Source organism: Sulfitobacter profundi, from assembly GCF_042661425.1.
Taxonomy (GTDB): Bacteria; Pseudomonadota; Alphaproteobacteria; order Rhodobacterales; family Rhodobacteraceae; genus Sulfitobacter; species Sulfitobacter profundi.
Map to the genome: position 1 here is coordinate 2744349 of NZ_JBHSWA010000001.1, position 230686 is coordinate 2975034.

The window sequence follows — 230686 nt, forward strand, 5'->3', positions numbered from 1 at the left end:
GACAGACCCATCGCTTGCCGCCCGGATCACCCGCTCTCCCCGCATCTATCACCGCGAACGCGCGCAGGATGCGGCGGCGCTCTTGCCCGATCTTGCGCCGGACCTGCGCGAGATGATCTCGGCTGCCGCCTCTACCGCGCCCTATCTAATGGCACTGTTGGAAAAGGAAGCGGCTTGGCTTGGCGAGGCCGTGGAAAACCCCGAGGCCGCTCTGGCCGCCAATTGCGCCGCGGCGGCAGAATTTGCGCCCGACCGGCTGGCCGATGGGCTACGGCAGGGCAAACGGCGCATGGCGCTTCTGACCGCGCTGGCCGATCTGGGCGGGGCATGGTCGCTGGAAGAGGTGACCGGCGCGCTGACCGATTACGCCGATGCCGCTTGCGGGGCGGCCCTGCGGGCGGGGCTGGCGGCACAGATCAAACGCGGCAAACTGCCGGGGATGACGATGGACGATCTGGCCGACTGCGCGGGCATGGTTGTCTTTGCCATGGGTAAAATGGGCGCGCGGGAACTGAATTATTCCTCAGACATCGACCTCATTTGCGTCTTTGACGAAAGCCGCTTCGCGCCTGATGATTTCCACGCCGCCCGCAGCGCCTTCGTCAAGGCGACGCGGGCGATGTCGGGCACGTTGAACGACATTACCGCGCAGGGCTACGTCTTTCGCACCGATCTGCGCCTGCGTCCTGACCCGGCGGTCACCCCCGTTTGCATCGCGATGGAGGCAGCCGAGCGCTACTACGAAAGCCTAGGCCGCACATGGGAGCGCGCGGCCTATATCAAGGCCCGTCCGGCGGTCGGTGATATCGCCGCAGGGGAAGCGTTCTTGCAATCATTGCGCCCCTTCGTCTGGCGCCGCCATCTGGATTTCGCCGCCATCCAAGATGCGCACGACATGCGGCTTGCCATTCGCGAGCACAAGGGCTTGGGCGGGCCGATCACTCTGCCGGGGCATGATATGAAATTGGGCCGGGGCGGCATCCGTGAGATCGAGTTTTTCACCCAGACCCGACAGCTCATCGCCGGGGGCGCGATGCGGAGTTGCGGCCCCGTGGGACGCTGGCAGGGTTGCAGGTGCTGGCCGAGAAGAACTGGGTGCCCAAAGAGGTCGCCGAAACGCTCGGCGATCACTACCGCGCACACCGCACGGTAGAGCACCGCTTGCAAATGGTGCAGGACGCGCAGACCCACACGCTGCCCCGCAATGATGCCGATTTTGAACGTCTGGCCGCCATGATGGATATGGATGTCAATGACTTGCAGGCCGATCTTCACAACCGACTTCAAGCCGTGCACGACCTGATCGAAAGCTTTTTCGCCGCCACGCGGGAGGAGCCAGAAGCCGCCCGCCCGGCGCATCAATTCGACACCTCGGTGCTTGACCGTTGGCCCAGCTATCCCGCGCTGCGCTCGGAACGGGGGCGGATATTTTCGGGCGGCTACAGCCGCTGCTGCTGGACCGTTTGGCGCAATCTGCCAAACCGGACGAAGGGCTTTTGGCCTTTGACGGTTTCCTCGCTGGCCTGCCCGCCGGGGTGCAGCTTTTCTCGCTCCTGCGGGCCAATCCGCAACTGGGCGATCTTTTGGTGGATATCGTCGCCACATCGCCTGCGCTGGCCGCGCATCTGTCGCGCAACTCTGGCGTCTTCGATGCGGTGATCGGGGGGATTTCTTTTCGGACTGGCCGGGGCAGACCAAGCTGACCGAGATGTTGCAACAGCATCTCGCGGCAGAGGCCGATTACGAGTTGCGCCTTGATGGCACCCGCCGTTGGGCGCGCGAATGGCATTTTCGGATCGGCGTGCATCTGCTGCGCGGGCTGATCGACGCGGCCACCGCCGGGCGCCAATATGCCGAGTTGGCCCAAGCGGTCTTGCAGGCGCTCTGGCCCGTGGTCGTCGATCAATTCGCCACCCGGCATGGCCCGCCGCCGGGGCGCGGGGCGGTGATCCTTGGCATGGGCTCGCTTGGGGCTGGGCGGCTAACGCCGACCTCCGACCTCGATATGCTGGTGATTTATGATGCCGATGGGGTGGACAGTTCCGACGGCCCCAAACCCCTCGCCACGCGCAGTTATTATGCCCGGCTGACCCAAGCGATGATCACCGCGATGACCGCGCCGATGGCCCAAGGCAAGCTTTACGACATCGACATGCGCCTGCGGCCCTCGGGCAATCAGGGGCCGGTGGCCACCAGCCTCGCCAGCTTTGAGAGCTACCAGAAAGAGCAGGCTTGGGTCTGGGAGCATCTGGCCCTTACCCGCGCACGGGTGATCGCGGGGGCAGAGGATCTGGGCCGCGATGTCGAAGCGCTTCGGGCTGAAATCCTCAGCCGCGCCGCCCCGCGCGACAAGGTTCTGGGCGAGGTCGCGAAGATGCGCCAGCGCATCGCCGCCGCCCGCAGCCCTGCAGGGCTGCTCGACGCCAAGACGGGCGCGGGCCGCTTGCAGGATATCGAACTGTTCGCGCAGGCAGGCGCGCTTATCGGCGGCACCGGGGCGCGTGAGATCGACGCGGGCCTTGCCGCCGCGCGCGGCGAAAACGTGATTGATGGGCAGGCGGAAGCCGCGCTTTCCTCGGCCTATACCAACGCATGGACCCTGAATTGCGCCGCGCGTCTGCTGTCGGCCAATCCTATTGATGCGCGGACAATGGGGCAGGCGGGAGCGAGCTTTCTCTGTCGTGTGTTAGCTTGTGGCGATCTTGCGGCATTGGAGGCCAAGATGCAGGGCGATTACGGCACCGCGGCTCAGATCATCGACGCGGCGCTGCCCGAGCCGGGACAGGAGGGGGCATGAGCGATCCAGATGACCCAAAGGGTTTGATCCGCGAATCCTACCGGATGGAGGGGATCGGCCCCGCCGAATGCCGCAGCATCTTTCTCGACTGGGCTTTGAGCTTGCCCGAGGGGCAGGACAACGCCGCCGCCATCACCCGTTTGCTGGAACGCTACGGTGCGGCCGCCGCGGGTCACCCGATGACCCAAGTGCTGCGCGAGGGGCAGACGACGCTCACCACCCCGCGCCGCAGGGGCGGTTGGCGGGGAGGGCGCGCAACTGACCGCCGATCTGGGCCTGCGAAACCTCTTTCCCCAGCCGCGCGAACGCAGTACGAGGGGCGCTATGACAACGCCCCAAACCCCTCCGCCCCGCAGCCTGCCACGCTTCCCGTGGTGCGCCTTTTGCCCAAGGCCAATGCCCGCGCCATCCGCCACGGCTTTCCTTGGGTCTATGCCAATGAACTGGTCACCGACCGCCGTACGCGGGGGCTTGCCCCGGCACGCTGGCGCTGCTGGAAGATGCTGACCGCAAGCCCATGGGGCTGGTCGCGGTCAATCCGACCTCCAAAATCATCGCCCGGATGATCGACCAAGACGCAGAGGCGCAGGTGGATCAGGCGTGGTTCGAGGCGCGCGTTAGTCGCGCCCTTGCCCTGCGCAGCCAGCTTTACGATCAACCCTATTACCGCCTGATCCACGCCGAGGCCGATGGCCTGCCGGGCGTCATCATCGACCGTTTTGGCGATACCTGCGTGATCCAGCCCAACGCCGCTTGGGCCGATGCGCTGCTGACACCGCTGGTGGCCGCTTTGCAATCGGTGACCGGCGTGACCAACGTGTTGAAAAACGCCTCTGGCCGGACGCGCAAGCTTGAAGGGCTCGACGATGCTTCGTCCACGTTGGTGGGGAGACCCCCGAAGGCCCGCTGCCCGTGCCGATGAATGGCGCGACCTATATGGCCGACCTTACCGGCGGGCAGAAAACCGGTCTGTTCTACGACCAACGCCCCAACCATGCCTTTGCCGCCAATCTCGCGCGCAATGGGGCACGGGTGCTCGATGTCTTTGCCCATGTCGGCGGCTTCTCCCTCGCCGCTCTGGCGAATGGCGCGTCATCAGCACTGGCCGTCGACGGCTCCGCCCCCGCCCTGGAACTGGCCGAGGCCGGAGCCGCCGCGATGAACATGCAAGACCGTTTCGCCACCCGCCAAGGCGATGCCTTCGACGTGCTCACCGCCCTGCGCGATGAGGGCGAGACCTTTGACGTGGTGATCTGCGACCCGCCTGCCTTTGCTCCCTCGCGCCAAGCGGTTGAGGCGGGGCTGCGCGCCTATGAGCGTGTTGCGCGTCTTTCGGCGCAATTGGTGGCAGAGAATGGTATTCTGGGTCTTTGTTCCTGTTCCCACGCCGCTGATCTGAACCAATTCCGCACTGCTTCCGTGCGCGGCATCGGTCGGGCCGGACGCCGTGCCATGCTGCTGCACACCGGCTTTGCCGGGGCGGACCACCCGCAACTGCCGCAGCTTGCGGAAAGCGGCTACCTCAAGTCGCTGTTCTTCCGCCTGTGATGGAAACGCGCCCCCGCGTGCTGATCGACACCTGCGTGCTCTACCCCACGGTGATGCGCGAAATGGTGTTGGGTGTGGCAGCAAGGGGCGCGTTCGAGCCGGTCTGGTCGGCGCGTATCTTAGAAGAATGGGCCCGCGCGGCGATCAAGCTTGGGCCCACGGGCGAAGCACAAGCGCGGGCCGAGATCGCACTGCTGCGCGGCAACTGGCCGGGGGCCGAACGCGCGGCCTCCCCCAGCCTACAGGCGCGGCTTTGGTTGCCGGATGCGAATGACATTCACGTTCTGGCCGTCGCCGTGGCCAGCAGCGCCGACATGATTCTGACGCTGAACGCCAAGGATTTCCCGCGCCAAATCCTTGCCGAAGAGGGGTTGAGCCGGGCCGATCCTGACAGCTACCTGCATGGGATTTGGCAAGCGACACCGGAATTGGTCGCCCCCGTGGCCGACGCCGTCTTGCAAGAGGCGCGGCGGCTGTCGGGCGAGCAATGGGAGATGCGCGCTCTGCTGAAAAAGGCACGGCTGCCGCGGCTGGCAAAGGCTCTGGCCTAGCCCTCCCACCGCAGTTGCAGCTTGCGCAGCTTGGCGACACGTTCCTCGGTCTTGGGGTGGCTCAGCAGCCACGCGGGCGGGCGTCCAGCGCCGTTTTGGCTCAGCGCGTCCAACTTCTCGAACAGGGAAATCTGTGGGCCGATGCCGATGCCCGCTTTGGTCAGCAGGGCGGCTGCATAGGCGTCTGCCTCATACTCATCCCCGCGTGAGAGGCGGGCAGCCAGCAGGCTGGTCAGCCCGTTTGCGATCAGCACACCGATCCCGGGAATGATCCGCCCAAGCACCATCGCCAGCGCCGTGCGCAGGGCGTTTTGGCCCGAGAAATCAATCATCCGCCGCCGCGAATGGCCAAGCGCCACATGGCCCAACTCATGCGCGATGACGCTCGCCAATTCCTCAGCCGTTACAGCACCTTGGCGAAACTTGTTGTAAAACCCGCGGGTGATGAAAATGCGCCCATCGGGTGCTGCCAGCCCGTTGACCGGTTCGATCTCATAAAGATGCACCTTGATGCGCGGCAGGTCCAACGCCTTGGCCATCTTTGCGCTCATGTCGTTGAGTTTGGGGTCCACCAAGGGGGTCGATTTCGCGTCCAACTCGCGCGCCGTGCGCCAAGCGGAAAAACGATACATGGCCAGCGCGTAAAGGATGGCCAGCAGGATGGGGAGAAAGCGGATCATGCCCGCAATATGGGCGCGCCGAGGGCCGGGGGCAAGCGGCACAAGGCCGCGCCCCCGGTTCCATGTCATGCGATCAGACGAGTTTTGCGTCCATCGTGATCTCGGCGGTCAGCAGCTTGGAGATCGGGCAGTTCTCTTTGGCGGTCATCGCGGCTTTGTCGAAGTCCTCTTGGCTCGCGCCGGGGATGCTGGCCTCGACCGTCAGATGCACTTTGGGCACGTGGAAGCCGCCGTCTTTCTCTTCCAGATGCACTTCTGCCTTGGTCTCGATGCTGTCGGGCGTCAGGTCGCTTTGCCCAAGGATCATCGACAGCGCCATGGAGAAACAAGACGCGTGGGCAGCACCGATCAGCTCTTCTGGGTTGGTGCCTTCCTTGCCTTCGAAACGGGTGTTGAAGCCATAAGGCTGGTCAGACAGCACACCGCTTTGGGTTGAGACATGGCCCTTGCCCTCTTTGAGCGAGCCTTCCCATTTTGCGCTGCCGGTTTTCACGATCGAAGCCATTGGAATATCCTTTCACTGAGCTTGCGTTCGTCCCCTCAACTGGCGCAGGGCGGAAAGGTTTCAAGGCCGAGCGTTCAAGATCGCGTCATGGTCTTGATGCCCCGGCTCAGCCCTTCGAGGGTCATCGGCACCATGGCCTCGGGGCCGAAAATCTCTTGGATCATCGCGATCGACTGGGTGTAGCCCCACTGACGTTCCGGCACCGGGTTGATCCACAGATGGTTGGGCCATTGATCCCGCGCACGGGCGAGCCATGTGGCGCCGGCCTCCGCGTTCCAATGTTCATTCGCGCCACCCGGATAGGCGATTTCATAGGGCGACATGGAGGCGTCGCCCACGAAGATGCACTTGTAGTCAGACCCATAGCTGCGCAGCACCTCATGGGTGGGGATTTGCGCGTCCCAACGGCGGCGGTTGTCGCGCCAGACGCCTTCGTAAAGGCAGTTGTGGAAGTAGAAATGCTCAAGATGTTTGAACTCGCCCCGCGCGGCGCTGAACAACTCTTCGACGACCTTCACATGCGGATCCATGGAGCCGCCGATGTCGAGAAACAGAAGCACTTTCACGGCATTGCGCCGCTCTGGCCGGGTTTTCACATCCAGATAGCCATGCTCTGCCGTGGCGCGGATGGTGCCGTTCAGGTCGAACTCTTCCGCCGCCCCGTCGCGTGCCCAGCGACGCAGACGCTTTAGCGCCAGTTTGATGTTGCGGGTGCCGATCTCGACGTTGTCATCGAGGTTGCGGAACTCGCGCTTGTCCCAAACCTTGACCGCGCGTTGGTGGCGGCTTTCCTTTTGGCCGATCCGCACACCTTCGGGGTTGTAGCCGTATGCGCCAAAAGGCGAGGTGCCCGCCGTGCCGACCCATTTCGATCCGCCCTGATGCCGGCCTTTCTGCTCTTCTAGCCGCTTTTTCAGCGTCTCCATCAGCTTGTCGAAACCGCCCGCGGCTTCGATCTCGGCCTTTTCTTCTTCGCTCAGATGCTTTTCGGCCATCTTGCGCAGCCAGTCTTCGGGCAGGTCCACGGCCTCGAGCACGTCATCAAGGCTGATATTCTCGAGCCCCTTAAAGGCCGCTGCAAAGGCGCGGTCGAACTTGTCGATGTTGCGCTCGTCCTTCACCATCGACACGCGGGCGAGGTAGTAAAACGCCTCAACGTCATAGGTGGCCAGCCCCGCCTTCATGCCCTCCAGAAAAGCCAGAAACTCGCGCAGCGAGACCGGAACACCGTGGCGGCGGAGCTGATCGAAGAACGGCAGAAACATCAGAGGCTCAGCGCGCGGTCCAAAAGAACCGTGGCGATCATGCCGACGATCAGGAAGGCAAAGCCGTAGCCCGTTGCATATTGCGCGATGTCTTTGCGGTTGCCGCCACGTTTGCGGGCCGTCAGCCCGCCGATTACCGCGCCGATCAATGCCAATCCGAGTGCTATCATAACCTATTGCCCGTCTATTTTGCGGACCTATCCATTGCGCGGGTTCAGGGACGCGATCTCGCGCAGCTTGGCCCGCACGGCCCAGTCAGGGCCAAAGCCGTATCGCGCCCAGCCGATGCTGTCCAGCCTGACGCGGCGCGCCTCAATGCCGCGGCCTTCGATCTCTAGCGCTTCGGCCTTGAGCAGCATGAGCGTGGCCAGAAGGGCGGCGTTTTCGCTGGCTTCGGCAATGGGCAGATGCGGCTCAATCAGGGCGAGCGCGCCTGCGCCATCGCCAATGGTCACCGCATAGCCCGCCCGCTGCGTGGCGACATAGGCGCGGTGCAGCGTGGTGCCGGGGGTGCGGGCATAGAGGGTGTCTGCCATCTGGTAATGCGTCTGCGCGGCGGCAGGATCGGTCATCTGCGTGACGCGGCCCATGGCGTAGTGCGAAAATGCATGGCGGTTGTCCTGCCAACCCTGCGCTTGGGCGACGCGCAGCGCGTCTTGGGCCGCAGACATCCGGGCGTTGCGGCCCACGTCGCGGCCAAGGGCCGTCTGGATGGCCCGGCTCCAGACCTGCGGCGTGGCGCGCGCGGGGCGGGGGCAACAGTGCCGCCGCCGGGGTTTAGCCGCGCCAAAATGCCCGGCAGGCGCGCGGCGACCTCGTCGCGGGTCATGCCAGAGCGCAGCGCCGGGTCATTGTAGATGCGCAGCACCAGCATGTCGAAACCGGTCAGCACCGTATGCACATTGTCGTCGTTAAAAACCGAGTCCGGCAGGCGGTAGAGATCGTTCAGCGGCCCAAGCGCTTGGGCCAGTTCCTCATGCAGGCAGTCGCGGCTTTCTTGCGGGCTTACGTCGTTGGGTAGAAAAATTGCCAGCTTGCGCCGCTCGGTCAGGCGGGTCCAATCGGTCGCGGCGGAACGCCTCGTGCGGCGGTATTCCTCAAGTGTGCTGACATTTGGCACCACGAAACAGGCCGCTTGCGGCAAGAGCCGCCGGATCTGGCTGCGGTTCACCGCTTGAATGGTGATGCTTGCCTCTCCGCCCGTGACCTCGCGCAGTTCAATCCCGGCTTCGCTGCGCAAACGGGCGAGCAGCCGTGCAAGGTCCGGCCCCAAGGTCGCGGGCGGCTGACCCAGAACGCGCAGGGTGATCGGCCCCTCAAAACGGGTCAATACGGGCAGGGCACGGCCACTTTCCATGCGGAAGGACAGATCCAGGAAATCCTCGGCCAAGGCAGCATTTGACACATGCGGCGCCGTGGGGCGGGCTTGGGCGAACTGCTTCATCGGGGGCAGAGTGCTGTCGGCGATCACCGCGCGGGTTGCCACCTCGGAATGGGAGGCCGGCACGCAGGCGTTCAGCAACATCATCAGCGGCAGGATCAGCCGCGCCTTCACCCCGCGCCTCATGCGCTTGGGCCTTTGCGCGGCCTATTCCGCTGTGATCTATCGCAAACTGCGCATGGCGCTGCCGCTGTCTGTCCTTGCATTTGCCTGCCCCATCGGTCGTTTAAACCCGGGTCTTGGTGCCCGTGATTGACCTCAGCCTAGGCAGGCGAAAATTCAAAAGCGAGGAAAATACCCGCTTTTGACGTAAAGTCGCATGGGTGTTGCCGCTCTACCGCTGGCGGCGCGCCATAAAGGCCAGCCGCTCAAACAGATGCACATCCTGCTCGTTTTTCAGCAGCGCGCCATGCAGTTTGGGCAGGGCGTTGGGGCCATCCTTGGCCAGATCCTCGGCGTCCATATCCTCGGCCAGCAGCAGTTTCAGCCAGTCCAGCACCTCGGAGGTCGAGGGTTTTTCTTTAGCCCCTGCTGTTCGCGGATCTCGTAGAACTGCGTCAGCGCGGTGGTCAGCAACTGCTGTTTGATGCCCGGATGGTGCACTTCGACGATTTGCTTGAGCGTCTCCATTTCAGGGAAACGGATGTAGTGAAAGAAACAGCGGCGCAGGAAAGCGTCGGGCAGTTCTTTTTCATTGTTGGAGGTGATGATGACGATGGGGCGTTGGCGCGCCCGGATCGTCTCGCCCGTCTCATAGACAAAGAACTCCATCTTATCGAGTTCCTGCAACAGGTCGTTGGGGAATTCGATATCGGCTTTGTCGATCTCGTCGATCAGCAGCACGACTTTTTCATCGGCATCAAACGCCTGCCAAAGCTTGCCCTTGCGGATGTAGTTCTTGACGTCATGCACGCGCTCATCGCCCAATTGGCTGTCGCGCAGGCGGTTCACGGCGTCGTATTCGTAAAGCCCCTGTTGCGCGCGTGTGGTCGATTTGATGTTCCATTCGATCATGCGCAAACCCAAGGCATCGCTGACCTGCCGCGCCAATTCGGTTTTGCCGGTGCCCGGTTCGCCTTTTACAAGAAGCGGCCGCTCCAAGGTAACCGCTGCATTGACGGCAATTTTCAGGTCATCGGTGGCGACGTAGTCTTTGGTGCCTTGAAATTTCATCTTGTTTTCAACCTCGTGTGACGGGCGCTTGATCCTTGGCCTTTAACCAAAAATCAAAGGGATTGTGTAGTGACAATTGTAACCCGCTCAGATAGACGCTGCGGCAGGGAAGATGTCGGGAGACAGGCCTTTTTAATGTCTGAGTTGAAAACCGCCGGGGAAAAACAAATGAAGCAGGAAGTTTTCCTGCCGGACGATTATCGTCCGGCCGAGGACGAACCATTCATGAATGACCGTCAGCTTGAGTACTTTCGTCGCAAGCTGATCCACTGGAAATCGGAACTGTTGGCAGGCAGCCGTGACACCATCGAAGCACTGCAAGACGGCACCCGGAACATTCCGGATGTGACCGACCGCGCCTCGGAAGAGACCGACCGCGCGCTGGAACTGCGGACCCGTGACCGGGCCCGCAAATTGGTCGGCAAGATCGACGCGGCGCTGCGGCGGATCGACGAGGGAGAGTTCGGTTACTGCATGGTCACCGGCGATCCGATCTCGCTCAAGCGGCTGGACGCACGGCCCATCGCCACGATGACGCTGGAGGCGCAAGAGCGTCACGAGCGGCGCGAGAAAGTCCACCGCGACGACTGACATCACCTGAAACATCACACGCCGAGGCTCATGCTTCGGCGTTTGTGATTTGGGCGCGGGGCCAGCACGATCCGGAGCTTGTGAGCTGGGGTCTACCAGCTTGCCTACGATCTGGGGCCTGCGATCTGGGGCGTGAATGAAACCTTCTAATGCAATTGTCGTGGGCGGCGGGATCGGCGGGCTGGCCTTGGCCACGGCACTGGCCCGCAAGGGCGTGGCCGTGACCCTGCTTGAACAGGCCGCGCGGTTTTCCGAGATCGGCGCGGGGCTACAGATCAGCCCCAACGGCCTTGCCGTGCTGCGCGCGTTTGGGTTGGAACATGGGCTGAAGGCCCGCGGTGCCGTGCGGGGGCAGGCGGTGCGCCTTTGCGACTACGCGAAAGGCGCGCAGGTGGCCCGGCTTGATCTGACCCGCTTGGCCAATGATCAGCGTTACTATTTCCTCCACCGTGCCGACCTGATTGATCTGCTGCGGGAGGCCGCGCAGCGCGCCAACGTGAGTTTCGAGACCGACGCGCAGGTCGCCTCGATCCATCCCGGTGCCTTGCCGCAGGTGCAGATGGCCCGTGGCGGACGGCGGCGGGCGGAGTTGGTCGTGGCCGCCGATGGCATCCACTCGGTCGGGCGGGTGCAGTTAAACGGGGCGGATAAGGCGCGGTTCTCGGGGCAGGTGGCATGGCGTGGGCTGATCCCCAACGACATAGGCCACGGCCCAGAGGCGCGGGTTACCATGGGGCCGGGGCGGCATCTGGTCAGCTATCCGCTGCGCGAGGGGCGATTGGTCAACCTCGTCGCCGTGGAAGAGCGCGCCGATTGGGCCGCCGAAGGCTGGCATCACCATGACGATCCCGCCAATCTACGCCAAGCCTTCGCAGGTTTCGGCGGAGAGGCGGCGCAGATGCTGGGCGCGGTGCAGGAGGTGACCCTCTGGGGGCTGCACTACCATCCCGTCGCCGCCAATTGGCAGGCAGAAGGCGTGGCGCTGTTGGGCGATGCGGCCCATCCAACGCTGCCCTTTCTGGCGCAGGGCGCAAATATGGCGCTAGAGGATGCTTGGGTCTTGGCCGACTGCCTGACCCGCCAGCCCCGCGCCGCCGCGCTTGGCGCTTATCAAGCCGCCCGCATCGACCGCGCGCGGCGCATTGTCAAAACCTCGGAAGGCAACGCGGCACGCTATCACCTGCGGCCTGGCCCGATCCGGTTTGCGGCCCATACCGGGCTGCGCGTCGCCTCCAAAATCGCGCCCGGCGCGATGCTGGGCGCGTTTGATTGGCTCTACGCCCATGACGTTACCAAAGCGTAAAGGCCACCGAGCTTAGCCGGTGGCCCAATTGGTCAGCCTGCCCGTTGCAGCATCCCGAAAAGGTCTCGCGGGTCGTCCGGGTCGGCCAGCAGATCAAGCGGTTGGAACAGCCCCGTCTCGGCGATTTGATCACTGACATAGCGCAGGGCCGAGAAATCCTCGATCGCGAAGCCCACGGAGTCGAACAGCGTGATCTGCTGCGCATCGCGACGGCCCTCGGCCTGACCGGTCAGCACCTGCCAGATCTCGGTCACCGGGTGGTCGGCCTCAAGCTGCTGGATCTCACCCTCGATGCGGGTCTGCTCGGGGAATTCCACGAAGATGCCCGAACGGTGCAGGATCGCGGGCGCGAGTTCCGTCTTACCCGGACAGTCGCCGCCGATCGCGTTGATGTGCACGCCAGAGCCGACCATATTGTCGGTCAGGATCGTGGCATATTGCTTGTCCGCGGTGCAGGTGGTGATGATCTGCGCGCCCATAATCGCCTCTTCGGCGGTGTCGCATTCCACTACCTTGATGCCATGGCCCGCCAGATTGCGTGCGCATTTGGCGGTCGCCGCGCGGTCGATATCGTAGAGCCGCACCTCATCCACGCCGCAGATCGCCTTCATCGCAAGGCTCTGAAACTCGGACTGCGCGCCATTGCCGATCATCGCCATGACATGGCTCCCCTTGGGCGCCAGCAACCGGGCCACCACGGCAGAAGTCGCCGCCGTGCGTAGGGCCGTCAGGATCGTCATCTCGGTCAGCAACACCGGGTAGCCGTTGGCCACATTGGCCAGCAGGCCAAAGGCGGTCACGGTCTGAAAGCCGTCCTTGGTGTTGTCGGGGTGACCGTTGACGTATTTGAAGCCGTAAACATCGCCGTCCGAGGTGGGCATCAGTTCGATCACGCCCTTCTCAGAATGGCTCGCCACGCGGGGGTCTTGTCGAAAAGCTCCCAGCGTTTGAAGTCGGCTTCGATATAGTCGGCCAGCCCGCGCAGCATGTCCTCGACGCCGATATGGTGGATCAGTTTCATCATCTGATCGACAGAAACGAAGGGCACCAGTGCCTTGTCGGAGGGGTTCAGATTGGTCATATTCAGGTCTTTCTATCAATAGGCACGGGTGGGGCGGTCGAACACGCGGCGGCCAAAGGCCGAGGCGGTGAGGTCCACCATCAGTTGCGCGGTGCGGCCCCGCTCATCGAGGAAGGGGTTCAGCTCAACCAGATCGAGCGAGGTCATCAAGCCGCTGTCGGAAAGCATCTCCATCACCAGATGGCCTTCGCGCACCGTGGCGCCGCCCGGCACGGTGGTGCCCACGGCAGGGGCAACGGAGGGGTCGAGGAAATCCACATCCAGCGAAACATGGAGCATGCCGCCCGCCGCTTCGACCTTATCAAGGAAGCGCTGTAAGGGTTTGGCGATACCGCTCTCGTCGATCTCGCGCATGTCGACGTAAGTCACGGTCGTCTCCTGCAAAGCCGCGCGTTCGAGGGCGTCGACAGAGCGCAGCCCGATCATGGCGATATTGTCATGGGGCAGGGGCGTGTCGATCTTTGGAAAGCCGTCGAACCCCTCGCGCCCGGTGACATAGCCCAAGGGCGTGCCGTGCAGGTTGCCGCTGTCGCTGGTCTGCGGCGTGTGGAAATCCGTATGCGCGTCAAGCCAGAGCACGAAAAGCGGGCGGCCTGCCTTTTCGGCATGGCGCATTGCGCCCAAGACGGTGCCAAGCGCCAGCGCGTGGTCGCCGCCCATGAAGATCGGCAAGCCGTCGTCCATCGCCGCATCGGCGGCAGCGGCGAGGCTCTCTGTCCATGCGATGGTCTCTTCCAGCGCGTGCAGTTTCTCGTGCTCTTTCGCTTGGAAGGGCGCGGGGGCGACATTGCCGCGATCGGTGACGCTGTGGCCAAGATCGCGCAGGGCACGTTCGAGCCCCGCAGTGCGATAGGCATCCGGCCCCATCAGGCAGCCGCGACGGCGCTTGCCGCTATCCAGCGGGACGCCCAGCAAGATACAGTTTTGTGGGTTCGACATGGGGGACTCCTGAGCTGTTTGAACTCAGATAATCCGCGCATCTGTCTAACGACAAGCCGTCAAACTGACCGTTTCGGGGCGTTTTTAACAAACTGAAAGAAAGAGCTTCCAGTTTGTCAGTTTTTTGCTGGCTAGGCCGCTTTGCGCGCCGCCGCGACCCAAAGACCGACCAAGACGAAGGAGAAAATCGCGTTCCATCCCGCCATCGACAGGCCCAGAAATTGCCAGACGATCTCATCGCACATGACTAGACCGCTCGGGCCTTCGGTGGAGAGAAGCGACCCGCCGTCAAGGCTGCCCAAGTCCATGCCACCGCCGGTGCAGGAGCTCGGCCCCGGCCACCAGCCCCATTCGACGCCTGCGTGATAAACGCCGATCAGCGCCGTCACCGCCGCCGCCAAGGCCCCTAGCCACGCCAGCACGCGCGGACCGCCAAAGAGCACGATCGCCCCAATCAGCACTGCCGCCGCATGGGGCCACCGCTGCCAAAGGCACATCTGGCAAGGCGCGTAGCCGCCCAGATGCTGGAAACCAAAAGCACCCAGCAACAGCGCGGCTGAGCCGAGTGTTGCCAGCGAAGTCAAAGTCTTACCTGTCATAGAACCTTTACCACCATGAAGCCGCCAATCAGCAGGGCGACGGCCAATGTGAACATCAAACCCAAGCGCCGTTCAATGAAATCTCGGATCGGTGCGCCAAAGCGCCACAGCAGCCCCGCCACCACGAAGAACCGCAGCCCACGGGCAAGGATCGAGGTCATGATAAAAGTGCCCAGCGGCATCCCGGTCCAGCCCGACATGATCGTGATGACTTTGTACGGGAAGGGGTGACCCCGGCGACCAGCACCGCCCAAAAGCCCATGTCGTTGAAACGGGTGGAAAATTCTGCCATCGCGTCGGACTTGCCCAGACTCGCAAGGATCGGCTGTCCAAGGCTCTCAAAGGCCAGCCCGCCAATGGCATAGCCCAACAGCCCGCCCAGGACCGACGCCAGCAGCGCCACGCCTGCGATCAACCACGCGCGATTGGGCCGCGCAATGATCATCGGAATCATCAAGATATCAGGGGGATGGGAAAGAAGGAACTCTCGACAAAAGCCACTACGGCTAGCGCCCAGAGGGCATGGCGATGTTGGGCCAAGCCCAGGGTCCAGTCATAAAGGCGGCGGATCATTCGGGGGCTCCGGCTGTTTTATATGCCTCACCATGTCGCGCGACCAAGGTCAAGCGCAACGCTGTGCAGAAACAGGGTGAAAATCCACTTGCCCCACGCGCTTTTGCAGGCTACATCGCCCCACGTGCCCAAGTGGCGGAATGGTAGACGCAGGGGATTCAAAATCCCCCGCCGCGAGGCGTGCCGGTTCGAGTCCGGCCTTGGGTACCAATCGCAAGTCTTTGTATTTGCTGACAGAAGCCGCCGGTCGTGAGATTGGCGGCTTTTCATTTGTCGTGTGACTCCCACGGTTGACTCCCACATCACGCGTAAGTGCTGTTCGGGCACCTGTTGATTGTCACCGAGAACTGACCCGGCAACTGCAGAAATTGTCATTGAGAATTGACCCATGTGTAACCTTGCCCCTGCTTGAATCAGCTGGGAGCTATTGGAGTGTTAGACATGGGATTTCTGAGGATTATTCGGAAATGGGCTCTGCGAGACAAGATGCCCATCCGCGAGATTGCGCGCCGGACAGGGGTGTCTCGCAACACGATCAAGAAGTATCTGCGGACAGGGATAGTTGAGCCCGAGTTCCAAATTTTGGACCGACCGAGCAAGTTAGACCCTTATGCTGAGAAGCTGACAGGCTGGTTGCTGTCTGAGCAGCGTAAATCACGCAAGGAACGGCGAACGGCCAAACAGATGCATGCAGATCTGGTTCAGCTCGGCTTTGATGGTTCATATGAGCGTGTCGCGGCCTTCGTGCGGAACTGGAAGGGCGAACGCCAGCGTGCTCAACATACGACTGACCGGGGTGTTTTCGTGCCCTTGGTCTTTCAGCCGGGCGAGGCGTTCCAATTCGATTGGAGCGAGGACTGGGCCTATGTCGGCGGCGAGCGCCTCAAGCTTCAGGTCGCTCATATCAAGCTGTCGCACAGCCGCGCATTTCTGGTGCGGGCCTATCTACTGCAAACGCATGAGATGCTGTTTGATGCCCACTGGCATGGCTTTCGGGTGTTTGAGGGTGTTCCGGGGCGTGGCGTCTATGACAACATGAAGACAGCCGTTGACCGGATTGGTGTCGGCAAGAAGCGCGATGTAAACGCACGGTTCCTTGCGATGACCAGCCATTATGTCTTTGACCCTGAGTTCTGCAATCCTGCGGCAGGGTGGGAGAAAGGTCAGGTTGAGAAGAATGTGCGCGACGCCCGCCATCGGCTTTGGCAACTCATGCCCGCCTTTCCGGACCTCAATGCGCTGAATGAATGGCTGGAGGAGCGCTGCAAGCTTCTCTGGGCCGAGACACCGCATGGCAGATTGCCTGGCAATATTGCGGATATCTGGGACGCCGAGAAGGCCGCGCTGATGCCACTGCCCACAATGTTTGACGGCTTTGTCGAGCAGAGCAAGCGGGTATCCCCCACTTGTCTGATAGCATTCGACCGTAATCGCTACTCAGTGCCTGCCAGCTTTGCGAACCGCCCTGTCAGTCTCCGCATCTATCCTGAACGGCTGGTCATCGTCGCCGAAGGCCATGTGGTCTGCACGCATGAGCGCATTATTGAACGCTCACACCGTCAGCCAGGGCGCGTTATTTATGACTGGCACCATTATCTGGCGGTGGTTCAACGCAAACCCGGCGCGCTGCGCAACGGGGCGCCCTTCGTTGAGATGCCAGAAGGGTTCCGGAAGCTGCAGGATCATATGTTGCGTAGGCCAGGTGGTGACCGCGAGATGATCGACGTCCTATCCTTGGTCCTCCACCATGACGAACAGGCCGTGCTTTGCGCAGTAGAAATGGCGCTGGAGGCGGGCGTACCAACAAAAACCCATGTCTTGAACCTACTTCACAGGCTGGTGGATGGCGCACCGATAGACCAGCCCGATGTGACCCCGCCTGCGGCCCTTTCTTTGAATAAGGAGCCCGAGGCCAATGTCGCACGATATGACGGGCTACGCACCACGGGAGGAACACGTCATGCGTCATGATCCCGCCGGTGCTGCCATCGTCATCATGATGCGTAGCCTGAAGATGCCAGGCATGGCTCAGGCCGTGCAGGACCTGCATGAGCAGGGATCGCCTGCTTTCGATGCAGCGATCCCCATGTTGTCGCAGCTGCTTAAAGCCGAGATTGCTGAACGTGAGGTGCGTTCCATTGCCTACCACATGAAGGCAGCACGCTTTCCGGCATACAAAGACATCTCTGGCTTCGACTTTGGCGCCAGCGAAGTCCGTGAAGCTTTGGTCCGCCAACTTCACCGATGCGAGTTCATGGACGCGGCTGAGAATGTAGTGCTGATCGGAGGCCCTGGAACGGGAAAATCGCATGTCGCTACCGCCCTCGGCATTCAAGCAATCGAGCATCATCGCAAGCGTGTGCGCTTCTTCTCCACGGTCGAGTTGGTCAATGCGTTGGAGCAAGAAAAGGCCCAAGGCAAGGCAGGAAAGATCGCTGAGGTGCTGGTGAAAGCTGATTTGGTGATCCTGGATGAGCTGGGATATCTGCCGTTCAGCGCTTCGGGTGGCGCGTTGCTGTTCCACCTTCTAAGCAAACTCTACGAGCGCACCAGCGTCGTCATCACAACCAACCTGAGCTTTAGCGAATGGGCCAGCGTGTTCGGTGATGCAAAGATGACCACCGCGCTCCTCGACCGCCTCACACATCGTTGCCACATTCTCGAGACCGGCAATGACAGCTACCGGTTCAAGGCCAGCTCCGCGACAGCCAAACAGAAACGAAAGGAAAAAGCGGCATTGACGCCATCATAACGCAAAGAACATAACAACTGGGTGGGTCAAGTCTCGGTGAAAATGCCGGGTCAGTTCTCGGTGACAATCAACAGAATGGGCATTCGCTGCTTGGCGCGGTCGCGGCAGCGGGCGGACCGCGCGCCCATCGAAATTGCCTTCAGTTGTTTTGTGATGTTGCGCAGGCGCAAAGGCTGACGCGCCCTATGCGGTCTGAGTTCAAGCGCTTCCAGGAGCTGCTGACCTTGGCGAAGGCAGACGAGCGTCGGCCTGAGTGCCTGAACGATCATGATCTGGAGGCCATCAACCAGATGGCCGTCCAGCTCGAAATTCTACTGCAGAGAATTGGCCCCGATCGGGGACCAAGCGATATCGGCAATATGCTGACAAGGCGCGCATGACCTAATCCCCGGCGATCCGTGCCGGGGAGCTTGAAGCGTAGCATGGTGCTGCGCGAAGACTGGAGAAAATGGTCATGCATAAACACTTTCTGGAAATGCCCCTCGAGAGGCTTTGCGCGAAAGCTCTCTTCGAGCTCAAAACAGCTGGGGAACGGATAACCTCTGCGGACCTTGCGGCAAGCGCCCACGATCGGCTCAGATTGGCAGGCTGGGCAGCAAGTGTGGGCGGGGATATTGATCTCCGCCAAGCCGGCTCGGCATTGACCCCTATCATTTCGCTGCTGGAGCGTGAAACCGATTGCGAGACAGTGGGTCATCGGAACATCTTTTGCGGGTCGATTGACCCGGAGGAGGGCGATGTAGGAGAAGTCGTCGCCATACGCATCCTTACGGAGAGGGGTGAACGCATTCAGCGATGTTGCGACCGCCTTCGTCGGGTGCAACATATGTTGCAGGTGATCGAGGCTCGTCTGGCAGCTGAGACGGCGGTCATGTCTCAGTTATGAGAGCTGGACTGGTCAGGAAGGCAGCGGCATCATGCACGTCCAGCGCAGTTCGGGACGTGTTAGACCGTTCGTAACTTTAGTCCAGAATCGCAGTTCTTGGAACGCCGCGGTCTGAAACTGTAGATCACCCTCTAAAAAGGAAATCGGACAGCGCGTGCGATGGGCAATTTCGACTCCCACACCACCCTATTTCTCATACGGTTTCTGTGGGAGTCATCGCCGCCAATGCGTTGAGAAATAGTAGTTTCGTGAGAATTCAAAATCCCCCGCCGCGAGGCGTGCCGGTTCGAGTCCGGCCTTGGGTACCAATATACAAACACCTGATTTTCTTATGGAAAATGAGGTGTTTTGTTTTTTTATGGTGTGTGTTTTTAGGTTCCGATGGCGTGACTCACACTCGGCTGTTCCGGAGTTGGTCATCCACGTCACTCTTGGGCCGCGCGACTTAGCTATTTCCTGCTGGCGCCCTTCCGATAGTATGCGACCATCTCAGCGCTTTGACTTGTGACCGCCTGAATCTCAGCATCGCACGCTCCGGCTTCGGCAAGCTCGACAATAGCGAGTTTGCGTAGACCATGGAGCACGTAAGGTGAGGCCCTCTCGCGATCTCCACGCTGGTCCGATTGCTGCGCGTCTAAGTTATGGCGGTGAAACATCACCTGCTTCAGTGTGACTAGCTAGCGCGATGCGGACGGGAGCAGCCTTTCACTGCAACTGTTCTACTGCCGCGATGGTGCCATACCCAAAGCCGACCCAAGAATATCGTACCCTTGGCTTTTCCAGAAATGCGGCAGATCTATGAAGACCCAATTCTCGGCGAGTTTGTCGTGGTCGCGACGATAGATGTCTATCACGCGAAACTCGCCTGCTTCACTGCCGCCGGGATACCCCATGAACCCGCCCGTGGGGCGGGCGGTAAAGTTGGGCCACCCAAAGAAACCGCCAAAGTGGCCTTCGGCAAGTCGGCAGACGTGTTGCGTTTTGGACCGTTCCGCAAAGCCTGCCCGGAACGGCGCAGAGTGCTGCTCCATATAACGGTCTATCGTGTACGTCGCGCCGATCCCCGCTGGGCCCCACCAAAGCATATCTTCTGCCCAAGTTTGCGCCAGTTCATCCCGCAATGAGAGGCCTGAGTTCCACTGACCCAGATCGCTGATCATTCTGTTAATAAGGTCCAATGTTCGCCGGCCTTCATTCGGGTTCTGTGGGTCGAGCAACAAGCCGTTATGTGGCTGTGGCCCTGGTTGGACAAGATGCGCACCGGTTTGACCGGGGAAGGGCGCAAGCCCCGCTTGAATCATCAAATGGGGAATGTCGAAATACATAGCACTTTCGATAATTTGGCCCTGATCTACGCGCGAAAATTCGCAGTATCTTAGGCTGGTAATCTTCCGAGTTGGCACGATTTCAAGCCAGGGCTCATCGAAGAGCCCCATCAGATGCCCCATTGAGACCACCCAAACAGAGCTGTCCTCGGCAAGGCTATTCACCCCCGCAAAAAAGATGTCTTCGCGCCTTTGCATATGCGTAAGTGACCGCCGCAAGGGGCGCCAAAAAGTGTCAGCGACCTGTGCTGGGCCGGTGAGTTCGTTGAACGGGTGATAACCGCGCCAGCGATAGTTGCTGCTGCAGTGGTCGCTCAGGGCTTGGGTGATTCCATCGAGCGGCGCGCTGTCTAATGCGGTGTGGAAGGCGCGGACAATGCCCTTTGCCCCTGTAATATATGACATTTCTTCTACTCACTCACAGAGGCGCGAAACTGCGCACTGAAATTCTTGCATACGTTTGCAAAAATATGTTGCCAAACGAAATGCGGCAAGTCTACCCTACTGCATACCAATGCAAGATTTGTCGCACAGCGGCATCCGAGGAGGGACCGTGGCAGAGATCCAACTGAAGAATATCTCAAAGCGATGGGGCAGTTTTGTCGGGGTCGACAACTTTGACCTGACCATCGCGGATCGCGAGTTTCTCGTGCTTCTCGGGCCATCCGGCTGCGGCAAGACCACCACCATGCGCATGATCGCAGGGCTCGAAGAGGCGACGGAAGGAGAGATCCATATCGGAGACCGCATGGTCAACGATCTGGACCCGAAAGACCGCGATGTGGCGATGGTGTTCCAGTCCTACGGGCTTTACCCGCACCTCAACGTCTATGAGAACATCCGCTTTCCGCTCAAGGTGCGCAAAGCGGATCCGGCAACACATGACGAGCGGGTGCGCAAAGCGGCGGAGATGGTCGAGCTGACTGACTTCCTTCACCGCAAACCCGCCGAATTGTCAGGCGGTCAGCGTCAGCGGGTTGCTCTGGCACGGGCAATCGTGCGCAAGCCCTCGGTGTTTTTGATGGATGAGCCCCTGTCGAACCTCGACGCCAAACTTCGCGTGTCGACGCGTGCTCAGATCAAAAATCTTAGCCACGAGCTGCAAGTCACGACGGTCTATGTGACCCACGACCAGATCGAAGCCATGACTTTGGCCGACCGTGTGGTGGTGATGAAGGCTGGGGTGGTGCAGCAGGTCGGCACGCCGACCGAGATATACGACAACCCGGCCAATACCTTTGTCGCGAGCTTTATCGGCTCGCCAGCAATGAACCTACTCGATGGGGAAATCCTGAACGGCACCTTTACCGGCAAGAACGTTACCGTTTCAGGGCTGAACGCGCCGAACGGGCCGGTGATACTAGGTTTTCGGGCCGAGGATGCGACCGTGTCCGAGACGCCTGCTGGGGAAATCGCGGCACCGCTCTACACGATAGAATTGCTTGGGGACGCCACAATGCTGACGGTGCGGGCCGGAGGTCAATTGGTTTCGATCAAGGCACACAAGGAATTGCGGGCCCAGATCGGCGACCCGGTGGCCTTTAACGTCCCTGCCGCGATTTGCCATTTGTTTGACCATGAAACTGGCGGGCGCCTGAACCGGCCATAGCCCAAGAACAAGACAAGCGCCGCAAAGGTGCATTTCATCAACGGGAGAAAACCAATGTATCTGAAATCAATAGTCACCGCCGGCGCGCTGACCATCGCCGCCACGGCTGCCACAGCCGAATGTAGTTTTGAAAACGACACCAAAATCAGCATGTTGTCTGCTGGTTTTGAGGCTTGGAAGGCCGTAACGGACCAGATGTCTGAATGCGGCAATTTCGAAGCCGAGCTTGATCAAGAGTTCCGCACCAAACAGCCCGCAGCCTTCGCGGCCTCTCCGTCGCTTTACCACATTGGTGGGGTGTCGAATGGCACAGTCACGCCCTTGCTCAACGAAGGTACGATCCGCCCGCTCGATGATCTGGTCGAGAAATACGGGCAAGACCTGACCCCCAACCAGTTGATCCGCGTTGACGGCAAGATCATGGCGATTGCCATGATGGTCAACACACAGCACCTTGTGTACCGCCGCGACGTGCTCGAAGACCTCGGCATCGAAGTGCCAACGACTTATGACGAAGTGTTGGCTGCTGCTGAGAAAATCGAAGAAGCCGGCGTGGTGGACTATCCGCTAGGCGCGACGATGATGTCCGGCTGGAACCTCGCGCAGGATTTCAACAACATGTTCTACGGCTACGGCGGCGAGTTTGTTGATGCCGAGAACCTGCCGACCATCAACAACGAAGCGGGTGTAAAAACGCTGGAAACACTCAAAGCGATCACCGCTTACCTTGATCCCGAATATCTTGTTTCTGACTCGACTTATGTTCAGCAGCAGTTCCAGCAGGGCAAAATCGCTATGGCGAATCTTTGGGCCAGCCGGGCAGGGGCCGCTGAAGACGAGGGGAGAGCCAAGTCGTTGGTCTGGTAGATACCGCCGCAGCCCCCACGGCGATGGAGGGCGGCGCGCCTGCGACAACAATCTGGTGGGACGGTATGGTCATCGCCAAGAATATCTCCGACGAAGAAGCCGAAGCAGCCTTCAAGTTGATTGTCGCGGGTCTGTCGCCAGAGATGGTCAAAGCAAACAATGGTGCGGCCATCTGGTTGGTGCCGGGATATGAGCCTGACCGCCTTGCCAAAGGTGCAATCGACACGCTGAACACCTCGCCCGCGCCGAAATCCTACCCATCGACCTCTGCCATGGGGCTGATGCACACGGCCGTCGGCAACAACGTGTCGGATTACCTAACCGGCGCGACCGACGCCGAGACCACATTGGCCGAGATTGAGAAAGACTATCTCGTATCCGCCCGTGAAGCTGGATTGATCACAAACTAACCCAGCCCGATGCCCGGGCGGTGCAGTTCTGCGCCGTCCGACGCTTCCATCTCTTCCGCGTCGCGTTTTGCCGGACATCGCCCCTACGATGTCCCGCCAAGCCCGATCCGATCTTCTTGCCACCCTCTGACTGAAAGCCGGACAAATGAAATTCAGAACCTTTGCAGCGTTTGTCGGACCGTCTTTGTTCATGATGTTTTTGTTCATTGCCCTGCCGCTGGTCAGCGTCTTTGCGCAGAGCTTTTACGTCACCCAGCCGGTGTTTGAGCGCGCCGAGGTGGAGACCTGCACGCCGGGTTTTCCGAACCCGGTCTGCGTCAAAGAGGTTAAGACCACCCCGGTGATCGGCGAGGACGGCAAGGTCGCGACAGAAAGTCATTTTACCGGGCTCGAAAGCTACCGCAATGTGCTGGAACTGGGCCGGGTCAAGGACGCGCTTTCCCGGGGCAGCTGGTCTGAATTGATGACCATCGACTTCTGGAAAGCGCTGCGCTTCACGCTGACCTTCACCTTAATCACCCTGCCGCTGGTGCTCGGTGTCGGTCTGGTGATTGCTTTGGCGGTCAACAATGCTGTGCGCAAAATCCGCGGGCCCGTGATCTTCATCTCATTGCTGCCGTTTATCATCACGCCGGTGATCGGCGGGCTGTCGATCCGCTGGCTTTTTATCGGAGATGGTATCCTGACAGCCGCGCTGGAATGGTGGACTGGCACCAATATCTCGATGTTTGCCCAAGCCTGGACCATTGAGCTGATGATGATGTTCTACAGGGTCTGGCACGTAGCGCCATTTGCCTTTGTGATCTTCTATGCCGGGCTGCAGACCGTCAATCAGGACACGCTGGAAAGCGCCATTATCGACGGTGCCAACCGCTGGGAACGTCTGCGCTATGTTATCGTGCCGCATCTGATGCCGCTTATCGTCTTTGTCGCGCTGATCCACCTGATGGACTGCTACCGTGTCTTTGAAGAGATCATCGCTTTCTCCAGCCAGAGCCACGTCATTTCACTGCAATGGCTGACCTACGATTTCCTGACCCCTGACGACTCGGGCAACCGCTCGATCTCGCGGGCCTCGGCCTCGGCGATGCTGACCATGGTGGGGATCATTGCCCTGCTGATCCTGCCGCTCAAGCGCACTTGGCGCGACCACAAAGGGAGCCACTGAGATGTCCACCCCCAAGGCAATGCAACAATCCCTCGCGCTGCGTGTCAGCTCTGCAAGCTTTCTGATCTTCTGGTGCCTCATCGCAGCCTTTCCGATCTTTTGGATCTTGGTGATGAGTTTCAAAAGCCCGGTCGATGCCTTCTCCGCGCAGCCGCTAGACGTGATCTTTGGCCCCGCTACCCGCGCCGCCGGGGAGGGATTGAGCCTGATCGATCTCAGTCTAGGTGCTGTGGTACTCTGGTTCGCTTACCGTTTCGCCTTCCGGGAGTTGCCGCAGATGGTAACCCGGTTCACCCGTCCGGGGACCGTGGTGATGGGCTGGGTGATCGCCGTGCTCGGCTTTGCAGTCGCCTTTATCGTGCTGTTCTTCGGGCTGCTGCCTTGGCTCCTTAGCGGGTTGAATGCCATTTCGGGACCTTTGGGTGAGCCTGTGCTCGGCCTTACGACACAGCATTACAAATCGGTCTGGGTCGAGAACCAGTTCTACCGCAATTTCATCAACTCAATCATCGTCACCGCCGGTGTCGTGACCATCTCTCTGACCGTCGGCACATTGGCGGGCTATGGATTGGCGCGCTCTGGTTCCAACCTTGCCTTCTGGCTTCTGATCGTGGCGTTGATCTTTCGGGCCCTGCCGCATTCGGTGCTGGTCGCGGGCTACTTGCCGGTGTTTATCAACTCATCGGAAATCCTGCGCCCGATCTTTGGCGATGCGGCACCCACCCTTTACGGGCAGCCCTATGCCGTGATCGCTGTGCTGGTGGCAATCAACCAACCCTTCACCATCTGGATGCTGCGCAGTTTTTTCCAGAACATTCCGTCCGAGTTGGATGAAGCCGCCCGCGTCGATGGATGCTCGCATTTCCAAGCGTTTCGCCGGGTGATTATGCCGGTCATGTGGCCGGGCGTTATTACCACGGGGCTGTTCAGTTTTTTGCTGGGATACAACGACTTCCTCGTGACCTCGCTGCTGCTCGATGCTCAGAACCAAACGATGGTCCCGGCCATTGCGGGCTACTTCAACCGCGAGACCACGACGACCGATCAGGTAGAAGCTGTCGCAGCAGCCGTGTCGATCACCGCGCCTCTATTTTTGCTGGTGATGGTGTTCCAACGCCAGATCGTCAGCGGTCTGACAGCAGGCGCGGTGAAAGGCTGATGTCCTGCAATTCTCGCACCCACGGAATGATGCGCCACCCGGCGCTCAACCGACTGCCCCGCGATTTCATCACGATATGCGTTTGCCCCCGCTAACTGCATGTTAAGACAAGATGAAAGGATGACCCGATGAAGGGTTCGAGACCAGAACAAGCCGTGCTGACGCGCGACACCGACCTGAGTAAGACAGGCGAAACCCGTGCCGTGATCGAAGGCATGGTGGACGGATTAAATGACCACCGCATTGACGACATCGGCCAGTTCTTTGCCGAGAGTTTTCGCTGGATGGGCAATCGCGGATGCGGCACCAAAGTGGGGCTGCAAGCCTTTCAGGAAAACTGGCAGCGGCCCTTTCAGGCGGCCTTTTCCGACAAGACCTGCGTGGATGAAGCGCGGCTTTTCATGGGCGAATGGGCGGCGGCCTTTGGCCGCCAGGAGGCGACCCATTCGGGCAAATTTATGGGGATCGAACCGACGGGCAAGCGCGTGACGATCCGCTACATGGATTTCTGGAAGGTGGAAGAGGGGCGCATCACTGACAATTGGGTGATGGTGGATTTCCCGGATGTTCTAGCGCAGCTCGGACATGATGTTTTTGACGGGGAAGGCTGGGAGGCCTTTGACAACGGCACCCGCGTCGCGCCGCGCCCGGAGACAGCTCGTGGATAGGCACGCTGCCAACAAACGCGCGCTCGCCCCAATGCGGGCGGCGCTGCATCAGGGCGATGTCGCAGCAGCCAAGCAGGCGCTGACAGATATCGTTGCGCCCGATGCGGTGTTTCACCACTGTCATCCCTTCGGCGATCTGACGGGGGCTGATGGATATTGCGATGCGGCCCTTGCCCCGTTGCAGGCTGCATGGCCGGATCTGGAGCGGCGCGATTGGATCGTTATGGCTGGTCAAACCCCTGAGGGGGCCGAATGGGTTGGATGCGGGGGCACTACTTCGGTACCTTCCTCTCGCCTTGGCTCGACATTCCGCCAACTGGCCATCTCACTCATATGCGCTTTCACGAGTTCTACCGATTTGAGAGAGGCAAGGTCGTCGAATCTCAGGCAATTTGGGATATTCCAGAGGTAATGATGCAGGCGGGAGCTTGGCCCATGGCGCCCTCCTTGGGCCGCGAGTTCTGCGTGCCCGGCCCTGCAACGCAAAATGGGCTGATCGAAGCCCCCGTGATGCGCAACAGGCTGCGGCCAGCACTCAGCACATTGCCGACATGCTCGATCACCTCACAAGGCATCCCGCAAAAGGCGGACCTGAGGTTATGCAGATGGAGAGATTCTGGCATCCGAAAATGAACTGGTACGGCCCTGCGGGGATCGGCACCGGGCGCGGCGTGGATGGCTTTCGCAACTGGCATCAGATTCCGTTCTTGCGGGCGATGCCGGACCGCGGTCAGCATGTGGACGGGACCGACTACCACCTCTTCGGCGAAGCCAACTATGCAGCCGTGACGGGCTGGCCGAACATGATCCAATCCGTGTCAGACGACGGGTGGATGGGTATCGCCCCTTCGGGGAAAAAATCTCCATGCGGTCGCTGGACTTTTGGCGGATCGAGGCGGGAAAGATCCGTGAAAACTGGGTGCTGGTCGATCTGCTCGACGCCTATCGACAACTGGGCGTGGATGTTTTTGCGCGGCTGCATGAGTTCAATAAGGCGCGCAACCTAGGGCCAATTCGCCTTCCGGAAAACTGATTTGAGAACGGCCGCCTCTAGCACCGGGGGCGGAAAATAAGGCAAGAAGGACAGGACCACATATGGCTGACAGGATAACATCTTTGCAGGTGGCAGAACGGGCAGGCGTTAGCCAATCCGCCGTCAGCCGTGTGTTCACGCCTGGCGCGTCGGTCTCAGAAAAAACCGCCAAAAAGGTGCGCGCAGCGGCGCAAGAGCTTGGCTATCGCCCAAACGTGCTGGCGCGGTCCCTCATCACGGGCAAGAGCCGGATCATCGGGTTGGTCGTGGCTTATCTGGAAAACCAGTTCTATCCCGAAGCTATCGAAAAACTGTCCCATGCGCTTCAGGCCCAAGGCTATCATGTGCTGGTCTTCATGGCGTCAAACGACACTGAAACCACTGACAAGGTGATCGACGAATTGCTGGATTATCAGGTCGACGGGATCATCACCGCGTCGGTGTCGATGTCCTCCAACCTCACCGCGCGCTGCGACGCCGCGGGCATCCCGATCGTCATGTTTAACCGCCAGCAAGACGATGATCGCTTGTCTTGTGTGCGCTCTGACAACGTGGCGGGGGGACTGAAGGTTGCGGAGCATCTTTTGCAAACCGGGCACAAGCGGATTGCCCATATCGCGGGATGGGACGGCGCTTCGACCACGCGGGACCGGGAAACCGGGCTGCTCATGGGGCTTGCAAAGGGTGCGCAGACGCTGTTTGCGCGGGGCGAGGGCATGTTTAAGTACGAGACCGCCTGCGAGGCCGCGCGCCAGATGTTTACAGCCACAGAAATCCCTGATGCGGTCTTTGTAACCAACGATCATATGGCCTTTGCGGTCATGGATGTGTTGCGTTTTGAGCTGGGGCTGCGCGTGCCTGAAGACGTCTCTGTCGTGGGGTACGATGACGTTCAACTCGCCGCTTGGCCTGCTTACAACCTCACGACTGTGCGCCAACCCGTAAATCGAATGGTGGATGAAACGGTCAATATTTTGATGACCTGCATTCGGGAACCGAACACCGCGCCGCGCCGGGTGGCCATTGACGGCCCTCTCATCCTGCGCGGTTCGACACGTAATCAGAAAGGAAAAAGCTAATGAAAGGCTTCGATAAGAAGTGGAAGGACTTCCCCGATTATATCATTGGGATCACCAAAGAGATTTGGGAAGACCGCGGCATCGCCACGCTTGATCACTACTATGGCAAGGAAATGCCCGTGCGTTCTCCTGGGTCCATCGTCGTGGGCAATGACAATGTGGTCGCCGCGACCATGGCGACCTTGGCAGAATTTCCTGATCGCACGCTTTATGGCGAGGATGTAATCTGGTGCGAAGGCAACGACGATGGCTTCCTCAGCTCACACCGGCTGTTGTCGACAGCGACCCACGCTAACGCCGGGGTCTATGGCGCGCCCACTGGCAAGAAGTTGAAATACCGCATTATCGCTGACTGCTATGCCCGCGAAAATGCGATCACCGATGAATGGCTGGTACGCGACCAAGGTGCCATCGTGCGGCAGTTGGGCTGGGAGCCTGCGGATTTTGCGCGTGACCTGATCGCCCGCGAAGGGGGTGCCGAAGCCTGCGTAAAACCTTACTTGCCGGAAAATGACATTGCAGGCCCCTATACGGGGCGCGGCAATGACAACGAGTGGGGCGCAAAGCTGGCGGATATTCTGACGCGCATGATGGCGGCCGACTTCGGTGTTATTCCCAAGGAGTATGACCGGGCGGTAACGGGCGAATATCCTGGTGGCGTCACGGCGCTGTCGCATGGCGGGGTCGATCAACATTGGCTGGGGCTGCGCGCGTCCTTTCCGAATGCTGAGTTTAAGGTAAACCACGTCATCGGGCGCGACGATCCGATGATGCCGCCCCGTGCGGCCGTGCGCTGGTCTCTGGACGGGGCACATGATGGCTGGGGCAGCTTTGGGCAACCCACTGGCAAGCGCGTGCATATCATGGGGATGACCCACGCTGAGTTCGGCCCTTGGGGCTTGCGCCGCGAATACACGCTCTACGACGAAGTCGCCTTGTGGAAGCAGATTATCCTGCAAACCGGCTGACAATTCACCGTTTTTGGGAAGCCGCAATATTCATGCCCGCGCGCCAAACGGCAGTCGAGGCAATACATCGGAGAAGAGAATGACACCCGCAGACATGGAAGCCCGCATTGTCCGTTACGGCGATCTGCAACCCTGCAAGACCGCTTTCATTGACGCCCACACGCCGGGCAGCAACCAAAAGGAAAACTTCACCATCATCGGCGGTGGAGTCTCGGAAAGCCCGGACCAGCATGTTCACATCACGACACCGCATGGGTTCAATATCGGCGCGGCAGGGCAACCGCCGAAGTGTCGCAACTCGCTGCACAACCACCGCACAGCAGAGGTGTTCTTTATTCTCTCAGGCCGCTGGCGGTTCTTTTGGGGCGAGAAGGGAGACGCGGGCGAGGTCATTCTTGAAAAGGGCGATATCTTCAACATCCCCACCAATATCTTTCGGGGTTTCGAAAATATTGGCACCGACTACGGGATGATCATGGCCATCCTCGGCGGCGACGATGCTGGGGGCGGTGTGATCTGGGCGCCGCATGTTATTGAGGATGCTAAGGACCACGGGCTGATCCTTGGCGCAAACGGCAAGCTTTATGACAGCAAGAAAGGCGAGACGCTTCCTGACGGCGTTGACCCCATGCCGCTGCTGACGCAGGACGAACTTGCAAAGATCGATTGCCCCACAGCCGCCCAAGTGCTGGGCGGCTACGTGCGACGTTACCTCGATATGGTGGCGCTGTCTGGTGAAGGGCCGGTTAAGGTGATCGGGGAGAACGGTATCATCCGCGACAAACCCGGTTTTGAGATCGATTTCCTGACCCGCGCGAATGCCAGCACCGAAATGCATAGCCATGACAAACCGTCGGTTTTGATGCCGGTAGCAGGGCACTGGCGCGTCGAATGGGAAGGCGGCAGCGCCACCCTTGCCCCCGGTGACACGATGAGCGTGCCGGAAAATCTCAGGCACAGCGCGGTGCCCTCGATGTCCGGCGAAGCGGCGCTTTATCACGTGATCGCAACTGATGATCCTGCTGGACAGACATGGCGCAATGGCTGAGACACTGCCGCTCGTACTGATCCCCGGCATGATGTGCGACGCGCGGCTTTTCGGGCCGCAGATTGCCGCGCTGTCGGGGACTGTGCCGATATTGCTGGCTTCAATTCTCGCCCATGACACGGTGGAAGCACTGGCTGCGGATATCCTCGCATGGGCACCGGCGCGCTTTGCGCTCGCCGGTCTCAGCATGGGGGAATTGTTGCAATGGAAGTGGTGCGGCAGGCACCAGAGCGGGTTGCCGCGCTTGCCCTGCTGGACACCAATCCGCTGGCCGAAGTGGAAGCGGTCAAAGCCGGACGAGAGCCTCAGATAGAGCGTGTTATGTCGGGCGGGCTTGGCGCGGTTATGATCGAGCAAATGATCCCAAGGTACCTTGCACCCAGAGCGCATCGGCCAGACATCGAAGGGCTCTGCCGCGACATGGCGCACAGTCTCGGCGCAGAGGTTTTCGTGCGGCAGTCGCGCGCATTGCAACAGCGACCTGACCAGCAGGAGACCCTGCGCGCATACGCCGGCCCTTCATTGGTGCTCTGCGGCCGTGACGACGCTTTGTGTCCCGTTGCGCGACATGAGTTGATGGCAGAGTTGCTCCCCCGTGCGACGCTTTGGATCGTCGAAGGTGCTGGGCATCTGCCGACCTTGGAATGCCCAGGCGAGACGACCGGTGCTCTGAAGCAATGGTACAAAGCCGTCTAGCGATGATCTCTTCGACAAATGGCGTGAAATAATTTCAACCGCTGATGAAAGTCGGTTAAGACCGAGTCATGAAAAAGGTCACTGCCAAGGATGTCGCTGCCCGTGCGGGCGTTTCGGTCTCTGCCGTGTCGCGGGCCTACCGTGGCAGCGCGCCGATTGCTGAGGAAAAACGCAAGGCGATTTTCGCCGCTGCAACCGCACTTGGTTATGTCAGTAAAGTGGATCAGGTGCTGGCCAAACATTCCAGCAACACGATCTCCATGGTCGTCAGCGAAATGCGCAACCCGTTTTACCCGATTGCGATCGACGAATTGACCCGCATGTTGCCTGACCGTGGATTGAAGGCGATCATGCATGTCGTGCCTGCGGCTGAGGATGTGGATTCTATGATCCGGCAGGTTATCGATTTCCGGACCAGGGGTGTGATCCTCGCCAGTTCTACAATTACATCTAAGCTCGCGCGGGCCTGTCGAGAAAACGGGATCCCGGCTGTTTTGTTGAATCGGGTTCAGACAGATAGCACTATGATGGCGGTCTGTTGTGACAACTACGGCGGTGCGCGCACCATTGCGCGACGGTTCCTCGACGGGGGCGGCAACGCATCGCCTTTATTGGCGGCCGGCGCGATACCTCGACACATCTTGAACGCATGCGCGGATTTCGCGACCAGTTAGAGGACGCAGGCCGGGAAATTGCTGTGCAATTCGACGGAGGGTTCAGTTACCGGCAGGCCTATGCCGCTGCGCAGGAATTGCTGGCTCTGCGCCCCATGCCTGACGCGGTGTTCTGCGCCAATGACATTATGGCAATCGCCACGCTTGACGCCGCACGGATGAATGGAGTTTCCGTTCCTGCCGATATCGCGGTGATCGGGTTTGATGACATTCCGATGGCGGCGTGGGAGTCCTACCGCCTGACGACGATGCGCCAACCGCTGCGCCGTATGCTGGATCAGGCAGTCGATATCATTATGGACGCGAGTAGTTATCTGGAGACAGGTGACATCCGCGTGCTGCCCGCTGAACTGCAAGAACGGCAAAGTGGGTAGTGAAAATATTTCATTAACACAGACTGCAATTGCATAGCCGCAATGCACTGTGGCTAACCTCCACCTCGAACGTCCCTTTCGGGATCGTTTCATGATATTTGGAGGATACCCATGAAACTACGCACTTTCGCTGCCGCCGCTGCACTGTCCGTCACCGGACTGGCACTGCCCGCCCAAGCCGAAACTCGGCTCGCTTTTGGTGCCACCAACTCGCAGAGCGCGCATTACGCCTATTTCGCCTCGCTCGCAAAGATTGTGAACGGCGCATACCCAGATGCCTATCAGGCTTCGGTTGTGGAAACCGGTGCGACGGTCGACAACCTCAAGCGCATGGCGCGCGACCAGCTTGATATCGGGCTGATCACCACCTCGACGCTTTATCACGCCTACAATGGCATCAAGAGCTTCGATGGCAATCCGATCGAGTCCAAACTGCTCTGGGCCTATTCGCTTGCACCGCAAAACGCAGTCGTTCGCCGCGATTCCGGCATCGAAAAGCTTTCAGACATCGACGGTAAGAAGTTCGGGCCAGGCATGCGGGGGTCTTCGACCGAAGCCACGGCGCTGGCTGTGTTTGACCTGCTGGAAATATCTCCCGATTGGGTGCGGGGCACCAACAGCGAGCAGGCCAACGCAATCAAGGACGACCGTTCCGAAGGCTTCGTGAAAAGCGCCGTCGGCACCTCCTTTGACGCACTTACAACCGACATCGCGGCCTTTACGCCCCTGACGGCGCTTGGCATCGACGGCGAGCAGGAAGCCAAGATCCGCGAAGCGCTGCCGGAGCTCTCCATCGTGGATATGCCGGGCGGCGATATGGAGAACTCTGGCCCTTACAAGGTCTGGGGCTTCATGATCGGTGTCTCTGCACGACCCAATATGGACGACCAAACGGCCTATGACCTTACTAAGGCTGTGATGGAGAATATGGAAGAGCAATCCGCGGCCTTCCCGACGGTAAAGGGGCTCAATTTGCCGGAGCTGACACTGCAATACGCGACCAGCCCGCTGCACCCGGGGGCAATCCGCTACTATGAGGAAATCGGCCTGACCGTGCCGGACCGCCTCAAGTAACAGTCCATCTTTCAGCAGGGGCGGCGCGTGTCGCCCCTCATTTTCCGTTTGTGCCAAGGTGCCGTGATGCCCATTCCCCCGATGTTCGCCAATTTCCGACAGACAGCCATTGCCGCACTTGCCATGCTTCTGGGGGTGTTCGTGTTCTACACCTCTTTCAATGGGCCGTTTGAATCGCTCCTGCAGCGCGCGATCTTTGTGATGACGATCACGGCTTTGGCCGTGCTGATGCATCCGCTTTTCGAGGGCAGCCGCCTGCGCCCACTTGGTATCGTAATCGATGCGGCAATTGTAGGCATGGTAACGGTTTCAGGCGTTTATATCATCGCCAACTACGAAACTATTATGAACGATCTGCCTTGGGCCAATGGTTGGGACATGGTCATGGGGTTCGGCACACTGGCCTGCGTGCTAGAGTTGGCACGCCGCAGTTCCAATTGGGTCTTTCCCCTAATTGTCATCTCCGCCGTTACCTATGCGTTCTTCGGCTATCTGATCCCCGGCCAGTTTGGGCACCGTGGCTTTGACGCAGGCTATCTCACAGAAATCATCTTCCTGTCTGACCGTGGCCTTTGGGGGATGCTGGTCAATGTGGCATCAACTACGCTCGCGGCGTTTGTGCTGTTCGGTGCGATCCTGTTGCACACCGGGGCGGGCGAGACTTTCTTTGACCTTTCGGCCCGTTTGGGCGGCTCCCGTCCCGGAGGTGCCGCCAAAATCGCAACATTCGCGTCAGGGTTCTTTGGCGCGATCAACGGGTCTACGGTGGCCAATGTCGCAACGACGGGCAACTTCACGATCCCGCTGATGAAACGTTTGAAATATCCGCCTGCTTATGCTGGCGCGGTAGAGGCTATCGCTTCAACCGGTGGACAGTTGGCGCCCCCGATCATGGGTACTGCCGCATTCGTCATGGCAGAGCTTGTGGGCGTGAATTACTGGTCCATCGCGCTGGCTGGCGTCGTTCCTGCGCTGCTGTTCTACCTTGGCATCTATTCGACTGTTCACGTCATCGCCCGCCGTCAGGGCTTTCGCCCGGTGACTGCCGAAGACCTGCCAGACTGGCGCGGAGCCATGACCTTTGCGCGACTCGCTCCAATCGCCGCAGCGCTGTTGGGGTTGGGGTTTGGCGTCTTCAATGGCAATTCGGTCGAATTGACGGCCTGCTACGGGATGATCGCCATGTTGGTGGCTGTCCTTGTCGCACGAATTTCCAGCGGTGAAGACCCACGTGCAGTGTTTGGCATCATCCTTCGCGCACTGGAAGCGGGTGGCAAAGGCGTGGTCATCGTCGGTATTCTTCTGGTCGGGGCGCAGGTGTTCGTGGCCATGATCAACCTCACCGGTTTCGGCGTGGCAGTTACGTCAGCCGTGCTGGCAATCGGGCAGGGGGAGATCTGGCTCATCGCGGGGCTTATGGCGATTGTCTGTTTGATTGCGGGCATGGGCCTGCCAACCTCAGCCGCCTATGTCATGGTCGCTGCGGTTTTCGCCCCGGCGCTGATCCAGCAAGGGATCGATCCGCTCGTTGTGCATATGTTCGTGCTCTACTACGCCGCGCTGTCGGTCATTACGCCGCCGGTCTGCCTCGGTGTCTTTGTCGCAGCGACAATTGCGCAAGCACCTTGGATGAAGGTGGCAGGCGAGACGCTGCGCCTTGGAGCCACGGCCTATGCCCTGCCCATGCTCTTCATCGCCTATCCCGGCATGTTAGGCGGCGGCGAGTCGGGCGACATTCTGCGCGCCGTGCTGTCAGGGGAATCTTTGCTCTCGGCGTGGCGCATCTGTTGGGTGGCGCACGGCTGCCATGGGGCGGCATTTCGCGCCTGCTTTGGGCCGTGCCGATAGGGCTTGCGCTGATGCCGCCTTGGCCCGCCACCTTGGCCGCAGTTGTGGTGTTCGGCGTGTTAGTTGTCTTCTCCCGCAGGGTGACAGACGCACATGACGCAGTTGAGTTGCAAACGGCCTGAGTGCTGAAAGGGAATGATAAAATGATGACGAATGCTGAATTCAAAGCGCGACTCGAAGCGCGCGAGCCTATGTTGGGCGCCTTTATCAAAACGCCCCATCCGATCGTCATAGAGATTATGGCCCGTGCGGGTTTCGATTTTCTGGTGGTAGATGCCGAACACGCCCCGTTTGATCGGGGCAGTGTCGATGTCATGACAATGGCGGGCCGGGCCGAGGGTTGTCCGATTGTGGTTCGGGTGCCCGTCGCCACGCCGGATTGGGTGCTCAACGTATTGGACGGCGGCGCGGCCGGTGTGATGGTACCCCATGTCGAGACGGCTGCGCAGGCAAGAGACCTCGTGCGTGCCGTAAGCTACGGCCCCGGCGGGCGCGGTTTTGCGGGCACTTCGCGGGCGGCGGATTACGCGGGGCGCAGCCTTAAGGAGCACCTTACCAAGGCGCGCGATGAAGTTGCCTTGATCTGTCAGATCGAAGACCCCGACGGCGTAATTAATCACGCAGAAATTGCGGATGTTGATGGGGTCGACGCGCTCTTCATCGGGCGGGCGGATTTGGCGGTGTCTCACGGGTTGTCAGATTTCTTTGCGCCCGAAGTGGCCGGGATGACGCGCGATATTCTTTCGGCAAAGGGCGCGGCGACTGGCCTTTACTGTGCGCCGACGGAACCTTTGGAGGGACATCGCGCCGCTGGAGGGTCATTCTTTGTAGTCGGCTCGGAACACACGCTGATGCAACTCGGCGGAGCCTCACTTGTGCAGAAGTTTCGGCAAAGGCCCTCTGACTAAAAGAGCGTGTGAAATAATTTCAATGTTTGCAGAAAATATTGCAACGGGTGGTGTGCGGCTTAGACATGAGCCAACCTCGCTAGAGCCTGATCAAAGGACCCTCTCATGACCATTACCTTCCTAAAAAAGGGCAAGTCCGATGCTGCCCGCGCTGACGATGACGCCAAAACTCGCGCAGTCGTCGAAACAACACTCCAATCTATTGAGGCCCGCGGCGATGCTGCTGTGCGCGAGCTAAGCGAGAAGTTCGACAATTACAGCCCCGCGTCGTTCCGGCTGAGCCAGCAGGAAATCGACGACCTGATCGCACAGTTGAGCGACCGCGAGTTGGAAGACATTAAATTCGCGCAAGAGCAGGTGGTAAACTTCGCCCGCGCCCAACGCGCCTCCATGACTGATATCGAGGTCGAAACGCTGCCGGGGGTCATTCTGGGGCACAAGAATATCCCCGTTCAATCTGTCGGCTGCTATGTACCCGGGGGCAAGTTCCCGATGGTGGCCAGCGCGCATATGTCCGTTGCGACAGCTAAGGTGGCAGAGGTGCCGCGCATTGTGGCTTGCACACCTCCCTTTAATGGCAAGCCGAACCCCGCCGTTATTGCAGCTATGCACTTGGGTGGTGCTGACGAGATCTATGTGATGGGCGGCATTCAGGCCGTTGGTGCCATGGCGCTTGGGACCGAAACAATCGAGCCGGTTCATATGTTGGTTGGTCCCGGAAATGCCTTTGTCGCTGAGGCCAAGCGCCAGCTTTACGGGCGTGTGGGGATCGATCTCTTTGCTGGGCCGACCGAAACAATGGTCATCGCGGATGAGACGGCGGCCGACGCCGAGCTTTGCGCGACCGATCTGCTGGGCCAAGCCGAGCACGGCTATAATTCTCCGGCCGTGTTGCTGACCAATTCACGTAAATTGGCTGAGGACACGCTGGCCGAGATTGATCGCTTGCTAAAGATCCTGCCGACTGCGGGCACGGCAAAAATCAGTTGGGATGAATACGGCGAAGTGATCGTCTGCGATACCTATGAGGAAATGCTAAAGGTCGCCGATGATATCGCCTCGGAGCATGTGCAGGTGATGACCGACCGCGATGATTGGTTCCTTGAAAACATGACCTGCTATGGGGCGCTGTTCCTCGGGCCGCGGACGAATGTAGCCAATGGCGATAAGGTGATCGGTACAAACCACACGCTGCCAACACATAAGGCGGGGCGCTATACGGGCGGGCTCTGGGTTGGCAAGTTCCTCAAGACCCACTCCTATCAGAAGGTCACCACAGACGAGGCCGCCGCACTTGTAGGTGCCTATGGTTCGCGCCTGTGCATGTTGGAGGGCTTTGTCGGACACGCGGAGCAATGCAATGTACGCGTGCGCCGCTACGGCGGTGAAAACGTTCCATACGGTGAAGCCGCGGCCCACCACGAAGCGGCGGAATAGCCTGCAACTGTCTGAGGAGACCACAATGCAACTTCCGTCCTTCGCCGGTTTTGACCTTTCAGGCAAACGCGCAATCGTAACTGGTGCAACGTCAGGTATCGGATTGGGGGCTGCAACCGCTCTGGCAAGGGCAGGGGCACATGTGGTCTGCGCGGCGCGCAGCGCTGCACCTCTGAAGGACTTGCAGGCGGCGATGGAGGCAGAGGGTTTGAGCTGTGAAACTCAGAGGCTCGATATCGCGGACGTGGAGGCGACCCGCACGGCGCTCTCCTCGCTCGGAGCCTTTGACATTGTGGTGAACTCCGCTGGGATGGCACGCCACGGTCCTGCCTTGGAAACCACGCCCGAGGATTTTGATGCTGTAATGAACGTCAATCTCCGGGCCGCCTACTTCCTATCATCGGCAGCCGCTGAGCAGATGATCGCGGCAGGCCGTCCCGGCTCGATCATCCATGTAGGCAGCCAGATGGGACATGTCGGAGGCATCGACCGAGGCGTCTACTGCGCGTCGAAACACGCTCTGGAAGGAATGGTGAAGGCAATGGCAATCGAATGGGGCCCGAAATCTGTGCGCATCAACACGCTTTGCCCCACCTTCATCCGCACACCGCTAGGTGAGCAAACCCTGTCAGACCCGGCGCGCCGGGCGTGGATAGTAGATAAAATCAAACTTGGCCGGGTCGGCGAGATTGAAGATATCATGGGGGCGGTGGTTTATCTGGCCAGCGATGCATCGGCGATGGTGACAGGCACGGCATTGTTAGTCGACGGCGGTTGGACCGCTGAATAGGGATTAGGTCGACCTAATGGAAGCGCCAGATTGCACGTGTTCTCTTTGGTTTGTCATCGCTGAAAGTATTTGATCAATTGACGTAGTTGGCGTTAGCCGTGATCAAGGCGCAAGTGTAATCTCCGCCCACTTTTACTCACACAACGCGCTAAGATTAGTGCATTGAGCTGTGAGCCGTCTGGTCTCAAGTTGTTGATTTAGCGATAATTCGTGAGAATTCAAAATCCCCCGCCGCGAGGCGTTCTGGTTCGAGTCCGGCCTTGGGTACCACCTTGTTTCAGCAAGGTTTCCGTGAAAATCGTAGCTCTATCAAATCGCCGTTTTCCGCGTTGGTCATGCTATCTGCTTCCACGTTCTTGTTCTAGACGTCGGTCATTTCTGGGCCGCGTTGGTTCGTAGTTTTCCGAGAGCCTGAGACTTCTACAGCTTGGGCAACTTCAGAATACCATCTGCCTGCTGTGAAGTTTTGATATTTATCATCTCAAACAATGCTACACCTTAGCGCAGGGTCAGCAGGAATAGGACGCCGCCATGGCTCGGACCAAAGCCGCCAGAGATATCAGCCTGAAGTCGCTCGAACTGTTTCAAGTCTGTGCCAAGGAAGGGTCGCTGCAAGCCGCCGCGCGGGATGCGGGATTGACGGTGAGCACCGTGTCGCATCATCTGCGCAGCTTGGAAGACCACTTGGGTGTTGAGCTCTTCAACCATGCCCGGCGTCCGATGGTCTTGACGCCCAAAGGGCAGGTCTTTTCGCGCAAAATCGACGAGGCGCTGCGCACGATCCGCAAGGCCAAGGCCGAGGTCTCCGCCGGCAACGTCGCCGACGCGAGCTTCCTTAGAATCGGTGCGATCGAAGATTTGGAGAGCGATATCGTGCCGTATTTGGCAGTCTCCCTGACCAAGACGATGCCCAGCTGCGATTTCAGCTATCATACCGGGGTCAGCCACGACCTGATCGGCATGCTGCGCAACCGTCAGCTCGATCTCGGTATATGCACCGCGCCCGGGGAAACGATCAGCGACCTGCAAGAGCGCCCGCTTCTGCGTGACCCTTTTATCATCGTTCTGCCCCGTCTCGCGTCGGAAACCCTCTCACAGATCATGGAGGGCAGGGCAAAGCTGCCCTTTTTGCGGTTTTCCGGCAACCTGATGATCGCCCGGCAGATTGACACTCACTTGCGGCGCTTGGGGGTCACGTCGCCGCATCGGTTCGAATGCAGCAACAACCAGACCCTGATGGCGATGGTGGCGGCGAATGCGGGCTGGACGATCACAACCCCGCTGTTGTTTTCCCGCGCCGCGCGGTTTCATGGCGATCTGCGCATGCACCGCTTTCCGGGCAAGGCTTTTGCGCGGACATTGGCCTTGATGAGCACGCCGGATTGTTCGCGCTCTGTCGTCGAACTGGTTGATGCCGAGATGCGCGACCTCATTCATCAGCATGTGATCGAGCCCCTGCACGCCAGCACCCCTTGGTTGGCAGAGAGTTTCCAGCTGATAGAGTAGGGGGCAGGGCTATTGCCGCTTCGGGGTCTAATCAAGCTATCGAAACTATCTTGCGATTTTTTCCAACACCCGCATTAGCGTTTGTTGTTTAACCCTCTTTCTGGCCCTCTGATCTCAGTATCTATCGGAGGCGCACGCCATGAAATCTCGGACCAAGGTGGTTGTCATTGGCGGCGGTATCGCTGGCTGCTCGACGCTTTATCATCTCACACAAGAAGGCTGGACAGATGTCGTCTTGGTCGAGCGTGATGAGCTTACGTCAGGCACAACTTGGCATTCGGCGGCGCAGGTCACGAATTTTGGGGCCAATCAAACGATGGTCGGGCTGAAAACCCATTCCATCAACCTTTACAAACGCTTATCCGAAGACCCGGAGTATCCGATCAACTACCACCACGCCGACGGCGGCATCCGATTGGCCAATACCGAAGCGCAGATGCAGGGCTATCGCCATTTTGCCTCAATGGCACGCGGCATGGATGTGGATCTGGAAGTCATCGACGCCGAAGAATGCGCCCGACGCCACCCGCTGATCTCGACAGAGAACCTGCTGGGCGGGCTTTGGGATCCGCTCGACGGCGACATTGATCCCGCGCAGCTTTGTCAGGCTTTGGCTTTTCACGCGCGCAAGGCCGGGGCCGAGGTCTACCGCAACACGCCGGTCACCGCCCTGACGCAGCACAAAGACGACACTTGGACGGTCCACACCAAACATGGCGACATCGACTGCGATATCGTGGTCAACGCCTGCGGTTACCGTGTGAACGAGGTCGGCAGCATGATGGGGGTGCATCATCCCGTCGCCTCGATGGAGCACCAGTATTTTCTGACCGAAGACATCCCAGCCATCGCCGAGGCCGGTCACCGGATGCCGCTGCTGCGCTGTCCGATCTCGGACTATTACAGCCGCCAAGAAAAGAACGGCTTGCTGGTCGGCTTTTATGAGCAGGACTGCAAGACGTGGGGAATGGACGGGATCGACCCCAATTTCGTCAACGCCCTGTGCCCGGATGATCTTGAGCGGGTCATGGACGTGCTCGAAGGCGCCTTTGAGCGCATGCCCGCACTGGCCGAAACCGGCATCCGGTCCATCGTCAATGGCCCGATCACCTATACCATCGACGGCGCGCCGCTGGTTGGCCCGATCCCCGGCAAGCGCAACGCCTTTTGCATCATCGGCCTGCGTGCAGGTCTGGGCGAGGGCGGGGGCATGGCTGGCTGCTGGCCCAGCAGATCGTCCATGGCGAGGCGCAGTATGACACTTGGGTCATCGACCCGCGCCGTTTTACCGGGCACGCCAATGTGGAACTGACGGCGCTTAAGGCCATCGAAGATTACCAGAACGAATTCCGCTTCCACTTCCCGCATGAGCACCGGCCCGCCGCGCGCCCTGCCAAAACCACACCGTTGACCCCGGTGATGGCCGCCGAAGGGGCCGAGTTCACCGTGGTCAACGGTTGGGAGCGGGTCGATTACATCAAACCGTCGCCCGATTTTCACCCGACCCTCAGCTTTGACTTCGACGAGGCATTCGACGTGGTCGCGGCTGAAGTGAAGAACGTGGCCGAGAATGTCGGCCTTTGCGAGGTCAACGGCTTCAACCGGTTCGAGATCACCGGCAGCGACCGCCACAGTTTCCTTGACCGGATGTTCTGCGGCGCGGTCACAAAACGCGACGGACGGGTGGGCTTGGGCTATCTGCTGAACCACCACGGGATGGTCAAAGGCGAAGCCACAGTGGCCAACTTGCCCGCCTCGGACCGCGGCCCGCAGCGGGTCTGGTACGGGTCGGCAGCCGCCAGCGAATATCACGACATGGACTGGCTCAAACTGCATCTGCGCGACGACGAAGATGTGCAAATCCGCAGCCTCACCAATGACCAAACGATCCTCGTGCTCGCCGGGCCCAAGGCACGCGATGTGCTCAGCGCCTGTGCGCGCGGCGACTGGTCGAAAGAGGCGTTCCCATGGCTCAGCCTGCGCGAATGTTTCATCGGATTTGCACCTGCCACGGTGCTAGGCGTCAGTTTCTCGGGCGAGTTGGCCTATGAAATCCACGTACCCAACAACGCGCTTTATGCCGCCTATCTGGCCCTGCGCGACGCTGGCAAGACGCATGGTCTGAAGCTCTTCGGCGCCCGTGCGGTGGAATCGATGCGGATGGAGAAAGGCTTTATGCACTGGAAAGCTGACCTGCTGACCGAGTTCGACCCATTTGAGACCGCGCTGGACCGTTTCGTAAAACCCGAAAAGCCCGCCGATTTCATTGGCAAGGTCGCCCTGCACAAGCGCATGGAAGAAGGGCCGCGCAAAAAACTGGTGACGCTCAAGGTCGACGCGACCCATGCCCCGGCCCATGGCGGTGCCTCACTCATGCAAGACGGCAAGGTTGTCGGCACCGTAACCTCAGGCGATTGGGGGCACCGGGTGGGCATGAACCTCGCCTATGCCTTCGTCGATCCGGCGCTGGCCACGCCCGGCACGCAAATCCCGCTTGATCTCTATGGGGAAATCGTTGGCACCGAAGTGATCGATCCCTCGCCATATGATCCTTCCTATGCGCTAATGCGCGGATAACATGATGGGCAGGGGCCGGTGCAACGCTGGCCCCCGTCTCGCACCAAGGTCAACCAGCGGCAACGCGCCCCGCTGCACACCCATAGCTACGACAAGGATTATCCATGCACCTCTCTCGTTTTCCCCGCGTCCACCTTGCCCATCTGCCAACCCCGCTTGAGCATATGAAACGCCTGTCAAAAGAGCTCGGCACCGAAATCTGGATCAAACGTGACGATTGCACCGGGCTTTCCACGGGCGGCAACAAGACCCGCAAGCTGGAATTCCTGATGGCCGAGGCCATCGAACAGGGCGCGGACATGGTGATGACCCAAGGTGCGACCCAGACCAACCATGGCCGCCAGACCGCCGCGGCTGCCGCCAAGCTGGGCCTTGCCTGCCACATCCTGCTGGAAGACCGGACCGGCTATGACGATGCCAACTACAACACCAATGGCAATGTGCTGTTAGATCACCTGCACGGCGCCACGACCGAAAAATTCCCCGGCGGCCATGACATGCCCGGCGAGATGGAAAAGGCGGCTGAAAAGAAGCGCGCCGAGGGCCATAAAGTCTATATCATCCCCGGCGGCGGCTCGAACCCCACGGGCGCTTTGGGCTATGTGAACTGTGCGTTTGAGCTGCTGAACCAAGTGAACACCTCCGGCATGAAGATTGACCGACTGGTCCACGGCACCGGCTCATCGGGCACGCAGGCGGGGCTGATCACCGGGATGTGCGCGATGAATGCCCAGATCCCTGTGCTTGGCATCGGCACCCGCGCGCCGCAGCCCAAGCAAGAGCAGATGGTCTATGACCTCGCCTGCAAAACCGCCGAGAAGCTGGGCTGCGCGGGCGTGGTCAAGCGCGAGGATGTGATGGCCAACACCGATTACGTCGGCGAAGGCTATGGCATCCCGACCGACAGCGGCATCGAGGCAATCCAGATGTTTGCTGAGCTCGAAGGCATCCTGCTTGATCCTTGCTATTCCGCAAAGGGGGCCGCTGGTCTCATTGATCTCTCCCGCAAAGGCACGTTTAAGGACGAGCGTGTGGTCTTCCTCCACACCGGCGGCGCGGCGGCTCTGGGCGGCTATGACTTCGCCTTTGACACCGCCAACCGCTGGGTCAACCTGTAAGAAAGGCAGCTTAAGTGGTGCGCAAGTTTACCGGCAGTTTCACCCAGCAAGAGGGGCTTTCCCAAGACGCCATCGCGGCGGCGGTCGCGGTGCTAGAGTCAGGCCGCTTGCACCGGTATAACCTCGCGCCGGGGGAGGCTGGGGAAGTGGCCCAGCTTGAGGCCGAATACCGTGATTGGCAGGGCAGCAGCTGCTGCCTTGCCGTCACCTCGGGCGGGCAGGCGTTGCAAATCGCCCTGCGCGCCTGCGACGTGGCATCGGGCGACAAGGTGCTGACCAACGCCTATACGCTGGCCCCGGTGCCCGGCGCGATCCGGGCGGTGGGCGCTGAGACCGTGCTGGTCGAGATCGACGAGGATCTGCGGCTCGACCTTGATGACCTCGACGCCAAAATTGCCAGTTCCGGCGCGCGGGTGCTGTTGCTGTCGCATATGCGCGGGCATCTGTGTGACATGGACCGGCTGATGGCGATCTGTGACGCGGCAGAGGTGACGGTGATCGAGGATTGCGCCCACACGATGGGCGCGCGGTGGAACGGCATTCGGTCGGGCAATTTCGGCAAAGTGGCCTGTTTCTCGACCCAGACTTACAAACACATGAACTCCGGCGAAGGCGGGTTTCTGACCACCGACGACGCCGCAATCGCCGCCCGCGCGACGATCTTGTCGGGCAGCTACATGCTTTATGAACGCCACGGGGCCGGGCCGCAGCCTGAGGCCTATACCGATGCGCGCTATGACATGCCCAATTGCTCGGCGCGGATGGATGCGCTGCGCGCCGCGATCCTGCGTCCGCAGCTTGCCGACCTCGACAGCAACATCGCCCGCTGGAACGCCCGCTACACGCAGGTTGAGGAGAGGCTGAAAGCACAGGACGGCGTTACAACCATCAAGCTACCCTCCGCCGAAACGCATGTGGGTTCCTCCATCCAGTTCCGCCTGCCAGACTTCACCGCCGCGCAGTGCCGCGCCTTGCTCGATGCCGCAGCCGCGCGGGGCGTGGAACTCAAATGGTTCGGCGCGAAAGAGCCTGCAGGCTTCACCTCGGCGCATCCATCTTGGCGCTATGTTCCAGCGCAGGACATGCCCGCGACAGACCGCATTATGGCGACGCTTTTCGACATGCGTCTGCCGCTGAGTTTTTCTCAAGACGACTGCGCGCTGATCGCCGAGTTGATCTGCGACGCGGTGAACGAGGTGGCATCATGAGCCGCCCCGTCGTCGGCGTATTGGGCGGCATGGGGCCGGAAGCGACGATCCTGCTGCAGCAGCGTGTGCTTGGCACAGTCGATGCCCAAGACGACGCCGATCACCTGCCGCTGCTGATCGACATGAACCCGCAAGTGCCCTCCCGCATCGCCCATCTGATCGAGGGCACAGGGGAGGACCCCGCCCCGGTGCTGGCCGCGATGGCACAGCGGCTGGAACGGGCAGGGGCCACGGCCCTCGCCATGCCTTGCAACACGGCACATCACTACGCGCCGGCGATTGAGGCGGCGGTTTCGATCCCCTTCCTGAATATGGTGACCCTGTCGGTCGACCGCGCGGCGGGGCAACTTCCTCGGGCGCCTCCGTTGGGATTCTTGCCTCTCCTGCCGTGCGCATGGCCGGGGTGTTTGACGCCGCCCTTGATCGCGCCGGGCTGACGGCGCTCTGGCCCGCCGATGCCGAGCGCATGCTGGCCGCGATCCGGCGGATCAAGGCGCAGGGGATCACCCCACCGGCGCAGCAGACGCTTGCGGAAGCGGCGGCTGAATTGACCGCGCAGGGGGCCGAGCTTCTGCTCATTGCCTGCTCTGAGTATTCGCTGCTCGCCCCCGCTTTGACCGCTCCCGTGCCGATCCTCGACACGATCGACGTGCTGGCCGAGGCGATCCATCACCATTCCCAAATCCAACTGAGGTAAGACCATGGCGATCACGTATCTGAAGCAAGTCGAGACCCGCCCGGCGGTTGAGGGCAAAGACATCCGCGGTGTGGTTGCTCAGATGCTCGCCAAGATCGAACAGGGCGGTGAGGCTGCCGTGCGAGACTATGCGCGCGACCTTGACGGCTGGGCCGAGGATATCGTGGTCACTGCCGCGGAACGGGCCGCTGCCTCTGCGCGGGTGCCGCAAGAGCTTAAGGACGATATCCGCTTTGCCCATGCCAATATCCGCCGCTTTGCCGAAGCGCAAAAGGCGACGATGGGTGATTGCGAAATCGAGATCATGCCGGGGCTAATTGCGGGCCAAAAGCAAATCCCCGTCTCAAGCGCGGGCTGCTATGTGCCCGGCGGACGCTACAGCCATATCGCCAGCGCTCTGATGACGATCACCACCGCCAAGGTTGCGGGCGTGCCGCATATCACCGCTTGCTCGCCGACGCGCCCCGGCATCGGCATTCCCGATCCGATCATCTTTGCGATGGACCTTTGCGGCGCGGACCTGATCCTGAACCTCGGGGGTGCAGGGGGTCGCTGCCATGTCGATGGGGCTGTTTGGCGGTGTGCCTGCCGATATCCTCGTCGGTCCCGGCAACAGCTATGTGGCAGAGGCTAAGCGCATGTTGTTCGGCGCTGTGGGGATCGACATGTTCGCCGGGCCAACCGATTCACTGGTGGTCGCCGATCACAGCGCGGACCCTGAAACGGTGGCATGGGATCTGGTCAGTCAGGCGGAGCACGGGGCCGACAGCCCGGTATGGCTGGTCGCGACCGACCGCAGGCTGGCGGAAACCGTGTTGCAGCGCGCGCCCGAAATGATCGACAGCCTACCGGAGCCGAACGCCAGTGCCGCGCGGGTGGCTTGGGCAGAGCGCGCCGAGGTGGTCTTGTGCGAGACCCGCGAGGAGGCCGCCCAAGTGGCCGACCGCTACGCGCCGGAGCATCTTCAGGTGCAGGCCGAAGACCTCGACTGGTGGCTCAACCGCCTCTCGGCCTATGGCTCGTTGTTTCTGGGGGAAGAGACGACGGTTGCCTTTGGTGATAAGACCTCTGGCCCGAACCATGTGCTGCCGACCAGTGGGGCCGCGCGCTATACCGGGGGCTGTCCGTTCATAAGTTTACCAAGACCGTGACATGGCAACGCTGCGATGCCGAAGCCTCGCATGAGCTGGCCCTGCGCACCGCGCGGATCAGCCGGATGGAGGGGATGGAAGGCCATGCCCGTTCTGCCGAGCTTCGGCTGAAACAGCAGACAGCCTGACGCCGCGCCGAGGAAAATCTATGCTACTGACCGTCAAATCCCGCGTCTCCCCCTATGCTGGGGGCTGCTGCTCGCGACTGTCATCGCGGTGGCCGCCACGTTCTTGTCGGATCACTACGGCGCGCCGGTGATGCTCTTTGCGCTGCTGCTTGGGATGGCGTTTCACTTCCTGTCGGAAGACAGCGCTTGCGCCATTGGGGTCGATTTCGCCGCGAAGGCGCTGCTGCGCTTTGGGGTCGGGCTGCTGGGCCTGCGGTTGGGGCTGGCCGAGGTTATGAGCCTTGGCTTTACCCCTGTCATTGCCATCGTCGGTTTGGTTTTGGCGACCTTTGCATGCGGCGTGGTGATGGCCCGTATCTTTGGCCGCCGCACCGCTTTTGGTATGCTGGCGGGCGGGGCCGTCGCCATCTGCGGGGCATCAGCGGCTTTGGCGATCACCTCCGTCCTGCCGCCGCATAAAGACCGCGAGCAGGACACGCTGTTCGTTGTTATCGGTGTCACGGCGCTGTCGACCATCGCGATGATCGCCTATCCCATTCTTTTCCAATCGCTGGGTCTGAGCGATATTGAAAGTGGTTTTTTGGTTGGCGCCACGATCCACGATGTCGCGCAGGTGGTGGGGGCAGGATACTCCATCAGCGACGAGGCCGGGGTCTTTGCCACCTATGTCAAGATACTGCGCGTCGCACTTTTGCCCGTCGTGATGCTGTTCGTGATGTTCAGCTTCAGAGGCGCGCAGCAGCAATCTGTCGGCGTGCCTTGGTTTCTGATGATGTTTGCAGGCTGCGCGGTTTTGGCAAATCTGGAAGTGCTGCCGAGCGCAGTGCTCGCGTTCCTCAACGAGCTATCCCGGTGGTGTCTGGTCATCGCCATCGCGGCCTTGGGGGTGAAAACCAGTCTGGCGAAGGTCGTAAAGGTCAAACCCAGCTACAGCATCATTCTGGTGGTTGAAACGGTATTCCTGCTCGGCGCAGCCCTCGCCTTTGTGCTTTTGTTCGGCATTTAGGTGGGCCGAGGCTGCTCGGTGAAGCCTGAGAACATCGCCGGGATTTTTGGCTCACCCCTTGCCCCAAAAATCTGCGATAACCTCCTCCGCCAGCTTGTTTTGCACGGTGAAATCAGTGTCTTCCGCGCCGCCGCTCTCAGGGTCGGTGAACCAGCGCCAGACCCATAGGTCCGGGATGTCCCGTGCCTCAAGGGCGCGAAGCCAGCGGCGCAAGACGTCGGCCTGAAGTGCCATATCGGCGGGGGCTGCGCGTTCTTCGGCGCTTTCCCACGGGCGCTCGGTCGCCCCTTCGGCAGAGCGGATGCCGATTTCGGCGATCCAAATGGGTTTTGCATGTTTCCGCGCGACGGCCTCGACCCGGTCCAATTCTTTGGCGATGGCGCGATCCCAGTCGGCGGTCGCCCCGGCTGCGCCCAAGACGGGGTAGAGCGACACCGCCACGGCATCCAATAGCGGCCAGAACGCAACCTTCTCGGCCTCGTCAGCGCCATGGGCGACATAGGTGATTTTACCGCTGAACGCTTCGCGCAGCCCGGCGATGGTGCCCTCCCATGCCTCCGCCCCCGATACGCCGCGCAATTCGGTGCCGAGGACCAGCACCTCGGCGCGGCTTTGCTCTGCGGTGACCGCGATGGCGCGCAGGGAATTTTCATAGGCCGCGTGCCAATCGCCTTCGGTGCCCGCCGCGGGGACGATGGCGCCCGCCCAGCTTTCGGGCACCCAGACATGCGGTTTGACGATGGCGGCCAGCCCGGCTGCGTGCAACTGCGCGATCCCGGCGGCGATCCTGTCATGGGGCAGCGCGTCCCCCATGACGATGCCGCTGGAGGTGGGCGCGGGTTGCCATAGGAACGGGATCACCGTTGCCGCCGTCGCGCCCGTCTTTCGCAATTGAGCGATGCTTAGCGCAGCGGCTTGGCTTCCGAAGGGCGCACTCGTTGTCTCGATAAGGTTGAACCCGCGCAGAACCTCGCCACTGCTGCTTTGGGGAAACGCTCCCGTCGCGGTGAGCGCGGTAGAGCCGAGGGCCCAAAGAAACGTGCGACGTTTAATCATAGGGGCAAGGTAGGATGACTTCCCCCGCTGCACAACGGCATCGTAGGTGACAGGCGGGGCCTTTCGGGGGCTGCATTTCGGGGGCTGTATTCGGGGACCTGCAATTCGGGCCTGTATTTCGGATGTTGGCAGGTGCCGACCAAAAGCAATCTCGCGAAACCGCTGAACGATCGCAGTCGCGCATACCAACGCGCGCAACGCCCAAGGACTATTCCCTTTCCCCGGTCGGCCCAACCGCGTAGGCAGCCCCTACCTTGGAAAACGAGACATATCATGGCGCAGAATGCCACCATCTACAAAGTCGAGCTTTCGGTCTCCGACATGGACCGCCACTATTATGAGACCCACAAGCTGACCATCGCCAAACACCCTTCGGAAACCGATGAGCGGTTGATGGTGCGGCTCGTCGCCTTTGCCCTCAACGCGCATGAGCATCTGGAAATGACCAAGGGTCTATCGACGGATGATGAGCCGGACATCTGGCAAAAAAGCCTGAGCGGAGAGTTGGACGTTTGGATCACGTTGGGTCTGCCCAGTGAGAAAGTCCTGCGCCAGTCCTGCAACAAGGCCGCCAAGGTCGTGGTCTATCCCTATGGCGGCAAATCGGCTGAGATCTGGTGGGACAAGGTCAAGAACGGCACCACCCGCTTTGACACCCTCGAGGTGGTGAACTTGGCCGAGAGTGACACCAAGGCGCTGGCGGAGATGGCCAGCCGCGCGATGAAGCTTCAGGTGATGATCCAAGACGGTGAGGTGACAGTGAACCTTGACGAGGCGCTGGTGACGCTCACGCTCGACCGATGGAAAACCGCCGGATAAAAGGCGGCAGAGGGGCAAACCCGGCTGCCGCCGCTTCTTCAGGCTGCGCGGCGTTGCAGCAGGGCAATGGCATAGCCGATCACCATGGCCATGCCGACGTGCCCCACGAAAGACGACTGCGTGTAGGCCCCGAAATCCATCATAAAGCTGCGCCCCACCACCGGGGCCAGCAGACCTTGGGCGACGAACCACAGCACAAGCCCCGACAGCGCCCCCGACAGGACCAGCCCAAGCCGCGTCAGGCGGTGCACCAGCCAAACAAAGACCGAGAAACCGACGATCCCAAGCGCGATATGCAGCGCGAAGCCAAGCCAATAGGGCAGGGTGATCCCAAGGGCGATCTTGCCAAGCGCAACCACAAGGTTCGCCGGGGCGAGTGCGACGCCAAAGAGGAGGGGGAGAGCAGCCAAGCATAAAGCTCGAAGGCGATCTCGCCCGCGAGCCCGGCCAGCAGGAGCGTGGGAACGGTTTGTTTGAGGGGCATAAGCAAAGTCTCTTGCAAAAGGACAGCACATCGGCGCGGCCGCAGCCGGATGGCGCGGGCGCTATGCTTTGTCAGTGGAAGTAGGGGAAAGCGCCGGACCGATGGGCCCGAGCGGATAGAAAAAGGCGCGCCACCATGGGCGCGCCTTTCAATTTAAACGTCGAGCTTGTTGTCGCCGCGCTTCCATGCCAGCGGCTGGAAGACTTCGTCGACCGGGGTTTCGGCCACGTGGTTGACGTAGTTCGAAATGGTCTTCTGCGCCATCCCAAGGATCACGTCCAGCACCGCACGGTGGCTGTAACCTGCGTCAAAAAACGCCTGCATCTGCGCGTCGGAGACAAAGCCCCGGTTGCGCACCATCTGAACGGTGAACGTCCGCAGCGCTTCGAGTTTGGGTGTCGGCAGGGCGGTTTCATTGCGCAGCGCGTCGCTGATCTCGTCCGAGACCTTCATCATCTTGGCAATGCCGGTGTGGGCGGGCACGCAGTAGTGGCACTCGTTCTCGACGTTGATCGACTGCCAAACCACGGTCAGCTCTTCGGCGTCGAAATCCGTCTCGGTGAATAGCTTGTGCAGCACCTGATAGCCTTCATAGGCTTGCGGGCTTTCGGCCAGCACCTTGTGCAGACCCGGCAGGCGGCCAAAGGCCTTTTGCGATTCCGCCAGCAGCGGCTTGGAGGCTTCGGGTGCGGAGTCTTGGTCGTGGGACGGGAATGTCATGATCTCTACCTTTGTTAGTCGTCAATATTTGCTATTTAGGGTTTTTGAGCGATCACTCAAGTATATATTTGAGTGATCGTTCAACACATGGTGATATCATGCCCCGCAAACCAAACCACGACCGAGCCGAGCTGATCGACCGCGCCCGCGATCTGTTTTGGCGTCAGGGCTGGGCAGGCACATCGCTGAAAGATCTCGAAGCGGTGCTGAAAATGAAGCCCGGCAGTTTCTACGCGGCCTTTGGGTCGAAAGAGGCGCTGTTCGAAATCGCCTTGGACAAATACGCCGAGGATGGGGCCGGGCGCTTGGCCGAATTGGTCGAAGCCCATGGCCCGATGGCGGCGCTGAAACGCTATCCCGAATTGGCGATTTGCCGGGAGGAGGCCCCGGCCAAGGCCTGTATGCTGTCCAAAACCCTGTTGGAATTACAGGCCCATGGGCATCCACTTGCCCAACGGGCCAGCGCGCATCTCATGGGGATGGAGGAACAGTTCGCGGCGCTTTTTGCCCAGATGCAGCAGGACGGAGAGATCGCGCCGGAACATGATCCAAAGTCACTGGCCCGGCGCTATCAAAGCGATCTGCTCGGCCTGCGTGTATCGGCCGAGCGGGAGGGAATCGACGCCCATGCCATCGCCCGCGAAATCGCGGAAGGTCTGGACCGATTGTAATCTCAGACGACGCTATTCGATCTGTTCTTCCAGCATGGCGGTGATCTTGCGCCGTTGAAAAATATTGCGGATTTGATGCGCCATGATCCGTTCCGGCACGAAATAGGGCTTGCCGTCTTTCCATTCCGCCCGAAACGCATGCCGCGCGGCGATCAATCTGGTGGTATGGCCATCCGCAGCCGCGACGGTGAGGTCCATCTGGCGGACCTTATCGAACAGGCCCTCGGTCCCGATGCGCGCTTCGGCGCGGCGCAACAGATCGAGAAAACTGCCGATATCGATGAATTCACCGCTTTTGATCGGCCCTTGATTGGTGCGGGTCAGGGGTTTTGCACATCGTTCAGCGCCACTTCTTCGCGTTCGGTGACCTTGACGTGATAGGTCTTTTCCTCCGTCACCACCCGCGCCATGACTTCGAGCAAGTAAATCGGCTCGGCCCCCATATTGGTTACGAAACAATGGGCATTCTCATCCCGCGCGATAGAGCGGTTGATCAAGATCACCGGCTGCCGTTGCCGCCGGAAATTGAGCCATAGGATATGCAGGTAAGCCAGCCAGACCACCGCCGTTAAAAGGCTGACCGCCACCTGCAACGTACCGGAATTCTCTGCGATCCAATCGAGCATCCTTTGTCTTCCTTGCGAGTGCTGTTGGGGTCGCCAGACCAACGCGCGGGGCGGCGCTTCGTTGCACAGGGATTGAAGCGACGCTTGACCTGCCGATATTATATCAATAATTCACGATATATGGATAATGAAAACGCTCTCCTAGCCTTCGCCGCCTTGGGCCAACCGACCCGTCTGGATGTCTTTCGCCTGCTGATCAAAGCGGGGGGCAAGGGAATGTCAGCGGGGGAGATCGGCGTGGCGCTCGACGTGCGGCAAAACACCATGTCCGCCAATCTGTCGGTGCTTGCCCGCGCGGGCCTGATCCGCAGCAACCGCGAAGGCCGCAGCATCCGGTATTTCGCAGATATGAACGGGCTGCGCGCGCTGCTGGGGTTCCTTTTAGAGGACTGCTGCGGCGGGCAGCCAGAACTTTGCCAACCCCTGCTGGATGAATTGACCTGCTGCTAACCCTCGAAAATTACGCACGAAAGACCGCCATGACCGATACCGCACATCCCGCACCCGCTGGCCTTGGAGCATTTGAACGCTGGCTCTCGCTCTGGGTGGCGCTGGCCATCGGGGCGGGGCTTTTGCTGGGCAATCTCTTTCCCGACCTCTTTGGCACACTGGCCGCGCTTGAGGTCGCCTCGGTCAACCTACCCGTGGCGGTGCTGATCTGGGCCATGGTCTATCCGATGATGGTTGGCGTTGATTTCGGTGCGCTGCGGCAGGTGGGGGAGAAGCCCAAAGGGCTGGTGGTGACGCTGGTGGTCAATTGGCTGATCAAACCCTTCACCATGGCCGCCCTTGGGGTGCTGTTCTTCAACTACGTCTTCGCCGGGTTGATCCCACCGGATGATGCGCAGGCCTATCTGGCGGGGGTGATCCTGTTGGGGGCCGCGCCCTGCACCGCGATGGTCTTTGTCTGGTCCAACCTCACCCGTGGTGATGCGACCTATACGCTGGTGCAGGTCAGCGTGAATGATGTGATCATGGTCTTCGCCTTCGCGCCGATCGTGGCCTTCCTTTTGGGTGTGACCGACATCACCGTGCCTTGGGACACGCTGCTGATCTCGGTCGGGCTCTACGTCATGCTGCCGCTGCTGGCGGGGTATCTCACGCGCGAACGGCTGGAGGCCAAGGGCGGCGAAGCGGCTGTCGACGCCTTTAAAGCCAGCGTGCAACCCTTTGCGATCATAGGGCTTTTGCTGACCGTGGTGCTGCTTTTTGGCTTTCAGGGTGAGGTGATCCTTAACCGTCCGCTCGTCATCGCACTGATTGCCGTGCCGCTGCTGCTGCAATCCTACGGCATCTTCTTCATCGCCTATGGCGCCGCGCGGGCTTGGGGCATTCCTTTCAACGTGGCCGCCCCCTGCGCGCTGATCGGCACCTCGAATTTCTTTGAACTGGCGGTTGCTGTGGCGATCAGCCTTTTTGGGCTGGGGTCGGGTGCTGCCTTGGCCACCGTTGTGGGCGTCTTGGTCGAGGTACCGGTCATGCTGTCGCTCGTGGCCTTTGCCAACCGCACGCAGCATTGGTTTCCCGCCTCCAAGTGAACCTCACCTGATAACCCACTGCCGCCTAAGGAAATTCCCGTGACCGATACGCCGAACATCGAAGAAGACCACTTCAACCCCATCGACGACGCCCGCCTGCTGTCGCCTGAGCGCGCCACCCACGGCCCGCGCATTCTGCTGCTCTACGGCTCGCTCCGCCCGCGGTCCTTCAGCCGCCTGATGACCGAGGAGGCCGCCCGCATCCTCACCCGCCTCGGGGCCGAGACGCGGACATTTAACCCCACGGGGCTGCCGTTGCCCGACGATGCCGCACCCGAACATCCCAAAGTGCAGGAACTGCGCGATCTGGTGCAATGGTCCGAGGGCATGGTCTGGTGTTCGCCCGAACGTCACGGGGCGATGACGGGCGTCATGAAAACCCAAGTTGACTGGATCCCCCTGTCGCTGGGCGGGGTGCGCCCGACCCAAGGCAAGACTTTGGCCGTGATGCAGGTCAGCGGCGGCTCGCAGAGTTTCAACGCCGTGAACCAGCTGCGCATCTTGGGCCGTTGGATGCGGCTGCTGACCATCCCCAACCAATCCTCAACCCCCAAAGCCTTTTTGGAGTTTGACGAGGATGATCGGATGAAACCCTCGCCCTTCTATGACCGGGTGGTCGACGTGATGGAGGAACTGGTGAAGTTCACCCTGCTGACCCGCGACAACAAGGACTACTTGCTCGACCGCTATAGCGAGCGCAAAGAAAGCGCTGCGGAGCTTTCCAAACGGGTGAACCAAAAGGAGATCTGACCGCTAAAACGCAAACGGCAGGGCCAAATTTTGGCCCTGCCGCATCATGCTACGCTAAAAAGCGATCAATCGTTGGACCAGCCCGAAACGGCTTTGACTTCGCAGAAGTCCTCGATCCCCCAGACACCACCTTCGCGTCCGTTGCCCGAGCGTTTCATGCCGCCAAAGGGCGCGCCCGCGCCACGGCTTTCGCCATTCATCTCAACCATGCCCGACCGCAGCTTGGCCGCCAGACGGTTGCGCCGCGCGCCATCGCTGGACTGGACGTAGTTGGTAAGGCCGTAGACCGTGTCATTGGCCATCTCGACGGCTTGATCTTCGTCCTCGAACTTCATGATGGCCAATACGGGGCCAAAGATTTCCTCGCGGGCGATGGTCATGTCGGACGTGACATCGGCAAAAACCGTGGGTTTGACATAGAAACCGCGGTTCAGATGCTCTGGCCGTCCGGTGCCACCGGCCACCAGCCGCGCGCCTTCGTCGATGCCCTTTTGGATCAGGTCTTGGATCTTGCCCCATTGCGCTTCGTTCACGACCGGGCCGATGTGGCGACCCTCTTCGCTGGCGGGGCCGACTTCGACCTTATTGGCGACTTCGGCGGCGGTCTCGACCGCTTGGTCATAGGCGCTGGCTTCGACGATCATCCGGCTCGGTGCGTTACAGCTTTGACCGGTGTTGTTCATCATATGCAGCACGCCGCGTTTCACGGCCTTGTCGTCGGCATCGGCGAATACAAGGTTCGCGCCTTTGCCACCAAGCTCCAGATGAACCTTTTTCAGCGTACCCGCCGCGTTCTTGGAAATCGCAATGCCCGCGCGGGTGGAGCCGGTGAAGCTCACCATATCCACATCCTCATGGCCGGTCAGGGCGGTGCCCACGGTCATGCCATCGCCATTCACAAGGTTGAAGACACCGGCGGGGAAGCCTGCCTCATCCATCATTTCGGCAAAGACCACGGCGCTCAGCGGGCTTTCCTCAGAAGGTTTCAGCACCATGGTGCAGCCAGCGGCGACAGCAGCGCCCACTTTCAGCATCACTTGGTTCATCGGCCAGTTCCACGGCGTGATCATCGCCACGACGCCAACCGCTTCGTGGATGATCCGGTCGTTCGGCGCGTGATCGCCCAAGGGCTTTACGAATTTGAAATCTTTCGCCGCTTTGATGAAGTTCTTCAGGTGGCTGTAACCTGCGCCCCATTGCGAGCTGCGCGCCATTTCGATGGGCGCGCCCATCTCGGTGCTGATCGCTTGGGCCATGTCTTCGGTCCGGGATTTATAGACGTCGGCCAGTTTCTCCATCAGCGCGATACGCTCTTCGGGGGCGGTGGCCATCCAACCGGGCAGGGCGGCCTTGGCCGCTGCCACGGCGGCGTCCACATCCTTGGCCCCGCCGAGCGAGATCACGGTGCAGGGCTCTTCGGTCGACGGGTTGATGACCTTATGTTCGCTGCCCTCAAGCGGGGCGACCCATTTGCCGTCGATATAGAAATCACGTTTTTCGATCATGCTCTGTCTCCGTTATTGGCCAAGCGGGCGTCTTTTTTGCCGCTTAGAAGTGTCCGGGAATCGCCGGCTCCCGATATGCCTAGGACAATTTTACGGGGTGGAAAAGTTCAGAGGTGATTTTTGATCAAAAATACGGACGCGGCGGCCCGAAACCGGCGGGCCCACGGGGGGCACTTAGCCCTGTGCGGGGAAGCGGATCTCGACACAAAGCCCGTCTTGGCCCTCGACCTTCAGCGTCGCCTCATGCTGGAAGGTGAGCGTGCGGATCATCCGCCAGCCCAGCGAATCCGACCGCTCGGGCCGTTTGGCATCTTCGGGCAGGCCGACACCATCGTCATAGACTTTCAGCGTCAGGCCTTCATCGCTCTCTTGCGTGACCTCAATGGTGATCACCCCTTTGTCGCGCCCTTTGAAAGCGTGTTTATAGGCGTTGGTGATCAACTCGCCCACGATCAGCCCGATGTCGACGGCCAGTTTGTTGTCCATCTTAAGGCTGGGGCAAATCAGCTTGATGCCGATGCTCTGGCGATCCCCGGTAAAGGCGCGTTCGGCGTTCTTGGTGACCTCATCCAGCATATCAGACAGATCAAGGTCGGTGCTGTCGGTTGAGCGTTGCATCAACTCATGCGCCTTGGAGAGCGAGCCGACGCGGGTTTCCAACTCGCGCAGCACTTGGCGGGTCTCGTCCTCTTTGGCTTGGCTCTTGCTCATCCGGATGAGTGCCACGATCAGGGCAAGGTTGTTGCCCGTGCGGTGGTGCAATTCCTGCATCAAGAGGTCACGGTCGGCAATGCCTTCGCTCAACTCGCGGTTCTGTTCGGTCAGCGCGGCGGTCGGGTCTTTGGCGTTATAGGCCTCTAGCGCCGCGAGGGCGTCGGCCTTGATCTGCTCAACAGCGCATTGCGGTTCGGGCAGCAGAAACTCCGCATGGACCCGCGTTCCCTCTTGGCCGGTGTCCACATCAAACCGCGCCGCGATCCGCTGCACCCCGCGCAGGCCCAGCCCCATGCCCGTCTCCGACACGATGTCGCGGGTGGGGTCAAGCTTGTCTTCCTCAATGCCGCGGCCCTGATCAATCACTGTCAGGCCAAGGGCAGGCTTGCCGTTGACATCTGTCAGCGAAAACCGGGCGCGGCCCTTTTGCCCATGCTCAATGGCGTTGCGGCCCAGTTCCACAGCGGCGGTGACGGTGCGCGTCCGCTCAAAAGAGGTAAAGCGCATCGCTTCGGTCAGGGTCAGGGCAATCTGGCGCAGAGCCGCGATATCGCCGCCTTTTTCAAGGTTAACCGACGTGAGGTTCGTAGCTTTCATCAGTCCGCGTCCCGTGCAATGCGTATGACCACGATGGAGGCGTCGTCACGCCCGCGAAATGCCCGGTCGAGCAGGAAGCCAGCGATCAAGAGCGGGGATTTCCACAATAGACCCTGTGGAAGATAGCTGTCGCGCAGGGTTTTCAACCCGTCGCTGTGCAGGATCATCAGATCCCCCGGTTCAAGGTCAAAGGTCTCTTCATAGCCCCGGGTGGCGCGTGCGCCGATCCGGCCGTCGCGGACCGGCAGGCGTTTGACCTCGCCATTGCGGACCCGCAGGGTGGCGATATTGCCCAAAGCGGCATAGCGCAGCACCATCTGCGGCTGCGCGATATGCACAAGGGCCGCCACCGCGCCGCGCTTGCCGATCAATTTCTCGGTCACCTCACGCATCACGGCGCCCGGCTCGCTGTTGAAGCTGCGGGTGGCGGTGACGGCCTCTGTCACCTCCAGCGACGCGGCTGCGGCCTCGGGGCCATGGCCCAAGCCATCGCAAACCAGAATATCAGTGGCTTTCGGCGTTTGCCGCAGCAGATAGTCGTCGCCGCATTCCTCTTCGTTCGGGTGACAGACCCGCAGGCCCACGGCCTCAACCCCATGGGGCGCGCAGAGGGGGCTGTCTTTGGCAAAGCTGCAAACGATGGTGGTGCCGACCTCGGACCCGCTGAAGATGTCGAATTCATCCGACAGACGGCGGATCGCGCCAAGGCCCAGCCCGGCGGAATCGCCACTGCTCATGCCGTCTTGGAACATGTGATCCATATCGCTGATGCCGGGGCCCCGATCGGTAAAGATCATCACGATCTTGTCGCCCTTGCCCTCGGCCGGCGCGTTGATCAAGGCGCGGCCCTTTTCCGCGTAGCGCAGGATGTTGGTGGTGGCTTCGGTGGCGACGATGGCCAATTCGTCGGTCCGGTGTTTCGGCCAATCGTGCTGGGCGGCCAGACGCCGTGCGGCGCGGCGGACCACGGCGATGGCGCTTTGGTCCTGAACTTCGACCCACTGTTTCATAGGTTCACACTCATCATCACGCTGGTGCCCCCGCCGACGGCGGTGCGGATTTCAAATTTCTTGGCCAGCCGCTGTGCGCCGCCCAAACCACGGCCAAGGCCGCCGCCCGAAGTATAGCCGTCCGTCAGGGCCAGTGCCACGTCCTCGATCCCCGGTCCCTTGTCCCAACAAACCACGCTAAGCTGCTTGGCCCTTGGGTCGACATAGATGGAAAATTCACCTCCGCCAGCGTGAACGATCGCATTGCGGGCGATTTCGCTGACGGCGGTGGCGAAACGTGTGACATTCAACGCCGAGGCGCCGTGTTCTTTCATGTAGCGCGCCACGGCTTGGCGCACCGTCACCGCGTCACCGCTGGTATTTAGTTTGAACTGAGAGAGAAGAACCTGCGCCCCTAGGTCCTTTTCGTCAAACGCGGCGTAGCTGGGCAAGGGCATGGGTCAGGCTTAACGCGGTGCGGATTTCTGGCAGGTACATGCCAAGCTCGACCAACGTGACCGCCACCGTGGGGCGCATGCCGACAACATAGGTATCCGCCGCCAGCAGACGGGATATCCCCGCCAACTGCGCGATCACACGGCCCACGAAGGTGTCGACAATCTCAAGCGCTGAGATATCGAGGATCACCCCGTCGATGCGGTTCTCTGATATTTTGTTCGACAACCGGTCTTGAAGCTCCAAGATCTCGGTGTCCGTGATGTCATCCTGTATCGAAACGAGGAGCGCATGTTCGACCAGATTAATCGACGTGACACCGGCCACCTTATTGGCCCTCGGTCTTCTTGATCACATAGCCCACGGTCAGCAGCGCGTCCGACAGGGCGGTGCGGATGCTCGACCGGGTGGAAACGGTGCCGACATCAATGCCTAGCTGAACCATGGTCTGGGCGATCATCGGGCTGATGCCGCTGATGATGCACTCGGCACCCATCAGACGCACGGCAGCGGCGGCGCGCAGCAGGTGTTGTGCCACCTGCGTGTCGACGGTGCCGACGCCGGTGATGTCCATGATGACCACTTCGGCCTGCCGTTCCAGAATGGTTTGCAGCAGGTTCTCCATCACCTCTTGGGCGCGGGCGGAATCCAGCGTGCCGATCAGCGGCAGGGTCAAAACACGGTCCCAAAGCTCGACCACGGGGGTCGACAGTTCCAGCATCTCTTGGCGTTGACGATCGATGATCTGCTCACGCTCAAGAATGAAAATCTCGTTGGTGTAGATGGCAAAGGCATCGACCAGACGGGTGACCAGCATCACGTCGCGGATCAATACGCCGTGTTCGCTGTCTTGCATCGCTTCGAGCCGCTTGAACAGCGGCGCTTTCAACGCCAACACAAAGGTCGCCATCTCGGTTGGGGTCACGCCGCGGTTGACACGTTCACGGCTAACATCGGCCAGAACGGCGCGCAGATCGTCCCATTGGGTATCATCGAAATCGAAATCTTCGCCCGAGATGCCATCGCGCACACCTTTGGAAAAGGCTTTGAGCAATTCGCGGTTCTGGTTCCGGCTCTCCGCATCGGAGAACAGGTCAGAACGTTTCACGCCCTCTTTGACCTGCGTTCCCAGCCACTCCTCGATGATACCTTTAAAATCGGTGTCGAGAACAGTCAGAATATTGGCCGTAGCAGATTGCGGCATCTTGAACCCCAGTGTTTATTTCACCCCCCATAGGCCAATCGTGGGGCCAAGTGTCAATAGGACGCAGGGATTTTGATCGGCGGCAAAGCGCCATCGGGGGCGCGCCATGTGATTGACTATGACCGCTTTTCGCGTGCCGCGGCGGGGGTGGGGCAGGCCATCGACGTTGGGTCTTCGCTTACGAGTTTGGAGGTGGAGGTGATTGGAGCGCTAGGGGCCCACGGCTCCACCATAAAGGGGTAGCCCCCGTCGCATCGCCCACCCGCAGGCAGGCGATGACTGTCTCTTAATCGCGGGTGGCGGCTTATGCCGCCTCGCCGGGATGCCGTGGGACCAGCGCGCGGACCAGATCACGCATATGCAACACGCCGACCTGTTTGCCCTCGCGCATGACGCGGTAGTTGTTGGTCGTATCCCCACCGGAAACCGCGATGATGCTTTCCAGCGTGTCGTCGAAATCAACCTCACCGGCCACATCTGCAGGCGGCACCTCGGTCTTCTCCATTACCGACCGTACCCGCAGCACCCGCGCGCGGTTGATGTCGCTGACGAAGGCTTCGATGTAGGGATCATTGGGGTTCAGCAGGATATGCTGTGGCTCGCCCTGCTGGACGATGAACCCGTCTTTGAGGATCACCAGATGGTCCGCCAGTTTTAGCGCCTCGTCCAGATCGTGGGTGATGAAGATCACGGTCTTATGCAGCTCTTCTTGCAACTCGATCAGCAGATCCTGCATGTCGGTCCGGATCAGCGGGTCGAGCGCGGAGAACGCCTCGTCCATCAGCATCACGTCAGAGTTCGACGTGAGCGCGCGGGCGATGCCCACACGCTGCTGCATCCCGCCAGATAGCTGCGCGGGGTACTGCTCTCCTTGACCCTCCAGCCCGACGCGGTTCAGCCATTTGGTGGCCTCAGCCGCGTATTTGCTGCGGTTCTTGCCTTCGATCTCCCAGCTGAGCCCGGTGTTTTCCAACACCGTGCGATGCGGCAGCAGGGCGAACTTTTGGAACACCATCGACATCTTGTGCTTGCGCATCTCGCGCAGGCGACGCTCGTTGTAGTCGAGGATGTTCTCGCCGTTCATGATCACCTCGCCCGAGGTGGGGTCAATGAGGCGGTTGAGGTGCCGGATCAGCGTTGATTTGCCCGAACCCGACAGCCCCATGATCACCGTGGTCTTGCCCGCAGGCATGTCCACGTTGATGTTGTTAAGGCCAAGCACATGGCCGGTCTCGGCCTGAAGGTCGGTCTTGCTCATGCCGCCGCGCACCTTCTCCAGCGCGCCCTGCGGGTCATCGCCGAAGATTTTATAGAGGTTGCGGACGGAAATCTTGATATCGTCTGTCATGTCTGGCCTCACTTCTGCGCCGCGTTGATCCGCGCAAGCGCGGCTTTGGTGACCCGGTCGAGGATGATCGCAAGCAGCACGATCCCCAGACCCGACAGGAGGCCCACGCCCAATTCAAGGCTCCGAATGCCGCGCAGCACCAGCACGCCCAGACCGGGGGCCGAAACCAGCGAGGCGATAACGACCATGGCGAGGCTCATCATGATGGTCTGGTTCACACCGGCCATGATGTTGGGCAGCGCCAGCGGGATCTGCACCTTGTAAAGCTTTTGACGGTTGGTCATGCCAAAGGCGTCGGCGGCCTCGATCACGTCTTTGTCGACCAGACGGATGCCAAGGTCGGTCAGACGCACCACCGGCACGATGGCGTAAAGGATGATCGCGATGCCGTAGAGCTTGGGCTCGGTCACCGAAAAGAGGAAGATCAGCGGGATCAGGTAGACGAAGGGCGGCAGGGTTTGCAGCATGTCCAGCACCGGGATCATCGTGCGCTGCACACGGTCACTGCGCGACATGGCGATGCCGATGGGCACGCCCAAAAGCACACATATAAAGGCGCAGACAAAGATGATCGCCAGCGTCTGCATGGTGTGTTCGTAAAAGTCGATAAAGGCGAGGAAGCCAAAGACCAGCGCCACCAGACCCACCAGTTTCAGCGAGCGGCCCACGGCAAAGGTGATCGCCATCAAAAGCGGGATCATGATGAACCATGGTACCGCCTGCATGATCCAAAGCGCATTCTCTAGCGCCCAGCTCAGCGGTTGGGTCAGCGGATCGACAACGACTTTGAGACTGTCCTTGATGGCGAGGAAGCCCTCTTCCAGCCCTTGGGTCAGATCACGCGACTGTGGGATCGCGTTGCAACTGTCATGCAGCGCATCGAGCGAAGGGAAGGGGCGTCCCAAAGCGTCGTATCGGCATCGCCGCCCGCTTGGCCCATGAGATCGGCCATGGAGCTAAGCCCACCGCCTTGGTCATCGCCGCACCAGCCGCGCAGGCCGAGCGAGTCAAAGAAGTTATCGTAGGTCGCCATCTGTCGCTTTCCCGGTCTGCATCAGACCGTTTACTTTTGGGGAGGGGCCGGTGCGCCGCGCGGTCTGCGCGGCGTCGGCTGCCCCATGCAGAGGCGGCAAATCAAACCTATGTCCTTGCAAAGAAACTGCGCAGTCGGCGGGGGCCGCGGCGCAGTCGGTGTGAAAAGACGTAAGTCTTGCCGCCGATCCTGAAACAAACGGGCGGGAAACCCAGATGAGTTCCCCGCCCGCCGTTTTGTCAGTCTGTCTTACTGGTCAAGCAGCTTCGACAGGTTGCCGCGGGCGTCGTCGCTCAGCCATTCGGCCCAGACGTCCTTGTTGTTCTGCAGGTAGTAAACAGCCGCTTCTTCATTCGAAGCGTTGCTTTCGCCCTGCCATGCCAGCAGCTTGCTCATCTCTTCGGTCTTGAAGGAGACGTTGCCGATGAATTCCGCGATTTCAGGATTGTTGTCGTGGAAATCCTTGGTCATCACGGTCAGAACCGGCGCCGTCGGGAAGGCCGAAGGCTTGGGCTCTGGGTTGTCGGCGTTCTGGTTGGCGCTGTGCGCGGCCTCGTCAAATTCGCCCAGATCGACGCTGGTCATGTCGTATTTGCCCAGCGGCGTGGTTGGGGCCCAATAGTAGCCGAACCATGGCTCTTTGCTTTCATAGGCCGACGCCATCGAGGTCACCATCGTCTCACCCGAGCCGTGGTCAAAGACTTCGATGCCGTTGCCTTCGAGGTCATAGGCGCGGGCGAGGTTGTCGCTCACGATGCGGCAGCCCCAGCCATCGGGACAGTTGTTGAACATGCCGCCGACCAGTTCGGGGTTTTCCAAGATGCCTTCGATGGTGGCAAGCTCGGGATGCTCATCCACAAGATAGGTCGGCACCCACCAGCCTTCGACACCACCGGGATCAAGCACGGAAGTCAGCTCAACGATCTTGCCGTTCTCTTTGAGCTTTTTGTAAGCATCACCGGCAGAGTTGGGCCACATCTCCGGCACGATGTCCGGCTCGTTGTTTTCCGACAGCGATGTCACGGCGGGCGTGGTGTCCGACGGTACCACGGTCACATCGCAGGAATAGCCCTGAACCAGCAGGAATTCGGTCACGGCGGTGACGATCTGCGCCGAAGCCCAGTTCATTTCCGCGATCGAGACTTCGCCGCAGTCCTGAGCGGCGGCGGCCATCGGGGTTGCAACGGCAAAGGCCGTGCCAAGCAAATAGCGTTTCATAGTGATATCTCCTCTATTGTATCCGCAGTGCCACGCAGCCGCGCACCGCTGATCTTTGTCCCTTTGCATCAAGAAGAAGCCGGTCGCGCGATAGGGCGCGGCAGCTTTCGATGGCCGGGTTTGCTGGAGATAAGAAAACAAATCGCGCGCCCCTGTGCAACACGATTGCCAAGAGGATGACGCAAGTTCGGGCACCGCGCCGGGTGTGGCGCGGTGCGGTTATGACCGGCGCCCCCTGCAGGACGCCATATAATTAAGGCCCGCCGCGACCCTTCAAGCGGGGCGCGGGTGGGGCTATTCAGCGGCGGGAAAAACTTTCCATGTCGCGGATATGCTGGGGGATGGTTTTGCGGTTCAGGCCAATATCCTGCAGCAGGCGGTCATCCATCGCGTTCAGCGTCGACAAAGTGCGGTTGCGCTCCCAACGGCGCGCGGTGTCGCGCAGGGCACGCCGCAGCATGGCGACAAGGGCCAGACCCTCGGCGTTGGCGACTTGACCGATGGTGCCGTTAAAGGCGGTTCCGGGCATCCCGGCGATCTGGTTGGTGTTCTTCAGCAGGCGGAAATGCATGGCATGCTCCATATCAGAAAGGTCGTAAAAGGAAGGATCCGCAAAAGACGACGGTCAGTGCCAAAAGGCCGGGCCGGGTCGGTTGTGTGGGTCTCATCCCGAGTGTGATCCGGAAAGTCAGTTGGAACCCCGATGGTCCGAACAGGCGGATCGGCCTGTCCGACCGGGGTTACCGGCGGTTCAGCAGCGTGCCCGGTTTGCGCGGGCGCCTCTTATGAACGGCATACATCAACATGCGGCGCATTTGGTCTACCCGAGCGGCCATTGCAATAGGGTGAAATGGGGGTGCGACACCCTGCCGCAGGGGTGGGGCGCAGAGTGCACTATGGCTGGGGTTTGCGCGCCATCGGCGCGATGTCGTTTGTGGGCTTTGAAATGTCGTTTTGAGGGTCGGATTTGGCGCATTTTGGCGCGGATGTTCGGAGGGAGGTAAGCGGCTAGTGAGGTATACGTTCGAGATCAGCAGCCGCCTTTGCGCGAATACGTCTGCCGCAAAGAGGCGATAGGCCGCTTCTTATAGGCCCACCTCGCCGCGCCGGTTGCGGTTCCGATGTGTTTCCGGCGAAATGCCTTGCATGAGCCCCTGACGCCCCCTGCAGGTGGGCGACTGATTCGGCGGGAATAAGGCGCTCTACCAGTGGCTTTGTCACCAGTTCCGCAGGTTTTTGGGCCATTGGTTCCAGCTTGAGAACAAGCAATCAAAAAGAATGACGAAAACAAGGCGGCACAGATGCGGCGCATTTGCGGCGCCATTGTCTCTCACTGCGAAACAGTCTTGACCAGGGTTCGAGGGGCGCGGTCGCGCTTTGGCGTTAATTTTCCTTAATCCTATGGTGAATCGCGATTTCACCGAGGAATGCGGGGAAACAATCGTCGCCGTGAGATCGGCTAAACCACCTGAATTGCGGCAAAACTTCATTTGGTTCCGGCAATTTTCAAACATTTTTCTCTTTGTCCATTCGTATAGGAGGGCTATTCCTATAGGTGCCCAACTGGGGGGCATAGAAGTCTGTAGGTCACGGGGGCGGCCGCATTAAGCGCATCAAGGATGCGGGAAATGTGGGTACGCCGCAAAATTTGCGACCGTAAACACAACATACCGGGGAGGTGTTCTTCTCGGTTTGTGGGCCTTGTTCAGGCTCTCCCCTTCGTTGGCGCAAGGATGCGTGTCGCCCGATCTGGATTTCAGCCAGCGGGGCGCGTGTGAACGGAGGGAGAGACGACATGATACACAAGCGACAGGCCCTGCCACTGGCCTTCTGCGGGGCAAGAAATGCCCGGTTCGACCGCTCTGCCGTTCGGCGCTCCATTCATCAGATTGAAACAGCATCCACTTCCAAGACGGCCGCGTTGCGCGCCGCGTGCAACACCGCTCAGGAGAATTCACAATGATTAGAACACTTGATTTCAATGCGTTCAGCGCAGGCACCATCATTGACGACGAATATGCGGACCTGGGCGTTACGGTTTCGGCCAGCGGCGGCTCTGGCGATGCGATGATCTTTGACAGCGCCAACCCCACGGGTGGCGACAGCGATCTGGCCTCCGACACGCTTGAAGGTTTGCTGATCGTTTCCGAAGACGGCGACCAGAGCGACCCGGACGACAACGCCGGCGGCGGCAGCCTGTTCTTTGATTTCGATGACATGGTGCGTCTGAAGGGCGTCACCTTCAAAGACATCGAAGAGACCAGCGGCGAGGGCACCCGTGTCATCTTTTACGATGACAATGGCGACGTGATCCAGAACCACTACGTTCAGCCCACGGGCGATGGCGGCGAACGGTTCGTTCAGTTCAACATCGACGGCGTGTCGCGCTTTGAAGTGCGTTTCGAAGGCTCCGGCGCGATCGACAATGTGATCTTCGACGACGACAAGCCAGAGGGCGGCGGCAACGATGCGCCCGTGGCCGAAGACGATGTGCTTGAGATCGACGAAGACACCTCCGGCACCGTCGACGTGCTGGGCAATGACAGCGACAGCGATGGCGACACGCTGACCGTCACCATGGCAACCTGCCCTGCGGGGCCTGTGGTCATCAACGACGATGGCACGCTGACCTTCACGCCCGATGCGGATTTCAACGGCGACACAACCATCACCTACACTGTGGATGACGGCAATGGCGGCACCGACACCGGCACCGTGAATGTCACCGTGAACCCGGTAAACGATGCGCCCGAGGCCAATGACGACACGGCCAGCACCACCGGCACCGAAGCGGTCGTGATCCCGGTTCTGGACAATGATACCGATGTGGACGGCGACACGTTGAGCGTTGCAGATGCCTCCAGCGACGATGGCACCGTGACCATCAACGACGATGGCACCATCACTTTTGTTGCCGATGACGGTTTCACCGGCGACGCGACGATCACCTATACCGTGTCCGACCCCGACGGTTTGACCGACGAAGGAACCGTGACTGTCACCGTGGGTGACGGCGATCCGACCCGCGACGGCTATGTTGACGGCACCGCAGGCGATGACATGATCGACACCGCCTATACCGGCGACCCCGATGGCGACATGATCGACAACGACGACGCGATCCTGCCCGGTGCCGAAGGCGATGACGACTATGTCCGCGCAGGCGACGGTGACGACACCATTCTGGCAGGCGACGGCGATGACATCGTCGAAGCCGGTGCGGGCTCTGACGTGGTCGACGGCGGTGACGGTGACGACATGATCACCACCGGCAACGACGATATCGCGCCTGATTTGGGCTACCCGGAAAGCGACAGCGACAGCTTGAGCTTTGACCCCGATGCCGATCCCGAGAACGACCGCGACTCCGTCGATGGCGGCGCGGGCAATGACACCATCTCGACCGGCGACGACCGTGACACCATCACCGGCGGCACGGGCGATGATGTGATCGACGCGGGCATCGACGACGATTGGGTTGATGGCGGCGACGGCGATGACCGTATCGTCGGCGGCGAGGGCAACGACAGCATCCTTGGTGGCGCTGGCAATGACACGATCTTTGCCGGCAATGATCCCGACCTCGGCCTTGATGTGCTCGACATCCCCGACGAAGATGATGCGTCCAACCCCTTCACCCCCGACCGTGTTACGGACAACGGGAGGGATACGGTCGACGGTGGTTCGGGCAATGACGTGATCTATGGCGCCGATGACGCCGACATGCTGCGCGGCGGTTCTGGCGATGACTATATCGACGGTCAGATCGACGATGACATCATCGAAGGCAACACCGGCAATGACACGCTGCTTGGCGGTCAAGGCGACGACAGTATCTCGGGCGGTCAGGGCAATGATGAGCTTGACGGCGGCACCGGCGATGACACGCTACGCGGCAACCGTGACGATGACCTGCTGGTCGGCGGCGAAGGCGATGACCTGCTCGACGGTGGCGGCGAGAATGACACGCTGATGGGCGGCGAGGGCGACGACACGCTGCAAGGCGGTCAGGGCGACGATCTGCTCGACGGTGGTGCGGGTGTCGACGTGATGACCGGCGGTGCCGATCAGGACAGCTTCGTCAACGTGAATGCGGGCGATGATGTCGACGGTGGCAGCGCTGGCGTGGACTATGACACGCTTGATCTGCGCGGCTCGGCCCCTGAAGGTGGCCGCCTAGAGGTTACCTATACCTCTGATGATCGCGAAGACGGTTTTGTTGACTACTTCAACGAAGACGGCAGCGATGCCGGGCGTTTGAACTTTGTCGAGATCGAAAATGTTATCATCCCCTGTTTCACACCGGGCACCAAGATCGCCACACCGCGTGGTGAGGTCCGTGTGGAGGCGCTTGAGGTCGGTGACCGGGTCATCACCCGCGACAACGGCATCCAAACGATCCGTTGGGTCGGCGCACGTGAGATGACGGGGGCCGAATTCGAAATGGCTGCCCATCTCAAGCCGGTGCTGATCCGCAAGGGCGCGCTTGGCAATGCACTGCCCGAGCGTGACATGATGGTCAGCCCCAACCACCGCGTGTTGGTCGCCAACGAGAAAACGGCGCTCTACTTCGAAGAGCGTGAAGTGCTGGTTGCGGCGAAACACCTGACCGGCATGGAGGGCATCGACGTGGTCGAGGTCTCTGGCACCACCTACATCCACGTGATGTTCGACCGCCATGAGGTGATCCTGTCGGATGGCACATGGACAGAGAGCTTCCAGCCTGGTGACATGTCGCTGGCCGGTATCGGCGAAGAGCAACGCAACGAGATTCTCGAGCTCTTCCCCGAGCTTGCGACACAGGACGGCATCGAAGGCTACACCGCCGCCCGCCGGTCGCTGAAAAAGCACGAAGCCAGCTTGTTGGTGAAATAAGCCCGCGGGGGCGGGAAGCGATGCAGCTTAGAAACGGGGCGGGTAACCGCCCCGTTTTCTTTTCTGGGGCTATCTCTGCGGCTTTCGCCACGCGGCCCAATCTTCGGGCGTGTCGAGGTCGAGCCGCGCGCGTTGACCGGGCAGGGGCACCATCTGCACCCGCGCGCCTGCGCCACGCACCACCGCACGGCCCCCATCATCGCCGCTCAGCTGTTTGAGTTGGTCAAACAGCGCGGCGGCAAAGATGATCGGATGCCCCGGCCTGCCATCCTCTGTCGCGGCGCGCCAGACCAACGTCTCACTGCTTAGATCAACCGAGGCCGCAAGGCAGGCCAGATCGCTGGGCTCAAGGTCGGGCATGTCGGCCAACATCACCATGGCCGCCGCCGTGTCCGGGGGCAGGGCCGCAAAGGCGCTGCGCAGGCTGGCGCCCATGCCCTCGGACGCATCGGGAATGGGAAGCGGCGTGATATCCAGCCCGGTCAGGGCCGTGTAGCGCGGATGCGGCGCGGGCGGCAGGGCGACCATCACGGGGCCGACGCTTTGCGCGACCCGCGTCTGACGGCGCAACAGGGGCTGGCCGTCCACGTCTTCCATCAATTTGTCGCGCCCCCGCATCCGGGAAGAGGCTCCGGCAGCGAGGAGGATCACAGGCAGAGAGGCTTTTGTCATGGCGCCAGACTACCGGGCGCAGCGCGCGGGGATAAGGGCTTTCTTGCACCTTGCCACGGGCCAGATATCAGCGCCGCCAAAGGTTGCAAATTCCTGCTAAACCACCGTTGGCAGGGCGCTTTTTCGTGCTACCCTTGCCCCATGAACATTAAAGACCTGATCCCGCACACACTGTTTCGCAAAGCCCGCGAATATTCTCGTAAACTTTGGGTGCGGGTGGTCGTCATGGGGCTGTTGGCCTTTGTCGCCCTCGGGATGACGCAGCTGTTTGAGCCCTTGGTGCCCAAGGAGGTCGCCACACGTTTGACGGGCGAGGCGGCGGATCGGCTTTTGCAGATCATCGCGGATGCGATGCTTGCGGTTACGATCTTTTCGATCACCATCATGGTCACGGTCTACCGCTCTACCTCGGCCCAATTCACGCCGCGGGCGCATCGGCTGATCATTCAGGACCGGACCACCCAGAACACCCTTGCCGTTTTCATCGGCGCCTATGTGTATGCTTTGGTGGCGATCATCATGCGCGAGTTGGGCATCTATGTCGACGAACGCTCATTCGTGCTGTTTCTGACGACAGTGATGGTGCTGGCGATCATCGTGATCTTTCTGATCCGTTGGGTGCTTCACCTGCAAAGTTTCGGTAGCCTGATCGACACCACGCGCCAAATCGAAGCCGTAACCACATCGCTGTTCAAGGAGCGGCTAAAGACCCCCTGCATGGGCGGCCACCCTCTGACCGGCCCCACCCCTGACAACGCCCGCCCGATCTTTGCCCCCGAAAGCGGGTATATCAAACATATCTACCCCGAGGCGCTGGACCAGCAGGCGCGCGATCATGGGGTGGCGATCTATCTTACCCGCCGCATCGGCGATTTCGTTTTTGTCGGAGAGCCTTTGGTCATGGTCACCCAGCAGGGCAGCCCGCAGGACGACGAGCACGACTGGGACAGCCTTGAGCAAAAGGTTTTCGACACCGTGCAACTGGGCGATCTGCGCACCTTTGACCAAGACCCGCGCTTTGGCCTGCGGGTGCTGGGAGAGGTCGCCTCCAAAGCGCTGTCGCCGGGGATCAACGATGGTGGCACGGCGATTGATGTCATCACCCGCATCGGGCGCATCCTGTCTTATTATTCGGACGAGGCGAAGCCGGGCGGCAAGGTCAACTTGCCCAACCTGCATATCGCGCCGATCCCGTCGGACGCCCTGATCGAAGACGGCTTTGGCGCGCTGGCCCGCGATGGGGCCTCGGTCGTTGAGGTGCAGATGGCCTTGCAAGAGGTGCTGGCCGGGCTGATGCACCACCCTGACCCCGGCCTTGCCGCCTCGGCCCGGGACGCGGCAGAGAACCACCTGCGCCGCGCTTTCGAAGAGGTGCCCTTTGGCCCCGACCGGGCGCGGATCTGGGCCGCCGCATGCAAAGAGGTGCGCGCGGCGGTGGAGACACCGGACTAAGCGGAGGTCAGAGGGGGCGGATTTTCAGCTGCGTGATGCGGTTTCCGTCCCGTTCCATCACTTCGAACCGGAAGTTGTGGAAAGAGAACACCTGCCCCACGGTGGGGATCATCTGCGCTTCGTGGATCACCAGCCCGGCCACGGTATTGGCCTCGTCATCGGGGAGGGACCAGTCGGTGGCCCGGTTAAGATCGCGGATCGTCATGGCCCCTTCGACCATCAGATGCCCGTCTTCGGACTGTTTGAGCGGGTGATCTGCGTCGGGGTCGAATTCGTCTGTAATCTCGCCCACGATCTCTTCGAGGATGTCTTCGAGCGTGATCAGCCCTTGCAGTGAGCCATATTCATCCACCACCAGCGCAAAATGCGTGCGGCGGCGCAGGAACTGGCGCATCTGTTCATCGAGGGTTGAGGTTTCGGGCACGAAATAGGGTTTCATCACCACATCGGCCACGTTGAACCCCTTGAGCGCCGCCGCATTGCCGTTGGGGCCGCCGATCAGCTTGTACATGGCGCGCAGCAGGTCCTTGGCGTGGATCACGCCGATGATGTTTTCCGGATCATCGCGGAAGACGGGCAGGCGGGTGTGGTTGGATTGCAGGCATTTTTCCATGATGTCGGTCGGGTCGGATGCCGCATCGATCATCTCGATCCCCGAACGGTGCAGCATGACCTCTTCGACCGCGCGTTCGCGCAGGTCGAGCGCGCCCAAGATACGGTCGCGGTCTTCCTTTTCGACGACGCCTTCGGAATGGCCAAGTTGCAAGGCGCCGGCGATCTCTTCGCGGACGGCCAGAATGTTGCTGTCCGGGTCAATCTGAACGCCGAACAGCCGCAGCACGCCGCGCACGAAATAGCGCACCGCCGTCACCACCGGCGAGAAGACAAGCACCACGATGCTGATTGGGCGCGAGACCAGCGCCGCCGCCGTTTCGGCATTGGTAATGGCATAGGTCTTGGGCAGCACTTCTGAGAAGACAAGCACCAGAAGTGTCATCACCAGCGTCGCCAGCGCCACGCCGCTTTCGCCGAAAAGCCGGGTGAACAGCGCCGTCGCCATGGAGGCGGCAAGGATGTTGACCAAGTTGTTGCCCAGAAGGACCGAGCCGATCAGCCGCTCGTTATCCTCGGTGATTTTGAGCGCCCGTATCGCCCCGCTTGCCCCTTTGTCGGCCTGCGCGCGCAGCTTCCCGCGCGAGGCCGCGGTCAGTGCGGTCTCGGACCCCGAAAAGAAGCCCGACAGGACGAGGAGAAACAGGATAATTCCGGTACTGATCCAGAATGCGGTGTCAAAAAGGGCGGGGCCCGTTTCCATGAGGTCTAAATCCATCCATTATGTGTTGCGAATGTTATGGGCGCAGGGGCTGCGTCATTCAAGGGTCGCAACGGGTGAGGGTGGTGTGATGCAGGCGAAAATCAACTGTGCAGAGCTCGGGGTTCTGGACGGGCCGCTGCTGTTGTTCGGCGGGCCCTATTCCAACCTTCAGGCGGTAGCAGCGCTGGCGGATTTTGCCGCCGCGCACGGCATCGGCGGGGGTCAGATGATCTGCACCGGGGATATCGTCGCCTACTGCGGGGCACCAAGCGAAAGTGTGGCGGCGATCCGGGCGCTTGGCTCTGCCGTGGTGGCGGGCAATTGTGAGTTGCAACTGGCCAGCGGGGCCGAGGATTGCGGCTGCGGCTTCGCGCCGGGCAGCAGTTGCGACATGCTTTCGGGCGCGTGGTACGCCCATGCCGTGCGGGCGTTGGATGCGGAGGCGAAGACGTGGATGGGATCACTGCCGGATGTGGCCGTGTTTCAGCATCAGGGGCAGCGCTACGGGGTGATCCACGGCGGGGTGTGCGATGTGGCGCGGTTCATCTGGTCAGAGAGTGCAGAGGCGGTGTTCGAGGAGGAGTGGCAGGCCTTGGAAGAGGTCACAGGCCCCGTCGATCACATCATCGCCGGGCATTCCGGTCTGCCCTTTATCCGCAAGACGGCGCGTGGGCGCTGGATCAATGCAGGGGTGATCGGCATGCCGCCCCACGACGGTGGCCAGCAAACGCGGGTGGCCGTGTTGGACGGGGGCGAAGTGCGGTTTCACCGGCTTAGCTATGATGTGGCAGGGGCCGTGGCCGACATGACAAAGGCCGGTCTGCCGCGCGCCTATGCTGACGCGCTGCAAAGCGGTTACTGGCCGTCGGAAGACGTGCTGCCACCGGGGTTGCGCGTGCCGTCCTTGGCCAGAGGGTGACGCTCTAGCACGAGGTCCGACAGGCGCTCTTCCAGAACATGGGTATAGATCTCGGTCGTGGCGACATCGGCGTGGCCCAGCATGGTCTGGATCGCGCGCAGGTCCGCGCCATTGGCCAGCAGATGCGTGGCAAAGGCATGGCGCAGGGTGTGCGGCGTGACCTTTTCAGGGGGCACACCCCCGGTCACGGCGAATTCCTTGATCAACAGATAGAACCGATGCCGCGTCAGATGGCCCGTTGCCCCGCGCGACGGGAAGAGATGCCGTGCGGGCGGTTTGCCCTTGGCTTGGGCCGCTTCATCCGCCTTGTCGCGCACCACCAGCCATGCGGCCAGCGCATCACGCGCAGGCTCTGACAGCGGCACCAGCCGCTCGCGGCCCCCTTGCCCGAAATCAGCAGCAGGCGCGGATCGCCGCGCGCGGCGCTGACCGGCAGGCTGACCAATTCGCTGACCCGCATGCCAGTGGCATAGAGCAGTTCCATCAGGCAGGTGTTGCGCAGTTGGTCTGCCAGTGCCCGGCCTGAGTTGCGCGCGGCATCCAGAAGCCGGTCGACCTCTTCTTCAGAGAGAATCTTGGGCAGACGTTTGTCTTGCCCCGGTCCGGCGATTTGCACGGCGGGATTGTCTTCGCGCAGCCCTTCCTCAAAGGCAAAGCGGTAGAGCTGTTTGATCGCCGAAAGCCGCCGCGCGCGGGTGGATTTAGCCAGCCCCTGCGCGTCGCAATAGACAAGGTAATCCTCAACCTCGCCGCGGCTGGCGGTGAGGAAATCGTGATTGCGCTGCGCCAGAAAGGAATCGAAATCCTTGAGGTCGCGGCCATAGGCCAGCTGCGTATTGGTGGCGGCACCCTGTTCGGCGGCGGCGGCCTCCAGAAAGCTGGAGATCCAATGAAAGGTCGGGGTCTGGGAAATCATCATTGCTGGAGCAATACAATCTGCAAGGCGGCACGTCGGGCGGTGTCTTCCAACCCGAGGGCGCGCAGGGTGGCTAGGGCGTCGCGGAGCGCCGATGTGTCACCACTCGCCCCGTCATGCAAGAGCGACAATAGGCGCAAAATCGCCATGCCCAATTCCTTGTCCCTCGCCAGCGCCATCAGGTCGGCGCGCGGGGTGGGATTGGCGAAAGCATCGTGAACAGCAGCGGCCAAGGGCGCATCCGGGGCGGGGCCTTCGGGGGTATCGCCAACCGCTACGGCGCGCAGCAATTCGTCTTCGGGGGACTTGCCGATCACCCGCGCCGCGGCGGCCTCGTAATTGGGCGACAGCAGCGCCACATCCCGCGCCAGACGCGCGGCATGGCCCGCAAGCGGCATGGTCGAGAGGGGTTCGGCAAAGAGCGTGGCAAAGGCCACTTCGAGAGAGGCCTCCCGCATCGCTTCCCATGCAGGCGGCAGGGTCTTGGCCACCGCCTCTGCGCTGCTGGTGCGCAGGGCTGTCTCAAAGCGTTGCAGCGCCGCGACACGGTCCCAGACGCCCCCCGATGCAGCGGGCTGGCGGTCTGTATACAGCCCCAGCAGCAGGTTGTCGGGCAGGGCACCCGCGCGGGTCAGACGCTCGGCGGCCTCAAGCTGGGCTTTCCATCCGGCGATGTCGCGCAGATCGGCCACCGCATAGGCGCGCGGCAGGATGTTGGAGGGCAGCGGCTCACCAATGGTTTCAAACAGGCGAAAGGTCATCGGGTCCATCTGGCGCGGCACGCGCAGCGGTTCGGCCCCTTCGTAGAAATCCGGGTTGAGGAAACGGTCAAAGAGTTCAAGCTGCGCCTCTGGCAACAGGCCGAGCGCCTGCGCCGAGCCAAAGGTCAGAGCCGCGTTTTCCCAATTGCCCGCGCGGGCGTTGCAAAAAATTCGGGTGCCATAGTCATGGGTCAGATGCGGTGATTTCATCAGCCGCTCGCAAACGCGGTGTTCGGTGCCGGTGAGCAGGGAAAGCTGCATCCAAAGGTCGAAATGCGCGGTCGAGGTGGTCACCCCGGCCTGTTCGATCAGCGACAGCGCCGGATCGAGCGCGCCCAGCTCCATCAGTTTTTCGCCCCGTGCCAGCGCCAATAGATCGCCATTGCGCGCCTCGCCCTGCGGGGCCTGCGCCTCGGCCAGAAGCACGGTATAGAGCAGGGCCTGCGCGGCGGGCAAATGCAGGTCGGGCAGGTTGCGAATACGCTCGATCAGGGCAGTGGTATCGCTGCCCATCCAGATGTCCCCACGCAGCCCAGTGACCGAGCCGGGCACCAGCCCGATGCGGCGCGGCGCGCCATCGCCCAGTGGGGTGACCTGCACCTCGGGGGGCAAGGCGTTGTTGGCGACAGGCGGTTCCGCCACCCGGCCCGGATTGGGCGGGCGCTTGGGGCTGTTTTCGGGCGGCGATTGCGCCCCGAGCCAGTCGATCACGGAAAGCGGTTGGTCATTGGCGGCGGGGGCTTTTCCTGTTCCCCGGCCTCTGAGGTTTTGCGCGATCGCGGCCCAGATTGCGGTCTTCGTCGGATTCGGCCAGCAGGGCGCTGGCACTGACCGAGCAGATCAACGCAGCGCAAAGGGCCAAACCGCGTTTTGACAGCGCGTTTGCCACCCCGCTCAATCCGCTGTCAGCGTGACGGGCTGGCGTGTCTCAATCTGTTCGGGCGAAAAGTCCACGCCAAAGAAGGGCCCGACGTAGGCATAGCCCACCAGCCCGATGAAGCCGACAATCAATAGAAATATCAAAAGCTTAAAAAGTTTACCCATGATTAATGCCTGCCCGGAATTCTGCTATTTTGCCAAACTATATATGGCCTTTCCGGCAAGATCACGTCATTCAGAGAAAAATGAGCGGAATTAAGCACAGCATAACCGATGGCGATGAAATGCCGCCCCGTTACCGTCTGAACAAGACGGTGGCGCTGGTTGGCATGATGGGGGCGGGCAAGACGGCGGTGGGGCGTGCGGTCTCGGCCAAGCTGGGCGCGCCCTTTCTGGACAGCGATGCCGAGATTGAGGCGGCGGCCAATCTGAGCGTGCCCGAAATCTTTACCCGCGACGGAGAACCGTTCTTTCGCAAACGCGAGACAGAGGTCATCGCCCGGCTGCTGGCAGAGGAACGTTGCATCCTGTCCACCGGCGGCGGGGCGTTTCTGGCCGAGGTAAATCGCGACAATATCGCGGCTTACGGTGTGGCGCTCTGGCTGGATGCGGATCTTGATCTGCTGTGGAACCGGGTGCGCTATAAGGACAGCCGTCCGCTGCTGCGCACGGCTGATCCCAAGGCCACGCTGACCGCGCTCTACCGCGACCGGGTGCCGCTTTACCGGCTGGCGGATCTGTCGGTGCGCTGTGATCCGCGCCTGTCGATTGACGCCATGGCCAATCGGGTGATCGATAAGCTGCTGACAAGGCCGGATGTTTTGGAGAAATTGGATGCGTGAGACGGTATCCGTAGCCCTGCCGGGGCGGGAATATGATGTAATCATCGGGCCGGGGTTGCTGGCCGATGCGGGCGCGCTGATCGCGCCGCTGCTGCGCCGCAAGCGCGTCGCCGTCATCACCGAAAGCCGCGTGGCCGCGTTGCATTTGCAAACGCTGCGGGACGGGTTGGCCGCCGAGGGCATCGCGATGTCGGCGCTTGAACTCGCGCCCGGAGAGGGGACCAAGGACTGGGCCAATCTGCAGCGCTCGGTCGACTGGCTGCTCGACGAACAGGTGGAGCGCGGCGATATCGTCGTGGCCTTTGGCGGCGGGGTGATCGGCGATCTAGTGGGCTTTGCCGCCGCCGTGCTGCGGCGCGGGGTGCGTTTTGTGCAGATCCCCACATCGCTTCTGGCGCAGGTCGACAGTTCGGTGGGTGGCAAGACCGGGATCAACGCAAGCCAAGGCAAGAACCTGATCGGGGCATTCCATCAACCCAGCCTCGTGCTCGCCGATACCGAAGTGCTGGGGACCATGCCGCCCCGCGATTTCCTCGCCGGGTATGGCGAGGTCGTAAAATACGGCCTGCTGGGCGATGCGGATTTCTTTGATTGGCTTGAGGCGCAGGGGCCAGCCCTTGCGGCGGGCGATATGGAAGCTCGGATCGAGGCGGTGCGCCGTTCGGTCCAGATGAAGGCCGATATCGTGGAACGCGACGAGACCGAGCAGGGCGACCGCGCGTTGCTCAACCTCGGCCATACTTTCGGCCATGCGCTTGAGGCGGCGACCGGCTATTCCGACCGTCTGCTGCATGGCGAAGGGGTGGCGATCGGCTGTGCGCTGGCCTTTGAGCTTTCCGCGCGGCAGGGCCTATGCCCGCAGGAAGACCCCAGCCGCCTGCGCGCCCATCTGGCGCAGATGGGCATGAAGACCGACCTGCGCGATATCCCCGGCGACCTGCCAGAGGCCGAAGAGTTGCTGCGCCTGATGGGGCAGGACAAAAAGGTTGTCGATGGCCGGTTGCGTTTCGTTCTGGCGCGCGGCATCGGCCAAGCCTTTGCCGGGGCCGAGGTCGACAATGCCGATGTGCTGGCCCTGCTGCGCGACGCGCTAAGCGCGCGCCAGTGACCCGCGGCGGGCTGGGCCCGGCGGTTTAACTCTGTTCTTTAAGGTGTTGTGGTGCCGAATAAAAAGGGCGGCGCCGCCAAGTCGGATGTTTGAGACAAGCGTCACCCTGCATGTCTGAACGTCTTGACATGGCGCCCGCGTGGAGCGCCTCTGATCCGGTTGCCGAACTGATGAATGCCCGGCGGGTATCGCGATGGGGAGAGGTCTAATCCGGCGCGGTTAAAGACCTGTCACGGCCGCGGTCGCAGAGGGTGGGCAGGGCGCAACGGCGCCCCGCCCGAAATCGCATAGGGTTTAAAAAGGGATCTCGTCATCGAGATCACGGCTGCCGCCACCGCCGCCGCTGCCACCACCGCTGCCGCCGCCCGAGGAGGACGGGCCGCTGTCATAGCCGCCGCCGTAGTCATTGCCGCCGCCACCGCCGCCACCACCGTAGCCGCCGCCACCACCACCGCCGCCGGACCCGGCGCCACCGGGACCGTCGAGCATGGTCAGCGTGCCGCCAAAGCCCTGCAGCACCACTTCGGTGCTATAGCGGTCCGCGCCGGATTGGTCTTGCCATTTGCGGGTTTGCAACTGGCCTTCGATATACACTTTGGAGCCCTTCTTGAGGTACTGCTCGGCGATGCGAACGAGCCCCTCTTGGAAGATCGCCACCGAATGCCATTCGGTCTTCTCGCGGCGCTCACCGGTGTTGCGGTCTTTCCATGTTTCCGAGGTGGCGATGCGCAGGTTGCACACTTTGCCGCCGTTCTGGAACGACCGCACCTCGGGGTCGCGCCCGAGGTTGCCGATAAGGATCACTTTGTTCACTGAGCCGGCCATCTTGCCCCCTCGTTTGTCATTGCTGTGTCATTGCGTCGGGCGCGATCCGAGCGCGCCCAATTCGGCCGTTTATATCGCGGTTGTCCGCCGGATGACACCGGCTTTCCCACCTCGCCGCCCATCAAGGCACGCCGCGTGGCGGGCCGGTTTCCGGGGGCTGGTAGGCCGCGCGGTTTTGGGTATACTGCGCGCAATGCAACGGCAGGGGGCAGAGATGCGAAAGACGGGACGTTTGGCCGGTCTGGCCGCGGTAGGTTTGGCGGCAGCCGGGATGATCGCGATGGGGGCAGCGCCGGCGGCTGCCGATATGTTTGCCAGCAAAAACCGCGCGGGTTTGTTTTCTTCACAGAAAAGCATCCTCGATAACCGCGCATCCAAGCAATATTCCGCCTCCGTTCGGCTGCAACCGCCCAAGGTTGTCACCCCGACGAAATGGGATGCGCCGAAATACAACGGTTCCTACAAAGGGGCCTTTCTGACCCATGCCCGCGCGGCGGCGACCCGGCATGGTATCCCGGTTGATCTGTTTCTGCGGTTGGTTCAGCAGGAAAGCGGCTGGAACCCCAAGGCGCTGTCGCACAAGGGGGCGATGGGATTGGCTCAACTGATGCCCCAGACCGCGCAGGCGCTGCGCGTCGACCCGACCGATCCGGTGCAGAACCTTGAAGGCGGCGCGCGCTACCTCAAAATACAGTACCGCGCTTTCGGCAGTTGGGAGCTGGCGCTGGCGGCTTATAACGCGGGGCCGGGGGCGGTTAAGAAATACGGGGGCGTCCCCCCTATAAAGAAACGCGGAATTACGTTAAAGTGATCACTGGCAGCTAAGCCATTGATATCTATGGGTCTGTATGGCGCGGTGGGCGTTTGTCCGCCTATTTTCACGTGCCTATGCCCCTTTGGCCCGGCGCCCTAGGGAACCGCTGGGGCGATCGTGGGGTTCTTTGATCAGAAACTTTGCAGCGGGAAATTCTCGCCTCAGAGATAAAAGATCAAAGGAGAACGACATGCTGACGAATATGAAAAATATCGCCCTTGCCGCCGGTGTAAGCGTTATTGCGCTGAGCAGCTCTGCTTTTGCCCAAGATAAGATCATGGTCTCGAAAATCGACGTTGAATCCTCTGTCAGCGCGGCTGCAGAGAGCAACGCCATGGACTTCTATCCTGATCTGGAAGAAGACCTGCGCGCCGAAGTGGCAGAGCGTGTGCCGATGAGCAGCGATGGTGCCGATCCGCAGATCAAGATCGATATCCGCAAGATCTCTCTCAACGGCGCAACCATGTTGCCCGACAGTAAAGAATTCAACGAGTTGGAAGGCGTTGTTGATATCACAAGCCCCACCGGTGACAACGCTGGTCTGAGCTTCCCGGTGAAGATCTCGGCCTATAGCGGCGAAGACATCGCACCCGAAGGCTATGTCAACGTGCCGCCGTCTGAGACTGAATTCTACGTTGCGCTCGTGTCGACCTTTGCCGATGTTGTGGCCGAAGGTCTGGCCAATGTGAACACAGCCGGTTCGTCCGTCGACCCCTAAATCCGGATCACGATTACCTCAGGCCGTTCCCCCTTAAACCGCCTGAGGGAGCAGGCGCGGCTCTTCGGAGCCGCGCCTTTTTCATTCTGCTGCCGTGCCCACTTCGATCACCGGCTCCATCTCGGCGAATTGCTGGGCTGAGAGGTGGCATTTAATCTGATGCCCGTCCGCCATGGTGACCATCGGCGGGACCTCCCGTTCGCAGAGGTCCCCCGGCACCTGTGATTTCCAGCGACAGCGCGTCTGGAAAGGGCAGCCCGGCGGCGGGTTCATGGCCGAGGGCACGTCGCCTTCGAGGACGATGTGTTTCTTCTTTACCTTGGTGTCGGCAATCGGCACGGCACTCAGCAGCGCCTCGGTATAGGGGTGATAGGGGGCGAGAAGACCTGATCGGTGTCGCCCAATTCGACCACATGGCCCAGATACATCACCATCACCCGGTCGCTGAGATAGCGCACGATGGAAAGGTCGTGACTGATGAACAAGAGCGTCGTCTTCTGCTCGCGCTGGATCTCCATCAGCAGGTCGGTCACCGCCGCTTGTACGCTTACATCCAGCGCCGAGACGGGCTCATCCGCCACCACGATCCGCGCGTCACCCGCAAAGGCGCGGGCAATGCCGACCCGCTGCTTTTGCCCACCGGACAGTTGCCGCGGCATGCGGGTTGCGAATTCACGCGGCAGTTTGACCAGATCGAGCAGTTCCAGCATGCGCTGCTTGCGCTCTTTCTCATTCTTGCCGATGCGGAAAATTTCCAACGCGCGGATGATCTGCCGCCCGACGGTCATGGAAGGGTTCAGCGTGTCGAAGGGGTTTTGAAAGACCATCTGAACATCGGCGACGTTCTTGGTCGTGCGGTCGTCGATGGGCACCCCGCCAATATCCTTGCCATCAAGGTAGATGTGCCCCTCGGTCGCCGTCTCTAGCCCCATGAGGACCTTGGCGAAGGTGGATTTGCCGCAGCCCGATTCCCCGACAATGGCGAGGGTTTCGCTCTCATGGGCCTCGAAACTCAAGGATTCGTTGGCTTTGACCACCTTGGTATTGCCGCCGCCGAACATGGCATTTGCCGCGACCTGATAGTATTTCTTGAGCCTGTCCATCTTGAGGACGACCTCGCCAACCTCGCCCTTTTCCTTGACCTCGGCCAGTTCCAGTGGCGCTTGCCAGTCGATTTCTTGAAAGCGAATACAGCGGGTTTCGTGCCGGTCGTTGCCGGGTACGCTTTCCATCGGGATCGGCGCGGCATCGCAGCGGCCCGCCATGAAATAATCGCAGCGGGGGCCGAAGTTACAGCCGGGCGGGCGTTCATGGGGCAGGGGAAGTTGCCGGGGATAGCCACAAGAGGCCGCGCGTTCTTGTCGGCGCCGGGCAGTGGGATCGAACGGAACAGCGCCTGCGTATAGGGGTGCTGCATCTCGTCGAAGACATCGTGGATGGAGCCTTTCTCGACCGCTTCGCCGGAATACATCACGCAGATGCGGTCGCAGGTTTCCAGCACCAGCCCGAGGTTGTGAGAGATGAACAGCATCGAGGTGCCGTATTTCTTGCCCAAGTCTTTCACCAGATCCACCACCGCCGCTTCGACGGTCACATCAAGCGCGGTCGTCGGCTCATCAAGGATCAGAAGCGAGGGTTCTGACATCAGCGCCATGGCAATCACGATGCGCTGCTGCTGCCCGCCCGAGAGTTGGTGCGGGTAGGCTTTCAAAATGCGTTCTGGATCGGGAAGTTTCACATCCGTGACCACCTGAAGCGCCCGCGCATAGGCTTCTTTCTCGGACATGCCCGCGTGGATCATCGGCACTTCCATCAGCTGTTTGCCGATCCGCATGGCGGGGTTGAGGCTGGCCATCGGCTCTTGATAGATCATCGCGATCTCGCTGCCGCGAATGTCGCGTAGCTCTTCGGGGCTCATCTCGCTGAGGTCGCGGCCCTTGAACTTGATGGAGCCGCCGACGATCCGGCCATTGCGGCCCAGATCCTGCATCACGCCCAGCGCCACGGTCGACTTGCCGCAGCCGCTTTCGCCCACCAGCCCCACAGCTTCGCCCGGTTGGACGCTGACAGAGAAATCCATCACGGCGGGGATCTCGCGCAGGCGGGTGAAGAACGAGATCGACAGGTTGTTGATCTCAAGAATGGGGCCGTCGTAATCAGTCTTTGGCATTTGTCTCTCCCAGTCGGGGGATCAAAAGGGTCCGGGAGGGGGCGCCCCCGGAGGATGTTTCTTAGTCGCGCAAGGATTCTTCGCGCAGGCCGTCGGCCAGCAGGTTCAGGCCCAGAACGAGGCTCAGAAGTGCAAGCGCGGGCGCGATGGCCGCGTGCGGATAGAGCGACAGCAGGCGGCGGCCTGCGTTGATCGTGCTGCCCCAATCCGGGCTCTCGCTTTCCAGCCCAAGGCCGAAGAACCCCAAAGTGCCGAGAAGGATCGTGGTATAGCCGATGCGCAGGCAGAAATCGACGATCAGCGGGCCACGGGCGTTGGGCAGAATTTCCCACAGCATGATGTACCACGGGCCTTCGCCACGGGTCTGGGCGGCGGCGACATAGTCGCGCGTTTTGATGTCCAGCGCGAGGCCGCGCACGATGCGGAACACCGTGGGCGAGTTCACGAAGACGACCGAGACAAAGACCACCAGCACACCGGCGTCGATATCAAAGAGGTCGATCATGCTCGGCAGGCCAGGGATGCGGTAGGTGTCCGTCGCCACGATCGCACCGTCGGTAGAGACCAGCGACAGGTACAGCCAGCCGACAATACCGAGCACCACGATCAACAGCGGCGTGCGGAAGGACGGCTGCGTGTAATAGCGTGAGTTCAGCAGGACCGCGAGGAAGATCAGCGGGAAGATAAACAGGAACACGGCCATGTAGTTCGGGATGCCGGTCAGCACGATCTCGGGCGTGACCAACAGGTAGAACAGCAAGATCACCGGGAAGGCGAGGATCAGGTTTGCCAAAAAGCTGAGGATCGTATCCAGCCGACCGCCGTAGTAGCCCGCAGGCAGGCCCAGCGTGATCCCGACCATAAAGGCAAAGAGCGTCGCCAGCGGCGCGATCTGCACCACGACCCAAGAGCCCTTGATCAGCCGAGAGAAGACATCGCGGGCAAGGTTGTCACCGCCCAACAGGAACCACGGGTATTCGCCCTCATCGGGGCTGCGCAGCGGGGTGCCGGGCAGCTTGTTCTTCATGCCCGAAGTTTGGCTAAGGCTGTCGTGCGTCACCAACAGGTCGAACAACCCGCCAAAGACTCCGGTGAATACCCAGAACATGACGATGGCAAAGCCGATCATCCCCACGGTGCTGTCGAATAGCTTGCCGTAGAGGCCAAGGCGGCGTTTGAAGTGGATGGAGACGGCGAAGGTCAGGATCAGCGCGATCCAGACCGGCAGCATCTGCTGCGACATGCCGCCGAAGATGCCTGCCTGCGGCCCCATGAAGGCACCGGCGACGATATAGATCAGCACCACAAGGATCAGCAGCGCAAACAGCAGGATCACCGCACGGTTCAGTCCGCCCGCCACACCGCCGCGTCGGGCAACGGTGCCGTCGGGGTTGATCTCTTGTGCCTCACTGGCAGGCAGGAAGGAAACGACAATCTGCGCCGCGACAGCCAAGGCCAGCATCACGCAAAGGCCGAGGAAGATGATGTTGAGCCCCGCAAGAGACCCGGTCCATGTCAGTTGTTCCATGTCCATGCTCCCTTATGAAATGCGAATGCGCGGGTTGAGGAAGACGTAGCCGATATCAGAGATCAACTGCGTCACAAGCACGACGATGACCGACACGACCGAAACGGCGAGCAGCAGTTCGATGTCGTTGTTCGCAGCCGCTTGGACGAGGAGCCAGCCGAAGCCCTTGTAGTTGAACAGCGTCTCCACAATCACCACACCGTTCAGCAGCCATGGGATTTGCAGCATGATCACCGTGAAGGGCGCGATCAGCGCGTTGCGCAGGGCGTGTTTCAGCACGATCTCAGAGAATTTCACCCCTTGAGCCGCGCTGTGCGGATATACTGCGCGGTCATCACCTCGGTCATCGACGCCCGCGTCATCCGGGCGATATAGCCCATGCCGTAGAGCGAGATGGTCAGCACCGGCAGGAAGAAGTTCCAGAAGTTGGCGTCTTTCATGGCAGACGTGGCGGAGCCAAGAAATAGGGTTTTACTGTCGATCCAGCCCCATTCCGCCAGAAGCGGCGAGAGGCCAAAGCGCGAGGAGGCCAGCACCGCGATGAAGATCACGCCCGAGACATATTCAGGCGTCGCCGTGGTGGCGATGGAGAAGGTCGAGAGCGAGCGGTCAAGCTTGGAGCCTTCGCGCATGCCCGCCAGCACACCGACGATCAGCGCCGAGGGGACCATCAGCATCAGCACCCAGAACATCAACTTGCCGGTGAGTGCGAGGCGCGTCAGGACGGTTTCGCCCACGGGTTCTTTGAAGACGGTCGAAAACCCCCAATCGCCTTGCAGGATGCCGCAGCGAGTTGGACGCGCCTCTACCGGGGTGCCGGGGGCGAAACAGCGGCCAAAGGTCTCTTCGGGCGTGTCGCCTTCTGTGACCCATCCGGGCAACACGCCCAGCCATTCGCCGAACTTGTCGACGGTGGGTTGCAGATAGCCGCGGCTTTCAAGGTAGCTGGCCACGGCCTCGTCGGACATGCGGAAGTTGCCTTGGGTCTTGGCGAGCTTTTCGAGGTTCGGATAGAGATTGGTCAGCCAGAATACGATGAACGTCAGGCAGAGCGCCGTCAGCAACATCACACCCAGCCGGCGCAAAATGAATAGTCCCATGTGGTCCCCTGTGGCAGGGTCGGGCGGTGACTTGGCCCGACGATGCGGCCTTTGTGGCCTTTTTGATTTGTGCGGCGCCATCACAGCGCCGGTTCTGTTCGCGGCAGACGTTGCTGCCTGTGCGCACTGTGATGCCTAAGACCCATTGGCGGTCTTTCCCAGCGTCACGCGCTTGGTCGTTGATCTGACTGTTTTCAGAGCAGTTCAGCCATCAGGCACAGAAATTGGTCGCGCGTCAACATTCGGCTGAGCCGTTTGAGGGAGTTTTTGCGACATTTTGAGGGTCTGAAAGCGACATTTCGGGCGCGGATCAGCGCAGCTTGCTGGGGGAGGCCGCTGTGCTGCTGCATGAAACGGGTGAAATAGGCAGCGGAGCCAAAGCCCAGAGAGGCTGCGATTTCGGCGGCGGTTTGATCGGTTTCGGCCAACAGACGCCGGGCGGCGTGGCAACTGCGTTCGGTCAAGAGATCGGCGGCGGATTTGCCGGTGGCCGCCTTGACGGCGCGGGTCAGATGGGTCGGCGTGACGCCCAGTTCCGCTGCGTGATCGGCCATGCTGCCACCCTTGGGCGCGCGCTGGGCGATCAGGGCGCAGAACCGCGCGCTGAGCCTGTCGCCGGCCTTGGGCCGGGGGCGGCATGTTCGTCTGACATGATCTGACGGCGGAGCCATACCGATATCAGCGCAACCTGAGCCTTAAGCGCGTCTTGTTGCAGGGGGCGGCCTTGCTGAACCTCCCGCTGGGTCTGTTCGATCAGGGCCGCAATTTCGGATTGGGCTACACCGTCGCGGATGCGCAACTGGCGCGGCATTTCGGGCAAACGCACATCGCGGTCTTCCGGGATCAGCACCGCATGGCCCAGACATTGATAGCCCAGCTCCAGAGCAAAGAGCGACCGCGCCGGTATCCAGAGCGCGTTATGGGGGCTAATGCCCCGGCGTTGCCCATCCAGCAGCAACCGACCCTGGCCCCGGGTGATCCAGATCAGCAGATGGTGGTCGCGCTCATGGGCGAGGGTCAGCCGCCAATCTTGCCCCGCCGAAAGCTGGGCCAAGGTGTGGGTTTGTATCTGCGTTTGGGGCACGCGGCGCTTTCGTCGAGAAATGGCAACCCTGTCGGGACAATCTACAACGTCAGGCTATCGGATGGTTGGAATAACGCAAGAAACTGTGTGCGCCCTGCGGTTATTGCGGCGTCACCCGATGCCAATCTGCCATTTTGCTACGCATCCAAGTGCGCTGCCGTTTGGCGAAGCGGCGGGTGGCAACCACGGCGGCTTCGCGGGCGCGGTGCAGGGGCCAATCGCCGTCAATGTGGCGGATCAGTTCCGGCACGCCGATGGCGCGATGGGCGGGCAGCGTGGGGTCATATCGCGGACGGAGGGCGGCGACCTCTTCCAAGGCGCCTTGCTCTAACATCAGGTCAAAGCGTTGGGCGATGCGGGCGTTCAGCCAATCCCGCTCAACATCGAAAACGATCGGCAGGCAGTCCGCGAGCGGCAAAAGCGGCGCGCCGGTATCGCGTTGCCAGTCCGACAGGCCGCGCCCGGTGGCCTGCCACACTTCCCAAGCGCGCTGCACCCGCGCGCGGTTGCGTTGGTCAATGCCCGCCGCGGTCTCAGCATCAAGCTGCGCCAGCAGGTCTTCGAGCGCCATGTCATCGCCTTGGGCGCGGACCTCTGGCGGGGTTTCCGGAATTTTGGCCAACCCCTGCGTCAGAGCCGCGAAATAAAGCCCGGTGCCGCCGGTGATGATCACCCGCTGATCGCCGCCCAGCAGCGGGGCCACCTCGCGCAGCCAATGGCCGGTGGAATAGGACGCATCTTCGGCCAGATGACCATAGAGCAGATGCGGCGCGCGGGCCTCTTCTTCGGCTGAGGGCCGGGCGCTGATGATGCGCAGGGGCGCATAGACCTGACTGGCATCGGCGTTCACGATCACGCCGCCCTGCGCCTCTGCGATGGCGAGTGCCAGGGCAGATTTGCCGCTGGCGGTTGGCCCGGCGATCAGCACAGGCCGCTCGGGCGGCAGGTCTTGCAACAGAGCATCAAACTGGGCCTTGGGAATATCCGGCATTTCTTTGCGTCTTCCTTACGTCCCGCATTGAACCTTGGACGTATTTGCGACATTTTGGCGCGAAATGAAAACCCTTCACCGCCGTATGGCTCAAATCTCCCCCGGTTGGTGAAATAATAAGGTGTGCCCGATGTCCCAAGACACCCCCCAAGTCTCCTTTAACCGCGTGATGCTGAAGATTTCCGGGGAGGCGCTGATGGGTGACCTCGGCTATGGCCTGCATCCACCAACCGTCGAACGCATCGCCCGCGAAGTGCAAACGGTGCATTCGCTTGGCGTCGAGATCTGCATGGTCATCGGCGGCGGCAATATCTTTCGCGGGCTGCAAGGCTCTGCGCAGGGGATGGAGCGGACCACGGCGGATTATATGGGCATGCTTGCCACGGTCATGAACGCGCTGGCGATGCAATCGGCGCTCGAAGGTCTGGGCATTCACACGCGGGTGATCAGCGCCATCACGATGAACGAAGTGGCCGAGCCCTATATCCGTCGCCGCGCCGTGCGCCACCTTGAGAAGAAGCGCGTTTGCATCTTTGCCGCAGGCACCGGCAACCCCTATTTCACCACAGACACCGCTGCGACCCTGCGCGCTAATGAGATGTCTTGCGAGGCCATCTTTAAGGGCACCAAGGTCGATGGGGTTTACGACAAAGACCCGGCGAAATTCGATGATGCAAAACGCTATGACACGGTAAGCTATGACGACGTGCTGCAAAAGCGGCTTGGCGTTATGGATGCCTCTGCCATCGCATTGGCACGCGACAACAACCTGCCGATTATCGTCTTCTCGCTGGATGAGCCGGGCGGGTTCAAGGGCATTCTGGCCGGGCAGGGCACCTATACCCGCGTCGGCTAAACGCGAAATGCACCGCAGGTGATCGTCCTACGGCTGGACGATCCGCTTAAGGCCGCCGCGGCTCTCTTGGGGTCGCGGTTGGCGTATGGTGGCGAAGTAATGGGCAGTTGTGAAAGCGCCGCGCCACCGTTAGAAAGCCGTAACGCAAGGAAACAACAAGCAGGCCTCGCCATGTCAGACGAATTTATGCTCGATACCGATGATCTTGAACGGCGGATGAACGGCGCAATTGCGTCGCTTCGGACCGAGTTCGCATCGCTGCGCACAGGGCGTGGCTCGGCCTCTATGCTGGAGCCGGTGATGGTTGAGGCTTATGGCCAAATGACCCCTGTGAACCAAGTCGGCACCGTCAACGTGCCAGAGCCGCGCATGGTGACGATCAACGTGTGGGATAAAGGTCTGGTCGGCAAGGTTGAAAAGGCCATTCGCGAAAGCGGTCTGGGCATCAACCCGCAGCTGAACGGCACCATCATCATGCTGCCGATCCCCGAGCTGAACGAAGAGCGCCGCACCCAGCTGACCAAGGTTGCTGGCCAGTATGCTGAGCACGCCCGCGTTTCGATCCGCAACATCCGCCGCGACGGGATGGACCAGATCAAGAAAGCCAAAAACGACGGCGCGATGTCCGAAGATGACCAGAAGATTTGGGAAGGCGAAGTGCAGGACCTGACCAACCGCTTCATCACCCTCATCGATGACCAGCTTGAGACGAAACAGGCCGAAATCATGCAAGTCTGACCCGGCCCAAGGGCAGGGACACAGCACTTGAAAGAAAAGGCCGAGACATGAGCACCGCCGAAATTCAACCTAAGATTGCTCCCGGTGGGCCGCGACATGTGGCGATCATCATGGACGGCAATGGCCGCTGGGCCACCCAACGCGGGCGGCCCCGGCTGTTTGGTCACCACGCCGGTGCCAAACGGGTGCGCGAAATTGTTGAGGCCTGCCCCGATGTGGGGGTGGAATACCTGACGATTTTTGCCTTCTCGACAGAGAATTGGAAGCGCACGCAGGTCGAGGTGGCGGGGCTTATGTCGCTGTTTCGGCGCTATATCTCCAAGGAAATGCGCAGCCTTAGCGAATATGGCGCGCGGGTTCGGTTCATCGGGGATCGCGACAGGCTGGATGACAAGCTGATCAAACTGATGGGCGAGCTTGAGGCCCATACCGTGCAAAACACCCGCATCAACCTCACGATTGCGCTGAACTATGGTGGCCGCGATGAGGTCGCCCGCGCCACGCATCGTTTGGCCCAAGATGTCGCCAGCGGCAAACTTGACCCCGATAGCGTGGACGAAGAGACCCTGCCGCGCTACCTCGATACCCATGTGCTGCCCGACCCCGATCTGGTGATCCGCACCAGCGGCGAGGCGCGGATTTCGAACTTTCTGCTGTGGCAGTCGGCCTATGCGGAATATGAGTTCATCGACACGCTGTGGCCGGATTTCACCCGCGAGGAATTCGCCCGGCTCTGCGCCGCCTATGGCGGGCGTGACAGGCGGTTCGGTGCGGTCAAGACCTGAGGAGACGTGCGATGAAATCACCTGAACAATGGTCCGACCTGCGGGCGCGGATGCTGTCGGCCAGCGCCATGATCCTGATTGGCCTGCTGGGCATCTGGCTGGGCGGTGTGGTGTTTCATCTGCTGGTGGCATTGATTTGCGGCATGATGGTCTGGGAATTGGTCGGCATGTTGCGCGGGCCTGGGAAGGCGGAATCTTGGCAGCTTGGGCTGGTGACGGGCGTGGCGGTGTTGGCTTCGGTCTATCTGCCGGTGGGCCTTGGGCTGCCGTTGTTGCTGGCGCCAGCGCTTCTGGGGTTCGCGCTTTTGAGCGCCAACCGCACGCTTTACATGAGTTTTACCGCGCTGATCCTGCTGGCGGGCTTTGGTCTGATCCAATTGCGCGATGATATGGGTTTTGGCTGGTTGATGTGGCTGGTGTTGGTGGTCGTGGTCACCGATGTGGTGGGCTATTTCGCCGGTCGCGCCATTGGCGGGCCGAAGTTCTGGCCCAAAGTCAGCCCCAAGAAAACATGGTCCGGCACCGCATCGGGCTGGGTCGGGGCGGCGGTTGTCGGGCTGATCTTTTCCTTCAACACCGGCTTTGGTCTGCAGCTCGTCGGCATCTCGGTCGCGCTGTCGATGGCTTCGCAGATGGGCGATATGGCGGAATCGGGGATGAAACGTAAGATGGGCGTCAAAGACAGCTCGGCGCTGATCCCCGGCCATGGCGGTCTGCTGGACCGCTTTGACGGGATGCTGGGCGCTGCGGTGTTCTTGCTGATCGTCGGGCCGCTGATCGGCTTCCCGCCGGGCGTGAACTGATCCGCTATGCCGCGCAAGATTTCGATACTGGGGGCGACCGGGTCCATCGGTCAAAACACGATTGACCTGATCCGCCGCGCGCCTGACGGCTATGATGTCGTGGCGCTGACCGGGGCGGGCAATATCGCGCAACTGGCGGCGGATGCGAAAGCGCTGAACGCCGAGGTCGCGGTCACCGCGCGCGAAGACCTGCTGGAGGATCTACGCGACGCGCTTAGCGGCAGCGGGATTGAGGCGGCGGCAGGGTCTGACGCGATCGCCGAGGCGGCATCGCGTCCGGCAGATTGGACGATGTCGGCGATCATCGGTGCTGCGGGGCTGGCACCGGGGCTGGCCGCCCTGCGCCAAGGCGGCACGCTGGCATTGGCCAATAAGGAATCGCTGGTCTGCGCCGGGGCGCTGATCATGGGCGAAGCCGAGCGCAATGGCGCCACGATCCTGCCGGTCGACAGCGAACATTCCGCCGTTTTCCAAGCGCTCGTGGGCGAGGATATGACTGCCGTTGAGCGCGTCATCATCACTGCCAGCGGCGGCGCGTTTCGCGATTGGCCGCTAAAAGACCTCGCCAATGCGACGCTCGACCAAGCTTCAAACCATCCGAACTGGGACATGGGTCAGCGGATCACCATCGACTCGGCCTCGATGTTCAATAAGGCGATGGAAGTCATTGAAACGCGGGAATTTTTCGGCGTCTCGCCTGAGGCTATCGAAGTGCTGGTGCATCCGCAGTCGATGATCCATGCGTTGGTGGGGTTCTGCGATGGTGGGCTGATGGCCCATGTCGGACCGCCTGACATGCGTCACGCGATTGGCTATGCGCTGCACCACCCGCAGCGGGCACCTTTGCCGGTGGAGCGGCTGGATCTCACCAAGATCGGACGGTTCGATTTTACCGCCCCTGACGACGCCCGCTGGCCTGCGCTGCGCCTCGCGCGGGAGGTTATGGCGGCGGGGGGCTCATGGGCGCAGTCTTTAATGCGGCCAAAGAGGTTGCGCTGGATGGCTTCATCGCCGGGCAGTTGCGCTTTACCCAAATGGCCGAAATCGTCGAAGAGGTATTGGACGCGCGCGCCGCTGACGCATCGCTGGGCCGGGGCAGCGACGAAATGACACTTGATCTGGTGGCCGAGGTCGATCATCTCGCCCGTAAGGCCGCGACAGCCGCAATTCATAAAAGAGCAGGATAGCACGTTGGACATCATGGGATATTTGCCGGAGTTCGGCGGGCTGATTTGGACGATATTGGCCTTTGTCGTGGCGCTGTCGGTGATCGTGGCGATCCACGAATACGGCCATTACATCGTTGGCCGTTGGACCGGGATCAAGGCGGATGTCTTCAGTCTGGGCTTCGGCCCGGTGCTGTTTTCGCGCATCGACAAGCGCGGCACGCGCTGGCAGTTCGCGCTGCTGCCCTTTGGCGGCTATGTGAAATTCGCGGGCGATTCCAATGCGGCCTCCGGCAAGGACGAAACCGCGATGGAGGCGCTGGCCGAAGACCCCGAAGCGCTGCGCCACACGATGCACGGCGCGCCGCTTTATGCCCGCGCGCTGACCGTGGCGGCGGGGCCGGTGTTCAACTTTGCCCTGTCGATCCTCATCTTTTTCGCCGTGGCGATGACCGCTGGCACCGCCCGCGATCCGCTCACCGTGGGAGAGCTGCGGGCGCTTCCCAACGCTGCCTATGAGTTGCAGCCGGGCGACATTCTGCGCGCGGTCGAAGGCGCGCCGGTGCCCTCGCTTGCTGCCGGTGGGGGCTATAGCGATTTCCTGACGAATTTGCCCCAAGAAGCGGTCTTGAGCTATGACATCACCCGCGATGGGGCCGACCTGACCGTGCCCGGCCCCTATCTGATGCCGCCGCTGGTCAGCAATGTCGCGCCTCAATCGGCAGCGCAAGAGGCCGGTTTGCGCAGCGGGGATGTGATCACCGCCGTCAACGGGCAAGAGATCGTGGCCTTTGGTGAGTTGAAAGAGGTGGTTGAGGCTTCCGAAGGGGCGCCGCAGGAGTTGACCGTCTGGCGCGATGGCGAGACCCTGCCTTTCACCCTCGTTCCCAAAGCCACGGATGAGCCGCAGCCCGATGGCAGTTTCAAGCAAAATCTGCGCATCGGCATCGTCGGCGGCATGGCCTTCGTGCCCGCAACCGATACGCCCGGCGTGGGGGAGGCGCTGAGCTCGGGCCTAGACAACACTTGGCGCATCATCACCGGGTCCATCTCGGGCCTGCGCGAGATGATCGTCGGTAATATCAGCACCTGCAACCTGAGCGGCCCGGTGGGCATCGCCCAGACCTCGGGCGCGATGGCGAGCCAAGGGGCGCAGTCCTTCATCTATTTCATCGCGGTGCTGAGCACGGCGGTCGGTCTGCTGAACCTCTTCCCAATCCCGGCCTTGGACGGCGGGCATCTGGTGTTTTACGCCTATGAGGCCGTGACCGGCAAACCGCCCAGCGATGGCGCGCTGCGGATTTTGATGACCATGGGCATCGCCTTGGTGCTGACCTTGATGCTCTTTGCGCTTGGGAACGACTTGTTCTGCCCATAGGCCGGGCGGCGCCCCTGACAGTGAAAGACATCCTGCGCCTTGCCCTTACGGGCAGGGCGTAATGCCTTGAAATGGTCATAATTGAACAAAATCGTGCCGCAATCCTTGGCTATGGTCATCTTTCATCTAGAAGGAACCCATGATGCACGTTTTACAAGGATCATACCGCGGCCTCAGCCTGCTTTTGGACCTTAACTGGGACCGTGCGTTCTTTGCCGCGGCCATTGCAGCGGCGCTTTCTGCCGGGGCCTTTGTCGCCTCTCTCTGAATGCTTGCGAGTGCGTGATAGAGTGCCTTATCGGGTGCTTCTGCACGATCTTGGCTCATGATGTCATTCTGGCCCAACTTGCCGCATGATATGGTATATTTTCTCGGCCGTTGCTTTTGACAAACCCCGTTAACCTGCGTAGTCAGGTTGACAACAATGTCGTAAAAAAACGGGTCGGTGTAATGGGACTGAGGAACGAGGGCAGAATGCCCGTCGAGTGGGCGCAGCGCAGCAATGTTGGCAAGACCCTTCGGGGGCATCGCTTTGTGTCATGTTGTCCGTGGCCTGGCTCGTGCCGGGCAGCCAAGCGCAGGCGCAGCAATATCAGTTCAACACGGTCGTCATCGACGGCAATGAGCGGATCGGCGACAGCGCGATTCTGCGCCGGGCCGGTATCGGGCGCGGGCAGGCGGTGTCGGGCGGTCAGTTGAACGACGCCTATCAGAACCTGCAAAACTCGGGCCTGTTCGAATCCGTCGCTCTTGAGCCGCAGGGCAACACGCTGGTCATCACGGTGGTCGAACTGCCGACGCTGAACCGCGTCAGCTTTGAGGGCAACCGCCGCATCAAGGATGAGATGCTGGCCGAACTTATCGGCTCGACCGAGCGTCGGGTGTTCAATCCCAGCCAAGCCGAGCAAGACGCCGCCGCCATCGCCGAGGCCTATAGCAACGAAGGCCGTCTGTCGGCCCGCGTGCAGCCCCGCATCATCCGCCGCGATCAAAACCGCGTCGATCTGGTGTTCGAAATTTTCGAAGGCGACAACGTCGAGATCGAGCGTCTGAGCTTTGTCGGCAACCGGGTCTATTCCGACCGGCGTCTGCGCCGCGTGCTGGACACCAAACAGGCGGGTCTGTTCCGCCGTTTGGTCAAACGTGACACCTATGTCGAAGGCCGGGTCGAGGCCGATAAGCAGATGCTGCGGGATTTCTACCTCTCGCGCGGCTATGTCGACATGCGTACCGAGGCGGTCAACGCCGAGCTGACCGAAGAACGCGATGGCGTCTTCGTGGCCTATAACATCACCGAGGGGCAGCAGTTCCGTTTCGGCAACGTGTCGGTCGAGTCCGAAGTGCCGGGGCTGAACGCCGCCGTGTACCGTGACCTGCTCAAAATCCGCCCCGGCGTGATCTACTCGCCCACTCTGATCGAGAATGACATCGCCCGGATCGAGCGCCAAGCGATCCGCGATGGCGTCGATTTCCTGCGGGTCGAGCCGGTGATTGACCGCAACGACCGTGATCTGTCGCTCAACGTGACCTACAAGCTGTCCCGTGGCGAGCGTATCTTTGTTGAGCGGATCGACATCGAAGGCAACACCACGACGCTTGACCGCGTAATCCGCCGCGAGTTCGACAGCGTCGAGGGTGACCCGTTCAACCCGCGCGAAATTCGCCAAGCGGCAGAACGTATCCGCGCGCTGCAGTATTTCGAGACGGCAGAGGTCAACGCCCGCCAAGGCTCCAGCCCCGAGCAGGTTGTGATTGACGTCGATGTGGAAGAGAAGCCCACAGGTTCGCTGAACTTCGGCGGCTCCTTCTCGAACAACGACGGTTTCGGGGTGGCGGTCAGCTTTCAGGAGGACAACTTCCTCGGGCGCGGCCAGCGGCTGAACCTGTCGATCTCCACCGCCGAAGATGCCACGCGCTATGGCGTGACCTTTGTCGAGCCGCGCTTTTTGGGGCGTGACGTGGCGCTTGGTCTCAAGCTTGATTATGCGGAAACCAATTCGTCTTACACCAGCTATGACACCGAACGTCTGGTGTTCCAGCCCAGCCTGACTTTCCCGGTCAGCGAGAATGGCCGTCTGTCGACGCGCTATACCCTCGAAGGGATCGAGATGCTGGAGCGTGATGATGAGGATAACAGCGCCACCATCGCGAATGAAATCGCGGAAGGCGCGTTGTTCTCTTCCTCCCTCGGCTACACCTACACCTATGACACCCGCCGCACCGGGCTGGACCCGACACAGGGCATTCTGTTCGAGTTCGGTCAGGACTTTGCCGGGCTTGGTGGGGATAACGAGTTTATCAAAACGACAGCCAAGATCGCGGGCGAAAAGCGCATCTTTAACGAGGAAGTGACCCTTCGCGCCACGCTTGAAGGCGGTGCGCTGGCATGGAACAGCGGCACCAACCGTGCGGTTGACCGCTTCATCCTTGGCCCGTCGATCATGCGCGGCTTTGAGCCGGGCGGCATCGGTCCGCGCGATCAGAGCAACGGTGTGGATGACGCGCTTGGCGGCAACCTCTTTGCCGTGGCCCGTTTCGAGGCGGAGTTCCCGCTGGGGCTGCCCGAGGAATATGGCATCTCTGGTGGTGTCTTCTATGACGTGGGCAACCTGTGGGATCTGAGCGATGTTGACACCACGGGCGGCACCATCGTCGGCGAAGGCGGTTCTTTCCGTCATGTGATCGGCTTCTCGGTCTTCTGGGACACGCCACTTGGCCCGCTTCAGTTCAACGTCTCCGACGCGCTGAAGAAAGAGAGCTTTGACAAAGAGCAAAGCTTTGAGGTCACGCTGCGGACGACGTTCTAAGCCCATGCGCCGCGCTTTCATCCTCTTGGTGATGATGCTGGCCGGGGCCACCCCGGCCTCGCGCAGCAGGCCCCTGTGGCAGAGCCGCAAACAAACACGCCAGCCCCCGCGCGGGGCGGTGTGATCAGCCCCGTGCTGACCATCGATTCCGAGCGCCTGTTCCGCGACAGTGCCTTTGGCCAGCGCGTCACCCGCGAGATCGAAGCCGAGAGTGAGCAACTGGCCACCGAAAACCGCGAGATTGAGGCGGCCCTAGAGGCGGAAGAACGCGAACTCACCGAAAAACGGTCGCAGATGAAGCCCGCTCAGTTCCGGCTTCTGGCCGATGCCTTTGACGAGAAGGTCCAGCGCACAAGGACAGAGCAGGCGGCGAAAAACCGGGCGCTGAGTGAGGCGTTGGATCTTGAGCGCGAGCGGTTCCTGTCTGCCGCGGCCCCGGTGCTTGAGCAGTTGATGCGAAATTCCGACGCGGCGGTCATTCTTGAGCGGCGGCGGGTCTTTGTTTCTTCCTCGGTGATTGAGGTCACGGATGAGGCGATTGCCCTGCTGGATGAGGCGATCGGAACCGGGCTGACCGACGCCGACTGATCCGCGCGTTCCGCGGGGATGCTTGCCCCCAGCCGCCTGAATTGGTAGCCATTCAGCAACCTTCTGAGACAAAGGACAGTCCATGACCGAAGAGCTGCTGCGCGCCGATATCCAGTTGATCCAGCGCATCCTGCCGCACCGCTATCCCTTTTTGCTGGTCGACAAGGTCGAAGAGATCAAGGGCACCGAGAGTGCTGTCGGCTACAAAAACGTCACCATGAACGAGCCGCATTTTCAGGGCCATTTCCCCGGCACGCCGATCATGCCGGGCGTCACCATTGTCGAAGCGATGGCGCAGACAGCAGGCGTGATGGTGGGCACCGCCCTTGGCATGCAGGACCGCGACATGCTGATCTATTTCATGTCGATCGACAAATGTAAGTTCCGCCGCAAGGTTGGCCCCGGCGATGTGCTGCGGATGGATCTCACGACCCTGCGCGGCAAGCCGGGTGCGAAAATCTGGAAATTCGGCGGTGTTGCCACGGTCGAGGGCGAAATGGCCGCCGAGGCCGAATTCATGGCGATGGTGGATCTGCCGCAGGACGCGGCATGAGCAATATCCACCCCAGTGCCGTGATCGAAGAGGGGGCGCAGATCGACCCTTCGGCGCGCGTCGGCCCCTTTTGCGTCGTCGGGCCTGAGGTCGTGCTAAAGGCGGATGTGGAGTTGAAATCCCATGTCGTCGTCACTGGCCAGACCGAGGTTGGCGCGGGCACGGTGATCTTTCCTTTCGCGGTGATCGGTGAGATTCCGCAGGATTTGAAGTTCAAGGGCGAAGCCAGCCGTCTGGTCATTGGCGAACGCAACCGCATCCGCGAACATGTCACGATGAACTGCGGCACCGAAGGCGGTGGCGGGGTGACGCGCGTGGGCGACGACGGGCTGTTCATGGCGGGCTGTCACATTGCCCATGACGCCATCGTCGGCAACCGCGTGATCGTGGTGAACAACGCCGCCGTGGCGGGGCATTGCGTGCTTGAAGATGACGTGATCATTGGCGGGCTTTCGGGCATCCATCAGTGGGTCCGCATCGGTCAAGGCGCGATCATTGGCGCGGTGACCATGGTGACCAATGACGTGATCCCCTATGGGCTTGTCCAAGCGCCGCGGGGTGATCTGGACGGGCTGAACCTTGTCGGGCTGAAACGCGCGGGCGTGGCACGGAGCGACATCACGGCGCTGCGGGCAGCGTTTCAGATGCTCGCGCAGGGCGAGGGTACATTCTCGGACCGAGCGCGGCGTTTGGGCGACGAAACCCAAAGCGATTACGTTCGCCAGATCGTCGATTTTGTCATGGCCGACACGGGCCGTCATTTCCTGACGCCGAAATGAGCCTTGCGCTGATCGCCGGGCGCGGCGGCTTGCCCGCACGGGTGGCGGCAGCGCAGGCCGAGCCGCCGTTGGTCTGCGCCTATGAGGGCTGCGCGCCCGATGGGTTGAAGCCCGATCTGACCTTTCGTTTGGAAACCTTGGGCAGCCTTCTGGCGCATCTTTTGGGCGTGGGTATTCGAGATGTGTGTCTGTGCGGGGCTATCGACCGGCCCACGCTGGACCCCGCAAAGCTCGATATCCGCACAGCACCTTTGGTGCCGCAGTTCAAACAGGCGCTGGCCGCGGGCGACAATGGCGCGCTTGAGGTGATCAAGACGATTTTCGAAGACCATGGCCTTCGGGTGGTCGGGGCCGATGAACTGGTGCCCGACTTGTTGGCCGACAGCGGTGTGCTGTCGCGGGAGTTGCCAGATGAGCAGATGCGCCGGGATGCCGCGCGTGGTGCTGCCGTGCTCGATGGCTTGGCCACGCTCGACATCGGGCAGGCCTGCGTGATTGGGCGTGAGCAGGTCTACGGGGTTGAGACCATCGGCGGCACGGATCACTTGCTGACGACCTTGCCAGAGATGGTGCGCGGGGCGCGAGCGGTGCTCTGCAAAGGTCCGAAAACTGGCCAAATCCGCGAGATTGACCTGCCCACCATCGGCCCCGACACGCTGCGCGCCACCCATGCGGCGGGGCTGGCGGGCGTGGTGGTCAAAGCAGACGGTGTGATGCTGCTGGAGCGCGACGCCTGCGCGGCGCTGGCCGATGAACTGGGGCTGGTGCTCTGGGTCCGAGAGGGGGCGCGGCGTGAAGGTGTTCATTCTGGCAGGCGAGCCTTCGGGCGATCGGTTGGGCGGCGCGCTGATGGCGGGGCTGAAAGAGCTTTGTCCCGAGGTGACATTCGACGGAATCGGCGGGCCGATGATGATGGCTCAGGGGTTGGAAAGCCGGTTCGACATGAACGAGCTCAGCGTCATGGGGCTGGCCGAGATCCTGCCGAAATATCGCGCGCTGATGGCCCGGATCAACGAGACGGCGCAGGCGGTGGTTGAGACCAAACCAGATGTGCTCATCACCATCGACAGCCCCGATTTTTCCCTGCGTGTGGCGCGTAAGGTGAAAGAGAAATCCGACATCCGAACAGTGCATTACGTTGCCCCGACGGTCTGGGCATGGCGCCCCGGTCGGGCTGAGAAGATGGCCCGCTCTGTCGATCATGTGCTGGCGCTTTTCCCCTTTGAGCCGCCCTATATGGAAGCGGCGGGTATGGCCTGTGATTTCGTGGGTCACCCGGTGGTGGCCGAGCCTGTGGCCGATGACGCCGCCGCTGCGGCCTTCCGCGCCGAGCACCGTCTTGCCGATGCACCGCTGTTGCTGGCGTTGCCCGGCTCGCGCCGGGGCGAGGTCACGCGGCTGGCGCCAGTGTTCCAGCAGGTCGTCGCGCGGCTGGTCGAGGCGGAGCCGGCCTTGCGCGTCGTGGTGCCAGCGGCCAGTCCGGTGGCGGCATTGGTCAAACAGGTGACGCGCAATTGGGCGGGCAACCCGCTGGTGCTGGACCCGCGTGATATGGCGTCCGAAGAGTTCACCGCCACCAAACGCGCCGCCTTCCGCGCGGCGGATGTGGCGCTGGCGGCCTCGGGCACCGTGTCTCTGGAACTGGCTGCGGTGAACACGCCAATGGTCATCGCCTATGACATGAACTGGATCAGCCGACAGATCATCGGGCGGATGCTGCGGGTTGATACGGTAACGCTGGTCAACCTCGTCTCGGAAACCCGCGTGGTGCCGGAGTTCATCGGTGCCAACTGCCGCCCCGGACCCATCGCCGAAGGCGTCTTGCAGGTGCTGCGCGCGCCCGGCGCCCAGAAGGACGCGATGGCGCTGACGATGCAACGTTTGGGGCAGGGCGGCGAGGCACCGGGCCTGCGGGCCGCGCGCGCGGTTTTGGCGCGGCTGTAGGGAGGCTTAGCCTCGGTGGATCCAGCCGCCGCCAAAGATGCGCGTGCTTTCAGGACCATAGAACACACAAGCCTGACCCGGCGATACACCTTCCTCGGCGGTCAGCAGTTCAACCTCGGCCTCGGTCGCGCTGATCGGGCGCAGGATCGCATCGCGCGGCGGACGGGTGGAGCGCACGCGCACGGCGATGTTCCACTCTGACCGGGAGGTCAGGGGCTCATCGCCCAGCCAGTTGATCTCTCGCACCGGGATCTTGCGGGTGGCGAGCATGGATTTAGGGCCAACGACGACCTCTTTGCGCTCGGCATCCAACCTCACCACATAAAGCGGGTCGGCCAGGCCGCCGATGCCCAAGCCCCGGCGCTGACCGATGGTGTAGTGGATCACACCCTCATGTTTCGCCAGCACATTGCCTTCGGTATCGACGATATTGCCCGGATCGGCGGCCTCGGGGCGTAGTTTGCGGATCACCGCGGCATAGTCGCCATTGGGGACGAAACAGATATCCTGACTGTCGGGTTTGTCAGCCACCACCAGCCCGTATTTCGCCGCCAGCGCACGGGTGTCGTCCTTGCTGGGCAGATGGCCCAATGGGAAGCGCAGATAGGAAAGCTGCTCTTCGGTGGTGGAGAACAGGAAATAGCTCTGGTCGCGGTTGCCATCGGCGGCGGCGTGTAGCTCTGGCCCGCTCTCGCCCATCTTGCGCTGGATATAATGACCGGTGGCCATACAGTCGGCCTCAAGATCCTTGGCGGTTTCCAGCAAGTCCTTGAACTTGACCCGCTCGTTGCAGCGGATGCAGGGCACGGGCGTGGCACCGCCGAGGTAGCTGTCGGCGAATTCATCGATCACGGCGTCCTTAAAGACGTTCTCATAGTCCAGCACGTAATGCGGGAAGCCCATCTCTTCGGCCACGCGGCGGGCGTCCTGAATGTCGACGCCCGCGCAGCAGGCACCTTTTTTGGCCAGCGCGGCGCCGTGATCGTAAAGCTGCAGGGTCACGCCCACGACGTCATAACCTTCGTCGGCGAGCATGGCCGCCACAACGGAACTGTCCACACCACCCGACATCGCCACGACGACCCGCGTGTCGGCAGGTGCCTTGGCAAAGCCAAGCGAATTGAGCGGCGGGGTCTGATCAAGGGCCATGGGTCTCTCCGGAGTTTGTGCGCGAATATAGGAAAATCCTACCTAGTCACAAGGGCAGGCTTCACGCCGCGTTAAGGCAGATGGGGGTTATTGGCCGCCAGAACAATGGCGGATGATGCGATGTACCTGAAAAAAGTCGATGGGCCACGGTCTGTTACCCTCGCTGACGGGAGCGTGATGTCACGCGCCGATTTGCCCGGCGCAGATACGCGAAGGTGGGTCGCCTCGCGCAAGGCAGCGGTGGTGCGGGGGTGGTCTATGGGCTGATCACCCAATCCGAAGCGCTGGAGCGTTATGGCATTAGCGATGACGAATTTATGGAATGGTTGCATGCGGTTACAGAGCATGGAGAGGCCGCGCTGAAGGCCACTGCCTTGAAAAAGTATAGACAACTTTAAGTTGTTAAGCTAGCCTATCTAGTATCGGTAACGGGTAGTTAACCTTTTTTGCTCAAGATTAGCCAATCGTCCTAGATGAGCCGGAGAAACCGAATGCGTGTATTGTTAGTTGAAGATGACCCGACGACCTCTCGCAGTATTGAACTCATGCTGACCCATGCGAATCTTAACGTCTATGCCACCGACCTAGGCGAAGAGGGGATCGATCTGGCCAAGCTCTATGACTATGATTTGATCCTGCTCGACCTCGATCTGCCGGATATGAACGGCCATGATGTGCTGCGCCAATTGCGGCTGGCGCGGATTGAAACGCCGATCCTGATCCTGTCGGGGTCCGACGATACGGAAAATAAACTCAGGGGATTTGGATTTGGTGCCGACGATTATTTGACCAAACCATTTCACCGCGAAGAATTGGTGGCCCGGATCCACGCCATCATCCGTCGTTCCAAAGGCCATTCCCAATCGGTGATTGAGACGGGGCAAGTCGCCGTAAACCTTGATGCCAAGACCGTCAGTGTCAACGACAGCCCCGTGCATTTGACCGGCAAGGAATATCAGATGCTGGAACTGCTGAGCCTGCGCAAGGGCACGACCCTGACCAAAGAGATGTTTCTCAACCACCTCTATGGCGGCATGGATGAGCCTGAACTGAAGATCATCGATGTCTTTATCTGCAAGCTGCGCAAAAAGCTCAGCCAAGCCACAGGCGGAGAGAGCTACATCGAAACCGTCTGGGGCCGGGGCTATGTGCTGCGCGACCCCGAACCGGCGCAGATGGATCTGGCCGCCAGCGCCTGAACTGCCATCAACCGAGCCTGAAATCGCTAGACCTGCCCCTGATCGCCACCTATCTAAGCCACAGGTGACAATGTCGGGGGCAGATCGTGACATCCCAGATCGAGGTTGAAGCGCTGACCAAAGCGCAGGCAGAGACGGAGCTGGCCCGGCTGGCCGAGGTGCTGAACGAGGCGAACAACGCCTATCATACGGAAGATGCACCAGAAATTTCCGACGCGGAATATGACGCGCTGAAGCGGCGCAATGCCGCGATCGAAGCGCGCTTCCCCGACCTAAAGCGCGCTGACAGCCCGTCAGAGCAAGTCGGCGCGCCGGTCGCCGAAGGGTTCGGCAAGGTGCGGCATGCGGTGCCGATGCTCTCGCTCGCCAATGCTTTCGACGCTGAGGAAGTCACTGAGTTCGACGCCCGGATCCGCAAATACCTTGGGCTGGGGTCGGATGCGCCACTGGCCTATACGGCCGAGCCCAAGATCGACGGGCTGTCGCTGTCCCTGCGCTATAAAAAGGGTGTGCTGGTGCAGGCCGCCACGCGGGGCGATGGCGCGGTGGGCGAAAATGTCACCGCCAACGCCCGCACCATTGAAAACATCCCGCAAGAGTTAAAGAACGCGCCGGACCTGCTGGAGGTGCGCGGCGAAGTCTATATGAGCCACGCCGATTTCGCGGCACTGAACGCGCGGCAGGCCGAAAGGGGCGGCAAAACCTTTGCCAACCCGCGCAATGCCGCCGCCGGATCCCTGCGGCAGCTCGACGCAGAGATTACCCGCGTCCGGCCATTGCAGTTTTTCGCCTATGCTTGGGGTGCGCTCTCGGAACCCTTGGCTGAGACGCAGAAGGGCGCGATTGACCGATTGACGGAACTAGGATTTTCGACCAACCCTCTGACCGCGCTTTGTGACGGGCCAAGTGATATGGTCGCCCATTACGAAAAGATCGAAGCGCAGCGCGCCACGCTGGGCTATGACATCGATGGCGTGGTCTATAAGGTCGACGATCTCGCGCTTCAGGAACGGCTTGGCTTTCGCTCCACCACGCCGCGTTGGGCCGTCGCCCATAAATTCGCCGCCGAATTGGCGTGGACCCGGCTTGAGGGGATCGACATTCAAGTTGGGCGCACCGGTGCCTTGTCGCCCGTGGCGCGGTTGCAGCCGGTCACGGTGGGCGGGGTCGTCGTCTCCAACGCGACGCTGCACAACGAAGATTACATCAAAGGGCTCGACAGCAAGGGCGCCGAAATCCGCGGCGGCAAGGACGTGCGCGTGGGCGATTGGGTGCAGATATACCGCGCGGGCGATGTGATCCCCAAAGTGGCCGACGTGGACCTGTCGAAACGTCCCTCTGATGCCGAAGCCTTTGTCTATCCCACCACCTGCCCGGAATGCGGGTCGGATGCGATCCGGGAGCCGGGCGATGCGGTGCGGCGCTGCACCGGTGGGCTGATCTGCCCGGCGCAGGCCGTTGAAAAGCTTATCCATTTCGTCAGCCGCAAGGCATTTGATATCGACGGTCTGGGGGCCAAACAGGTCGAACAGTTTTACCATGACGGTTGGATCGCGGAGCCTGCGGATATTTTCACCTTGAAAGAGCGTTACGGCAGCGGCGTGCAGCAGTTGAAAAACCGCGAAGGCTGGGGGCCGAAGTCGGCGGATAACCTGTTTCAGGCTATCGAAGATCGCCGTGAAATACCGATGGCGCGTCTGATTTTTGCCCTTGGTATTCGCCATGTTGGCGAGGCGGCGTCGAGCCTGATCGCGCTGCACTACGGCGATTGGGACAGTTTTGAGGCTGCCATGGCCGAGGCGCGCGGGCTCGACGGCCCCGCTTGGGATGATCTGATTGGCGTCGATGGCGTCGGCAGCGTCATGGCGGGTTCGCTGGTTTCGGCCTTTGCGCAAGAGGCAGAGCGCGCCTCAATCGACCGGTTGGTGGCGCATCTGACCGTGATCCCGGCGGAACGCCCCGACACCGAAGGCAGCCCCGTCGCAGGCAAGACCGTCGTCTTTACCGGCACTTTGGAGAAGATGAGCCGGGCCGAGGCCAAGGCCCGGGCGGAGCGTTTGGGGGCCAAGGTTTCAGGCTCGGTCAGCGGCAAAACCGATATTCTGGTCGCCGGACCGGGGGCGGGGTCCAAGGCCAAGAAGGCCGCTGATCTGGGGGTCGAGACGATGGATGAAGATGGCTGGCTCGCCTTGATCGAAGGCAAATGAGCGGCAGACCGGAACAGCTTTTCCCGCTATTCGCGGGGCTCGAAACGCTCGAAGGGGTGGGGCCAAAGACAGCGCAATTGCTGGGCCAATTGGGCATCCAAGCGCCGCGCGATCTGATCTTTACCCTGCCACATTCCGGGATCGACCGCCGTCTGCGGGACAGTGTGAAAGACGCGCATCTGCCTGCGACACTCACCCTGGCCGTCACCATCGGCGCACACCGTCCGGCACGCAATAAAGGCGGCGCTTACCGCATCACGGTCGAGGACGCGCAGACCAGTTTTCAACTGGTCTATTTCCACGCGCGCGGCGACTATTGGCAGCGGCAATTGCCCGAAGGCAGCCGCCGCATCGTTTCGGGCCGGGTGGAGTTTTTTGACGGGATGGCGCAGATGGTCCACCCGGATTTCGCCGTGCCGGAAGATCAAGCGGCCGATATTCCTGACTTTGAGCCGGTCTATCCGCTCACCTCTGGGCTGACGCAAAAGGTAATGTACAAGGCCACCCGAGGCGCCTTGAAACGGCTGCCGAAGGTGGCCGAATGGGCCGATCCCGGGCAGGTGGCGCAGGCCCCTTGGCCCGATTTCGCCGCCGCCGCAGAGGCCGCGCATGACCCGCAAACCGCGCAAGACCTCACCGCCACGGCCCCGGCGCGGGAGCGGTTGGCCTATGATGAGCTTTTTGCCCATCAAGTGACCCTCGCCTTGGCGCGGCAGAATGAGCGGCGCAAGATGGGGCGGGCGAACCGGGGCGACGGGCGGTTGCAAGAACGGGTGTTGTCTTCCTTGCCCTATCGGCCCACCGGCGCACAGCAGCGCGCCGTCGAAGAGATCACCGCCGACATGGGCCGCGAGACCCGCATGAACCGGCTGTTGCAGGGCGATGTGGGGGCGGGCAAGACGCTGGTCGCCTTCATGGCGCTTTTGCGCGCCGTTGAGGCGGGCGGGCAAGCGGTGCTGATGGCACCGACGGAAATCCTTGCGCGTCAGCACCTAATGGGGCTGCAACCGTTGGCGGAACAGGCGGGCGTGGTGCTGGAACTCCTCACCGGGCGCGACAAAGGGGCAGAGCGGCGGGCCAAGCTTGCGGCACTGGAGCTCGGCGACATCCAGATCCTCGTTGGCACCCATGCGGTGTTTCAGGCGGATGTGAGCTTTGCCGATCTGCGCCTTGCGGTGGTCGACGAACAGCACCGTTTTGGCGTGCGGCAGCGGTTGGAATTGGGCCGCAAGGGGCGGCTGGCCGACGTGCTGGTGATGACTGCCACACCGATCCCGCGCAGTCTGGCGCTGGCGCAATACGGTGATATGGATGTCTCCATCCTCGACGAAAAGCCCCCGGTCGGCAGCCCATTCGCACGGCGCTGGTCTCGACTTCAAGGATGGATGAGGTCATCGACCGGATGCGTCACGCCATCAGCGAAGGGCGGCAATGCTACTGGGTTTGCCCGCTGGTGGAAGAAAGCGAAGTCAGCGATCTGACGGCGGCGGAAGACCGGTTCAAACGGCTCCGCGCGGCGTTGGGCGAAGGGGTTGTGGGCTTGGTCCATGGGCAGATGCCGCCCGCCGAAAAGGACGCGGCGATGCGTGCCTTCCAAGCGGGAGAAACCAAGGTGCTGGTGGCCACCACGGTGATCGAAGTCGGCGTGGACGTGCCCAATGCGACGATCATGGTGGTGGAGCGGGCCGAGATTTTCGGCCTTGCGCAGTTGCACCAGTTGCGCGGCCGTGTCGGGCGGGGCACCGGGGCGTCGACTTGTCTTTTGATGTATCAAGCCCCCTCAGCGATACGGGCCGGCAACGGCTTGAGGTGCTGCGCGATCCGAAGACGGTTTCGTCATTGCCGAAACCGATCTGAAAATGCGCGGCACGGGCGATCTTATCGGCACCGCGCAATCGGGCGTGCCGCGCTTTCGCGTGGCCGATCTGGAGCGTCAGGCGGGTTTGATGGCGGTGGCGCAATCGGATGCCCGAAAGCTTTTGGTTGATGATCCCACCCTCGAAGGGCCGCGCGGCAGGGCGGTAAGGCTGTTGCTATGGCTCATGCGGCAGGACGAGGCGATCCGTTTGATAACAGTGGGTTAGCGCCTAAACTCTCTTTATGTTCGCGAATGTTCTCAAAAAGTTCTTTACATGGATGGGTAAAAATGAGAACAAAGAAGCAACAAAGATAAGGAGGTACTGATGATGACTTACACTGCCCTGAAATCTATCGCCCTCAGATCGCAGGCCACATTGCTGCAAGATGCAGCAGGGGCCGCCGCTTTGATCGTGATGCTGGTCGTCGGGTTGCATCTGCCCGCCTTTATCTGAGTTCTGCCAAAGGCTCTCATGCCGCTTTGTCTGCTGCATCCGTCCCAATTTGATGCACCGACTTGCCTGTCCGCGTCGGCCTCTGGCAAAGCGGGTCCCAACATGAGGAACGCCGACTGACGCCGCCATCCTTCGCAGGATGTGCGGCGTTTTTTTTGTTGAATATTGGGGGAGGTGGGCTGCGGCAGGCTGCGCTTAACGCTCGCCAGCTTCCGCCGGGGCTTCGGCCTGTTGCATCGCCTCTGTCAGCGCCTCGATGCTCAGCATGATGGAGGCATGGCGGTTTTTATAGGCCGAGGCAGGGGTTAGCACTTCGAAACCGTCAAAGGGGGCGTCCGGCACCGGCCCTTCGCCCTTGAGCATGGCGCGCAGTTGATCGCGGGCAGTGGTGATCTGCGTGAGCGAGGCACCGGGCGCGGCACCGCCCACAACGGCCGCAGCCGCTTGCCCCAAGGCGCAGGCTTTCACGTCCTGTTTCATCTCGGCCAGACGGCCTTCCTCTACGCGCACATCAACCGTCACGGTCGAGCCGCACAGCGGCGAGCGGCGCTTCACGCTGGCCTGCGGGGCCTCCATCCGGCCCAGATGCGGGATCTCTGCGGTAAGCGCCAAGATACGCGCGGAGTAGAGCTTGATGAGGTCCGTCTCATCCGACATGGGCTGTTCCTTTTCGTACTGAAACCCTACATAAGCGCCGCAGAGACAGATGCAAATATTTCCACGAGGTGCCCGATGACTTTCGATCCTGCAAGCCTTCAGTTCAACGAGGCGGGCCTGATCCCCGCCATCGCGCAGGACGTGGAGACACATGAGGTGCTGATGCTGGCCTGGATGAGCGCAGAGAGCATCGCGCGCAGCCTTGAGACGGGCAAGGTCACCTATTGGAGCCGCTCGCGGCAGGCGTTCTGGGTAAAGGGCGAAACCAGTGGCCATGTGCAGAAACTGGTTGAGATGCGGATCGATTGCGACCGCGATTGCCTGTTGGTGCTCGTGGACCAGAGCGGTCCCGCCTGTCACACTGGGCGCCGCAGTTGCTTTTACACCGGGATTCAGGATGATGAAGAAGTCGAACTGATGAATCCGGTGGATTAAGGCCGCGCGCTAAAGCCTTACCATATAACGAATATCTCCGGGCGTCATTCCATTCTCACGGTATAGCGCGATGGCGCGGGCGTCATCGCGTTTGGCGAGCCGTTTGCCGCCGTCATCCCGGATCAGCCGGTGATGGTGATAATGCGGCGTTGGCAGGTCGAGCAAAGCCTGCAGCACAGCATGGATATAGGTCGCCGCAAAAAGGTCGGCCCCGCGCGGGACCAGCGTGATCCCCTGCGCGGCATCGTCGAGTACGACGGAAAGGTGGTAGGACGTGCCCATGTCGCGCCGGGCCAAGACCACATCACCGACCGTGGCGATAAGCTGATCCGGGGAGAAGGTGATCGCGCCGGTTTCAACATTCGGGCCATAGCCGTTTTCAGTGAAGCTTAGCGCGCGATTGCCCAAAGAAGCCAAAGCTTTACGCATATCAAGCCGCAGCGCGCCGGAGGCTTTTGGATGGCCTGCGTCACGGCAGGTGCCGGGGTAAATCAGGCCGTCGGGGCCATAGACGGGCTCTGCGCCCTCCTGCGGGGCGCTGGTGGCGGCGGCGATGTCGCGACGGTTGCAGGTGCAGGCATAGAGCAAGCCGCGCGCCCAGAGGTCATCAAGGGCACTGCGGTAGGCCGCCATTCTGTCGGATTGGCGCATCACAGGCTGCGGCCAGTCAATACCAAGCCATGCGAGGTCTTCGTAGATCTGCGCCTCCCACTTGGGTCGCGCGCGGGATTGGTCGATATCTTCGATACGCAGCAGGAACTTTCCCCCGCTGCTTTGGCCAGATCATGAGCCAAGAGTGCCGAATAGGCGTGGCCAAGGTGCAGCGGACCGGTCGGGGATGGGGCAAATCTGGTGGTAAGTGTCAATTCTTTTCAATCAGATAGACGGTAGACTTCAAGTCGATGCCGGGCAGGTGTGGGCCTTCCTCTGCAAAGAGCAGGATCGCCGCGCCGCAGTCGGTCCACTCATGGATCATGCCCAGGGCGCCGCGATCTTCGAGCGCCTTTTCGTTGAGCGAAAACAGAAGTTTACCGCCCTTTTCTAATGCATGCATCAACGTGTCGAACAATCTGATCGGCGCGGCTCCGGGGCCGATCACGCCGATGGCGCTGATCGCTTCATAGCTGCCGGGCGCGAAGGGGAGAGGGGCATCAACTTCGAGCTCTAACAAATTGCGGTATATATCTTTTTTCGAGCCACTGCCAGCATGGCGGCAGAGACATCGCCGCCGTCAATGGTGGTGAAGCCCGCTTGTTTTAGGGCCGCGCCAGACAGCCCTGTGCCACAGCCGATATCGAAGATCGGTGCGTCTTTGTTGTCCAGAAATTCAGCGAGCGTGGCAGCGGCGCGGTCGGGCGTGGCATAGCCCTGCGCTTTGATATCCTCGTCGTAGCTGCCCGCCCATTCGTCATAAAGGCTACGGATCACCTGCGTGTCCCGCGCCGCGTAGGCTTTGTCGAAATAATGTTTTGTCATTCCCCTAGGATATGGGGGATGGGCAGGAGGATCCAGTGTTAACCCGGGGCGGGTTAACCTTGATCAAGCCATGCCTGCCAATCTGCCTTGGCACGGTCGGTATAGGCTTTGTAGCGATCCTTGCGGCCGCGACGGCCCGATTTAAGCCCTTCGACAGGCGGAAACAGGCCGAAGTTCACGTTCATCGGCTGAAAGGTTTTCGCATCCGCCCCGCCGGTGATGTGGGTGATCAGCGCGCCCATGGCGGTGCTGTCGGGCGGGGTTGGCAGGCTGCCGCCCTTGATCTCAGCGGCGGCCATGCGACCTGCGAGCAAGCCCATCGCGGCGCTTTCGACATAGCCTTCGACGCCAGTGATCTGCCCGGCAAAGCGGATATTGTCGCGGCTGCGCAGGCGCATTTGATCGTCAAGCAACGTGGGCGAGTTGATGAACGAGTTGCGGTGAATGCCGCCGAGACGTGCAAAGCGCGCGTTCTCAAGCCCCGGAATTCGTTTGAAAACATCTGTTTGCGCGCCGTACTTCATTTTGGTTTGAAAGCCGACGATATTGTAAAGCGTGCCCAGCTTGTTGTCGCGGCGCAGCTGGACAACGGCATGGGCCTTGATCTCGGGCTGGTGCGGGTTGGTCAGGCCAACCGGTTTCATCGGGCCATGGCGCAGGGTTTCGCGGCCCCGTTCTGCCATGACTTCGATGGGCAGGCAGCCATCGAAATAGCCCGCCGTTTCGCCTTCGCGGAACTCGGTTTTGTCGGCCTCCAGCAACGCGTCGATGAAATCATCGTATTGCTGCTTGTCCATGGGGCAGTTGAGGTAGGCGGTACGCTCTTCCTCGGTTTCGCCCTTGTCATAGCGCGACTGCATCCAGGCTTTCGACATGTCGATACTGTCGAAATAGACGATGGGCGCGATGGCGTCGAAAAAGGCGAGCGCCTCGGCCCCGGTTTCGGCGGCGATGGCTTCGGCCAATGCGCCGGAGGTCAGCGGGCCAGTAGCGATGATCCATTTGCCGTCTTTTGGCAGCTCAGAAATCTCGCCGTATTCGACGGTGATATTGGGGTGTGCGAGCAGCGTGTCGGTGACGGTCTGCGCGAAGGGGTCGCGGTCTACTGCCAGTGCGCCGCCAGCGGGCAGGCGGTTTTTGTCGGCGCAGGCCATGATGAGGCCGTCGGCGGCGCGCATTTCCCAATGCAGCAGGCCCACGGCGTTTTGCTCGTCATCATCCGAGCGGAAGGAGTTGGAGCAGACCATCTCGCCCAACAGCCCGGTCTGATGGGCAAAGGTTTCGACCTTGGGGCGCATCTCGTGGATCACGACTTCCACGCCCGCGTTCGCCGCTTGCCAAGCAGCCTCTGATCCGGCCATGCCGCCGCCGATGATGTGCAATGTATCTGTCATGGGGGCGATGTAGGGCAGGGCGGGTTCGCGCGCAACAGGCAAGAGCGGGGGCGGGCTGATGCGCGCTGAAATATCGCGGTACGCGCGCTTGGCCGGGCATGGTTTTGGGGTCGCCGCTGCGGGAATGGTCGGTCAGTGAGAGGCTGACCCGGAGGGACCTTCCGCCGTCGGCGACCCAAAATCATTAGGGTTTCTGTACCCTAATATAACAGTGCCCCGATTTTGCCAGATTTGCCAGCCCCTGCGTGGCAACACTGTTGCGCAAATTTGGAAACAATCACTGCTGCCAGTCGGGCGCGCGCTTTTCCAAGAAGGCGTCGATGCCTTCGCGGGTGTCAGCCTCAAGCATATTGCGCACCATGATGTCGCCGGTGAAGTCGTAGGCTTGGTCGGTGGGCAGGTGCATCTGTTGGTAGAATGCGCCTTTGCCGTGGGCGACGGCGGTGCCGAGTTTGGCGGCGATCTTTTCGGCTAGGGCGTTGGTCTCAGTAGCCAGCTGGTCGCCCGGCACGGCGCGGTTGATCAGGCCCAGTTCTGCAGCGCGGGGGCTGAGATGAATTCCCCGGTGGTCAGCATCTCAAACGCCTGTTTGCGCGGGATGCTGCGGGTCAGGGCGACCATGGGGGTTGAACAGAAAAGGCCGATGTTCACGCCGTTGACGCCAAAGCGGGTGTCCTCGGCGGCGATGGCCATGTCGCAGGTGGCGACAAGCTGGCAGCCAGCGGCGGTGGCGATGCCGTGGACTTGGGCGATGACGGGCTGCGGCAGGCTTTGAATGCGGGCCATGAGGGTGGCGCAGCGGTCGAAGAGGTCTTTGAAGGCGGCGGCTCCGCCGTCTTCGGCTTGGCGCATGGCGGTCATCTGGCGCAGGTCGTGCCCCGCGCAAAAGGCTTTGCCCGCGCCCGATAGGATAATGACACGGGTTTGCCGATCTTCGGCCAAGGCGTCGAGTTTGCTGTGCAGGGCGGCCAGCATTTCGTCCGACAGTGCGTTCAGCCGCTCGGGTGCGTTCATGCGCAGGTGGGTCACCGGCCCTTGTGCCGTAACGTCAAGAATTGTCACCTTGCCCTCCCAAGCTGGTCGCGCCAACGTTACGCCGAGGAAAGCAGGGAGGACAAGTATGGCCGTGGTGATGGATGCAGAGGCGTTGGAAGCCTTTATGCGGGAGGTGTTTGATCAGGTGGCGGATGATTTCGCCGTGGATCACGTGGCCGAGAATGAGATCACCATGCGTCTGTTGACCAGCCGCCGCCATCTGCGGCCCGGAGGGACGGTGTCGGGCCCGTCGATGTTCGCGCTGGCGGATGTGGCGGCCTATCTCGCGACGCTTGCGATGATCGGGCCAAAGGCGCTGGCGGTGACGACGAATTGCTCGATCGATTTCATGCGCAAGCCGCTGGCGGATGTGCCGCTGGTCGCCCATGCCAAGCTGCTCAAACTGGGGCGGCAGTTGTCGGTAACGGATGTACTGATCTATTCGGAGGGGTCGGATAAGCCGGTGGCGCGGGCGAGCCTGACCTATGCGATTCCGCCTGCGTCGATGGGGTGAGGAAGGGCCAGCGCCTGACCGTGGGCTGGCGACTGTGACGGCGATCCGTGCCACTTTATGGGGCAGTCGTGATGTGCTTTTTCGAAGATGCGCCCAGCTTCACCAAATCGCCCGCCCGCCGGGACGGGCAGGCGATGGCCCGGCGCCTGCGGCTTGATTCCGGGCTGGGCGTCTGCGCGAGACTACGAAAAAGGGCCGGGAAAACCCGGCCCAAGGAAGAGGTCTGGCGGACGCCACAGGGAAGTTACGCCTGCCAGAACACGCGGGAAGCCTCGGCTGAGGCTTGTTCCGGTGTAAGTCCCGCATCATCAAGCTCCCACGGCTCAAGCGCAGCAAGCGCGATCCGGGTGCGTCGGCGGGCCGCCCATGTGGTCACGACCGCCGCAAAGCGCAGCGCGATCATCGCAGGGACCGGCAGGGCGCGGTATGTCATCAATGTCATTGCATCGGCGCTGATAGGGCGAGCCTGTGTCATGGGAGAACTCCTTGAATTTGTATTGGCGAAATTGTATTGACACAAAGTGTAGAAAGCCTACAGGTACAAGGGTACAAAGCGCGATACAATTTGACCACAGGAATATTGTAATGGGTACAATTTGGCAGCCAACCCTCGCCGAAGGGCAGGGACCGAAGTACAAACTCGTCGCCCTCACGATCCGCGAGGGGGTCACATCCGGTGCACTGGCCGTGGGGGACAAGCTGCCGCCTGTGCGCGAGCTGGCGTGGCAGTTGGGGATCACCCCCGGCACCGTGGCGCGGGCCTATACCATTCTTACGGACGAAGGTTTGCTGGAGGCCGAGGTCGGTCGGGGCACCTTTGTTGCCCCGCCGCAGGCCGCCATTCGCGAAGATGTCTGGAATCGCGAACAAGATAGCTGGATCAAAGAGTTGGAGATCTCCGATACCGATGCGGTCAGCCTTTTTAGCCCGCGCTTACCAGACATGGGGCAGGTGGCCCTGATCCGCAGCGCCCTGCGGCAGGTGGCGGATGTGCCGGGCGAAGAGCTGATGAATTATCCCACCCGCGATGCCTATGCCCCGGTGCGTCAAGCGGTGGTCGACTGGCTGTCGCATCTGGCCCTCGGGCCGCTGAGCGAGCGCGACGTTGTGCTGTCACACGGCGGGCAAAGTGCGATTGTATTGGTACTTCAGGCCATCCTGTCGGGGCCAAAGCCGGTGATGCTGGTCGAAGACCTCTCCTACGCCGGGTTCCGCCGGGCTGCGGAGGTGCTGCGCGCCGAAGTGGTTGGCGTGGCGATGGACAAAGACGGCGTGTTGCCCGAGGCGTTGGACAAGGCCGCGCGCGACAGTGGGGCGCAGGTGTTTTGCACCACACCTGAAGTGCACAATCCAACCGGCAGCCACACAAGCCTCGAACGGCGGCGCGCGCTGCTGGAGGTCGCCAAGCGGCACGGGTTAGAGATTCTGGAGGATGATTGCTACCGTATGGGCTCTGCCCGCGCGCCGAGCTACCGCTCGCTCTGGCCGGAACATGTCTGGCATGTCTCTTCGATCTCGAAAGAGTTGACGCCCGCGCTGCGTGTCGGCTTTGCGCTGGCGCCGGCGGGGCGCTCGGCAGACCTGCGGCGGGTGGCGGAATACGGGTACTTCGGCCTTGCCCGCCCCTTGGCCGAGGCGACGCGGATTCTGCTCACCGATCCGCGGCTGAAGGGCATTTGCACAGATATCCGCGAGAGGCTGGCGGAATATGTAGAGGTCGCGGTCAACCATCTGGGCGGGCATGAATTGCAATGGTCGCGTGACGTGCCTTTCTTATGGCTGCACTTGCCGCCGGGTTGGCGCGCAGCGGGGTTTTGCCGCGCGGCAGAGGCGCAGGGCGTGCAGATCCGTTCCGCCGATGAATTCGCCCTGCGCGATGGCCGCGCGCCCCATGCGGTGCGCATCGCGGTGAACGCCCATGTCTCTCTGCGCTCTTTTGAGGCGGCGATGCAGCGCCTGCGCTGTCTCTTGGACAATCCGCCAGAGCAGATCAGCGTGTAGAAATTTGGGGTATTATTATACCTAAATCATAAGTAACTGATTTTTCTTACGTAATCCGCGATTGCTGCGCTTGACCCGGCGATGCAGGTGGTTATAACCCCTCCATCAGACACCGGGCGGGGATTCCTCGTTCCGACCAACCTTAAACGGGAATTCATCCATGAAAACCTTTTCTGCGACACCGGCAGATATCGACAAGAAATGGATCATCATCGACGCCGAAGGCGTCGTGCTGGGCCGTCTCGCTTCGATCATCGCCACGCGCCTGCGCGGCAAGCACAAGCCGTCCTTCACACCGCATATGGATTGCGGCGACAACGTGATCGTCATCAACGCCGACAAGGTGCAGATGACCGGCAAGAAGCGCGAAGAGCACTTCTACTGGCACACCGGCCACCCCGGTGGCATCAAGTCGCGCACCAAGGCACAGATCCTTGAGGGCGCGCATCCTGAGCGTGTGGTGACACAAGCCGTCAAGCGTATGCTGCCCGGAAACCGCCTGAGCCGCCAGATCATGACCAACCTGCGCGTCTATGCAGGTAGCGATCACCCCCATGAGGCGCAGAGCCCCGAAGTTCTGGATGTTAAATCCTTGAACAAGAAAAACACGCGGAGTGCATGAGCATGGCTGACGAAATCAAATCCCTCGACGGTCTCGAAGCAGCCGTGACCGAGAACATCGGCGGCGTGCAGGGCACCGAAACCGAAATGACCCCGCGTGAGCCTGTTCGTGACGAACTGGGCCGCGCCTATGCCACCGGCAAACGTAAAGACGCGGTCGCCCGCGTTTGGATCAAGCCCGGCTCCGGCAAGGTCATCGTCAACGGCAAGCCGCAGAACGAATACTTTGCGCGCCCCGTGCAGCAGCTGATCCTGGCACAGCCTTTCGGCATCACCAACACCGAAGGCCAGTTCGACGTGTTCGCAACGGTCAAAGGCGGCGGTCTGTCCGGTCAAGCGGGCGCGGTCAAGCACGGCATCTCCAAGGCGCTGCAGCTTTATGATCCCTCCCTGCGCGGTGCGCTGAAAGCGGCAGGCTTCCTGACCCGTGACAGCCGCGTCGTCGAGCGGAAGAAATACGGTAAGGCCAAAGCGCGCCGGAGCTTCCAGTTCTCCAAGCGTTAAGCTTACCGATCAGATTTGCGAAAGGGCTGCCCTCCGGGGTGGCCCTTTTTCGTTTGTGGGATGGCATGTGTGGCTGTTGGTCATGAAAAAGGCCGCTGCGGTTTCCCGCAACGGCCTCTGATCTAGGATCCGTGATCCCGAGACGGCTTAGCCGCCGATTTCGTAGCTCACGGTGAAGCCCAACACGCCGTCGCCATCGTTGGTGTCTTCGTAAAGCGCTTCAAAGCTGATGCCATCGCCAAAGTCGTAAACGGCGCCGGCTTCGGCATAGATGTTGTCGTCACGGTCGCTGTTGCCGATGAGGCCAACGGCGGTCCAACGCTCGGACAGGGGCGCTTCGAACGCGACTTCCTGATCGCTTTCGCCATTGTCGGGGTCGATGATCACGGCGAATGCGCCGGAGGCGTCACGACCGATGGGGAAGCCAAGCGTCGCGGTGATCTCTTCGCTGTGGTCTTCGGAATCGTTCAGCCAAATATAGCCATAGGTCAGATCCCAGCTGAGACCCTGACCGAAGTCCGCACCATAGCCGAGGTTTGCTTCGAACTCGACGTCATCTGTCGGGTCTTGGTAGAGCGATGTTGCGCTGAGGCCGGTGTGGAAGCCGCCGTAGGTCAGCTCGACAAAGCCTTCGACTTCGTTTTCGAGGTGATCGAAATCATCCGACGTGTTGAAACGTGTGGCGGCAGAGACGCCTGCGGTCCAGCCAATCATGGAGGTCATGGCGCGGTCTTCGATCACCGGGTCGAAACCGGTGGTGATGTTGTCCTGCGCATAGGCGGCGGAAGAGAGCAGCCCGGCGGTAAGGCCGAACCCGATAAGGTGTTTGATATTCATGGCATTTGCCTAGTGTTGGACCATGGCTTGTCTGCGACTGGCGAAGTCTGGTTGTGAAGGTCTTTCGGATATGCCCGACATGGGGGGCGGCAAGGCCCGTTTGCGCATATCTGGCATGCGTTAGAACATAACATTGTGAACGACGGAAATTTCGCCCAAGTCGTTGGTTTTTCTCAGCCCCCGTGGTTCCGGGCGGGGCGGCGCCTGCCTATATCAAGCGCAACACAGGAGACAGTCATGCAGTATTCAGTTCTAGACCTTGCCCCGGTGCCCGAAGGGTCAGACACCGCCACCGCCATCGCCAATTCCGTCGCGTTGGCCCAATTGGCCGAAGCCAAGGGCTATCACCGCTTCTGGATGGCTGAGCATCATAACATGCCGGGCATCGCCTCGGCGGCGACATCGGTTTTGCTGGGGCATGTGGCGGATCACACGCAGCATATTCGCGTTGGGGCGGGCGGGGTGATGCTGCCCAACCACGCGCCTTTGGCGATTGCCGAGCAGTTTGGGACCTTGGCGGCGATCCATGGCGACCGGATTGATCTGGGACTGGGCCGTGCGCCGGGCGGCGATCAGGCGGTGATGCGTGCCATGCGGCGCGGCATGAGTGGCGGCGATCATTTCCCCGATGATGTGGCCGAGTTGATGGCCTATCTGGGCGACGCCGATCCGCGCTCGCCCGTCCGTGCGCATCCGGGTGAGGGGACGCATGTGCCGATCTGGATCCTCGGCTCCTCGCTATACGGTGCGCAACTGGCGGCGCATTTTGGGCTGCCTTATGCCTTTGCCTCTCACTTTGCGCCCGATGCGTTGGAGGAGGCCACGGCCATCTACCGTCGTGATTTCAAACCGTCCGAAGCCTGCCCCGCGCCGCGCTTCATGCTGGCGGTCAACGTATTCGCTGCCGACACGGATGAAGAGGGGGCCTATCTGCGCACCACCATGCAGCAGGCATTCGCCCGTCTGCGCACTGGCCGCCCCGGCAAGCTGCCAGCGCCGGTGCGCGACATTGATGCCGAGATTGGCGCAGGGATGCGGCAGGGGGTGGATCATGCGCTGCGGGTGTCTGCCGTGGGCAGCCCAGAGACGGTCAAGCGGCAGCTTGAGGCGCTGATCGCACAGCACCGCCCGGATGAGTTGATCCTGACCGGGCAAATCCACGATCACGCCGCGCGGTTGCGCTCGTTTGAGATTGCGGCGGATGTCTTGCAAAACATGAGGGTGGCGGCCTAAGGGCCGCTAAACCTTACTCGTCGGGGCTGACCAATCCCAGCCCGCGCAGGTAAATCCCGATCCCGGTTTCCAGCAGGTCATCTGCTGGGAAGGGCGACGCGCGACCGGGGGAGTTGCGGGCGAAAAGTTCGACCACGCCGTGGCTCATCGCCCAGATATGGGCCGAGAACATCGAAGCTGGGGGGCGTTTGTCTGCCGGGATATGCTGGCTGAGGTCGGATGCTGCGCGCTCCAGCACGCCATTGGCGCGGTTGGCGGCATGGGCCAGTTCCGGGGTGCGGTTCACCGAGATGCCGGATTCGAACATGGCGATGTAATGGCCGGGGTATTTGCGCGCGAATGCCAGATAGGCGCGGCCCGTGGCCTCGAAGGCTTTGAGGGCTGAGGGCTGGCCGGATTCGTAAGCGAATTCCATCAATTCGGCAAAGATATCATAGCCTTGATGCGCGGCCTCGGCGATCAGGTCTTCGCGGCCTTCGAAGTGGCGATAGACCGCAGCCGGGGTGACGCCTGCGCGTTTGGCGGCTTCGGATAGCGTGAAGCCCGTGGGGCCGCGCTGCTCGATCAACTCAAGTGCCGCGTCAATCAGGGCTTGGCGCAGGTTGCCGTGATGGTAGCCGCGCTTAGGCATCCCAGATTTCCGGTCCGCCGCAGATTTCATCGTCCGCCTTGCCGATCGCCTTGGCGTCTTTCTGGGGGTAGTCGAAACGGTGCAGCAGGTGGCGCATCGCGGCCAGACGGGCGCGGCGTTTGTCGTCGGAGCGGATTACCGTCCACGGGGTTTCTGGGGTATGGCTGCGCGACAGGGTCTCTTCGATGGCGGTTGAGTATTGCTCCCATTTCGAGAGGCCTTTCACGTCAATCGGGCTGAGTTTCCACTGTTTCAACGGATCGGATTCGCGCGACAACATGCGGCGCAACTGCTCGGCCCGGCCCACGTTGAGCCAGAATTTGATTAAGTGAATGCCATCTTCGACGAGCATCTGCTCAAACGGGGTGACTTGTTCGAAGAAATGCGCCCGTTGCGCGGGGGTGCAAAAGTCGAAAACCTTTTCCACCACCCCGCGATTGTACCAAGAGCGGTCATAAAACACCATCTCGCCCGCGGTGGGCAAGTGTTTGATATAGCGTTGAAAATACCATTCGCCCTGTTCCGTCTCAGTGGGTTTCGACAGGGCGACGACACGGGCGGAACGGGGGCTTAGGTTCTCGCGCATACGGCGGATCGTGCCGCCTTTTCCGGCGGCGTCGCGGCCCTCAAACACCATGACGACGCGCTGGCCCGTTTCGCGCACCCAAGATTGCAATTTGACCATTTCGATCTGCAACCGCTCATAGTCGCGCTCATAGGTTTTGCGCGACAGACGCTCGTCATGCGGATAGCTGGGCGAAAGGATATCGTCCTTGTCGGAGCGGCGGATCGCTTGGCGAATGTCCTCGGGGGCGTCATTCTCGTAAAAGGCGCTGATTGCGCCGTCAAAGGGCAGGTCCATGGGCGCTCCTTGCGGGTTGTTCTTGTTTCAATATGGGATGTTAAGGTGATTAACGCAAACCCGCACGGGCGGCGGCGCGGTCGATGGCATCCACGACCGCCTGCGGCGCGGTGTGTTGGGGCATATGGCCCATGCCGGGCAGCCGGGTCAGGGCCCCGTTGGGGATGTCTTTGATCAATTCCTCGGCGTGGATATGCATTGGCACAATGGTATCGGCATCGCCATGAATGATCTCAACCGGCATGGTCAGACGGTCATATTGTGCGGCCATTTCAACCACATGGGGGCGAAGCTGGTGCACCTGCTGGGCGTTGGCGCGGCTGGCGCTGCGGCGTAGGGTCAACCCGGTGCCGATATGTTCGGCATAGCCCTCGGGCGCGGGCTGCGGGGCAAAGATCGCCTCAACACTGCTTTGCACCACGCCTTCGGGGACGAAAGCGGTGACGGCGGGGATAAAAAGCGCACCGCCAAGCCGCGAGGCGCTGACGTTGTAAATCCAGCCCAGCCCACCGGGCCATGGCTCTGACACCGCAGAGACAAGCACCAGCGCGGCGGTGTCTTTGGGCCGCTGCACCCCCAGGCCAGCGCCACGGCCCCGCCAAAGGAGTGGCCCAACACGATGGGGTTTTCGACGCCAAGCTGGTCGGCAGCCTTTTGCAGCAGCGCGGCCTGTTCTTGGGGCGATTCCCCCAGCGGGTTCCACGCGCCACGCGCGCCGGGGAGGCGGGCGGTATAGCCCATGCCGGGGCGGTCGAACATAATGACGCGGTAGCGATCGCTCAGCCGTTCCGCGAACCCCATGGTGAAATCACGCAGGTTGCCGCTGGCCCCATGGATCAGCACCAGATCAGGCCCGCTGCCGATAACCTTGGCATGGACCGGCAGGCCATCCACCGTGATGATCTCGCCCTCGGGCGGGTGGCTGGCCTCGGCCCGCGCCTCATGTCGTGCGGCGCGCCATTGGACAAGCGCCACCAGCAGCGCCAGCCCGAGAAGGAGGGAGAGCAACAGTTTAATGGCCAATCTCATTCATATCGAAGGGGGTGGTTTGGTATATCTCGTTGATCCAATTGCCGTAAAGCAGATGCGCGTGGCTGCGCCAGCGGTTCACCGGGGTGCGCGATGGGTCATCCTCGGGGTAGTAGTTGCAGGGCACGTTGATCGGCACGCCATTCTCAACGTCGCGGTCATACTCTTGTTTCAGCGTGTCGCGGTCGTATTCGAAATGGTTAAAGACATAGAGCGCGCGGTGCGCGGGGTCTTCGATCAGGCAGGGGCCGACTTCATCGCTACCCAAAAGCGTGGTGAGGCCCGCGTGCGTGTTCACTTCGTCTTGGCGCATCTCGGTCCAGCGAGAGACGGGCACGGTGCAATCATCCGAGAACCCGCGCAGATACGGCGAGGCGGGCGCGAGGTTGCGGTGGCGGAAACAGCCGAAGGCTTTCTCGGGCAGGATGTGTTTCTTAACCCCATGGAAATGGTTGATCATCGCCATGCCCCCCAGCAGACGCCAAAGGTGGAGTGGATGTTGGTCTGGGTCCATTCCATCACTTCGCCCAACTCGTCCCAATAGGTCACCTCGTTAAACTCAAGATGCTCAATCGGTGCGCCGGTGATGATCAGCCCGTCGAATTTCTCGGCCTTCATTTCCTCGAAGGGGCGGTAGAAGCTTTCCATATGCTCTGCTGCCGTATTGCGGGCTTGGTGGTCGGACATGCGGATGAGGCTGAGTTCAATCTGAAGAGGCGTTGCGCCGATCAGACGGGCGAACTGGTTCTCCGTTTGGATTTTCTTGGGCATCAGGTTCAGCAGGGCGATGCGAAGCGGGCGAATGTCCTGTCGGGACGCCAGTTCCTCGTCCAGCACCATGACCCCTTCGTTGCGCAGAACGTCGAAGGCGGGCAGGCGGGAGGGGATCTTGATGGGCATGAGACAGGTCTTTCAGGGGTAGCCAGAGCAGTCAGGTAATCTTGGGCGTGGTGGGTTCAACCGCCCGAGGGTAGGTGGCGGGCGATAAGATCGGTAAAGTCTTCGGGAGCTTTTAGTGTGTCGATGTCGGCAGGGGTGATCGTGACGCCCCATTTCGACATCGCAGCATAGCGCGGCTGGCGGTGCGACAGCGCGGCGGCATAGGTCCAGCGGATGAAATCATCGGGGTTCACGGCGTCTTCGCGGATATTCTTTTCCGCAAGATAGTCGGCCCACGCACGCGCGAGGAATTCAGGCTGGTAGGCCATCGGCTTGGGGGCTTTGTCGAAGCGGCGGATCAGTTCTTCGGTATGGGCCTCATCGCCCTTGATCCAGACCAGCAGGCATTCTTGCGAGAGCTGTTGCAACAGCGGGTCGTTCGGGTCTTCGGGGTCGACCCATTCGCAGATCGAGCCACCGGTGTCACAGATGAAATGCGGATAGCCGTAGAGCGCTTCGGCGCGGTTGGCGAAATAGGCGGTGTCTTGCAGCGCGCTGATCTCGGCCCGGCGGAACGCCTCTTGGCGCGTCGCATAGTCCGCCATCGGCAGTCCGCCGCGCGCGGGATCGCCGGGTTTGCCGAGCCACGTGGCCACGGGCGATAGATTGTCGAAGGTGATGTTTGAGCCGATGTAGATGCTATCGCTGAGCAGCAGATCACGTAGAAACGGCACCTTCATCGCCTCGGCTTTGGCGTTGTCGGCGATCAGTTCGCCCAGATAGCGGGTGCCGATACGGTAATCGATGGAGTAGTGAAACCAATCCCCGCTGGCGCGCAGCAGGCTGGACAGATGGGTTTTGCCCAAGCCCGACATGCCGAAGATCAGAACTTTGCGGCGCGGCGCGGCGCGCCAGTCGTCAGCCGTGGGGTAGAGCATGTATCACCAAGGTTAAGTGCTTCGTTTCCCCTGAGTACCCCAGTGTTTGACCAGACGCCAGATGCGGCCATCCAGCACCAAAAGCCCAAGCGCCAGAAGGGCAAAGCCGCTGTAGGCGGCAGGGCGCAGGGTTTCATCGCGCAGCCATGCGCCCAGCAGGATCGCGACGGGTGCGACCAGCAGCGTGACCAGCATCAGGTTGCTGCTGCCCGCCATGCCCAGCACGCGGTAATAGAGCAGATAGGCCAGCGCCGTGGCAGCCAGCGCGTAATAGGCAATGGCCATGAGCGTGGCCGGGGCAAGGTCGAGCGTCAGCGGTCCTTCGACGGCCCATGCCAGCGGCAGCATGACCAGCGTGGCCCCTGTCAGCATCCCGGCGGCGGCCAGTTGCGGCGGTTGGCCCGGCAGCAGTTTGCGCGCGCAGACACCCGCCATGGCATAGGACATCGCCCCGCCCAGCACGGCAAGCTGCGCAAGGCTGCCGAGGTCGAAATTCGTGAGGTTTTCCAGCCCGATGGCGGTGCTGACCCCGGCAAAGCCAAGGCAGACGCCAATCGCCTTGCGCGGGGTGATGCGCTCATCCGCGAGAAAGATCGCGGCGGCCAGCACGCCAAAGATCGCCGTGGCGGCATTGAGGATTGAGGTCAGGCCAGAGGGGATATGCAATTGCCCCCATGCCATCAGCGAGAAGGGGATCACATTATTCAACAGCCCCATCAGCAGGAAGGCCGCCCAGATTCGCGGGTCGCGCGGCAGCGGCAGGCGCATAACGGCGACCGCGCCCCAAAGCACCAGCATCGCCCAGAACACCCGATGCGCAACCGAGGTCAGCGGCCCGATCTCATCCAGTGCCACCCGCACGGCGACAAAGGACGCGCCCCAAAGCAGAGCGAGAAAGCCCATTTCGATCCAAGCACGCGGGGGAATGGTTTTTTGTGTGATCATGACCTCGGGTTTAGGCCGTTCCATTGATCGGCACGACCCGAAAGATGCGCATGCATAAAAAACGCCGCCCGAGGGGTTCGGGCGGCGTGATCTCAACGGTTCTGGTGTGGATTAGAAGGTGAAACCCACTTTGACACCAAAGGCCACGGCATCGTTGTCTTCGAATTCCGCTGCCGGGGCAAAGCCCGGAATGGCCGTCTCTGCGTCACCGATGTTGACGTAGCGCACGCCGGTGGTGATTCTCATATTGTCGCGGGTATAGACGGCGGCCAGCGCGAGGCTCTTGTTGCCATCGGTCGGGCCGAGGTTGGAGGCAAAGCCGCCTTCGGACTTCTCATAGCCGACGGAAGCAGAGACCGACCAGTTGTCATTCAGACGACGGCCCACACCCAGCGAGTAGGTGAAAACATCGTTCTCATAGCTCACGAGGGAGGCCCCGCCCGTGGCGCCAGCATAGGCAGCCGGAGAAATATCGAAGGACGACCAATCAACCCAGCGGATGCCACCAAAAAGCAGCGTGTCAGCCGCGATGCCGGTCTGGAAATCGAGGTTAACCGACTGCGGCGTTTCGATTTCGGTTGTGCTCATGACTGCGCCGAACTCGGTGGTGTCAACGTCATGGTCGACCTTGGAGTTATAGGTCAGCGCCACGCGCATGGCGATGTCGGGGCGCTCATAGGCGACACCAGCGACATAGCCGACGCCTGTGTCGCGATCCCCATCAACCGTATAGCCGCCCACGAAGGGGACAGCTGCCGTGGCTTCGATGGTTTGCACACGCAGACCACCGTGAACGCTGAAGTTGTCGTTCATCCGGTAGCGCAGCAGGCCGGTCAGAGCGTGCGCGTCAAGATCAGCCTGCGCGCCTGCGGCGTAGTAGCCGGTGCCCGTGGGGTAATCGATGTCAGCGCCAAAGGGCTGGTCATAAATGATCGCATAGGACAGTTTGTCGTTGATGTCTGCCTTATAGGCGGCGCCAAACTGCATGTAGCTTTCTGTGGCATTGCCTGAATCGCGGCTGCCGAGCGCCGCAACCGAGGTGCCCGACGTGTCGGGCGAGATATGCCCGAAGCTGAATTCGGCATAGCGCCCGTTTTCAAACAGGGCGTTGATGGATTGGCCCGACCGATCGATACCGCCAGCGTGAACGAGTGCCGTAGATGCCAACAGTGCCGGAATTGCCAAGAAATAGGTTTTCATTTGCTTTCCTCCCAAGACTTCTGTGCGGTTCCTCCCCGGCACAGGTTAGAAACGATCTAAGCGGATAGCTGCCGTTTGCGTCAATCACTGACCTTGGGTCAGGTTGAAAACTGGGCAAACATTACTTGGGGTGTGCTTTGCGGGTCTCAAACCAGATGTTGAGGTAATTGCCCGCAAAAATGATCGCGGCCCCGACGAAGACCCAGACATCGAGCGCTTCGGCATAGAGGAGCATCCCGACGACCGCGATCGCCGGAAGGCGGACGAAATCAATCGGCACCACCACGGTCGCGGGGGCGAGGCTCAGCGCGTTGGTTAGACAGTAATGCGCAAGCAACCCACAGGCGCCGACGAGCAGCAGAAATGGCATCGTCTCAACAGTAGGTCCGGCGATATCGCCGTCGTAGCCCGCCGAGATCAGGCCAAAGATCAATTGCAGCGTTGTGAGGTAGAATAGGATCGTGGTGATCCCTTGGGTGCGCGTCAGCCGCTTGGTCAGCACATTGGTCAGGGCAAAGAAGACCGCACAGCCTGCCGCCGCCAGAATGCCGGTGTTGAGGTTGCCAATATCAGGCCGTGCGACGATCAGAATGCCGATGAACCCCATGACGGCGGCCAGCGCCCGCGTGGCGGTCAACCGTTCGCCCAGCAGAAAGATCGACAGAACGATGACCCAAAGCGGTGAAGTGAACTCTAGCGCGAAGACCTGCGCCAGCGGGATCAGCGACACGGCGAGGAACCATAGGTTCTGCCCGGTGAAATGCGCGAGGTTGCGGATAAGTTGTAGGCCAAAGTTGCGGGTGTTGATCTGCCGCCACGCCCCGGTGGCCCAAGCGAGCGACAGGACGATGATCACGCCGATCACACTGCGGTAGAGCATCACCTCAAAGGTATCGAACCGTGCCGAGAGTTCACGCCCCGCCACAGCCATGGTCGAGAAAGAGCCGATGGAGCCGATCATCCAGAGTGCAGCGCGGACGGTGGGGGTCATGTGGGGTTGGTCAATTGGTCATCGCCCTTGGCCTCGTCGCCGATGATTTGGCGGTCGGTGATCGGGGTGTCGGTGATCTTGTAGTCGCGTGTGATCCCGGCGGTGAGCCTTGCCCAGTCTGAAGCCGCCGTGCGGTTCTGATGCGCCGCAAAGGCTGCGCGGTCGGTGAAAAGTTCCGATACCTGCCACAGGAGGGGATCGTCGGTGGGCGTCACGTCGAAGCGCAAACACCCCGGCTCGGCACGGGTGAGGCGCAGATGCGCGTCAAGCTCCGCGCGCACCCGGTCCGCCTCGGCCCGGGTCGCGCAGCGAAGGTGGCCGGTTAGGGCCACCCTCATGTTTATTCCCACTCGATGGTGCCCGGAGGTTTCGAAGTGATGTCATAGGTGACGCGGTTGATGCCCGGTACCTCGTTGATGATCCGCGTGGCGGTTTCACCAAGGAAGTCATGGGTGAACGGATAGTAGTCCGCTGTCATGCCGTCCACAGAGGTCACCGCGCGCAGGGCGCAGGCGAAGTCATAGGTCCGGCCATCGCCCATCACGCCCACGGTACGCACAGGCAGGATCGCCACGAAGGCTTGCCAGATATCGTCATAGAGACCATGGCGGCGGATCTGATCGATATAGACCGCATCGGCCTCGCGCAGGATCGCCAGCTTCTCGCGGGTGATCTCACCGGGGCAGCGGATCGCAAGGCCCGGCCCGGGGAAGGGGTGGCGGCCAATGAACGAAGGCGGCAGCCCGAGTTCACGGCCCAGCTCGCGCACTTCGTCTTTGAACAACTCGCGCAGCGGCTCGACCAGTTTGAGGCCCATCTTTTCGGGCAGGCCACCGACATTGTGGTGGCTCTTGATGGTGACCGAAGGGCCGCCGGAGAAGGAGACGCTTTCGATCACATCGGGGTAGAGCGTGCCTTGGGCCAAGAAAGTCGCATCGCCCACGTCTTTTGCGTGTTTCTGGAACACATCGATAAAGAGCTTGCCGATGATCTTGCGCTTGGTCTCGGGGTCCGAGACACCGTCGAGCTCGCCCAAGAACAACTCTTGCTCGTCAGCGTGGATCAGCGGCATGTTGTAGTGGTCGCGGAACATGGTGACGACCTCTTCGGCCTCACCCTTGCGCAGCAGACCGTGGTCAACGAAGACGCAGGTCAACTGATCGCCGATGGCTTCGTGGATCAGCACGGCGGCGACGGAGGAGTCCACGCCGCCGGAAAGGCCACAGATCACCTTCTGGTCGCCAACCTGCTCACGGATCGCGGCAATGGCTTCCTCACGGTAGGCGCTCATGGTCCAGTCGCCTTTGAACCCTGCCAGACGCACGAAGTTCTCATAAAGGCGCGGGCCGTTGGGCGTGTGGTGCACCTCGGGGTGGAATTGCACCGCGTAGAAGTGACGTTCAACATCCGCGGTAATGGCGAAAGGCGCGTTGGGGGAGGTGCCATAGACCTCGAACCCCGGAGCGATCTTGCTGACGTGGTCGCCGTGGCTCATCCAGACCTGTTCGCGGTCGGTGGCAAACCAACCCTCCAGCAGATCAAGCTGTTGGCCTGTGGGGGTTACGAAAGCCCGTCCAAATTCGGCGGTGCCGTGACCGCGCTCCACATGGCCGCCAAGGCAATGCATCATGACCTGTTGGCCATAGCAGATGCCCAAGATCGGCACGCCCAGTTCAAACACAGCCTGCGGCGGACGCGGTGCGCCTTCGGCAAACACAGAGGACGGGCCGCCCGACAGGATCACCGCCTTAGGCGCGAATTCCTTGAGGAAGGCTTCGTCCACCGTGTTGAACGGGTGGATTTCGCAAAAGACGTTCAGCTCCCGCAGGCGACGCGCGATAAGCTGCGTGACCTGGCTGCCGAAGTCGATGATGAGAAGGCGGTCATGGGTGATATCTGTCATGGGGCCGTGATTAGGCCCGTGGGCGCGCTCTGGCAAGTCTCTAGCGGGCCGAAGACGCAGCCCTGTCGCGTTTAATTCGCGCAAGTGGCGCGAGGACGGCACGCGATGTCGCTTTTTGCCGCTAGAGGGCGTTATCCGCGCGAAGGGGCACTTGGGAATGGGGTAGGCACAGGCCAAGAGTTGCGGGAAGGATAGAGCAATGGCGGAATCAGCACGACGGGCACGCGGCGGCGGAGGTGCGGCACGGCGCGCGGCACGCACGGCCGTCTCATTCGAGACAGCGCGCTATATCGAGCGGAACATCCCGAACTTCGAAGTGCTGACCGAAGAAGCGCTGGAGATTATCGAGCATAACGCCGACACGGTGCTGGAAGAGATCGGTGTGAACTTTCCCGACAACCCCGATGCGCTGGCACTGTGGCGTGACGCCGGGGCCGATGTGCAGGGGGAACGGGTGCGTATTCCACGGGGGCTAGCGCGCAAGCTGTGCTCTACCGCCCCCTCGACGATCACCCAAGTGGCGCGCAACCGCGAGCGGGATGTGGTGATTGGAGGCAAGAGCCTTGTCCTCGCCCCGGTCTATGGGCCGCCCTTCGTGCGCGATGCCGCAGGGGGCGCCGCTATGCCACGCTGGCGGATTTCCAGAAGTTCGTGAAGCTCGGCTATATGTCGAAATGGCTGCATCACTCGGGGGGACGGTATGTGAGCCGACCGACATCCCGGTGAACAAACGCCACCTCGATATGCTGCATGCCCATATGACGCTCAGCGACAAACCCTTCATGGGGTCGGTGACCGAGCCGTCGCGCGCGCAGGACAGTGTCGATATGTGCGGCATCCTTTTTGGTAAGGACTTCGTGCAGGAAAACACGGTGATGACCTCGCTCATCAACATCAACTCGCCGATGACATTCGACGATGTGATGATGGGGGCGCTCAAGGTGTATGCCGAGAACAATCAGGCCTGCATCATTTCGCCGTTTATCGTTGGGGGAGCGATGGCCCCGGTGAGTGTCGCAGGGACATTGACGCAGGTCTTGGCCGAGACTTTGGCAGGGATCGCCTATAGCCAGCTCGTCCGCCCCGGTGCGCCTGTGATCATGGGGGCTTTCGTGACCTCCATCGACATGAACAGTGGTGCGCCCACATTCGGCACGCCTGAGGCTGCGCATATCACCTATGGCGCTGGGCAACTGGCCCGCAGGCTGAACCTGCCTTACCGGAGCGCCGGGTCTTTCAATGGCTCGAAACTGCCCGATGCGCAGGCGGCCTATGAGACCTCCAACAGTCTGAACATGGGGCTTCTGGCTGGGGTGAACTTCATGCTGCACGCCTGTGGCTGGCTGGAAGGGGGCTTGTGTCTTCTTTCGAGAAGTTCGTCATGGATGCCGATCAACTGGGCACGCTGCATCACCTCGCCCGCGGGGTAGAGATGGACGAGAACGCGCAGGCCATGGACGCAATCCGCGAAGTCGGGCCGGGGGGCATTACCTCGGTTGCGCCCATACACAGAACAACTTCCGCGAGGCGTTTTGGAAATCCGACCTGCTGGATTACAAACCCTTCGAGACATGGTCGGATGAGGGGGCGCGCGATACACAGACCCTTGCCACCGCACGGGTCGAAAAGATGCTCGCCGATTATCAGCAACCCGCGCTTGATCCGGCCATTCGCGAGGCGCTTGATGCCTTTGTCGCGACCCGCAAGGCAGCGGAGCCGGATAGCTTTACCTAAAATGGGACTGCGGGGGCGTTCCCCCGCCGCGGCCTCTACGCGCTGGGGCTCTGCGCGGCTCTCAGAAAGCGCGCTTCGCCGACCATGGCGATCAGCACATCCACATGCCGGATCAGGCTATAGCTTGCATCTGCCGTCTCGCGCTGGGTGTCCAACTCGGCCTCTATCTCGATCAGTTTGATCAGCGCCGTGCCGTGGCGCGGCAGCATGCCAAAGCCCAATATGCGAGGCAGATGGGTGCCGCGCCGGTAATCCTCGGCTCCGATACGGGCGGCGCGCATCAACAGGCGCGGGCGGTGAAGTCTTTGCAGCATGGTCAGTAGATCTTGCATCACAACTCTCCGGTGAACGGGGGTGAATCACCCCGGATCATCGAAGCATGGCACAACCTTTCCGGGTGTTGCGTGTCATGGCTTCGCGGCGCACGGCGCATACCGGTGCTGTTTACCTTTTGGAAACAATCATTGCCAAATGCGACGATTTTAACCAACGGGTAACCAAAACATCCATAGGTTGTGAATAACTCTGGGGATAACTCTCCGGCTTGGGGACCCGCCAAAATGGAAGTGGCAGTCAATTGAAGGCGCATCACCAAATCCAACAGACCGTCCTGCCGGGATGGGTGCCGCACGGAGCCCTGCATTACCTCGCACATACGGAGACCGGCGCACCGATCCGGGCCTTGGCACGCCAAGCTGGCTGCCATGCCTCGACCATCATGCGTCAAATCCGCCGTATTGAGACAAGGCGCGACGATCCGCTGGTGGATGCCGCCCTGCGCAGGCTCGGGGCGGTGCGGCGCGCTTTGGATTGTACTGCTGGCCCCCCAGCAGGAAAGACAGCGACAATGACCAAACCCGCCACCCCCTTCTTGACGAAGACACTTTCGCCGCCGAGGCGCTGCGCGTCCTTCGGCGCCTGCATGAGACGGGCGCGATCCTCGCCGTGGCCGAGGGCATGGAAAAGGCCGTCGTCCTGCGCGAGACGGACACCGGCCCCGGCGCACGCACCGCTGTGGTGGACAGCGCCGTGGCGCAGGCGATGGCCCTGAAAGATTGGATCGCCCCCGGCAGCACAGGCCGGGTAACGCGCTATCACATCACCAGCGCCGGGCGGGCTGCGCTGCGGCGGATGATAGAAGACCAAGGCGCGGGCGCCCATGGCTTTGCCGAAGATCAGACCGCGTTTCTGGGCTTGGCCAGCGGCCCCGAGGCGGAAGAGGGCGCGGATGCCGATGCGGTCCCGCGCCGAGGCCGCTATTGCCTATCGGAAAGCCCGCTCTCTGCGCTTGCTCGGCGGCGCGATAAATCCGGTGCGCCTTTTCTGAACGAGGGGCTGGTCCATGCCGGTGAAAGGCTGCGTGAGGATTTCGAACTGGCCCAGATGGGCGGTGAGGTGACCCAAAATTGGGATCATTTCCTGACGCCGGGCGCAAAACCCAGCGGGCGGCGTGAGGGCTCGGGCAGCATGGCCGCGGCAGAGGCGCGCAAGCGGGTGGCAGATGCCATGGCCGAACTCGGCCCCGGCCTGTCGGACGTGGTGCTGCGCTGTTGCTGCTATCTGGAAGGGTTGGAGACCACTGAAAAGCGGTTGGGATGGTCGGCGCGATCAGGCAAGATCGTGCTGCGGATCGCGCTGATGCGGCTCAAACGACACTACGACGAAACCGTAGGCCCGGGCGGCCCGATGATCGGATAAAGAAGGGGCGGCAGGGTGATGATCCTGCCGCCCCGGTTGTTTCAGTCTGCGACCTTCGTCGGCGTCTCATCTGTCACCGAAATCGCCACTTCGTCTTTCTCACAAGCGTCACGCACGCCGGCGGCATAGTCGGGGTGCACTTTTTCCAGCACCGCATACCAGCGTTCTTTTACCTGCTGCGAACAGGGCGCCATGGCACCGGCCATGTTCTCATGCAGACGGTCACGCTGCGCCTGATCGAACACCTCGGTGTAGAGCTTGCGCGGCTGGACGTAATCGGCATCCGTCTCCTCTTGGACATAGCGATCCGCATCGCCCGAAATGCGCAGCGGCGGTTCCTGAACCGAAGGATCAGGGCGGGCCGATTCTTCGTATTGGTTCGGCTCGTAATAGGCATCCGGGTGGCCGGTCTGCTGGGGGAAGAACCGCATGGAGCCGTCCTTGTGGTAGTGGTGCATCGGCGCGGCCTTGGGCGCGTTGGCGGGCAGCGCCTCGTAATGCGTGCCAAGACGGTAGCGGTGCGCGTCCGCATAGGAAAAGACCCGCGCTTGCAACATCTTATCGGGCGAGAAACCGATGCCCGGCACCTTGTTCGAGGGCGAATAGGCGGCGTTCTCGATGCTTTGGAAGTAGTTGTCGGGGTTGCGGTTGAACTCTAGCATACCGACCGGGATCAGCGGGTAATCCGCATGCGGCCAGACTTTGGTCAGATCAAAGGGGTTAAAGCCGCAGGTCTCGGCCTCTGCCTCGGGCATGACTTGGATATTCAGCTCCCATTTCGGGAATTCGCCGCCTTCGATCGCGTTGAAGAGATCCTCTTGGAAGTTCTCGCGGGTCGAGCCGATTAGCTTTTCCGCGTCTTCATTGGTGCGGTTGCGGATTTCCTGCTGGCAGCGGAAGTGGAACTTCACCCAATGACGCTCGCCCTTGGCGTTCCACATCGAATAGGTGTGGCTGCCGTAGCCGTGCATGTGCATCGGGTTCACCGGAATGCCGCGGTCCGACATCAGGATGGTCACCTGGTGCACGCATTCGGGCTGAGCCGCCCAGAAGTCGAACATTGCCTCGGGCGAGCGCAGGTTGGTGCGCGGGTGGCGTTTCTGGGTGCGGATGAAGTCCGGGAATTTATAGGCATCGCGGACAAAGAAGATCGGGGTGTTGTTGCCCACAACGTCCCAGTTGCCTTCCTCGGTGTAGAACTTCACAGAGAATCCGCGCACGTCACGCTCACTGTCGGCGGCACCCAATTCGCCTGCCACGGTGGACCAGCGCGAGAGGATTTCGCAGGTCTTGCCCACTTCGGAGAAGATCGCCGCACAGCTGTATTCGCTGATGTCATGGGTCACGGTAAAGGTGCCTTCGGCGCCCCAGCCCTTGGCGTGAACGGCCCGCTCGGGGATGCGCTCGCGGTTCTGATGGGCCAGTTTTTCGATCAATTGGTAATCGTCCAGCAAGACCGGGCCACGGCTTCCGGCGGTTTTGCTGGTTTCATTGGTCGGCATCGGCGCGCCGGCGGTGGTGGTGAGACGCTTGCTCATCTTGGGTTCCCCTCGGTTATTGTCTGAGGGGAAGATGATCCATTTCGCCCATAATTTCCAATTGCAGTTTTGTAAAATTGCGATAGGTAAAAGTTATGAACTTCACCCTAAAGCAACTTGAATATTTCCGCGCACTGGCGACTTTGGGCAACTTCGGGCGGGCGGCGGAGGCCAGCAATATCTCTCAGCCTGCGCTTTCCGTGCAGATCCGCACCTTGGAGGAGTCGCTGGGGGGCGGTTGATCGAACGGCAAAGCCGCGCCTCGGTCCTGACGCCCTTGGGCCGCGAGGTGCTGACCCGCGCCGAGGATATTTTGCGCCGCGCCAAACTGTTGGAAGCCACGGCGCGCGAACAGGTGGGGCTGGCGGGCACCTTGAACCTTGGGCTGATCCCGACGGTGGCGCCCTATCTTTTGCCCGGTGTGCTGGCCGCCCTGCGCGCGCAGGATATTTCCCTGCGGGTCGAGGTGCGCGAGGCGCAGACCGATCAGCTGTTGGCCGATTTGCGGGCCGGGGCGCTGGACGCGGCGGTGATGGCGGTGCCAACAGGCGAAACCGGTCTGGCCGAAATGCCCCTGTTCGAAGATCGCTTTCTGCTGGCGGGCTCCGCCGAGCGGATGGCGGGGGCGGCGGTTGTCCGTCCGACCGATCTGGCCCGCACGCCGCTGATGCTGCTGGAAGACGGTCACTGCCTGACCGATCAAGCGCTAGAGGTTTGTCAGCGGGACCGGACGCAGGCGGGCATCCACACGGGCGCTTCGTCTCTCGCAACCCTATCGCGGCTGGTGGAGGCGGGGTTTGGCATGACCTTGATGCCCGAGATCGCCGCCAAAACCGAGCTTGATGCCGCGCCGGGCCTACGGCTGCACCGTTTCGGCACACCGGAGCCAGCGCGGCAGATCGGGCTCGTGCGCCGGGCGGGCACGCCGGGCAGCGGTTGGGCGGCGCAATTGGCCCAGACGCTGAAAGATGTGGGGGAAGGGCTGACCGGGCAGCTACGCGCGACATACTAGGCGCGGGCGGGGCAGCGGGGTCAGAGGGACCGGGCCAAATGGCCCGATCCGGTCACTCAAAGGGCGCTTAGGCCGCTTCGGTCTGCTTCTGGTTTTCGAGGTATTCCAGCAGGGTCTCGGGGCTGGAAACACCGTAGGGGTCATCGCCGTGGTTGTCGCTGATGCCGGGCTCTTCGAACCATGCTTCGATCTGACCGTCGTTGACGATCGCCGCATAGCGCCAGCTGCGCGCGCCGAAGCCGAGGTTGTCTTTGGCCACCAACATGCCCATGCGGCGGGTGAACTCGCCGGACCCATCAGGGATCACGTCGATGTTCTGGACGCCCTGCATCTCTTTCCACTTGTTCATGACAAAGCTGTCGTTGACCGACAGGCAATAGATCGCGTCGATGCCATGCTCTTGGAACGCTGCGAAGTTGTTCTCAAAACCGGGCAGCTGGTAGGTGCTGCATGTCGGCGTGAAGGCACCGGGGAGCGAGAACAGAACAACGCGCTTGCCTTTGAAGAAGTCTTCGCTGGTTTTGTCTTCCCAGCGGAAGGGGTTGTTGCCTTCGATGCTTTCGTCGCGCACGCGCGTTTTGAAGGTGACGTTGGGAACTTGAATACCGGGTTTCATCGCGTCTCTCTTTCTCGGATTGGAATCTTTGTCGGTTGGTAGCCCATATAGGCAGCCTGAGCAACTCTCGCAATGCTGCAACTGCATTGTAATTTTCCGTTTAGAAAACAAAGCACTAAATCATTGGCCGGGGGTGATGCCGCTGGTGCATGGCAGCCTTGTCTTGGGTGCGCATGCTGTAGGTGGTCATCGGGTCAAGGACTGTGATAAACAGGGTTCGACACAATGATCAGAGGCCCCCGATGCGCGATCTGAAGATACCCGAACAGCGCCACCCCGAAAAGGCGCGCAAGCCCGACAACGCCCAGCCAAAAAAACCGAGCTGGATCAGGGTCAAAGCGCCCGGCGGCAAGGGCTATGCCGAGACGGCGCGCATCATGCGTGACAACAAGCTGACCACGGTCTGCGAAGAAGCGGGTTGCCCCAACGTTGGCGAATGCTGGTCTCAGGGGCACGCCACGATGATGATCATGGGCGAGGTTTGTACCCGCGCCTGTACCTTCTGCAACATCGCCACCGGCAAGCCGCCTGAGGATTTGGATGTGTTCGAGCCGGGCCGCGTGGCCGATGCTGTCGCCAAGCTGGGGTTGAACCATGTGGTTATCACGAGCGTTGATCGCGACGATATCGAAGATGGCGGGGCGGAGCACTTCGCCCAGACCATCCGCGCCGTGCGCCACCGCAGCCCCGACACGACGATCGAAATTCTAACACCGGATTTCATCCGTTGCGGTCCCGAAGCCCTTGAAAAGGTTGTCGAAGCGCGGCCGGATGTGTTTAACCACAACCTCGAAACCGTACCGGGCCTCTACCCCGAAGTGCGCCCCGGCGCGCGTTACTTCCACTCCCTCCGCCTGCTTCAGCGGGTAAAGGAGCTGGACCCGTCGATGTTCACCAAATCTGGCATCATGGTGGGCTTGGGCGAAGATCGGCAATCGGTCATTCAGGTGATGGAAGACATGCGCGCCGCCGACATCGATTTCCTGACCATTGGCCAGTATCTGCAGCCCACGCCTAAGCACCACGCGCTGGACCGTTTTGTCACGCCGGAGGAATTCACCTCCTACGAAAAAGCGGCCTACGGCAAGGGCTTCCTCATGGTTTCCGCCACGCCGCTGACCCGGTCGAGCTATCACGCGGGCGACGATTTCGCGCGTCTGCGCGAGGCGCGGAACCGCAAGCTGGGTATCGCGTAATCCTAGGAAGACGCGCCCGGCGTTAACCGCCGGGCAGGGCTTTGAGGTAGGCCGCAATCGCTTCGCGGTCGCTTTCGGGGAGTTGGGCAAGGTTGCTGACCACCTCGGCCATCTCTCCGCCCGCGCTATCCCATTCTGGCGTGAAGCCGGAGGTGAAATATTCCACCAGATCGGCCTTGGACCACTCAAGATGTGCGGGCGTGATGCCGGGAATGCGCCCCTTGCCCGAGGGGTTCGGCGCGCCGGTCAGCCAAGCGTCCTGCTCTAACCCGCCCAAGGCGTTGCGTGGCGTGTGGCATTCGCCGCAATGGGCCAGCCCTTCGACAAGGTAGCGCCCGCGCGCTACCTGTGTGTCTGACGCATCGGCCAGCACGAAATCTTCGTCAAAGAACATAACCTTCCACGCGCCGAGGCCCCGGCGGATGTTGAAGGGAAAACCCACCTCATGCGGCAGGCTCGGGACATCTGCAGCGGGCAGGGTTTGCATATAGGCAAAGAGGTTCACCACGTCCTGCGGGGCGAGGTGTTGGTAGGCCGTATAGGGAAAGGCGGGGTAGTAGTGCTGGCCTTCGGGCGAGACGCCGCGCGTCACGGCGCGGGCAAACTCTGGCAAGGTCCAGTCGCCGATGCCATGGTATGCATCGGGCGAGATATTGGGCGCGTGGAAGGTGCCAAAATCGCTGGGGAAGGGCAGGCCACCGGCCAGAACCAGCATCTCCCCCCTCACTCTCGGGGGCGGCATGGCACGAAACGCAGCCCCCGGCAGCAAAGACCCGCGCCCCCGCTTCCGGGTCAGGCGTCAGACCTGCGCCATAAGACGGCTCAAGCGGATCGGGCCGGGTTGCGACCCAGCCAAGGGCCGCGCCGAGAACGGCACAGCCCAGCAGTACAGGGACAATAGGGCGCAAGGATCAGTTCTTGGGGCCGCGGTAATCGTCGTGGCAGGCGCCGCAGGCCTTGCCCACCGCACCCATGCCCGCTTTCAGGGCGTCAAGATCGGTGCCTGCGGCCTCGATCATATCCGCGCTGGCGGTCTCCAGCGCCATGAAGGCGTCGTTGAACCCCTCAGAATCGCTCCAGATTTCGGCCTTGGCGCGGGACCCTTCAACGGCGCCTTGCTCAGTGCCCTCAAGCCAAAGCGTGCCGGGCTGAAAGCCCGCGGCGGCATGCAGGTTGGTGGCGGCAGCGGTTGCCATTTCAGCGTTATAGTCCGTCTCGCCCTTGGCCATCCCGCCCAAGATGCCGGTGTGGTAGGCGATCAGTTGCATCTGCGCATGGCGCGCGTTCACCGCGTCACTCGCGGCTTTTTCGCTGTGGTTAGCGGCGAAGCCGGCAGTGGCGATCAATGCGGCGCTGACGCCGATGGCAGTAATGCTTTTGGTCAAATACATGGTCATCTCCCTTTTCTTGCCGCAGCGTAGCATGGGAGGGGCGGGTCACAAAAAACAAAAAAGTGATCAGCAGGATACAGGCGCGCTTCGGCTTAGAACCGGCGGGGGATACGCTCTGCCGTGGCCCAGTCGGGCCAATAGCCCAGCCATTCGATCGACCCGATGGCCAAGGCCGCCGCGATGATTGCAAAGACCACGATCACCCGTTTCCCCGAGGGTGGATTGCGCGCCCATTGGGACATCCGCAGCAGCCACCGCGGGTCCATCACGTAAAGCGAACTTTCCCGATGAAAGGCAGGTTGCGGTTGCGTTGGGCAAAGTCGATGCCATAGCCCACGACGAATTCGTCCGGGATTTCAAAGCCGGTCCAATCCGCTTTCAAATCCACTTCGCGCCGGGTGGGTTTGTCGAGCAGGGCAATGGATTTCAGCCGCGCTGGTTCGCGCGAGCGGAGCAGGTTGGTGACATGGTGCAGGGTGTGGCCGGTGTCGACGATATCCTCGACGACCAGCACGTCGCGCCCTTCGATTGCGCCGCGCAAATCCTTGAGAATGCGCACTTCCCGGCTGCTCTCCATGCCGTCGCCATAGCTGGACGCTTCGAGGAAATCGACCTCGATCGGCAGGTCCAATTCGCGCACCAGATCGGCGATGAACACAAAAGACCCGCGCAGCAGGCCGACCACGACCAATTTATCGGTGCCGTTGAATTCGTCATGGATCTCACGGCAGAGATCCTCGATCCGCGCCGCGATGGCCTTGGCCGAGATCATTTCGTCGATGACATAAGGCCCGTGTGCCATGGTTTTGCCCTTGAATCTGCGGGGTTGAGACGTGAAATAGGGGGTAACCTGCAACGCAACGGAACGCAATGCCCACCCATTCAGAGACCCGCCAACTGCCCTATAGCGCGCAACAGATGTATGATCTTGTCGCCGATGTGGCTCGCTATCCCGAATTCCTGCCTTGGACCGCTGCAGCGCGCATTCGCAGTGACGAAGACCGGGGCGATCACCGGGTGATGGAAGCCGATCTTGTGATCTCTTTCAAAGTGTTTCGGGAGCGGTTCACCAGCCGCGTCGTGCTCTGGCCCGAGGCCAAGAAGATCGACACCGAATATCTGGATGGGCCGTTCAAGTATATGAAATCAAACTGGCATTTCGAGGATAACCTCGAAGGCTGTCAGGTGCATTTCTTTGTCGATTTCGAATTCAAGAACATGATCCTGCAAAAGGTCATCGGCGTGGTTTTCAACGAAGCGATGCAGCGCATCGTGCGGGCCTTTGAGAACCGTGCGAAAGAGCTTTACGGGCCCAAAGGCTAAAGCGCCGCGAAGCCTCGCAGCAACAGGCCAAGCGCGTGGTCACGGGCCGCAAGCCGTACCGTGTCGCGGCCCTGGGCGCCGAACTCGATCGTTTCCGTCTGAATGCCCGCCGCTGTGGCAAGGCCAAAACAAACGCGGCCTTCGGGTTTATGCTCTGATCCGCCGGGCCCGGCGATGCCTGTGATTGATACGGCGATCTGCGCCTCAGAGTTTGCCAACGCGCCCGCCGCCATCTCTGCGGCCACCTGTTCAGACACTGCACCCAATTGCGCGAGCGTCGCCTCTGAAACGCCCAACATCGCGATTTTCGCGGCATTGGTATAGGTCACGAAGCCCCGGTCGAGCAGCGCCGAAGACCCCGGCAAGTCAGTCAGTGCGGCAGCTACTATTCCGCCCGTGCAACTCTCCGCACAAGCAACCATTGCGCCGGTTTCGCGTGCCTTTTCCAAGAGTTGCGCCGCGAGGATCATTTACAGGGCCCCGTGGTAAAGCGCCGCCAAGGCCATGACGCCAAGGGCGGCGAAGATGCCGGCAAAGATATCATCCAGCATCACGCCCCACGGCCCGCCCTGACGGTCTGCCCAGCCAATGATCAGCGGTTTGGTGATGTCAAAGAGCCGGAATAGGGCAAAGGCGGCGATCCAACCGGGCCACATGGCAAGGATCGGAATTTGCATGAACCAAGCGGCATAAGACAAGGGCAAAAGCGCGATCCACTGGCCGACCAATTCGTCGATCACCACTTCGCCCGGATCATGATCCGGCCCGCCCGCCGTGTAGCGCGCAGTGGCCCACCAGCCCAAAGGGATCGCCACGAGGATGCCGATCACCAGGAGGGGAAAGCCCCCAACACATGCAGCAGCCACGCATAGGGCAGGGCGATGAGCGACCCCCAAGTGCCCGGCGCGGGGCGGATGTGGCCGACGCCCAGAAGCGTCGCGATCAGATGAGCAAGGGTCATGTTTTCACCAATGTTGCTGTGGCCATACAGGCAATGCCTTCGCCGCGCCCGGTAAAGCCGAGGCGCTCGCTTGTGGTCGCTTTGACCGACACGCGGTCCAATTCGATCCCCAGCATCTCAGCCATCGAGGCGCGCATCGGTTGCACATGGGGGCCGATCTTGGGGGTCTCGCAGATGAGGGTGCAGTCGACATGGGTCAGGGTGAACCCCATATCGCGGGCGAGCTGTGCCGCGTGACGCAGGAAGATATCGCTCCGCGCGCCCTTCCACTGCGGATCGCTTGGTGGGAAGTGCTGGCCGATGTCGCCCCGTGCCAGCGCGCCATAGATCGCGTCAGTGACCGTGTGCAGCGCCACATCGGCGTCAGAATGGCCGACCAGCCCGTGGGTGTGCGGAATGTCGAGGCCGCAGAGGGTCACGTGATCTCCGGGGCCAAAGGCGTGCACGTCAAATCCGTTGCCGGTGCGAATGTCCATGCGGGTCTCCAATATGCGGGCGGCGCGGGCAAAATCCTCGGGCCGGGTGATTTTCAGGTTATCGGCGCTGCCTTGGGTGATGGCAACGGTCAGGCCCGCCGCGCGGGCGACTTCGACATCATCTGCCGCTTGGCCGTCGTGGGTGCCGTGGGCCGCGCGGATCGCGGCAAGGTCAAAGCCCTGCGGCGTCTGCGCGGCGAAAAGGGCGCTGCGGTCTTGCGTGCCGGTGACGCGGCCATCCGCGCCCTGCCAAAGCGCGTCGGTGACCGGCAGGCCCGGTGCGGCGGCTTGATGCTGGTCGAGCGCATCAATCACGCCAGCAATGATCTGGGCCGAAACGCAGGGCCGCGCGGCGTCATGGATCAACACCTTCTCCGCGTGCCGAATGGCCCCAAGCCCGCGTTGGACCGAGGCCGCACGCTCCGCCCCGCCGGTGGTGACGGTAACGCCTTGGGCCGCAAATGCCTCGGCTTGATCCATGTCGTCTTCGTGCAGCACCAGCACGATTTCGGTGATCTGGGGTAGGGTGCGAAACACGGCGAGGGTGTGATCGATCACACGCGCCCCCGCCAGCGCCTGCCATTGTTTTGGCTGCGGACCGCCCGCGCGGCTGCCGCGCCCTGCGGCAACGATCAAAGCTGCGATACTCATGCGGGCAATCTGGAAAACGTGGTGAACATGGCCCTGTCTAGGCAATGCGGCGGCGGGGTGCAATCTGGGGTGGCTGCCTAAAAAATAAGCAGTTGCTTGGCGCATAGCTGCTTTTCAGGCTAGTTTCATTGAGGTCACCCCGTGGCAGAGCTACACAGCAAGGGACCGCACAAGGATTAAGCACGTGACCGCCGACCCCCTGACATTCGACCCTCCGGTATTCCTCGCCCCGATGGCGGGGATCACCGATCTGCCCTATCGCAGCCTCGTGGCGCGATTCGGGGCCGGTTTGGTCGTGTCGGAGATGGTCGCCAGCCAAGAATTGCTCAGCCGCCGCCCCGGTACCCGAGAGAAGGCAGAGTTGGGGTTGGATGTCATCGGCACCTCCGTCCAGCTCGCGGGGCGCGAAGCCGAGCCGATGGCCGAAGCCGCACGGATGGTCGAGGCGATGGGTGCGCGGATCATCGACATCAACATGGGCTGCCCGGCCAAGAAAGTGACGCAGGGCGCCTCGGGCTCGGCGCTGATGAAGACGCCTGATCACGCGCTGCGGCTAATTGAGGCGGTTGTGGGCGCGGTCAACGTGCCTGTGACACTCAAAACCCGGCTCGGCTGGGACGACAATATGCTCAACGCCGCACCCATCGCCAAACGGGCCGAGGATGCGGGCGTGCAGATGATCACAATTCACGGGCGCACGCGCTGTCAGTTCTACAAGGGCCGCGCCGATTGGGCCGCGATACGGGCGGTGAAAGAAACGGTGCGCGTCCCCGTCATCGCCAATGGCGATATCACTGGCAGCGATGAGGCACGCCAAGCCCTGCGGCTGTCGGGCGCAGATGGTGTGATGGTCGGGCGCGGCGCGCAGGGGCGGCCTTGGCTGCTGGCGCAAATCGCGCATGACCTGCACGGACGCGCCAAACCGATGATCCCCAAAGGGGCCGCAATGGCCCAGATGGTGGCCGAACATTACGACGAGATGCTGCGTTTTTACGGGGTCGATCTTGGGGCCAAAGTCGCCCGCAAGCATTTGGGCTGGTATATGGACCATTGCGCCACCCCCGCCGATCTGCGCCGCGCCCTGCTGACGGCGGGGGAGGTGAAAACCACCTTTGATCTGATCGCAGAGGCTATGCAGTACGACGCCGCGGCGGCTCAACCTCCGGTCGCGGCATGAGGGCCGAGATACCTGAGCGGCAGGTTTGGACCTCTTTGCCGGTGCCTGCCTTTATCGTCAGCGCCGACGACCGGGTCGCGGATTTGAACCCTTCCGCCGAAGGCTTCCTCAATGCCTCGGCCCGCGCCACGATTGGCCAGTCGATCTGGAAGTTGATCGCGGTGGATCACCCGCTTGAGGCCGCGTTTGCCCGTGCGCGGCTGCAGGGCACGCCGCTGTTCGTGAATGACGTGGATGTCGGCGCGATGCAGCGCGCGCCTTTGCAATGCGGCTTGCAGATTGCGCCGCTGGTGGGCGGGGCGGGGGAGATGGTTCTGATGATCACCCCGCGCGAATTGGCCGGGCGCATCACCCAAGATCACAGCGTAAAATCCGCCGCCAAATCCGCCATCGGCATGGCCGAGATGCTGGCCCATGAGATCAAGAACCCTTTGGCCGGGATCACCGGCGCGGCGCAGCTTTTGTCGATGAACCTGTCCAAAAGTGATCTGGAACTGACCGATCTCATCGTTGCCGAAAGCCGGCGCATCGTGAAACTGCTGGAGCAGGTCGAGCAATTTGGCAACCTCATGGCGCCCGAGCGCAAGCCGGTGAACCTGCATGATGTGCTGGACCGCGCGCGGCGGTCGGCGCTGTTGGGCTTCGGCTCAAAGATGAAAATCACCGAGGATTACGACCCCTCTCTGCCGCCCGCGCTTGGTGATAAGGACCAACTTTTGCAGGTCTTGCTGAACCTCATCCGCAACGCGGCTGAGGCGGCGGGCGCGGCGGGGGCACCATCCGGCTGCGCAGCTTTTATGAACACGGGTTCCAGTTGCGCCGCGCCGATGGGGATGGCCAGCCGCTGCCCCTACAGATCGAGGTGATTGACGATGGCCCCGGCCTGCCGGATCATATCCGCGCCGATGTTTTCGATCCCTTCGTCTCGGGCCGGGAGAATGGCACCGGGCTGGGCCTCGCCTTGGTGAGTAAAATTATTTCAGATCACGGAGGCTGGATTTCAGTCAGTTCCGCCCCCGGTCGAACCGCATTCCGCATTTCGCTGCCGCGCGCGAGCGCCGCTGCCCTCAAGGAGAATTGACATGGATGGCACCATCCTCGTCGCCGATGACGACCGCACGATCCGCACCGTTCTGACCCAAGCGCTGACCCGCGCGGGCTGCAAGGTTCATGCCACTTCAAGCCTGACCACCCTGATGCGATGGGTCAGCGAGGGCAAGGGCGACGCGGTGATCTCTGACGTGGTCATGCCCGATGGCAACGGGTTGGAGATGCTCCCGAAAATCGCGCAGGACCGACCCGGCTTGCCGGTGATCGTGATCTCGGCGCAGAACACCATCATGACCGCGATCAAGGCGGCAGAGGCCGAAGCCTTTGACTATCTGCCCAAACCTTTCGACTTGCCGGATCTGATGAAGCGCACCGCTCGGGCCTTGGAGCAGCGCACGACGCTCAGCCGCAAAGCCGCCGCTGACGACGGTGCCGAGATCGACGCCGAGCGTGACGATCTGCCGATGATTGGCCGGACCCCGGTGATGCAGGCGCTCTACCGCACCGTGGCACGGGTGATGAACACCGATCTGCCGGTGCTTATCTGGGGCGAAAGCGGCTCGGGCAAATCGCTGATCGCGCGGGCGATTCACGACTTCTCAGACCGGCGCAGCCTGCCGTTCGTGACCGTGACGGATGCCGATCTTGCCGATATCGAAGGCCCTTCGCGGGTGTTGGCGCGGGTTGGCGGTGGTACCTTGATGATCGACGAAATCGCGGATTTCCCCCAAGATATTCAAGCCCGTCTGGTGCGGATGATGGATGCGCCGGGCGAAGACGCGCCGCGATTCATGGCCACCAGCCAAAGCGATCTGGATGCGGCGATGCAAGAAGGCAAGCTGCGCCGCGATCTCTATTACCGCCTGTCGGGGGCGACCCTCGAAGTGCCTGCACTGCGGGACCGGGTGGAGGACATCCCGCTTTTGGCCGATCACTTCTTGGCACGTGCCAACCCCGGGCCTGCGTCACCGCGCAAACTGTCGGACAAGGCCGCGCAAATCTTGCTGAAGTTTCCATGGCCGGGCAATGTGCGCCAATTGGAACATGCCATGCGGCAACTGGCACTGGCCAGCCAAGCGGCCGAGATCACGGCGAGCGAGGCCGAGCAGTTGCTGGGCGCACAAAGTGGTCCGGCACCGATGCAGACCGAGGCCGATACCGAACGGCTGGGTGCCTCGGTCGAGCGTCATTTGCAGCGTTATTTCGACCTGCACGGCTCCATGCTGCCGCCTCCGGGGCTTTACGCGCGGATCCTGCGCGAAGTCGAACTGCCGATGATCGAAATCGCGCTTGCCGCGACGGCAGGGAACCAAGCTAAATGTGCCGCTTTGCTGGGAATTAACCGAAATACTTTGCGTAAGAAGATCACCGACCTCGATATTGAGGTGACACGGGGCCGCAAGATGATGTAAAAGAGCCACATAACAGTGGCCATCGGGGTACTCTCCCGTTCAGGACCACATAATATGGCGGTTGATGCAGCAATGCATCACAACATCGGTGAGGTATGCGGGTGGCAACCCGGTCACGCAGGTTCAAGCTCGAGCGGTTGGGGCGTCTCAGGCGAGTCAAGCGGCTGCGCAATTGGTCCACCTTTGGGCTGGTGGTGCTGGGGCCGGTTTTGGCGCTTGCGACCTATCTGGCACTCGGGCCTTTGGGGCAGGGGGCGGATACGCTCAACCTGCGGCTCATTCTGTTGTCCGATCTGGTCTATGTGCTGCTGGTGGCGGCGCTGGTTCTCATTCAGGTCGGGCGGCTGATCTCGGCGCGCCGCGCCAAATCGGCTGGCTCTCGGTTGCACCTGCGGTTGACGGGCGTCTTTGCCCTGATGGCGCTGATCCCGACCGTCACGGTGGCGATTTTTGCAGGGCTTACGGTGAACGTGGGGCTTGAGGGCTGGTTTTCTGACCGGGTCAGCGGCGTGGTCGGCTCATCGCTCGCGGCGGCCGAGGCCTATGAGGCCGAGCAGCGCGAGGCCCTGATATTGGACGCGCGGACCCTTGCCCGCAGCATCGACAGCGCCCGCGCGCAGGGCATCAACCTAAGCGACAGTGAGCTTTTGGGCGAGGGCCAGCGGCAAATTCAGCGCGGCCTGCGCGAGGCGTTTCTGATCGACAGCACCGCGCAGATCCGGGCGCGGGGGGATCGGTCCTATCTCTTTGATTTCGAAGCACCCACCGAGGTGCAGCTTGATACCGCCAGTGACGAGGGCCTTTTGGTCATCGAGGACTGGCCCAACAATGAATTCCGCGCGCTGGTGCCGATGGACGCCTATGTCGATCGTTTTCTCTATGTCTCCCGCGCGGTGGATGGTGAGATTCTGGCGCTGCTGGATGAGACCAAAGAAACGGTGCGCCTGTACCAGCAGCTTGAATCCGAACGCGGGCGGCTGCTGTTCGAATTTGCCCTTGTTTATCTGGGCTTTGCGGTGATCCTCATTCTGGCCGCCGTTTGGCTGGGCCTGTGGTTTGCCGAACGGCTTTCCGGTCCGGTTGGGCGCCTGACCGGGGCCGCGCAACAGGTGGGCGCGGGTGATCTGAATGTGCAGGTCCGCGAAGAAGAGGGCGATGACGAAATTGCCATGCTGGGGCGTTACTTCAACCAGATGACCCGGCAGTTGAAGGGTCAGCGCGAGACGCTGTTGGAAAATACCGACCAGATCGAGCGCCGTCGCCGGTTGTTCGATTCCGTGCTAAGCTCGGTGACCTCGGGCGTTGTGGGGCTTGACCCGGAGGGGCGCGTCACCTTCGTGAACCGCTCTGCCATGCGGCTGCTGGACTGGTCGGAAGATCAGCAAAGCCTGCCGCTGACCCTTGCCGTGCCGGAGTTCGGCCCGCTGTTCGAGACGGTGAAGGCCGCGTCGGACGAAGTGGCGCAGGCGGAGATCAAAGTCTCGCGCCAAGGGGCGATGGAGAACCTCTTGGTGCGCATGGCGACCCGGCGGTCCAAGGATGGCGATCTTGAAGGCTATGTGGTGGCCTTTGACGATGTGACCGATCTGGTCAGCGCGCAGCGCATGGCCGCTTGGGGCGACGTGGCGCGCCGGATTGCCCATGAGATCAAGAACCCGTTGACGCCCATCCAGTTGAGTGCCGAGCGCATCCGCCGCAAGTTCGGCCCCAAAATGGCCGAAGGCGATGACGACGCGCTGGAACAAATGACCGGGGTGATCATCCGCCAAACCGGCGACCTGCGGCGCATCGTCGACGAATTCTCAAAATTCGCGCGGATGCCCGAGCCGGAAACCAGCCGTCAGGACATCCGGCAATTGCTGCGCGATGCCGTGTTGCTTCAGCAAAGCAGGCAGGAAGAGGTGGTGATCAAGCTTGACCTGCCCACGCAGCCGGTCATGGCCAATATCGACGGCACGATGATCTCGCAGGCGCTGACCAACCTGATCAAGAACGCGGGCGAAGCCATTGAAAGCCTGAAGAAAGAAGGCACGCCCGAGGGGCATGTGCCGCAAATTCGCGTGACGCTAAAACCGGAAAACCGGCTTTTGCGGCTGACCATCGCCGACAACGGCATCGGCCTGCCCGAAGACCGCGCGCGGCTGTTCGAGCCCTATGTGACCACGCGCAGCGAGGGCACCGGACTGGGCCTGCCCATCGTCAAAAAGATTATCGAGGAACACGGCGGCAGCCTGACGCTCGAAACCGCGCCCGCATTCGACGGGCAACACCATCACGGTGCCATGGCAGTCATTTCACTGCCCTTGGCCATCGACGCAACGACAGACCAAGGGGATAAGGCAGATGAGTGACATTCTGATTGTAGACGACGAACGCGACATCCGTGAGTTGATCTCGGACATCCTTGAGGATGAAGGCTTTGCCACGCGCTTGGCCAGCAATTCTGATGAGACGATGGCCGAGATCAACACGGAAGCGCCCGCGCTGATCATCCTCGACATCTGGTTGAAAGACAGCCGGATGGACGGGATCGATATTCTAAAGACCGTCAAACGGGACAATCCCGATGTGCCGGTGGTGATTATCTCGGGCCACGGCAATATCGAGATTGCCGTGGCGGCGATCAAGCAAGGGGCTTACGATTTCATCGAAAAGCCCTTTAACATCGATCAATTGCTGGTGGTGATCCGCCGCGCAATGGAAACCTCGCGCCTGCGCCGGGAGAACCAGAACCTCAAGCGCCGCGATGTGGCGACTTCGGAGATGATTGGCACCTCCGCATCCTATCGCGCCTTGCTGGGCCAGCTTGACAAGGTGACCAAATCCAATGGCCGCGTGATGCTGACTGGCCCCGCGGGGTCGGGCAAGGAAGTGGCGGCGCGCTATATCCACGCCCATTCCGCCCGCGCCTCGGCGCCCTTTGTCACCGTCAACTGCGCCGGGGTGGCGCCTGATCGGATGGAAGAGGTGCTCTTTGGCCGGGAGACGCCGGACCGCGGGGTCGAGCCGGGGCTGCTGGAGCAGGCCCACGGCGGGGTGATCTACTTTGATGAGGTCGCGGACATGCCGCTTGGCACCCAGTCCAAAATCCTGCGGGTGCTGGTGGACCAACAGTTCACCCGCGTGGGCGGGACCGACAAGGTGCGCGTCGATCTGCGGGTGATCTCTTCGACGAACCGCGATCTGGATCAGGCGATCAAGGCAGATACCTTCCGGCAGGAACTCTATCACCGTCTGAACGTCGTGCCGATTGCCGTGCCGTCCTTGGAGGAGCGGCGCGAGGATATTCCGCTGCTGGCCGAACATTTCATCGCCGAGTTCAACACCTCCCAAGGTCTGCCGCAGCGTGCGTTGACCGAAGATGCCGTTGCTCTGATGCAGACGATGGTCTGGCCCGGCAATGTGCGCCAGCTTAAGAACCTTGTTGAGCGGGTGCTGATCCTCGGGGATGGCACCGGCCCGATCGAGGCCCGTGAACTGCCGGGCGAAGAGGAAAACGGCGGCGATGAGGGGCGCGTGGTGCTTTCCGGCGCGCTGGCAACGCTGCCGTTGCGCGAAGCGCGCGAGGCTTTCGAGCGGGAGTATCTGCTGACCCAGATCAACCGCTTTGGCGGCAACATCAGCCGGACAGCAAATTTCGTCGGGATGGAGCGCAGCGCCTTGCACCGCAAACTGAAATCCCTCGGCGTTGTGACCTCGGCCAAGGCGGGTGTGCGCGTGGCCCATGTGGACGAGGAAATCGAAGCGGCTGGCTGACCCCCGCCGCAGAACTGCGAGGGGCGTGCCCCCTCGCGCAGCGCCTCACCCTTGGGTGACGATTTGGAACGACCCATCGCTGTTGCGGATCACGCAGGACTTGGGGTTGAGTGCGGGCAGCGTGGTGGTGGCGCGCGCAGGTGCGGCGCGGGCCACATTGCTGGGGCAGGCGGGTATCGACACCGGCGCAAAGCCTTTGTCGGCCATACATTGCCCCTCAACCCGGTTGCGCAGGTCTTGGTTGGGGTCGAAGGTCACCAACTCACCCGGCACGTAAAAGCCGCCCCGCGTGGTGCAGTTGTTATTGGCATCGCAATGGCGACGCTCGGGCACATAGCGCGGCGGTTCGCGGCGGATTTGGGTTGAGATCGGCACATCGCGCAGGGCCTGCACCTCGCAAGAGGTGGTGGCCCGGTTGACCTGCGCAACGGTCGCGCCCGGTTTGTAATAGGTGTTCAGCGGTGCGCAGGCCGCAGCCATCAGGGCGACAAACGTCAGGGCAAAGGCGCTGCGCGATGCGCGTGGGGATATCGGTTTCATGACCCCATGATGCCGCTGTTGGATGGTAAAGACAATTGATTTGACCCTTGCCAACCCATCTGTCATGCCCTCTAACCGACCCAAGACAACCCTCACACGATCTTTGCTTAGGGTAAGGAAGCCTTCATGAAAATCATCATTTGCGGCGCAGGGCAGGTGGGTTGGCAGATTGCCCGTCACCTCAGCGGAGAGCGCAACGATGTGACCGTGGTCGACAGCAATGCCGAATTGATCCGCCGCGCCACCGACACGTTGGATGTGCAGGGCATCGCCGGTTTCGCCAGCTACCCCGATGTGCTGGACCGTGCGGGCGCGCGGGACGCCGAGATGATCATCGCCGCGACCCACTCCGATGAGGTCAATATGGTGACCTGTCAGGTGGCGCATTCGGTCTTTGGCATCAACCGCAAGATCGCCCGTCTGCGCAGCCAGTCCTATCTGGATGCGATTTATTCCGACCTTTACCGGCGCGATCACATGCCGATCGACGTGGTGATTTCCCCTGAGAAAGAGGTCGCCACCGCAGCGCTCCAGCGCCTCAGTGCGCCAGCGGCTTTCGACACCGAGATTTTCATGGACGGGCAGGCGCAGCTTCTGGGCATTACCATCGACAGTGATTGCCCGGTGGTGAACACGCCGCTGCGTCAGTTGACCGATCTCTTCTCAACCCTGCGCGCCGTGGTCGTGGGCGTGCGCCGCGATGGCACACTTTTCGCGCCCGAGGCGAAGGATCAGCTTTTCGTCGGCGATGACTGCTATGTCTTTTCGCATCACGACGACATCGCCCGCACGATGGAGATTTTCGGCAAACAAACCACCAAGCAAGAGCGTGTTGTTCTTGTGGGGGGCGGCAATGTCGGGTTGACCGTGGCGCAGCACCTTGAGGCCGGACCGCTGCGCGTGCGCACCAAGATGATCGAGAAAAACCGCAAATGCGCCGAACGCGCCGCCGAAGGGCTTGAGCGGACGATCGTGTTGAACGGCGACGGGCTCGATGCCGCGCTGCTGGCCGAGGCGGGCATCAGCCGCGCCGATGCGATGCTGGCGGTGACGGATGACGACAAAACCAACATGTTGTCTTGTGTGCGCGCCAAGGCCGAGGGCTGCCCCTATGTCATCGCGCTGATCAACGATCCGACGCTGGTGCCGCTGATGACCCACCTTGGCATCGACGCCTATATCAATCCACGCGCCACGACGGTCAGTTCGATCCTGCGTCACATCCGCCACGGGCGGGTGCGGGCGGTCTATTCCATCGGCGATGCCGAGGCCGAGGTGATCGAGGCCGAAGTGCTGTCGACATCGCCCCTCGCGGGCAAAAAAGTGTCGGAAATTGACTTCCCCGAGGGCGTGTTGATCGGCATGCTGCGCAAAGAAGGCAAGGTGATCCGCCCCATGGGCAGCACACGGATCGACGAAGGGGATGTTGTTGCCCTCTTCGCTCTGGCCGAGGATGTGCCCCGGGTTGAGCAGCTTTTGCAGGTCTCGATCGACTTTTTCTAAGCGCAGGAGCGCCCTTGTGACGCAACCGACCAGCATCCGGCCGACCGGCATTCGCCGCGAGATCGTGCAACTGCCGCTGTTTTTGCAATTGTTCGGTGTCTCTGCTGTGTCGATGATCCTGCCGTCGATCCACGGGCTGGTGGTGAACGACCATCAGGCCAGCCGCGCTTTCCTCTATGCTGGGGTTTTGGGGCTTGTGGCATTTACCCTCATCGCCATTGCCCATGCCGGGCGCAAACCCTTGGACGGCGCACTTGGGCCGCTGCTATCGCTGCTCTCGGCCTTTGTTTTTCTGCCTGTGTTTTTTGCCGTGCCATTCCTTGAAGCTTTGCCGACGACGCGCTTTGTGAATGTCTATTTCGAGATGGTTAGCGCGCTGACCACCACGGGCGCTACAATGTTCGAAAACCCAGCACGGCTAAGCAACACGCTGCATCTGTGGCGCGCGCAGGTCGGCTGGATGGGCGGCTTGCTGATGTGGGTCACGGCGTCGGCCATTCTGGCGCCGCTGCATTTGGGTGGGTTTGAAGTGACGGCGCAGGCCGAACCGGGGCGGCCCGATGACCGTATCGGCGCCCGCATGGGCCGGATCACCCCGCGCCAACGTCTGCTGCGCACCACGCAGGCATTGCTGCCGATCTATTTCGGGCTGACGCTGCTGCTTTGGCTCTTGCTGGTCATCGGCGGAGAGACGGGCTTGGTGGCGCTCTGTCATGCCATGTCGGTCATGGCGACCTCGGGCATTTCGCCCATCGGCGGCGTGGCCGAAGCGCAGGTCGGCGTCACCGGCGAGGCGGTGATGATGCTGTTTATGCTCTTCGCCCTGTCGCGGCTGACCTTTTCCAAAGATACCGTGACCGCGACCCAAGGCGGGCTGATGACCGACCCAGAGTTCCGCATCGGTCTTTTGGTGGTGATCGGCGTGCCGTTGCTGCTGTTCGCACGCCACTGGATCGGCGCCTTCGAGGTTGAGGTCGAGGTTGACGGCACCCGCGCTTTGCACGCGCTTTGGGGCGGACTGTTTACCGTGCTGTCCTTCCTGTCGACGACTGGTTTCGTCTCTGAACATTGGGCCGAGGCGCAGAATTGGTCGGGGCTGCGCACGCCGGGGTTGGTGCTCATGGGGCTTGCACTGATCGGCGGCGGGGTGGCCACCACAGCGGGCGGGGTCAAGCTTTTGCGGGTCTTCGCGCTCTATCAAAACGGGGTGCGGGAGATGGACCGGCTGGTCTATCCCAATTCCGTCAGCGGCGCGGGGGCCGCCGGGCGTCGCTTGCAAAGCAACGGGGCCTTTATCGCGTGGATTTTCTTCATGCTTTTTGCCATGTCGCTCGCCGGAGTGACCCTTCTTCTGACTCTGACTGGCGCGTCCTTTGATGCGGCGGTGGTCATGTCGGTGGCCACGCTCTCCACGACCGGGCCGCTGATCGAACATGCTGCCGACAAACCCATCCATTTGATCGAACTGGGCGTGGCCGCGAAAATCATCCTCAGCGGCGCAATGGTGCTGGGTCGGCTGGAAACCTTGGCGATTATTGCGCTGATGACCCCGAATTTGTGGCGCGCCTGACACGTTTAGCGGTAGAACCGTCCTAGTCCGCTGATATTGGGGCTGGAAACTCACGCTTTCGCACTCCATACTTGAGGCAATGGGGGGTCCGGTACGCGGACGCCAGCAAGAACAAAAGGCGAGACTACCATGGCGTCAGACAGACAGAACCTTCAGGATGCGTTCCTAAACCACGTTCGCAAGACCAAGGTCCCGGTGACAATTTTCCTGATCAATGGCGTCAAATTGCAGGGTGTGATTACCTGGTTTGACAACTTCTGCGTTCTGCTGCGCCGCGACGGTCAATCGCAACTTGTCTACAAGCACGCGATTTCGACCATCATGCCAAGCCAGCCGATCAGCCTTTATGAGGGCGAAGACGCTTCTTGAGCCGTCCAGCATTTCAGATCGACAACAGCGATGGGCCCCGCGTAACGCGCGCTTGGGTGCTGCATCCTGATATCAAGACCGACAACGACCGGCGCGCGCCTGAGCCCGCGCTGGCCGAAGCCGTTGCATTGGCCGAAGCGTTGCCAGAGCTTGAGGTGGTGGGGGCCGAAGTCGTGCCCCTGCGTACCGTTCATGCCGGGATGCTGTTTGGCAAAGGTAAGATCGAGGAACTCGATCAGCGCATGAAGGAAGCCGAGGTTGAGCTTGTGCTGGTTGACGGTCCGGTGACCCCGGTCCAGCAGCGCAACCTTGAGAAGGCTTGGGGCGTCAAGCTGCTCGACCGCACCGGTTTGATTTTGGAGATCTTTAGCGACCGCGCGGCGACCCGTGAAGGGGTGCTTCAGGTCGAGATGGCCGCGCTGAACTATCAGCGCACGCGCCTTGTTCGCGCATGGACCCACCTTGAGCGTCAGCGCGGCGGTTTGGGCTTTGTTGGTGGTCCGGGTGAGACGCAGATCGAGGCGGACCGCCGCGCGATCGACGACCAGTTGGTGCGTCTGCGCCGGCAGTTGGAAAAGGTCGTGAAAACCCGCGCCTTGCACCGCGCCGCCCGTGCCAAAGTGCCGTTCCCGATCGTCGCGCTTGTGGGCTATACCAACGCCGGAAAATCCACGCTTTTCAACCGCCTGACCGGGGCCGAGGTTATGGCCAAAGACATGCTCTTTGCCACGCTCGACCCGACCATGCGCAGCCTTGTCCTGCCCGATGGGCCAGAGATCATTCTCAGCGACACGGTGGGGTTCATCAGCGATCTGCCCACCGAACTCGTCGCAGCCTTCCGCGCCACGCTGGAAGAGGTGCTTGCCGCCGATATCATCTGCCATGTGCGCGATGTGTCCCATACCGAGACTGAAGAGCAGGCCCAGAACGTGCGCGATATTCTCGCCTCACTCGGCGTCCCGAAAGAGACCCGCAGTTTCGAGGTTTGGAACAAGCTGGACCTGCTCCCCGAAGACCGCGCCGACGCCATGCGCGCGCGGGCTGCGCGCAACGACGACGTGCTGGCAATCTCGGCCATTACCGGCGAGGGGCTTGAGGCGTTTCAGGAAACCATCGCCGAAGCGCTGCAGGGGGCGGTGCGCGAGGCCGAATTGACCCTCGGCTTTGCCGAAGGCAAGAAACGCGCCTGGCTGTTTGCGCAGGACGTGGTGGAAGGTGAGCGTCAGACCGAAGACGGGTTTGAGATCACCGTGCGTTGGTCCGCGCGCCAAGAGGCTGAATTCCAGCAGATTTGAAAGCTACAACGCAGGCTGCGGCAATTTTTGCCCCGGCAAGCATCGAAATCGACCCGCTGCGTCGCATATGGTGAAACGACCTTTTGCGGAGCGCGCCACATGACTCTCGTCATCCTTTATATCTCAACCGCCGTGATCTTCCTCGGGCTGGACTACCTTGGACTGACCTATCTCATCAAACCCGTGTTTGAGCGTGATATCGGAGACTGGCTGCTGGATGAATTCCGCGTCGCCCCGGCGCTGATCTTTTACGCCTTCTTCGTGGCGGTGGTGCTGTGGTTCGTGTCTTGGCCCGCGATGATGCAGGATCATTCTTTCCTTTGGGTCTTTGGCAATGCGCTGCTGATCGGCGCGATGGGCTATGGCACCTATGAGTTCACCAATCTGGCGACGCTCAAGGATTGGACATGGGCCATGGTGGCGCGAGACTTCGCCTGGGGGTCGGTCCTGACCGGCACGGCGGCAACCGCAGGCGTGGCGATCACCCGTGCGTTGACCTAGCGGCCATTCTCGGTCGACCAGCGCCATGCGCCGGGTTGCAGTCCGGCCAGTTCCCAATCACCCACGCTGGCGCGGATCAGCCGCAGGGTGGGCAGCCCCACATGCGCCGTCATGCGCCGCACTTGCCGGTTGCGCCCCTCGCGGATGGTGATGCGCAGCCAAGCGTCGGGCACCGTCTTGCGAAAACGCACGGGCGGGTCGCGCGGCCAAAGCGCCTCGGGCGCGTCGATCAGATCCACTTGGGCCGGTTTCGTAACGCCGTCTTTCAGTTCCACCCCCTGCGCAGCGCCTCAAGGGCCGCGGCATCGGGCGTGCCTTCGACCTGTACCAGATAGGTTTTGGGCCGCTTGTACTTGGGATGCGCGATGCGGGCTTGCAGGGGGCCGTGGTCGGTCAGCACCAAGAGCCCTTCGCTGTCGCGATCAAGCCGCCCTGCGGGATAAAACCCCTTTTCGTCGATATAGGCCGAGAGTGTGGGCCGCGTGCTGCCCTCAGTGCCTTTGTCGGTGAATTGCGACAGCACGCCGTAGGGTTTATTCAGCAAGATCACGCGGGCGGTCATTGGGCAGGCTCCAATCGTGTCACGCCCACGGCGGCGGCGCGGGCCAGTTCGGCGTCGAGTGACATCGGAATATATTCGCCCCGCCGCCAGAGTTGCGCCATGTCGTCGTAATGCCGCGACAGGAAATGCCCCGATTGCCCGGTGGAGGTGACAAAGACCGAACTGTCGGGATCGGCAAAGTCATAGACCCCGCGGTAGCCTGCACCATGCACATTATAGAATGGGTCTTTGCCGGTGCCGCGGGTCAGCCCCCGTTGCAGGGTATTGTCCCCACCCGAGGTCGACTGGCGGATGTTCACGAAGTAGCGCAGCAGCGGCACGTCGCCCAAGACGGGGTGATCATGGGTCGCCTGATGCGCGTCGCCCCAGCGGAGGGATTCCAACTGCGTGCCCCAAGTCTCTTTGATCCAGAGCAGGGCGTCGTCCAATGCCAGTCGCGCCATGTCATGGCACGTCTCTACTGGCGCGGATTGGCGCACGTCGCACCATTTCGCGGCGCCTTGCACATCGCGGAAGGCGCGTTCGATGAAGAGCGGTTGAATATGGGTGAATTCTTCGGCCAATGGCCCCAGTTCATCCCGGATAAGACGGTCCTGCAGGGCGCGGATCCATGCGGCATAGATCAGCGGCTCGGGCAGGTGTTCGTTCATTTCACCCGACCAGCCTGCCAGCAGATCCAGTGCGCGCTGGCGTTGGCGTTCGGGCGTGCCATCGGGCGCGGCCTCTCCGGTGAACCACAGCTCGGCGCCGATCAGCGGCAAGAGCGCGCGGGCCGTGGGGCTGACCGTATCAAGCTGCGCTTCGATGAAACTGTCGCGTGTATGAACCTCGCGGTTCTGCATCAGCCGCTGCCAGCGTTGCACCCGCTGTGTGTCGCCCCAGACGAAAGAGACATGGTTGGGAAAGGGGCGATCGACGGTCTTGTTGTTGGTGTTGCCAAGGATACCGCCCGCAGGGGCGATGAACTCTGGGTTGGCGGTATAGGGCAACATGCCGTCCCAACGGTTCGCGGCGATCCAACCGGGACTGGGCATGCGCCCTTTGCTTTGGTGATTGGCATCGCGGCGCGGCATGGCGCCGATGGTTTTCATGGCGATGGTGTCACGGTCCACCAGTGTGAGGTTCTGTGCCGGGGCCACATAGTCGGTCGCGGCATTGATCGCCTGCTGCACCGATTTCGCGCGCATCACCTTCATCGCGGCGGCAAGCGAGGTGTCTTCTTCGGTAAAGAGGGTCGAGGCGACAGAGGCCACATGCCCCGGCGGCGTGATGCTGCCAAGGTTGTAATGGCTGCCCGGCAGCACCGGGCCATTGTCGGTCCAACGTAGGGTAACGGTGATCGGATCGGCATCCGCGATATTGATGATCGACGAGCGTTTGCGGAATTTCTTGAACCCGTCGGGGGTGCGGTATTCTTCGGTGTTTTCCGGGTTCAGCTCTTCGATATAGACGTCTTGGTCGTCGACATAGGCGGTGGTCAGCCCCCAGCCCAGATCGGCGCTGCGGCCTGTCAGGACCACGGGCATGCCGGGTATAGTGCCGCCGATCACGCCGCCGGTCTCAAGCTCCAGCCGGGCCAGATACCAGATCGCCGGGGCGGTGAACCCCAAGTGCGGATCATTGGCCAAAAGCGTGCCGCCCGCGGCAGAGCGCGACGGCGCTGCGGCCCAAGCGTTGGACGCGCCGGCGAAAGCCTGCCGCTTGAATGGCGACAGCGGGTGACTGTCCATCGGGGCCGCTGCGGCGTGGCGCGTCGTCACGTCAGGAAAGAGGGCGGCATATTCAGGCAGGGCGGCGACCCCGCTGCCCGGCGCATCCGGCAGGATGTCGCGCAGGCGGTCTTGGTCGCTCAACTCCAACGACACCCGTGCGCGCAGCACTTCGGCCTCTAGGTGGCCCGACATCTGCAGGCCCATCAGCTTGGTCACGGCCAATGAGTCGGCGGGCCGCCACGGGGCCATGGGTGCGTTGAAAAGCCACATCTCGGGCGCGCCACGGCCCAAGGCTTCGGTGTTGATCTGATCTAGGCGGGCGTTGATCCCGGCGGAATAGGCCTCAAGTGCCGCGTCGGTTTCGGGGTCAAGCTCACCTGCGGCCGCCACGGCAAGACGGTAGATATCATAGCGCCGCATCAGCTTGTCGGTGGTGACGGTGGCGGTGCCAAAGACCTCAGACAGGCGCCCCTGCGCGGTGCGCCGCAGGGTGATCAACTGCCACAGCCGGTCTTGGGCATGGGCGAAGCCAAGGCCATAAAATACGTCTTCGTCGGTTTCGCCAAAGATATGCGGCACATTGGCGTTGTCGCGCACGATCTCGACCGGGGCGCTGACGCCTTGGACATCAACCCGATCATCATAGTCGGGCAACGACCGCGCGGCGAACCAGTAGACCAGCAGCAAAACCACGACGCTCAACGTGACGAGAAACACCGCCAATCGGATAAGCCAGCGAAACATCAATGCCATCGGGGGATCCTCGGCTGGCGCGCAGATTGACCGGAGCGCGCAGGGTGGTAGGTGTTGTGACAGGGAATAACGCAACTGAATGATAAGGAAAAGCACATGGCAAAGCTCGCGTTTTTGGGACTGGGGGTCATGGGGGCTCCGATGGCGGGGCATCTGCAAAAGGCCGGCCACGAAGTGACCGTCTATAACCGCACCGAAGCCAAGGCCGAAGACTGGGTGAAAACCTATGGCGGCGCCATGGCCAAGACCCCGCGCGCGGCGGCAAAGGATGCGGATTTCGTGATTGCCTGCGTTGGCAATGACGATGACCTGCGCTCGGTCTGTCTGGGAGAGGACGGGGCCTTTGGCGGCATGACGGCGGGGGCGATCTTTGTCGATCACACGACCGTTTCAGCGGCCGTCACGCGCGAACTTTACGCCGCTGCCGATGACGCGCAGGTGAGCTTTGTCGACGCGCCGATTTCGGGTGGTCAGGCAGGAGCGGAAAACGGCCAATTGTCGATCATGTGTGGCGGAGATGAGGGCGCCTTTGACCGGGCGCTGCCGATCATGGAGGTCTACTCCAAGATTTGCCGCCGCATCGGCGACAGTGGCGCAGGCCAGATGACCAAGATGTGCAACCAGATCGCCATCGCCGGGCTGGTGCAGGGCCTCTCTGAGGCACTGCATTTCGCCGAGAAGGCGGGCCTCGATGGCCGCGCGGTGGTTGAGGTCATCAGCCAAGGCGCGGCAGGCTCGTGGCAAATGGAAAACCGCTATGAAACCATGCTCGACGACAAGTTTGAGCACGGCTTTGCGGTGGATTGGATGCGCAAGGATCTGGGCATCTGTCTGGATACGGCGGATGAGACAGGGGCCAGCCTGCCGGTTACGGCACTGGTCGATCAGTTCTACAAGGATGTGCAAAAGCAGGGCGGCGGGCGTTGGGATACGTCGAGCCTGATCAAACGCCTGCGCGCCATGGGCTAAGGCTGTTTGCAAAAGAAAAAGGGCAGCGCCGGATGAAACTGGCGCTGCCCTTCAAAGACCATCGGTCGACCCTGCGTTAGGGGATGATCCGCGTGTATTTCGTGCCTTCCAGTGTCGCGCCGATCCGCAGCCCCGCGCGCCCAAAGACCGCTGCCAGAACCGGAGCCATGACAGTGGTCGTATCGGCGCTCACGCTGTCGCCCTTGTCGGAGATCACGTATTCCAGACCGGCGCCAGCCGCCCAACCCGGCGAGCTGCGGAATTCGCGCAGCGCGGGCTCGGTCATGAAGAACAGCACATGCGCATATTGCTGCGCGCCAATCTGCAAGCCGCCCGAAGCTTTGGTCACCGAGTAGTAGTCCACCGTCACGTCGTTGACGCGTAACGCGCCGCGCCCGTAAGCGCCGCCAAAGCCAAGGCCCGCTTCGGTCACCAGCGGCATGACCAGCATGCCATTGGCTTTTTCGGCCAACTGCCGGGTGTTGGGATAGCCGCGGTACATCTCGGCCAGGGTCGCATCGACGCGCGCGTCGATCATGGCGCCGCCCCGTCCGCCCACGCCGTTGCCGCAAGCCGCGGTTGCGCCAAGGGCCGTAAGGGCGCCCAAAGTCACAAAGCGCCGGTTATATGTCTGATTGCTCATCTTTTCTGCCTGTATGTTCAAGATCGATTGCCTGCTGCCGGTTTTCCCGACTTATGCGCGAGATTACGCATAATCACGCGCTTTGTCATGTCGGTTGGACCCTTTGCGCAGATTTACGCCCTTAGGTCACGCGCTTTTGGCCAAAAGCCGGGCAACATCGGGGGCAAAGTAGGTTAGCACCCCATCACAACCCGCGCGCTTAAAGGCCAAAATGCTCTCCATCATTGCGCGTTCGCCGTCGATCCACCCTTGGTCCGCCGCGCCCCGGATCATGCTGTATTCTCCCGAGACCTGATAGGCGAAGGTCGGCGCGCCAAAGGCGTCTTTCACGCGGCGGCAGATATCAAGGTAAGGCATGCCGGGTTTGACCATGACCATATCCGCGCCTTCCGACAGGTCGCGCGCCACCAGCCGCAGGGCTTCGTCGCTGTTGGCGGGATCCATCTGATAGGTCTTTTTGTCGCCGGTCAGGGCCGAAGAGGCACCCACCGCATCGCGGAACGGGCCGTAAAAGGCGCTGGCGTATTTGGCGGCATAGCTCAGGATCATCACGTCATGATGCCCGGCCTGCTCAAGGGCGTCACGGATTGCGCCGATGCGCCCGTCCATCATGTCCGACGGTCCGATGATATCGGCACCCGCTTCGGCTTGGGCCAGCGCCATCTTGACCAGCGCCTCAACCGTGCGGTCATTCACGATGATGCCGTTTTCGACAAAACCATCGTGGCCGTTGATGTTATAGGTGTCCAACGCGACATCTGTCATCACCACCATCTGCGGTATGGCCTCTTTGATCGCCGCGATGGCGCGGTTGGTCGCGTTTTGCGGATCCCAGGCGCGGGCGCAATCCTCGGTCCGGTCCTCGGGGCCGGTATAGGGAAAGACACAGACCGTACCGATGCCGAGATCGGCCGCCTCGCGCACCGCCGCGACCAGCGTGTCGACCGAGCGGCGCATGACCCCGGGCATGGAGGGGATCGGTTCTTCCACGCCTTCGCCTTCGCGCACGAAAACCGGCCAGATCAGATCGCCCAGTTGCAGGTCATTCTCGCGCACCAGCGCGCGGATACCGGCGTTGGCACGGGTGCGGCGCAGGCGCGTGGCGGGGAAGGGGGCGTGGACGGGTTGCATCAAAATTACCTCAGAATGGCTTGGCATGGGCTTGCCATGTATTTTTGAACGCCTCAACCCTATGAATTGTCGCGCCGGACCGCTAAGAGATGCGAACTTAAATTTCGGACGAGCACGCCTTGGACTGGTACCAGACCCTTTTCGAAATGATTGACATGCGCTCTTTCTCGAACCTGTGGTTCTGGATCGCGCTGGCTGTGATGTGGTCGACCGCAAGCCATTGGGTATTGGGCGTGCCCTTTGACATGGTGCTGCGCGCCCGACGTTATGGGGGCGAGGCGCAGGCCGATCTCGAAGACATCGTGCGGATCAACGTGAACCGGCTGCTCTATATCTCGCAGGTCTCGGGGCTTTGGCTCTTGGGGCTGGGTTTTTTCGCGCTGACCTCTCTGGTGCTTTTGGGGTTCGTCTATGCCATCGAATTCGCCCAAGCCCTGCTGCTGCTGGGGTTCCCCATGTCGCTGGTCGGGCTGCTGAGCCTGTCGACCGCGCGGCTCATCCGCATCGAAGGCTCCACCGGCGACGTGTTGCAGCGGCGCCTGATGCGGCACCGGCTTTATACCCAGATCATCGGCATGTTCTCGATCTTCGTGACCGCGCTTTGGGGAATGTATCAAAATCTAAGCATTGGCCCGCTGGCGGGTTGACAGGCCCCCCGTGAGGCCCAATTGAGACCCGATGAACGATCCGCGTAATATCACCCTCTCCGGCGTTCCCGAAGGCTTTGATGCCCGCGCCATTCTTGATGAAATCGCCAAGGGCGGCCAGCCGGTGGCCCATGTGGCGCGCGATGACAAACGCATGGCCGCGATGCAGGCCGCCTTGCGCTTTTACGCGCCTGATATGCCGGTGTTCACCTTTCCCAGTTGGGATTGCCTGCCCTATGACCGGGTGTCGCCCAACGCCGATATTTCGGCACAGCGCATGGCGACGTTGGCGGCGTTGGTGCATGGGATGCCGGATCAATTCGTTCTGCTGACGACGCTGAACGCGGCCAGCCAACGTATCCCTGCGCGGGATACATTGCGCGACGCGGCCTTTGCGGCACGGGTGGGCAGCCGTATAGATGAAAAAGCCCTGCGCCACTTTCTAGTGCGGATGGGCTTTGTGCAAAGCCCCACGGTGATGGAGCCGGGCGATTACGCCGTGCGCGGCGGCATCATCGATATCTACCCGCCCGGTGATCTTGGCCCGGTAAGGCTTGATCTTTTCGGTGACGTGCTGGACGGTGCGCGGCGGTTTGATCCGGCGACGCAGCGGACGACGGAAAAGCTTGATCTGGTGGAACTGGCCCCGGTCAGCGAGGTCATCTTGGATGACGCGGCAATCACCCGCTTCCGGCAGAACTACCGCATCGAATTCGGCGCGGCGGGCACTGATGATCCACTTTATGAGGCGATCAGCGCAGGCCGCAAGCATCAGGGCGCAGAGCATTGGCTGGCGTTTTTCCACGACAACTTAGAAACGCTCTTTGATTACCTGCCCAAAGCCACGATCACGCTGGACGATCAACTGACGCCCATGCGCCTCGCGCGGTGGGATACGATCGCCGACCAATATGAGACGCGACAACTGGCGATGAAGACGCGGTCTAAGATGGACAGCGTCTATAAACCCGCCCCGCCCGAAGGGCTATATCTGACCGACGACGCTTGGAACGAGGCGTTGATTGGGAAACGGGTTATCCAGTTCAACCCATTGCCGCAGCCCACTGGGCCGGGCGTGTTGGACGCAGGTGCGCGGATCGGGCGCAACTTCTCGCCCGAACGACAGCAGGAATCGGTCAGTCTTTTCGGTGCTTTGGCTGCGCATATTAAAGCAAAGCTTGAAGTAGGGCCGGTGCTGATCGCCAGCTATTCCGAAGGCGCACGCGAACGCCTGACGGGGCTGATAGAAGACGAAGGGTTGGCCGAAGCGATCCCGGTGGCGGATGCCTCGCGGATCGGCAAACGCGGGCTGCATCTGGCCGTTTGGGCGCTGGAGCACGGCTTTGAAGCGCCGGGGATGACGGTGATTTCCGAGCAGGACGTGCTGGGCGACCGATTGATCCGTGCGCCGAAACGCAAACGCCGGGCCGAGAATTTCCTGACCGAGGCCCAAAGCCTCAGCCCCGGCGATCTGGTGGTTCACGTCGACCACGGCATCGGCCGCTATCACGGGATGGAGGTGGTCACCGCCGCAGGTGCTGCCCATGAATGCCTCGTTCTGGAATATGCCGAGCAATCAAAGCTTTACTTGCCCGTTGAGAACATCGAACTGCTGTCGCGTTATGGGCATGACGAAGGGCTGCTGGACAAGCTCGGCGGTGGCGCGTGGCAGTCGAAAAAGGCCAAACTCAAAGAGCGTATCCGCGAGATGGCGGACAAGCTCATCCGCATTGCCGCCGAACGCGCGCTGCGCAAAGCGCCGGTGCTCGACCCGCCACCGGGCATGTGGGATGCCTTCTCCGCCCGGTTCCCCTATACGGAGACCGACGACCAGCTGCGCGCCATTGCCGACGTGGTGGATGATCTGACCAGCGGCAATCCGATGGACCGTCTGGTTTGCGGCGATGTGGGCTTTGGTAAAACCGAAGTTGCGATGCGGGCGGCTTTTGTTGCGGCGATGTCGGGTGTTCAGGTGGCGGTGATCGCGCCTACGACACTGCTCGCCCGGCAGCACTACAAAAGCTTTGCCGAACGCTTTCGCGGCTTCCCGATCGAAGTGCGCCAACTCAGCCGCTTTGTCTCGGCCAAAGAGGCAGCGGCGACGCGCGATGGGATGGCTAAGGGAACGGTCGATATCGTCATCGGCACCCATGCGCTGCTGGCCAAAGGCATCCGGTTCAAGGACCTCGGCCTGCTGGTGATCGACGAAGAGCAGCATTTCGGCGTGACTCACAAGGAACGGCTCAAATCCCTGCGCACCGATATCCACGTGCTGACCCTGACCGCCACACCGATTCCCCGCACGTTGCAACTGTCGCTGACGGGCGTGCGCGATCTGTCGATCATCGGCACGCCGCCCGTCGACCGCCTCTCGATCCGCACCTATGTGAGCGAGTTCGACGCGGTTACCATCCGCGAGGCGCTGCTGCGTGAGCATTATCGGGGCGGGCAGAGTTTCTATGTGGTGCCCCGCCTGAGCGATCTGCCAGAGATCGAAGATTTCCTTCAGGCGCAGCTGCCGGAACTCTCCTACGTCGTCGCCCACGGTCAGATGGCACCGGGGGAATTGGATGACCGGATGAACGCCTTTTATGATGGCAAATTCGACATTCTGCTGGCAACGACGATCGTTGAATCCGGCCTCGACATTCCTACGGCCAACACCATGGTCGTGCACCGCGCCGATATGTTCGGCCTTGCGCAACTGTATCAAATCAGGGGCCGCGTGGGCCGCTCGAAAACCCGGGCTTATGCCTATCTGACCACCAAGCCGCGCGCGAAGCTGACGGATACGGCGCAGAAACGTCTGCGGGTGTTGGGCAGCCTTGATACGCTTGGCGCGGGCTTCACCTTGGCCAGCCAAGACCTTGATATTCGCGGGGCGGGCAACCTGCTCGGCGAAGAGCAATCCGGCCAGATGCGCGATGTGGGCTTTGAGCTTTACCAGTCCATGCTGGAAGAGGCGATTGCCAAGATCAAGGCGGGCGAGATGGAGGGCCTCAGCGAGGCCGACGAGCAATGGGCACCGCAGATCAACCTTGGCGTGCCGGTGCTCATTCCTGAGGACTACGTGCCTGACCTCGATGTGCGTCTTGGCCTCTACCGCCGCCTCAGCGAGCTCTCAACTAAGGTGGAACTCGAAGGCTTTGCCGCCGAATTGATCGACCGTTTTGGCAAGCTGCCGAAAGAGGTGAACACCCTGATGCTGGTGGTGCGGATCAAGGCGATGTGCAAACGCGCCGGGATCGCCAAGCTCGATGGTGGGCCGAAGGGCGCGACGATCCAGTTCCACAATGACAAATTCGCCTCGCCCGAGGGGCTGGTGCAGTTCATTCAAGACCAGCGTGGGCTGGCCAAGGTCAAGGACAACAAGATCGTCGTGCGCCGGGATTGGAAGACGGATGCCGACAAGATCAAAGGCGCCTTTGCCATTGCACGCGATTTGGCCGAACATGTGATCGCCAAAGAAAAGACTGCGAAAAAGGCCAAGGCAAAGGGCTAAGCCCCGAAAGGGCGGCGGTTATTCCGCCGCCGCCGGCTGTCGGTTTTCCATCCGCCCCATATAGAGCATCAGAGCGTAAGCCCCGATGGCCATGAGCAGCATCGCCAGCGCCAATGGCTTGGTCGTGCCGTCGAACATCAACCCCACGGGCGAGGCGATGAGCGCGGCCAGCACAGTTGAAATCGCCCCCACGACCGAGGCGGCCATGCCCGCAATATGGCCCATCGGCTCCATCGCGATGGCATTGAGGTTGCCCAGCGTCAGCCCCGCTTGGAAGAACAGGCAGGTCTGGAAGAACACAAAGGCGGCAAAGCCGTAAGGGTCGGGCAGGGCGCCGAGGTTCAGGAAATACATGGCACCCGACAGCAGGATTTGAAAGCCAAAGGCGATGCTCACCAATCGGCGCATGCCATAGCGCACGACCAGCAGCGCATTGATCAGGCTGGCGCTGGCCGCCACAACGGCAATGCCGCCGAACCAGAGCGGGAAGCTTTCACCCCGGCCATAGACGGTGTCATAGATCGGCTGCACCAGCATGATCATCGAAAATAGCATCGCCAAGGCTAGCGATTGCACGAGGATCGACAGGCGCACCGTGCGGTGTCCGACCAACTCGCGTACTGCGCCAATAATCAGCCGCGCACGCAGGGGACGACGGTTTTCCCGCGGCAGTGTTTCGGGCAGGCGCAGGCCCATCCAGACCACCGAGATGATCGAAAACGCCATGAAAGCGATGAAGATCGCGCGCCAGCCCGCTGTGTGAATGATCCCCGCGCCCAGCATCGGGGCCATTGCTGGCACCAGTGCGAAGACCATCATCACCACCGACATGATCCGCGCCATCTCGCGCCCGGCATAGAGGTCACGGATGATCGCCACGGCCACCACGCGGGGGCCAGAAGCGCCGAGCCCCTGAAAGATACGGGCCACGAGCATGACTTCCAGTGAGTTGCTCATCCATGCGACGAAGGCCGACACCGAATAAAGTGCCGCGCCGCCAAAGACCACGTTGCGGCGCCCGAATGCATCCGACAACGGCCCGCTAAAGAACGTGCCCAACCCCATGCCCAGCACGAAGGACGTGAGGATCAGCGGGGCGCGGTGGGCGATCTCGGGCGAGAGTTCTGCCGCGATCTCGGGCAGGGCGGGCAGCATCGCATCAATGGAAAAGGCGATGGTGGCGGTCATCATCGCGATGAGGGCGACGAATTCGATCCGCCCCATGGAGAATTTTGGATTTTCGGTGGTCACGAACGCGCGCTCCGGCGATTGTCCCGAACGGCGGATCCGTCTGGGCAGGCTTCAGGGAATAACTTGTGGTTGCGCTCTCGATAATTGAGAACGCTTAACTTGGCAATGATTGCCGCCCTGTTTAGCTCTGCTGTTTGGTCAGATCGGCAATGACCTGCGCCCATAGCTCGGGCGGCTGTGCACCCGGCACCGCATGGGCATTCGCGATGATGAACGTCGGCACGGAGTTCACCCCCATCTTGCGGCTATGGGCATCGCGGTCGCGAATGTCCTGCGCGTCGACATCGGATTTCAGCAAGCGGGTGACCACGGCGGCGTCCATCTCAATGCTATCGGCGATATCGGCCAGCACTTCGGCATCGCCGATGTCGCGGGCCTCGACGAAATAGGCTTTGAAAAGCGCGGAGACGGCGGCGGTTTGGCGGCCTTCGATCCCGGCCCAATGGATCAGACGGTGCGCGTCCAACGTGTTGGGCGTGCGCTGCATGGCCTCGAAGTTGATGTTCAGACCGGCCTTTTCGGCATGTTCCACGACCGGTGCATAGGCGCGTACGGCGCCCTCTTTGCCGCCGAACTTGCCTTCTAGATAGGCGCGACGGTCCATGCCCTCGCGCGGCATCTCGGGGTTCAGTTGGAAAGGGTGCCATTCGATGGCGAAGGGATGGTTGGGGTGATCCTGCAATGCGCGGTCCAGATGCGCCTTGCCGATATAGCACCATGGGCAGATCGGGTCTGACATGATATCGAGTTTGATCGCTTCGGCCATGGTAAACCCCATCTATTGCTGCGCAATGGGCATAGCGGGCCGGGGCGGGTATCGCAAGCGGGCAGCGTTGCAAGCGCCTTTGGGCGCGGCTATAGCAGGTCCATGACAGACACGCCGCCCCGTTCCATGATCCAGATCGCCCGCGAAAGCGGCGCGAGCGAGACCGCCCCGCCGGTCGACCTTGGTGCGCGGGTGCGCGAACTGCGCAAGGCGCGCAACTGGACGTTGGAGCAGGCGGCGCGGCAGGCCGGGCTGGCGCGCTCAACCCTTAGCAAGATCGAAAACGGGCTGATGTCGCCCACCTATGACGCGCTGAAAAAGCTCGCCGTGGGGTTGGAGATCACGGTGCCGCAGTTGTTCACCCCGCCTGCGGGGAAAAGATCACCGGCCGCATGGCCGTGACCCGCGCCGAAGAGGGCGCGGCCAAGGCCACCGGCACCTATGAGCATGTTCTGCTGGCCGACGCCCTGCGCAAGAAACAGATGCTGCCCTACCGTGCCCGCATCCGCGCGCGCCGGATGGAGGAGTTCGACGGCTGGGTGCGCCATGACGGCGAGGAATTCCTCTATGTGCTGACCGGCATGGTGCGGCTTTTTACCGAGTTCTATGAACCCGTCGACATGCGCCGGGGCGATAGCGCCTATTACGACGCCACCATGGGGCACAATGTCGTCTCGCTCAGCGATGAGGATGCGACGATCCTCTGGGTGACCTCACTGGTCTGAATTCTCTGCCGGTTCCCACCACCAGACCTCGGGCATGAAGTTCGGCCCGTCGCCGTAGAGCGGGATCGTGTCAGGGTAAGCCATGCGCGCGTCATGGGCGATCAGCCCCTCGTCGAACTGCCAGAACGGAATGACATAGCGCCCGGCGGTCAGGATACGGTCAAGCGCGCGGGTGGCGGCGACGAAATCCGCTGTCTCGCGGGCCTGCAGCATCTGGTTGATCATCGCATCCACCGCCGGAGAGCGCACGCCCATCAGGTTGCGCGTGCCGGGCAGGTCGGCGGCCTCTGACCCCCAATAGAAACGCTGCTCTGTGCCGGGGCTGAGCGATAGGGCGCGGCGGAAGGTGGTCATGTCGAAGTCATATTCGTTCTGACGCGCCACGAATTGCGCGTCATCAACCGTTTCAATCTGCGCTGTGATCCCGAGCCGCTTTAGTGCCTGCGTGTAAAGCTCTGCAATCGCTAGGTTTTCACGGCTTCCCTTCGACAGAAGAATGGTAAATGTCAGCGGCGTGCCATCCGCCCGGCGCATGACGCCGCCTTCGGCCTGATAGCCTGCGGCATTAAGTTGCTGCATCGCGGCACGGATGCCCGCGCGGTTGCGGACAGAGCCATCGGCCACCGGCAGCCGATAGCCATCCACCGTGCCCGGCGGCAGCGTGTCGGCGTAATCGGCCAGCAGGTCAAAGACCCGGCCCGTCGCCGGGCCATCGCGCATGGCAAGGTCGGAGTTTGAGAAATAGGAGGTGATCCGGGGCAGGGCACCGCCAGTCAGCGTCTCGTTGATATACTCAAAGTTAAAGGCCGAGATCAGCGCGTCGCGCACCCGCCAATCGTCAAAGGGCGCGCGGCGGGAATTCATCACAAAGCCCGTCATGCCCGAGGGTTTGCTGTGCGGAAAGCTGGATTTCACCACCTCGCCCTGACTGATCGCCGGGAAGTCGTATTGCGTGGCCCAAGTCTCGGCGTTGAATTCGCGCACGGCCGAAATTTGGCCCGCCTTGAACGCCTCAAACAACACGCTGGCATCGCCGTAGAAGTCGATTTTCACTTCATCATAGTTATGCGTGCCTTGCCGAAAGGGGACATCGGCGCCCCAGTAGTCAGGGTTGCGCGTCAGCGTGACATGGCGCCCCGCCTGATAGTCGCTGATGACGTAAGGCCCCGTTCCTAGTGGTATTTCGGTCAAGGGGGCATTGGCAAAGTCCTGCCCCTCCCACTGCGCTTTGCTGAGGATGGGGCGCATCCCGGCGAGCAGGACAAGCTCACGGTTGTCGCTGTCAAAGGTCATCCGCAGGCTGCGCGGACCGGTCTGTTCGATGCTTTCAATCTGTTGGCGCAGTCCGTGGTAGCGGGGGTGGCCCTCAGTGCCCAGCAGATCGAAAGAAAAGATCACATCCTCGACCGTGACCGGGCTGCCATCGGAAAACCGCGCCTCTTCGCGCAGGGTGAACTCAACCCACGAACGGTCATCGGGCACTTCGATCGTCTCGGCCAGCAGCCCATAAAGCGCAAAGGGTTCGTCCCATGAACGCCCCATCAAAGTCTCATGGGTGAAATGCGGCAGCTGCCAAGGCGCGGTGCCTTTGCGCACGAAGGGGTTAAGGCTGTCGAATCCCCCGGTATTGCCCAGAACGATCTCGCCCCCTTGGGGGCCTCGGGGTTTACATAAGGCAGGGCGGCAAAATCGGCGGGCAGGGCCGGGTCGCCGTACATGGCGATTCCATGCTGAGGGGCCGCCCCAGCCGCGCCAGAGAGCAGAATCAGTGAAGAAAGCGCCGCAACGCCCCGTGTTGTCGAGAAAAAATCCCAGCTCATTTTTGAAACAATCACGATCTGCCCTTATTTTGTTGGAGTTAATCCATACCCGCGGATTCCCGCCTTATCAAACTTTTAGCTTGGATTGTGGCCGTAGATTGCGTATACAGAGGTCACTGCTCGATAGGTTTCTTGCCTGTATGAAACCTGCCTCAATAACTTACGCCCGCCTCGTGCGGGCGTTTTTTTGGCCTATTGCGTGCCGCCTCCCTTCCTTGGCGGTTTCGCGCGCAAACCCTTTCCCTTTGCCGCCGCCGCAGTACATGATGCAGTCGCAGCATGAACAAGGAGACGCGCCATGGCTTTCACCATCGACCTGTCCGGCAAAACAGCCGTCATCACCGGATCGAATTCTGGAATCGGACTGGGCATCGCCTGGGAATTGGCGCGGGCCGGGGCCGATATCGTGTTGAACTCTTTTACCGATGACGAGGCGGATCATGCCTTGGCGCAGAAGATGGCCGAGGAATGCAACGTAACGGCCCGGTACATCAAGGCGGATATGTCCAAGGGGCGGAGTGTCGGCGTTTGATCGCCGAAGCCGGGACCTGTGACATCCTGGTGAACAATGCGGGCATCCAACACGTGGCTCCGATCCCTGAGTTTCCGGCCGAGAAATGGGATGCGATTATCGCGATTAACCTGTCGTCGGCCTTTCACACCACTGCCGAAGCGCTGCCGATGATGCGCAAGGCGGGGTGGGGCCGGGTGATCAACATCGCCTCGGCGCATGGCTTGACGGCCTCGCCCTATAAATCGGCCTATATCGCCGCAAAACATGGGATTGTCGGCCTCAGCAAGACCACGGCGCTGGAGACGGCGAAAGAGCCGATCACCTGCAACGCGATTTGCCCGGGCTATGTGCTGACCCCGATCGTCGAGAAGCAGATCCCCGACACGATGAAGGAATACGACATGAGCCGCGAGGAGGTGATCGAGCAGGTCATGCTCACGCGCCAGCCTTCGCGTGAATTTGCAACCGTTGAGCAGATGGGCGGCACGGCGACGTTTCTCTGCTCTGACGCGGCGGCCCAGATCACCGGCACGACCATCAGCGTCGATGGCGGCTGGACAGCGTTGTAAGCGCCGTGGCGGTCAAAAAACGCATTAACCTCGCCCTCCAAGGGGCGGCGCGCATGGCGCTTTCACTTGGGGGTGTTGGATCGGCTGTTGCAACAGGACGATCTTGAGATCTGCGGCATCTCCGGCACGTCTGCCGGGGCGCTGAATGGCGCGGCGCTGAAATCGGGGATGATCTCGGGCGGGTGCGAGGGCGCGCGGGAAAACCTTGATTGGCTCTGGACGCAGGTGTCGGGCATTTCCGACCTGCGGCTGTCGCATTGGCTGGCGCCTTTTGGGTTGGATAAGCTCAGTCAGGCGATGGAATACTCCCTGCCCATGGCGATCTCAGACTCGCTGACGCGGGTTGTGTCGCCCTATGCCTACGGCCCGTTCTATCGCAATCCGCTCGAAGATGTCGTGGCGCGGTTCGACTACGGCAAGGTAGGCGCGCATAAGCCGCCGTTTTTCTTTGTCTGCGCCACACGGGTGCGCAACGGCAAGATCAGAGTGTTCGAGGGAGATGAGATCGGCCCTGCCGCGCTGCTGGCCTCGGCTTGTCTGCCGACGATCTTTAAGGCGGTTGAGATTGACGATGCCCAGACCGGCCAACGCGAAGCGTTTTGGGACGGTGGCTATACCGGGAACCCGGCGCTGTTTCCGCTGTTCCGCGATGACCTGCCCGAAGACATCGTGGTGGTGAACATCAACCCGCTAGAGCGTGAAGACCTGCCGACAACGCCCCAGCAAATCCAGAACCGTATCAATGAGATCAGCTTTAATTCCAGCCTCTTGCGAGAGATGCGTGCGATTGATTTCGTCCAGCGCCTGATCGCGGATGGCACCCTGCCAGAGGGGCGGATGAAGCGGGTCCACATGCATATGATCGCCGATGACGCGCTGATGGCGCAGCTTTCGGTGGCCACCAAGCTGATGCCGAACCCAGCGGTGATCAGGGCGCTGCATGAGGCGGGTGTGGCGGCGGCGGATCAGTTCTTGACCGACCACTTTGACGATCTGAACCAGCGCAGCAGCGTTGATCTACCCGCGATGTTCGGCTGAGTTTTCGGGGTCTGACAGCGCCAGCGCCTCGGGCAGATCGGCACCGGGGCGCGGCGGATAGACCAGTCCGGCAGAGATCACCAGCTTCGCCGCGTCTTCGACACTCATGTCGAGTTCGATCACATCTTCGCGCGGCAGGAAGAGCAGAAAGCCTGAGGTCGGGTTTGGTGTGGTCGGTAGAAAGACCGAGAGCATCTCGCCCCCTGCATTTGTGCGGGCCAAGACCTCTCCCTTGGCTTCGGTCGAGATAAAGCCAAGCGCCCAGATGCCGCGCCGGGGGTATTCGATCAGGCAGGCGGTCTCAAAGCTCCGCTCGGACTGGGCAAAGATCGTCTCGGAGATCTGTTTGATGCCGGAGTAGATCGTCCGCACCACGGGGGTGCGTTCCACCAGACTTTCGGCAAAACGGATCATTGAACGCCCGATCAGCCCTTTCGCAGCCCAGCCCACCATGACGGTGAAGATCAAAAAGATCACCACCCCAAGGCCGCGCACGTTGAATTGCATCGACGGGTCAAGGCCAAGGAAATCTTGGAGTAGGCGGTCAGGATGGTAGGCTTTGGGCACCAATGGCAGCACGAAACCGTCGATCCAGCCGACCACGCTCCAGATCAGCCAGATGGTCAGCCCAACGGGCGCAATCACAACCAACCCGGTCAGGAAAGACGCGCGCAGCCTTGCGACAAGGCTGCGCCGGACCTGCGTTGGGTCGGGATCAAAAGGTGTGTTCATCTGCGCCGTTTTCCGAAGAGTTAATCGCAACATAGCTAAGGCGTATGCCCCGGCCCGGCAATGGCTCGACGGTGTTTTTCGCCTTTAACGCGGCAGGTTGACGAGGTTTGCGGCGATCTTGGCCCCCAGCCGGGCATTGTTGCGCACCAATGCGATATTGGCGGTGAGCGAACGGCCTTCGGTCAGTTCGAAAATACGCTGCAGCAGGAAGGGGTCACGCCCTTGCCGCTAACACCCTGCGCATCGGCCTCGGATTGGGCCTGCGCGATGATCGGGGCCAGTTCGGCGGCAGGAATTTCCTCATCCGCGGGGATCGGATTGGCCACAAGCTGCCCGCCGGGCAGCCCCATGGCGGCGCGGGTGCGGTGGGCTTTGGCAAGGGCTGCGGCATCGTCAAGGCGCAACGGCGATTGCAGTTCGGAGCCTGCGCTCCAGAAGGCGGGGAAGCTGTCTTGCCCCACGGTGATGACCGGCACGCCTTGGGTCTCAAGTACTTCCAGCGTTTTCGGGACGTCCAGAATGGCTTTGGCACCCGCGGCGATCACGGTGACGGGGGTCTGCGCCAATTCCATCAGGTCGGCGGAGATGTCAAAGCTGTCTTCCGCGCCTTTGTGCACGCCGCCGATGCCGCCGGTGGCGAAGACTTCGATGCCCGCAAGATTGGCGGCGATCATGGTGGCGGCGACAGTGGTGGCGCCTGTGCCGCCCGACGCGATGCAGACGGCCATGTCAGCGCGCGAAAGTTTCGCCACGTCTTTGGCCTGCGCCAGATCGCTAAGCTGGTCGTCGTCCAAACCGATGTGCAACGCGCCACGGATCACGGCGATGGTTGCAGGCACGGCCTCGGCATCGCGGATGTCCTGCTCAACCTGCCGCGCCACTTCGAGGTTTTGCGGATAGGGCATGCCATGGGTGATGATGGTGCTTTCCAACGCCACGATCGGTGCGCCGCTTTCGCGGGCCTTGGCCACTTCGGCGCTGAAGGTCAGGGGCAGGGCGGAAGGGGCGGTGGTCATATCTTGGTCTCTCCGGAAACGTAAAGGGCAGCAGCGTCAAGTGCGGCCTTGAGGGCGGGTTGCGCGACGGCACCGCCAAGTTCGGCAGCCACATGGGCGGCCATGAATGTGTCGCCTGCGCCCGTCACGCGGGCCACATGGACCGAGGGCGGGGTGAGGGTGATGATATCATCGCCTTGACCCACGGTGGCGGGGTTGCCGCCGTCTGTCACCACGGCACGACGCGCGCCGCGGGCCAGCAGAGCGCGGGCGGCGGAGGGGGATCGTCAAAGCTTGCCTGACACAGCAGCCCGGCTTCTTCGAGGTTTACATAAAGCGTGCCGCGCCCCGCTTTAAGGAAAGGCGTCAGCCGCAGTGCCTTGCCGGGAGAGGCGGGGGCCACGCGCAGATCGGCCTTTGCCAACAGCGGGCTTTGCGCCATCCGGGCGAGCAATTCGACGGTGAGGTTGCCATCCAGCGCCACGGCGCCTTCGTAAGGGGCGGGCAGGCTGCCATCCTCCAGCGGGCGCAGAATTTTATCCCCCGCAGCTTCCAGCGAATGGGCATCGGCAATCGCGGCAATCAACCCGTTGGACCCTTCGACGGCCATATAGCGGTCGGTCGGCAGGTCGTCTGAGCGGTAGACGTGATCGGTGATCAATCCGCGCAGGGCGCAGGCGGCGATCAACTCATCCCCCTCCGCATCGCGGCCCACGGCGGACAGCAGCGCGGGCGTCAGCCCAAAGCGCGCAAGGGCCATGCCGATGTTCAGCGCCACGCCGCCCGGCAAACGGGTGATGCGCCCCGGCATGTCGGAGCCTTGGCGCATGGCGTTTTCAGAGCGGCCGATCACGTCCCAAAGGACGGAGCCAATGCACAGGATGTCAGCTGTCTTTGTCATGCGGCGCTTCTAGCCGCCAAATCTGCCCACGCGCAAGCGGCGTTATTGTGGCACCGCAAATGTCAGCGCCGCCCAGAGCGTTTCCCAGACCGGCTGATCTGGATCGTATCCGGCACCCGTTTGCGCCGCTGCTGCCGGGCGCAGCACCACGGCGTCAAAGAGGTATTCGTGGCCCGCGGTGACTGGAATAACCGCTTCGCCCGCCGCATCAGTGCGGTGGAGCGAGATGGTCACGCTGTCATCCGGCGCGCGGTCGAAAACCTCAACCTGGGCATCGGCGCGGGGTTCATCCTGATAGAAAAGCGCAACTTTCATCTGACCGTCAAAATCCGCGTCATAGGGATTCGTCAGGGCGACAAATTCGGTGGTCATGCCGGTGGGGGCGTCGTCTCCAACGCCCGTACCTGTGGCGATCAGGGTTTTGACGTGGCGTGTATAGCTCTCCACGACTTTTTCCTGCGACCAGCCGTTGGCGCTGTGATCGGCTTCGGCTTTTGGGAAATCTTTGTGTTCCGCAAATGAGAGGAACTTCTCCCATTCCTCATAGATCACCTTTGAGGGGGTGGTTTCGGCCAGTACAACGACCAGACCATCCCGGCCCGGTGCGGGGACCTGCAGTGCCGGGTTGTCGCCCGCACGGGGAGAGAGATTATAGGCCTGTCCCTCTACCACGATCTCAAAACGATTGAGCCGGTTGGGGAGATAGGGAAAGGTCGATCCGACAAACTCTTCGCCATTGCGAAAATGGGCTGCGATCTTTTCACCGCTTTCCACTTGATAGTTCAGCGGCGACAGCCAGTATTCATGGGCAACGGCAGGTAATGCCGGTAAGATACTGAAAATAATAGCGGACAACTGGGACAGTTTCATGAAGCGAACTTTCATTTTGTTAAGAACCAAGCTGGCATTGCTTGGGCTAATGTCAAGCGCGTTGGTATTTTCCATGGGTGCGGCGGTACAGGCGCATGAGGTCAAACCGACAATCGCGGACCTGACCGTCGCCGAAGGGCGCGCGGTGCTGACGCTTGAGATTAACCTCGAGGCTCTGCTGGCGGGGATCGACCTCGACACTGTCGAAGACACCGACAATGCCGAGAATGCAGGCGATTACGATGCGCTGCGCAGCCTGCCCGCCGCGCGTATCGCGGCCCGTGCGCCCGAGCTTTTGCCGAACTGGAACAGCCTGCCATTGCTCAGCGTGAATGGCGCGGCCGTGCCTTTGGAAAGTGTGATGATCGAGGTGCCCGAGGGGATCGACGCCGAACTGCCGCGCGACAGTCTTTGGCGGCTGGAGGCGGCAGTGCCCGCAGGAGCCGAGCAGGTGCAGGTGACCTGGCCCGATGGCGCGGGCGCATTGGTCCTGCGCCAGCAGGGGTGGAAGACCCCTATACCGGCTATCTGGCGGGCGGCGAGACGAGCCCCGAGATCGCGCTCTCGGGCGGCGATGCGCAAAGCGGTTGGCAAGCCTTCGTCAGCTATATCCCGGTCGGTTTCGACCACATCCTGCCCAAAGGGTTGGATCATATCCTTTTCGTTTTGGGCCTGTTCTTCCTGTCGACCCGTCTGCGCCCTTTGATCTGGCAGGTTACCGCCTTCACGCTGGCCCATACGGTCACGCTTGCGCTTGGTGCTCTGGGCTGGGTCAACGTGCCCGGTGCCATCGTCGAGCCGCTGATCGCCGCGTCGATCACCTATGTCGCGGTCGAAAATATCTTTCATTCCGCGCTGAACCGTTGGCGGCCCTTGGTGATCTTTGGCTTCGGCCTGCTGCACGGGCTCGGCTTTGCCTCGGTGCTGGGGGACTTTGGCCTGCCTGCGGGGCAATTCGTCCCGGCGCTTATTGGCTTTAATATCGGGGTGGAACTGGGCCAGCTTGCGGTGATCGCCATCGCCTTCGTGCTGGTCGGCTGGGCGATGAAGCGCAATTGGTATCGCCGGGCCATCGCGGTGCCCGCCTCCTGCGTCATCGCGGCGGTCGGGGCCTATTGGTTCATAGAACGGGTATTTCTGTAAGCGCGCGGGCAGCCCTTAACCGGGCTGCCCCAAGGGCCGCTTAGCCCTGCATGGCGGCGATCAGGGTGGCGAGTTCGGCCACCGGATCGTCCTTGTCCCAAATCTCGGTCCCGATGCCGAAAAAGTCGGTCCGGGGGCAAGGTCGCGGATCATATTGATGTCCAGCGCGCCCTCGGCGACGACGGGCACTTCGATCACTTCGGACCACCATTGAAACAATTCGGCCTCGGCAAAGCTTCCGTCGCCAAGCGTGCTGGCTTGAGTGGGGCCAAAGCTGACGTAATCGGCCCCGGCTTCGCCAGCGGCCATCCCCTCGTGCCGCGATGTGCCGCAGAAGGAACCGACGATCGCATCTTCGCCCAGTTCTTTGCGGGCATGGCGCACGGTGCGCGCGGCATCGCTGAGGTGTACCCCGTCAAGGCCAAGCTTTTCGACCATCAGCAGGTGATCTGAGATCACCAAGGCCACATCGCGCGCATGGGTCACCTCGCGCAGCGCGTCACCGGCGCGCGACAGACGGTCTTCGTCGCGGGTCGACAGCGCCATCCGCACACAGGCGACCGGATGCGCGTCCAGTACGGCGGCCAGTTGCGCGGGGAATTGGCTCAGCTCAACTTCGGGCGGGGTGATAAGGTAAATCTGCGGCTGTTCTGGCGCGTCCATGGTCATTGTCCTTAATCGGGTCTGGGGCCCTGCTCGGGTCTGGAGGTCTGACTAGCGCAAGGCGCTGCAAAAGAAAACGGATATGCGTCTGTGGCGCGGGCTTTCTTGCGGTGGTGCGGCGCAGGAGCTATGAGGCGCGCATGACCCAGACAACATCCTCCTCCGTCCAGCCTGCGCCGATCCCGGCCATCGTGCTTGTCCGCCCACAGATGGGCGAGAACATCGGCGCCGCGGCGCGCGCGATGTGGAATTTCGGCCTTGATCACATGCGCGTCGTGGCCCCGCGCGACGGCTGGCCTAGCCAATCTGCCGTGGCCATGGCCTCGGGCGCAGGGCGGCTGTTGGATGAGGCGCAGCATTGCGACGATCTGCCGGGCGCGCTCAGCGATTGCGATTTTACCTTTGCCACCACCGCGCGCGGCCGCGACCTGACCAAGCCGGTCTACAGCCCCGAAGCGGCGATGCGGCTGGCCGCGGAAAAGATCGCGGCGGGCCAACGGGTTGCGGTGCTTTTTGGGCCAGAGCGGGCCGGGCTTGAGAATGAGGATATCGCGCAGGCAAACGCCATCGTCTCGGTTCAGGTGAACCCGAAATTCGCCTCGCTCAACCTCGCGCAATGTGTGCTTTTGATGTCCTATGAATGGATGCGCGCACAGGGCGAAGTGACGCATGAGGTGACCGAGATGGCGGGCACCGACTGGGCCAAAGGGGCCGAGGTCGACCATCTGGCGCGGCATTACGAGGAACGGTTGGAAGAGGCGGGGTTCTTCTACCCCGAGCACAAAACGGCGTCGATGAAGCTGAACCTGCGCAACATGTGGTCGCGGATGCCGCTGACCCGAGCGGATGTGCAGATGCTGCATGGCGTCCTGCGGCAAATGGTCCGGTGGAAAGAGAAGGGCTGAGCGAAGCCCCCGGCCCGGAATCAGGCCACAGGCGCCGGGCCATCGCCTGCCCGCCCCACGGGGAGGCGATTTTGCCAAAATGTGCCGCGCCTTAGATTAGATGCACCAAGCTTGAACCATAAAGCGGCATGACGGGACCCGTCGGTTCGCCACCCCTCGGGCAGGTGATGGCCCTCGGCACATGCGGCAACATAACTCACCCCGCTAGACCTTTCCCCGCCCATGGCATACCACTGCATCCAAACGGAAAATGAGGCGCGCCATGGCGGAAAAACGCAAACTTTTCGAAGAGGTCGGCACCGACCAACCCAGCCGTGCCCCGGTGCAAACCGGCGGCATCGACAAGGGCCGTGGCGGCGCACGCGGCCCGATCCGGATTTGGCTGATGATCCTCTTCGCGCTGGTCTTTGTCATGATCGCCGTGGGCGGGCTGACGCGGCTGACCGACTCTGGGCTTAGCATCACCGAATGGCGCCCCGTAACCGGTGCCCTGCCACCGATGACTGAGGCCGAGTGGCAGTCTGAGTTCGATAAATACAAGCAGATCGACGAGTTTCAGGTCCAGAACTCTTGGATGGAACTCTCTGATTTCAAAAGCATCTATTGGTGGGAATGGGGGCATCGGCAACTTGGCCGGGTGATTGGCCTCGTCTGGGTTTTGGGCTTTCTCTACTTCCTGCTTCGGCGTCAAATTCCTGTGGGCTGGAACAAGCGCCTGCTTTTCATCGGTGCATTGGGCGGCGCGCAGGGGGCGATTGGCTGGTGGATGGTCGCCTCGGGGGTGACCAGCGGGCAGGGGGTGACGGATGTGGCCTCTTACCGTTTGGCGACCCATCTCGGCCTCGCCTTTGTCATCCTCGGATTTATCACATGGTATGTGCTCTTGTTGGGCCGCAGCGAACGCGACCTGATTCAGGCCCGCCGCGCCAAGGAGGCCAAGCAGTTCGGCATGGCCACCGGCTTGTTGCATTTCGCAGCGTTGCAGATCCTGCTGGGTGCCTTGGTCGCGGGCATTGATGCAGGGCGCTATTTCGTCGATTGGCCGCTGATGCAGGGGCAGTTCTTCCCGCCAGAGGCTTTCGATATCACGCCCACATGGCGCAACTTCTTTGAAAATCCCGGGCTGGTGCAATTCATGCACCGGATGGCGGGCTATCTGCTCTTTGCATTCGGCGTGGTCGTCTGGCTGCGCGGTCGCCGTTCGGCCCATGCGCGGACGCGCTTTGCGTTTAATGCGGTGATGGCGGCGCTGGCCTTGCAGGTGGCTCTGGGCATCACCACGGTGCTCTATGCCGCGCCGGTGCATCTGGCGCTAGCACATCAGGCGCTTGCCGTTCTGCTCTGGGTGTTGATCCTGCGGGCGCGTTTCCTTGCGGCCTATCCCGTCGCCACATCGCTGAGAGGCTGAGACATGACTGCATATGACGATTTGATGGCCTTTCAGCGCGAGACCGAAGCGCTGGCGCAGGTCGCGGGGCGGCTCGGCTGGGACCAAGAAACGGTCATGCCCCGCGGCGCCGCGCCCCAGCGGGGCGAGGAGATGGCGGCGATGGAAAGCGTGCTGCACGCCCGCAGGATCGACCCGCGTATCGCCGATTGGCTGGGCCGTATCGAAACGGCGGGTCTGGACGCGGTGGGTCAGGCCAATCTGCGCCACATCAAACGCGATTTTGACCGTGCGACCCGTGTCCCCGCCGATCTGGCGGCGCGGATCGCCCGCGTCACCTCCGCCGCCCAAGGCACATGGGCCGAGGCCCGTGCCGCCGACGATTTCGCGGCCTTCGCCCCGACCTTGAAAGAAGTGATCGCCCTCAAACGGGAAGAGGGGGCCGCGCTGGCCGAGGGGCGCGATATCGGTATCTATGATGCGATGCTAGAAGACTATGAGCCCGGCACCACAGCGGCCGACCTCGAAGCCATGTTCGGCGCGCTGCGCCCAAAGTTGTCCGAACTGCGCGCCGCCGTGCGGGAGGCCGAAGCGCCGCCGGTGCTTGAAGGGGTTTTCGACGAAGCGGCGCAGATGACCCTGACCGCCAAACTGGCGCGGCGCTTTGGCTATGATCTGGCCACCGGACGGATCGACAAGGCGGTGCATCCTTTCTCATCGGGCTCGGGTTTGGACGTCCGGATCACCACAAGGACCAATGCGCTTGACCCGTTCAACTGCTTTTACTCCACCGTGCATGAGGTTGGCCACGCCGCCTATGAACAGGAATCGACAGCGCCTACCTGCTGACCCCACTAGGGCGGGGCGTGTCGATGGGGGTGCATGAAAGCCAAAGCCGAATCTATGAGAATCAAATTGGCCGCAGCCGCGCCTTCACCGGATGGCTCTATGGCGAGATGACGGCTGTCTACGGCGACTTTAGCGTGCCGGATACCGAGACATTTTACAGAATCGTCAACCGCGTGTCGGATGGCTTCATCCGGACCGAGGCTGACGAGCTGCAATATAACCTTCACGTCCTGCTGCGGTTCGACCTTGAACGGGCGCTGATGTCGGGCGATCTGCAGGTCGACGGGTTGGAGGCCGCATGGAACGATCGGTTCGAGGCCGATTTCGGCTACGCGGTTGACCGTCCCTCAAACGGGGTCTTGCAGGATGTCCATTGGTCCGTCGGACTATTGGGGTATTTCCCAACCTACAGCCTCGGCAATGTCTATGCGGGATGCCTTCATGAGGCGCTGCGGAAATCGGTACCTGACCTTGATGACGCCTTGGCAAGAGGAGATACAAGCGCGGCCTCCGCATGGCTTCGCGAGAAGGTGCAGCAGCACGGCGGGCTCTACGGGCCGCGAGAGGTGATCGAACGGGCTTGCGGAAAGTCGCCGACGGAGGCGCCTTTGCTGACTTATCTGGAGAATAAGTTCAAAGATTTGTACAATATTTAAGCATGCAAGACCGGGAACAATTGAGCGTTGACGGGGTTGCTTAAACAGCGGGCACTGCTTTGGTTCTTAACTATGCCTTAACATTTCGCCTTTGCGCTGCCCACGTTTATATGCGATGGTGCAGTGAGTTTAAAATTTGACGAGATACAGGAGTACCTAGACGTGAAAATTCTTGCAACGGTGGCGGCGACTATCGCTCTTTCGGGTGCTGCTTTCGCCCAGACGACAACACAGGCAGCTGTTCTTGGCGCATCGGACGATAGCGTCTATTCGCTTCAGGTTCAGGGCGCTAACGGCATCATCTACAACTGTAAGCCGAACCCAGTAACAGTTGACGGCAACACCGCGCGTGTTTGCGTTCGTGCTGATGGCGCTGGTCTCTTCGAAGCGGGCGCTGGCCTGGGTGGCGGCGCTGCTGCAGCCGGTGCGGCTCTGGTCCTGATTGCGATTGCGTCGGGCTCGTCCTCTTCGACTACAACAACGACTACCAACTAAGTCTTAACGAAAGCTTAAGATGGAAAAACCCCCGCGCTGATAGCGCGGGGTTTTTTTATTGCTGGATAGTCTGTCGAAAAAAACGCCCCCCACGTTTTGCGCAGGGGGCGGAGCGGCCGCCGATTATTCGGCGGCGCTGCTTCCTTCTTCGGCTTCGTCTTCTTCGTTGCCCTGGTCGGCGATCCAAGCGACGCTGACGACTTCCTCGTTTTTGCCAGTGCTGAACACCTTCACGCCGCCTGCACTGCGCGAGCGGAAAGAAATCCCCTCAACCGGGACGCGGATCGACTGGCCTTTGGAGGTTGCAAGCATCACCTGATCGGACATTTCCACCGGGAAACAGGCGACGATAGGGCCATGGGCCATGGCCTTGGTCCAAGCGGTCACACCCATGCCGCCGCGGCCGCGGACCGGGTAATCATGGGCCGAGGAAACTTTGCCCGCGCCCTTTGCGGTGATCGTCAGGATTAAATCTTCGGCCGCCGACATTTCCGCATAGCGTTCGGTGCTGAGCTGCCCGGCTTGTACCTGCTCTTCCTCGTCGTCGCTGCTGTCGTCATCGGTCAGCCCGGCCATCAAGCGGCGCTGTTTAAGATAGGCGACACGTTCTTCCGAGCTAGCCTCGAAATGCCGGATCACGGACATGGAGACGAGGTTATCCCCTTCGCCCAACCGGATGCCGCGCACGCCGACGGAGTTGCGCGAGTTGAAGACCCGCACGTCGGTCGCCGGGAAGCGGATTGCCCGGCCTGCGTCGGTGACCAGCATCACGTCATCGTCGTTCGAGGCGATGCGCGCGTTGATCAGCGTGGTGCCCTCGTGTTCGCCTTCGAACTTCATCGCGATCTTGCCGTTGGACTTCACATTGGTGAAATCCGACAGCTTGTTGCGCCGCACTGTCCCGGCGGAGGTGGCAAAGATCACCTGTAGATCATCCCAATCCTTCTCATCCCGGTCCACGGGCATAATCGCGGCGATGGAGACCCCGGTGGGGATGGGCAGAATGTTGACGATGGCCTTGCCCTTGGCGGTGCGGGCCCCCTGCGGCAGCCGCCATGTCTTCAGCTTGTAAACCATGCCATCGGTGGTGAAGAACAAAAGCTGCGTATGGGTATTGGCAACGAAGAGGTTGGTGACGACATCCTCTTCCTTGGTCTGCATGCCCGAAACGCCCTTGCCGCCCCGACGCTGCGCGCGGAAGTCGGCCAGCGGCGTGCGTTTGATGTAGCCGCCGGAAGTCACGGTCACGACCATATCCTCGCGCGCGATCAGGTCTTCGTCGTCCATGTCGCCCGACCAGTCGACGATCTCTGTCCGGCGCGGCACGGCGAATTGCTCGCGCACCTCGCGCAGCTCGTCCGAGATGATGCCGAGGATGCGCTCACGGGAGCCGAGAATTTCGAGATATTCCTTAATCTTACCGGCCAACTCTTCCAGCTCGTCGGTGACTTCCTTGACGCCGATCTGGGTCAGGCGCTGCAAACGCAGTTCAAGGATCGCGCGGGCCTGCGCCTCGGAAAGGTTATAGGTGCCATCGTCATTCGCGGTATGGGTCGGATCGTCGATCAACGCGATATAGGGCAGGATATCTTCGGCGGGCCAGCGACGGGTCATCAGCTTTTCGCGTGCCTCAGCCGCGTCGGCAGAGGCGCGGATGGTGGCGACAACCTCGTCGATGTTGGTGACGGCCACGGCCAAACCACAAAGGATGTGGCTGCGTTCACGTGCCTTGCGCAGCAGATAGGCGGTGCGGCGGGCGACAACTTCTTCGCGGAAGTCAATGAAGTAGCTGAGGAACTTGCGCAGCGTCAGTTGCTCGGGGCGGCCCCCGTTCAGGGCCAGCATGTTGCAGCCGAAATAGGTCTGCATCGGCGTGAAACGGTAAAGCTGGTTCATCACGACTTCGGCAGTCGCGTCGCGTTTCAATTCGACCACCACGCGCACGCCGTTGCGGTCGCTTTCGTCTTGAACGTGGGCGATGCCGTCAATCTTCTTATCGCGGACCTGTTCGGCGATCTTTTCGATCATCGTGGCTTTGTTGACCTGATAGGGGATCTCGTCGATGACGATGGCCCAACGGTCTTTGCGGATTTCTTCGACCCGCGTCTTGGCGCGGATCACCACGCTGCCACGCCCCTCAAGGTAGGCTTTGCGTGCGCCGGAACGGCCCAGCATGATGCCGCCTGTCGGGAAATCGGGGCCGGGGACGTAGTCGATCAACTGCTCTGAGGTGAGGTCCGGATCGTCAATCAGCGCGAGGCAAGCGTCGATCACCTCACCAAGGTTGTGCGGCGGGATGTTGGTCGCCATACCGACGGCGATACCGCCCGCGCCATTGACCAGCATGTTGGGAAAGCGCGCGGGCAGGACAGTCGGTTCCTGCTGCTTGCCGTCGTAGTTGTCTTGGAAATCAACGGTTTCCTTGTCGATGTCCGCCAAAAGATAGGCGGCAGGCTTGTCCATGCGCACCTCGGTGTAGCGCATTGCCGCCGGGTTATCCCCGTCCATCGAGCCGAAGTTGCCCTGACCGTCCAAGAGCGGCAGCGACATGGAGAAATCCTGCGCCATCCGCACCAGCGCATCATAAATCGCACTATCGCCATGCGGGTGGTACTGGCCCATGACATCGCCCACCGGGCGGGCAGATTTGCGGTAGGCTTTTTCATGCGTGTTGCCGGTCTCATGCATCGCATAAAGGATGCGGCGGTGCACCGGTTTCAGGCCATCGCGCAGATCGGGAATCGCGCGGCTGACGATCACGCTCATCGCGTAGTCCAGATAGGACGTGCGCATCTCGTGTTCGATGGTTACCGACGGCCCGTGAAAGATGGGCTTTTTGTCTGCGTTTTCAGGGGTATCCGGCGTATCGGTCACGTATCTTGCCCACCATTTTTATGGTTCTATATCTTGGGGTTTTCTATAGCAGACGGGGCATATCAGGTGCAATGGCTGTGGCCGAAACGCACTGGCAGCACTCTAGCTCAAGTGCCAACACGCTGTTTTCATTGAAAAGTAATTCTCACCGCGCAAACTTGTCATACAGAGGCAGCAAAGGAGGCGAAACATGCCCCGCAGTGAAACCGAAATGATGCTGAAAGGTTACGGGCTAACCACGGCAGAGTTCTTTTATCATATGCCCGACTATAGTCATGTGCTGAACAGCTATATCTGGCAGGATTACGACATCGCGCCAGACCATCCGCGTCTGTTCGAATTCGTCGAATTCTGGCGCACGGAACTAGATGGGCCGCTGCATTCGGTCCGTTTCACCCATCGCAAGCTGATCGGTCCCGGTGAGTGGCAGAACCAAGTGGGCGAGTTCACGCTACATTAAGCCAAAAGGCAGCCATCCAAAGGGCAGGGGCGTCAGGCCGAACAGCTCGCCCCGCCCAAGACACAGAACTTTGCGCAGTGCGGGTGGTTCAATGCCACATCACGCTCCGCCTCGGCCAAGGTCGTGCCAAGCTCGAACTCCGGGTCGTAGGGCAGCAGGGTGCAGGCCAGCACGGCAGGCTTCTCAGCGCCTTTGCGTTTGACCACCATACGAGAGGAAGAGCACATCACCGCATTTGGCGAAATATCCAAGATGCCCCAGCAGGCGGTGGTAATCTCTGGAACTTCAACGGTTTCGTCCATCTCTGGGAAAAGTACGGTCATGCCGGGGTCTTGGGCGTCGATGTCAAAGCCGTGCTCTGCGTAAAAGGCAGCATAGCCCGCGCGGCTATCGGCATCGCTATCGGCAAAGATCGAGCGCCCGGCCACGGCCATGCGGAACCCATTGTCGCGCAGCCATTCCATGCCCAGCAGCGTCTTGTCAAAAGCCCCTTCACCGCGCTCCGCGTCATGCAGATCGCGGCGGTAGTGATCGACGGAGATACGAAAGGTCATCTTGCCGGGATAGGCATCGCGCAGCCGCAACAGACCGTCTTGCACCGATTTGCGCATCATCGGGCGCATAGCGTTGGTGAGGATCAACACCTCATAGCCGCGCGCCAGTGAGGTTTCGGTGATCTCGATCATCTGCGGGTTCATGAAGGGCTCGCCCCCGGTAAAGGCGATTTCGCGCACCGGCCAGTCGCGCTCGACGATCTGGTCGAGGTAGTCGCGCACCTCTTCGGCGGTGATATAGACCAGCGCGTCATTCTTGGGGCTGGAGGCGATGTAGCAGTTCACACATTCGATATTGCACAGGGTGCCCGTGTTGAACCAAAGCGTTTCCGCCCCGCGCAGAGCGACGGTGGCGCGCGGTTCCCCCTTGGCGGTCACCGCCGGGTTCTGGAACTTGCCCTCGTTTGCTTGCGCAGTATCTTTCATGATTGGTCCTTGCGTGATCCCGTGTGTTCCTATCCAGTTGTGGTAAGGTATTGCGACCCTGCCTAAAAGTCCAAGCTGCGGGGCGCACAGTCTTGTGAACTGGGTAAAAATAAGTATGTTTGCGCTAACTCTGCTATCTCGCACAGACAAGGATTGATCAATGGTTTCGCGTGTTATCCCTGTCGACCCTTTCGATCTGGTCATCTTTGGCGGCACCGGAGATCTGGCCCGGCGCAAGATTTTGCCCGGTCTCTACCGCCGTTATTGCGCGGGTCAAATGCCCGAAGAGGCGCGGATCATCGGTGCCGCGCGCACCGAAATGGACGCCGAAGGCTACCGCGAGATGGTGTCAGAGGCGATCAGCGAATTTGGGGGCAAAGACGCCTGCGATAACCTTGATGCCTTTCTGGCCAAGCTCGATTACGTCGCCATCGACGCACGGGGAGAGACCGGCTGGCGTGAGCTACAGGAGTTGATGTCCGGGAAAGACCGGATTGAGGTCTACTATTTCTCCGTCGCGCCGGGGCTCTTTGGCGATTTGGCTGAACGCTTGCAGCAATGGGGCATGGCGGGCGCGGAATGTCGGATTGTCGTCGAAAAACCCTTTGGCCGCGATCTGGAGAGTGCGCGCGCGCTCAACGCGACATTGGCCACCTATTTTAAAGAGCAGCAGATCTACCGCATCGATCACTATCTCGGCAAAGAGACGGTGCAAAACCTCATGGCCGTGCGTTTCGGCAATATGCTGTTCGAGCCTCTGTGGAACCGCCAATATGTCGATCACATCCAAATCACCGTGGCCGAGACTGTTGGCGTCGGCGGGCGTGGGGAATACTACGACAAATCCGGTGCCATGCGGGACATGGTGCAGAACCACCTGATGCAGCTTTTGTGCCTGATCGCGATGGAGCCGCCCGCGCGGTTTGATCCGGATGCGGTGCGCGACGAAAAGCTGAAAGTGATCCGCGCGATCGACCCGGTGTTGCCGCATCATCTGGTCCGCGGTCAGTACGAGGCCGAAGAGGGCAATGAAGAAGAGGCGCCAAGCTACCGCGACGCCGTCGACAACCCGCGCTCGCGGACCGAGAGTTTTGTGGCGCTCAAGGCCCATATCAGCAATTGGCGCTGGCATGGCACGCCGTTTTATCTGCGCACCGGCAAACGCATGGTGGCGCGATCCAGCGAAATCACTGTGGTTTTCAAGGACACGCCCCATTCGATCTTTGCCGAAGACGCAGGCCGCCACCGCAATGTGCTGTCGATCCGCCTGCAACCGAACGAAGGCATCACCCTTGGCGTGACGATCAAGGAACCGGGCCCGGGGGCATGCGTCTGGTCGATGTGCCGCTCGACATGACCTTTGCCGAGGCGCTCGGCCCCGATGGGGGCGATCAGGTCGATGCCTATGAGCGGCTTATCATGGACGTGATCCGGGGCAACCAGACATTGTTCATGCGCGACGACGAGGTCGAGGCCGCCTGGGCCTGGACCGATCCGATCATCCAAGGCTGGGAGGCGCGTCACGACGTGCCCAAACCCTACGACAGCGGCTCTGCCGGGCCGACGGATGCGACAGAAATGATGCGGCGCGATGGCCGTGAATGGCGAAAGGTATCCCCATGAACATCATCGAATATGCGGACCGCGAAATGCTGGTGATGAATGTCGCCAACAAACTGGCGGGCAAGCTGAAATCGGCGCTTTCGGGCAATGACCGCGTGTCTTTCGCGGTGCCGGGCGGCTCTACCCCCGGGCCGATCTTTGAAATGCTCAGTGCCACCGATCTGGATTGGGAGCGCGTGGATGTGATGCTGACCGATGAACGCTGGGTCGATGAGCATGATCCGCTGTCGAACGCGCGTTTGGTGCGCGAGCATTTGTTGAACGACCGCGCTGCCGCGGCGCGGTTCATCCCCTTTTTCCGTGCTGGTCTGTCGCCGGGCGAAGGGGCAGAGGCCGTGGCCCCCAGTCTGGCCAGCCATATGCCGATCTCTGTGCTGCTGCTTGGCATGGGCGATGACATGCATACTGCATCGCTTTTCCCCGGCGACCCCGGTCTGCCTGACGCCTTGGCCGCTGATGCGCCACTGCTGTGCCCGGTCTACCCCGAGGGGCAGCCCACCGCGCGGGTCACGCTTCCTGCGCATGTCTTGGATGGGGCGCTGAACAAACATCTCGTGATTTTCGGGGAAGAGAAACGCGCCGCCCTTGAGCGCGCGCAGGGGCTTTCCCCGATGAGGCGCCGATCGCAGCGGTGCTGGATGAAACCGAAGTTTACTGGGCGGCATGATGAGCATTTGGCAAGACCTTCAAGAGCGGCAAAACGCCGTGGCGGACCGCAAGATAACCGCGCTGTTCGATGACCCGAACCGCGCCGAGGATTTCTCGCTCCGCACGCAGCACATGCTGTTTGACTACGCAAAGACCAATATTGACGCTGGTGCCCGCGCGGCGCTGTTGCAGCTGGTAGAAAACGCCAAGGTCACTGAGCGTCGCGATGCGATGTTCGCGGGCGCGCCGATCAATGAAACCGAAGGCCGCGCAGTATTGCACACGGCTCTGCGCAACCTTGATGGCGGGCCGGTCGAGGTGGCGGGCGAAGATGTCATGCCGCAGGTCCGCGACACGCTGGCGCGGATGCGCAGCTTTGCCGATCAGGTGCGCGGCGGCGACATCACGGATGTGGTCAATATCGGCATCGGCGGCTCGGACCTTGGCCCCGCCATGGCAACCCGCGCACTGACGCCCTATCACGATGGGCCGCGCTGCCATTTCGTCTCCAACGTCGATGGCGCGCATATCGCCGATACGCTGCGGGGGCTGGATGCCAAGACGACCTTGGTGATCGTCGCTTCCAAGACCTTTACCACCATTGAGACCATGACCAACGCGCGCACCGCGCGGGCGTGGATGCAGGACCATGGCGGTGACCCGGCTGCGCAATTCGCAGCCCTCAGCACCGCTGATGACAAGACCGCCGAGTTTGGGGTCGACCCCGCGCAGGTCTTCGGCTTTGAGGATTGGGTCGGCGGGCGCTATTCCGTCTGGGGGCCCATTGGCCTTTCGCTGATGATCGCCATTGGCCCCAAGGCCTTTGACAGCTTTCTGCGCGGCGCGCAGGAGATGGACCGCCATTTCTGCGGTGCCGAACCGGCTGAGAATATGCCGATCCTTCTGGCGCTGGTGGGCATCTGGCACAACCAAATCTGCGGCCATGCCACCCGTGCGGTGCTGCCCTATGACCAACGGCTTGAGATGCTGCCCGACTACCTGCAACAGCTTGAGATGGAATCGAACGGCAAGGGCGTGCAGATGGACGGCTCTGACAGCCCGCGCCACACCGGCCCGGTGGTCTGGGGGCGGCAGGTACCAATGGGCAGCATGCTTTCTATCAGTTGATCCACCAAGGCACCCGTGTGATTCCTTGCGAGTTTCTGGTCGCGGCCAAGGGGCATGAGCCTGACTTGCAGCATCACCATGACCTGCTGATCGCCAATTGCCTCGCCCAATCCGAAGCGCTGATGCGCGGGCGGTCTTTGGACGAAGCGCGGGCGATCATGCGCGACGCGGGGCTTTCGGGCGATGAGCTTGAGCGCCAAGCCCGCCACCGTGTTTTCCCCGGCAATCGGCCCTCGACCACGCTGGCCTATGAAACGCTCGATCCGTTCACCCTGGGCCAGATCATCGCGCTTTATGAGCACCGCGTCTTTGTCGAAGGGGTGATCCTCGGCATCAACTCGTTCGATCAATGGGGCGTGGAACTGGGCAAGGAATTGGCCAAGTCGCTCCAGCCGCTGGTCGAAGGAGAGGTCTCTGCCGAGGGCAAGGATGGCTCTACCGCCGGGTTGATCGGCTATATCCACCAGTATCGCGGCTAGGAACTGCTTCCAAAGTTGATTGAAAAACCGCGCAGGCAAACCCCGCCTGCGCGGGCCATTCTGCTGCCTATCGTTGCCGATTTCGACTTGCCGGAGGGGAAGGCTTGCAACTGCCCTGACCTTTGGACAGTCTCAAAGCAAATGATTGGAGGATCCCCATTATGCTTGGCCAAATGATGTCGCAGCCGCTGCTGATCTCAAGCTTGATTGCCCATGCCGAACGCTACCACCCCGAGGGGGAGATTATCTCGGTTTCAACCACAGGCGGGGTCGAGGAAACCAACTGGGGCAAGGTGGCCGAAAACGCACGGCGCTTGGGCTCGGCCTTGACCGATCTGGGGCTGTCACCGCAGGCGCGCTGCGGGACCATCGCATGGAACAATCGGCGGCATCTGGAGATCTACTTTGGCACCTCCGGCGCGGGCTTTGTCTGCCATACGATCAACCCCCGTCTTTTCGCCGATCAACTCATCTACATCCTCAATCACGCGGCGGATGAGGTGCTGTTCATCGACAAGACCTTCGTGCCGCTGGTCGCCGCGATCCGCGACAAGCTGGAGCATCTCAAGTATCTCGTGTTGATGTCCGGCCCTGATGCCGAGGCCGCCGAGGCGCTGCCGGGGCTGATTTTCTACGACGAGTTGGTGGCCTCAGGAAATGCCGGTTTCGACTGGCCCAATCTGGATGAGAACACCGCGTCGAGCCTGTGCTATACCTCCGGGACCACGGGCAACCCCAAGGGCGTGCTCTATTCTCACCGCTCGACCGTGCTGCATTCCTTCGGCATCAACATGGCCGACAGCATTGCCATCTCTGCGCGGGATATCGTCATGGCGGTGGTGCCCATGTTCCACGTCAACGCTTGGGGCTGCCCCTATGCCAGCGCCATGACCGGCGCGCGGATGGTACTGCCGGGGCCGAACCTTGATGGGGCGTCGCTGGTTGGCCTGATCGACACCTACCGTGTTTCCTTGGCGCTTGGCGTGCCGACAATCTGGCAGGGGCTGTTGGCGGCGGCCAAGAAGTCGGGCAGCGAGCTCACGAGCCTTGAGCGCACGGTGGTCGGAGGCTCGGCCTGTCCACCGTCGATGATCAAGACCTTCCGCGAAAAATATGGCGTTGAAACGATCCACGCTTGGGGCATGACCGAGATGTCGCCGGTGGGCAGTGTCAACAAACCCTTGGCAAAACACGGCGAATTGCCCGAAGACGCACAGCATAAACTGCGCGAGAACCAAGGCCGCCCGGTCTTTGGCGTTGAGCTTGAGATTTGGGGCGACGAAGGCAAGCCGCTGCCCCATGACGGCGAAACCCAAGGTGCGCTGGTCACGCGCGGGCATTGGATTTTGGACGCCTATTATCAATCTGACCGCGACAGCACCCTGCGCGATGGCTGGTTCGACACCGGCGATATCGCGACGATGGACAAGGACGGATATATCACCATCCGTGACCGGGCCAAGGACATCATCAAGTCGGGCGGCGAATGGATCAGCTCGGTCGAGCTAGAGAATATCGCCATCGCCCATCCCGATCTGGCCGATGCCGCCGTGATTGGTGCGACCCATCCCAAATGGGATGAGCGCCCGGTTCTAATCGCGGTAAAGGCCGAAGGGGCCGATCCGTCAGAAGCGGATATCCTCAAGGTCTTTGAAGACCAGATCGCCAAATGGCAGGTGCCGGATCGCGTGGTCTTTGCTGAGGCCCTGCCGCGCAATGCGACCGGCAAAGTGCTTAAACGCGATCTACGGGACCGTTTCGGTGATGTGTTGATGCAGGGCGAAAGCTGAGGTAGGCCGCCCCGGTCTGATCTGGGCCGGGGCGTTTTTAACCGCGTTTGGCGTCAGGCTGAGCGGCGCATCTCGCTGTCGGCCACGGGCCGGGGCAGGGTCAGCCGGAAGGTGCTGCCCACGTCGATCTTGCTTTCCAATGACAGGCTGCCGCCATGCAGAGTGGCCAGTTGCTCGGCAATCGCCAGCCCCAGACCCAAGCCGCCGTTCTCGCGTGACATGGAGCCGTCAACCTGCTGAAACCGCAGGAAAACGCGTGCGAGATTGTCCTCGGAAATGCCGCAGCCCGTGTCTGTCACGGCAAAGGTGATCTCCTCTGCGGTCTGATGCATCTTGAGGTGGATGTTGCCGGTGCGGGTGAATTTGATCGCGTTTGAGATGAGATTGTAGAGGATCTGCCGCAGGCGGACCGGATCGGCGTTGGCACTGGCTGTGCCGTTATCCTCATAGGTAAGCGTCAGCCCCTTGGCCTCGGCATCCGGGCGCAGGTCATCGGCGACCGAGCGGGCGATCTCGCTGGTTTCGATTTCTTGCAGATCAAGCTCCATCTTGCCGCGCGCGACTTTGGTCCAATCCAGCAGGTCTTCGACGAGACGCAGCATATGTTTGGACGATCCCGCGATACCGCCCGCTTGGTCCGAGACGAAGTTCTGGAATTCGTCCACGCTGTGGCGGATATCGGGCGTGGCGTTCGCGCTGTTGTTCAAAGCGGTCTGCAAGCGCCGGGCCTGAGGCAGTTTCTCGGCATGTTGCAAGAAGGTCGCCCGGCCCGAGATCACGGTAAGCGGGGTGCGCAGCTCATGGCTGACGTTGTTGAGGAATTCGGTTTTCTCGCGATCTGCCGCCTTGGCCGCGTCCAACGCGCGTTTCTCAGCCGTCACATCGGTCCAGATGCCCACGGTATAGCCATGCGGCGTGCGCGATTCCGTGACTTTGAGCCAGAAGTTGTCGGACACCTCAAGAATAAAGGCGCCGGTGGGATTGCGGAACCGCCCAAGGCGCTTGGCAATCCATGCCTCACGGTCTTCGACATTTTCGGGGTGCTGATGCCGCGCGACCCAATTGCGCAAAAGCTCCTCGATGGTTTTTCCGGGGATCAGAAGGTCAGCGATTTCAGGGTGATACTCAAGAAACTTGCTGTTGACGGTGACCAGGCGTTCTTTCTCATCGAAGGCGATAAAACCCTCTTGGATCGAACCGATGCCCTCGGCCAAAAGCGCATGGGCCTCTTGCTTTTTCAGCGTGACCCGGCGGAAGGCCCAGAGCCCCGCCATCAGTGCGATGGTCGCGATCAGAGCGAAAGCCACGAGGTAGGGGCTTTGCGGAGCATAAGGAGGCAGGCCGTTGGCAAGGCTTGCCGTGGCCTCCCATGTCTTGCCCAAAAGCTCGAACCGGGTGCGGACGGGCGCTGCGGGGTCGATGGTCGCGGGCGCAATATCGTCCGGCATGACACCTGTCGGGAAGGCGCGCAGGCTATAGATATAGTCAGCGGCTTGATGCGGGTTTTGATTCAGTTCAAACAGCCGGTCAGGCTGGAACACGATGGACATCACCCCCCAAAAGCGCGGCGCGCCAAGGCCGATGGGGCGCTCGAACACCGGGTAGTGCATGATATAGCCCTTGCCGCCTTGAACGAGGTTCAGCGGCCCTTCGATGGTTGGGCTCTGGCGGCGGTAGGCGTTTGCCACACCTGAAAGCTGCGTCGGAATGTTCTTATATTCCAGTCCGATAACCCCGGCGTTCGGGGTTTTGGGATAGCTATGGGTGATCTTGAGATCAGGGGCTAGGGCGAAAGCCTGAATGCCGGGGTTCCGATCCCGCAGCTCTTTGACCAGAAGTTCGATTTTCTTGTCTTTGAAGGCTTCGCCGGACAGCAGAATATTCTCGATGTTCTTTGTCACCAGAATGGTTTCTTGGAACTGGTGCTGCACCTGATTGCTGACTTCATGGAGCGTCTGCCGCGCATCCTGACGGATGCTGGCGATATGTTGTTCGTAATCCAATTTGACGATCGAATAGCTGATGCCAGCGACGCAGCACAGCACGATGAAATTGACGATGATATACGCCTTGGACGTTGCGTAGTCCCTGAACGCGTTTGCCACGCTTTTTTCCTTTGCCTGCCAGCGCATCTGACTTCGTTGGGCCATTTGCGCGTAAGTTACTTCCCTGCTGATTGCTACTTTTGCGGGCAATCATGGCGAAATTCGGACCAGAATGGGCTTTTCGTGGGTGACCCTAGGTAAGTTCGCGTGCCTTGGCCGCGATCATCCATGGTCGGCTTGGAAAGGGAGACTAGCGTGGAGCGGGTAACGAGAATCGAACTCGTAACTAAAGCTTGGGAAGCTGCCGTGATACCTTTTCACCATACCCGCGCGCTGAGGTTGGGATAATCGGCGCGCCGGGGAAGGTCAAGTCAGGGTTTCGTCGCGGTGACGAAATTGATTTCGGCGGGCAGGCGCAGGGGGCCGTTTTGCGCGTAGGACTGCAGGGCATCGGCAATGGTCTGCCGTAACTCGGCGACTTGGTCGGGGTTGGCGTCAAAATGGGTGATCGCGCCGCTGGCCGGGCCAATGTCACACATCTGCTGGGCAAGGTCATCGACCGTGCCTGCGGGGGTGAGGTCAAGTTGGGTCACCTTGCATGCGATATCGGCAAAGCCCGCTGCCGCGAGGATCGAGACAACACGTTCGGGGTCACGAAAGGCAAAAGGGCCGGGCGCGTCGGGGTCGCTTTTGGGCATGGCACCGATGGTGGTACGGGCCGCGCGGGCGGGCAGGGTAAAGAAAGGATTTTCGGGGATCTGCCCCCAAGCGGCAAAGCTAAGCCTTGCGCCGGGGCTGAGTTGCGCGGCCATCTGCGTAAAGCTTAGCACCGGATCCGCAAAGAACATCACCCCAAAGCGCGAGATCAGCCGGTCGTAGGCGGGCTCAAGTTCAAGCTCGGTCGCGTCGCCATGGTGAAAGGCCACTTGGGGCAGGGCGGCGGCACGCTGCCGCGCGAGGTCCAGAAGCGGGGCAGAGACATCGACGCCCAGCACCGCGCCCTCATCGCCCACCGCATTGGCCGCCGCAAGACAGCCAGCACCCGCCCCACAGCCGATATCCAGCACGCGCAGCTTCGGCGTCAGTTCGGCGCGGGCCAGCACGCCGTCAAGCACCGGCTGCATGAGGATATCCAGCTCCGCTTGCCGCGCGGCCCATTTTCGGCCCGCCGCCGCGCTCCAGAATTCGACCTGATCGTTGTTGTCGGGCGTGCTCATCACGTGGCCTTTCTTCTGCGACGGCGTCCGCCGCGCTCGCCCCCGGCGCCGCCTGTGCCGCCGCCGCCGGTATTAAAGGTCACGTCCGGCAGGGCGACGAGGCTGTTGAGAATGGGGAAGGGTTCCACTGCATTGGGAATGGCAGAAGCATTGACGAAATGCTCTTGAAAGCGTGGTTCGACGGCGGTCTCGATCTTGTGGATGGCGCGCACAGTCGCCTCAATCTCAGCCCGCGCATCGGTGTTGAGCAGGGCAATCCGCGCACCGGTGCCTGCGGCATTGCCCGCGCTGGTGACCTTTTCGAGCGGGGCGTCGGGGATCATGCCCAGCACCATCGCGTGTTTGGGGCTGATATGGGCGCCAAAGGCCCCGGCCAGCACCACCCGGTCGACTTTGTCGATGCCGAATTTGTCCATCAACAGACGGGCCCCGGAGTAGAGCGCTGCCTTGGCCATTTGGATTTCGCGGATGTCGCGGTTGGTCACCGTGATCTTTGGGCCGCCCTTTTCGGTGCCGTCGTAGACCAGATAGCTGTTGGTGCGCCCATCGGCGAAAACCGACGCCGAGCCTGTCTGCTCGGCGCTGCCGATCAGCCCCGGCGCGTCGACGATGCCGTGAATGCGCATCTCTGCGACCATCTCGATTATGCCCGAGCCGCAGATGCCGGTGATCCCAGTGCTCGCGACGGCCTCTTCAAAGCCTTCCTCATCGGACCAAAGGTCGCAGCCGATCACCTTGAACCGCGCCACTTTTGTCTCGGGGTCGATCTCGACCCGCTCAATCGCCCCCGGTGCCGCGCGTTGGCCCGAGCTGATCTGCGCACCCTCGAAAGCAGGCCCGGTGGGAGAGGAACAGGCCAACACCTTTTCCTTGTTGCCCAGCAGGATTTCCGCATTGGTGCCCACATCGACCACCAGCATCAAATCATTCGATTTTTCCGGCGCCTCTGACAGGGCAACGGCGGCGGCATCTGCGCCCACATGGCCCGCAATACAAGGCAGCAGATAGACGCGGGCGGAGGGGTGGATGTTCAGATCCAAGTCTTCTGCCCGCAGGCGCAGCGCGCCGGACGTCGCCAGCGCGAAGGGCGCTTGGCCCAACTCAAAGGGGTCAATGCCGAGCAGCAGGTGGTGCATCACCGGGTTGCAGACAAAGACCGCATCGACGATCAGGTCCGGCGCGACATTCCCTTCGGTCGCGATCTGGGTAAATAGCGTGCTCATCCCCTCGCGCACCGCGCGGGTCATCTCCTGCGCGCCGTCGGGGTTCATCATCGAATAGCTGACGCGGCTCATCAGGTCTTCGCCAAACCGGATCTGCGGGTTCATGACCCCGGAGGAGGCCATGACCTCTCCGGTTTGCAGATCACACAGATGCGCCGCGATGGTGGTGGAGCCAAGATCGACCGCCAGCCCGTAGACCGTTCCTTCATAATATCCCGGCCAAATGTTCATGATCCGGGCCGCGTTCTCTTGATCGCCCAGATGCACGGCGACGGTCACCTTCCACGCGCCCTTGCGCAGGACCGGCTGCATCATTTGCAGTATGTGCAAATCGGCGGTGACTTTCTCCAGTTCCCACTGTTCGGCCAGCGCGGTGCGCAGGCGCTCCAGATCGCCCGAGGGTTCGTGCATGTCGGGCTCTGTCACCTCGACGTAGAACAGTTTTACCGATGGGTTCAGCACGATCTCCCGCGCCTCGGCGCGTTTGCGCACGACCTGTTTGTGCACTTGGCTCTCTGGCGGCACGTCAATCACCACGTCGCCCTGCACCGTGGCCTGACAGCCCAGACGGCGGCCCTCTTTCAGCCCGCGCTTTTCGTCATAGCGTTCCTCGACCGCGTTCCAGTCGCTCAGCGCGTCAGGTGCGACGGTAACGCCATGTTTGGAAAACTGCCCGTAGCCAGGCGAGACCTGACATTTCGAACAGATGCCGCGCCCACCACAGACCGAGTCCAAGTCAACGCCTAACTGCCGTGCAGCGGTCAGCACCGGTGTGCCTTTGGGAAAGCGCCCTCTCTTGCCAGAGGGCGTGAAAATCACGAGGGGATCACTGCTCATCGGGGCCGTCCTTTGTTTCTTTGCGCCACCATAGCGTTCCGCGCGGCGGGGAAAGATGCGGGGCGGCAATTCGTGCCGCGCCTACGTCATTCCATGTTCATGCCTTACGCGGGGGAATAGGCCTTTCCAATCCCTGCCATCCGTGAAATAGGAAACCGCCAAATGAACCCATCCAGACCCGAGGTGTTAAATGGAGATTCGTGAGGCCCTGACCTTTGATGACGTACTGCTGGTTCCCGCGGCGTCTTCTGTGTTGCCATCTACCGCAGATACAAGAACCCGCGTCACGCAGAGCATCGCGCTCAATATCCCGCTGCTCAGCTCGGCCATGGATACGGTGACCGAAAGCCGTATGGCGATTGCGCTGGCGCAGGCCGGGGGCATGGGGGTGGTGCACCGCAACCTCACGATCGAAGAGCAGGCCCGCGAAGTGCGCCGGGTCAAACGCTTTGAATCCGGCATCGTCTACAACCCGATCACCCTGCGCCCCGACCAGACGTTGGCGGATGCCAAGGCGCTGCAAGAACGCTACCGCGTGACGGGTTTCCCGGTGGTGGATGAAAATGGCCGCGTGCTGGGCATCGTGACCAACCGTGACATGCGCTTCGCCTCTGACGACCGCACGCCGGTGTCGGTGATGATGACCTCCGAGCGGCTGGCGATCTTGCAAGAGCCTGCCGACCGGGACGAGGCGATCAGCCTGATGAAATCCCGCCGGATCGAGAAACTGTTGGTCACCGATGCCAGCGGCGTGCTCACCGGGCTTTTGACCCTGCGCGACACCGAACAGGCCGTGCTGAACCCGACCGCCTGCAAAGACGATCTGGGCCGGCTGCGCGTGGCTGCGGCGACCACCGTGGGCGACGCGGGTTTCGAGCGTTCTGAGGCGCTGGTCGATGCGGGCGTCGATATGATCGTGATCGACACGGCACATGGCCATTCCGAAGGCGTGGCCCATGCGGTGACCCGTGCCAAAAAGCACTTCGGCGATGTGCAGGTCGTCGCGGGCAACGTCGCCACCGGTGCCGCCACCCGCGCATTGATCGACGCGGGCGCGGATGCTGTGAAAGTAGGCATCGGCCCCGGCTCCATCTGCACCACGCGGATGGTCGCGGGCGTGGGCGTGCCGCAATTAACCGCCATTATGGATTGCGTGGCCGCCGCCGGTGACGTGCCGATCATCGCCGACGGTGGCATCAAGTTCTCCGGCGATTTCGCCAAGGCGATTGCCGCTGGTGCCTCTTGCGCCATGGTCGGAAGCATGATCGCGGGCACCGACGAAAGCCCCGGTGAAGTCGTTCTTTATCAAGGCCGTAGCTTCAAAAGCTACCGTGGCATGGGCAGCATGGGCGCCATGGCGCGCGGCTCGGCGGACCGGTATTTCCAAAAGATGCCGCCTCTGACAAACTGGTGCCCGAGGGTATCGAAGGTCAGGTGCCCTACAAAGGCAGCGCGGGCAATGTGCTCCACCAGCTTGTGGGCGGTTTGCGCGCGGCGATGGGCTATACCGGATGCGCCACGGTCGATGAGATGCGCCGCAACTGTAGCTTTGTGAAGATCACCGGCGCGGGGCTGAAGGAAAGCCATGTGCATGACGTGCAGATCACCCGCGAAAGCCCGAACTACCGTATCGGTTAACCCATAAAAGCAACGGCTTAAGAGCCGTTCTTTACCTAAGGAAGATGCCATGACCCCGGGCGCGCGTGTATCGGCTGCGATAGAAGTTTTGGATGCGATCGCCGGGGGCTGGCCGCCGAACAGGCGCTGACCCGCTGGGCGCGGCAAAGCCGTTTTGCAGGCTCCAAAGACCGGGCCGCCGTGCGGGATCATGTCTTTGACGTGCTGCGCCAGAAACGGACGGCGGCCCATTACGGCAGGGGAGATAAGGGCCGTGCCCTGATGATCGGTGTGCTGCACGGGCAAGGCGCTGATCTAGACGCCCTGTTCACGGGCGAGGGGCACGCGCCCACGCCGTTGAGCGACGCGGAACGTGCTTTCCCACAGCCGCCCGAAGACCGCGCCACAATGTTGAATCTGCCCGATTGGCTGCTGCCTTTGTTCGACGCAGCGCTCGGGGAAAAGGCGGATGCCGCAGCCATGGCGCTTCAGGAACGCGGGCCGATCTGTCTGCGGGTCAACACGGCGCGGATCGCGGTGCCTGCCGCGCAGGAATTGCTGGCGGAGGAGGGCGTTCAAACCCGAGCCAACCCGCTTGCCGATGCCGCGCTAACCGTAATTGAGGGGCAACGCCGGATCCGAAATTCCTCCGCCTTTGCAGATGGCTACGTGGAATTGCAGGACGCGGCGAGCCAAGCAGTCGTGGCCGCCCTGCCGCTGGGGGGCGGGTACTGGACTACTGCGCCGGGGGCGGTGGCAAGGCCTTGGCTCTGGCCATGGACGCCACGCGCGAGATCACGGCCCATGACATCGACCCGCGTCGGATGAGCGACCTTTCCCCGCGCCGCGCGCGCGGGTGTTGAGATTTCCCTGGCCGATACCGAAAAAGCCGAAGCTGGCGCGCCCTATGACCTCGTTCTCTGCGACGCGCCCTGTTCGGGGTCTGGCGCATGGCGCCGCGCGGCAGAGGGGAAGTGGACCCTGACCCCCGACCGGCTGGCTGAACTGACTGCCATTCAAGACCAAATTCTCGATACAGCAGCGTCACTTACGCAACCCAACGGCGTTTTGGCCTATGCCACATGCTCGCTTTTCCGAGAGGAAAATGAGGCGCGGGTTGAGGCATTCTTGGCCCGTCACCCGGGCTGGAAAATCGCCCGGATGGACCGTTATGACGTGACTGCCGAGGGCGACGGCTTTTTCTCAGCACAGTTGACGCGCGAGTAATTTACCCCATAATCAACCAATGCGTGCAAGTGTTCTAGGGTTAAAGCCTGCTTAACCTCTCTCGCGCGTAATAGTCCTATGATTCGGTTGTTAGGGGAATCGCGTGCAGCAGGGCGTCGGGCATTCAGGGATTGGCGGGCAGGCCGGGCTCATGCGGCTGTGGCTGCTTGGGGCGATGGCTGTGGCCACCGGTGCGCTCGCGCAGCGCAGCGCCGAGGCGTCGTTGAAGCTTGGCCTTACCGCAGCGGCGGTCACGCTCGGCTTGATTTCAATCGGTTACATGGCCCTCCGCCTGCGGGCGCGGATGCTGAACCAAGCCAGCACCGACGGAGTCGCCGATTTCATTGCAAATGACGGCACGCCCAGCTTTATCGCGTCGATCGACCGACAAGTTATTTACCGCAATGAAGCGGCTCAGAAGCAGTTTGGCGACGGCAGCGGAGAGACCCTCGCGCAGGCCCTGCGAACGCATTTCTCCAACCCCGTGGGTCTTCTCTACCGTCTGCAGTCCCGTGCTACGGCAAGCGGTAACGCGCGGGAAGAAGTGATCACCCGCGTCGGTCCGGTGCGCATATCCGTACACCATGTGTCGGCTGACCGTTTGCTTTGGCGGGTTGAACCAGCACCAGCCCGCGCGGGCCCCCGTGCCACCCAAGATAGCATGGCCTTGCCGATGGTCATGGTGGGTCGGGGCGGGACGATCCTTTACATGAACGAGGCGGCGCGTTTGTTCGTCGGGGACCGGGTGAAGTCCTTGGACCGATTGTTCAACGCCCTGCCACTGATATCGGGAACCGTGGCGGAAATATCCACCGCACAGGGCAACCGTCAGGTATTGGTGGCCGAAGTCGACGCCGGTGCCAACCGCCGTGCACTTTACCTCTTGCCTCCGCCCGATGGGGGTGTCTCAGCCAGTGAATTGGGATGGGAAACTTTTCAAGACCTCCCCGTGCCGATGATCAAGCTGGGGCCGGATGGGACCGTATTGGCGTTCAACCGAATGGCGGCCAAACTGCTCGGCGTCTCCCTGCGACGCGGCGCGCATCTTTCACAGCTAATGGAGGGACTGGGCCGTTCTATCTCTGACTGGTTGAATGACAGTCTCGCAGGGCGATTGGTGCAGAAATCCGAATTTCTCAGGCTGACCCGCACGGATCAGGAGATTTTTGTACAGGTCTCGCTGAACCGGATATCCGAAGGCGGAGAGGCCGCCCTGATCGCGGTGCTACAAGACGCAACCGAACTGAAATCGCTAGAGGCGCAATTCGTGCAGAGCCAGAAAATGCAGGCTATTGGTCAGCTGGCTGGCGGTGTGGCGCATGATTTCAACAACCTTCTGACCGCAATTTCGGGCCATTGCGACCTCCTCTTGCTGCGCCATGACCAAGGCGATCCGGATTTCAGCGATCTGGTCCAGATTAATCAGAACGCCAATCGGGCAGCCGCGCTGGTGGGGCAGCTCCTCGCCTTCTCCCGCAAACAAACCCTCCGGCCCGAAACGCTGGACATGCGCGATACCTTGGCCGACCTTACCCATTTGCTGAACCGTCTGGTGGGCGAGAAGGTAACGCTAACCTTAAGCCATGACCCGGTCCTTGCGCCGATCCGTGCGGATAAACGCCAGTTGGAGCAGGTGTTAATGAACCTCGTTGTCAATGCCCGCGATGCGATGCCCGCCGGGGGTGAAATTCGCATCCTGACGGAGGTGACAACACTCGACCAACCACTCGAGCGGGACCGGGTCAGCGTTCCCGCCGGGCGCTATGTCACAGTGCAGGTCCACGACGATGGCACCGGCATCCCGAAAGACAAGCTGCAAAAAGTGTTCGAGCCGTTTTTCACTACCAAACGCACAGGCGAGGGGACCGGCCTTGGCCTCTCCACCGCCTATGGGATCGTCAAACAGACGGGCGGATTTATCTTTATCGACAGTGAGTTGGGGCGTGGAACCTGTTTTACTCTGTACTTTCCCGTGCTTGAGGGGCAGCCGCATACGGTTTCTCGAAAGACCGCCTCGCAGCCCGATCAGGGCCCACTGCAGCGTTCCGATGGGGTAATCCTGCTGGTCGAAGATGAAGCGCCGGTTCGGGCATTTGCCAGCCGTGCCCTACGCCTGCGCGGCTACACGGTGCTTGAAGCGGAATCCGCCGAAGCCGCACTGAAGATGCTCGAAGATCAAGAACTGGATATCGACGTCTTTGTAACGGATGTCGTCATGCCCGGCATGGACGGGCCAAGCTGGGTGCGCCAAGCTTTGAAACAACGACCGGACGTGCGGGTCGTTTTCGTTTCTGGCTATGCAGAGGACAATTTCGGGCAGGAACAGTCGAAAATTCCCAACTCGGTTTTTTTGCCCAAACCCTTCTCCCTGACCGATCTGACCAATACGGTACATAACCAGTTACACTAAGCTGAGGGCAGGGCTAAGGGATCGACTCGTAAAGCTCAAGTTCCGCCGCGAATTTCCGGCGAAAGCGTTTTTCGACGTTTGGGGAAAGCGCCAATTCCATCTTGGGCGATACATTTTCTTGCCCCAAGGACAGAGTCACGTCGAGCCGCTCTTCCAAAAAACTACGCAGCCGGGCCTGATCTTCATAGCGGAAGTGGTGGGTGATGCCGGTGCCGTTCGGTTGGGTCTCCATAAACTTCAACTGGCTTCCAACATCGGCAAAACCCGGCTTGTCGCCTTTCATATAGGCGAGCACAAATTCGTCAAAAGTAACCCCAAAGGTGTTGTTGGGCCTACCCTCCATGAAAGGGCGCCGCCGATAGCGGTACCAACTGCCAAGCCAAGAAATCGGCTCGCGCATGACGGCCATAAGTTCAAGCTCGGCATCGCAGACTTTAAGGAACATCGGTCGAACAAACCGATTATACCGATAGACGGGCGCGTGTTTCAGCATAGGGGGATCGGAGATCACCATGTCCGCGCGGGGCGCGAGCGCCTTTTCATAGGCGGTGGTTCCGGTTTTGGGCACTGACAGAAAGGCCAGCCGTTCTTTGAAAAAAACAATCACTCGCGTCTTATCCCAAGCTGCACATGGTCCCATCTATGTCGGGTAAACCATTTCTTTACCATTCCCGAGAAAACTTAAAGGACAAACAAAATCATTGAAATGTTCTTCATTTACCCTCATATGGAACATTAGAAGAACATAAGCGACATAGCGTGCAGGCGATTGCCGCCGGTGCGCCACTGTGACACTAAGGGATGAACCTAATGGCAACGGCAGATCTTTTGACAATGGACAGCAAGAAAACCGCAGAAAAGCAAAAGGCGCTCGACAGCGCGCTGGCCCAGATCGAACGTCAGTTCGGCAAAGGGTCGATCATGAAGCTGGGCGCCGAAGGGGCGATCCAGGACATCAAAGCCAGCTCCACAGGCTCGCTGGGCCTTGATATCGCGCTTGGCATTGGCGGTCTGCCGATGGGGCGTATCATTGAAATTTATGGCCCGGAATCCTCGGGTAAGACAACTTTGACCCTGCACTGCGTCGCGGAGCAGCAGAAAGCTGGCGGCGTCTGCGCCTTTGTCGATGCGGAACATGCGCTTGATCCGCAGTATGCGAAAAAGCTTGGCGTGGACATTGACGAGTTGCTTATTTCGCAGCCCGACACGGGCGAACAAGCCTTGGAAATCACCGACACTCTTGTGCGATCTGGCGCGGTCAACATGGTTATCGTCGACTCAGTCGCGGCTCTGACGCCGAAGTCCGAGCTTGAAGGTGAGATGGGCGACAGCAGCGTAGGGGTTCAGGCCCGTTTGATGTCTCAAGCCATGCGTAAGCTGACGGGCTCAATCAGCCGGTCGAACTGTATGGTCATTTTCATTAACCAAATTCGGATGAAAATCGGCGTTATGTTCGGGTCACCCGAGACTACAACGGGCGGTAACGCGCTGAAATTCTACTCCTCTGTCCGGCTCGACATTCGCCGCATCGGCGCGCTGAAAGACCGTGATGAGGTTGTCGGCAACGCGACAAAGGTGAAGATCGTTAAAAACAAAGTCGCGCCGCCGTTCAAGCAGGTCGAGTTCGACATCATGTATGGCGAAGGCATCTCCAAGATGGGCGAGTTGCTTGATCTTGGCGTCAAAGCTGGCGTGGTCGATAAATCGGGCTCATGGTTCAGCTATGGGGATGAGCGGATCGGGCAGGGGCGCGAGAACGCGAAGAACTTCCTGAAGCAAAACACCGCTATGGCGTCGGAGATTGAGGATAAGATCCGCGCAGCCCATGGATTGGACTTTGAAGGGTCCGGCGGCGATGACGTGGATATTCTCGAAGCGTAAACACGCTTTGGGTATTAAGACACTGCAACGGGGGCGTGGCCTTGGGCTGCGCCCCTTTTTCATGGGCAGGAACGGTGGACAGCGCCGAGGCTGAGGGGTATTTGGGATCGATCAAATCTGCCCCGGAAGGCCTCGCCCATGAAGACGCTGAATGAAATTCGCTCAACTTTTCTGAATTATTTCGATGCGCAGGGGCATCAGATCGTGCCCTCCAGCCCGCTGGTGCCGCGCAACGACCCGACACTGATGTTCACCGCTGCCGGTATGGTGCAGTTTAAGAACCTTTTTACCGGGGTGGAAACACGCGAATACAGCCGCGCTACGTCGGCGCAGAAATGTGTGCGGGCGGGCGGCAAGCACAATGACCTCGACAACGTGGGCTATACCGCGCGGCACCACACGTTTTTCGAGATGCTGGGCAACTTCAGCTTTGGCGACTACTTTAAGGCCGAGGCGATCCCCTTTGCTTGGGACCTATTGACCAAAGAGTTCGGCATCGACCCGAACCGGCTTTTGGTCACGGTGTACCATACGGATGAAGAAGCGGTTAAAATTTGGAAGGCGCACACTGGCCTGCCGGATGAACGCATCATTCGCATCGCGACGGATGATAACTTCTGGTCCGCTGGTCCAACAGGCCCCTGCGGACCCTGCACCGAGATTTTCTACGATCACGGGGACCACATCTGGGGCGGCCCTCCGGGATCGCCCGAAGAAGACGGGGACCGTTTCGTTGAGATCTGGAACCTCGTTTTCATGCAATACGAGCAGTTCGAAGATGGGACGCGCCAGCCGCTGCCCAACCAGTCGATCGATACCGGCATGGGGATCGAGCGGGTGGCGGCGCTGTTGCAAGGCACGAATGACAACTATGCCACGGACTTGATGCGCAACCTGATTGAGGCCAGCGCACATGCGTCTTCGACCGATCCCGATGGGCCAGGAAAGACCCATCACCGGGTGATTGCCGACCATTTGCGGTCGACCTCTTTCCTGATTGCGGATGGGGTGATGCCTTCGAACGAGGGCCGGGGCTATGTGCTACGTCGGATTATGCGACGCGCGATGCGCCACGCGCATTTGCTCGGCGTTAAGGACCCTTTAATGCATCAACTGGTACCATCATTGGTGCAGCAGATGGGCGCGGCTTACCCTGAATTGGGTCAGGCACAATCGCTCATCCGTGAGACGTTGTTGCTGGAGGAAACCCGTTTCCGCCAGACGCTTGATCGCGGTTTGAAGCTGCTGGATGATGAATTGAGTGGACTGCCTGAGGGGGCCACACTGCCGGGGGAGGCGGCGTTTAAGCTTTATGATACCTACGGTTTCCCGCTTGATCTAACGCAGGATGCGCTGCGCGAAAAAGGGCGCGCGGTGGATACCGACGGGTTCGACACCGCAATGGCGGCGCAGAAAGCGAAAGCCCGTGCGGCTTGGGCTGGGTCGGGTGAGGCTGCGGATGCCACCGTCTGGTTCGACGTGGCCGACAAAAGCGGCGTGACCGAGTTTTTAGGCTATGACACCGAAAGCGCCGAGGGGCAGATCGTGGCCTTGGTGCAAGGCAGTGATCAGGTGGATGCTGCCGCTGTGGGCAGTGATGTGCAGGTCGCGCTGAACCAGACGCCGTTTTATGCGGAAAGCGGCGGGCAGGTCGGCGACACCGGGGTGATCCGCACGCAAACCGGTATCGTGAATGTGACCGACACACGCAAATCTGCAGGTGTCTTTGTGCATTTCGGCCATGTGGTCGAAGGCGAGGTGAAACCGGGTCAAACGGCTGTTCTTGAGGTCGATCGTTTGCGGCGCAGTGCCATCCGGGCCAACCATTCGGCCACGCACTTGCTGCATGAGGCGCTGCGCAACGCGCTTGGGGATCATGTGTCGCAGCGTGGTTCGCTTAACGCGCATGACCGTCTGCGGTTTGATTTCTCGCATGCCAAGGGGCTGTCGCAGGAGGAATTGACCCAAGTCGAGCGCGAGGTGAATGACTATATCCGCCAGAACACGCCGGTGGAGACGCGGATCATGACGCCGGATGACGCGCGGGCCATGGGGGCGCAGGCGCTTTTTGGTGAGAAATATGGTGATGAGGTGCGTGTCGTCTCGATGGGTCAATTGGAAGGTTCCGGCAAGGGAAGCGACAAATCGACCTATTCGCTTGAGCTTTGCGGCGGTACCCATGTGCGTCAGACTGGGGATATTGGCGCTTTTGTTCTGCTGGGGGACAGTGCCAGCAGCGCGGGGGTGCGCCGGATCGAGGCGCTGACCGGGACCGAAGCTCTGGCTTGGCTGCGGGAGCAAGAAGCGGCGCTGAGCCGGGTTGCGGCAGAGTTGAAAACAGCGACCAGCGACGTGCCCGAACGGGTGCGCGCCCTGCTTGACGAACGCCGGAGCCTGTCCAACGAAGTGGCGCAGCTGCGGCGCGAATTGGCGATGTCGGGCGGCGGTGCGGCCGCACCCGAAGCGCGTGAGGTGAATGGCGTCAAATTCATTGGCCAAGTCCTCAGCGGTATCACAGGCAAAGACCTGCCCGGTCTGGTAGATGAGCATAAGGCCAAGCTGGGCTCTGGCGCGGTTCTGCTGATCGCCGATACCGGGGGCAAGGCCGCGGTCGCGGGCGGCGTGACACAGGATTTGACAGATCGTGTTTCGGCAGTCGACATGGTCAAAGCGGCGGTGTCCGAATTGGGCGGTAAGGGCGGCGGTGGTCGGCCCGACATGGCTCAGGGCGGTGGTGCCTCGGCAGAGAATGCAGAAGCGGCGATTGCCGCGGCTGAAAACATCTTGAAAGGATAAGGCCCATGGGCGCACTCTGGATTGCACATGTCACCGTCACCGACGAAGAGGCATATAAGAAATACGCCGCCGGCGCCACTGAGGCCATTGCGGCCCATGGCGGCAAGTTCATCGCGCGGGGCGGGCGTTTCGTTCAGCTTGAGGGCAAGGAACGGCCGCGCAATGTCGTGGCGCGTTTCCCCGATGTTGAAACAGCGGAAAAATGTTACCATTCTGAAGCTTATCAGGCTGCGTTGAGCCATGCGCGCGGTGCGTCCGAACGCGAATTGATGATCGTCGAAACCGAGGAATGATTGGAAAGCGCCCCGCCTGAATAGCAGGTGGGGCGTCTTGCTTTGATGGGGGAACCTTCGCCCCGAACGGCGGTTGACCCATATGAACCTCAACCGACTATCCGCTTTCGCCCAATGGTGCCGCAGCCACGTGGAGGTGACCACTTTGGCCCTGATGGGCCTTTCGGTCATCGCCGTCTGGACCTTGGCCGAACTCACCGAAGAGGTCGTGGCAGGCAGCACCAGCAATCTTGACCGTGACATCCTATTGTTCCTGCGCACGCCGGGCGATCTGTCGGATCCCATCGGCCCGTGGTGGGTGGAAGAGATCGGGCGTGACCTGACAGCCTTGGGCGGTGTTGCAGTGTTGGTGCTGACGACCGTTGTGGTCTCGCTCTTTTTCTTGTTGCAACGGCGGTGGTCTACCGCGCTCTACATCTTTGCGACTGTTGGCGGGGGGATCGTCTTGAGCAGTATCGCCAAGGAGTTCTTTGACCGGCCGCGCCCCGACCTTGTGCCGCATGGGTCATTGGTCCACACGGCGAGCTTTCCTTCGGGGCATTCGATGATGGCGGCTGTCGCTTACCTCACGCTAGGGGCGATGGTGGCGCGAGCGCAGACGCGCCGGGCACTCAAGGTCTATACGCTGGCGGTTGCCGTCTTGCTCACGCTGCTCGTTGGGATCAGCCGTGTCTATATGGGGGTGCATTGGCCAACGGATGTGGCGGCTGGCTGGCTTGGGGGGAGCTTGGGCCATCCTTTGCCTTTTGGCCGCGCTCAGTCTGGCGAAACGCGGGCATATCGACAGAGAGGAAAGCGATCGGTAAGGCCTGCGGCTTTTCCGGCGTCAGATGTGAAAACGGCAGCGCATCCTGGGATGCGCTGCCGTTTTTATTTTGTAAAAGTCGTGGCTTAGCTGGCTTTCGCCATGCGCTTGCGCTCATGCGGGTCGAGGTAACGCTTGCGCAGGCGGACCGCGTTCGGTGTCACTTCAACAAGCTCATCGTCGTCGATATAGGCGATGGCTTCTTCAAGGCTCAGCGTCATCGGCGTGGTCAAACGTACCGCTTCGTCGGTGCCCGAGGCGCGCACGTTGGTTAGCTTTTTGCCCTTCAGCGGGTTCACTTCAAGATCGTTTTCGCGGCTGTGCTCACCGATGATCATGCCGGTGTAAACGTCAGCCTGTGCGCCGATCATCATCTTGCCACGCTCTTCGAGGTTCCACAGGGCGAAAGCGACCGAGGAGCCGTTTTCCATGGAGATCAGAACGCCCGCGCGACGGCCCGGAATCGTGCCTTTGTGCGGTGCCCAAGAGTGGAAGACGCGGTTGATGACGCCTGTGCCGCGCGTGTCGGTCAGGAATTCGCCGTGGTAGCCGATCAGCCCGCGCGAGGGAACATGGGCGATGATGCGGGTCTTGCCTGCACCGGCTGGTTTCATCTCGACCAGTTCACCCTTGCGGGTGCCGGTGATCTTTTCGATGACCGCGCCGGAGTATTCGTCATCCACGTCGATTGTGGCTTCTTCGATGGGCTCATGGCGGACACCGTCGATCTCTTGGAAGAGAACCTGCGGGCGAGAGATCGAAAGCTCAAAACCTTCGCGGCGCATGTTTTCGATCAGAACGCCCATCTGCAATTCGCCACGACCAGCCACTTCAAAGGCGTCGCCGCCCGGTGTGTCCGAAATTTTGATCGCGACGTTGGATTCGGCTTCCTTCATCAGGCGCTCACGGATCACGCGCGACTGCACTTTTTTGCCGTCACGGCCCGCCAGTGGGCTGTCGTTGATGCCAAAGGTCACTGTGATGGTCGGCGGGTCGATCGGCTGGGCGGGGATCGCCTCGTTCACGGAGGCATCGGCCAGCGTGTCGGCCACGGTCGCCTTGGTCATGCCCGCGATAGAGACGATGTCACCGGCTTCGGCCACGTCGATGGCGGTCTGCTCCAGCCCGCGGAAGGCGAGGATTTTGGTGCAGCGGAAGTTCTCGATCAGGGTGCCATCACGCGACATGGCTTTGAGTGTCTGGCCAGCTTTCAACGTGCCGGTTTCCACACGGCCGGTCAGCAATCGGCCCAGGAAGGGGTCACCGCCAAGCGTGGTGGCCAGCATGGTGAAGGGTTTGTCGGCGTTCTCGATCTGCTTGGGGGCAGGGACATGCTCAAGGATCAGATCAAAGAGCGCGTTCAGGTCTTTGCGCGGCCCGTCGAGTTCGGCATCCGCCCAGCCGGAACGGCCCGAGGCATACATATGCGGGAATTCAAGCTGCTCGTCGGTGGCATCCAAGCTGGCGAAAAGGTCAAAGCATTCGTCGAGCGCGCGGTCAGGCTCGGCATCGGGCTTGTCAACTTTGTTCAGCACAACGATCGGGCGCAGGCCCAGTTTCAGCGCTTTGGAGGTCACGAATTTGGTCTGTGGCATCGGGCCTTCGGCGGCGTCGACCAGCAGGACCACACCGTCAACCATCGACAGGATGCGCTCAACTTCGCCGCCAAAGTCGGCGTGGCCGGGGGTGTCGACGATGTTGATGCGGGTGTTGTTCCACACGACCGAGGTCGGCTTGGCGAAAATGGTGATGCCGCGCTCGCGCTCCAGATCGTTGCTGTCCATGGCGCGTTCGGTGGTCGCCTGGTTTTCGCGGTAGGTGCCGGATTGTTTCAGAAGCTCGTCTACCAGCGTCGTTTTGCCGTGGTCGACGTGAGCGATGATTGCGATGTTGCGCAGGTCCATTAAGTCAGCCTTTGGATAGGGGAGGGACGCGCCAACCTGAAGCTGCGCGTATAATTGCGCCGCCCATACCGCGCCCCGACTGCAATTGCTAGCCCTAATGGCGCGCTGTGCCTGTTACTGCGCGAACCTGTGCCGCCGCTGCGGCCTTAATGGGTGGCGCTGTTCGAGAAGAGATGGATGACCAGAATGCCGCTAATGATCAGCAAAAGGCCGAGGACTGCGGGCAGGTCCAGCCGTTGGCCGAAAAGCACGAAGCCGATCAGCGCGATCAGCACGATCCCGAGGCCCGCCCAAAAGGCATAGACGATTCCGACCGGCATGACCTTTAGCGCCAGCGACATGCAGTAGAAAGAGATCATGTAGAAAACCACCACCGCCACCGAGGGCCAGAGCCGGGTGAATTGATGCGAGGCCTGCACCGCGGTCGTGCCAAGGGTTTCCGCCACCACGGCGATGATGAGCCACAGATAATGCATGGGGGCGCGCCTTCTTCAAAGGGGAGTTCGGTGGTTTCTTTGATCTCCTCCATCACGAAACTGGCCGAAACATCCGACAGCGGCACCCGGCGGATCAGGTCCTGATAAAGGCGATCATACCCCGCCATATCCCGAACCCGCGCCCGGATCAAATAGTCCAGATCACCGGTCATCCGGTAGACGCCAAGAATTTCGGGCATGGCCTGTGTGGCCTTTGAGAACTTGTCCAACCAATCGGGCGCATGGGCGTTGGTGCGCACCTGAATGAAGACGCTGAGGCCGAGGTCAAGTTTCGCGGCGTCCAAGAGCGTGACGCGGTTTTTGATCACGCCTGCCTTCTCAAGCGTGCGGATGCGGCGCCAGCAGGCGTTGCGCGAAAGGTGGACAGCGGACCCAAGCGCTTCGAGCGATTGGCTGGCGTCGCGTTGCAGCTCGACCAATATGCGGCGGTCAATGTCATCAAGTGTCGTCATTTTGGGAGTTTGGTGGGAAATCCTCTCAGCGGCAAGGGGTTGCGGGGTGGGATTTGAGAAAACGTCACAAAAGGGTTGGGTTAGGGTGCTGCAAAGGTAAAGACAGGAGTTTCCCATGATCGCACGTATCTTTCTCGACCATCCCGCAAAGGTAGAGGAGACGTTTTTCGAGCATATGGCCTTCGCGCTTAAGTTCTCGGGCCTGCTGTTCGCGGCGGCGGGTGCGGCGCTGGTGCATGCGCTGATCCCCTGCCTGTTCGAGAAGACAGCGAGCGGGATTATCGCCAAGCTTTATGCCCGGACGCACAACCGGGGGCAGTAGGGGCTGAGGGCCAACGCCTGGCCGTGGGTCGGCGATCAGATGGTGCCTCGTGCCACTTTATTGCTCAGCGGTGATGTGCTTCCGCGTGGTCGCACCCAGCCTTGCCAAATCGCCTACCCGGTCGCACCATATGTGCGCCCATATATAGCGGCACGCCTCCGGCGTGACGGGCGGGCAGGCGATGGCGCGGCGCATGCGGCTTGGTTCCGGGCCGGGTGGCAAGCGCGATCGCAAAAATAGAAAAGGGCCGCATCGCTGCGGCCCGTCGCATTTAGCGCAAATCCGGCCAGTTCAGCCAGCCAACGCCTTGTTCAGGTTCTCGTCCACCTTCTCCAAGAAGCCCATGGTCGTCAGCCAGCCCTGATCCGGCCCCACCAACAGGGCAAGGTCCTTGGTCATGAAGCCCGATTCCACCGTGTCCACGACAACCTTCTCAAGTGTCTCGGCGAAATTGATCAGCGCCGTGTTATCGTCCAGCTTGCCGCGGTGCTTCAATCCGCCCGTCCAAGCATAGATCGAGGCGATGGAGTTGGTCGAAGTCTCTTCGCCCTTTTGGTGCTGACGGTAGTGGCGCGTCACGGTGCCATGCGCGGCTTCGGCCTCCACGATTTTGCCATCCGGGGTCATCAACTGAGAGGTCATCAGCCCGAGCGAGCCAAAGCCCTGCGCCACGGTGTCGGATTGCACGTCGCCGTCGTAGTTCTTGCAGGCCCAGACATAGCCGCCCGACCATTTCATCGCCGAGGCGACCATGTCGTCGATCAGGCGGTGTTCGTACCAGATGTTCTTTTTCTTGAAGTCCTCGGCGAACTCTTCGTCGAAAATCTCTTGGAACAGGTCCTTGAAGCGTCCGTCATAGGCTTTGAGGATTGTGTTTTTGGTCGACAGATACACCGGCCAGCCGCGGATCAGACCGTAGTTGAAAGAAGCGCGCGCAAAGTCACGAATCGAATCGTCGAGGTTGTACATCGCCATGGTGACACCGGCGGACGGCGCGTCGAAGACTTCCTTCTCGATCGTCTCCCCATCGTCACCGACGAACTTGATCGTCAGCTTGCCCTTGCCGGGAAAACGGAAATCGGTGGCGCGGTACTGGTCGCCAAAGGCATGACGGCCCACGACGATCGGCTGGGTCCAACCCGGCACAAGGCGCGGCACGTTGCGGCAGATGATCGGCTCGCGAAAGATGACGCCGCCCAGAATGTTGCGGATGGTGCCGTTGGGGCTGCGATACATGCGCTTGAGGCCAAACTCTTCGACACGAGCCTCATCGGGGGTGATGGTGGCGCATTTCACGCCGACGCCATGCTCGCGGATCGCATGGGCCGCGTCGACGGTGATCTGGTCGTCGGTCTCGTCCCGCACTTCCATGCCAAGGTCGTAATACTTCAGGTCAACGTCAAGATAGGGGGTAATCAGCTTTTTCTTAATGAAATCCCAGATGATCCGGGTCATCTCATCGCCGTCGAGTTCGACGATGGGGTTTTTTACCTTAATCTTCGACATGACGAATTCCTTTGGTTGAGGATGTATTTATCCGTGCTTTAGCCTATCGGGGGCCAAAGAGAAAGATCGTATACCATGGTATGCCGAAGCTCGCGGTCAGGCGCCGACCCCGGCGAAAAAGCTGCTGATACGGGCCCGGGCGTAGGACCAAAGCGCAGGGGCGCCGATGGCGATCTTGCGGCCAACCTTCTCTTCGATCTGCGCTTCCGAGACGTTGTAATCGGTCCAGCTGCCCCCGCCCGAGGCGAGGTTTTGCATCGGGGGCTGGAACCGGTCGAGCGATTTGGCAAAGCGGGCCGAAGGGCTCTCGGCGGCTTCGAACTCTTCCCAGATGCTGCGCAATGCGACCCGCAGATCGGCGGGCAGCAGGCCAAAGATGCGGTCGGCGGCGATTTGTTCCTGCGCTTCCATTTCAGCGGCGTCATAGTCGCCGAAGATCGGATTGTCGCCCGCGTCGATCTCAACAAGATCGTGCAGGATCAGCATCTTGATGACGCGGTTGATGTTCACCTCTGGACCGGCCTGATCGGCCAGAACCAGCGCGTAGAGCGTCAAATGCCATGAATGTTCGGCCGAGTTTTCCGCCCGGCTTGCATCGCACAGCGTGGTGCCGCGCAGGATTGTCTTGAGCTTGTCGGCCTCATTGAGAAAGGCGATCTGCTGGTCGAGCCGCTCGGTCATGCGCCGGCCTTGCCGCGATGATCGCGCAGTTTGCGGGCAAGAAAACCGCGGGCCTTGTCATTGGCCATCCGCGTTCGGATCGCCGTCAAAAAGGCCTCTTCGAGCGTTTGTGACGAGGCGCCAAGCACCTCGCCAACTTCGATAAACAGCCGCTCCTCACCGGTCTCGGCCTGCACGGCGAGACATTCCTCGGCAAGCTTGTTGGCCAGTTGGAGGACGACCGCGTCCGCCATTAGCGGGTGGATTCCGTCAGGCGGCGTTTCACATAGTCGCTGGTCGAGGTGATCAGCGTGTCCATATGCGGCTCTTCAAAGAAGTGCCCGGCGCCTTCGATCTCCTGATGGGTGATCGTGATGCCTTTTTGCTCATGCAGCTTGTTGACCAGATTGGTCGTGTCAGCAGGCGGTGCCACGCGGTCGGCGGTGCCGTTGATGACCAGACCAGAGGCCGGGCAGGGCGCGAGAAACGAAAAGTCATACATATTCGCGGGCGGCGAGACCGAGATAAAGCCGGTGATCTCTGGCCGGCGCATCAGCAGTTGCATGCCGATCCACGCACCAAACGAGAAACCCGCAACCCAGCAATGTTTGGAGTTGTTGTTCATCGATTGCAGGTAATCAAGCGCCGAGGCCGCGTCGGACAATTCGCCGATGCCTTGGTCGTATTCACCCTGACTGCGGCCCACGCCGCGGAAGTTAAAGCGCAACACGGTGAAACCCATGTTGTAGAACGCATAGTGCAGGTTATAGACGACCTTGTGATTCATCGTGCCGCCGAACTGTGGATGCGGATGCAGCACGATGGCAATCGGGGCGTCACGTTCTTTTTGGGGGTGGTAGCGGCCTTCAAGGCGGCCTTCGGGTCCGGGAAAAATAACCTCGGGCATGGGTGTCCCTGTCTGGGGGTTCAAAGATCGCCGCGAATAGTTGACGAATTCGCTAGGCCACCTTAGAACGGTTCTAATCTGGTTCCGCGCAGTGTCGCGTGGATCAGTCTTTGGACTTAGGCATTTAAGCCGCCCACGTCAATCAAATGGCACGGCGAGTGAGGGTAAGACGATGAAGCTATCCACCAAAGGGCGCTACGCGATGGTCGCTTTGGCCGATATTGCCCTGCAGCCTGCGGGGACGCTGGTGTCACTGGGTGACATTGCCGAGCGACAGTCGGTGTCGTTGCCCTATCTCGAACAGTTGTTCGTCAAACTGCGGCGGGCCGAGCTGGTAACCTCTGTCCGGGGGCCGGGCGGGGGCTACCGTTTGGCGCGTCCGGCTACGGATATTCGCGTGGTCGATGTGCTTGCCGCGGTGGATGAGACGGTGGATGCGATGCACAAGGGGGCAGGTGCCTCGGGCGGGCTTTCGGGCAGCCGAGCGCAATCGCTGACCAACCGGCTTTGGCAGGGCTTGAGCGCGCATGTCTATGTCTTCTTGCACCAGACCCGCCTGTCGGATGTGGTGGATAACGAACTGGCCCCCTGTCCGGCGGTGCCGACACTCTTTGCCGTGGTGGATGAAACGTGAGGGTGGTTTTGGGCAGCAAACGCGCTTTGGCCGCTGTGGCCTGCGCGGGTGGCAATGTGGGATTTTGGGGGCGCTGCCCCCGGACCCCCGCGGTATTTGGAAAAGGATGAAGGATGCGGGTCTACCTGGACCATAACGCGACCACACCGCTGCGGGCGGAGGCGCGCACGGCGATGATCGCGGCGATGGATCTGCCCGGCAACCCGTCCTCGGTCCATGCTGAGGGCCGTGCGGCCAAGGCTGTGGTTGAACGCGCGCGGGTGCAGGTGGCGGGGCTTGTGGGTTGTGATCCGGTCGATGTGATTTTTACCTCCGGTGCAACAGAGGCGGCGGCGCTTGCGGCGGCGATGGGCGCGCGGATGGTGACATCCGCCGTGGAACATGACGCGGTGCTCTCATGGGGGCAGGCGGATCGTTTGGGTGTCGACGCGCATGGTGTTTGGGATGGTGATCTGACCGCTGCGGCGGGCGCTGATCTGGTCGCTCTTCAGGCTGCCAACAGCGAAACCGGCGTGCTGCAACAAACCATGCCCTTGGCCCAGCAATGCTGGGCGATGGAGAGCAGCCCCTATGTGTTGGTCGATGCGGTACAGTCCCTTGGCAAAACGCGGTTCAAAATGGCTACGTCGGGGGCGGATTTCATTCTCGTATCGGCGCATAAGCTGGGCGGGCCCAAGGGTATCGGTGCGCTGATCGTCAAGCGCGGCATTGATCTGGCCGAACACGCGCTTTTGCGCGGCGGCGGGCAAGAAATGGGGCGCCGCTCGGGGACCGAAAATATCCCCGCCATCGCAGGTTTTGGCGCAGCGGCAGAAGCGGCGGCGGCAGACCTGTCTGCGGGGCGGTGGGAAGAGGTGGCCGAACAGCGTGATTTGTTGGAAGCGACCCTTGCGGATGCCACAAGTCTTACTATTTTTGTAGGGAAAGGCGCTGCGCGCCTGCCCAACACTTCATGCATCATTACGCCCGGCTGGAAGGGCGAGACCCAGGTGATGCAGATGGACCTCGCTGGTTTTGCCATTTCGGCGGGATCGGCCTGTTCCAGCGGCAAGGTCCGCGCCAGTGCCGTGTTGCGCGCCATGGGCTTTGATGAAACACAGGCCGCCAGCGCGATCCGGGTGTCGCTGGGCCTGAACACCACCCGGGAAGATATCCTGCGGTTCGCCACAAGCTGGACCGCCAAACTGAAAAAGCACGAAACGCGGGCCGCCTGAGCGCCGCCACGGAAAGGAACTGAAACCTTGGAAAATATGACCCTGAAAGAGAATGATGGCGTCAAGGAAGGCGTCGACCAGGAAACCGTGGATGCCGTGCGCGAAGTCGGCGGCAAATACAAATACGGCTGGTCCACCGACATTGAGATGGAATACGCCCCCAAGGGGCTGACGCCGGACATCGTGCGGCTGATCTCAGAAAAGAACGAAGAGCCCGAGTGGATGCTTGAATGGCGCCTCGCGGCTTATGATCGTTGGTTGACCAAGAAAGAGCCCGACTGGGCGATGGTCGATTACCCCGAGATCGACTTTCAGGACCAGTATTACTACGCCCGTCCGAAAAGCATGGCCGAAAAGCCCAAGTCGCTTGATGACGTGGACCCCAAGCTGCTGGACACCTACAAGAAACTGGGCATCCCGCTGAAAGAGCAGATGATCCTTGCCGGTGTCGAAGGGGCCGAAGACGCCCCTGCCGAGGGCCGCAAAGTGGCTGTCGACGCGGTCTTTGACTCCGTTTCGGTCGGGACGACCTTCCAAGAGGAACTGAAAAAGGCTGGCGTGATCTTCTGTTCGATCTCCGAAGCGATCCGCGAGCATCCCGAACTGGTGAAGAAGTACCTCGGCTCGGTTGTGCCCGTATCGGACAACTTCTACGCGACGCTGAACTCCGCTGTCTTCTCTGATGGTTCCTTTGTCTACGTGCCGCCAGGCGTGCGCTGCCCGATGGAGCTGTCGACCTACTTCCGCATCAACGCCGAAAACACCGGCCAGTTCGAGCGGACGCTGATCATCGCCGACAAGGGCTCTTACGTGTCCTACCTCGAAGGCTGCACCGCGCCACAGCGTGACGAGTCGCAGTTGCACGCCGCCGTCGTTGAGATCATCATCGAAGAAGATGCTGAGGTGAAATATTCCACCGTTCAAAACTGGTACCCCGGTGACGAGGACGGCAAGGGCGGCATCTACAACTTCGTGACCAAACGCGCCGACTGCCGCGGCGACCGCGCCAAGGTGATGTGGACACAGGTCGAGACCGGCTCTGCCGTGACGTGGAAATACCCCTCTTGCATCCTGCGCGGTGATGACAGCCAAGGCGAGTTTTACTCCATCGCCATCGCCAACAACATGCAGCAGGCCGACACCGGCACCAAAATGATCCACCTCGGCAAGCGCACCAAGTCGCGCATCGTGTCCAAGGGCATATCGGCGGGCAAGGCGCAGAACACCTACCGGGGCCTCGTCTCGATGCACCCCAAGGCCAAGGAATCGCGCAACTATACGCAGTGTGACAGCCTGCTGATCGGCTCGGAATGTGGGGCGCATACTGTGCCTTACATCGAGGTCAAGAATAACAGCAGCCGGGTCGAGCATGAGGCGACCACCTCCAAGGTGGACGACGATCAAATGTTCTACTGCCGCTCGCGCGGGATGGACGAGGAAGAGGCCGTGGCGCTGGTTGTGAACGGTTTCTGCAAGGACGTGCTGCAAGCCCTGCCGATGGAGTTCGCCATGGAAGCGCAAGCGCTGGTGGCTATTTCGCTTGAAGGCTCCGTCGGCTGATGAGCCTTCCTGCGGCGCATACCCCCTCCGCCTGCATTGGTGGAAGGCGCAGCCGAATTTCGGCGATGCGCTGAGCCCGCTGATCCTGAGCCATGTCTCAGGGCGGCGGGTGGACCATGCGTCGGTGGACGAGGCGGATGTCTTTGGTCTTGGCTCGCTTTTGCAAATCGTGCGGCGCAATTTCGACACGCCGCGCGACGGGGCCAAGCCGGTGATATGGGGCAGCGGTCTGCTGCGTCCCGCAGGGGGCCGTGCGTTCTTGAAAAACATCGAGATCGCATTGCTGCGCGGTCCGGTGACCGCGGCGCTTTTGGGGGTGGAGACTGACGCTTTCGGTGATCCCGGGCTTCTGGTGAACGAGGTTCTGCCAAGCGATGCACCGCGCGGCGACAAGATCGGCATCGTGCCGCATCATACGCTCGCCGATGCCCCCGAACTGCTGGACCTCGTGGCCTCCGACAGCGCCTATGTGCTGATCGATCCGCGAGACCCGGTAGAGCATGTCTGCGCCGCCATCGCATCCTGCGCCCATGTCTTTGCCTCATCCCTCCACGGGCTGATCACGGCGGATGCCTACGGCGTGGCGAACACTTGGGTCGCACCCGACGGGCAGGGACGCCTCAAGTTCCACGACTACGCCGCCTCGGTGGGCCGTGACATGCGCGTGCCGATCGCCTTGGCCGATATTCCGGCGGCCCGCAAACCCGATGCGCCGCTGGCCTATCACGACGGCTTTGCTGCCTGCCGCGCGGCGCTGATCGAACACTTTCCCGCCGCGCTCTATGCCCATGAGGGGGCGGCATGAACTTTAACACGCAGGGGCAAGCCCCTGAGATAACACTGAAATAGCATGAATTGCGGCGCAAGGCGCGCCAGAAGGAGACCGAAATGCTGAGCATCAAGAACCTGCAGGTGAAACTGGAAGAAGAGGACAAGCAGATCCTCAAAGGCGTCGATCTGGAAGTCGAAGCTGGCAAAGTACACGCCATCATGGGGCCGAACGGCTCGGGCAAGTCGACGTTGAGCTACGTGCTCTCGGGCAAGGATGGCTACGAGGTCACCGAAGGCTCCGCCACGCTCGAAGGCGAAGACCTGCTGGACTTGGAGCCCGAAGAGCGCGCCGCGGCGGGCCTTTTCCTTGCCTTCCAATACCCCGTTGAAATTCCCGGCGTCGGCAACATGACCTTCCTGCGCACCGCGGTGAACGCACAGCGCAAAGCGCGCGGCGAAGAGGAAATGTCGGCGGCAGACTTCCTTAAGGAAATCCGCGCCAAGGCGAAGGATCTGAAGATCGACGCCGACATGCTGAAGCGGCCTGTGAACATGGGCTTCTCGGGTGGTGAGAAAAAACGCAACGAAATCCTGCAGATGGCCATGCTTGAGCCAAAGATGTGCATCCTCGACGAGACTGACTCGGGTCTTGACGTTGACGCCATGAAACTCGTCGCCGAAGGCGTGAACGCCCTGCGCACCGAAGGCCGTGGCTTCCTTGTCATCACGCACTACCAGCGTCTTCTCGACCACATCAAACCCGATGTTGTGCACATCATGCACGACGGTCGCATCATCAAGACCGGTGGCCCCGAGCTCGCCCTTGAGGTCGAGAACAACGGCTACGCAGACATTCTCGCTGAGGTGGCATAATGGCCGAAGCGAAACTGCAAGAAACCCCGACCGAGGCGATGATCGCACGGCTCAGCATGCCGCAGGGTGGTTGGGCCCAGGCGGCGCGCGAGGACGCGCTGGCGCGGCTCCGTGCCATGGGCCTGCCGCAACGCCGGGATGAATATTGGAAGTTCACCCGCCCCGACACGCTGACGCAACCCGAGGCGCAGCCTGCCGCGATTTTCGATCACGGCGAGGCGCCGCTTTTCGACGACACCGACCGTCTGCGTATCGTCTTTGTCGACGGTGAATTCGACGCCGAAGCCTCCGACGATCTGTCGCTGGAAGGCGTTAGCATCGAACGGCTCGCGGCGGCGGACAGCGACCTGCATTGGGCGCGTGACCTCTATGGTGCGTTGGAAAAGAACGGCCAGACGCCGGTCCAACGCCCGCTGGCAGCGCTGAATACAGCCTTCGCGAGTGACGGGGTGCTGATCCATGTCACCGGTCAGGTGAGCAAGCCGATCAATCTGGTTTATAACCATAAATCAGAGACTTCGGATGCGATGTTGCACCACGTTGTGAAGCTCGAAAAAGGCGCCGAAGTGACGCTTTTGGAGAACGGCCCGGCCGCCGCGCGCTTCAACACCGTGATGGAGGTTGAAGTGGCCGACACCGCGCGCTTCCACCATGTCCGTGCACAGGGCCGCGATCATGAGCGTCGGGCCGCGACACATATCTTCACCCGTCTCGGCAGCGAGTCGCTGTTCAAGAGCTTCACCGTTACCGTGAACGGCGCGCTGACGCGCAACGAATGTGTGATCGAGCTCACCGGCGATGATGCCTCGGCCCATGTGGCTGGTGCCTGCGTCGGCGATGGTGACTTCCATCATGACGACACGGTTTTCATCACCCATGACGCGGTGAATTGCGAAAGCCGTCAGGTCTATAAGAAGGTGCTGCGCAACGGTGCGACTGGCGTGTTCCAAGGCAAAATCCTCGTTAAGGAAGGCGCGCAGAAGACCGATGGCTATCAGATCAGCCAGTCGCTTTTGCTGGACGGCGACAGCCAGTTCCTCGCCAAGCCTGAGCTTGAGATCTACGCTGATGACGTGGCCTGTTCGCATGGCTCGACCTCTGGTGCGATCGACGAAGAGGCGCTGTTCTACCTCCGTGCCCGCGGCGTGTCTCATGCCGAGGCGACCGACCTTCTGACATTGGCCTTCCTTGCCGAAGCGGTGGAAGAGATCGAAGCCGAAGGTCTGCGCGAAGAGATCAACGGGCGTCTCAGCTCGTGGTTGGAGCGTCGTAGCAGCTGATGGCTGTCACCAGCGATATCGTTGCGACCTATCGCGGCCCCGGCAAAGTGATGTCGGGGCTGTTGGCGCAGGGCCGTAACGAGGTGCGCGTTCTGATGTTCGCGCTCATGGCGGGGCTGCTGATTTTCGTGGCCCTGTCCCCTTATCAAGCCCGCGCGGCGCATCTTGACCCCGAAGGACCGCTGGCCGTGCGGCAGTATTGGAGCGCGTTTTTCTGGATCTTCGTGATGCCGATGCTGCTCTATGGTCTGGCGGCGATGGTCTGGGCGATCAGCCGCATCGCGGGGCAGCGGCTCACTGGCTACGCGGTGCGCTTGACCTTGGTTTGGTCGCTGCTCGCTTCCGCGCCGATCCTGTTGTTGCTGGGCCTCGCGCTTGGCTTTATCGGGCCGGGCGTGCAGGCGCAGATTGTTGGCGTGCTCTGGTTGGCCGTGTTCTTCTGGTTCTGGATCGCAGGCCTGCTTGCGGCACAGCGGGGCTGAGATGGACAGCGCCGCCCTGATCCAACTCGCGCAAACCACATTGCGCAGCCCCCGCGCCGCAGCGCGGATGATCGCGGCCCTGCCTTTGGGCCGCGAGGTGATATGGACATCGCTCGCCTTGGTCGCGGCGCTGAACGCACTGGTGATCTCGGCGATGTTCGTGATCGCGCCGCCCGCCATGGCGTTGCCGAGTTATTTCCAATCGCCGCTGGTGCTTTTTGCGCTGCTGGCCGGTTTGATGGTCCTTTATGTTCATGCGCTGTCTTGGGTCGGCCGGGCCTTGGGCGGGCAGGGCGCGGCGGCCCCGCTTCTGGCGGCCGTGGTCTGGTTGCAGGCGCTCCGGCTCTGTGCGCAATTGGGGATCCTGCTGCTGACCATGGCTCTGCCGCCGGTGGCGCTGCTGGCTTCATTCGTCGTTACTTTTTGGGGTCTTTGGATCCTGCTGAATTTCGTGGCCGAACTGCTGCATCTGCCGGGGCTCTTCCATGCCGCCGCTGTGCTGGCAGGGGCCGCGCTTGGGGTCTTGCTGGGTCTTGGCCTCCTGCTGTCTTTGATCGGGCTGACCGCCCAAGGAGTTTGAAACATGTTCAACGTTGATGCTGTCCGGGCGCAGTTTCCGATCCTCGGCCGCGAGGTGAACGGCAAGCCGCTGGTCTATCTCGACAATGGTGCATCAGCGCAGAAGCCGCAGGTGGTGATCGATGCGATCACCCAAGCCTACGCGAATGAATACTCTAATGTTCACCGTGGCTTGCACTACCTTTCTAATCTAGCGACCGACAATTATGAAAGCGTGCGCGGGACTGTTGCACGGTTTCTCAATGCCGGATCAGAAGATGAAATCGTGCTGAACACCGGTGCCACCATGGGGATCAACACCGTGGCCTATGGCTGGGCCATGCCGCGGATGCAGGCCGGTGATGAGATCGTCCTGTCGGTGATGGAGCATCACGCCAATATCGTGCCATGGCATTTCCTGCGCGAGCGGCAGGGCGTGGTGCTGAAATGGGTCGACGTAGACGCCACCGGCGCGCTGGACCCGCAGGCGGTGATCGATGCCATCGGGCCAAAGACCAAGCTGGTTGCAATCTCTCATCTTTCCAATGTTTTGGGCACCAAAGTCGATGTGAAATCCATCACCGCAGCGGCGCACGAAAAAGGCGTTCCGGTGCTGGTCGACGGCTCGCAGGGGGCGGTGCATATGCCGGTGGATGTCCAAGACATCGGCTGTGATTTCTATGCCGTTACGGGGCACAAACTCTACGGCCCCTCGGGCTCAGGCGCGATCTATATCAAGTCCGAGCGGATGGCCGAAATGCGCCCCTTCATCGGGGGCGGCGACATGATCCGCGAAGTCAGCAAAGACGCAGTGAGCTACAACGACCCGCCGATGATGTTCGAGGCGGGCACCCCCGGTATCGTGGCCACCATCGGCTTGGGCGTGGCGCTGGATTTCATGATGGACCTGGGGATGGAGAAGATTGCCGCCCATGAAGATGATCTGCGCGACTACGCCGTGTCCCGTCTCAGCGGTCTGAACTGGCTTAACCTTCAGGGCACGACACCGGATAAGGCGGCGATCTTTAGCTTCACCTTGGATGGCGCGGCCCATGCCCATGACATTTCAACCGTGCTCGACAAAAAGGGCGTGGCGGTGCGGGCCGGGCACCATTGCGCGGCACCTTTGATGACGCATCTGGGGGTTTCTGCCACCTGCCGAGCGTCCTTTGGCATGTATAACACCCGCGCCGAGGTCGACACATTGGTTGACGCACTTGAATTGGCGCATGATCTTTTCGCCTAAGCTCAGTTTCGCCGCCCTTTCACCTGGATTTCCCATTGCAGGGGCGGCCCGCTCTGGCTATACCGCCCCTTAGTGGACCCTTAGCTCAGCTGGATAGAGCGCTGCCCTCCGAAGGCAGAGGCCAGAGGTTCGAATCCTCTAGGGTCCGCCATTAAATCAATCACTTGATCGATCCGACTGATCTGCGTTTCTGTTACGGGTGACGGTTTGCGCTAACAATTCCGACTGCGCCTCCGTGGATTGGGATGTTTTTCTCGCCAGCAGCGTGAAATCTCATGGAAAACGCTAGAAAGTTTGGGAACGGCTATTTTATCCCGTCGTCCAGATCCGGGAGCAGGAAAGCCGCGGCTCAATCGTTCATTGAGTGGGCCGTTGAGGTGGCGCGGGACTAATATCCCCGCGGTCCGATGAAAGCCCGGATGCGACGCTCTTAGCGCCCTTTCCAGACCGGATCTCGCTTTTCAGCAAAGGCCCGCGCACCTTCGGCGTTATCCTCGGAGCCGTAAAGCACATCGACAGTCTTTAGCTGGCGTTTGGTAACCCGGTTCATGGTGTCCTGAAAGTTGCTATCTTCGGCATCCCGCACGATTTCCTTGATCGCGGCATAGACCAGCGGCGGGCCCGAGGCCAAAAGGCGTGCCATATCCCAGGCCTGCGCCATCAGATCATCTGCCGCGTGGACGTGGTTCACAAACCCCCAGCGGTTGGCTTCTTCGGCGTCCAGCCAGCGCCCTGTGAACAGCATCTCCATTGCGATGTGGTAGGGGATGCGCTTTGGCAATTTGATGGATGCCGCATCGGCCACCGTGCCGGACGTGATTTCGGGCAGTGCGAAACTTGCATGATCCGCCGCGAGGATAACGTCTGCCGACAGCGCCAATTCAAGCCCGCCGCCACAGCAAATCCCGTTTACCGCAGCGATCACCGGTTTGTTCATGTCGCGCAATTCTTGCAGGCCGCCAAAGCCGCCTACGCCGTAATCACCATCCACCTCGTCGCCATCCGCGGCGGCTTTCAAATCCCAACCGGGGCAGAAGAATTTCGACCCTTCGCCTGTGATAATCGCAACGCGCAAATCAGGGTCATCGCGAAAGGCGGCAAAGGTATCGCCCAAGATACGGCTGGTTTGCAGATCAATGGCATTGGCCTTTGGGCGATCCAGAGTGATTTCAAGTACGGCACCTTCGCGGCGGGTTTTAACGGGGCTTGTCATGTTGTTCCTTTCACCAAAAGCGTATCGGCGATGATCGCGCGGTCTTTTGTACAGATGAGGGGATTGATTTCGATTTCGGCAATCTCGTCGGCGTGGTCGCTGACGAAGTCTTGCAGCTTTAGGACCGCGTCAACAATGGCGTCTACGTTCGCTGCCTCGCCACCGCGATAGCCGCTCAGCAGGGGGTTTATTTTTAACTGCCCCAAGGCGTGTCGAATGTCAGCGTCCGTGGTTGGCAACAGCAAGGATTGTCCGTCCTCCAGAATTTCCGTCAGGGTGCCGCCCGCGGCCAACGTCAGGACAAACCCGTGAGCGGGGTCCGCGACGACGCCCAGCAAAAGTTCGGCGACGGTGCCGGTGATCATTTCTTCGACAAGGAAGGTTCCGGCCTGCATCGCCTGCGCCGCCCCGCCGACTTGCTCGGCGTCTGTCAGGTTCAGCTTTACCGCGCCGGCTTCGGTTTTATGGGCAACCCCTTCACCCTTCAAGACCACAGGAAAACCGATCTTTTCGGCGCAAGCGATCACATCTGCAACGGCGATGCCTGCACGGCTTTTGGGGATATCCAAGCCGTATGCCGCAAGGGCCCGTTTGGCATCGCCTTCGGTGGCCGTGGTGGTGGTTGCGAAGCTGGGGGCAGGTAGCAGGGGCTGGTGATTTTGGGGTGTCGGCACGCGAACTGCGCTGATCGCTTCACAGGCCGTGCCAAAGTCGCACAGCGGCACGATCCCCGCGCCAAGCAGGCGTTTTGCAATCGCTTCGGGCAGGTTTTCAACGATGGACCCAACCACCCCAAAGGGACGGCCCGTTTGCCGGGCTGCCTCCTCGATCGCCTCGATTGCAATCATCCAATCATCGGCGGCACAGCTGTCTAGGCGCGGGAAATCAAGCACCACGAGCGTCAGGTTGATATCATCGCCCGTCATGGCCGCAAACACGGCTGTCATGGCGGCCTTATCGCGCCAGATTTGTGTGTGATAATCCAAGGGGTTCGTCAGAATGACCAGCGAACTGAGGTGCTGGGAAAGCGTATCTGTTTGAGCAGATGTCAGGGGGGAAAGTCAGCCCATAATGCGCGGCGGTATCCGCCATGACGCTCGCCTCCCCGCCCGAGCAGCTTAACGACGCAATGCGCCCCCGGACAGGCGGCCATGGCAGTGAAACAGCTTTAACGTCTCAAGCAGCGCAGCGGGGAGCCGACCCGCGCAATGCTAAGCCGCGCCAGTACCGCATCTGACCCCGCGCTGCTGCCCGCGAGCGAGGCGGTGTGCGAAATGGTTGCCAGTTGCGATTCCTCCGAGCGGCCCACCTTCAGCGCCACAATCGGTTTGCCGAGCGCACGCGACAGCCGCGCCAGTTCTTCAAAATCCGCGATGTCGCCAAAGCTTTCGATGTAAAGGCCAAGTGCCGTCACGCGGTCGTCGCGGATGACAGTTTGGGCGATGCTGGCAAGCCCTTGCTGGGCCTGATTGCCCGCGGTGATGGTATAGGCAATGGGCAACCCGCGTTGCTGCATCGTGAGGTTGATCGCGATGTTGGACGACTGCGCCAAGATCGCCACGCCGCGTTCAACGGGCACCAGCCCATGTTGATCCGGCCAAAGCGCCACCTGATCCACGGCATTCAGAACCCCGTAGCAATTCGGCCCGAGAATGGGCATTCCCCCTGCTGCGGCCAGCAATTGGTCATTCAGAACGGCGCCGTCGGCGGTTTCTTTGAACCCGCTGGCAAAACACACGGCACCACCTGCTCCCATTTGGTTCAGCTCGCCAACCAGATCGATGGTTGCGCTGCGGTTTACACCGATGAACGTCGCATCCGGCGCGTTTGGTAAATCAGCAAGCGTCTTGAAGGCCGGCAAGCCGCCAACACTGTCTTTTTTGGGATGCACGGGCCAGATATCACCCTTGAACCCGATCTTCTGGTTCTGCTCGATCACGGAGTCGCACCACGCCCCACCGCCGACGACGGCAATGGAACGTGGTCGCAAGAGACGCGCAAGATCACTCATGTCTTGGTCCTAGGCGCCAAGGGGGCGCAATAGATCGCGGCTGATGATGTGGCGTTGGATTTCAGATGTGCCATCCCAAATCCGTTCGACCCGCGCATCTCGCCAGAACCGTTCAATGGGGAAGTCATCCATCAAGCCCATGCCGCCAAAGATTTGCAGGGTTGCATCCGTCACCCGCGCCAGCATTTCCGACGCGTAGAGCTTTGCACTGGCGATTTCGCGGTTAGCAGGCAGGCCTTGATCCAGCCGCCACGCCGCCGCCAATGTCAGGTGATCTGCCGCATCGATTTCGGTGATCATGTCGGCCAGCTGAAAGCTGATGCCCTGATACTTGCCGATCTGCTGACCAAACTGCTTGCGTTCAGCCGCGTAATTCAACGCCATGTCAAAGCAACGTCGTGCGCGGCCCACAGACATTGCAGCGACCGTGATCCGCGTGGCGTAAAGCCATTCGTTCATCACCGCAAAGCCGCCATCGACCTCGCCCAGAACCTGAGCATCCGGCAGGCGGCAGTTGTCAAATTCGAGGATCATGTTCTTGTAGCCACGGTGCGAGACCGATTTGTAGCCATCGCGAATGGTGAAACCGGGCGTGCCGCGGTCGACCAGGAATGTCGTGATGCGCTTTTTGGGGCCGCGCGGCGTGTCGTCTTCGCCGGTTGCCACAAAGACGATCAGGAAATCCGCATGATCCGCGCCAGAGATGAAATGCTTGGTTCCGTTCAGAACCCAGTCACCGCCATCGCGTTTGGCTGTGCATTTCATGCCGCGGACATCGGACCCTGCATCGGGTTCGGTCATGGCCAGTGCATCCATCTTTTCGCCGCGAATGGCGGGGAAAAGATAGCGTTCAATCTGATCGTCCTTGCAGGCCATCAAGATATTCTGCGGCCGCCCGAAAAAATGGTTCAACGCCATAGAGCCGCGGCCCAATTCGCGTTCAACCAGCGCAAATTCAAGATGCGAGAGGCCAGCCCCGCCAACGCTTTCGGGGAAATTGCAGGCATAAAACCCCAGATCCAGCGTCTTTTGCTTGATTGTCTGCGCGACGTTATGGGGGACTTCGCCAGTGCGCTCTACCTCTGCCTCGTGGGGGTATATTTCGTTTTCGACAAAGGACCGCACGGTGGAAACGATCATCCCTTGTTCTTCGGTCAATCCAAAATGCATCAGCTATGCTCCGGCTTGGGCAGGGCGGCTTGGGCCGCGATGATGGAGGCGAGCTTGTCGCTGACATGCGCCGCAGGGTCGCAGGATTTGCGGGTTTCCAGACTGACGTGCAGCAGGAACTGATTGCAGGTCGCCACCACATCACCAGCGGAGTTTTTCAATTCGTGGAACAGCCGCAGCTTCTTACCCGCACCCTCAAGAATGGTCGTGACAACGGTGACTGTGTCGCCTGCATGGCATTCATTGCGGAACTTGGTGTGGGTATCGGCGGTAAAGTAGCTGAAGCCGGATTTGATATAGGCGTCATCGGCCCCGATCATGCGCATGAGCGCGTCGGCCGCATCTGACCACAGCTGCCCATAGCGGCTTTCGTTCATGTGCCCGTTGTAATCCGTCCAATCTATTGGAATGGCGCGGGCAACAGTGATGATGGGTTTGGTGAAGTCAGGGTCGGCTTTGCCCTCAAGGCGGGTGTCATGCGCGTTCAGCAATGCGCCTGCACCCCAGTCACGGCCTTTCAGGGACCGCATCATGGATACCAGATTGTCGTCGCGAATGCGTTCAAGCTCGCGGATCGTATGGGCACCGGATTGCGCGTCCGATTGGCTGGCGATCTTCTGTACCAAATCATCGGTCAGTTCGGGCACGTCCATCAACTTGGTCCAAGGCCACTGCAAGCAGGGCCCGAACTGTTCGATAAAATGGGCCATCCCGGCCTCGCCGCCCGCCACGCGGTAGGTTTCAAACAGGCCCATCTGCCCCCAACGCAGACCAAAGCCGAACCGGATGGCGTCATCGATTTCCTCGGTCGTGGCGATGCCGTCCTTGATCAGCCAAAGCGCCTCGCGCCAGACCGCTTCGAGAAAACGATCGGCCACATGCGCGTCGATTTCCTTGCGTAGTTTCAGGGGCTTCATGCCGATTTCAGTAAGCACTTCCTGCGCGCGCGTGGTCGTGGCGTCGTCACCGACCAGTTCGATAAGCGGCAGCAAATAGACCGGGTTGAACGGGTGTGCGACGAAAATCTCGCCGGGGCGAAGCGCGCCTTGCTGCAGTTCGGACGGTTTGAAGCCCGAGGTTGAAGAGCCGATCAGCGCGTCTTTGCGGCAGTGGGACTGAATTTCGGCGAAGATCTTGTGCTTTATCTCAAGCCGTTCCGGCGCGCTTTCCTGAATCCAGTCGGCCTCTGTGACGGCGTCGGCCAATGTGGGGACGATTTTCACCTGACCTTCGGGCGGCAGTGCGACCTCGGACAAGGCGGGCAGGGACCGGCGCGCGTTCGCCATGACTTCGCTGACTTTGCGTTCGGCTTCGGGATCAGGGTCGAAAATAGCGACGTTCCAGCCTGACAACGCAAACCGCGCGGCCCAGCCGCCGCCAATGACGCCACCGCCGATGATTGCTGCTGTTTTGGTCATCGTGGCGCCTGCTTTGTCAGGCCCAGTTTTCGGCGCACGGCATCGGGGCCCATGATGGTCGCCCCCATGTTTTCGATGATCGACACGGCACGCGAAACAAGCGCCTCGTTGGTGGCAAGCTCGCCTTTGCCGAGCCACAGATTATCCTCAAGCCCGACGCGCACATGGCCCCCTGCCAAGATCGATGCGGCGACATAGGGCATCTCGTCACGGCCAATCGAAAACGCGGACCAGTTCCAGTCGTGGGGGACATTGTTGACCATCGCCATGAAGGTGTTCAGGTCATTGGGGGCCCCCATGGGATGCCCATGCAAAGCTGCACCAGCGCGGGCGAAGATAACACGCCGTCTTTAACCAGTTGTTTTGCATACCAAAGGTGGCCGGTATCAAAGGCTTCGATCTCTGGCTTCACGCCAAGCGCTTCCATCCGCGCGCCCATCGTTGTCAGCATGCCGGGCGTGTTGGTCATCACATAATCGGCTTCGGCAAAGTTCATCGTGCCGCAATCGAGGGTGCATATCTCGGGCAGGCAGTCTTCGATATGGGCCAGCCGTTCTTCGGCGCTGACCATATCGGTGGCATCGTTCAACGGCAGCGGCGCGGAGGGCGGACCAAAGACGATGTCGCCGCCCATGCCTGCGGTCAGGTTCAGGACCACGTCGACTTCGGCATCGCGGATGCGTTCGGTCACTTCGCGGTAGAGTTTCGGATCGCGTGAGGGCACGCCGCTCTCGGGGTCGCGCACGTGGCAATGCACAATCGCCGCACCCGCTTTGGCGGCGGCAATGGCTGAATTGGCGATCTGTTCAGGGCTGCGGGGAACATGAGGTGACCGATCTTGGCTGCTGCCGGATCCGGTCACGGCGCAGGTGATAAAGACCTCACGGGTCATCTGCAGGGGCATCTTGGTCTCCTTTTGGCATTGTCTGCAGACTACCCGGATTGATCGGTGGGCATGTGCAGTGCTAGACAGAAACATGCAGGAAAGGACAAAATCATCAGGCGAGACGGTTAAGATCGACATTCTACTGTTCGATGGTTTCTCGAATCATTGTTTGGCCAACACTTTGGAGCCGTTTCGCGCCGCGAACAGCATCACCGGGCAGGTGCGGTATGACTGGCGCCTGCTTTCGCTTGAGGGGGGCTTGTGCGGTCTTCAAGCGGGATGTTGGTACAGACCGAATTGGCCATGGCGACGAAGCCCCCTGCGATTACCTCATGGTGACCGCCAGCTATGGCCATCTTGCGTTGAGCAGTAGTCGGGTTCTGTCCGCGCTGCGGGGGCTTTGCGCAAATGCGAAATGTCTGGTGGGGCTCGATATGGGGGCCTGGTTGCTGGCGGCTGCAGGGCTGTTGGACGACAGGCCCGCGACCATCCATGGGCATCTTTTCGAAAGCTTTTCAGAGACATTTCCGCAGGTAGATGCCCGGCAAGAGCGGTTTGTCATTGATGGCAACCGGATCACCTGCGGCGGTGCCATGGCTTCCTTTGATCTGGTCCTGACGTTGATCGGGGCGCACTGCGGCGAGATCACACGGCTCGATGTCGCGTCGCTTTTCTTGCATCAAAGCGATCAGCCGTTTGGGCAGCCCGACAACATATCGGGGCGGTCCAAACTGGTGTCTCGGGCGCTTGTCCTTATGGATGAGACTATCGAAGCGCCGGTGCCAATTCCGACCATTGCGCGGCACTTGGGGTGTTCGCTCAAAAGCCTGCAAAGACGGTTCGCGCGCAGTTTGAATGCGACGCCGGGCCAAGTCTATCGGCACCGACGCCTGATCGCTGCGAAAAGCTTGGTCGAAGGGACCAACCTGTCAATCTCTGAGATTGCGACGCGCTGCGGTTACGAAAGCGCAAGTGCTATGACGCGCGCCTTCAAGGGCCAGTTTGGCACAACGCCCATGGATTTGAGGGCGGACTGATCGCGTTCTCGATCTCGTCTGAGAAGCTGGATCCCATCCAACCGTTGCCCTTCGCTATCCCGGCACTTGGTTCTCGAACCGCCGGAAGAACAAGGCGATGACCCCGGCGATGATCATGTAAAACACAGCCAGCAAGATCAGCGGTTCATAGACGATAAACGTGTCCGAGCGCACTCGCGAGGATACGGCATAAAGCTCGACCACCGTGATTGTCGCGACCAGAGGTGTGGCCTTGAGTTGCAGGATGGTTTCGCCACCGAGCGTTGGCAGGACGTTGCGGATCGCCTGCGGCAGCCAGATGCGGCGGAACATGGTGAAACGCGGCATGCCGAAGGCGTTTGCAGCCTCAAGCTGCCCCTTGTTCACACTGGAAAACGCGCCGCGCATAACTTCGCCTTCATAGCCCGCATAAGACAGCGTCAGCGCCAGCACCGCATAGGGCCAAGCTTGGCGCAGGTAGGGCCAGAGTTCACTGCCGCGGATCCAAGGGATCTGCGGGAAAAGCGAGCCGAGGCCGTAGTAGAGCAGCCAGATCTGCAAGAGCAGAGGCGTGCCACGGATGACGGTGCAGAATATCCGGGCAGGGGCAGACAGGTACCAAGGCCCGATGGCCTGCGCGAGCCCCAATGGAATGGCCAAGAGAAAACCCAGCACGCAGGTGACGACCAATATCCAGATCGTGCGCCAGAGCCCTTCCAACGCCAGCGGGGCATATTCCGGTATCCAATCCCACCGCAGCGCCACGGCACACCAGATGACCACAGCCAGCAAAAGCGCCAGCATGACAATGCGGTGGGGCTGCATCAGAGCGCGAAAGGGGATCATCGGCCCGCTCCTTTCAGCGACGGCTGACCGCGCCGCGCCCATTTTTCGATCCGCGCAAAGACCGCGCCCGAACATAGGGTCACAATCAAATAGAGCGCGCCCGCGGCGAGGAAGAAGGTGAAATAGGCGCGCGTGCTGGCGGCAGCCTGTCGGGTCTCCAGCGTCAATTCGCTGAAGCCGACGATGGCCAGAAGCGCGGTATCTTTGGTCGCAATTAGCCACAGGTTCGCAAGACCCGGCGTGGCAAAAGACATCATCGCGGGGATCGTCACGCGGCGCAGCAGCATCAGCGGCGGCATCCCGTAAGCGCGCGCGGCCTCAATCTGGCCCGCGGGCACGGCTTGGATCGCGCCGCGCAGCACCTCGGTGGCATAGGCGCCCTGCACCACGCCGAGCACCCAGATCCCGGCGACGACACCGCTAATCTCGACCCGGCCATAACCCATGGCGCCTGAGACTTTGTTAATGAGATCGGTGCCCACGTAATAGAGGATCAAGATCAGCACCAATTCAGGCACGGCCCGGATCACAGTCGTATAAACGGCGAGGAGGTCGCGCAGGACCACCCCGCCATAGAGCTTGCCGTAGGCCCCAAAGAGCCCGATCAGCAGACCAAACCCGAAGGCGCCAAATGCGATCTGCAGAGAGTTCGCAAGCCCGCGCAACAGGTTGCCGCCCCAGCCCGGCGGGCTGAGGGACAGTAGTTGCGCACTCTCGGCAAGCCCGAGCGTTTCGAAGATCATCTCCACGATGGGCGCTTACTCTGCGTAGATGCTGGTATCGAAATAGCGCCCGGTGATCTCTTCGTGGGTGCCATCTTCGAGTATCTGCGCGATGCCTTTGTTCAGGCTTTCCCGCAGCGCGTCATCGCCCTTGCGCACGCCAGCGCCGACACCTTGGCCCAAGATGGCCTCGTCATTCTCCACCGATCCCTTGATCTCGCAGCAGGTGCCGATGTCGGAGTTAACGAAATCCGCCATGGCGATGCTGTCCGCCTGTGTGGCATCAATCCGACCCGAGACCAGATCCTGATTGGCTTCGTCCTGCGTCTGATAGACCCGGATCTCTGCCGCATCGCCGAAATATTCATTGGCATAGGCTTGGTGGATGGTTGAGGCTTGAATGCCGATGATCTTACCGGACAGCGACTCGGCCGTAGGTTCGATGTCCATCGACTTATCCGCCACGATCACCGCGGGCGTGTTGTAGTAGGGATCAGAGAAATCGATCGTTTTTTGACGCTCTTCGGTGATCGACATGGAGGCCATGATCGCATCGACCTGCTGGCCCGTCAGCGAGGGGATGATGCCGTCCCAAGCCACGGGGGTGATCACACAGTCCAACTCGGCCGCTTTGCAGACCGCGTCGATGATCTCAACTTCCCAGCCTTCCCATTCACCGGAGGCATTGAGAGAGGCGAAGGGCGGGTAGGGTTCGGCTGCGATGCCGATTTTGACCTCTTCGGCGGCCACGGCACCGGCGCTCAGCACTGCTGTCGCGATCGCACTCGTCATGAGTTTCTTAAATGTCATTGGTAGTCTCCCTGTTTTTTTCTTGGTGGTTTAGCCGACTGTCTGCAAAAACTGCCGCAGCCGGGCGGATTGAGGGTTGCCGAAAAGCTCTTCCGGCGGGCCTTGTTCTTCGATGCGCCCCTCAAAAAGGTAGACGACATGCGTCGCCACCTCGCGCGCGAATTTCATCTCATGGGTGACAAGTAGCATGGTGCGCCCTTCGGCGGCCAAATCGCGGATAACCGTGAGCACCTCACCCACCAACTCGGGGTCAAGCGCGCTGGTGGGTTCGTCAAACAGCATCACGCTGGGTTCCACCGCAAGGGCGCGGGCAATTGCCGCGCGTTGCTGCTGGCCGCCCGATAGAAAAGCAGGGAAGGTATCAGCCTTATCGCCCAGTCCGACCCGCTCTAGCAGCACGCGTGCGCGTTTGATGGCCTCGTCCCGCGGCACTTTGAGGACATGGACCGGCACCTCGATGATGTTTTCCAGCAGGGTGCGGTGGGTCCAGAGGTTGAAAGCCTGAAACACCATGCCAAGGCGGGTTCGGATGCGCTCGATCTGGCGGCGGTCAACGGGGGAGCCGTCTTGGCGCATCTTGATCTCTTCACCGTTGACGATGATCTGACCCGCACTTGGGGTTTCGAGGAAATTGATGCAGCGCAGGCAGGTAGATTTGCCCGACCCGCTGCCGCCGATGATGGCGACAACATCGCCCTTTTGCGCGGTCAGTGAGACACCTTTGAGAACCTCCAACGCGCCAAAGGATTTGTGCAGGTCGGTAATTCTGATCGCCTCGTTCTCCGCCGCGCTATCGGCACTGGCGTCTTCGGCTGCTTGTGTGGCTCTGATCGGCTCTCTTTGCAAAGCGTCCGCGCCCCTCATTTGATGTGTCCCAAATTTCTGTCTTGTAGTAAGGCCCGTATTTCGTAATCATGCAAGTGTATAATTAGGAGGTTCGGAAATCGCCTGTGTCGGAGAGCACGCCTAAATTCAAACGTGAGCCAGCGGAGCACCGCAGGGAGGCCCTGATAAAGGCCACCCTCTCGCTGATCGCCGAAAAGGGTGTTCAGGCCGCGACGGTCCGGGCAATCGCGGCCCGTGCTGACGTGTCACAGGGTATGATCAGGCACCACTTTTCGTCGAAAGAAGACCTGATTACCGCGGCCTATGAGCATCACATGGACCGGCTCACCGACCTGACATCGGCTTTCGCGGGGGCGACTGTAGCGCGCCGGTGGCACGATTGTCGGCCTTTGTCGTCGGTAGTCTGACACCGCCGGTTGTCGACGCGGGGTCGGTCAGCCTTTGGGCGGGGTTTCTGACCAAGGTCCATGACGACGCGCAGATGCGCGAAAGTCACAAGCGGACCTATTACAATTTCCGCAACCGCCTTGAGGCGCTGATCGCAGCCGTATTGAACGAGGCGGGTCAGCCCCGCACAGCACAAGAGCTGCGCCATTTGGCCATCGCCTGCAACGCCGTGATCGATGGATTGTGGATGGAAGGCGGTGTTCTACCGAGCGCTTTCGCGCCGGATGAGCTTTCAGAAATCGGAATTCGCTCCGTCGGAGCACTCCTCGGGATAGACCTCACAAAAGCAGGGCAACAGACATGAGAACGACAGATATCACCCGACGGCTGGCAGGTCTTGGCGGCGCGAAATGGGAAGTGCATCTAAAGGCCCGCGAGCTTGCCGCACAGGGCCGTGATATTATTGAGCTGACCATCGGCGAGCCGGACGTGCCGACACCCGACGCGCTTATGGATGTGGCGGCCGATGCAATGCGCCGGGGCCGCACTGGCTATTCTGACGGTCGGGGTGAGACAGGTCTGCGCGCTGCATTGGCCGAACGATATTCGCACCGCGCGGGCCGTCGCATCACGCCGGACCAAGCCATGTGTTTTCCCGGCACGCAGACGGCGCTTTATGCCGTGCTGTTGGGCGTGGCCGAGGCGGGGCAGCAGGTTCTGGTCGGCGATCCGATGTATGCCACTTACGAAGGGGTTATCCGCTCCAGCGGTGCCGAGATGGTGCCCGTCCCGCTGCGCCCGGAAAACGGCTTTCGCCTTCATGCGGATGACCTCGCCGCAAGGATCACCCCGCAGACCACGGCAATCTTGCTGACCACGCCGCATAATCCCACCGGCGCGGTCCTGACCCGCGCGGAGATAGACGCGCTTGGTGAACTG

Annotated in this window: 185 protein-coding genes, 3 tRNA genes and 44 pseudogenes (2 of these 232 only partly in view); 127 read left to right on the forward strand and 105 right to left on the reverse strand. The window is 61.2% G+C overall.

Features of this window, described 5'->3' with window-relative positions; all coding sequences use genetic code 11:
- The 4 genes and pseudogenes from ACFQAU_RS14290 to ACFQAU_RS14305 all read left to right on the forward strand — a co-directional run.
- Window positions 1–2797 (forward strand): annotated as a pseudogene (locus ACFQAU_RS14290) ([protein-PII] uridylyltransferase family protein) (it extends 2 nt beyond the left edge of the window).
- Window positions 2794–3042, forward strand: a pseudogene (locus ACFQAU_RS14295) (hypothetical protein); the annotation flags it as partial. The pseudogenes ACFQAU_RS14290 and ACFQAU_RS14295, both read left to right, overlap by 4 nt.
- Before the next feature lie 126 nt (window positions 3043–3168).
- Window positions 3169–4345, forward strand: a pseudogene (locus ACFQAU_RS14300) (RSP_2647 family RNA methyltransferase).
- Complete coding sequence (locus tag ACFQAU_RS14305; RefSeq protein ID WP_120351272.1) at window positions 4345–4896, forward strand: RSP_2648 family PIN domain-containing protein; 552 nt, start codon at window positions 4345–4347, stop codon at window positions 4894–4896. The pseudogene ACFQAU_RS14300 and the gene ACFQAU_RS14305 overlap by 1 nt, the downstream one beginning before the upstream one ends.
- On the opposite strand, the gene ACFQAU_RS14310 is transcribed toward ACFQAU_RS14305, so the two are convergent.
- From ACFQAU_RS14310 to ACFQAU_RS14335, 6 genes and pseudogenes are all read right to left on the reverse strand, one after another.
- Window positions 4893–5576, reverse strand: a complete 684-nt coding sequence (locus ACFQAU_RS14310) for a M48 family metalloprotease (protein ID WP_132444577.1) — start codon at window positions 5574–5576, stop codon at window positions 4893–4895. The genes ACFQAU_RS14305 and ACFQAU_RS14310 overlap by 4 nt on opposite strands.
- A 73-nt stretch (window positions 5577–5649) precedes the next feature.
- Complete coding sequence (locus tag ACFQAU_RS14315; protein WP_132444555.1) at window positions 5650–6081, reverse strand: OsmC family protein; 432 nt, start codon at window positions 6079–6081, stop codon at window positions 5650–5652.
- A gap of 74 nt (window positions 6082–6155) precedes the next feature.
- Window positions 6156–7346, reverse strand: coding sequence for a vWA domain-containing protein (locus tag ACFQAU_RS14320; RefSeq protein ID WP_132444556.1), 1191 nt, complete (start codon window positions 7344–7346; stop codon window positions 6156–6158).
- The gene (locus tag ACFQAU_RS14325) at window positions 7346–7516 is read right to left on the reverse strand and encodes an apolipoprotein acyltransferase (protein ID WP_067630337.1); all 171 of its coding nucleotides are present in this window, start codon (window positions 7514–7516) and stop codon (window positions 7346–7348) included. The genes ACFQAU_RS14320 and ACFQAU_RS14325 overlap by 1 nt, the downstream gene beginning before the upstream one ends.
- Window positions 7517–7543: 27 nt before the next feature.
- Window positions 7544–8913 (reverse strand): annotated as a pseudogene (locus tag ACFQAU_RS14330) (DUF2927 domain-containing protein).
- Between the two features lie 208 nt (window positions 8914–9121).
- Window positions 9122–9960 (reverse strand): annotated as a pseudogene (locus ACFQAU_RS14335) (AAA family ATPase).
- A 168-nt stretch (window positions 9961–10128) separates the two neighbouring features.
- Here ACFQAU_RS14335 and dksA point away from each other — a divergent pair.
- Both dksA and ACFQAU_RS14345 read left to right on the forward strand, forming a co-directional pair.
- Window positions 10129–10551, forward strand: coding sequence for an RNA polymerase-binding protein DksA (gene dksA, locus ACFQAU_RS14340; protein WP_067941887.1), 423 nt, complete (start codon window positions 10129–10131; stop codon window positions 10549–10551).
- A gap of 136 nt (window positions 10552–10687) precedes the next feature.
- Window positions 10688–11854, forward strand: coding sequence for an FAD-dependent monooxygenase (locus ACFQAU_RS14345; RefSeq protein WP_132444558.1), 1167 nt, complete (start codon window positions 10688–10690; stop codon window positions 11852–11854).
- Window positions 11855–11886: 32 nt separating this feature from the next.
- On the opposite strand, the pseudogene ACFQAU_RS14350 reads toward ACFQAU_RS14345, so the two are convergent.
- From ACFQAU_RS14350 to ACFQAU_RS14365, 4 genes and pseudogenes are all read right to left on the reverse strand, one after another.
- Window positions 11887–12935, reverse strand: a pseudogene (locus ACFQAU_RS14350) (ornithine cyclodeaminase).
- A gap of 15 nt (window positions 12936–12950) precedes the next feature.
- Window positions 12951–13874 (reverse strand): arginase, encoded by a 924-nt coding sequence (gene rocF, locus ACFQAU_RS14355; RefSeq protein WP_132444560.1) that lies wholly within the window; start codon window positions 13872–13874, stop codon window positions 12951–12953.
- Between the two features lie 131 nt (window positions 13875–14005).
- Window positions 14006–14473, reverse strand: coding sequence for a disulfide bond formation protein B (locus ACFQAU_RS14360; RefSeq protein WP_132444561.1), 468 nt, complete (start codon window positions 14471–14473; stop codon window positions 14006–14008).
- Window positions 14470–15046, reverse strand: a pseudogene (locus tag ACFQAU_RS14365) (YqaA family protein). The gene ACFQAU_RS14360 and the pseudogene ACFQAU_RS14365 overlap by 4 nt, the downstream one beginning before the upstream one ends.
- 126 nt (window positions 15047–15172) lie before the next feature.
- Here ACFQAU_RS14365 and ACFQAU_RS14370 point away from each other — a divergent pair.
- The 3 genes from ACFQAU_RS14370 (at window position 15173) to istB (ending at window position 17798) form a co-directional block, all read left to right on the forward strand.
- Window positions 15173–15256: transfer RNA gene (locus ACFQAU_RS14370), tRNA-Leu, on the forward strand.
- Window positions 15257–15487: 231 nt separating this feature from the next.
- Complete coding sequence (gene istA, locus ACFQAU_RS14375; protein ID WP_132447149.1) at window positions 15488–17017, forward strand: IS21 family transposase; 1530 nt, start codon at window positions 15488–15490, stop codon at window positions 17015–17017.
- Window positions 17007–17798: an IS21-like element helper ATPase IstB gene (gene istB / locus ACFQAU_RS14380; RefSeq protein WP_386283944.1), complete on the forward strand. Its 792-nt coding sequence runs from the start codon at window positions 17007–17009 to the stop codon at window positions 17796–17798. The genes istA and istB overlap by 11 nt, the downstream gene beginning before the upstream one ends.
- 50 nt (window positions 17799–17848) lie before the next feature.
- On the opposite strand, the gene ACFQAU_RS14385 is transcribed toward istB, so the two are convergent.
- Window positions 17849–18067: a hypothetical protein gene (locus ACFQAU_RS14385; RefSeq protein ID WP_132443248.1), complete on the reverse strand. Its 219-nt coding sequence runs from the start codon at window positions 18065–18067 to the stop codon at window positions 17849–17851.
- Window positions 18068–18252: 185 nt separating this feature from the next.
- Between ACFQAU_RS14385 and ACFQAU_RS14390 the strand changes: the two genes are divergently transcribed.
- Window positions 18253–18684, forward strand: coding sequence for a hypothetical protein (locus ACFQAU_RS14390; protein WP_132443249.1), 432 nt, complete (start codon window positions 18253–18255; stop codon window positions 18682–18684).
- Between the two features lie 719 nt (window positions 18685–19403).
- On the opposite strand, the gene ACFQAU_RS14395 is transcribed toward ACFQAU_RS14390, so the two are convergent.
- Window positions 19404–20414: a nuclear transport factor 2 family protein gene (locus tag ACFQAU_RS14395; RefSeq protein ID WP_132443250.1), complete on the reverse strand. Its 1011-nt coding sequence runs from the start codon at window positions 20412–20414 to the stop codon at window positions 19404–19406.
- Between the two features lie 148 nt (window positions 20415–20562).
- On the opposite strand from ACFQAU_RS14395, the gene ACFQAU_RS14400 reads away from it, so the two are divergent.
- The 27 genes and pseudogenes from ACFQAU_RS14400 (at window position 20563) to ACFQAU_RS14530 (ending at window position 47210) form a co-directional block, all read left to right on the forward strand.
- On the forward strand, window positions 20563–21618 hold the full coding sequence (locus ACFQAU_RS14400) for an ABC transporter ATP-binding protein (protein ID WP_132443251.1): 1056 nt from the start codon (window positions 20563–20565) through the stop codon (window positions 21616–21618).
- Window positions 21619–21672: 54 nt separating this feature from the next.
- Entirely contained in the window at window positions 21673–22485 is an 813-nt protein-coding gene (locus ACFQAU_RS14405; protein WP_386283053.1) for an ABC transporter substrate-binding protein, read from the forward strand.
- Window positions 22486–22508: 23 nt separating this feature from the next.
- Window positions 22509–22895, forward strand: a complete 387-nt coding sequence (locus ACFQAU_RS14410) for a hypothetical protein (protein WP_386283056.1) — start codon at window positions 22509–22511, stop codon at window positions 22893–22895.
- A 145-nt stretch (window positions 22896–23040) separates the two neighbouring features.
- Window positions 23041–24063, forward strand: a complete 1023-nt coding sequence (locus ACFQAU_RS14415) for a carbohydrate ABC transporter permease (protein ID WP_132443252.1) — start codon at window positions 23041–23043, stop codon at window positions 24061–24063.
- A 1-nt stretch (window position 24064) separates the two neighbouring features.
- Window positions 24065–25222 (forward strand): carbohydrate ABC transporter permease, encoded by a 1158-nt coding sequence (locus tag ACFQAU_RS14420; protein ID WP_120351260.1) that lies wholly within the window; start codon window positions 24065–24067, stop codon window positions 25220–25222.
- Window positions 25223–25350: 128 nt separating this feature from the next.
- Window positions 25351–25890 carry an ester cyclase gene (locus ACFQAU_RS14425; RefSeq protein ID WP_132443253.1) on the forward strand — a complete coding sequence of 180 codons (540 nt, stop codon included), beginning with the start codon at window positions 25351–25353 and terminating at the stop codon, window positions 25888–25890.
- Between the two features lie 261 nt (window positions 25891–26151).
- A complete protein-coding gene (locus ACFQAU_RS14430) occupies window positions 26152–26523 on the forward strand; it encodes an ester cyclase (protein ID WP_386283950.1) in 372 nt (123 codons plus the stop codon).
- Window positions 26524–26719: 196 nt separating this feature from the next.
- The gene (locus ACFQAU_RS14435) at window positions 26720–26923 is read left to right on the forward strand and encodes an ester cyclase (RefSeq protein ID WP_386283064.1); all 204 of its coding nucleotides are present in this window, start codon (window positions 26720–26722) and stop codon (window positions 26921–26923) included.
- Between the two features lie 62 nt (window positions 26924–26985).
- Window positions 26986–28002 carry a LacI family DNA-binding transcriptional regulator gene (locus tag ACFQAU_RS14440; RefSeq protein ID WP_120351257.1) on the forward strand — a complete coding sequence of 339 codons (1017 nt, stop codon included), beginning with the start codon at window positions 26986–26988 and terminating at the stop codon, window positions 28000–28002.
- Complete coding sequence (locus ACFQAU_RS14445) at window positions 28002–28970, forward strand: nuclear transport factor 2 family protein (protein ID WP_120351256.1); 969 nt, start codon at window positions 28002–28004, stop codon at window positions 28968–28970. The genes ACFQAU_RS14440 and ACFQAU_RS14445 overlap by 1 nt, the downstream gene beginning before the upstream one ends.
- A 79-nt stretch (window positions 28971–29049) precedes the next feature.
- The gene (locus tag ACFQAU_RS14450; RefSeq protein WP_132443254.1) at window positions 29050–30018 is read left to right on the forward strand and encodes a cupin domain-containing protein; all 969 of its coding nucleotides are present in this window, start codon (window positions 29050–29052) and stop codon (window positions 30016–30018) included.
- A pseudogene (locus tag ACFQAU_RS14455) lies at window positions 30011–30714 on the forward strand (alpha/beta fold hydrolase). Before ACFQAU_RS14450 ends, ACFQAU_RS14455 begins: the two are co-directional and overlap by 8 nt.
- Before the next feature lie 68 nt (window positions 30715–30782).
- On the forward strand, window positions 30783–31388 hold the full coding sequence (locus ACFQAU_RS14460; RefSeq protein ID WP_386283070.1) for a LacI family DNA-binding transcriptional regulator: 606 nt from the start codon (window positions 30783–30785) through the stop codon (window positions 31386–31388).
- Complete coding sequence (locus tag ACFQAU_RS14465) at window positions 31325–31762, forward strand: substrate-binding domain-containing protein (RefSeq protein WP_386283953.1); 438 nt, start codon at window positions 31325–31327, stop codon at window positions 31760–31762. The genes ACFQAU_RS14460 and ACFQAU_RS14465 overlap by 64 nt, the downstream gene beginning before the upstream one ends.
- A gap of 111 nt (window positions 31763–31873) precedes the next feature.
- On the forward strand, window positions 31874–32836 hold the full coding sequence (locus ACFQAU_RS14470; protein WP_132443255.1) for a TAXI family TRAP transporter solute-binding subunit: 963 nt from the start codon (window positions 31874–31876) through the stop codon (window positions 32834–32836).
- Between the two features lie 66 nt (window positions 32837–32902).
- Complete coding sequence (locus ACFQAU_RS14475; RefSeq protein WP_386283074.1) at window positions 32903–34684, forward strand: TRAP transporter permease; 1782 nt, start codon at window positions 32903–32905, stop codon at window positions 34682–34684.
- A 143-nt stretch (window positions 34685–34827) separates the two neighbouring features.
- On the forward strand, window positions 34828–35592 hold the full coding sequence (locus ACFQAU_RS14480) for an HpcH/HpaI aldolase family protein (RefSeq protein WP_120351251.1): 765 nt from the start codon (window positions 34828–34830) through the stop codon (window positions 35590–35592).
- A 105-nt stretch (window positions 35593–35697) separates the two neighbouring features.
- On the forward strand, window positions 35698–37029 hold the full coding sequence (gene hisD, locus ACFQAU_RS14485; RefSeq protein ID WP_132443257.1) for a histidinol dehydrogenase: 1332 nt from the start codon (window positions 35698–35700) through the stop codon (window positions 37027–37029).
- Between the two features lie 25 nt (window positions 37030–37054).
- On the forward strand, window positions 37055–37819 hold the full coding sequence (locus ACFQAU_RS14490; protein WP_132443258.1) for an SDR family NAD(P)-dependent oxidoreductase: 765 nt from the start codon (window positions 37055–37057) through the stop codon (window positions 37817–37819).
- A gap of 531 nt (window positions 37820–38350) precedes the next feature.
- Window positions 38351–39325 (forward strand): LysR family transcriptional regulator, encoded by a 975-nt coding sequence (locus ACFQAU_RS14495; RefSeq protein ID WP_132443259.1) that lies wholly within the window; start codon window positions 38351–38353, stop codon window positions 39323–39325.
- Window positions 39326–39464: 139 nt separating this feature from the next.
- Window positions 39465–41902 (forward strand): annotated as a pseudogene (locus tag ACFQAU_RS14500) (GcvT family protein).
- 104 nt (window positions 41903–42006) lie between these two features.
- Window positions 42007–43020: a D-cysteate sulfo-lyase gene (gene cuyA, locus ACFQAU_RS14505; protein WP_132443261.1), complete on the forward strand. Its 1014-nt coding sequence runs from the start codon at window positions 42007–42009 to the stop codon at window positions 43018–43020.
- Between the two features lie 14 nt (window positions 43021–43034).
- On the forward strand, window positions 43035–44228 hold the full coding sequence (locus tag ACFQAU_RS14510; RefSeq protein ID WP_206054250.1) for a DegT/DnrJ/EryC1/StrS family aminotransferase: 1194 nt from the start codon (window positions 43035–43037) through the stop codon (window positions 44226–44228).
- The gene (locus tag ACFQAU_RS14515; RefSeq protein ID WP_386283085.1) at window positions 44225–44665 is read left to right on the forward strand and encodes an aspartate/glutamate racemase family protein; all 441 of its coding nucleotides are present in this window, start codon (window positions 44225–44227) and stop codon (window positions 44663–44665) included. Before ACFQAU_RS14510 ends, ACFQAU_RS14515 begins: the two co-directional genes overlap by 4 nt.
- A complete protein-coding gene (locus ACFQAU_RS14520; RefSeq protein ID WP_386283088.1) occupies window positions 44632–44925 on the forward strand; it encodes an aspartate/glutamate racemase family protein in 294 nt (97 codons plus the stop codon). The genes ACFQAU_RS14515 and ACFQAU_RS14520 overlap by 34 nt, the downstream gene beginning before the upstream one ends.
- Before the next feature lie 4 nt (window positions 44926–44929).
- Window positions 44930–46204, forward strand: a pseudogene (gene hisD / locus ACFQAU_RS14525) (histidinol dehydrogenase).
- A gap of 88 nt (window positions 46205–46292) precedes the next feature.
- Window positions 46293–47210: a YeiH family protein gene (locus ACFQAU_RS14530; RefSeq protein ID WP_386283091.1), complete on the forward strand. Its 918-nt coding sequence runs from the start codon at window positions 46293–46295 to the stop codon at window positions 47208–47210.
- Between the two features lie 51 nt (window positions 47211–47261).
- On the opposite strand, the gene ACFQAU_RS14535 is transcribed toward ACFQAU_RS14530, so the two are convergent.
- A complete protein-coding gene (locus ACFQAU_RS14535; RefSeq protein ID WP_386283094.1) occupies window positions 47262–48266 on the reverse strand; it encodes a glycoside hydrolase family 113 in 1005 nt (334 codons plus the stop codon).
- 273 nt (window positions 48267–48539) lie between these two features.
- On the opposite strand from ACFQAU_RS14535, the gene ACFQAU_RS14540 reads away from it, so the two are divergent.
- Entirely contained in the window at window positions 48540–49085 is a 546-nt protein-coding gene (locus ACFQAU_RS14540) for a YaeQ family protein (protein ID WP_120351240.1), read from the forward strand.
- 38 nt (window positions 49086–49123) lie between these two features.
- On the opposite strand, the gene ACFQAU_RS14545 is transcribed toward ACFQAU_RS14540, so the two are convergent.
- Both ACFQAU_RS14545 and ACFQAU_RS14550 read right to left on the reverse strand, forming a co-directional pair.
- Window positions 49124–49495: a hypothetical protein gene (locus ACFQAU_RS14545; protein WP_386283099.1), complete on the reverse strand. Its 372-nt coding sequence runs from the start codon at window positions 49493–49495 to the stop codon at window positions 49124–49126.
- A 227-nt stretch (window positions 49496–49722) separates the two neighbouring features.
- Window positions 49723–50289 carry a carboxymuconolactone decarboxylase family protein gene (locus ACFQAU_RS14550; RefSeq protein ID WP_120351239.1) on the reverse strand — a complete coding sequence of 189 codons (567 nt, stop codon included), beginning with the start codon at window positions 50287–50289 and terminating at the stop codon, window positions 49723–49725.
- A 98-nt stretch (window positions 50290–50387) separates the two neighbouring features.
- Between ACFQAU_RS14550 and ACFQAU_RS14555 the strand changes: the two genes are divergently transcribed.
- Complete coding sequence (locus ACFQAU_RS14555) at window positions 50388–50960, forward strand: TetR/AcrR family transcriptional regulator (RefSeq protein WP_120351238.1); 573 nt, start codon at window positions 50388–50390, stop codon at window positions 50958–50960.
- Between the two features lie 12 nt (window positions 50961–50972).
- On the opposite strand, the gene ACFQAU_RS14560 is transcribed toward ACFQAU_RS14555, so the two are convergent.
- Together ACFQAU_RS14560 and ACFQAU_RS14565 are read right to left on the reverse strand one after the other, a co-directional pair.
- Window positions 50973–51158, reverse strand: a complete 186-nt coding sequence (locus ACFQAU_RS14560) for a hypothetical protein (RefSeq protein ID WP_386283104.1) — start codon at window positions 51156–51158, stop codon at window positions 50973–50975.
- 122 nt (window positions 51159–51280) lie between these two features.
- On the reverse strand, window positions 51281–51586 hold the full coding sequence (locus ACFQAU_RS14565) for a hypothetical protein (RefSeq protein WP_386283107.1): 306 nt from the start codon (window positions 51584–51586) through the stop codon (window positions 51281–51283).
- Between the two features lie 120 nt (window positions 51587–51706).
- On the opposite strand from ACFQAU_RS14565, the gene ACFQAU_RS14570 reads away from it, so the two are divergent.
- Genes ACFQAU_RS14570 through arsH form a run of 3 tightly spaced genes read left to right on the forward strand, consistent with a single transcriptional unit; the run spans window position 51707 to window position 53874 of the window.
- Window positions 51707–52036 carry an ArsR/SmtB family transcription factor gene (locus ACFQAU_RS14570; protein ID WP_120351236.1) on the forward strand — a complete coding sequence of 110 codons (330 nt, stop codon included), beginning with the start codon at window positions 51707–51709 and terminating at the stop codon, window positions 52034–52036.
- Between the two features lie 29 nt (window positions 52037–52065).
- Window positions 52066–53124, forward strand: coding sequence for an ACR3 family arsenite efflux transporter (gene arsB / locus ACFQAU_RS14575; protein ID WP_132443267.1), 1059 nt, complete (start codon window positions 52066–52068; stop codon window positions 53122–53124).
- A 39-nt stretch (window positions 53125–53163) separates the two neighbouring features.
- Entirely contained in the window at window positions 53164–53874 is a 711-nt protein-coding gene (gene arsH, locus ACFQAU_RS14580; RefSeq protein WP_132443268.1) for an arsenical resistance protein ArsH, read from the forward strand.
- A gap of 65 nt (window positions 53875–53939) precedes the next feature.
- On the opposite strand, the gene ACFQAU_RS14585 is transcribed toward arsH, so the two are convergent.
- From ACFQAU_RS14585 to ACFQAU_RS14630, 10 genes and pseudogenes are all read right to left on the reverse strand, one after another.
- Window positions 53940–55379 (reverse strand): aldehyde dehydrogenase family protein, encoded by a 1440-nt coding sequence (locus ACFQAU_RS14585; RefSeq protein ID WP_132443269.1) that lies wholly within the window; start codon window positions 55377–55379, stop codon window positions 53940–53942.
- 174 nt (window positions 55380–55553) lie between these two features.
- Entirely contained in the window at window positions 55554–56690 is a 1137-nt protein-coding gene (locus tag ACFQAU_RS14590) for a sensor histidine kinase (protein WP_082849486.1), read from the reverse strand.
- On the reverse strand, window positions 56690–57700 hold the full coding sequence (locus ACFQAU_RS14595) for an ATP-binding protein (RefSeq protein ID WP_132443270.1): 1011 nt from the start codon (window positions 57698–57700) through the stop codon (window positions 56690–56692). Before ACFQAU_RS14595 ends, ACFQAU_RS14590 begins: the two co-directional genes overlap by 1 nt.
- A complete protein-coding gene (locus ACFQAU_RS14600) occupies window positions 57697–58137 on the reverse strand; it encodes an ATP-binding protein (protein WP_132443271.1) in 441 nt (146 codons plus the stop codon). The genes ACFQAU_RS14595 and ACFQAU_RS14600 overlap by 4 nt, the downstream gene beginning before the upstream one ends.
- The gene (locus ACFQAU_RS14605; protein ID WP_067627401.1) at window positions 58109–58462 is read right to left on the reverse strand and encodes an STAS domain-containing protein; all 354 of its coding nucleotides are present in this window, start codon (window positions 58460–58462) and stop codon (window positions 58109–58111) included. Before ACFQAU_RS14605 ends, ACFQAU_RS14600 begins: the two co-directional genes overlap by 29 nt.
- A 1-nt stretch (window position 58463) precedes the next feature.
- Complete coding sequence (locus ACFQAU_RS14610; RefSeq protein ID WP_067627403.1) at window positions 58464–59339, reverse strand: STAS domain-containing protein; 876 nt, start codon at window positions 59337–59339, stop codon at window positions 58464–58466.
- Window positions 59340–59643: 304 nt separating this feature from the next.
- On the reverse strand, window positions 59644–60687 hold the full coding sequence (locus tag ACFQAU_RS14615) for a quaternary amine ABC transporter ATP-binding protein (RefSeq protein ID WP_067627405.1): 1044 nt from the start codon (window positions 60685–60687) through the stop codon (window positions 59644–59646).
- A gap of 8 nt (window positions 60688–60695) precedes the next feature.
- Window positions 60696–61720 (reverse strand): annotated as a pseudogene (locus ACFQAU_RS14620) (ABC transporter permease).
- A gap of 249 nt (window positions 61721–61969) precedes the next feature.
- The gene (locus ACFQAU_RS14625; RefSeq protein WP_067627408.1) at window positions 61970–62938 is read right to left on the reverse strand and encodes an ABC transporter substrate-binding protein; all 969 of its coding nucleotides are present in this window, start codon (window positions 62936–62938) and stop codon (window positions 61970–61972) included.
- A 298-nt stretch (window positions 62939–63236) separates the two neighbouring features.
- The gene (locus ACFQAU_RS14630; RefSeq protein ID WP_165935516.1) at window positions 63237–63509 is read right to left on the reverse strand and encodes a DUF1127 domain-containing protein; all 273 of its coding nucleotides are present in this window, start codon (window positions 63507–63509) and stop codon (window positions 63237–63239) included.
- Window positions 63510–64897: 1388 nt separating this feature from the next.
- On the opposite strand from ACFQAU_RS14630, the gene ACFQAU_RS14635 reads away from it, so the two are divergent.
- The gene (locus ACFQAU_RS14635; protein ID WP_132443273.1) at window positions 64898–67813 is read left to right on the forward strand and encodes a Hint domain-containing protein; all 2916 of its coding nucleotides are present in this window, start codon (window positions 64898–64900) and stop codon (window positions 67811–67813) included.
- A 69-nt stretch (window positions 67814–67882) separates the two neighbouring features.
- Here ACFQAU_RS14635 and ACFQAU_RS14640 read toward each other — a convergent pair whose 3' ends face one another.
- The gene (locus ACFQAU_RS14640; RefSeq protein ID WP_132443274.1) at window positions 67883–68485 is read right to left on the reverse strand and encodes a nucleotidyltransferase family protein; all 603 of its coding nucleotides are present in this window, start codon (window positions 68483–68485) and stop codon (window positions 67883–67885) included.
- A 141-nt stretch (window positions 68486–68626) separates the two neighbouring features.
- Between ACFQAU_RS14640 and ACFQAU_RS14645 the strand changes: the two genes are divergently transcribed.
- On the forward strand, window positions 68627–69937 hold the full coding sequence (locus ACFQAU_RS14645; protein ID WP_120351226.1) for a DUF2254 domain-containing protein: 1311 nt from the start codon (window positions 68627–68629) through the stop codon (window positions 69935–69937).
- Between the two features lie 7 nt (window positions 69938–69944).
- Here the strand turns inward: ACFQAU_RS14645 and ACFQAU_RS14650 are convergent, their stop codons facing one another.
- Window positions 69945–71252 carry an HlyC/CorC family transporter gene (locus ACFQAU_RS14650; RefSeq protein WP_067623667.1) on the reverse strand — a complete coding sequence of 436 codons (1308 nt, stop codon included), beginning with the start codon at window positions 71250–71252 and terminating at the stop codon, window positions 69945–69947.
- Window positions 71253–71340: 88 nt separating this feature from the next.
- Here ACFQAU_RS14650 and ACFQAU_RS14655 point away from each other — a divergent pair, with 88 nt between their 5' ends.
- Window positions 71341–72171 carry a metallophosphoesterase family protein gene (locus tag ACFQAU_RS14655; protein ID WP_240791519.1) on the forward strand — a complete coding sequence of 277 codons (831 nt, stop codon included), beginning with the start codon at window positions 71341–71343 and terminating at the stop codon, window positions 72169–72171.
- On the opposite strand, the pseudogene ACFQAU_RS14660 reads toward ACFQAU_RS14655, so the two are convergent.
- The 3 genes and pseudogenes from ACFQAU_RS14660 to ACFQAU_RS14670 all read right to left on the reverse strand — a co-directional run bounded on the left by ACFQAU_RS14660 (window position 72108) and on the right by ACFQAU_RS14670 (window position 74892).
- A pseudogene (locus ACFQAU_RS14660) lies at window positions 72108–73090 on the reverse strand (tyrosine recombinase). The gene ACFQAU_RS14655 and the pseudogene ACFQAU_RS14660 sit on opposite strands and share 64 nt — an antisense overlap.
- The gene (locus ACFQAU_RS14665; protein WP_386283127.1) at window positions 73087–74559 is read right to left on the reverse strand and encodes a hypothetical protein; all 1473 of its coding nucleotides are present in this window, start codon (window positions 74557–74559) and stop codon (window positions 73087–73089) included. Before ACFQAU_RS14665 ends, ACFQAU_RS14660 begins: the two are co-directional and overlap by 4 nt.
- A gap of 183 nt (window positions 74560–74742) precedes the next feature.
- Window positions 74743–74892, reverse strand: coding sequence for a hypothetical protein (locus ACFQAU_RS14670; protein WP_007120408.1), 150 nt, complete (start codon window positions 74890–74892; stop codon window positions 74743–74745).
- An 80-nt stretch (window positions 74893–74972) separates the two neighbouring features.
- On the opposite strand from ACFQAU_RS14670, the gene ACFQAU_RS14675 reads away from it, so the two are divergent.
- Both ACFQAU_RS14675 and aroB read left to right on the forward strand, forming a co-directional pair.
- A complete protein-coding gene (locus tag ACFQAU_RS14675; RefSeq protein WP_132443277.1) occupies window positions 74973–75569 on the forward strand; it encodes a shikimate kinase in 597 nt (198 codons plus the stop codon).
- Window positions 75562–76677, forward strand: coding sequence for a 3-dehydroquinate synthase (gene aroB / locus ACFQAU_RS14680; protein ID WP_120351222.1), 1116 nt, complete (start codon window positions 75562–75564; stop codon window positions 76675–76677). The genes ACFQAU_RS14675 and aroB overlap by 8 nt, the downstream gene beginning before the upstream one ends.
- A gap of 294 nt (window positions 76678–76971) precedes the next feature.
- On the opposite strand, the gene ACFQAU_RS14685 is transcribed toward aroB, so the two are convergent.
- The gene (locus ACFQAU_RS14685) at window positions 76972–77502 is read right to left on the reverse strand and encodes a single-stranded DNA-binding protein (RefSeq protein ID WP_132443278.1); all 531 of its coding nucleotides are present in this window, start codon (window positions 77500–77502) and stop codon (window positions 76972–76974) included.
- Between the two features lie 271 nt (window positions 77503–77773).
- On the opposite strand from ACFQAU_RS14685, the pseudogene ACFQAU_RS14690 reads away from it, so the two are divergent.
- Window positions 77774–78327, forward strand: a pseudogene (locus tag ACFQAU_RS14690) (lytic transglycosylase domain-containing protein).
- 179 nt (window positions 78328–78506) lie between these two features.
- Window positions 78507–79034: a hypothetical protein gene (locus ACFQAU_RS14695; RefSeq protein ID WP_120351220.1), complete on the forward strand. Its 528-nt coding sequence runs from the start codon at window positions 78507–78509 to the stop codon at window positions 79032–79034.
- An 81-nt stretch (window positions 79035–79115) separates the two neighbouring features.
- On the opposite strand, the pseudogene ACFQAU_RS14700 reads toward ACFQAU_RS14695, so the two are convergent.
- The 6 genes and pseudogenes from ACFQAU_RS14700 to miaA form a co-directional block, all read right to left on the reverse strand.
- Window positions 79116–81204 (reverse strand): annotated as a pseudogene (locus tag ACFQAU_RS14700) (dipeptide ABC transporter ATP-binding protein).
- Window positions 81205–81265: 61 nt separating this feature from the next.
- Window positions 81266–82732 (reverse strand): ABC transporter permease, encoded by a 1467-nt coding sequence (locus tag ACFQAU_RS14705; RefSeq protein ID WP_165935517.1) that lies wholly within the window; start codon window positions 82730–82732, stop codon window positions 81266–81268.
- 12 nt (window positions 82733–82744) lie between these two features.
- Window positions 82745–83832: pseudogene (locus ACFQAU_RS14710) on the reverse strand (ABC transporter permease).
- A 194-nt stretch (window positions 83833–84026) separates the two neighbouring features.
- Window positions 84027–84386 carry a helix-turn-helix domain-containing protein gene (locus ACFQAU_RS14715; protein ID WP_386283137.1) on the reverse strand — a complete coding sequence of 120 codons (360 nt, stop codon included), beginning with the start codon at window positions 84384–84386 and terminating at the stop codon, window positions 84027–84029.
- A gap of 29 nt (window positions 84387–84415) precedes the next feature.
- The gene (locus ACFQAU_RS14720; RefSeq protein WP_386283140.1) at window positions 84416–84916 is read right to left on the reverse strand and encodes an AraC family ligand binding domain-containing protein; all 501 of its coding nucleotides are present in this window, start codon (window positions 84914–84916) and stop codon (window positions 84416–84418) included.
- 100 nt (window positions 84917–85016) lie between these two features.
- Entirely contained in the window at window positions 85017–85907 is an 891-nt protein-coding gene (miaA, locus tag ACFQAU_RS14725; protein ID WP_132443280.1) for a tRNA (adenosine(37)-N6)-dimethylallyltransferase MiaA, read from the reverse strand.
- Between the two features lie 130 nt (window positions 85908–86037).
- On the opposite strand from miaA, the gene pyrH reads away from it, so the two are divergent.
- From pyrH to lpxB, 13 genes and pseudogenes are all read left to right on the forward strand, one after another.
- Window positions 86038–86763 (forward strand): UMP kinase, encoded by a 726-nt coding sequence (pyrH, locus tag ACFQAU_RS14730; protein WP_120351215.1) that lies wholly within the window; start codon window positions 86038–86040, stop codon window positions 86761–86763.
- Between the two features lie 171 nt (window positions 86764–86934).
- Entirely contained in the window at window positions 86935–87501 is a 567-nt protein-coding gene (frr, locus tag ACFQAU_RS14735) for a ribosome recycling factor (RefSeq protein WP_007120421.1), read from the forward strand.
- A 47-nt stretch (window positions 87502–87548) separates the two neighbouring features.
- The gene (uppS, locus tag ACFQAU_RS14740; protein WP_132443281.1) at window positions 87549–88286 is read left to right on the forward strand and encodes a polyprenyl diphosphate synthase; all 738 of its coding nucleotides are present in this window, start codon (window positions 87549–87551) and stop codon (window positions 88284–88286) included.
- Window positions 88287–88297: 11 nt separating this feature from the next.
- A complete protein-coding gene (locus tag ACFQAU_RS14745) occupies window positions 88298–89089 on the forward strand; it encodes a phosphatidate cytidylyltransferase (protein ID WP_132443282.1) in 792 nt (263 codons plus the stop codon).
- A 6-nt stretch (window positions 89090–89095) separates the two neighbouring features.
- Window positions 89096–90276, forward strand: a pseudogene (gene dxr / locus ACFQAU_RS14750) (1-deoxy-D-xylulose-5-phosphate reductoisomerase).
- Between the two features lie 13 nt (window positions 90277–90289).
- Window positions 90290–91633, forward strand: coding sequence for an RIP metalloprotease RseP (rseP, locus tag ACFQAU_RS14755; RefSeq protein WP_386283956.1), 1344 nt, complete (start codon window positions 90290–90292; stop codon window positions 91631–91633).
- 139 nt (window positions 91634–91772) lie between these two features.
- A complete protein-coding gene (locus tag ACFQAU_RS14760) occupies window positions 91773–91901 on the forward strand; it encodes a hypothetical protein (RefSeq protein WP_276321492.1) in 129 nt (42 codons plus the stop codon).
- 271 nt (window positions 91902–92172) lie between these two features.
- The gene (bamA, locus tag ACFQAU_RS14765; RefSeq protein WP_386283151.1) at window positions 92173–94440 is read left to right on the forward strand and encodes an outer membrane protein assembly factor BamA; all 2268 of its coding nucleotides are present in this window, start codon (window positions 92173–92175) and stop codon (window positions 94438–94440) included.
- Between the two features lie 75 nt (window positions 94441–94515).
- The gene (locus ACFQAU_RS14770; RefSeq protein WP_386283154.1) at window positions 94516–95028 is read left to right on the forward strand and encodes an OmpH/Skp family outer membrane protein; all 513 of its coding nucleotides are present in this window, start codon (window positions 94516–94518) and stop codon (window positions 95026–95028) included.
- 82 nt (window positions 95029–95110) lie between these two features.
- On the forward strand, window positions 95111–95581 hold the full coding sequence (fabZ, locus tag ACFQAU_RS14775; RefSeq protein WP_132443287.1) for a 3-hydroxyacyl-ACP dehydratase FabZ: 471 nt from the start codon (window positions 95111–95113) through the stop codon (window positions 95579–95581).
- Window positions 95578–96360: an acyl-ACP--UDP-N-acetylglucosamine O-acyltransferase gene (lpxA, locus tag ACFQAU_RS14780; RefSeq protein ID WP_067939984.1), complete on the forward strand. Its 783-nt coding sequence runs from the start codon at window positions 95578–95580 to the stop codon at window positions 96358–96360. The genes fabZ and lpxA overlap by 4 nt, the downstream gene beginning before the upstream one ends.
- Window positions 96357–97121: pseudogene (locus ACFQAU_RS14785) on the forward strand (LpxI family protein); the annotation flags it as partial. The gene lpxA and the pseudogene ACFQAU_RS14785, both read left to right, overlap by 4 nt.
- Window positions 97122–97152: 31 nt before the next feature.
- A complete protein-coding gene (lpxB, locus tag ACFQAU_RS14790) occupies window positions 97153–98304 on the forward strand; it encodes a lipid-A-disaccharide synthase (protein WP_132443289.1) in 1152 nt (383 codons plus the stop codon).
- Between the two features lie 6 nt (window positions 98305–98310).
- On the opposite strand, the gene mnmA is transcribed toward lpxB, so the two are convergent.
- Window positions 98311–99453 (reverse strand): tRNA 2-thiouridine(34) synthase MnmA, encoded by a 1143-nt coding sequence (gene mnmA, locus ACFQAU_RS14795; protein WP_132443290.1) that lies wholly within the window; start codon window positions 99451–99453, stop codon window positions 98311–98313.
- A 120-nt stretch (window positions 99454–99573) separates the two neighbouring features.
- Here mnmA and sciP point away from each other — a divergent pair.
- The 5 genes and pseudogenes from sciP to ACFQAU_RS14820 all read left to right on the forward strand — a co-directional run bounded on the left by sciP (window position 99574) and on the right by ACFQAU_RS14820 (window position 105171).
- A pseudogene (sciP, locus tag ACFQAU_RS14800) lies at window positions 99574–99851 on the forward strand (CtrA inhibitor SciP).
- A gap of 93 nt (window positions 99852–99944) precedes the next feature.
- A complete protein-coding gene (ctrA, locus tag ACFQAU_RS14805; RefSeq protein ID WP_067626480.1) occupies window positions 99945–100652 on the forward strand; it encodes a response regulator transcription factor CtrA in 708 nt (235 codons plus the stop codon).
- Between the two features lie 86 nt (window positions 100653–100738).
- Window positions 100739–102859 carry an NAD-dependent DNA ligase LigA gene (gene ligA / locus ACFQAU_RS14810; RefSeq protein ID WP_132443291.1) on the forward strand — a complete coding sequence of 707 codons (2121 nt, stop codon included), beginning with the start codon at window positions 100739–100741 and terminating at the stop codon, window positions 102857–102859.
- Window positions 102856–104943, forward strand: a pseudogene (gene recG, locus ACFQAU_RS14815) (ATP-dependent DNA helicase RecG). Before ligA ends, recG begins: the two are co-directional and overlap by 4 nt.
- Before the next feature lie 99 nt (window positions 104944–105042).
- The gene (locus tag ACFQAU_RS14820; protein ID WP_259944545.1) at window positions 105043–105171 is read left to right on the forward strand and encodes a hypothetical protein; all 129 of its coding nucleotides are present in this window, start codon (window positions 105043–105045) and stop codon (window positions 105169–105171) included.
- 195 nt (window positions 105172–105366) lie between these two features.
- Here ACFQAU_RS14820 and ACFQAU_RS14825 read toward each other — a convergent pair whose 3' ends face one another.
- Window positions 105367–105828, reverse strand: coding sequence for an iron-sulfur cluster assembly scaffold protein (locus tag ACFQAU_RS14825; RefSeq protein WP_132443293.1), 462 nt, complete (start codon window positions 105826–105828; stop codon window positions 105367–105369).
- Window positions 105829–105903: 75 nt separating this feature from the next.
- Here ACFQAU_RS14825 and hisI point away from each other — a divergent pair, with 75 nt between their 5' ends.
- Window positions 105904–106263: a phosphoribosyl-AMP cyclohydrolase gene (gene hisI, locus ACFQAU_RS14830; protein ID WP_132443294.1), complete on the forward strand. Its 360-nt coding sequence runs from the start codon at window positions 105904–105906 to the stop codon at window positions 106261–106263.
- 9 nt (window positions 106264–106272) lie between these two features.
- Here the strand turns inward: hisI and gluQRS are convergent.
- The 5 genes and pseudogenes from gluQRS to ACFQAU_RS14855 all read right to left on the reverse strand — a co-directional run bounded on the left by gluQRS (window position 106273) and on the right by ACFQAU_RS14855 (window position 110147).
- Window positions 106273–107129, reverse strand: a pseudogene (gluQRS, locus tag ACFQAU_RS14835) (tRNA glutamyl-Q(34) synthetase GluQRS).
- The gene (locus tag ACFQAU_RS14840; RefSeq protein WP_386283166.1) at window positions 107126–107434 is read right to left on the reverse strand and encodes a class I SAM-dependent methyltransferase; all 309 of its coding nucleotides are present in this window, start codon (window positions 107432–107434) and stop codon (window positions 107126–107128) included. The pseudogene gluQRS and the gene ACFQAU_RS14840 overlap by 4 nt, the downstream one beginning before the upstream one ends.
- Window positions 107428–107739, reverse strand: coding sequence for a class I SAM-dependent DNA methyltransferase (locus ACFQAU_RS14845; RefSeq protein ID WP_386283170.1), 312 nt, complete (start codon window positions 107737–107739; stop codon window positions 107428–107430). Before ACFQAU_RS14845 ends, ACFQAU_RS14840 begins: the two co-directional genes overlap by 7 nt.
- A gap of 53 nt (window positions 107740–107792) precedes the next feature.
- Complete coding sequence (gene trmFO, locus ACFQAU_RS14850; protein WP_120352216.1) at window positions 107793–109133, reverse strand: methylenetetrahydrofolate--tRNA-(uracil(54)-C(5))-methyltransferase (FADH(2)-oxidizing) TrmFO; 1341 nt, start codon at window positions 109131–109133, stop codon at window positions 107793–107795.
- A gap of 277 nt (window positions 109134–109410) precedes the next feature.
- Window positions 109411–110147: pseudogene (locus ACFQAU_RS14855) on the reverse strand (enoyl-CoA hydratase).
- A gap of 106 nt (window positions 110148–110253) precedes the next feature.
- On the opposite strand from ACFQAU_RS14855, the gene ACFQAU_RS14860 reads away from it, so the two are divergent.
- The gene (locus tag ACFQAU_RS14860; protein WP_067629887.1) at window positions 110254–110682 is read left to right on the forward strand and encodes a PaaI family thioesterase; all 429 of its coding nucleotides are present in this window, start codon (window positions 110254–110256) and stop codon (window positions 110680–110682) included.
- 244 nt (window positions 110683–110926) lie between these two features.
- On the opposite strand, the gene ACFQAU_RS14865 is transcribed toward ACFQAU_RS14860, so the two are convergent.
- Window positions 110927–111157, reverse strand: a complete 231-nt coding sequence (locus tag ACFQAU_RS14865; RefSeq protein WP_120351198.1) for a DUF1127 domain-containing protein — start codon at window positions 111155–111157, stop codon at window positions 110927–110929.
- A 110-nt stretch (window positions 111158–111267) separates the two neighbouring features.
- On the opposite strand from ACFQAU_RS14865, the gene ACFQAU_RS14870 reads away from it, so the two are divergent.
- The 3 genes from ACFQAU_RS14870 to rpsI all read left to right on the forward strand — a co-directional run bounded on the left by ACFQAU_RS14870 (window position 111268) and on the right by rpsI (window position 113808).
- Complete coding sequence (locus ACFQAU_RS14870) at window positions 111268–112683, forward strand: aminotransferase-like domain-containing protein (RefSeq protein ID WP_132443297.1); 1416 nt, start codon at window positions 111268–111270, stop codon at window positions 112681–112683.
- 160 nt (window positions 112684–112843) lie between these two features.
- Window positions 112844–113305: a 50S ribosomal protein L13 gene (gene rplM, locus ACFQAU_RS14875; protein WP_067629878.1), complete on the forward strand. Its 462-nt coding sequence runs from the start codon at window positions 112844–112846 to the stop codon at window positions 113303–113305.
- Window positions 113306–113307: 2 nt separating this feature from the next.
- Window positions 113308–113808: a 30S ribosomal protein S9 gene (rpsI, locus tag ACFQAU_RS14880; RefSeq protein WP_067629875.1), complete on the forward strand. Its 501-nt coding sequence runs from the start codon at window positions 113308–113310 to the stop codon at window positions 113806–113808.
- Between the two features lie 147 nt (window positions 113809–113955).
- Here the strand turns inward: rpsI and ACFQAU_RS14885 are convergent, their stop codons facing one another.
- The gene (locus ACFQAU_RS14885) at window positions 113956–114645 is read right to left on the reverse strand and encodes a hypothetical protein (protein WP_132443298.1); all 690 of its coding nucleotides are present in this window, start codon (window positions 114643–114645) and stop codon (window positions 113956–113958) included.
- A gap of 237 nt (window positions 114646–114882) precedes the next feature.
- On the opposite strand from ACFQAU_RS14885, the gene ACFQAU_RS14890 reads away from it, so the two are divergent.
- Complete coding sequence (locus tag ACFQAU_RS14890; protein WP_132443299.1) at window positions 114883–115878, forward strand: LLM class flavin-dependent oxidoreductase; 996 nt, start codon at window positions 114883–114885, stop codon at window positions 115876–115878.
- Window positions 115879–115891: 13 nt separating this feature from the next.
- Here ACFQAU_RS14890 and ACFQAU_RS14895 read toward each other — a convergent pair whose 3' ends face one another.
- From ACFQAU_RS14895 to guaA, 11 genes and pseudogenes are all read right to left on the reverse strand, one after another.
- Window positions 115892–116509, reverse strand: coding sequence for a TetR/AcrR family transcriptional regulator (locus ACFQAU_RS14895; protein ID WP_067629863.1), 618 nt, complete (start codon window positions 116507–116509; stop codon window positions 115892–115894).
- Window positions 116502–117371 (reverse strand): polyphosphate kinase 2, encoded by an 870-nt coding sequence (ppk2, locus tag ACFQAU_RS14900; RefSeq protein ID WP_132443300.1) that lies wholly within the window; start codon window positions 117369–117371, stop codon window positions 116502–116504. Before ppk2 ends, ACFQAU_RS14895 begins: the two co-directional genes overlap by 8 nt.
- 49 nt (window positions 117372–117420) lie before the next feature.
- Entirely contained in the window at window positions 117421–117789 is a 369-nt protein-coding gene (locus ACFQAU_RS14905) for an alpha/beta fold hydrolase (RefSeq protein ID WP_386283186.1), read from the reverse strand.
- Window positions 117711–118394 carry an alpha/beta fold hydrolase gene (locus ACFQAU_RS14910; protein WP_386283190.1) on the reverse strand — a complete coding sequence of 228 codons (684 nt, stop codon included), beginning with the start codon at window positions 118392–118394 and terminating at the stop codon, window positions 117711–117713. Before ACFQAU_RS14910 ends, ACFQAU_RS14905 begins: the two co-directional genes overlap by 79 nt.
- Window positions 118384–119300, reverse strand: a pseudogene (gene metA / locus ACFQAU_RS14915) (homoserine O-acetyltransferase MetA). Before metA ends, ACFQAU_RS14910 begins: the two are co-directional and overlap by 11 nt.
- A 56-nt stretch (window positions 119301–119356) precedes the next feature.
- A complete protein-coding gene (locus ACFQAU_RS14920; protein WP_132443302.1) occupies window positions 119357–120217 on the reverse strand; it encodes an ATPase in 861 nt (286 codons plus the stop codon).
- Between the two features lie 12 nt (window positions 120218–120229).
- Window positions 120230–121162 carry a DMT family transporter gene (locus ACFQAU_RS14925; RefSeq protein ID WP_132443303.1) on the reverse strand — a complete coding sequence of 311 codons (933 nt, stop codon included), beginning with the start codon at window positions 121160–121162 and terminating at the stop codon, window positions 120230–120232.
- A gap of 111 nt (window positions 121163–121273) precedes the next feature.
- Window positions 121274–122362: an OmpP1/FadL family transporter gene (locus tag ACFQAU_RS14930; RefSeq protein WP_132443304.1), complete on the reverse strand. Its 1089-nt coding sequence runs from the start codon at window positions 122360–122362 to the stop codon at window positions 121274–121276.
- Between the two features lie 121 nt (window positions 122363–122483).
- Entirely contained in the window at window positions 122484–123353 is an 870-nt protein-coding gene (locus ACFQAU_RS14935) for a DMT family transporter (protein ID WP_132443305.1), read from the reverse strand.
- The gene (locus ACFQAU_RS14940) at window positions 123350–123691 is read right to left on the reverse strand and encodes a putative quinol monooxygenase (RefSeq protein ID WP_165935518.1); all 342 of its coding nucleotides are present in this window, start codon (window positions 123689–123691) and stop codon (window positions 123350–123352) included. Before ACFQAU_RS14940 ends, ACFQAU_RS14935 begins: the two co-directional genes overlap by 4 nt.
- Before the next feature lie 2 nt (window positions 123692–123693).
- The gene (guaA, locus tag ACFQAU_RS14945; protein WP_120351187.1) at window positions 123694–125256 is read right to left on the reverse strand and encodes a glutamine-hydrolyzing GMP synthase; all 1563 of its coding nucleotides are present in this window, start codon (window positions 125254–125256) and stop codon (window positions 123694–123696) included.
- 199 nt (window positions 125257–125455) lie between these two features.
- Between guaA and ACFQAU_RS14950 the strand changes: the two are divergent.
- A pseudogene (locus ACFQAU_RS14950) lies at window positions 125456–126990 on the forward strand (trimethylamine methyltransferase family protein).
- Window positions 126991–127025: 35 nt separating this feature from the next.
- Here the strand turns inward: ACFQAU_RS14950 and ACFQAU_RS14955 are convergent.
- A complete protein-coding gene (locus ACFQAU_RS14955) occupies window positions 127026–127322 on the reverse strand; it encodes a DUF6477 family protein (protein WP_132443307.1) in 297 nt (98 codons plus the stop codon).
- Between the two features lie 478 nt (window positions 127323–127800).
- Here ACFQAU_RS14955 and ACFQAU_RS14960 point away from each other — a divergent pair, with 478 nt between their 5' ends.
- Window positions 127801–128688: a DUF6456 domain-containing protein gene (locus ACFQAU_RS14960; RefSeq protein ID WP_386283201.1), complete on the forward strand. Its 888-nt coding sequence runs from the start codon at window positions 127801–127803 to the stop codon at window positions 128686–128688.
- 41 nt (window positions 128689–128729) lie between these two features.
- On the opposite strand, the gene ACFQAU_RS14965 is transcribed toward ACFQAU_RS14960, so the two are convergent.
- Window positions 128730–130226, reverse strand: a complete 1497-nt coding sequence (locus tag ACFQAU_RS14965; RefSeq protein ID WP_067942670.1) for a catalase — start codon at window positions 130224–130226, stop codon at window positions 128730–128732.
- Between the two features lie 95 nt (window positions 130227–130321).
- Here ACFQAU_RS14965 and ACFQAU_RS14970 point away from each other — a divergent pair, with 95 nt between their 5' ends.
- On the forward strand, window positions 130322–130468 hold the full coding sequence (locus ACFQAU_RS14970; protein WP_386283204.1) for a LysR family transcriptional regulator: 147 nt from the start codon (window positions 130322–130324) through the stop codon (window positions 130466–130468).
- Entirely contained in the window at window positions 130465–131238 is a 774-nt protein-coding gene (locus ACFQAU_RS14975) for a hydrogen peroxide-inducible genes activator (RefSeq protein WP_386283208.1), read from the forward strand. The genes ACFQAU_RS14970 and ACFQAU_RS14975 overlap by 4 nt, the downstream gene beginning before the upstream one ends.
- A 67-nt stretch (window positions 131239–131305) precedes the next feature.
- On the opposite strand, the gene ACFQAU_RS14980 is transcribed toward ACFQAU_RS14975, so the two are convergent.
- Window positions 131306–131854, reverse strand: coding sequence for a peroxiredoxin (locus ACFQAU_RS14980; protein WP_120351182.1), 549 nt, complete (start codon window positions 131852–131854; stop codon window positions 131306–131308).
- A gap of 242 nt (window positions 131855–132096) precedes the next feature.
- On the opposite strand from ACFQAU_RS14980, the gene lipA reads away from it, so the two are divergent.
- On the forward strand, window positions 132097–133050 hold the full coding sequence (gene lipA / locus ACFQAU_RS14985) for a lipoyl synthase (protein ID WP_120351181.1): 954 nt from the start codon (window positions 132097–132099) through the stop codon (window positions 133048–133050).
- A 22-nt stretch (window positions 133051–133072) separates the two neighbouring features.
- On the opposite strand, the pseudogene ACFQAU_RS14990 reads toward lipA, so the two are convergent.
- The 4 genes and pseudogenes from ACFQAU_RS14990 to hpt form a co-directional block, all read right to left on the reverse strand.
- Window positions 133073–133958, reverse strand: a pseudogene (locus ACFQAU_RS14990) (c-type cytochrome).
- A gap of 3 nt (window positions 133959–133961) precedes the next feature.
- Window positions 133962–134441 carry a c-type cytochrome gene (locus ACFQAU_RS14995; RefSeq protein WP_165935519.1) on the reverse strand — a complete coding sequence of 160 codons (480 nt, stop codon included), beginning with the start codon at window positions 134439–134441 and terminating at the stop codon, window positions 133962–133964.
- 92 nt (window positions 134442–134533) lie between these two features.
- On the reverse strand, window positions 134534–134710 hold the full coding sequence (locus ACFQAU_RS15000; protein ID WP_165935520.1) for a hypothetical protein: 177 nt from the start codon (window positions 134708–134710) through the stop codon (window positions 134534–134536).
- A complete protein-coding gene (hpt, locus tag ACFQAU_RS15005; RefSeq protein ID WP_067630594.1) occupies window positions 134707–135243 on the reverse strand; it encodes a hypoxanthine phosphoribosyltransferase in 537 nt (178 codons plus the stop codon). Before hpt ends, ACFQAU_RS15000 begins: the two co-directional genes overlap by 4 nt.
- A gap of 68 nt (window positions 135244–135311) precedes the next feature.
- On the opposite strand from hpt, the gene ACFQAU_RS15010 reads away from it, so the two are divergent.
- The gene (locus ACFQAU_RS15010; RefSeq protein WP_067630597.1) at window positions 135312–135764 is read left to right on the forward strand and encodes a type II toxin-antitoxin system RatA family toxin; all 453 of its coding nucleotides are present in this window, start codon (window positions 135312–135314) and stop codon (window positions 135762–135764) included.
- On the opposite strand, the gene ACFQAU_RS15015 is transcribed toward ACFQAU_RS15010, so the two are convergent.
- From ACFQAU_RS15015 to ACFQAU_RS15025, 3 genes and pseudogenes are all read right to left on the reverse strand, one after another.
- On the reverse strand, window positions 135761–136234 hold the full coding sequence (locus ACFQAU_RS15015; RefSeq protein ID WP_132443310.1) for a CinA family protein: 474 nt from the start codon (window positions 136232–136234) through the stop codon (window positions 135761–135763). The two genes, ACFQAU_RS15010 and ACFQAU_RS15015, sit on opposite strands and share 4 nt — an antisense overlap.
- Window positions 136235–136725 (reverse strand): annotated as a pseudogene (locus ACFQAU_RS15020) (phosphatidylglycerophosphatase A family protein).
- Window positions 136722–137852, reverse strand: coding sequence for a bifunctional 2-C-methyl-D-erythritol 4-phosphate cytidylyltransferase/2-C-methyl-D-erythritol 2,4-cyclodiphosphate synthase (locus ACFQAU_RS15025; RefSeq protein ID WP_132443312.1), 1131 nt, complete (start codon window positions 137850–137852; stop codon window positions 136722–136724). The pseudogene ACFQAU_RS15020 and the gene ACFQAU_RS15025 overlap by 4 nt, the downstream one beginning before the upstream one ends.
- Before the next feature lie 232 nt (window positions 137853–138084).
- Here ACFQAU_RS15025 and dusB point away from each other — a divergent pair, with 232 nt between their 5' ends.
- From dusB to ntrX, 5 genes and pseudogenes are all read left to right on the forward strand, one after another.
- Window positions 138085–139029 (forward strand): tRNA dihydrouridine synthase DusB, encoded by a 945-nt coding sequence (dusB, locus tag ACFQAU_RS15030; RefSeq protein WP_240791544.1) that lies wholly within the window; start codon window positions 138085–138087, stop codon window positions 139027–139029.
- A pseudogene (locus ACFQAU_RS15035) lies at window positions 139026–140110 on the forward strand (two-component system sensor histidine kinase NtrB). The gene dusB and the pseudogene ACFQAU_RS15035 overlap by 4 nt, the downstream one beginning before the upstream one ends.
- Before the next feature lies 1 nt (window position 140111).
- Window positions 140112–141491, forward strand: coding sequence for a response regulator (locus tag ACFQAU_RS15040; protein WP_132443314.1), 1380 nt, complete (start codon window positions 140112–140114; stop codon window positions 141489–141491).
- 95 nt (window positions 141492–141586) lie between these two features.
- The gene (locus ACFQAU_RS15045; RefSeq protein WP_132443315.1) at window positions 141587–143842 is read left to right on the forward strand and encodes a sensor histidine kinase NtrY-like; all 2256 of its coding nucleotides are present in this window, start codon (window positions 141587–141589) and stop codon (window positions 143840–143842) included.
- Complete coding sequence (gene ntrX / locus ACFQAU_RS15050) at window positions 143835–145247, forward strand: nitrogen assimilation response regulator NtrX (RefSeq protein ID WP_120351172.1); 1413 nt, start codon at window positions 143835–143837, stop codon at window positions 145245–145247. The genes ACFQAU_RS15045 and ntrX overlap by 8 nt, the downstream gene beginning before the upstream one ends.
- 45 nt (window positions 145248–145292) lie before the next feature.
- On the opposite strand, the gene ACFQAU_RS15055 is transcribed toward ntrX, so the two are convergent.
- Window positions 145293–145787, reverse strand: a complete 495-nt coding sequence (locus ACFQAU_RS15055) for a hypothetical protein (RefSeq protein WP_240791520.1) — start codon at window positions 145785–145787, stop codon at window positions 145293–145295.
- 126 nt (window positions 145788–145913) lie between these two features.
- Between ACFQAU_RS15055 and trkA the strand changes: the two genes are divergently transcribed.
- The 5 genes from trkA to ACFQAU_RS15080 all read left to right on the forward strand — a co-directional run bounded on the left by trkA (window position 145914) and on the right by ACFQAU_RS15080 (window position 151025).
- Window positions 145914–147290, forward strand: coding sequence for a Trk system potassium transporter TrkA (trkA, locus tag ACFQAU_RS15060; protein ID WP_120351171.1), 1377 nt, complete (start codon window positions 145914–145916; stop codon window positions 147288–147290).
- A gap of 16 nt (window positions 147291–147306) precedes the next feature.
- Window positions 147307–148860 (forward strand): TrkH family potassium uptake protein, encoded by a 1554-nt coding sequence (locus ACFQAU_RS15065; protein ID WP_206054252.1) that lies wholly within the window; start codon window positions 147307–147309, stop codon window positions 148858–148860.
- A gap of 129 nt (window positions 148861–148989) precedes the next feature.
- Window positions 148990–149229, forward strand: a complete 240-nt coding sequence (hfq, locus tag ACFQAU_RS15070; RefSeq protein WP_007119530.1) for an RNA chaperone Hfq — start codon at window positions 148990–148992, stop codon at window positions 149227–149229.
- A complete protein-coding gene (gene hflX / locus ACFQAU_RS15075; protein ID WP_120351170.1) occupies window positions 149226–150524 on the forward strand; it encodes a GTPase HflX in 1299 nt (432 codons plus the stop codon). The genes hfq and hflX overlap by 4 nt, the downstream gene beginning before the upstream one ends.
- 99 nt (window positions 150525–150623) lie before the next feature.
- The gene (locus ACFQAU_RS15080; RefSeq protein ID WP_132443316.1) at window positions 150624–151025 is read left to right on the forward strand and encodes a DUF2177 family protein; all 402 of its coding nucleotides are present in this window, start codon (window positions 150624–150626) and stop codon (window positions 151023–151025) included.
- Here ACFQAU_RS15080 and ACFQAU_RS15085 read toward each other — a convergent pair.
- Together ACFQAU_RS15085 and ACFQAU_RS15090 are read right to left on the reverse strand one after the other, a co-directional pair.
- Window positions 151022–151587 (reverse strand): annotated as a pseudogene (locus ACFQAU_RS15085) (pseudouridine synthase). The gene ACFQAU_RS15080 and the pseudogene ACFQAU_RS15085 sit on opposite strands and share 4 nt — an antisense overlap.
- A complete protein-coding gene (locus ACFQAU_RS15090) occupies window positions 151584–154052 on the reverse strand; it encodes a penicillin acylase family protein (RefSeq protein WP_120351167.1) in 2469 nt (822 codons plus the stop codon). Before ACFQAU_RS15090 ends, ACFQAU_RS15085 begins: the two are co-directional and overlap by 4 nt.
- A gap of 96 nt (window positions 154053–154148) precedes the next feature.
- Here ACFQAU_RS15090 and ACFQAU_RS15095 point away from each other — a divergent pair, with 96 nt between their 5' ends.
- On the forward strand, window positions 154149–155021 hold the full coding sequence (locus ACFQAU_RS15095; RefSeq protein ID WP_132443317.1) for an NAD(P)-dependent oxidoreductase: 873 nt from the start codon (window positions 154149–154151) through the stop codon (window positions 155019–155021).
- Window positions 155022–155097: 76 nt separating this feature from the next.
- Here the strand turns inward: ACFQAU_RS15095 and ACFQAU_RS15100 are convergent, their stop codons facing one another.
- Together ACFQAU_RS15100 and hemB are read right to left on the reverse strand one after the other, a co-directional pair.
- Window positions 155098–155664, reverse strand: coding sequence for a lipid-binding SYLF domain-containing protein (locus ACFQAU_RS15100; RefSeq protein WP_067628155.1), 567 nt, complete (start codon window positions 155662–155664; stop codon window positions 155098–155100).
- Window positions 155665–155790: 126 nt separating this feature from the next.
- Window positions 155791–156795, reverse strand: a complete 1005-nt coding sequence (hemB, locus tag ACFQAU_RS15105; RefSeq protein WP_132443318.1) for a porphobilinogen synthase — start codon at window positions 156793–156795, stop codon at window positions 155791–155793.
- A gap of 119 nt (window positions 156796–156914) precedes the next feature.
- Here hemB and ACFQAU_RS15110 point away from each other — a divergent pair, with 119 nt between their 5' ends.
- Both ACFQAU_RS15110 and mfd read left to right on the forward strand, forming a co-directional pair.
- Window positions 156915–157442, forward strand: coding sequence for a component of SufBCD complex (locus tag ACFQAU_RS15110; RefSeq protein ID WP_120351165.1), 528 nt, complete (start codon window positions 156915–156917; stop codon window positions 157440–157442).
- Between the two features lie 31 nt (window positions 157443–157473).
- A complete protein-coding gene (gene mfd / locus ACFQAU_RS15115) occupies window positions 157474–160944 on the forward strand; it encodes a transcription-repair coupling factor (RefSeq protein ID WP_132443319.1) in 3471 nt (1156 codons plus the stop codon).
- 18 nt (window positions 160945–160962) lie between these two features.
- Here mfd and ACFQAU_RS15120 read toward each other — a convergent pair whose 3' ends face one another.
- Entirely contained in the window at window positions 160963–162168 is a 1206-nt protein-coding gene (locus ACFQAU_RS15120; RefSeq protein ID WP_206054265.1) for a multidrug effflux MFS transporter, read from the reverse strand.
- 148 nt (window positions 162169–162316) lie between these two features.
- Window positions 162317–162961: a DsbA family oxidoreductase gene (locus ACFQAU_RS15125; RefSeq protein WP_067628143.1), complete on the reverse strand. Its 645-nt coding sequence runs from the start codon at window positions 162959–162961 to the stop codon at window positions 162317–162319.
- 102 nt (window positions 162962–163063) lie between these two features.
- Here ACFQAU_RS15125 and ACFQAU_RS15130 point away from each other — a divergent pair.
- Window positions 163064–163686: pseudogene (locus tag ACFQAU_RS15130) on the forward strand (helix-turn-helix domain-containing protein).
- Here ACFQAU_RS15130 and ACFQAU_RS15135 read toward each other — a convergent pair.
- Window positions 163675–165404: pseudogene (locus ACFQAU_RS15135) on the reverse strand (extracellular solute-binding protein). The pseudogenes ACFQAU_RS15130 and ACFQAU_RS15135 sit on opposite strands and share 12 nt — an antisense overlap.
- Before the next feature lie 412 nt (window positions 165405–165816).
- On the opposite strand from ACFQAU_RS15135, the pseudogene ACFQAU_RS15140 reads away from it, so the two are divergent.
- Window positions 165817–166589, forward strand: a pseudogene (locus ACFQAU_RS15140) (3-hydroxybutyrate dehydrogenase).
- Window positions 166590–166594: 5 nt separating this feature from the next.
- A pseudogene (locus tag ACFQAU_RS15145) lies at window positions 166595–167627 on the forward strand (patatin-like phospholipase family protein).
- Here the strand turns inward: ACFQAU_RS15145 and ACFQAU_RS15150 are convergent.
- The 4 genes and pseudogenes from ACFQAU_RS15150 to ACFQAU_RS15165 all read right to left on the reverse strand — a co-directional run bounded on the left by ACFQAU_RS15150 (window position 167607) and on the right by ACFQAU_RS15165 (window position 171125).
- On the reverse strand, window positions 167607–168359 hold the full coding sequence (locus ACFQAU_RS15150) for a DUF502 domain-containing protein (protein WP_067262054.1): 753 nt from the start codon (window positions 168357–168359) through the stop codon (window positions 167607–167609). The pseudogene ACFQAU_RS15145 and the gene ACFQAU_RS15150 overlap by 21 nt on opposite strands.
- A gap of 84 nt (window positions 168360–168443) precedes the next feature.
- Window positions 168444–169375: pseudogene (locus tag ACFQAU_RS15155) on the reverse strand (pseudouridine-5'-phosphate glycosidase).
- A pseudogene (locus ACFQAU_RS15160) lies at window positions 169372–170255 on the reverse strand (PfkB family carbohydrate kinase). The pseudogenes ACFQAU_RS15155 and ACFQAU_RS15160 overlap by 4 nt, the downstream one beginning before the upstream one ends.
- Window positions 170256–170297: 42 nt before the next feature.
- Window positions 170298–171125: a DUF4198 domain-containing protein gene (locus ACFQAU_RS15165; protein WP_132443324.1), complete on the reverse strand. Its 828-nt coding sequence runs from the start codon at window positions 171123–171125 to the stop codon at window positions 170298–170300.
- Here ACFQAU_RS15165 and ACFQAU_RS15170 point away from each other — a divergent pair.
- Window positions 171124–172268: pseudogene (locus ACFQAU_RS15170) on the forward strand (HupE/UreJ family protein). The gene ACFQAU_RS15165 and the pseudogene ACFQAU_RS15170 sit on opposite strands and share 2 nt — an antisense overlap.
- Before the next feature lie 40 nt (window positions 172269–172308).
- On the opposite strand, the pseudogene ACFQAU_RS15175 reads toward ACFQAU_RS15170, so the two are convergent.
- Window positions 172309–172931: pseudogene (locus ACFQAU_RS15175) on the reverse strand (thiamine phosphate synthase).
- A gap of 140 nt (window positions 172932–173071) precedes the next feature.
- Between ACFQAU_RS15175 and ACFQAU_RS15180 the strand changes: the two are divergent.
- From ACFQAU_RS15180 to ACFQAU_RS15195, 4 genes and pseudogenes are all read left to right on the forward strand, one after another.
- On the forward strand, window positions 173072–173836 hold the full coding sequence (locus ACFQAU_RS15180; protein WP_132443327.1) for an RNA methyltransferase: 765 nt from the start codon (window positions 173072–173074) through the stop codon (window positions 173834–173836).
- Window positions 173837–174098: 262 nt separating this feature from the next.
- Window positions 174099–175244 carry a heme A synthase gene (ctaA, locus tag ACFQAU_RS15185; RefSeq protein WP_132443328.1) on the forward strand — a complete coding sequence of 382 codons (1146 nt, stop codon included), beginning with the start codon at window positions 174099–174101 and terminating at the stop codon, window positions 175242–175244.
- A gap of 3 nt (window positions 175245–175247) precedes the next feature.
- Window positions 175248–176728 (forward strand): annotated as a pseudogene (locus ACFQAU_RS15190) (carboxypeptidase M32).
- 162 nt (window positions 176729–176890) lie between these two features.
- Entirely contained in the window at window positions 176891–177223 is a 333-nt protein-coding gene (locus ACFQAU_RS15195) for a hypothetical protein (RefSeq protein ID WP_132443330.1), read from the forward strand.
- A gap of 123 nt (window positions 177224–177346) precedes the next feature.
- Here ACFQAU_RS15195 and gyrA read toward each other — a convergent pair whose 3' ends face one another.
- Complete coding sequence (gene gyrA / locus ACFQAU_RS15200; protein ID WP_132443331.1) at window positions 177347–180097, reverse strand: DNA gyrase subunit A; 2751 nt, start codon at window positions 180095–180097, stop codon at window positions 177347–177349.
- 190 nt (window positions 180098–180287) lie between these two features.
- On the opposite strand from gyrA, the gene ACFQAU_RS15205 reads away from it, so the two are divergent.
- A complete protein-coding gene (locus tag ACFQAU_RS15205) occupies window positions 180288–180557 on the forward strand; it encodes an usg protein (RefSeq protein ID WP_132443332.1) in 270 nt (89 codons plus the stop codon).
- Between the two features lie 32 nt (window positions 180558–180589).
- Here ACFQAU_RS15205 and ACFQAU_RS15210 read toward each other — a convergent pair whose 3' ends face one another.
- Window positions 180590–181537, reverse strand: a complete 948-nt coding sequence (locus ACFQAU_RS15210; RefSeq protein ID WP_132443333.1) for a radical SAM protein — start codon at window positions 181535–181537, stop codon at window positions 180590–180592.
- Window positions 181538–181697: 160 nt separating this feature from the next.
- Between ACFQAU_RS15210 and zwf the strand changes: the two are divergent.
- The 4 genes and pseudogenes from zwf (at window position 181698) to ACFQAU_RS15230 (ending at window position 187205) form a co-directional block, all read left to right on the forward strand.
- Window positions 181698–183160 (forward strand): annotated as a pseudogene (gene zwf, locus ACFQAU_RS15215) (glucose-6-phosphate dehydrogenase).
- A pseudogene (pgl, locus tag ACFQAU_RS15220) lies at window positions 183157–183827 on the forward strand (6-phosphogluconolactonase). The pseudogenes zwf and pgl overlap by 4 nt, the downstream one beginning before the upstream one ends.
- Window positions 183824–185415, forward strand: a pseudogene (gene pgi / locus ACFQAU_RS15225) (glucose-6-phosphate isomerase). Before pgl ends, pgi begins: the two co-directional pseudogenes overlap by 4 nt.
- Before the next feature lie 161 nt (window positions 185416–185576).
- Window positions 185577–187205 carry a long-chain fatty acid--CoA ligase gene (locus ACFQAU_RS15230; RefSeq protein ID WP_132443335.1) on the forward strand — a complete coding sequence of 543 codons (1629 nt, stop codon included), beginning with the start codon at window positions 185577–185579 and terminating at the stop codon, window positions 187203–187205.
- A gap of 53 nt (window positions 187206–187258) precedes the next feature.
- Here the strand turns inward: ACFQAU_RS15230 and ACFQAU_RS15235 are convergent, their stop codons facing one another.
- From ACFQAU_RS15235 to ACFQAU_RS15250, 4 genes are all read right to left on the reverse strand, one after another.
- On the reverse strand, window positions 187259–189310 hold the full coding sequence (locus tag ACFQAU_RS15235; RefSeq protein ID WP_132443336.1) for an ATP-binding protein: 2052 nt from the start codon (window positions 189308–189310) through the stop codon (window positions 187259–187261).
- Between the two features lie 196 nt (window positions 189311–189506).
- Window positions 189507–189580, reverse strand: a tRNA-Gly gene (locus ACFQAU_RS15240).
- 41 nt (window positions 189581–189621) lie between these two features.
- Window positions 189622–190467 (reverse strand): class I SAM-dependent methyltransferase, encoded by an 846-nt coding sequence (locus tag ACFQAU_RS15245; protein WP_132443337.1) that lies wholly within the window; start codon window positions 190465–190467, stop codon window positions 189622–189624.
- Window positions 190467–192527, reverse strand: a complete 2061-nt coding sequence (locus tag ACFQAU_RS15250; protein ID WP_132443338.1) for an ASKHA domain-containing protein — start codon at window positions 192525–192527, stop codon at window positions 190467–190469. The genes ACFQAU_RS15245 and ACFQAU_RS15250 overlap by 1 nt, the downstream gene beginning before the upstream one ends.
- A gap of 190 nt (window positions 192528–192717) precedes the next feature.
- On the opposite strand from ACFQAU_RS15250, the pseudogene guaB reads away from it, so the two are divergent.
- The 3 genes and pseudogenes from guaB to ACFQAU_RS15265 all read left to right on the forward strand — a co-directional run bounded on the left by guaB (window position 192718) and on the right by ACFQAU_RS15265 (window position 197781).
- Window positions 192718–194165: pseudogene (gene guaB / locus ACFQAU_RS15255) on the forward strand (IMP dehydrogenase).
- A 49-nt stretch (window positions 194166–194214) separates the two neighbouring features.
- Window positions 194215–195371: pseudogene (locus tag ACFQAU_RS15260) on the forward strand (RsmB/NOP family class I SAM-dependent RNA methyltransferase).
- A gap of 175 nt (window positions 195372–195546) precedes the next feature.
- Entirely contained in the window at window positions 195547–197781 is a 2235-nt protein-coding gene (locus tag ACFQAU_RS15265; RefSeq protein WP_409202470.1) for an ATP-binding protein, read from the forward strand.
- 13 nt (window positions 197782–197794) lie between these two features.
- Here the strand turns inward: ACFQAU_RS15265 and ACFQAU_RS15270 are convergent, their stop codons facing one another.
- Complete coding sequence (locus ACFQAU_RS15270; protein WP_120351144.1) at window positions 197795–198388, reverse strand: gamma-glutamyl kinase; 594 nt, start codon at window positions 198386–198388, stop codon at window positions 197795–197797.
- 203 nt (window positions 198389–198591) lie between these two features.
- On the opposite strand from ACFQAU_RS15270, the gene recA reads away from it, so the two are divergent.
- The 4 genes from recA to ACFQAU_RS15290 all read left to right on the forward strand — a co-directional run bounded on the left by recA (window position 198592) and on the right by ACFQAU_RS15290 (window position 203646).
- The gene (gene recA / locus ACFQAU_RS15275; protein WP_132443341.1) at window positions 198592–199662 is read left to right on the forward strand and encodes a recombinase RecA; all 1071 of its coding nucleotides are present in this window, start codon (window positions 198592–198594) and stop codon (window positions 199660–199662) included.
- A gap of 138 nt (window positions 199663–199800) precedes the next feature.
- Complete coding sequence (gene alaS / locus ACFQAU_RS15280) at window positions 199801–202458, forward strand: alanine--tRNA ligase (RefSeq protein WP_120351142.1); 2658 nt, start codon at window positions 199801–199803, stop codon at window positions 202456–202458.
- Between the two features lie 5 nt (window positions 202459–202463).
- Window positions 202464–202751: a DUF1330 domain-containing protein gene (locus tag ACFQAU_RS15285; protein WP_132443342.1), complete on the forward strand. Its 288-nt coding sequence runs from the start codon at window positions 202464–202466 to the stop codon at window positions 202749–202751.
- A gap of 136 nt (window positions 202752–202887) precedes the next feature.
- On the forward strand, window positions 202888–203646 hold the full coding sequence (locus ACFQAU_RS15290; RefSeq protein WP_386283254.1) for a phosphatase PAP2 family protein: 759 nt from the start codon (window positions 202888–202890) through the stop codon (window positions 203644–203646).
- On the opposite strand, the gene typA is transcribed toward ACFQAU_RS15290, so the two are convergent.
- The 3 genes and pseudogenes from typA to ACFQAU_RS15305 form a co-directional block, all read right to left on the reverse strand.
- Window positions 203643–205460: a translational GTPase TypA gene (typA, locus tag ACFQAU_RS15295; protein WP_067931183.1), complete on the reverse strand. Its 1818-nt coding sequence runs from the start codon at window positions 205458–205460 to the stop codon at window positions 203643–203645. The genes ACFQAU_RS15290 and typA overlap by 4 nt on opposite strands.
- Before the next feature lie 146 nt (window positions 205461–205606).
- Window positions 205607–205936: a DMT family transporter gene (locus ACFQAU_RS15300; protein ID WP_067626829.1), complete on the reverse strand. Its 330-nt coding sequence runs from the start codon at window positions 205934–205936 to the stop codon at window positions 205607–205609.
- 20 nt (window positions 205937–205956) lie between these two features.
- Window positions 205957–206409: pseudogene (locus tag ACFQAU_RS15305) on the reverse strand (Lrp/AsnC family transcriptional regulator); the annotation flags it as partial.
- A gap of 115 nt (window positions 206410–206524) precedes the next feature.
- Here ACFQAU_RS15305 and ACFQAU_RS15310 point away from each other — a divergent pair.
- Entirely contained in the window at window positions 206525–206731 is a 207-nt protein-coding gene (locus ACFQAU_RS15310; protein ID WP_120351138.1) for a DUF6356 family protein, read from the forward strand.
- 291 nt (window positions 206732–207022) lie between these two features.
- Here the strand turns inward: ACFQAU_RS15310 and ACFQAU_RS15315 are convergent, their stop codons facing one another.
- From ACFQAU_RS15315 to ACFQAU_RS15330, 4 genes are all read right to left on the reverse strand, one after another.
- On the reverse strand, window positions 207023–208237 hold the full coding sequence (locus ACFQAU_RS15315) for an NADP-dependent isocitrate dehydrogenase (RefSeq protein WP_132443345.1): 1215 nt from the start codon (window positions 208235–208237) through the stop codon (window positions 207023–207025).
- Between the two features lie 96 nt (window positions 208238–208333).
- Entirely contained in the window at window positions 208334–208918 is a 585-nt protein-coding gene (locus tag ACFQAU_RS15320) for an HD domain-containing protein (protein WP_132443346.1), read from the reverse strand.
- A complete protein-coding gene (locus tag ACFQAU_RS15325) occupies window positions 208915–209151 on the reverse strand; it encodes a hypothetical protein (protein WP_120351137.1) in 237 nt (78 codons plus the stop codon). Before ACFQAU_RS15325 ends, ACFQAU_RS15320 begins: the two co-directional genes overlap by 4 nt.
- Entirely contained in the window at window positions 209151–209804 is a 654-nt protein-coding gene (locus tag ACFQAU_RS15330; RefSeq protein ID WP_067626833.1) for an alpha/beta hydrolase, read from the reverse strand. Before ACFQAU_RS15330 ends, ACFQAU_RS15325 begins: the two co-directional genes overlap by 1 nt.
- A 172-nt stretch (window positions 209805–209976) precedes the next feature.
- On the opposite strand from ACFQAU_RS15330, the gene iscR reads away from it, so the two are divergent.
- The 10 genes from iscR (at window position 209977) to ACFQAU_RS15380 (ending at window position 218573) form a co-directional block, all read left to right on the forward strand.
- A complete protein-coding gene (gene iscR / locus ACFQAU_RS15335) occupies window positions 209977–210438 on the forward strand; it encodes a Fe-S cluster assembly transcriptional regulator IscR (protein WP_067942247.1) in 462 nt (153 codons plus the stop codon).
- Between the two features lie 113 nt (window positions 210439–210551).
- Window positions 210552–211652, forward strand: a complete 1101-nt coding sequence (locus tag ACFQAU_RS15340; protein ID WP_120351136.1) for a cysteine desulfurase family protein — start codon at window positions 210552–210554, stop codon at window positions 211650–211652.
- A gap of 36 nt (window positions 211653–211688) precedes the next feature.
- A complete protein-coding gene (gene sufB / locus ACFQAU_RS15345; RefSeq protein WP_120352208.1) occupies window positions 211689–213212 on the forward strand; it encodes a Fe-S cluster assembly protein SufB in 1524 nt (507 codons plus the stop codon).
- Entirely contained in the window at window positions 213193–214017 is an 825-nt protein-coding gene (locus ACFQAU_RS15350; protein ID WP_386283266.1) for a polysaccharide pyruvyl transferase family protein, read from the forward strand. Before sufB ends, ACFQAU_RS15350 begins: the two co-directional genes overlap by 20 nt.
- A gap of 83 nt (window positions 214018–214100) precedes the next feature.
- Complete coding sequence (gene sufC / locus ACFQAU_RS15355; RefSeq protein ID WP_067625310.1) at window positions 214101–214856, forward strand: Fe-S cluster assembly ATPase SufC; 756 nt, start codon at window positions 214101–214103, stop codon at window positions 214854–214856.
- Window positions 214856–216136, forward strand: a complete 1281-nt coding sequence (gene sufD, locus ACFQAU_RS15360; protein WP_132443348.1) for a Fe-S cluster assembly protein SufD — start codon at window positions 214856–214858, stop codon at window positions 216134–216136. The genes sufC and sufD overlap by 1 nt, the downstream gene beginning before the upstream one ends.
- Window positions 216136–216618, forward strand: a complete 483-nt coding sequence (locus ACFQAU_RS15365) for a hypothetical protein (RefSeq protein WP_067625316.1) — start codon at window positions 216136–216138, stop codon at window positions 216616–216618. Before sufD ends, ACFQAU_RS15365 begins: the two co-directional genes overlap by 1 nt.
- 1 nt (window position 216619) lies before the next feature.
- Entirely contained in the window at window positions 216620–217198 is a 579-nt protein-coding gene (locus tag ACFQAU_RS15370; protein WP_132443349.1) for a YIP1 family protein, read from the forward strand.
- Between the two features lie 3 nt (window positions 217199–217201).
- Window positions 217202–218422, forward strand: a complete 1221-nt coding sequence (locus tag ACFQAU_RS15375; protein ID WP_132443350.1) for a cysteine desulfurase — start codon at window positions 217202–217204, stop codon at window positions 218420–218422.
- A gap of 74 nt (window positions 218423–218496) precedes the next feature.
- Window positions 218497–218573, forward strand: a tRNA-Arg gene (locus tag ACFQAU_RS15380).
- 279 nt (window positions 218574–218852) lie between these two features.
- On the opposite strand, the gene ACFQAU_RS15385 is transcribed toward ACFQAU_RS15380, so the two are convergent.
- The 5 genes and pseudogenes from ACFQAU_RS15385 to ACFQAU_RS15405 form a co-directional block, all read right to left on the reverse strand.
- Window positions 218853–219635 carry a carnitinyl-CoA dehydratase gene (locus ACFQAU_RS15385; protein WP_132443351.1) on the reverse strand — a complete coding sequence of 261 codons (783 nt, stop codon included), beginning with the start codon at window positions 219633–219635 and terminating at the stop codon, window positions 218853–218855.
- A pseudogene (locus tag ACFQAU_RS15390) lies at window positions 219632–221646 on the reverse strand (acetate--CoA ligase family protein). Before ACFQAU_RS15390 ends, ACFQAU_RS15385 begins: the two are co-directional and overlap by 4 nt.
- Window positions 221647–221655: 9 nt before the next feature.
- Window positions 221656–222816 (reverse strand): acyl-CoA dehydrogenase family protein, encoded by a 1161-nt coding sequence (locus ACFQAU_RS15395; RefSeq protein WP_132443353.1) that lies wholly within the window; start codon window positions 222814–222816, stop codon window positions 221656–221658.
- Window positions 222816–224234, reverse strand: a complete 1419-nt coding sequence (locus ACFQAU_RS15400; protein WP_132443354.1) for a carnitine 3-dehydrogenase — start codon at window positions 224232–224234, stop codon at window positions 222816–222818. The genes ACFQAU_RS15395 and ACFQAU_RS15400 overlap by 1 nt, the downstream gene beginning before the upstream one ends.
- Window positions 224231–225138, reverse strand: a pseudogene (locus tag ACFQAU_RS15405) (beta-keto acid cleavage family enzyme). Before ACFQAU_RS15405 ends, ACFQAU_RS15400 begins: the two are co-directional and overlap by 4 nt.
- 416 nt (window positions 225139–225554) lie before the next feature.
- Here ACFQAU_RS15405 and ACFQAU_RS15410 point away from each other — a divergent pair.
- The gene (locus ACFQAU_RS15410) at window positions 225555–226157 is read left to right on the forward strand and encodes a GlxA family transcriptional regulator (RefSeq protein ID WP_386283277.1); all 603 of its coding nucleotides are present in this window, start codon (window positions 225555–225557) and stop codon (window positions 226155–226157) included.
- A 54-nt stretch (window positions 226158–226211) separates the two neighbouring features.
- Here ACFQAU_RS15410 and ACFQAU_RS15415 read toward each other — a convergent pair whose 3' ends face one another.
- Genes ACFQAU_RS15415 through ACFQAU_RS15430 form a run of 4 tightly spaced genes read right to left on the reverse strand, consistent with a single transcriptional unit; the run spans window position 226212 to window position 229378 of the window.
- Window positions 226212–226982: an ABC transporter permease gene (locus ACFQAU_RS15415; protein WP_132443357.1), complete on the reverse strand. Its 771-nt coding sequence runs from the start codon at window positions 226980–226982 to the stop codon at window positions 226212–226214.
- Window positions 226979–227725, reverse strand: coding sequence for an ABC transporter permease (locus ACFQAU_RS15420; protein ID WP_386283966.1), 747 nt, complete (start codon window positions 227723–227725; stop codon window positions 226979–226981). Before ACFQAU_RS15420 ends, ACFQAU_RS15415 begins: the two co-directional genes overlap by 4 nt.
- Window positions 227726–227740: 15 nt before the next feature.
- Window positions 227741–228514 (reverse strand): transporter substrate-binding domain-containing protein, encoded by a 774-nt coding sequence (locus tag ACFQAU_RS15425; protein WP_067626317.1) that lies wholly within the window; start codon window positions 228512–228514, stop codon window positions 227741–227743.
- Window positions 228515–228544: 30 nt separating this feature from the next.
- Complete coding sequence (locus ACFQAU_RS15430; protein ID WP_132443358.1) at window positions 228545–229378, reverse strand: ABC transporter ATP-binding protein; 834 nt, start codon at window positions 229376–229378, stop codon at window positions 228545–228547.
- An 86-nt stretch (window positions 229379–229464) separates the two neighbouring features.
- On the opposite strand from ACFQAU_RS15430, the gene ACFQAU_RS15435 reads away from it, so the two are divergent.
- The 3 genes in view from ACFQAU_RS15435 to ACFQAU_RS15445 are tightly spaced (each overlapping or abutting the next) and all read left to right on the forward strand, a layout consistent with a single transcriptional unit that may run on beyond the window.
- Entirely contained in the window at window positions 229465–229767 is a 303-nt protein-coding gene (locus tag ACFQAU_RS15435) for a TetR/AcrR family transcriptional regulator (RefSeq protein WP_386283282.1), read from the forward strand.
- Window positions 229731–230111 carry a TetR family transcriptional regulator C-terminal domain-containing protein gene (locus ACFQAU_RS15440; RefSeq protein ID WP_386283285.1) on the forward strand — a complete coding sequence of 127 codons (381 nt, stop codon included), beginning with the start codon at window positions 229731–229733 and terminating at the stop codon, window positions 230109–230111. Before ACFQAU_RS15435 ends, ACFQAU_RS15440 begins: the two co-directional genes overlap by 37 nt.
- Window positions 230108–230686: the start of a pyridoxal phosphate-dependent aminotransferase gene (locus ACFQAU_RS15445; protein ID WP_120351120.1), read on the forward strand. Its footprint extends 609 nt past the window's final position; 579 of the gene's 1188 nt are visible here — the first part of the coding sequence; the start codon lies at window positions 230108–230110; its stop codon lies off the right edge, out of view. Before ACFQAU_RS15440 ends, ACFQAU_RS15445 begins: the two co-directional genes overlap by 4 nt.

Excerpts from the sequence above, each read along its gene's own strand:
- ACFQAU_RS14600 (WP_132443271.1), bottom strand. The coding sequence starts at position 58,137 with ATGCCCTTGCCCAGCTACGCCGCGTTTGACGAAAAGGACCTAGGGGCG.
- ACFQAU_RS14325 (WP_067630337.1), bottom strand. The coding sequence starts at position 7,516 with ATGATAGCACTCGGATTGGCATTGATCGGCGCGGTAATCGGCGGGCTG.
- ACFQAU_RS14670 (WP_007120408.1), bottom strand. The coding sequence starts at position 74,892 with ATGGGTAAACTTTTTAAGCTTTTGATATTTCTATTGATTGTCGGCTTC.
- miaA (WP_132443280.1), bottom strand. The coding sequence starts at position 85,907 with ATGCCGGATATTCCCAAGGCCCAGTTTGATGCTCTGTTGCAAGACCTG.
- istA (WP_132447149.1), top strand. The coding sequence starts at position 15,488 with ATGGGATTTCTGAGGATTATTCGGAAATGGGCTCTGCGAGACAAGATG.
- ACFQAU_RS14320 (WP_132444556.1), bottom strand. The coding sequence starts at position 7,346 with ATGTTTCTGCCGTTCTTCGATCAGCTCCGCCGCCACGGTGTTCCGGTC.
- istB (WP_386283944.1), top strand. The coding sequence starts at position 17,007 with ATGCGTCATGATCCCGCCGGTGCTGCCATCGTCATCATGATGCGTAGC.
- ACFQAU_RS14625 (WP_067627408.1), bottom strand. The coding sequence starts at position 62,938 with ATGAAACGCTATTTGCTTGGCACGGCCTTTGCCGTTGCAACCCCGATG.
- ACFQAU_RS14955 (WP_132443307.1), bottom strand. The coding sequence starts at position 127,322 with ATGCAAGATCTACTGACCATGCTGCAAAGACTTCACCGCCCGCGCCTG.
- ACFQAU_RS14515 (WP_386283085.1), top strand. The coding sequence starts at position 44,225 with ATGAGCCGCCCCGTCGTCGGCGTATTGGGCGGCATGGGGCCGGAAGCG.
- ACFQAU_RS15250 (WP_132443338.1), bottom strand. The coding sequence starts at position 192,527 with ATGAGCAGTGATCCCCTCGTGATTTTCACGCCCTCTGGCAAGAGAGGG.
- ACFQAU_RS14540 (WP_120351240.1), top strand. The coding sequence starts at position 48,540 with ATGGCGCAGAATGCCACCATCTACAAAGTCGAGCTTTCGGTCTCCGAC.
- lipA (WP_120351181.1), top strand. The coding sequence starts at position 132,097 with ATGCGCGATCTGAAGATACCCGAACAGCGCCACCCCGAAAAGGCGCGC.
- ACFQAU_RS14445 (WP_120351256.1), top strand. The coding sequence starts at position 28,002 with ATGAAAGGCTTCGATAAGAAGTGGAAGGACTTCCCCGATTATATCATT.
- ACFQAU_RS14535 (WP_386283094.1), bottom strand. The coding sequence starts at position 48,266 with ATGATTAAACGTCGCACGTTTCTTTGGGCCCTCGGCTCTACCGCGCTC.
- ACFQAU_RS14595 (WP_132443270.1), bottom strand. The coding sequence starts at position 57,700 with ATGAAACAGTGGGTCGAAGTTCAGGACCAAAGCGCCATCGCCGTGGTC.
- ACFQAU_RS14995 (WP_165935519.1), bottom strand. The coding sequence starts at position 134,441 with ATGTATTTGACCAAAAGCATTACTGCCATCGGCGTCAGCGCCGCATTG.
- ACFQAU_RS14675 (WP_132443277.1), top strand. The coding sequence starts at position 74,973 with ATGAGCGGAATTAAGCACAGCATAACCGATGGCGATGAAATGCCGCCC.
- ACFQAU_RS14460 (WP_386283070.1), top strand. The coding sequence starts at position 30,783 with ATGAAAAAGGTCACTGCCAAGGATGTCGCTGCCCGTGCGGGCGTTTCG.
- ACFQAU_RS14390 (WP_132443249.1), top strand. The coding sequence starts at position 18,253 with ATGCATAAACACTTTCTGGAAATGCCCCTCGAGAGGCTTTGCGCGAAA.
- pyrH (WP_120351215.1), top strand. The coding sequence starts at position 86,038 with ATGTCCCAAGACACCCCCCAAGTCTCCTTTAACCGCGTGATGCTGAAG.
- ACFQAU_RS14965 (WP_067942670.1), bottom strand. The coding sequence starts at position 130,226 with ATGAGCAAGCGTCTCACCACCACCGCCGGCGCGCCGATGCCGACCAAT.
- ACFQAU_RS14310 (WP_132444577.1), bottom strand. The coding sequence starts at position 5,576 with ATGATCCGCTTTCTCCCCATCCTGCTGGCCATCCTTTACGCGCTGGCC.
- ACFQAU_RS14630 (WP_165935516.1), bottom strand. The coding sequence starts at position 63,509 with ATGCATTTCCGCCTGCTGAAGAACACCAACCAGATCGCCGGGATGCCC.
- ACFQAU_RS15150 (WP_067262054.1), bottom strand. The coding sequence starts at position 168,359 with ATGAACACACCTTTTGATCCCGACCCAACGCAGGTCCGGCGCAGCCTT.
- ACFQAU_RS14935 (WP_132443305.1), bottom strand. The coding sequence starts at position 123,353 with ATGACCCCCACCGTCCGCGCTGCACTCTGGATGATCGGCTCCATCGGC.
- ACFQAU_RS15370 (WP_132443349.1), top strand. The coding sequence starts at position 216,620 with ATGGACAGCGCCGCCCTGATCCAACTCGCGCAAACCACATTGCGCAGC.
- dusB (WP_240791544.1), top strand. The coding sequence starts at position 138,085 with ATGGCGGGGATCACCGATCTGCCCTATCGCAGCCTCGTGGCGCGATTC.
- ACFQAU_RS14560 (WP_386283104.1), bottom strand. The coding sequence starts at position 51,158 with ATGGACCTCACCGTCGCGGCTGCGGATGGCCATACCACCAGATTGATC.
- ACFQAU_RS14475 (WP_386283074.1), top strand. The coding sequence starts at position 32,903 with ATGCCCATTCCCCCGATGTTCGCCAATTTCCGACAGACAGCCATTGCC.
- uppS (WP_132443281.1), top strand. The coding sequence starts at position 87,549 with ATGAGCACCGCCGAAATTCAACCTAAGATTGCTCCCGGTGGGCCGCGA.
- ACFQAU_RS14470 (WP_132443255.1), top strand. The coding sequence starts at position 31,874 with ATGAAACTACGCACTTTCGCTGCCGCCGCTGCACTGTCCGTCACCGGA.
- ACFQAU_RS15210 (WP_132443333.1), bottom strand. The coding sequence starts at position 181,537 with ATGAAAGATACTGCGCAAGCAAACGAGGGCAAGTTCCAGAACCCGGCG.
- ACFQAU_RS14480 (WP_120351251.1), top strand. The coding sequence starts at position 34,828 with ATGATGACGAATGCTGAATTCAAAGCGCGACTCGAAGCGCGCGAGCCT.
- ACFQAU_RS14930 (WP_132443304.1), bottom strand. The coding sequence starts at position 122,362 with ATGAAAACCTATTTCTTGGCAATTCCGGCACTGTTGGCATCTACGGCA.
- ACFQAU_RS14970 (WP_386283204.1), top strand. The coding sequence starts at position 130,322 with ATGAACTTCACCCTAAAGCAACTTGAATATTTCCGCGCACTGGCGACT.
- ACFQAU_RS15015 (WP_132443310.1), bottom strand. The coding sequence starts at position 136,234 with ATGATCCTCGCGGCGCAACTCTTGGAAAAGGCACGCGAAACCGGCGCA.
- mnmA (WP_132443290.1), bottom strand. The coding sequence starts at position 99,453 with ATGGCCCTTGATCAGACCCCGCCGCTCAATTCGCTTGGCTTTGCCAAG.
- ACFQAU_RS15045 (WP_132443315.1), top strand. The coding sequence starts at position 141,587 with ATGCGGGTGGCAACCCGGTCACGCAGGTTCAAGCTCGAGCGGTTGGGG.
- ACFQAU_RS14565 (WP_386283107.1), bottom strand. The coding sequence starts at position 51,586 with ATGCTCGATTGGATCGCAGAGAATTCCGGTACGTTGCAGGTGGCGGTC.
- ACFQAU_RS15120 (WP_206054265.1), bottom strand. The coding sequence starts at position 162,168 with ATGGGGCGGATCGAATTCGTCGCCCTCATCGCGATGATGACCGCCACC.
- ACFQAU_RS15430 (WP_132443358.1), bottom strand. The coding sequence starts at position 229,378 with ATGAGGGGCGCGGACGCTTTGCAAAGAGAGCCGATCAGAGCCACACAA.
- ACFQAU_RS15180 (WP_132443327.1), top strand. The coding sequence starts at position 173,072 with ATGACCCAGACAACATCCTCCTCCGTCCAGCCTGCGCCGATCCCGGCC.
- ACFQAU_RS14490 (WP_132443258.1), top strand. The coding sequence starts at position 37,055 with ATGCAACTTCCGTCCTTCGCCGGTTTTGACCTTTCAGGCAAACGCGCA.
- ACFQAU_RS14635 (WP_132443273.1), top strand. The coding sequence starts at position 64,898 with ATGATTAGAACACTTGATTTCAATGCGTTCAGCGCAGGCACCATCATT.
- guaA (WP_120351187.1), bottom strand. The coding sequence starts at position 125,256 with ATGACAGATATCACCCATGACCGCCTTCTCATCATCGACTTCGGCAGC.
- ACFQAU_RS14570 (WP_120351236.1), top strand. The coding sequence starts at position 51,707 with ATGGATAATGAAAACGCTCTCCTAGCCTTCGCCGCCTTGGGCCAACCG.
- ACFQAU_RS14610 (WP_067627403.1), bottom strand. The coding sequence starts at position 59,339 with ATGCCGCAATCTGCTACGGCCAATATTCTGACTGTTCTCGACACCGAT.
- hisD (WP_132443257.1), top strand. The coding sequence starts at position 35,698 with ATGACCATTACCTTCCTAAAAAAGGGCAAGTCCGATGCTGCCCGCGCT.
- trmFO (WP_120352216.1), bottom strand. The coding sequence starts at position 109,133 with ATGACAGATACATTGCACATCATCGGCGGCGGCATGGCCGGATCAGAG.
- ACFQAU_RS15400 (WP_132443354.1), bottom strand. The coding sequence starts at position 224,234 with ATGACCAAAACAGCAGCAATCATCGGCGGTGGCGTCATTGGCGGCGGC.
- ACFQAU_RS14585 (WP_132443269.1), bottom strand. The coding sequence starts at position 55,379 with ATGATCGAAAAACGTGATTTCTATATCGACGGCAAATGGGTCGCCCCG.
- ACFQAU_RS15330 (WP_067626833.1), bottom strand. The coding sequence starts at position 209,804 with ATGCCCGAGGTTATTTTTCCCGGACCCGAAGGCCGCCTTGAAGGCCGC.
- ACFQAU_RS15125 (WP_067628143.1), bottom strand. The coding sequence starts at position 162,961 with ATGGCCGAAGCGATCAAACTCGATATCATGTCAGACCCGATCTGCCCA.
- ACFQAU_RS14920 (WP_132443302.1), bottom strand. The coding sequence starts at position 120,217 with ATGCTCTACCCCACGGCTGACGACTGGCGCGCCGCGCCGCGCCGCAAA.
- hisI (WP_132443294.1), top strand. The coding sequence starts at position 105,904 with ATGACTTTCGATCCTGCAAGCCTTCAGTTCAACGAGGCGGGCCTGATC.
- ACFQAU_RS15425 (WP_067626317.1), bottom strand. The coding sequence starts at position 228,514 with ATGACATTTAAGAAACTCATGACGAGTGCGATCGCGACAGCAGTGCTG.
- ACFQAU_RS14415 (WP_132443252.1), top strand. The coding sequence starts at position 23,041 with ATGAAATTCAGAACCTTTGCAGCGTTTGTCGGACCGTCTTTGTTCATG.
- ACFQAU_RS14760 (WP_276321492.1), top strand. The coding sequence starts at position 91,773 with ATGATGCACGTTTTACAAGGATCATACCGCGGCCTCAGCCTGCTTTTG.
- ACFQAU_RS14315 (WP_132444555.1), bottom strand. The coding sequence starts at position 6,081 with ATGGCTTCGATCGTGAAAACCGGCAGCGCAAAATGGGAAGGCTCGCTC.
- alaS (WP_120351142.1), top strand. The coding sequence starts at position 199,801 with ATGAAGACGCTGAATGAAATTCGCTCAACTTTTCTGAATTATTTCGAT.
- ACFQAU_RS14870 (WP_132443297.1), top strand. The coding sequence starts at position 111,268 with ATGGGTACAATTTGGCAGCCAACCCTCGCCGAAGGGCAGGGACCGAAG.
- ACFQAU_RS15420 (WP_386283966.1), bottom strand. The coding sequence starts at position 227,725 with ATGATCTTCGAAACGCTCGGGCTTGCCGAGAGTGCGCAACTACTGTCC.
- hemB (WP_132443318.1), bottom strand. The coding sequence starts at position 156,795 with ATGCAACCCGTCCACGCCCCCTTCCCCGCCACGCGCCTGCGCCGCACC.
- ACFQAU_RS15100 (WP_067628155.1), bottom strand. The coding sequence starts at position 155,664 with ATGAGCAATCAGACATATAACCGGCGCTTTGTGACTTTGGGCGCCCTT.
- ACFQAU_RS15310 (WP_120351138.1), top strand. The coding sequence starts at position 206,525 with ATGATCGCACGTATCTTTCTCGACCATCCCGCAAAGGTAGAGGAGACG.
- ACFQAU_RS14640 (WP_132443274.1), bottom strand. The coding sequence starts at position 68,485 with ATGACAAAAGCCTCTCTGCCTGTGATCCTCCTCGCTGCCGGAGCCTCT.
- ACFQAU_RS14430 (WP_386283950.1), top strand. The coding sequence starts at position 26,152 with ATGCGGGGGCACTACTTCGGTACCTTCCTCTCGCCTTGGCTCGACATT.
- ACFQAU_RS15320 (WP_132443346.1), bottom strand. The coding sequence starts at position 208,918 with ATGACCGAGCGGCTCGACCAGCAGATCGCCTTTCTCAATGAGGCCGAC.
- ACFQAU_RS14820 (WP_259944545.1), top strand. The coding sequence starts at position 105,043 with ATGATGACTTACACTGCCCTGAAATCTATCGCCCTCAGATCGCAGGCC.
- iscR (WP_067942247.1), top strand. The coding sequence starts at position 209,977 with ATGAAGCTATCCACCAAAGGGCGCTACGCGATGGTCGCTTTGGCCGAT.
- ACFQAU_RS14615 (WP_067627405.1), bottom strand. The coding sequence starts at position 60,687 with ATGACAGACGATATCAAGATTTCCGTCCGCAACCTCTATAAAATCTTC.
- ACFQAU_RS14650 (WP_067623667.1), bottom strand. The coding sequence starts at position 71,252 with ATGGAAACGGGCCCCGCCCTTTTTGACACCGCATTCTGGATCAGTACC.
- ACFQAU_RS14420 (WP_120351260.1), top strand. The coding sequence starts at position 24,065 with ATGTCCACCCCCAAGGCAATGCAACAATCCCTCGCGCTGCGTGTCAGC.
- rpsI (WP_067629875.1), top strand. The coding sequence starts at position 113,308 with ATGGCTGACGAAATCAAATCCCTCGACGGTCTCGAAGCAGCCGTGACC.
- ACFQAU_RS14440 (WP_120351257.1), top strand. The coding sequence starts at position 26,986 with ATGGCTGACAGGATAACATCTTTGCAGGTGGCAGAACGGGCAGGCGTT.
- ACFQAU_RS14845 (WP_386283170.1), bottom strand. The coding sequence starts at position 107,739 with ATGACAAAACATTATTTCGACAAAGCCTACGCGGCGCGGGACACGCAG.
- ACFQAU_RS15415 (WP_132443357.1), bottom strand. The coding sequence starts at position 226,982 with ATGATCCCCTTTCGCGCTCTGATGCAGCCCCACCGCATTGTCATGCTG.
- ACFQAU_RS14410 (WP_386283056.1), top strand. The coding sequence starts at position 22,509 with ATGGAGGGCGGCGCGCCTGCGACAACAATCTGGTGGGACGGTATGGTC.
- ACFQAU_RS15340 (WP_120351136.1), top strand. The coding sequence starts at position 210,552 with ATGCGGGTCTACCTGGACCATAACGCGACCACACCGCTGCGGGCGGAG.
- mfd (WP_132443319.1), top strand. The coding sequence starts at position 157,474 with ATGAACGATCCGCGTAATATCACCCTCTCCGGCGTTCCCGAAGGCTTT.
- rseP (WP_386283956.1), top strand. The coding sequence starts at position 90,290 with ATGGGATATTTGCCGGAGTTCGGCGGGCTGATTTGGACGATATTGGCC.
- ACFQAU_RS15315 (WP_132443345.1), bottom strand. The coding sequence starts at position 208,237 with ATGTCGAAGATTAAGGTAAAAAACCCCATCGTCGAACTCGACGGCGAT.
- lpxA (WP_067939984.1), top strand. The coding sequence starts at position 95,578 with ATGAGCAATATCCACCCCAGTGCCGTGATCGAAGAGGGGGCGCAGATC.
- hpt (WP_067630594.1), bottom strand. The coding sequence starts at position 135,243 with ATGGCACACGGGCCTTATGTCATCGACGAAATGATCTCGGCCAAGGCC.
- sufD (WP_132443348.1), top strand. The coding sequence starts at position 214,856 with ATGGCCGAAGCGAAACTGCAAGAAACCCCGACCGAGGCGATGATCGCA.
- ACFQAU_RS15285 (WP_132443342.1), top strand. The coding sequence starts at position 202,464 with ATGGGCGCACTCTGGATTGCACATGTCACCGTCACCGACGAAGAGGCA.
- ACFQAU_RS14860 (WP_067629887.1), top strand. The coding sequence starts at position 110,254 with ATGGCCGTGGTGATGGATGCAGAGGCGTTGGAAGCCTTTATGCGGGAG.
- ACFQAU_RS15385 (WP_132443351.1), bottom strand. The coding sequence starts at position 219,635 with ATGACAAGCCCCGTTAAAACCCGCCGCGAAGGTGCCGTACTTGAAATC.
- fabZ (WP_132443287.1), top strand. The coding sequence starts at position 95,111 with ATGACCGAAGAGCTGCTGCGCGCCGATATCCAGTTGATCCAGCGCATC.
- ACFQAU_RS15395 (WP_132443353.1), bottom strand. The coding sequence starts at position 222,816 with ATGCATTTTGGATTGACCGAAGAACAAGGGATGATCGTTTCCACCGTG.
- ACFQAU_RS14345 (WP_132444558.1), top strand. The coding sequence starts at position 10,688 with ATGAAACCTTCTAATGCAATTGTCGTGGGCGGCGGGATCGGCGGGCTG.
- ACFQAU_RS14885 (WP_132443298.1), bottom strand. The coding sequence starts at position 114,645 with ATGAATATCAAACACCTTATCGGGTTCGGCCTTACCGCCGGGCTGCTC.
- ACFQAU_RS15095 (WP_132443317.1), top strand. The coding sequence starts at position 154,149 with ATGGCAAAGCTCGCGTTTTTGGGACTGGGGGTCATGGGGGCTCCGATG.
- cuyA (WP_132443261.1), top strand. The coding sequence starts at position 42,007 with ATGCACCTCTCTCGTTTTCCCCGCGTCCACCTTGCCCATCTGCCAACC.
- sufB (WP_120352208.1), top strand. The coding sequence starts at position 211,689 with ATGACCCTGAAAGAGAATGATGGCGTCAAGGAAGGCGTCGACCAGGAA.
- ACFQAU_RS15025 (WP_132443312.1), bottom strand. The coding sequence starts at position 137,852 with ATGAGTATCGCAGCTTTGATCGTTGCCGCAGGGCGCGGCAGCCGCGCG.
- ACFQAU_RS15010 (WP_067630597.1), top strand. The coding sequence starts at position 135,312 with ATGCCCACCCATTCAGAGACCCGCCAACTGCCCTATAGCGCGCAACAG.
- ACFQAU_RS14825 (WP_132443293.1), bottom strand. The coding sequence starts at position 105,828 with ATGTCGGATGAGACGGACCTCATCAAGCTCTACTCCGCGCGTATCTTG.
- ppk2 (WP_132443300.1), bottom strand. The coding sequence starts at position 117,371 with ATGGACCTGCCCTTTGACGGCGCAATCAGCGCCTTTTACGAGAATGAC.
- ACFQAU_RS15375 (WP_132443350.1), top strand. The coding sequence starts at position 217,202 with ATGTTCAACGTTGATGCTGTCCGGGCGCAGTTTCCGATCCTCGGCCGC.
- ACFQAU_RS14550 (WP_120351239.1), bottom strand. The coding sequence starts at position 50,289 with ATGACATTCCCGTCCCACGACCAAGACTCCGCACCCGAAGCCTCCAAG.
- ACFQAU_RS15165 (WP_132443324.1), bottom strand. The coding sequence starts at position 171,125 with ATGAAACTGTCCCAGTTGTCCGCTATTATTTTCAGTATCTTACCGGCA.
- trkA (WP_120351171.1), top strand. The coding sequence starts at position 145,914 with ATGAAAATCATCATTTGCGGCGCAGGGCAGGTGGGTTGGCAGATTGCC.
- ACFQAU_RS14685 (WP_132443278.1), bottom strand. The coding sequence starts at position 77,502 with ATGGCCGGCTCAGTGAACAAAGTGATCCTTATCGGCAACCTCGGGCGC.
- ACFQAU_RS14715 (WP_386283137.1), bottom strand. The coding sequence starts at position 84,386 with ATGGCCGATCACGCAGCGGAACTGGGCGTCACGCCGACCCATCTGACC.
- ACFQAU_RS15090 (WP_120351167.1), bottom strand. The coding sequence starts at position 154,052 with ATGGCATTGATGTTTCGCTGGCTTATCCGATTGGCGGTGTTTCTCGTC.
- ACFQAU_RS15230 (WP_132443335.1), top strand. The coding sequence starts at position 185,577 with ATGCTTGGCCAAATGATGTCGCAGCCGCTGCTGATCTCAAGCTTGATT.
- ACFQAU_RS14450 (WP_132443254.1), top strand. The coding sequence starts at position 29,050 with ATGACACCCGCAGACATGGAAGCCCGCATTGTCCGTTACGGCGATCTG.
- ACFQAU_RS15205 (WP_132443332.1), top strand. The coding sequence starts at position 180,288 with ATGCCCCGCAGTGAAACCGAAATGATGCTGAAAGGTTACGGGCTAACC.
- ACFQAU_RS15365 (WP_067625316.1), top strand. The coding sequence starts at position 216,136 with ATGGCTGTCACCAGCGATATCGTTGCGACCTATCGCGGCCCCGGCAAA.
- ACFQAU_RS15325 (WP_120351137.1), bottom strand. The coding sequence starts at position 209,151 with ATGGCGGACGCGGTCGTCCTCCAACTGGCCAACAAGCTTGCCGAGGAA.
- bamA (WP_386283151.1), top strand. The coding sequence starts at position 92,173 with ATGTTGTCCGTGGCCTGGCTCGTGCCGGGCAGCCAAGCGCAGGCGCAG.
- ctrA (WP_067626480.1), top strand. The coding sequence starts at position 99,945 with ATGCGTGTATTGTTAGTTGAAGATGACCCGACGACCTCTCGCAGTATT.
- ACFQAU_RS14865 (WP_120351198.1), bottom strand. The coding sequence starts at position 111,157 with ATGACACAGGCTCGCCCTATCAGCGCCGATGCAATGACATTGATGACA.
- recA (WP_132443341.1), top strand. The coding sequence starts at position 198,592 with ATGGCAACGGCAGATCTTTTGACAATGGACAGCAAGAAAACCGCAGAA.
- ACFQAU_RS14385 (WP_132443248.1), bottom strand. The coding sequence starts at position 18,067 with ATGATCGTTCAGGCACTCAGGCCGACGCTCGTCTGCCTTCGCCAAGGT.
- rplM (WP_067629878.1), top strand. The coding sequence starts at position 112,844 with ATGAAAACCTTTTCTGCGACACCGGCAGATATCGACAAGAAATGGATC.
- ACFQAU_RS14940 (WP_165935518.1), bottom strand. The coding sequence starts at position 123,691 with ATGAGGGTGGCCCTAACCGGCCACCTTCGCTGCGCGACCCGGGCCGAG.
- ACFQAU_RS14705 (WP_165935517.1), bottom strand. The coding sequence starts at position 82,732 with ATGGAACAACTGACATGGACCGGGTCTCTTGCGGGGCTCAACATCATC.
- ACFQAU_RS14495 (WP_132443259.1), top strand. The coding sequence starts at position 38,351 with ATGGCTCGGACCAAAGCCGCCAGAGATATCAGCCTGAAGTCGCTCGAA.
- ACFQAU_RS14555 (WP_120351238.1), top strand. The coding sequence starts at position 50,388 with ATGCCCCGCAAACCAAACCACGACCGAGCCGAGCTGATCGACCGCGCC.
- rocF (WP_132444560.1), bottom strand. The coding sequence starts at position 13,874 with ATGTCGAACCCACAAAACTGTATCTTGCTGGGCGTCCCGCTGGATAGC.
- ACFQAU_RS14405 (WP_386283053.1), top strand. The coding sequence starts at position 21,673 with ATGTATCTGAAATCAATAGTCACCGCCGGCGCGCTGACCATCGCCGCC.
- ACFQAU_RS14395 (WP_132443250.1), bottom strand. The coding sequence starts at position 20,414 with ATGTCATATATTACAGGGGCAAAGGGCATTGTCCGCGCCTTCCACACC.
- ACFQAU_RS14890 (WP_132443299.1), top strand. The coding sequence starts at position 114,883 with ATGCAGTATTCAGTTCTAGACCTTGCCCCGGTGCCCGAAGGGTCAGAC.
- typA (WP_067931183.1), bottom strand. The coding sequence starts at position 205,460 with ATGGACCTGCGCAACATCGCAATCATCGCTCACGTCGACCACGGCAAA.
- ACFQAU_RS15080 (WP_132443316.1), top strand. The coding sequence starts at position 150,624 with ATGACTCTCGTCATCCTTTATATCTCAACCGCCGTGATCTTCCTCGGG.
- dksA (WP_067941887.1), top strand. The coding sequence starts at position 10,129 with ATGAAGCAGGAAGTTTTCCTGCCGGACGATTATCGTCCGGCCGAGGAC.
- arsB (WP_132443267.1), top strand. The coding sequence starts at position 52,066 with ATGACCGATACCGCACATCCCGCACCCGCTGGCCTTGGAGCATTTGAA.
- frr (WP_007120421.1), top strand. The coding sequence starts at position 86,935 with ATGTCAGACGAATTTATGCTCGATACCGATGATCTTGAACGGCGGATG.
- ACFQAU_RS15245 (WP_132443337.1), bottom strand. The coding sequence starts at position 190,467 with ATGAGCACGCCCGACAACAACGATCAGGTCGAATTCTGGAGCGCGGCG.
- ACFQAU_RS14925 (WP_132443303.1), bottom strand. The coding sequence starts at position 121,162 with ATGATCACACAAAAAACCATTCCCCCGCGTGCTTGGATCGAAATGGGC.
- ACFQAU_RS14360 (WP_132444561.1), bottom strand. The coding sequence starts at position 14,473 with ATGACAGGTAAGACTTTGACTTCGCTGGCAACACTCGGCTCAGCCGCG.
- hfq (WP_007119530.1), top strand. The coding sequence starts at position 148,990 with ATGGCGTCAGACAGACAGAACCTTCAGGATGCGTTCCTAAACCACGTT.
- ACFQAU_RS14980 (WP_120351182.1), bottom strand. The coding sequence starts at position 131,854 with ATGAAACCCGGTATTCAAGTTCCCAACGTCACCTTCAAAACGCGCGTG.
- ACFQAU_RS15300 (WP_067626829.1), bottom strand. The coding sequence starts at position 205,936 with ATGCATTATCTGTGGCTCATCATCGCCGTGGTGGCGGAAACCCTTGGC.
- aroB (WP_120351222.1), top strand. The coding sequence starts at position 75,562 with ATGCGTGAGACGGTATCCGTAGCCCTGCCGGGGCGGGAATATGATGTA.
- ctaA (WP_132443328.1), top strand. The coding sequence starts at position 174,099 with ATGGCGGAAAAACGCAAACTTTTCGAAGAGGTCGGCACCGACCAACCC.
- ACFQAU_RS14590 (WP_082849486.1), bottom strand. The coding sequence starts at position 56,690 with ATGAAAGCTACGAACCTCACGTCGGTTAACCTTGAAAAAGGCGGCGAT.
- ACFQAU_RS14695 (WP_120351220.1), top strand. The coding sequence starts at position 78,507 with ATGCTGACGAATATGAAAAATATCGCCCTTGCCGCCGGTGTAAGCGTT.
- ACFQAU_RS14745 (WP_132443282.1), top strand. The coding sequence starts at position 88,298 with ATGAAATCACCTGAACAATGGTCCGACCTGCGGGCGCGGATGCTGTCG.
- ACFQAU_RS14305 (WP_120351272.1), top strand. The coding sequence starts at position 4,345 with ATGGAAACGCGCCCCCGCGTGCTGATCGACACCTGCGTGCTCTACCCC.
- ACFQAU_RS15040 (WP_132443314.1), top strand. The coding sequence starts at position 140,112 with ATGGATGGCACCATCCTCGTCGCCGATGACGACCGCACGATCCGCACC.
- ntrX (WP_120351172.1), top strand. The coding sequence starts at position 143,835 with ATGAGTGACATTCTGATTGTAGACGACGAACGCGACATCCGTGAGTTG.
- ACFQAU_RS15410 (WP_386283277.1), top strand. The coding sequence starts at position 225,555 with ATGGGGGCCTGGTTGCTGGCGGCTGCAGGGCTGTTGGACGACAGGCCC.
- ACFQAU_RS14895 (WP_067629863.1), bottom strand. The coding sequence starts at position 116,509 with ATGCCTAAGCGCGGCTACCATCACGGCAACCTGCGCCAAGCCCTGATT.
- ACFQAU_RS14645 (WP_120351226.1), top strand. The coding sequence starts at position 68,627 with ATGAACATTAAAGACCTGATCCCGCACACACTGTTTCGCAAAGCCCGC.
- ACFQAU_RS15055 (WP_240791520.1), bottom strand. The coding sequence starts at position 145,787 with ATGAAACCGATATCCCCACGCGCATCGCGCAGCGCCTTTGCCCTGACG.
- ACFQAU_RS14655 (WP_240791519.1), top strand. The coding sequence starts at position 71,341 with ATGCAGGCGAAAATCAACTGTGCAGAGCTCGGGGTTCTGGACGGGCCG.
- sufC (WP_067625310.1), top strand. The coding sequence starts at position 214,101 with ATGCTGAGCATCAAGAACCTGCAGGTGAAACTGGAAGAAGAGGACAAG.
- ACFQAU_RS15265 (WP_409202470.1), top strand. The coding sequence starts at position 195,547 with ATGGCTGTGGCCACCGGTGCGCTCGCGCAGCGCAGCGCCGAGGCGTCG.
- ACFQAU_RS14425 (WP_132443253.1), top strand. The coding sequence starts at position 25,351 with ATGAAGGGTTCGAGACCAGAACAAGCCGTGCTGACGCGCGACACCGAC.